Source organism: Ruegeria sp. HKCCD4315, assembly GCF_013112245.1.
Lineage (GTDB): Bacteria > Pseudomonadota > Alphaproteobacteria > Rhodobacterales > Rhodobacteraceae > Ruegeria.
Genome location: NZ_WVRN01000001.1, coordinates 2,609,844 through 2,836,113, shown reverse-complemented (window position 1 = coordinate 2,836,113; position 226,270 = coordinate 2,609,844). Strand labels below are relative to the sequence as shown.

221 protein-coding genes, 3 tRNA genes and 1 pseudogene (2 of these 225 only partly in view) are annotated in these 226,270 nt (G+C 56.7%); 114 read left to right on the top strand and 111 right to left on the bottom strand.

The features are described from left to right. Both GS646_RS14105 and GS646_RS14100 read left to right on the top strand, forming a co-directional pair. Positions 1–25, top strand: the end of a protein-coding gene (locus GS646_RS14105; RefSeq protein ID WP_171186500.1) for an HlyD family secretion protein. 1,202 nt of this gene lie to the left of the window's left edge; the window shows 25 of its 1,227 coding nt (coding positions 1,203–1,227); its start codon lies off the left edge, out of view; the stop codon is at positions 23–25. A 31-nt stretch (positions 26–56) separates the two neighbouring features. Continuing rightward, on the top strand, positions 57–383 hold the full coding sequence (locus GS646_RS14100; RefSeq protein WP_171186498.1) for a potassium channel family protein: 327 nt from the start codon (positions 57–59) through the stop codon (positions 381–383). Between the two features lie 80 nt (positions 384–463). Here the strand turns inward: GS646_RS14100 and GS646_RS14095 are convergent, their stop codons facing one another. The 6 genes from GS646_RS14095 to GS646_RS14070 all read right to left on the bottom strand — a co-directional run bounded on the left by GS646_RS14095 (position 464) and on the right by GS646_RS14070 (position 3,664). Further along, positions 464–898 (bottom strand): cytochrome c, encoded by a 435-nt coding sequence (locus GS646_RS14095; protein WP_171186496.1) that lies wholly within the window; start codon positions 896–898, stop codon positions 464–466. Positions 899–909: 11 nt separating this feature from the next. Then, positions 910–1,776 (bottom strand): copper resistance D family protein, encoded by an 867-nt coding sequence (locus GS646_RS14090; RefSeq protein WP_171186494.1) that lies wholly within the window; start codon positions 1,774–1,776, stop codon positions 910–912. Between the two features lie 2 nt (positions 1,777–1,778). Further along, positions 1,779–2,120, bottom strand: a complete 342-nt coding sequence (locus GS646_RS14085; protein WP_170787091.1) for a copper resistance CopC family protein — start codon at positions 2,118–2,120, stop codon at positions 1,779–1,781. A gap of 10 nt (positions 2,121–2,130) precedes the next feature. Further along, positions 2,131–2,562 carry a cytochrome c gene (locus GS646_RS14080; protein ID WP_170787093.1) on the bottom strand — a complete coding sequence of 144 codons (432 nt, stop codon included), beginning with the start codon at positions 2,560–2,562 and terminating at the stop codon, positions 2,131–2,133. Between the two features lie 556 nt (positions 2,563–3,118). After that, positions 3,119–3,194 (bottom strand) — tRNA-Ala (locus tag GS646_RS14075). A gap of 143 nt (positions 3,195–3,337) precedes the next feature. Then, the gene (locus GS646_RS14070; RefSeq protein WP_171186475.1) at positions 3,338–3,664 is read right to left on the bottom strand and encodes a TIGR02300 family protein; all 327 of its coding nucleotides are present in this window, start codon (positions 3,662–3,664) and stop codon (positions 3,338–3,340) included. 100 nt (positions 3,665–3,764) lie between these two features. Here GS646_RS14070 and GS646_RS14065 point away from each other — a divergent pair, with 100 nt between their 5' ends. From GS646_RS14065 to GS646_RS14055, 3 genes are all read left to right on the top strand, one after another. After that, positions 3,765–4,460, top strand: a complete 696-nt coding sequence (locus tag GS646_RS14065) for a M48 family metallopeptidase (RefSeq protein WP_253746610.1) — start codon at positions 3,765–3,767, stop codon at positions 4,458–4,460. 30 nt (positions 4,461–4,490) lie between these two features. Continuing rightward, positions 4,491–5,138, top strand: a complete 648-nt coding sequence (locus GS646_RS14060; RefSeq protein WP_171091790.1) for a GntR family transcriptional regulator — start codon at positions 4,491–4,493, stop codon at positions 5,136–5,138. A gap of 113 nt (positions 5,139–5,251) precedes the next feature. Then, the gene (locus tag GS646_RS14055; RefSeq protein ID WP_171186471.1) at positions 5,252–6,382 is read left to right on the top strand and encodes a lytic murein transglycosylase; all 1,131 of its coding nucleotides are present in this window, start codon (positions 5,252–5,254) and stop codon (positions 6,380–6,382) included. Between the two features lie 3 nt (positions 6,383–6,385). Here GS646_RS14055 and GS646_RS14050 read toward each other — a convergent pair whose 3' ends face one another. Then, positions 6,386–7,348 carry an acetyl-CoA carboxylase carboxyltransferase subunit alpha gene (locus tag GS646_RS14050; protein WP_171186468.1) on the bottom strand — a complete coding sequence of 321 codons (963 nt, stop codon included), beginning with the start codon at positions 7,346–7,348 and terminating at the stop codon, positions 6,386–6,388. Positions 7,349–7,469: 121 nt separating this feature from the next. Between GS646_RS14050 and GS646_RS14045 the strand changes: the two genes are divergently transcribed. Next, positions 7,470–8,303: a GyrI-like domain-containing protein gene (locus tag GS646_RS14045; protein WP_171186466.1), complete on the top strand. Its 834-nt coding sequence runs from the start codon at positions 7,470–7,472 to the stop codon at positions 8,301–8,303. 216 nt (positions 8,304–8,519) lie between these two features. Here GS646_RS14045 and GS646_RS14040 read toward each other — a convergent pair whose 3' ends face one another. Then, positions 8,520–9,191 carry a DUF3299 domain-containing protein gene (locus tag GS646_RS14040; RefSeq protein ID WP_253746612.1) on the bottom strand — a complete coding sequence of 224 codons (672 nt, stop codon included), beginning with the start codon at positions 9,189–9,191 and terminating at the stop codon, positions 8,520–8,522. Positions 9,192–9,542: 351 nt separating this feature from the next. Here GS646_RS14040 and GS646_RS14035 point away from each other — a divergent pair, with 351 nt between their 5' ends. After that, positions 9,543–10,007, top strand: coding sequence for a hypothetical protein (locus tag GS646_RS14035; protein ID WP_171186462.1), 465 nt, complete (start codon positions 9,543–9,545; stop codon positions 10,005–10,007). 242 nt (positions 10,008–10,249) lie between these two features. After that, positions 10,250–10,870 (top strand): 30S ribosomal protein S4, encoded by a 621-nt coding sequence (rpsD, locus tag GS646_RS14030; protein WP_171091779.1) that lies wholly within the window; start codon positions 10,250–10,252, stop codon positions 10,868–10,870. A gap of 50 nt (positions 10,871–10,920) precedes the next feature. On the opposite strand, the gene GS646_RS14025 is transcribed toward rpsD, so the two are convergent. After that, positions 10,921–11,823, bottom strand: coding sequence for an AraC family transcriptional regulator (locus GS646_RS14025; protein WP_216600453.1), 903 nt, complete (start codon positions 11,821–11,823; stop codon positions 10,921–10,923). 146 nt (positions 11,824–11,969) lie between these two features. On the opposite strand from GS646_RS14025, the gene GS646_RS14020 reads away from it, so the two are divergent. Next, a complete protein-coding gene (locus GS646_RS14020; RefSeq protein WP_171647761.1) occupies positions 11,970–12,794 on the top strand; it encodes an SDR family oxidoreductase in 825 nt (274 codons plus the stop codon). Between the two features lie 3 nt (positions 12,795–12,797). On the opposite strand, the gene GS646_RS14015 is transcribed toward GS646_RS14020, so the two are convergent. Beyond that, positions 12,798–13,259 carry an Lrp/AsnC family transcriptional regulator gene (locus GS646_RS14015; RefSeq protein ID WP_171091768.1) on the bottom strand — a complete coding sequence of 154 codons (462 nt, stop codon included), beginning with the start codon at positions 13,257–13,259 and terminating at the stop codon, positions 12,798–12,800. A 102-nt stretch (positions 13,260–13,361) separates the two neighbouring features. Here GS646_RS14015 and GS646_RS14010 point away from each other — a divergent pair, with 102 nt between their 5' ends. The 4 genes from GS646_RS14010 (at position 13,362) to GS646_RS13995 (ending at position 17,645) form a co-directional block, all read left to right on the top strand. After that, the gene (locus GS646_RS14010; RefSeq protein ID WP_171647763.1) at positions 13,362–14,777 is read left to right on the top strand and encodes an aminotransferase class V-fold PLP-dependent enzyme; all 1,416 of its coding nucleotides are present in this window, start codon (positions 13,362–13,364) and stop codon (positions 14,775–14,777) included. Between the two features lie 65 nt (positions 14,778–14,842). Further along, positions 14,843–15,928 carry a histidinol-phosphate transaminase gene (hisC, locus tag GS646_RS14005; RefSeq protein WP_171186454.1) on the top strand — a complete coding sequence of 362 codons (1,086 nt, stop codon included), beginning with the start codon at positions 14,843–14,845 and terminating at the stop codon, positions 15,926–15,928. Next, the gene (locus tag GS646_RS14000) at positions 15,925–16,845 is read left to right on the top strand and encodes a prephenate/arogenate dehydrogenase family protein (RefSeq protein ID WP_171186452.1); all 921 of its coding nucleotides are present in this window, start codon (positions 15,925–15,927) and stop codon (positions 16,843–16,845) included. The genes hisC and GS646_RS14000 overlap by 4 nt, the downstream gene beginning before the upstream one ends. Beyond that, the gene (locus GS646_RS13995) at positions 16,842–17,645 is read left to right on the top strand and encodes an extensin family protein (protein WP_171186450.1); all 804 of its coding nucleotides are present in this window, start codon (positions 16,842–16,844) and stop codon (positions 17,643–17,645) included. Before GS646_RS14000 ends, GS646_RS13995 begins: the two co-directional genes overlap by 4 nt. Here the strand turns inward: GS646_RS13995 and GS646_RS13990 are convergent. Then, positions 17,642–18,643: a DUF2125 domain-containing protein gene (locus tag GS646_RS13990; RefSeq protein ID WP_171186448.1), complete on the bottom strand. Its 1,002-nt coding sequence runs from the start codon at positions 18,641–18,643 to the stop codon at positions 17,642–17,644. The two genes, GS646_RS13995 and GS646_RS13990, sit on opposite strands and share 4 nt — an antisense overlap. Before the next feature lie 67 nt (positions 18,644–18,710). Between GS646_RS13990 and GS646_RS13985 the strand changes: the two genes are divergently transcribed. From GS646_RS13985 to GS646_RS13970, 4 genes are all read left to right on the top strand, one after another. Further along, positions 18,711–19,241 (top strand): gamma-glutamylcyclotransferase, encoded by a 531-nt coding sequence (locus tag GS646_RS13985; protein WP_171186446.1) that lies wholly within the window; start codon positions 18,711–18,713, stop codon positions 19,239–19,241. Positions 19,242–19,310: 69 nt separating this feature from the next. After that, positions 19,311–20,489, top strand: a complete 1,179-nt coding sequence (locus GS646_RS13980) for a biopolymer transporter ExbB (RefSeq protein ID WP_171186444.1) — start codon at positions 19,311–19,313, stop codon at positions 20,487–20,489. Positions 20,490–20,492: 3 nt separating this feature from the next. After that, on the top strand, positions 20,493–22,235 hold the full coding sequence (locus GS646_RS13975) for a peptidoglycan -binding protein (RefSeq protein WP_171186443.1): 1,743 nt from the start codon (positions 20,493–20,495) through the stop codon (positions 22,233–22,235). Between the two features lie 111 nt (positions 22,236–22,346). After that, entirely contained in the window at positions 22,347–23,003 is a 657-nt protein-coding gene (locus GS646_RS13970; RefSeq protein WP_171186441.1) for a phosphotransferase, read from the top strand. Positions 23,004–23,021: 18 nt separating this feature from the next. Here GS646_RS13970 and GS646_RS13965 read toward each other — a convergent pair whose 3' ends face one another. The 3 genes from GS646_RS13965 to gloB form a co-directional block, all read right to left on the bottom strand. After that, positions 23,022–23,909, bottom strand: coding sequence for a YHYH protein (locus GS646_RS13965; RefSeq protein WP_171647765.1), 888 nt, complete (start codon positions 23,907–23,909; stop codon positions 23,022–23,024). 136 nt (positions 23,910–24,045) lie between these two features. Continuing rightward, positions 24,046–26,370 carry an ATP-dependent Clp protease ATP-binding subunit ClpA gene (gene clpA / locus GS646_RS13960; RefSeq protein WP_171091746.1) on the bottom strand — a complete coding sequence of 775 codons (2,325 nt, stop codon included), beginning with the start codon at positions 26,368–26,370 and terminating at the stop codon, positions 24,046–24,048. Between the two features lie 174 nt (positions 26,371–26,544). Further along, the gene (gene gloB, locus GS646_RS13955) at positions 26,545–27,312 is read right to left on the bottom strand and encodes a hydroxyacylglutathione hydrolase (RefSeq protein WP_171186437.1); all 768 of its coding nucleotides are present in this window, start codon (positions 27,310–27,312) and stop codon (positions 26,545–26,547) included. A 61-nt stretch (positions 27,313–27,373) separates the two neighbouring features. Between gloB and GS646_RS13950 the strand changes: the two genes are divergently transcribed. From GS646_RS13950 to GS646_RS13920, 7 genes are all read left to right on the top strand, one after another. Then, complete coding sequence (locus tag GS646_RS13950) at positions 27,374–28,108, top strand: class I SAM-dependent methyltransferase (RefSeq protein WP_171091742.1); 735 nt, start codon at positions 27,374–27,376, stop codon at positions 28,106–28,108. A gap of 302 nt (positions 28,109–28,410) precedes the next feature. After that, the gene (locus tag GS646_RS13945) at positions 28,411–28,971 is read left to right on the top strand and encodes a F0F1 ATP synthase subunit delta (protein WP_171186436.1); all 561 of its coding nucleotides are present in this window, start codon (positions 28,411–28,413) and stop codon (positions 28,969–28,971) included. Then, positions 28,972–30,510 carry a F0F1 ATP synthase subunit alpha gene (atpA, locus tag GS646_RS13940; protein ID WP_171091738.1) on the top strand — a complete coding sequence of 513 codons (1,539 nt, stop codon included), beginning with the start codon at positions 28,972–28,974 and terminating at the stop codon, positions 30,508–30,510. Positions 30,511–30,522: 12 nt separating this feature from the next. Then, positions 30,523–31,401 carry a F0F1 ATP synthase subunit gamma gene (locus tag GS646_RS13935; protein ID WP_171186434.1) on the top strand — a complete coding sequence of 293 codons (879 nt, stop codon included), beginning with the start codon at positions 30,523–30,525 and terminating at the stop codon, positions 31,399–31,401. Between the two features lie 18 nt (positions 31,402–31,419). Continuing rightward, positions 31,420–32,844: a F0F1 ATP synthase subunit beta gene (gene atpD / locus GS646_RS13930; RefSeq protein WP_171647766.1), complete on the top strand. Its 1,425-nt coding sequence runs from the start codon at positions 31,420–31,422 to the stop codon at positions 32,842–32,844. A gap of 12 nt (positions 32,845–32,856) precedes the next feature. Then, positions 32,857–33,267, top strand: a complete 411-nt coding sequence (locus GS646_RS13925; RefSeq protein ID WP_171647768.1) for a F0F1 ATP synthase subunit epsilon — start codon at positions 32,857–32,859, stop codon at positions 33,265–33,267. Between the two features lie 114 nt (positions 33,268–33,381). After that, positions 33,382–33,732, top strand: a complete 351-nt coding sequence (locus GS646_RS13920) for an H-type lectin domain-containing protein (RefSeq protein WP_171091731.1) — start codon at positions 33,382–33,384, stop codon at positions 33,730–33,732. Positions 33,733–33,771: 39 nt separating this feature from the next. Here the strand turns inward: GS646_RS13920 and rpiB are convergent, their stop codons facing one another. Beyond that, on the bottom strand, positions 33,772–34,221 hold the full coding sequence (gene rpiB / locus GS646_RS13915) for a ribose 5-phosphate isomerase B (protein ID WP_171186432.1): 450 nt from the start codon (positions 34,219–34,221) through the stop codon (positions 33,772–33,774). Between the two features lie 112 nt (positions 34,222–34,333). After that, complete coding sequence (locus tag GS646_RS13910) at positions 34,334–35,353, bottom strand: ribose-phosphate pyrophosphokinase (protein ID WP_171091728.1); 1,020 nt, start codon at positions 35,351–35,353, stop codon at positions 34,334–34,336. Between the two features lie 107 nt (positions 35,354–35,460). Between GS646_RS13910 and GS646_RS13905 the strand changes: the two genes are divergently transcribed. Together GS646_RS13905 and GS646_RS13900 are read left to right on the top strand one after the other, a co-directional pair. Continuing rightward, entirely contained in the window at positions 35,461–36,063 is a 603-nt protein-coding gene (locus GS646_RS13905) for a 2-hydroxychromene-2-carboxylate isomerase (RefSeq protein WP_171091726.1), read from the top strand. Then, a complete protein-coding gene (locus tag GS646_RS13900; protein ID WP_171647770.1) occupies positions 36,060–36,884 on the top strand; it encodes an alpha/beta fold hydrolase in 825 nt (274 codons plus the stop codon). The genes GS646_RS13905 and GS646_RS13900 overlap by 4 nt, the downstream gene beginning before the upstream one ends. On the opposite strand, the gene GS646_RS13895 is transcribed toward GS646_RS13900, so the two are convergent. The 3 genes from GS646_RS13895 to GS646_RS13885 are packed head-to-tail and all read right to left on the bottom strand — an operon-like array spanning position 36,871 to position 39,307. Continuing rightward, the gene (locus tag GS646_RS13895; RefSeq protein WP_171105590.1) at positions 36,871–37,905 is read right to left on the bottom strand and encodes a low specificity L-threonine aldolase; all 1,035 of its coding nucleotides are present in this window, start codon (positions 37,903–37,905) and stop codon (positions 36,871–36,873) included. The two genes, GS646_RS13900 and GS646_RS13895, sit on opposite strands and share 14 nt — an antisense overlap. Next, positions 37,905–38,378: a YcgN family cysteine cluster protein gene (locus tag GS646_RS13890; protein WP_171186428.1), complete on the bottom strand. Its 474-nt coding sequence runs from the start codon at positions 38,376–38,378 to the stop codon at positions 37,905–37,907. The genes GS646_RS13895 and GS646_RS13890 overlap by 1 nt, the downstream gene beginning before the upstream one ends. Next, positions 38,375–39,307 carry a bifunctional riboflavin kinase/FAD synthetase gene (locus GS646_RS13885; RefSeq protein ID WP_171186426.1) on the bottom strand — a complete coding sequence of 311 codons (933 nt, stop codon included), beginning with the start codon at positions 39,305–39,307 and terminating at the stop codon, positions 38,375–38,377. Before GS646_RS13885 ends, GS646_RS13890 begins: the two co-directional genes overlap by 4 nt. A gap of 259 nt (positions 39,308–39,566) precedes the next feature. Here GS646_RS13885 and GS646_RS13880 point away from each other — a divergent pair, with 259 nt between their 5' ends. Next, positions 39,567–40,148: a methylenetetrahydrofolate reductase C-terminal domain-containing protein gene (locus GS646_RS13880; protein WP_171186424.1), complete on the top strand. Its 582-nt coding sequence runs from the start codon at positions 39,567–39,569 to the stop codon at positions 40,146–40,148. Beyond that, positions 40,145–41,155, top strand: a complete 1,011-nt coding sequence (locus tag GS646_RS13875) for a methylenetetrahydrofolate reductase (protein ID WP_171186422.1) — start codon at positions 40,145–40,147, stop codon at positions 41,153–41,155. Before GS646_RS13880 ends, GS646_RS13875 begins: the two co-directional genes overlap by 4 nt. A 71-nt stretch (positions 41,156–41,226) precedes the next feature. On the opposite strand, the gene GS646_RS13870 is transcribed toward GS646_RS13875, so the two are convergent. The 5 genes from GS646_RS13870 to GS646_RS13850 form a co-directional block, all read right to left on the bottom strand. Next, positions 41,227–41,670 carry a MaoC family dehydratase gene (locus tag GS646_RS13870; protein WP_171091711.1) on the bottom strand — a complete coding sequence of 148 codons (444 nt, stop codon included), beginning with the start codon at positions 41,668–41,670 and terminating at the stop codon, positions 41,227–41,229. 101 nt (positions 41,671–41,771) lie between these two features. After that, the gene (locus tag GS646_RS13865) at positions 41,772–42,647 is read right to left on the bottom strand and encodes a TIGR01459 family HAD-type hydrolase (RefSeq protein ID WP_171186421.1); all 876 of its coding nucleotides are present in this window, start codon (positions 42,645–42,647) and stop codon (positions 41,772–41,774) included. A 102-nt stretch (positions 42,648–42,749) separates the two neighbouring features. Continuing rightward, positions 42,750–43,742, bottom strand: coding sequence for a DUF389 domain-containing protein (locus GS646_RS13860; RefSeq protein WP_171186419.1), 993 nt, complete (start codon positions 43,740–43,742; stop codon positions 42,750–42,752). Between the two features lie 215 nt (positions 43,743–43,957). After that, the gene (locus GS646_RS13855; protein WP_171186417.1) at positions 43,958–44,878 is read right to left on the bottom strand and encodes a manganese-dependent inorganic pyrophosphatase; all 921 of its coding nucleotides are present in this window, start codon (positions 44,876–44,878) and stop codon (positions 43,958–43,960) included. 109 nt (positions 44,879–44,987) lie between these two features. Beyond that, positions 44,988–45,968: a TraB/GumN family protein gene (locus tag GS646_RS13850; protein WP_171186415.1), complete on the bottom strand. Its 981-nt coding sequence runs from the start codon at positions 45,966–45,968 to the stop codon at positions 44,988–44,990. Positions 45,969–46,092: 124 nt separating this feature from the next. Here GS646_RS13850 and GS646_RS13845 point away from each other — a divergent pair, with 124 nt between their 5' ends. The 6 genes from GS646_RS13845 to GS646_RS13820 all read left to right on the top strand — a co-directional run bounded on the left by GS646_RS13845 (position 46,093) and on the right by GS646_RS13820 (position 51,964). After that, on the top strand, positions 46,093–46,767 hold the full coding sequence (locus GS646_RS13845; protein ID WP_171186413.1) for a DUF2161 domain-containing phosphodiesterase: 675 nt from the start codon (positions 46,093–46,095) through the stop codon (positions 46,765–46,767). A 152-nt stretch (positions 46,768–46,919) separates the two neighbouring features. Next, positions 46,920–47,207 (top strand): co-chaperone GroES, encoded by a 288-nt coding sequence (gene groES, locus GS646_RS13840; protein ID WP_170352338.1) that lies wholly within the window; start codon positions 46,920–46,922, stop codon positions 47,205–47,207. A gap of 55 nt (positions 47,208–47,262) precedes the next feature. Continuing rightward, a complete protein-coding gene (groL, locus tag GS646_RS13835) occupies positions 47,263–48,903 on the top strand; it encodes a chaperonin GroEL (RefSeq protein ID WP_171186411.1) in 1,641 nt (546 codons plus the stop codon). A 246-nt stretch (positions 48,904–49,149) separates the two neighbouring features. After that, positions 49,150–49,992 carry a DMT family transporter gene (locus tag GS646_RS13830; protein WP_171647867.1) on the top strand — a complete coding sequence of 281 codons (843 nt, stop codon included), beginning with the start codon at positions 49,150–49,152 and terminating at the stop codon, positions 49,990–49,992. Between the two features lie 38 nt (positions 49,993–50,030). Next, positions 50,031–50,804, top strand: coding sequence for a triacylglycerol lipase (locus tag GS646_RS13825; RefSeq protein ID WP_171091697.1), 774 nt, complete (start codon positions 50,031–50,033; stop codon positions 50,802–50,804). Beyond that, positions 50,801–51,964 (top strand): alpha-D-ribose 1-methylphosphonate 5-triphosphate diphosphatase, encoded by a 1,164-nt coding sequence (locus tag GS646_RS13820; protein WP_171647774.1) that lies wholly within the window; start codon positions 50,801–50,803, stop codon positions 51,962–51,964. Before GS646_RS13825 ends, GS646_RS13820 begins: the two co-directional genes overlap by 4 nt. 13 nt (positions 51,965–51,977) lie before the next feature. Here the strand turns inward: GS646_RS13820 and GS646_RS13815 are convergent, their stop codons facing one another. From GS646_RS13815 to GS646_RS13800, 4 genes are all read right to left on the bottom strand, one after another. Further along, entirely contained in the window at positions 51,978–53,045 is a 1,068-nt protein-coding gene (locus tag GS646_RS13815) for a 5-(carboxyamino)imidazole ribonucleotide synthase (RefSeq protein WP_171647775.1), read from the bottom strand. A gap of 2 nt (positions 53,046–53,047) precedes the next feature. Then, complete coding sequence (locus GS646_RS13810; RefSeq protein WP_171186405.1) at positions 53,048–53,803, bottom strand: NAD(P)-binding domain-containing protein; 756 nt, start codon at positions 53,801–53,803, stop codon at positions 53,048–53,050. After that, positions 53,800–54,285, bottom strand: coding sequence for a 5-(carboxyamino)imidazole ribonucleotide mutase (purE, locus tag GS646_RS13805; protein ID WP_171186403.1), 486 nt, complete (start codon positions 54,283–54,285; stop codon positions 53,800–53,802). Before purE ends, GS646_RS13810 begins: the two co-directional genes overlap by 4 nt. Before the next feature lie 76 nt (positions 54,286–54,361). After that, positions 54,362–54,586, bottom strand: coding sequence for a YdcH family protein (locus GS646_RS13800; protein ID WP_050604880.1), 225 nt, complete (start codon positions 54,584–54,586; stop codon positions 54,362–54,364). Positions 54,587–54,749: 163 nt separating this feature from the next. Between GS646_RS13800 and GS646_RS13795 the strand changes: the two genes are divergently transcribed. From GS646_RS13795 to GS646_RS13785, 3 genes are all read left to right on the top strand, one after another. Next, a complete protein-coding gene (locus tag GS646_RS13795) occupies positions 54,750–55,163 on the top strand; it encodes an Hsp20 family protein (protein WP_171091687.1) in 414 nt (137 codons plus the stop codon). 5 nt (positions 55,164–55,168) lie between these two features. Next, positions 55,169–55,393, top strand: a complete 225-nt coding sequence (locus GS646_RS13790) for a DUF1150 family protein (RefSeq protein ID WP_171186401.1) — start codon at positions 55,169–55,171, stop codon at positions 55,391–55,393. 104 nt (positions 55,394–55,497) lie between these two features. Further along, positions 55,498–56,382, top strand: a complete 885-nt coding sequence (locus GS646_RS13785; protein ID WP_171186399.1) for a PhzF family phenazine biosynthesis protein — start codon at positions 55,498–55,500, stop codon at positions 56,380–56,382. Positions 56,383–56,492: 110 nt separating this feature from the next. Here GS646_RS13785 and GS646_RS13780 read toward each other — a convergent pair whose 3' ends face one another. The 4 genes from GS646_RS13780 to trxB form a co-directional block, all read right to left on the bottom strand. Further along, positions 56,493–57,347, bottom strand: coding sequence for a hypothetical protein (locus tag GS646_RS13780; protein WP_171186397.1), 855 nt, complete (start codon positions 57,345–57,347; stop codon positions 56,493–56,495). Positions 57,348–57,464: 117 nt separating this feature from the next. After that, complete coding sequence (locus tag GS646_RS13775; RefSeq protein ID WP_171186395.1) at positions 57,465–59,183, bottom strand: bifunctional sulfate adenylyltransferase/adenylylsulfate kinase; 1,719 nt, start codon at positions 59,181–59,183, stop codon at positions 57,465–57,467. A 196-nt stretch (positions 59,184–59,379) separates the two neighbouring features. Then, positions 59,380–61,071: an adenylate/guanylate cyclase domain-containing protein gene (locus GS646_RS13770; protein ID WP_171186393.1), complete on the bottom strand. Its 1,692-nt coding sequence runs from the start codon at positions 61,069–61,071 to the stop codon at positions 59,380–59,382. A 109-nt stretch (positions 61,072–61,180) separates the two neighbouring features. Next, positions 61,181–62,122: a thioredoxin-disulfide reductase gene (trxB, locus tag GS646_RS13765; RefSeq protein WP_171186391.1), complete on the bottom strand. Its 942-nt coding sequence runs from the start codon at positions 62,120–62,122 to the stop codon at positions 61,181–61,183. Positions 62,123–62,339: 217 nt separating this feature from the next. Between trxB and GS646_RS13760 the strand changes: the two genes are divergently transcribed. Then, complete coding sequence (locus GS646_RS13760) at positions 62,340–62,840, top strand: Lrp/AsnC family transcriptional regulator (protein WP_171091673.1); 501 nt, start codon at positions 62,340–62,342, stop codon at positions 62,838–62,840. Between the two features lie 120 nt (positions 62,841–62,960). On the opposite strand, the gene GS646_RS13755 is transcribed toward GS646_RS13760, so the two are convergent. The 4 genes from GS646_RS13755 to lgt all read right to left on the bottom strand — a co-directional run bounded on the left by GS646_RS13755 (position 62,961) and on the right by lgt (position 67,183). Continuing rightward, positions 62,961–63,743, bottom strand: coding sequence for a Hint domain-containing protein (locus GS646_RS13755; RefSeq protein ID WP_171091671.1), 783 nt, complete (start codon positions 63,741–63,743; stop codon positions 62,961–62,963). 733 nt (positions 63,744–64,476) lie between these two features. Further along, positions 64,477–65,235, bottom strand: a complete 759-nt coding sequence (pgeF, locus tag GS646_RS13750; protein ID WP_171186389.1) for a peptidoglycan editing factor PgeF — start codon at positions 65,233–65,235, stop codon at positions 64,477–64,479. Next, on the bottom strand, positions 65,232–66,299 hold the full coding sequence (locus GS646_RS13745) for a class I SAM-dependent methyltransferase (protein ID WP_171647777.1): 1,068 nt from the start codon (positions 66,297–66,299) through the stop codon (positions 65,232–65,234). Before GS646_RS13745 ends, pgeF begins: the two co-directional genes overlap by 4 nt. Beyond that, positions 66,296–67,183, bottom strand: a complete 888-nt coding sequence (gene lgt, locus GS646_RS13740) for a prolipoprotein diacylglyceryl transferase (RefSeq protein WP_171186386.1) — start codon at positions 67,181–67,183, stop codon at positions 66,296–66,298. The genes GS646_RS13745 and lgt overlap by 4 nt, the downstream gene beginning before the upstream one ends. Before the next feature lie 97 nt (positions 67,184–67,280). On the opposite strand from lgt, the gene GS646_RS13735 reads away from it, so the two are divergent. From GS646_RS13735 to GS646_RS13715, 5 genes are all read left to right on the top strand, one after another. Next, positions 67,281–67,529 (top strand): accessory factor UbiK family protein, encoded by a 249-nt coding sequence (locus GS646_RS13735; protein WP_050604795.1) that lies wholly within the window; start codon positions 67,281–67,283, stop codon positions 67,527–67,529. A 320-nt stretch (positions 67,530–67,849) separates the two neighbouring features. Beyond that, positions 67,850–68,350, top strand: a complete 501-nt coding sequence (locus GS646_RS13730) for a YbjN domain-containing protein (protein ID WP_171091662.1) — start codon at positions 67,850–67,852, stop codon at positions 68,348–68,350. Positions 68,351–68,389: 39 nt separating this feature from the next. Continuing rightward, positions 68,390–69,205 carry a pyrroline-5-carboxylate reductase gene (gene proC / locus GS646_RS13725; RefSeq protein WP_171186384.1) on the top strand — a complete coding sequence of 272 codons (816 nt, stop codon included), beginning with the start codon at positions 68,390–68,392 and terminating at the stop codon, positions 69,203–69,205. Continuing rightward, positions 69,198–69,536, top strand: a complete 339-nt coding sequence (locus GS646_RS13720; protein WP_171186381.1) for a tRNA-binding protein — start codon at positions 69,198–69,200, stop codon at positions 69,534–69,536. Before proC ends, GS646_RS13720 begins: the two co-directional genes overlap by 8 nt. Continuing rightward, positions 69,536–70,486 carry a D-glycerate dehydrogenase gene (locus GS646_RS13715; protein ID WP_171186379.1) on the top strand — a complete coding sequence of 317 codons (951 nt, stop codon included), beginning with the start codon at positions 69,536–69,538 and terminating at the stop codon, positions 70,484–70,486. Before GS646_RS13720 ends, GS646_RS13715 begins: the two co-directional genes overlap by 1 nt. Here the strand turns inward: GS646_RS13715 and GS646_RS13710 are convergent. After that, on the bottom strand, positions 70,483–71,061 hold the full coding sequence (locus tag GS646_RS13710) for a thymidine kinase (RefSeq protein ID WP_171186377.1): 579 nt from the start codon (positions 71,059–71,061) through the stop codon (positions 70,483–70,485). The two genes, GS646_RS13715 and GS646_RS13710, sit on opposite strands and share 4 nt — an antisense overlap. 354 nt (positions 71,062–71,415) lie before the next feature. Between GS646_RS13710 and GS646_RS13705 the strand changes: the two genes are divergently transcribed. Both GS646_RS13705 and GS646_RS13700 read left to right on the top strand, forming a co-directional pair. Continuing rightward, on the top strand, positions 71,416–71,877 hold the full coding sequence (locus GS646_RS13705) for a hypothetical protein (RefSeq protein ID WP_171091651.1): 462 nt from the start codon (positions 71,416–71,418) through the stop codon (positions 71,875–71,877). A gap of 178 nt (positions 71,878–72,055) precedes the next feature. Beyond that, a complete protein-coding gene (locus GS646_RS13700) occupies positions 72,056–73,858 on the top strand; it encodes a hypothetical protein (RefSeq protein ID WP_171647779.1) in 1,803 nt (600 codons plus the stop codon). A gap of 7 nt (positions 73,859–73,865) precedes the next feature. Here the strand turns inward: GS646_RS13700 and GS646_RS13695 are convergent, their stop codons facing one another. Continuing rightward, positions 73,866–74,990, bottom strand: a complete 1,125-nt coding sequence (locus GS646_RS13695) for a beta-ketoacyl-ACP synthase III (protein ID WP_171647869.1) — start codon at positions 74,988–74,990, stop codon at positions 73,866–73,868. A 159-nt stretch (positions 74,991–75,149) separates the two neighbouring features. On the opposite strand from GS646_RS13695, the gene GS646_RS13690 reads away from it, so the two are divergent. The 3 genes from GS646_RS13690 to GS646_RS13680 are packed head-to-tail and all read left to right on the top strand — an operon-like array spanning position 75,150 to position 79,704. Next, positions 75,150–75,617 (top strand): MarR family winged helix-turn-helix transcriptional regulator, encoded by a 468-nt coding sequence (locus GS646_RS13690; RefSeq protein ID WP_171647781.1) that lies wholly within the window; start codon positions 75,150–75,152, stop codon positions 75,615–75,617. Further along, positions 75,614–76,651, top strand: coding sequence for an efflux RND transporter periplasmic adaptor subunit (locus tag GS646_RS13685; protein ID WP_171091644.1), 1,038 nt, complete (start codon positions 75,614–75,616; stop codon positions 76,649–76,651). Before GS646_RS13690 ends, GS646_RS13685 begins: the two co-directional genes overlap by 4 nt. An 11-nt stretch (positions 76,652–76,662) precedes the next feature. Beyond that, positions 76,663–79,704: an efflux RND transporter permease subunit gene (locus GS646_RS13680; protein ID WP_171647783.1), complete on the top strand. Its 3,042-nt coding sequence runs from the start codon at positions 76,663–76,665 to the stop codon at positions 79,702–79,704. 229 nt (positions 79,705–79,933) lie between these two features. Here the strand turns inward: GS646_RS13680 and carB are convergent, their stop codons facing one another. Further along, on the bottom strand, positions 79,934–83,278 hold the full coding sequence (gene carB / locus GS646_RS13675; RefSeq protein WP_171647785.1) for a carbamoyl-phosphate synthase large subunit: 3,345 nt from the start codon (positions 83,276–83,278) through the stop codon (positions 79,934–79,936). Between the two features lie 178 nt (positions 83,279–83,456). Between carB and GS646_RS13670 the strand changes: the two genes are divergently transcribed. The 4 genes from GS646_RS13670 to aspS all read left to right on the top strand — a co-directional run bounded on the left by GS646_RS13670 (position 83,457) and on the right by aspS (position 87,709). Continuing rightward, positions 83,457–84,584: an aminodeoxychorismate synthase component I gene (locus GS646_RS13670; RefSeq protein WP_171647787.1), complete on the top strand. Its 1,128-nt coding sequence runs from the start codon at positions 83,457–83,459 to the stop codon at positions 84,582–84,584. Further along, positions 84,539–85,186 (top strand): aminotransferase class IV family protein, encoded by a 648-nt coding sequence (locus tag GS646_RS13665; protein WP_171186365.1) that lies wholly within the window; start codon positions 84,539–84,541, stop codon positions 85,184–85,186. The genes GS646_RS13670 and GS646_RS13665 overlap by 46 nt, the downstream gene beginning before the upstream one ends. Continuing rightward, on the top strand, positions 85,183–85,854 hold the full coding sequence (locus GS646_RS13660; protein WP_371732086.1) for a CPBP family intramembrane glutamic endopeptidase: 672 nt from the start codon (positions 85,183–85,185) through the stop codon (positions 85,852–85,854). The genes GS646_RS13665 and GS646_RS13660 overlap by 4 nt, the downstream gene beginning before the upstream one ends. Positions 85,855–85,933: 79 nt before the next feature. Further along, complete coding sequence (gene aspS, locus GS646_RS13655) at positions 85,934–87,709, top strand: aspartate--tRNA ligase (protein WP_171186363.1); 1,776 nt, start codon at positions 85,934–85,936, stop codon at positions 87,707–87,709. Positions 87,710–87,889: 180 nt separating this feature from the next. On the opposite strand, the gene GS646_RS13650 is transcribed toward aspS, so the two are convergent. Beyond that, positions 87,890–88,609 (bottom strand): response regulator, encoded by a 720-nt coding sequence (locus tag GS646_RS13650; protein ID WP_171186361.1) that lies wholly within the window; start codon positions 88,607–88,609, stop codon positions 87,890–87,892. Between the two features lie 136 nt (positions 88,610–88,745). Between GS646_RS13650 and mce the strand changes: the two genes are divergently transcribed. Both mce and GS646_RS13640 read left to right on the top strand, forming a co-directional pair. After that, positions 88,746–89,150, top strand: coding sequence for a methylmalonyl-CoA epimerase (mce, locus tag GS646_RS13645; protein ID WP_170384716.1), 405 nt, complete (start codon positions 88,746–88,748; stop codon positions 89,148–89,150). Between the two features lie 24 nt (positions 89,151–89,174). Continuing rightward, a complete protein-coding gene (locus tag GS646_RS13640; protein ID WP_171091626.1) occupies positions 89,175–89,447 on the top strand; it encodes a DUF1467 family protein in 273 nt (90 codons plus the stop codon). 7 nt (positions 89,448–89,454) lie between these two features. Here the strand turns inward: GS646_RS13640 and GS646_RS13635 are convergent, their stop codons facing one another. Together GS646_RS13635 and GS646_RS13630 are read right to left on the bottom strand one after the other, a co-directional pair. Continuing rightward, entirely contained in the window at positions 89,455–90,153 is a 699-nt protein-coding gene (locus GS646_RS13635; RefSeq protein ID WP_171186360.1) for an EI24 domain-containing protein, read from the bottom strand. Then, complete coding sequence (locus GS646_RS13630) at positions 90,150–90,728, bottom strand: nitroreductase family protein (RefSeq protein WP_171186358.1); 579 nt, start codon at positions 90,726–90,728, stop codon at positions 90,150–90,152. The genes GS646_RS13635 and GS646_RS13630 overlap by 4 nt, the downstream gene beginning before the upstream one ends. Before the next feature lie 135 nt (positions 90,729–90,863). Between GS646_RS13630 and GS646_RS13625 the strand changes: the two genes are divergently transcribed. Beyond that, the gene (locus GS646_RS13625; protein ID WP_171647789.1) at positions 90,864–91,139 is read left to right on the top strand and encodes a DUF167 domain-containing protein; all 276 of its coding nucleotides are present in this window, start codon (positions 90,864–90,866) and stop codon (positions 91,137–91,139) included. On the opposite strand, the gene GS646_RS13620 is transcribed toward GS646_RS13625, so the two are convergent. Then, positions 91,127–91,375, bottom strand: coding sequence for a hypothetical protein (locus GS646_RS13620; protein WP_050604775.1), 249 nt, complete (start codon positions 91,373–91,375; stop codon positions 91,127–91,129). The genes GS646_RS13625 and GS646_RS13620 overlap by 13 nt on opposite strands. A gap of 121 nt (positions 91,376–91,496) precedes the next feature. Here GS646_RS13620 and GS646_RS13615 point away from each other — a divergent pair, with 121 nt between their 5' ends. The 5 genes from GS646_RS13615 (at position 91,497) to GS646_RS13595 (ending at position 93,435) form a co-directional block, all read left to right on the top strand. Continuing rightward, positions 91,497–92,204, top strand: coding sequence for a M48 family metallopeptidase (locus tag GS646_RS13615; protein ID WP_171186354.1), 708 nt, complete (start codon positions 91,497–91,499; stop codon positions 92,202–92,204). Next, complete coding sequence (locus GS646_RS13610; protein ID WP_171647791.1) at positions 92,201–92,569, top strand: YigZ family protein; 369 nt, start codon at positions 92,201–92,203, stop codon at positions 92,567–92,569. The genes GS646_RS13615 and GS646_RS13610 overlap by 4 nt, the downstream gene beginning before the upstream one ends. A 70-nt stretch (positions 92,570–92,639) precedes the next feature. Further along, positions 92,640–92,891: a DUF6455 family protein gene (locus GS646_RS13605; protein WP_171092012.1), complete on the top strand. Its 252-nt coding sequence runs from the start codon at positions 92,640–92,642 to the stop codon at positions 92,889–92,891. 14 nt (positions 92,892–92,905) lie between these two features. After that, positions 92,906–93,175, top strand: a complete 270-nt coding sequence (locus GS646_RS13600; RefSeq protein WP_171091614.1) for a DUF6455 family protein — start codon at positions 92,906–92,908, stop codon at positions 93,173–93,175. Continuing rightward, complete coding sequence (locus GS646_RS13595; RefSeq protein ID WP_171091612.1) at positions 93,175–93,435, top strand: DUF6455 family protein; 261 nt, start codon at positions 93,175–93,177, stop codon at positions 93,433–93,435. The genes GS646_RS13600 and GS646_RS13595 overlap by 1 nt, the downstream gene beginning before the upstream one ends. On the opposite strand, the gene GS646_RS13590 is transcribed toward GS646_RS13595, so the two are convergent. Beyond that, complete coding sequence (locus GS646_RS13590; protein ID WP_171091611.1) at positions 93,436–93,678, bottom strand: CDGSH iron-sulfur domain-containing protein; 243 nt, start codon at positions 93,676–93,678, stop codon at positions 93,436–93,438. A 229-nt stretch (positions 93,679–93,907) separates the two neighbouring features. On the opposite strand from GS646_RS13590, the gene GS646_RS13585 reads away from it, so the two are divergent. Next, positions 93,908–94,096 (top strand): hypothetical protein, encoded by a 189-nt coding sequence (locus tag GS646_RS13585; protein WP_170346096.1) that lies wholly within the window; start codon positions 93,908–93,910, stop codon positions 94,094–94,096. A gap of 109 nt (positions 94,097–94,205) precedes the next feature. On the opposite strand, the gene GS646_RS13580 is transcribed toward GS646_RS13585, so the two are convergent. Beyond that, positions 94,206–94,565 carry a hypothetical protein gene (locus tag GS646_RS13580; RefSeq protein ID WP_171186350.1) on the bottom strand — a complete coding sequence of 120 codons (360 nt, stop codon included), beginning with the start codon at positions 94,563–94,565 and terminating at the stop codon, positions 94,206–94,208. A 112-nt stretch (positions 94,566–94,677) separates the two neighbouring features. Then, positions 94,678–96,066, bottom strand: a complete 1,389-nt coding sequence (gene rimO, locus GS646_RS13575; RefSeq protein ID WP_171647793.1) for a 30S ribosomal protein S12 methylthiotransferase RimO — start codon at positions 96,064–96,066, stop codon at positions 94,678–94,680. 95 nt (positions 96,067–96,161) lie between these two features. On the opposite strand from rimO, the gene GS646_RS13570 reads away from it, so the two are divergent. Further along, complete coding sequence (locus tag GS646_RS13570; protein ID WP_171647796.1) at positions 96,162–98,117, top strand: AsmA family protein; 1,956 nt, start codon at positions 96,162–96,164, stop codon at positions 98,115–98,117. Between the two features lie 41 nt (positions 98,118–98,158). On the opposite strand, the gene GS646_RS13565 is transcribed toward GS646_RS13570, so the two are convergent. Genes GS646_RS13565 through GS646_RS13550 form a run of 4 tightly spaced genes read right to left on the bottom strand, consistent with a single transcriptional unit; the run spans position 98,159 to position 102,730 of the window. Further along, positions 98,159–99,655, bottom strand: a complete 1,497-nt coding sequence (locus GS646_RS13565) for a phosphomannomutase/phosphoglucomutase (protein ID WP_171647798.1) — start codon at positions 99,653–99,655, stop codon at positions 98,159–98,161. A gap of 15 nt (positions 99,656–99,670) precedes the next feature. Then, on the bottom strand, positions 99,671–100,504 hold the full coding sequence (gene kdsA / locus GS646_RS13560; protein WP_171647800.1) for a 3-deoxy-8-phosphooctulonate synthase: 834 nt from the start codon (positions 100,502–100,504) through the stop codon (positions 99,671–99,673). A gap of 5 nt (positions 100,505–100,509) precedes the next feature. Beyond that, positions 100,510–102,093: a capsule biosynthesis protein gene (locus tag GS646_RS13555; protein ID WP_171186341.1), complete on the bottom strand. Its 1,584-nt coding sequence runs from the start codon at positions 102,091–102,093 to the stop codon at positions 100,510–100,512. Continuing rightward, a complete protein-coding gene (locus GS646_RS13550) occupies positions 102,071–102,730 on the bottom strand; it encodes an ABC transporter ATP-binding protein (RefSeq protein WP_171186339.1) in 660 nt (219 codons plus the stop codon). The genes GS646_RS13555 and GS646_RS13550 overlap by 23 nt, the downstream gene beginning before the upstream one ends. A gap of 215 nt (positions 102,731–102,945) precedes the next feature. Between GS646_RS13550 and GS646_RS13545 the strand changes: the two genes are divergently transcribed. After that, complete coding sequence (locus GS646_RS13545) at positions 102,946–103,533, top strand: uracil-DNA glycosylase family protein (protein ID WP_171186337.1); 588 nt, start codon at positions 102,946–102,948, stop codon at positions 103,531–103,533. After that, positions 103,526–104,314 carry an SseB family protein gene (locus GS646_RS13540; RefSeq protein WP_171647802.1) on the top strand — a complete coding sequence of 263 codons (789 nt, stop codon included), beginning with the start codon at positions 103,526–103,528 and terminating at the stop codon, positions 104,312–104,314. Before GS646_RS13545 ends, GS646_RS13540 begins: the two co-directional genes overlap by 8 nt. Before the next feature lie 61 nt (positions 104,315–104,375). Here GS646_RS13540 and yghU read toward each other — a convergent pair whose 3' ends face one another. Then, the gene (gene yghU, locus GS646_RS13535) at positions 104,376–105,254 is read right to left on the bottom strand and encodes a glutathione-dependent disulfide-bond oxidoreductase (RefSeq protein ID WP_171186333.1); all 879 of its coding nucleotides are present in this window, start codon (positions 105,252–105,254) and stop codon (positions 104,376–104,378) included. A gap of 236 nt (positions 105,255–105,490) precedes the next feature. Between yghU and GS646_RS13530 the strand changes: the two genes are divergently transcribed. After that, positions 105,491–106,009 (top strand): YHS domain-containing (seleno)protein, encoded by a 519-nt coding sequence (locus GS646_RS13530; RefSeq protein WP_171091582.1) that lies wholly within the window; start codon positions 105,491–105,493, stop codon positions 106,007–106,009. Between the two features lie 58 nt (positions 106,010–106,067). On the opposite strand, the gene GS646_RS13525 is transcribed toward GS646_RS13530, so the two are convergent. Together GS646_RS13525 and metF are read right to left on the bottom strand one after the other, a co-directional pair. Next, positions 106,068–106,733, bottom strand: a complete 666-nt coding sequence (locus GS646_RS13525) for a J domain-containing protein (protein ID WP_171091580.1) — start codon at positions 106,731–106,733, stop codon at positions 106,068–106,070. A gap of 228 nt (positions 106,734–106,961) precedes the next feature. Continuing rightward, on the bottom strand, positions 106,962–107,828 hold the full coding sequence (gene metF / locus GS646_RS13520; RefSeq protein ID WP_171647804.1) for a methylenetetrahydrofolate reductase [NAD(P)H]: 867 nt from the start codon (positions 107,826–107,828) through the stop codon (positions 106,962–106,964). Between the two features lie 94 nt (positions 107,829–107,922). On the opposite strand from metF, the gene GS646_RS13515 reads away from it, so the two are divergent. Together GS646_RS13515 and GS646_RS13510 are read left to right on the top strand one after the other, a co-directional pair. Then, positions 107,923–108,828 (top strand): LysR family transcriptional regulator, encoded by a 906-nt coding sequence (locus GS646_RS13515; RefSeq protein WP_171091577.1) that lies wholly within the window; start codon positions 107,923–107,925, stop codon positions 108,826–108,828. A 98-nt stretch (positions 108,829–108,926) separates the two neighbouring features. Then, entirely contained in the window at positions 108,927–109,712 is a 786-nt protein-coding gene (locus GS646_RS13510; protein WP_171186328.1) for an inositol monophosphatase family protein, read from the top strand. A 12-nt stretch (positions 109,713–109,724) separates the two neighbouring features. Here the strand turns inward: GS646_RS13510 and GS646_RS13505 are convergent, their stop codons facing one another. Both GS646_RS13505 and putA read right to left on the bottom strand, forming a co-directional pair. Further along, positions 109,725–110,468 (bottom strand): rhomboid family intramembrane serine protease, encoded by a 744-nt coding sequence (locus GS646_RS13505; RefSeq protein WP_171186326.1) that lies wholly within the window; start codon positions 110,466–110,468, stop codon positions 109,725–109,727. A gap of 42 nt (positions 110,469–110,510) precedes the next feature. Next, positions 110,511–113,909 carry a bifunctional proline dehydrogenase/L-glutamate gamma-semialdehyde dehydrogenase PutA gene (gene putA, locus GS646_RS13500; protein ID WP_171647806.1) on the bottom strand — a complete coding sequence of 1,133 codons (3,399 nt, stop codon included), beginning with the start codon at positions 113,907–113,909 and terminating at the stop codon, positions 110,511–110,513. A 108-nt stretch (positions 113,910–114,017) separates the two neighbouring features. On the opposite strand from putA, the gene GS646_RS13495 reads away from it, so the two are divergent. Next, positions 114,018–114,500, top strand: coding sequence for an Lrp/AsnC family transcriptional regulator (locus GS646_RS13495; RefSeq protein ID WP_171647808.1), 483 nt, complete (start codon positions 114,018–114,020; stop codon positions 114,498–114,500). A 14-nt stretch (positions 114,501–114,514) separates the two neighbouring features. On the opposite strand, the gene GS646_RS13490 is transcribed toward GS646_RS13495, so the two are convergent. Beyond that, a complete protein-coding gene (locus GS646_RS13490; RefSeq protein ID WP_171186321.1) occupies positions 114,515–115,288 on the bottom strand; it encodes a FadR/GntR family transcriptional regulator in 774 nt (257 codons plus the stop codon). A 334-nt stretch (positions 115,289–115,622) separates the two neighbouring features. Here GS646_RS13490 and GS646_RS13485 point away from each other — a divergent pair, with 334 nt between their 5' ends. The 4 genes from GS646_RS13485 to dld all read left to right on the top strand — a co-directional run bounded on the left by GS646_RS13485 (position 115,623) and on the right by dld (position 121,715). Then, entirely contained in the window at positions 115,623–116,672 is a 1,050-nt protein-coding gene (locus GS646_RS13485; RefSeq protein WP_171176032.1) for a TRAP transporter substrate-binding protein, read from the top strand. 116 nt (positions 116,673–116,788) lie between these two features. Beyond that, positions 116,789–118,852 carry a TRAP transporter large permease subunit gene (locus GS646_RS13480; protein WP_171186319.1) on the top strand — a complete coding sequence of 688 codons (2,064 nt, stop codon included), beginning with the start codon at positions 116,789–116,791 and terminating at the stop codon, positions 118,850–118,852. A gap of 12 nt (positions 118,853–118,864) precedes the next feature. Next, entirely contained in the window at positions 118,865–120,016 is a 1,152-nt protein-coding gene (locus GS646_RS13475) for an alpha-hydroxy acid oxidase (protein WP_171091562.1), read from the top strand. 19 nt (positions 120,017–120,035) lie between these two features. Beyond that, positions 120,036–121,715 carry a D-lactate dehydrogenase gene (dld, locus tag GS646_RS13470; RefSeq protein ID WP_171186315.1) on the top strand — a complete coding sequence of 560 codons (1,680 nt, stop codon included), beginning with the start codon at positions 120,036–120,038 and terminating at the stop codon, positions 121,713–121,715. A gap of 10 nt (positions 121,716–121,725) precedes the next feature. On the opposite strand, the gene GS646_RS13465 is transcribed toward dld, so the two are convergent. After that, complete coding sequence (locus GS646_RS13465; RefSeq protein ID WP_171647810.1) at positions 121,726–123,426, bottom strand: SulP family inorganic anion transporter; 1,701 nt, start codon at positions 123,424–123,426, stop codon at positions 121,726–121,728. A gap of 323 nt (positions 123,427–123,749) precedes the next feature. Continuing rightward, a complete protein-coding gene (gph, locus tag GS646_RS13460) occupies positions 123,750–124,409 on the bottom strand; it encodes a phosphoglycolate phosphatase (protein ID WP_171186311.1) in 660 nt (219 codons plus the stop codon). Positions 124,410–124,616: 207 nt separating this feature from the next. Here gph and hemP point away from each other — a divergent pair, with 207 nt between their 5' ends. Together hemP and GS646_RS13450 are read left to right on the top strand one after the other, a co-directional pair. Then, entirely contained in the window at positions 124,617–124,784 is a 168-nt protein-coding gene (gene hemP / locus GS646_RS13455; RefSeq protein WP_083445319.1) for a hemin uptake protein HemP, read from the top strand. Beyond that, the gene (locus GS646_RS13450; RefSeq protein WP_171186309.1) at positions 124,781–125,257 is read left to right on the top strand and encodes a hypothetical protein; all 477 of its coding nucleotides are present in this window, start codon (positions 124,781–124,783) and stop codon (positions 125,255–125,257) included. The genes hemP and GS646_RS13450 overlap by 4 nt, the downstream gene beginning before the upstream one ends. Positions 125,258–125,307: 50 nt before the next feature. Here the strand turns inward: GS646_RS13450 and GS646_RS13445 are convergent, their stop codons facing one another. The 8 genes and pseudogenes from GS646_RS13445 to GS646_RS13410 all read right to left on the bottom strand — a co-directional run bounded on the left by GS646_RS13445 (position 125,308) and on the right by GS646_RS13410 (position 136,283). After that, positions 125,308–128,373 (bottom strand): aminotransferase class III-fold pyridoxal phosphate-dependent enzyme, encoded by a 3,066-nt coding sequence (locus GS646_RS13445; protein ID WP_171647812.1) that lies wholly within the window; start codon positions 128,371–128,373, stop codon positions 125,308–125,310. Positions 128,374–128,481: 108 nt separating this feature from the next. Next, a pseudogene (locus GS646_RS13440) lies at positions 128,482–129,369 on the bottom strand (NAD(P)-dependent oxidoreductase); the annotation flags it as partial. Between the two features lie 75 nt (positions 129,370–129,444). Beyond that, complete coding sequence (gene cueR / locus GS646_RS13435) at positions 129,445–129,834, bottom strand: Cu(I)-responsive transcriptional regulator (protein WP_171091548.1); 390 nt, start codon at positions 129,832–129,834, stop codon at positions 129,445–129,447. Beyond that, positions 129,831–132,299 carry a heavy metal translocating P-type ATPase gene (locus GS646_RS13430; protein WP_171647814.1) on the bottom strand — a complete coding sequence of 823 codons (2,469 nt, stop codon included), beginning with the start codon at positions 132,297–132,299 and terminating at the stop codon, positions 129,831–129,833. Before GS646_RS13430 ends, cueR begins: the two co-directional genes overlap by 4 nt. A 78-nt stretch (positions 132,300–132,377) precedes the next feature. Further along, complete coding sequence (locus GS646_RS13425; protein WP_171186302.1) at positions 132,378–133,142, bottom strand: SDR family oxidoreductase; 765 nt, start codon at positions 133,140–133,142, stop codon at positions 132,378–132,380. Then, positions 133,139–134,071: an SDR family oxidoreductase gene (locus GS646_RS13420; protein ID WP_171186300.1), complete on the bottom strand. Its 933-nt coding sequence runs from the start codon at positions 134,069–134,071 to the stop codon at positions 133,139–133,141. Before GS646_RS13420 ends, GS646_RS13425 begins: the two co-directional genes overlap by 4 nt. Beyond that, positions 134,068–134,970, bottom strand: coding sequence for a bile acid:sodium symporter family protein (locus GS646_RS13415; RefSeq protein WP_171647816.1), 903 nt, complete (start codon positions 134,968–134,970; stop codon positions 134,068–134,070). Before GS646_RS13415 ends, GS646_RS13420 begins: the two co-directional genes overlap by 4 nt. Beyond that, positions 134,967–136,283, bottom strand: a complete 1,317-nt coding sequence (locus GS646_RS13410) for an NAD(P)/FAD-dependent oxidoreductase (RefSeq protein ID WP_171647818.1) — start codon at positions 136,281–136,283, stop codon at positions 134,967–134,969. Before GS646_RS13410 ends, GS646_RS13415 begins: the two co-directional genes overlap by 4 nt. Positions 136,284–136,348: 65 nt before the next feature. Here GS646_RS13410 and GS646_RS13405 point away from each other — a divergent pair, with 65 nt between their 5' ends. After that, entirely contained in the window at positions 136,349–137,011 is a 663-nt protein-coding gene (locus tag GS646_RS13405; RefSeq protein WP_171647820.1) for a TetR/AcrR family transcriptional regulator, read from the top strand. A 214-nt stretch (positions 137,012–137,225) separates the two neighbouring features. Here GS646_RS13405 and GS646_RS13400 read toward each other — a convergent pair whose 3' ends face one another. Further along, positions 137,226–137,846, bottom strand: coding sequence for a pyridoxamine 5'-phosphate oxidase family protein (locus tag GS646_RS13400; RefSeq protein WP_171647822.1), 621 nt, complete (start codon positions 137,844–137,846; stop codon positions 137,226–137,228). Between the two features lie 11 nt (positions 137,847–137,857). Continuing rightward, positions 137,858–138,322 carry a nuclear transport factor 2 family protein gene (locus GS646_RS13395; RefSeq protein ID WP_171186292.1) on the bottom strand — a complete coding sequence of 155 codons (465 nt, stop codon included), beginning with the start codon at positions 138,320–138,322 and terminating at the stop codon, positions 137,858–137,860. Positions 138,323–138,627: 305 nt separating this feature from the next. Here GS646_RS13395 and GS646_RS13390 point away from each other — a divergent pair, with 305 nt between their 5' ends. From GS646_RS13390 to GS646_RS13380, 3 genes are all read left to right on the top strand, one after another. Further along, entirely contained in the window at positions 138,628–139,191 is a 564-nt protein-coding gene (locus GS646_RS13390) for a TetR/AcrR family transcriptional regulator (RefSeq protein WP_171186290.1), read from the top strand. A gap of 140 nt (positions 139,192–139,331) precedes the next feature. Next, the gene (locus tag GS646_RS13385) at positions 139,332–140,489 is read left to right on the top strand and encodes an acyl-CoA dehydrogenase family protein (RefSeq protein WP_171186288.1); all 1,158 of its coding nucleotides are present in this window, start codon (positions 139,332–139,334) and stop codon (positions 140,487–140,489) included. A 166-nt stretch (positions 140,490–140,655) separates the two neighbouring features. Beyond that, complete coding sequence (locus GS646_RS13380) at positions 140,656–141,927, top strand: FAD-binding oxidoreductase (protein ID WP_171186286.1); 1,272 nt, start codon at positions 140,656–140,658, stop codon at positions 141,925–141,927. Positions 141,928–141,929: 2 nt separating this feature from the next. Here GS646_RS13380 and GS646_RS13375 read toward each other — a convergent pair whose 3' ends face one another. Continuing rightward, on the bottom strand, positions 141,930–142,631 hold the full coding sequence (locus tag GS646_RS13375) for an SDR family oxidoreductase (protein WP_171186283.1): 702 nt from the start codon (positions 142,629–142,631) through the stop codon (positions 141,930–141,932). 103 nt (positions 142,632–142,734) lie between these two features. On the opposite strand from GS646_RS13375, the gene GS646_RS13370 reads away from it, so the two are divergent. Next, positions 142,735–143,586 carry a LysR substrate-binding domain-containing protein gene (locus GS646_RS13370; RefSeq protein ID WP_171186282.1) on the top strand — a complete coding sequence of 284 codons (852 nt, stop codon included), beginning with the start codon at positions 142,735–142,737 and terminating at the stop codon, positions 143,584–143,586. Here the strand turns inward: GS646_RS13370 and GS646_RS13365 are convergent. Next, positions 143,577–144,479 (bottom strand): LysR family transcriptional regulator, encoded by a 903-nt coding sequence (locus GS646_RS13365; protein ID WP_171186280.1) that lies wholly within the window; start codon positions 144,477–144,479, stop codon positions 143,577–143,579. The genes GS646_RS13370 and GS646_RS13365 overlap by 10 nt on opposite strands. A 75-nt stretch (positions 144,480–144,554) precedes the next feature. On the opposite strand from GS646_RS13365, the gene GS646_RS13360 reads away from it, so the two are divergent. The 5 genes from GS646_RS13360 to GS646_RS13340 all read left to right on the top strand — a co-directional run bounded on the left by GS646_RS13360 (position 144,555) and on the right by GS646_RS13340 (position 151,728). Then, the gene (locus GS646_RS13360; RefSeq protein ID WP_171647824.1) at positions 144,555–147,767 is read left to right on the top strand and encodes a reductive dehalogenase; all 3,213 of its coding nucleotides are present in this window, start codon (positions 144,555–144,557) and stop codon (positions 147,765–147,767) included. 125 nt (positions 147,768–147,892) lie between these two features. Beyond that, positions 147,893–148,759 (top strand): xanthine dehydrogenase family protein subunit M, encoded by an 867-nt coding sequence (locus GS646_RS13355; RefSeq protein ID WP_171647826.1) that lies wholly within the window; start codon positions 147,893–147,895, stop codon positions 148,757–148,759. After that, positions 148,756–149,235 (top strand): (2Fe-2S)-binding protein, encoded by a 480-nt coding sequence (locus GS646_RS13350; protein WP_171091513.1) that lies wholly within the window; start codon positions 148,756–148,758, stop codon positions 149,233–149,235. The genes GS646_RS13355 and GS646_RS13350 overlap by 4 nt, the downstream gene beginning before the upstream one ends. Continuing rightward, complete coding sequence (locus GS646_RS13345) at positions 149,235–151,490, top strand: xanthine dehydrogenase family protein molybdopterin-binding subunit (protein ID WP_171647828.1); 2,256 nt, start codon at positions 149,235–149,237, stop codon at positions 151,488–151,490. The genes GS646_RS13350 and GS646_RS13345 overlap by 1 nt, the downstream gene beginning before the upstream one ends. Continuing rightward, positions 151,483–151,728, top strand: a complete 246-nt coding sequence (locus GS646_RS13340; protein ID WP_171105585.1) for a MoaD/ThiS family protein — start codon at positions 151,483–151,485, stop codon at positions 151,726–151,728. Before GS646_RS13345 ends, GS646_RS13340 begins: the two co-directional genes overlap by 8 nt. Here the strand turns inward: GS646_RS13340 and GS646_RS13335 are convergent. Next, complete coding sequence (locus tag GS646_RS13335) at positions 151,725–152,429, bottom strand: DUF374 domain-containing protein (protein ID WP_171186272.1); 705 nt, start codon at positions 152,427–152,429, stop codon at positions 151,725–151,727. The genes GS646_RS13340 and GS646_RS13335 overlap by 4 nt on opposite strands. Before the next feature lie 142 nt (positions 152,430–152,571). On the opposite strand from GS646_RS13335, the gene GS646_RS13330 reads away from it, so the two are divergent. Further along, positions 152,572–152,647 (top strand) — tRNA-Trp (locus GS646_RS13330). Between the two features lie 128 nt (positions 152,648–152,775). Here GS646_RS13330 and GS646_RS13325 read toward each other — a convergent pair. Beyond that, positions 152,776–152,976 (bottom strand): hypothetical protein, encoded by a 201-nt coding sequence (locus GS646_RS13325; protein ID WP_171188491.1) that lies wholly within the window; start codon positions 152,974–152,976, stop codon positions 152,776–152,778. Between the two features lie 181 nt (positions 152,977–153,157). Continuing rightward, positions 153,158–154,084: an alpha/beta fold hydrolase gene (locus tag GS646_RS13320; RefSeq protein WP_171188489.1), complete on the bottom strand. Its 927-nt coding sequence runs from the start codon at positions 154,082–154,084 to the stop codon at positions 153,158–153,160. A gap of 209 nt (positions 154,085–154,293) precedes the next feature. Between GS646_RS13320 and lptF the strand changes: the two genes are divergently transcribed. Beyond that, positions 154,294–155,433 carry an LPS export ABC transporter permease LptF gene (lptF, locus tag GS646_RS13315; protein WP_171188487.1) on the top strand — a complete coding sequence of 380 codons (1,140 nt, stop codon included), beginning with the start codon at positions 154,294–154,296 and terminating at the stop codon, positions 155,431–155,433. Here the strand turns inward: lptF and GS646_RS13310 are convergent. Then, a complete protein-coding gene (locus tag GS646_RS13310; RefSeq protein WP_171188485.1) occupies positions 155,430–156,263 on the bottom strand; it encodes a LysR family transcriptional regulator in 834 nt (277 codons plus the stop codon). The genes lptF and GS646_RS13310 overlap by 4 nt on opposite strands. 101 nt (positions 156,264–156,364) lie before the next feature. Here GS646_RS13310 and GS646_RS13305 point away from each other — a divergent pair, with 101 nt between their 5' ends. Continuing rightward, positions 156,365–156,955, top strand: coding sequence for an HD domain-containing protein (locus GS646_RS13305; protein WP_171188483.1), 591 nt, complete (start codon positions 156,365–156,367; stop codon positions 156,953–156,955). Here GS646_RS13305 and speB read toward each other — a convergent pair. From speB to GS646_RS13255, 10 genes are all read right to left on the bottom strand, one after another. Next, positions 156,952–157,794, bottom strand: a complete 843-nt coding sequence (speB, locus tag GS646_RS13300; RefSeq protein WP_171188480.1) for an agmatinase — start codon at positions 157,792–157,794, stop codon at positions 156,952–156,954. The genes GS646_RS13305 and speB overlap by 4 nt on opposite strands. Next, positions 157,791–158,960, bottom strand: a complete 1,170-nt coding sequence (nspC, locus tag GS646_RS13295; protein WP_171647830.1) for a carboxynorspermidine decarboxylase — start codon at positions 158,958–158,960, stop codon at positions 157,791–157,793. Before nspC ends, speB begins: the two co-directional genes overlap by 4 nt. Positions 158,961–159,035: 75 nt before the next feature. Then, positions 159,036–160,259, bottom strand: a complete 1,224-nt coding sequence (locus GS646_RS13290; RefSeq protein ID WP_171188476.1) for a saccharopine dehydrogenase family protein — start codon at positions 160,257–160,259, stop codon at positions 159,036–159,038. Positions 160,260–160,284: 25 nt separating this feature from the next. Then, on the bottom strand, positions 160,285–162,174 hold the full coding sequence (gene speA / locus GS646_RS13285; RefSeq protein WP_171188474.1) for a biosynthetic arginine decarboxylase: 1,890 nt from the start codon (positions 162,172–162,174) through the stop codon (positions 160,285–160,287). A 101-nt stretch (positions 162,175–162,275) separates the two neighbouring features. Further along, the gene (locus GS646_RS13280; protein ID WP_171188472.1) at positions 162,276–163,361 is read right to left on the bottom strand and encodes a DUF1513 domain-containing protein; all 1,086 of its coding nucleotides are present in this window, start codon (positions 163,359–163,361) and stop codon (positions 162,276–162,278) included. Between the two features lie 3 nt (positions 163,362–163,364). Continuing rightward, complete coding sequence (locus GS646_RS13275; protein ID WP_171188469.1) at positions 163,365–164,375, bottom strand: imelysin family protein; 1,011 nt, start codon at positions 164,373–164,375, stop codon at positions 163,365–163,367. 3 nt (positions 164,376–164,378) lie between these two features. Beyond that, positions 164,379–165,872: a di-heme oxidoredictase family protein gene (locus GS646_RS13270; protein ID WP_171647832.1), complete on the bottom strand. Its 1,494-nt coding sequence runs from the start codon at positions 165,870–165,872 to the stop codon at positions 164,379–164,381. Positions 165,873–165,885: 13 nt separating this feature from the next. Further along, positions 165,886–166,371, bottom strand: coding sequence for a bacterioferritin (gene bfr, locus GS646_RS13265; RefSeq protein ID WP_171647834.1), 486 nt, complete (start codon positions 166,369–166,371; stop codon positions 165,886–165,888). Then, positions 166,319–166,612, bottom strand: coding sequence for a bacterioferritin-associated ferredoxin (locus GS646_RS13260; protein ID WP_171647836.1), 294 nt, complete (start codon positions 166,610–166,612; stop codon positions 166,319–166,321). Before GS646_RS13260 ends, bfr begins: the two co-directional genes overlap by 53 nt. A 78-nt stretch (positions 166,613–166,690) precedes the next feature. Continuing rightward, positions 166,691–167,962: an imelysin family protein gene (locus GS646_RS13255; RefSeq protein ID WP_171647838.1), complete on the bottom strand. Its 1,272-nt coding sequence runs from the start codon at positions 167,960–167,962 to the stop codon at positions 166,691–166,693. A 255-nt stretch (positions 167,963–168,217) separates the two neighbouring features. Between GS646_RS13255 and GS646_RS13250 the strand changes: the two genes are divergently transcribed. Beyond that, positions 168,218–168,736, top strand: coding sequence for a DUF2796 domain-containing protein (locus tag GS646_RS13250; protein WP_171679258.1), 519 nt, complete (start codon positions 168,218–168,220; stop codon positions 168,734–168,736). A gap of 135 nt (positions 168,737–168,871) precedes the next feature. Here GS646_RS13250 and GS646_RS13245 read toward each other — a convergent pair whose 3' ends face one another. The 4 genes from GS646_RS13245 to GS646_RS13230 form a co-directional block, all read right to left on the bottom strand. Continuing rightward, positions 168,872–169,894, bottom strand: a complete 1,023-nt coding sequence (locus tag GS646_RS13245; protein ID WP_171188460.1) for a HupE/UreJ family protein — start codon at positions 169,892–169,894, stop codon at positions 168,872–168,874. After that, on the bottom strand, positions 169,894–170,718 hold the full coding sequence (locus GS646_RS13240; protein ID WP_171647842.1) for a peptidyl-prolyl cis-trans isomerase: 825 nt from the start codon (positions 170,716–170,718) through the stop codon (positions 169,894–169,896). The genes GS646_RS13245 and GS646_RS13240 overlap by 1 nt, the downstream gene beginning before the upstream one ends. A gap of 604 nt (positions 170,719–171,322) precedes the next feature. Beyond that, the gene (locus GS646_RS13235; RefSeq protein ID WP_171188456.1) at positions 171,323–171,787 is read right to left on the bottom strand and encodes an NUDIX domain-containing protein; all 465 of its coding nucleotides are present in this window, start codon (positions 171,785–171,787) and stop codon (positions 171,323–171,325) included. 232 nt (positions 171,788–172,019) lie between these two features. Then, positions 172,020–173,219: an ROK family transcriptional regulator gene (locus GS646_RS13230; protein ID WP_171647871.1), complete on the bottom strand. Its 1,200-nt coding sequence runs from the start codon at positions 173,217–173,219 to the stop codon at positions 172,020–172,022. A gap of 186 nt (positions 173,220–173,405) precedes the next feature. Here GS646_RS13230 and GS646_RS13225 point away from each other — a divergent pair, with 186 nt between their 5' ends. From GS646_RS13225 to GS646_RS13215, 3 genes are all read left to right on the top strand, one after another. Beyond that, positions 173,406–174,425, top strand: coding sequence for a sugar ABC transporter substrate-binding protein (locus tag GS646_RS13225; protein WP_171093906.1), 1,020 nt, complete (start codon positions 173,406–173,408; stop codon positions 174,423–174,425). A 116-nt stretch (positions 174,426–174,541) separates the two neighbouring features. Further along, on the top strand, positions 174,542–175,612 hold the full coding sequence (locus GS646_RS13220; protein WP_171188454.1) for an ABC transporter permease: 1,071 nt from the start codon (positions 174,542–174,544) through the stop codon (positions 175,610–175,612). Beyond that, positions 175,612–176,394: an ATP-binding cassette domain-containing protein gene (locus tag GS646_RS13215; RefSeq protein WP_171093903.1), complete on the top strand. Its 783-nt coding sequence runs from the start codon at positions 175,612–175,614 to the stop codon at positions 176,392–176,394. Before GS646_RS13220 ends, GS646_RS13215 begins: the two co-directional genes overlap by 1 nt. Positions 176,395–176,760: 366 nt before the next feature. Here GS646_RS13215 and GS646_RS13210 read toward each other — a convergent pair. From GS646_RS13210 to GS646_RS13200, 3 genes are all read right to left on the bottom strand, one after another. Continuing rightward, positions 176,761–176,837: transfer RNA gene (locus GS646_RS13210), tRNA-Met, on the bottom strand. Between the two features lie 55 nt (positions 176,838–176,892). Next, on the bottom strand, positions 176,893–177,894 hold the full coding sequence (locus tag GS646_RS13205) for an alpha/beta fold hydrolase (RefSeq protein ID WP_171188452.1): 1,002 nt from the start codon (positions 177,892–177,894) through the stop codon (positions 176,893–176,895). Continuing rightward, on the bottom strand, positions 177,895–179,361 hold the full coding sequence (locus GS646_RS13200; protein ID WP_171647846.1) for an NAD(P)/FAD-dependent oxidoreductase: 1,467 nt from the start codon (positions 179,359–179,361) through the stop codon (positions 177,895–177,897). It abuts the gene before it with no gap. 229 nt (positions 179,362–179,590) lie between these two features. Between GS646_RS13200 and GS646_RS13195 the strand changes: the two genes are divergently transcribed. The 4 genes from GS646_RS13195 to GS646_RS13180 all read left to right on the top strand — a co-directional run bounded on the left by GS646_RS13195 (position 179,591) and on the right by GS646_RS13180 (position 183,790). Further along, entirely contained in the window at positions 179,591–181,138 is a 1,548-nt protein-coding gene (locus tag GS646_RS13195) for a trimethylamine methyltransferase family protein (RefSeq protein WP_171188448.1), read from the top strand. A 71-nt stretch (positions 181,139–181,209) separates the two neighbouring features. Then, positions 181,210–182,313, top strand: a complete 1,104-nt coding sequence (locus GS646_RS13190) for a mandelate racemase/muconate lactonizing enzyme family protein (protein WP_171188446.1) — start codon at positions 181,210–181,212, stop codon at positions 182,311–182,313. Between the two features lie 14 nt (positions 182,314–182,327). Then, positions 182,328–183,059, top strand: a complete 732-nt coding sequence (locus GS646_RS13185; protein WP_171188444.1) for an SDR family NAD(P)-dependent oxidoreductase — start codon at positions 182,328–182,330, stop codon at positions 183,057–183,059. After that, positions 183,056–183,790 carry an SDR family NAD(P)-dependent oxidoreductase gene (locus tag GS646_RS13180; RefSeq protein ID WP_171188441.1) on the top strand — a complete coding sequence of 245 codons (735 nt, stop codon included), beginning with the start codon at positions 183,056–183,058 and terminating at the stop codon, positions 183,788–183,790. The genes GS646_RS13185 and GS646_RS13180 overlap by 4 nt, the downstream gene beginning before the upstream one ends. Before the next feature lie 10 nt (positions 183,791–183,800). On the opposite strand, the gene GS646_RS13175 is transcribed toward GS646_RS13180, so the two are convergent. Genes GS646_RS13175 through GS646_RS13160 form a run of 4 tightly spaced genes read right to left on the bottom strand, consistent with a single transcriptional unit; the run spans position 183,801 to position 188,275 of the window. Continuing rightward, a complete protein-coding gene (locus GS646_RS13175) occupies positions 183,801–185,141 on the bottom strand; it encodes an FAD-binding oxidoreductase (protein WP_171188439.1) in 1,341 nt (446 codons plus the stop codon). Further along, on the bottom strand, positions 185,138–186,634 hold the full coding sequence (locus GS646_RS13170) for an aldehyde dehydrogenase (RefSeq protein WP_171188438.1): 1,497 nt from the start codon (positions 186,632–186,634) through the stop codon (positions 185,138–185,140). The genes GS646_RS13175 and GS646_RS13170 overlap by 4 nt, the downstream gene beginning before the upstream one ends. Before the next feature lie 5 nt (positions 186,635–186,639). After that, entirely contained in the window at positions 186,640–187,557 is a 918-nt protein-coding gene (locus GS646_RS13165) for a dihydrodipicolinate synthase family protein (protein ID WP_171188436.1), read from the bottom strand. 7 nt (positions 187,558–187,564) lie between these two features. Then, positions 187,565–188,275, bottom strand: a complete 711-nt coding sequence (locus GS646_RS13160; RefSeq protein WP_171188433.1) for a GntR family transcriptional regulator — start codon at positions 188,273–188,275, stop codon at positions 187,565–187,567. A gap of 162 nt (positions 188,276–188,437) precedes the next feature. Between GS646_RS13160 and GS646_RS13155 the strand changes: the two genes are divergently transcribed. Further along, positions 188,438–189,388: a GlxA family transcriptional regulator gene (locus GS646_RS13155; protein WP_171647848.1), complete on the top strand. Its 951-nt coding sequence runs from the start codon at positions 188,438–188,440 to the stop codon at positions 189,386–189,388. 732 nt (positions 189,389–190,120) lie between these two features. After that, on the top strand, positions 190,121–190,369 hold the full coding sequence (locus GS646_RS23235) for a DUF6629 family protein (RefSeq protein ID WP_371732085.1): 249 nt from the start codon (positions 190,121–190,123) through the stop codon (positions 190,367–190,369). Between the two features lie 611 nt (positions 190,370–190,980). Here GS646_RS23235 and GS646_RS13150 read toward each other — a convergent pair. Beyond that, entirely contained in the window at positions 190,981–191,583 is a 603-nt protein-coding gene (locus tag GS646_RS13150) for a TetR/AcrR family transcriptional regulator (RefSeq protein WP_171188429.1), read from the bottom strand. A gap of 127 nt (positions 191,584–191,710) precedes the next feature. Here GS646_RS13150 and GS646_RS13145 point away from each other — a divergent pair, with 127 nt between their 5' ends. Beyond that, positions 191,711–192,619: a haloalkane dehalogenase gene (locus GS646_RS13145; protein ID WP_171188427.1), complete on the top strand. Its 909-nt coding sequence runs from the start codon at positions 191,711–191,713 to the stop codon at positions 192,617–192,619. Positions 192,620–192,666: 47 nt separating this feature from the next. Further along, positions 192,667–193,485, top strand: a complete 819-nt coding sequence (locus GS646_RS13140; protein ID WP_216600455.1) for an NAD(P)H-binding protein — start codon at positions 192,667–192,669, stop codon at positions 193,483–193,485. A gap of 277 nt (positions 193,486–193,762) precedes the next feature. Here the strand turns inward: GS646_RS13140 and GS646_RS13135 are convergent, their stop codons facing one another. Continuing rightward, positions 193,763–194,386: a TetR/AcrR family transcriptional regulator gene (locus GS646_RS13135; RefSeq protein ID WP_171188423.1), complete on the bottom strand. Its 624-nt coding sequence runs from the start codon at positions 194,384–194,386 to the stop codon at positions 193,763–193,765. A 55-nt stretch (positions 194,387–194,441) separates the two neighbouring features. Between GS646_RS13135 and GS646_RS13130 the strand changes: the two genes are divergently transcribed. From GS646_RS13130 to GS646_RS13120, 3 genes are all read left to right on the top strand, one after another. Then, the gene (locus tag GS646_RS13130) at positions 194,442–195,005 is read left to right on the top strand and encodes a phosphohydrolase (RefSeq protein WP_171647849.1); all 564 of its coding nucleotides are present in this window, start codon (positions 194,442–194,444) and stop codon (positions 195,003–195,005) included. Between the two features lie 200 nt (positions 195,006–195,205). Then, positions 195,206–195,640 (top strand): DUF1254 domain-containing protein, encoded by a 435-nt coding sequence (locus tag GS646_RS13125; protein ID WP_171678542.1) that lies wholly within the window; start codon positions 195,206–195,208, stop codon positions 195,638–195,640. A 31-nt stretch (positions 195,641–195,671) separates the two neighbouring features. Beyond that, a complete protein-coding gene (locus tag GS646_RS13120; protein WP_171647853.1) occupies positions 195,672–197,234 on the top strand; it encodes a glycosyltransferase in 1,563 nt (520 codons plus the stop codon). Between the two features lie 239 nt (positions 197,235–197,473). Here GS646_RS13120 and GS646_RS13115 read toward each other — a convergent pair whose 3' ends face one another. From GS646_RS13115 to GS646_RS13100, 4 genes are all read right to left on the bottom strand, one after another. Continuing rightward, positions 197,474–198,130: a class I SAM-dependent methyltransferase gene (locus GS646_RS13115; protein WP_171188415.1), complete on the bottom strand. Its 657-nt coding sequence runs from the start codon at positions 198,128–198,130 to the stop codon at positions 197,474–197,476. A 265-nt stretch (positions 198,131–198,395) separates the two neighbouring features. Then, on the bottom strand, positions 198,396–199,733 hold the full coding sequence (locus tag GS646_RS13110; RefSeq protein WP_171647855.1) for an adenylate/guanylate cyclase domain-containing protein: 1,338 nt from the start codon (positions 199,731–199,733) through the stop codon (positions 198,396–198,398). A 392-nt stretch (positions 199,734–200,125) separates the two neighbouring features. Next, positions 200,126–203,269, bottom strand: coding sequence for an efflux RND transporter permease subunit (locus tag GS646_RS13105; protein ID WP_171647857.1), 3,144 nt, complete (start codon positions 203,267–203,269; stop codon positions 200,126–200,128). A gap of 12 nt (positions 203,270–203,281) precedes the next feature. Further along, positions 203,282–204,442: an efflux RND transporter periplasmic adaptor subunit gene (locus GS646_RS13100; RefSeq protein WP_171188409.1), complete on the bottom strand. Its 1,161-nt coding sequence runs from the start codon at positions 204,440–204,442 to the stop codon at positions 203,282–203,284. Between the two features lie 87 nt (positions 204,443–204,529). Between GS646_RS13100 and GS646_RS13095 the strand changes: the two genes are divergently transcribed. Continuing rightward, positions 204,530–205,171: a TetR/AcrR family transcriptional regulator gene (locus GS646_RS13095; protein WP_171188407.1), complete on the top strand. Its 642-nt coding sequence runs from the start codon at positions 204,530–204,532 to the stop codon at positions 205,169–205,171. Between the two features lie 260 nt (positions 205,172–205,431). Here GS646_RS13095 and GS646_RS13090 read toward each other — a convergent pair whose 3' ends face one another. Then, on the bottom strand, positions 205,432–205,905 hold the full coding sequence (locus tag GS646_RS13090) for a cupin domain-containing protein (protein ID WP_171093398.1): 474 nt from the start codon (positions 205,903–205,905) through the stop codon (positions 205,432–205,434). A gap of 80 nt (positions 205,906–205,985) precedes the next feature. On the opposite strand from GS646_RS13090, the gene GS646_RS13085 reads away from it, so the two are divergent. Then, complete coding sequence (locus tag GS646_RS13085; RefSeq protein ID WP_371732084.1) at positions 205,986–206,573, top strand: TetR/AcrR family transcriptional regulator; 588 nt, start codon at positions 205,986–205,988, stop codon at positions 206,571–206,573. A gap of 253 nt (positions 206,574–206,826) precedes the next feature. On the opposite strand, the gene GS646_RS13080 is transcribed toward GS646_RS13085, so the two are convergent. Beyond that, the gene (locus GS646_RS13080) at positions 206,827–207,765 is read right to left on the bottom strand and encodes an alpha/beta hydrolase (RefSeq protein WP_216600457.1); all 939 of its coding nucleotides are present in this window, start codon (positions 207,763–207,765) and stop codon (positions 206,827–206,829) included. Positions 207,766–208,006: 241 nt separating this feature from the next. Here GS646_RS13080 and GS646_RS13075 point away from each other — a divergent pair, with 241 nt between their 5' ends. Beyond that, entirely contained in the window at positions 208,007–208,597 is a 591-nt protein-coding gene (locus tag GS646_RS13075; protein WP_171188405.1) for a TetR/AcrR family transcriptional regulator, read from the top strand. A 297-nt stretch (positions 208,598–208,894) separates the two neighbouring features. Here GS646_RS13075 and GS646_RS13070 read toward each other — a convergent pair whose 3' ends face one another. Further along, positions 208,895–209,569 (bottom strand): TetR family transcriptional regulator C-terminal domain-containing protein, encoded by a 675-nt coding sequence (locus tag GS646_RS13070; protein ID WP_170474750.1) that lies wholly within the window; start codon positions 209,567–209,569, stop codon positions 208,895–208,897. A gap of 103 nt (positions 209,570–209,672) precedes the next feature. On the opposite strand from GS646_RS13070, the gene GS646_RS13065 reads away from it, so the two are divergent. The 8 genes from GS646_RS13065 to GS646_RS13030 are packed head-to-tail and all read left to right on the top strand — an operon-like array spanning position 209,673 to position 219,744. Then, positions 209,673–210,527 carry an ABC transporter permease gene (locus tag GS646_RS13065; RefSeq protein WP_170474779.1) on the top strand — a complete coding sequence of 285 codons (855 nt, stop codon included), beginning with the start codon at positions 209,673–209,675 and terminating at the stop codon, positions 210,525–210,527. Further along, positions 210,524–211,312 carry an ABC transporter permease gene (locus GS646_RS13060; RefSeq protein ID WP_170572151.1) on the top strand — a complete coding sequence of 263 codons (789 nt, stop codon included), beginning with the start codon at positions 210,524–210,526 and terminating at the stop codon, positions 211,310–211,312. Before GS646_RS13065 ends, GS646_RS13060 begins: the two co-directional genes overlap by 4 nt. Then, a complete protein-coding gene (locus GS646_RS13055; protein ID WP_171188403.1) occupies positions 211,309–212,406 on the top strand; it encodes an ABC transporter ATP-binding protein in 1,098 nt (365 codons plus the stop codon). The genes GS646_RS13060 and GS646_RS13055 overlap by 4 nt, the downstream gene beginning before the upstream one ends. A gap of 17 nt (positions 212,407–212,423) precedes the next feature. Beyond that, positions 212,424–213,485 carry an extracellular solute-binding protein gene (locus GS646_RS13050; RefSeq protein WP_171188401.1) on the top strand — a complete coding sequence of 354 codons (1,062 nt, stop codon included), beginning with the start codon at positions 212,424–212,426 and terminating at the stop codon, positions 213,483–213,485. 60 nt (positions 213,486–213,545) lie between these two features. Next, positions 213,546–215,609 carry an FAD-dependent oxidoreductase gene (locus GS646_RS13045; protein ID WP_171188399.1) on the top strand — a complete coding sequence of 688 codons (2,064 nt, stop codon included), beginning with the start codon at positions 213,546–213,548 and terminating at the stop codon, positions 215,607–215,609. Then, a complete protein-coding gene (locus GS646_RS13040) occupies positions 215,606–216,838 on the top strand; it encodes an aromatic ring-hydroxylating dioxygenase subunit alpha (protein ID WP_171188398.1) in 1,233 nt (410 codons plus the stop codon). Before GS646_RS13045 ends, GS646_RS13040 begins: the two co-directional genes overlap by 4 nt. Beyond that, positions 216,831–218,393: a trimethylamine methyltransferase family protein gene (locus GS646_RS13035; protein WP_171188396.1), complete on the top strand. Its 1,563-nt coding sequence runs from the start codon at positions 216,831–216,833 to the stop codon at positions 218,391–218,393. The genes GS646_RS13040 and GS646_RS13035 overlap by 8 nt, the downstream gene beginning before the upstream one ends. A gap of 52 nt (positions 218,394–218,445) precedes the next feature. Next, a complete protein-coding gene (locus GS646_RS13030) occupies positions 218,446–219,744 on the top strand; it encodes an aminotransferase class III-fold pyridoxal phosphate-dependent enzyme (protein WP_253746617.1) in 1,299 nt (432 codons plus the stop codon). Between the two features lie 190 nt (positions 219,745–219,934). On the opposite strand, the gene mgrA is transcribed toward GS646_RS13030, so the two are convergent. The 7 genes from mgrA to GS646_RS12995 all read right to left on the bottom strand — a co-directional run bounded on the left by mgrA (position 219,935) and on the right by GS646_RS12995 (position 225,919). Beyond that, on the bottom strand, positions 219,935–220,966 hold the full coding sequence (gene mgrA, locus GS646_RS13025; RefSeq protein WP_171188392.1) for an L-glyceraldehyde 3-phosphate reductase: 1,032 nt from the start codon (positions 220,964–220,966) through the stop codon (positions 219,935–219,937). Positions 220,967–221,255: 289 nt separating this feature from the next. Then, positions 221,256–221,888, bottom strand: coding sequence for a tyrosine-type recombinase/integrase (locus GS646_RS13020; RefSeq protein ID WP_171188390.1), 633 nt, complete (start codon positions 221,886–221,888; stop codon positions 221,256–221,258). Between the two features lie 327 nt (positions 221,889–222,215). Next, entirely contained in the window at positions 222,216–223,151 is a 936-nt protein-coding gene (locus GS646_RS13015; protein ID WP_171188388.1) for a hypothetical protein, read from the bottom strand. 351 nt (positions 223,152–223,502) lie between these two features. After that, a complete protein-coding gene (locus GS646_RS13010; protein WP_371732083.1) occupies positions 223,503–224,162 on the bottom strand; it encodes an MFS transporter in 660 nt (219 codons plus the stop codon). Beyond that, positions 224,159–224,665: an SDR family oxidoreductase gene (locus GS646_RS13005; RefSeq protein ID WP_171188386.1), complete on the bottom strand. Its 507-nt coding sequence runs from the start codon at positions 224,663–224,665 to the stop codon at positions 224,159–224,161. The genes GS646_RS13010 and GS646_RS13005 overlap by 4 nt, the downstream gene beginning before the upstream one ends. A gap of 11 nt (positions 224,666–224,676) precedes the next feature. Continuing rightward, positions 224,677–225,021 (bottom strand): cupin domain-containing protein, encoded by a 345-nt coding sequence (locus GS646_RS13000; protein WP_171188384.1) that lies wholly within the window; start codon positions 225,019–225,021, stop codon positions 224,677–224,679. A gap of 61 nt (positions 225,022–225,082) precedes the next feature. Further along, a complete protein-coding gene (locus GS646_RS12995) occupies positions 225,083–225,919 on the bottom strand; it encodes a cyclase family protein (RefSeq protein WP_216600514.1) in 837 nt (278 codons plus the stop codon). A gap of 215 nt (positions 225,920–226,134) precedes the next feature. Here GS646_RS12995 and GS646_RS12990 point away from each other — a divergent pair, with 215 nt between their 5' ends. After that, positions 226,135–226,270, top strand: the start of a protein-coding gene (locus tag GS646_RS12990; protein WP_171188382.1) for an IclR family transcriptional regulator. Its footprint extends 611 nt past the window's final position; only the first 136 of its 747 coding nucleotides appear in the window; the start codon lies at positions 226,135–226,137; the stop codon falls past the right edge of the window.

Here is a 226,270-nt window from a genome sequence, read left to right as displayed (position 1 = left end):
GGTTAAGACATTGGTATTCAACTAGGCCCTGAAAGGCGGAGAGGTAGAGTTTCGCTATGGGTTGCGACGCCATCTATATTTGCACGTTTCTGTCGGTTTTCATTTACGACCTGATCTACCTGTCACCGATACTTGTGTTTTTATTGGTGCTGGTTTGCATGCTAGGGGTATCGATTGGTCGGATCGAAGGCTGGTCCACGGGATCGAGCCTCTACCATGCCTTCATTAACGCAACTACGGTTGGCTACGGCGACATTAAGCCGGAAAAGTCCGCGAGCCGGGCTTTGGCTGTTATGAACGCATTTGTTGGGCTGATCTTTGTCGGAATTATTGTCGGCATAGGCGTCCATGCCGTTGAGACCGCGATGACAGCTGAGTTCTAACTTAAAAAGCTGAATCAGTCAGTTGAGATTGCTCAACCGTGCATTGCGGTTAGCCTAAGGTAGCGAGAAGCTACAGTCTTCTACTGGTGCGGCAGGTTGCGGCTGGCTTGCATTTGCTGAACTTCGTCGGGCCAAGTGGAGCGTATGTAGGCCAGCACGTCCCATATGCCTTCGTCAGTCAGGGTGCTTTCAAAGCCGGGCATGCCACTGTTAAAGTCTTTAACACCGCGTGCTGCCAACGCTTCTGCCCCACCTAGTTTGGTGTACTCGAACAGTAGCTGGTTATCATGGTGCCATGTGTGCCCTGTCACGTCATGTGGTGGAGCAGGCAACACTCCGTCATCGTCGGGTGTCTGCCAGTTGGGTTGGCCTTCCAGATTAACTCCATGGCATGAGGCGCAGTGCTCAGCATAGAGTTCATGCCCATTCGCAAGGTCTCTATCTAACAACTCATGGTCTGCAGCGACGCTGGTACCAATGCAGCATATAGCAAGTGCGGAAAGGTGTTTTTTCATCTCTGCCTACCTTAACTCGGAAGCGTTAGTACGCTCGTGAGTGTGGCTGTTGTCGCCAAAACCACTAATACGACTATTGCCTCCACCTCGATAGATCGGGCGAGGTGTCGCGCTGCTTTAGCATCTCCGCTTTGCATGGACGGAACAAATCGGAGCTTGTTCGCTGCGGCGAGTATCAACAAAAGCCCCACCAGCAACACTTTGAACAACAGTGCCTGCCCGTAGCCAGTGAACAAGAGCCCTTGGAGATTGCCAACAAGCAACCAAGCCATCCAGAGACCTGCCACGATCAAAGTCGGAACAATCAATGCAGCAGCTTGTCCAAACCTGTGCCCCAGTCCAGCAGCATCTGTCAGATGTTCAGGCATGAGAGCCAAACTCCGCAGCGGGCTAAATATGCCCACCCAGAAGGCTACACATAGCAGGTGCAATAGCAGCAAGAGCTGGATGCCAACACTCTCTTGTTCGGGTACGTGCCCGATCTGTGCAAAGGACCACAAAGCCACTGTGCCACCCAACAGTGCGATCCATTGACCAAAGCGAGGAATAGACAGCCCCACAAGGATCAACACTGCGCCGATAAGGCGGTAGACAAAGGCGTCTCCCACGGATGTCTGCCAAAGCAGACCAAGCATTTCTGGATCGACCATGCCGTCAACTCCGCCTGTTAAGGCGGCTCCACGAAGCAGGAAACCAACAACCGTTGCGGCGAGAGCAAGCCACGCTAAGGCTCTAGCTTGGCGTTTTATCCCGAGGCTTATCGGTGCGACAAAGCCGGAATAGAGGTAACTAACAATCACAAGCCCGGTGGACCCCGCAAAGCCGATGTAGAGCCCTAGCTTTGCGAGGATCGAGGCAATACCCCAAATGTCTGGCATGCTCATTCCACGGTAAAGGAAAACTCACCTTGCATCGCATGGCCGTCTTCACCTAAACCACGCCATTCGATGACATAGGTGCCCGTTCCATTGCTCGGCAGTGGGATCGTGAACTCCTGACCAAAATTTGTCTGGTCGCCCAAATCCAGGCTTACGGCCAAGTGTTCTTCATGGGCCATCTGTATCCGTGTCAACCGGATATCCTTAGAGAAGTTGAGGCCAATTTCAGCGGGCACAGTGGTTATTGTGGCTCCGTCGGCAGGAGTTGTTTCTTCGATCTTGGAATGCGCGAGTACGCCGCTGGGAAGGGCAGCCATGAGTGCGAGTGTTATGAACTTTTTCATGGTCCTGTCCTCAATTTATCCCGTTGGCACGTTGAATTTCACGAATGTACGCGATCACCATGGCAACGTCACCTCGCGTCAGACCTTCCACGGGCGGCATGTCGCCAAACTGCCAATGGTGGCTTCTCACACCTTGTGAAACTGCCCTCTGAAAGGCTTCATCCGCGTGGTGGCTGGGTTCGTAGATCTTGTGGATCAGAGGCGGTCCTGCGCCTTCCACACCGACCGCATTGACACCATGGCAAGAGGCGCAGGAGACCTCAAAGACACGCTGGCCGATTTCAGCGTTACCCTCGATGGGCGGCATCTGAATTGCGACCATAGCATCGCCTTCAAGTGGTTCCTGTGGTGCGGCCTCTTCGATTGAACCGGGCCGAAGAGTTGTGAAAGCGGCGACAGCAGCGACGGTGCATAGGCCTATTGTTAAGTATCTTTTTTTCATAGATTGGTCCTGACATTCTGTAAGCTGGTAACGCTGCGAGACATTGCGAACAGCCGCACGTGCTTGTCGCTTACGTCCGCAAGGATTTACGCTGCTTCAAACGTCAGGGGGCCTGTACGGGCTATCTGGTTCATTCAGCTTGGCTTGGGCACTATCCTGGAGCTCTAGGTCAATATCACGTTGAACTTGAGCGGGTTCACTGTCTTGAGGGAGCACTACAGTTGCCTGGCAAATAAAGGGATTGCACTCGTCGGTTCCAGAACTCTCCGGGTCATGATGATGACTGTGAGCCGAGACCTCACCGCTGCTCGTTACCAACGCAGAGTGTTCAGAATGTTGCCTATGTTCCTCACAGTGAAGGCCAACGCAACCATTTGATACCGCGTGAGCAACGCCAGCTATGCCGGTCAGGATGACCAGAAAGCTAACCAAAAGCACAAATGGGTATCGCCGGATGACCATGGTGCTGGACGCTACTGCACAGAAGCGTTCATGACAACGCCCAGCACTTCTTGCTAAGGGTTCTAGGTGTAGCGCTTGGTTTTGTGCAGGGTTTTGGTGGAGCCTAGGGGAGTCGAACCCCTGACCTCTTGCATGCCATGCAAGCGCTCTCCCAACTGAGCTAAGGCCCCATCATGGTACCGTCGACACGGTGAGCGGACGTTTATGAGACAGACGCGCCGAGTGCAAGTCCAAAAATGGAAATCACAGCAACTTTCCGTGCCGGCCTAAAGTCAAATGAAAAAGGCGACCCTTGGGGCCGCCTTCTGCTTGATCAGTTGTCGTCTTCCGAGGACATGTCGGTGATGTCGTCCAAAGATACGTCATCGCTATTGTCATCATCGTCGTCCAGCAGATCGTCATCCAGTTCGACATCGACATTATCGTCATCGTCCAGAACCAGATCTTCTTCCGACGCGTTTTCACGCGCTTTGACCGAAGCTGCATCTTCTGCATCCGCCGCGATCATGCGGCTTTTGGATGTTTCAAGCTCCACTATCTCGCCAGTGTAGGGGCTGATGATCGGGTCCTTGTTCAGGTCGTAAAACCGCTTACCGGTTGTCGGGCAAACGCGCTTTACGCCCCATTCTTCCTTGGGCATGTCAATTCCCCTTGATATCAGGTGAGTCGTCTAAATGATTCAGTCCACGTGCCACAGCTGGCGGGTACTGTCAAAGTCTTTGCGCAGGAGGTGTCGCGATATGGGAGAGCACGCATTGCCAGGGACGCCGCCGGTACCATTGAGGCTGCGCAAATCGGCCCGGGCGCGGCGTATCAGTTTGCGTATTTCCCAACTGGATGGGCGGGTTACGTTGACTTACCCGATCGGAGTACCTGAAACAGAGGCCCTTAGTTTTGCACGCACCAAGGAAGAGTGGATCCGGCAGCATTTGCAGGATCGGCCGGATATGGCCCGGGTTCAGTTTGGGCAAACGATCCCAATTGAAGGCATTGATCGGCGAATCGTTCCGGCAACTGGTCGTCGCGTGTTGCTTCAGGCACATGAAGTCGAGGTTCCTGAAGGTGCCGAGGCGCGGCGATTGGCCCGGTTTCTCAAGGAGCTGGCCCGAGACCGTTTGTCCGGTGCGTGTGATGACTATGCTGCGATGCTTGGACGCCCGTATACAACGCTCAGCCTGCGCGACACGCGGTCCCGCTGGGGATCCTGCAGCTCGCACGGTGGCTTGATGTTCTCGTGGCGTCTTATACTGGCACCGCCTGAAGTGTTGCATTACGTGGCGGCCCATGAAGTGGCGCATTTGGCTGAGATGAATCATTCGCGCGCGTTTTGGGAACAGGTCGAGAAGATCTTTGGCCCGTATCAGAAACCTCGCCGCTGGTTGCGCGATAATGGTGCCGAATTGCATCGCTACAGGTTTGACGCTGATCCGAGTTGACCTTGCGCCATTTTGTGATCACATAAGTGGATGATAAGCGCGCGCTCTTCCGAAACCCAAACTGCCACACATGACCGGGTGTACCGGGCTCTGCGATCCAGAATCATGCATGGTGAGATGGCACCGGGTCAGGCTCTGACCTTGCGCGGCATTGGGAAGGAGTTCGGCGTCTCGATGACGCCAGCGCGCGAGGCGGTACGCCGTCTGGCTGCTGAAGGTGCGCTGTTCCTGTCGACCTCGGGCCGCGTTTCGACCCCTGAGCTGACAAATGACCGGATCGAGGAGTTGGCGGCGTTGCGTGCGCTGCTAGAGGTCGAGTTGGCCAGCCGGGCATTGCCTCGCGCGCATATCGCACTGATTGATAGGTTGCAGAGCATCAATATGACCGTTGCTGAAATGGTGACCAAGCGGGATGCGGTTGGCTATATTCGGTCGAATCTGGAGTTTCACCGCACATTGTATCTGCGCGCACAAGCGCCTGCGATGCTGGCCATTGCTGAAACGGTCTGGTTGCAATTGGGACCAACAATGCGGGCGTTGTATGGGCGTCTACGGCGGACCGAGCCCCCGCATTATCACAAGCTGATCATTGCTGCGCTAAAGGCCGGGGACGAGCCCGGTTTGCGGCTGGCGGTACGCTCGGATGTAACGCAGGGGTTGCGTTTGCTGGTAAGCTGAGCGGCTTCCCGCCGACATCACAATGCTGCCCATTCACGGCATCACGCTTCTGGCTTGTGGGGTTCTGCTGAGGTACGCTTGTGCCAAATCACAAACAAGAGCAGACCCCAACCATGATTACACGCCGTGCCTTTTCTATTTGCCTTGGATCATCGCTATTGGCTGCCTGTTCGGGCGGCAGTGCTCCGTCAAGCGCCCCTGCATCGCGCATGCGGGCGGTTCCAAACGCTGGTTGGGACGCCTGGGTTGCCGGGTTCAAGACCCGCGCGTCTTCGCAAGGAATTTCACAGACCACACTTGATCAGGCATTCCGCGGGGCAGGGTATCTGCCCGACGTAATCGAACGCGACCGCAACCAGGTCGAATTCAAGCGCTCGCTCGAGGATTATCTAGCCATTGCTGCATCGGATGAACGGATTGAAACCGGTCAAAAGATGCTTCGACAGTATAACGGTACCCTGTCGCAGATCGAAGCGCAGTATGGTGTGGACAAGGAAGTTGTCGTGGCCGTGTGGGGTCTGGAAAGTCGCTATGGTGCGCGTCGCGGCGATGTGCCCGTGATCTCAGCCACTTCGACGCTGGCCTATGACGGACGGCGCGGCGCGTTTTTTGAAAAGCAACTGGTCGCGGCGCTGCGCATTCTGCAAGAGGGCGACACAACACCCGCTAACATGACTGGCAGCTGGGCCGGGGCAATGGGGCATACGCAGTTCATTCCGACCTCATACCTTGCCTATGCGGTGGATTTCACCGGTGACGGGCGGCGCGATATCTGGTCCGAAGATCCGACGGACTCGCTGGCTTCTACGGCGTCGTATCTGGCGCGCGCCGGTTGGGTGCGGGGTCAACCTTGGGGTGGAGAAGCTGGGACCGTGTCCGGCACACCCGTCGCTGTGTTGCAACCTCAGACACCGGGGCCTCGTATTGCTGTGTTCCGCAATTTTCAAGTGATCAAGCGCTATAACAACTCGGACAGCTACGCGATTGGTGTGGGCCATCTGGCAGACAGGATCGCAGGTGGCGCGCCGTTTCAGGCCTCGTTCGGACCGGACGCAAATGGTCTGACGTTGGAGGACCGTAAAGAGTTGCAACGCCAGCTGACATCCGCCGGGTATGACACCAAAGGCGCAGATGGGGTGATCGGCAAGAATACCACATCCGCCATCAGCGCTTATCAAAGCGCAAATGGCTTGCCTGTCACGGGTGAACCTTCGATTGGTTTGCTGCGCCGCTTGGGCGGCTGACGGTTACGCCGCCAGCCCTTTTGAACCGATATCCAGGAATTTCTGACGGCGGTCCTGAATCAGGGCCGCTGCATCTTTGCCGTCCAGCTCTTGCAGCATGGCGGTGATGGCCGAGCGTACGGCTTCCACGGCTGCCGGGCGGTTGCGATGCGCGCCGCCTTTAGGCTCGGTGATGATCCGGTCGCACACGCCCAGCTTATAAAGGTCCTGCGCGGTCAGACGCAGCGCTTCGGCCGCTTCGCGCATCTTTTCTGCGTCTTTCCACAAGATCGATGCGCAGCCTTCGGGCGAGATCACCGAATAGACCGAGTGTTCCAACATTGCGACGCGGTTTGCTGTCGCAAAGGCCACAGCGCCGCCTGACCCACCTTCACCAATGATGACCGAGACCAAAGGCACGCCGATCTTCAGGCACATCTCAGTCGAACGCGCGATGGCTTCTGACTGGCCACGTTCCTCGGCCCCTTTGCCGGGGTAGGCGCCGGCAGTATCGATCAAGGTGATGACCGGCAGTCCAAAACGTCCGGCCATCTCCATCAGGCGAACGGCCTTGCGATACCCTTCTGGTCGGGCCATGCCAAAATTACGCTCAATCCGCGATTTGGTGTCCGAGCCTTTTTCGTGTCCAATCACCATCACCGGCTGATCGTTGAATCGTGCCAGGCCACCAATCACGGCCAGATCGTCGGCGAAGTTGCGGTCTCCTGCCAGCGGTGTGAATTCAGTGAACAGCGCATCCACATAGTCGTTGCAATGCGGACGTTCCGGATGACGCGCCACCTGGCATTTCCGCCAGGGGGTCAGATCGGCATAAAGCTCGTCCAGCAACTTGGAGGCTTTGGTGTCCAAAGCGGCCGCTTCTTCGGCCACGTCCATTTCTTCGTTTGCGCGGGCCAGCGCGCGCAGCTCTTCAGCTTTGCCTTCGATCTCGGCCAGCGGTTTTTCGAAATCCAGATACTGGGTCATGACGCCTCTCAACGCGGAAGTTCTTTGCTATATGACCTGACGTTCGCCGGGATGCAACTCAGCAAGATTTGTGGGCTCGGGATATGCGACTACGGATTGGCAGCAAGAAGGAACGACACGGATGCCCACCAGCTATGAAGACCGCGTGTTGCGCGTACTGGCGTATATCCATGACAACCCCGCCGGGGACCTGTCTTTGGATGCGCTTGCTGACGTGGCGGCGATGTCACGGTTTCACTGGCACCGGGTGTTTCGCGCCCTGACCGGCGAAACCTGTGCACAGGCGGTGCGCCGTGTGCGCTTGCACCGTGCGGCCACATGGCTGGTACAGTCAGATAAAGCGATTTCTGATATCGCGTTATCTGTCGGGTATCCCAATCCAAGTTCCTTTGCGCGCGCCTTTTCCGAGGCTTATGGCAGCAGTCCCGCTGCCTTTCGCAAGGCGGGTCAATTTCTTCCCGCTCATCCTGATTTCAAAACCGGAGGATATCCGATGCATCCTGTTACCACACGTACTGAACCCGCCCGCCGTGTTGTCGCGCTGCCGCATAAAGGGGCCTATTCCGAGATCGGCAAAAGCTTTGAAGCGTTTGGGGCCATGTGCGAATCCCGTCAGCTATGGCCGCAGATTGGGCCTGTGCTTGCGTTGTATTTTGATAGCCCCGATGACGTGCCAGAAGATCAACTGCGCAGCTATGCAGGGGCTGAGTTCCGGGGTGAAAACACCCCTGAAGGCCTGGACGAACTATCGATTCCGGGCGGCAAGACGGCTGTGCTGACCTACAAAGGGCCATATTCAGGGATCGCGGCGGCCTATCACAGCCTGTTCGGCAATTGGCTGCCGGAGTCTGGTGAAGAACCTGCGGATCAACCTTGCTACGAGATTTACCTCAACGATCCGCGCGATACAGCGCCCGAGGATTTGCTGACCGAGATCTGCTTACCTTTGAAGTGATCTACGACGATTCGGCAGGGTTCGTTCGGGACCCTGTCGGTTTCTCTTTATCGAAGTTGCGGGCATTTAACACCGAAACAGAAAAGCGCGGCAAAGGGGCTTCCTTAAGGCTTGTACCGTTAATCAGTCGACTGACCCCAAGCCTCCGGTCTTACGATGATCCGCCGCGCGGATACGATCCAGCAGGGTTTGGTTCCATTCCGGATTTTCTTCAGGTTAGGCCAGTGGATAGACCTGATCAACTTCCAGCAGAAACGTCGCGCGCATCGGCATCAGGCCATCCACGACCACCATCTGCTCTTCTGTGGGTGCAATCGACAGCACCCCAGTCAAACGTACCGGTTCATGGTAGTAGGTCGGTGCCCAGTCGCCGTTCAGCAGCACGCGGATCATCTGGTTTGGCGGTGGCGGGGGCCTGTGGCTACACATTCCTGGCTCGGGCACCAGATAAGCGACAGGATGACAATCTGCATCTGGTGGCGCGGGAATCGCAAAACCGTCCAGTGTGATGGTTTGACCATCATGCAATGGGTTGCCGGCTGTTCCCGCAACTGTGCGCCTCTGGATGACAGCCTCGCGCTGGTTCAGCATCCAGTCGACGTCTATCTGATCTTGGGCCAGCGCGGTTTCTGTCTCGTTCAGCAACTCTTGCCATTTGGCGCGTTCTTCGGCGCTGCCGGCATTCTGTTGCAACCTGACCCGTAAGCGTACGGCAAACTGTAGGTCGTCCATCTGTTCGGCGCTGAGGTCGCGAAAAGGGTCTTCAAACACCTGCGCGGAGGGGGCGGGAAGGTCAGACCATTCAAGCGCAATTCCGGATGCCGCGACCGAGGGTTGCGTTGCAAAGGCCAGCGCGGCCATTATTGCATACCTGAGCCAGTTCCGCATGCACCTTCTCCAAAACGATCATCGTTAGAATAGATTTAGGCCATTCCAGCGCAGTCTTGTAGGTCGCTTCGGTTTTTGTGATGTCGCTTGCCGCGCGCGCGTGGATCAGCTTTTTCCGGAGTCTCGGGTATCAATTGGATACTTGCTGGAAACATCTATGCAATTCGGCTTGCAAAGGGAATTTGTCATGAAGCCTTTGACGCTGCAGCAAAACTTTGGGTGCACTTCACAGGGTTGTGATTCACATATGCAACATTCTCGTGAATGCTGCAATTCCGTCTCTTTTCCGCCGAAATTTGTGCTGATAAGCGTTGGATTAGTGTTGGGGTGGTAAAAAGTGCGAGTGGGCAGATGAGAGCCGGTGCAAACGGTCAAATAGCCATTTCATGGAAGCAGACAGAGCTTGATGAGCTCGAAGCGCCGCCTTGGGCGTTTCTGGTCGTTGGAGCAGCGTGGTCCTGGCGGGGTCAGGCCGTTTTCCTGAATAATGACGTCGAGCAGGCAATTGAGCGATCCGGCAGTGCAGGTGCGATTACATCTGTGACAAAGGATCGGTTCGCAGTTGTTCGTGATGTTACCGGAGAGGTGTGCGGCTCAGTCGTGTTGACCAACGGTGCACAGCGGTTCAGAGCGGATCTGGTCGTACAAGAGGGCGAAATTGACCCGACATTTGTGTTTGTCGACGGATGTCCGCCACGGGATCAGGCATTTTGGGTCAGCGAAGTAAATGACTTCGCTGCATCAACATTTGCTCAGCCTACTTATGACTCGACAGTTGTAAGCTTTCCACGTCAGGCCGCATCGCGGCAGACCTAAGCCCAATCGCTACCCGGCTTTCCGCTGGCGGGTTACGGGCCGCACTCTTTCGATGCGTTTGCACTTAGCTACATCCCTTTCTGATTTCGCTTATTGACTCTGTGAACTCTGCGGATATAAGCGCGGCTTCATTGGTGTTGGTGGCCCCCGCAAGGGGATGCCTGTCATGGGGGAAACCTCAAGAGGACAACGCCCTTCATAGTGGCCCTTTAGGGCTTCGTTCAAGACGAAGGAGATCAGCCGTGACCAAACGCACGTCTGCCAAGTACAAAATCGACCGCCGGATGGGCGAAAACATCTGGGGTCGTCCGAAATCCCCGATCAACCGTCGTGAATACGGCCCCGGCCAGCACGGCCAGCGCCGCAAGGGCAAACTGTCGGACTTCGGTCTGCAGCTGCGCGCCAAGCAGAAGCTGAAAGGCTACTATGGCGACCTGACCGAGAAGCAGTTCCGCCGCATTTATGCCGAAGCCGAGCGTGTCAAAGGCGACACCGGTGAAAACCTGATCGGTCTGCTGGAGCGCCGCCTGGACGCCGTTGTCTACCGCGCCAAGTTCGTTCCGACCGTTTTTGCTGCACGTCAATTCGTGAACCACGGCCACGTCAAAGTGAACGGTAAGCGGGTTAACATCCCCAGCTACCGCGTCAAAGAAGGCGACGTGATCGAAGTGCGTGACAAGTCCAAGCAACTGGCCATCGTTTTGGAAGCTGCTGCTCTGGCCGAGCGTGACGTGCCCGATTACATCGACGCTGACCACTCGAAAATGACCGCGACTTTCGTCCGCGCACCGGGCCTGAGCGATGTGCCTTATCCGGTGATGATGGAACCGAACCTGGTCGTCGAATTCTACGCGAAGAACTAATCTTCGCCGACACCAAGAATTTCGAGGCCGCGCAAGTTGCGCGGCCTTTTTTATGCCGCGCTTTGCGCTCCAAGGTCTTGCCGTGGAGAAACTCCAAATTTGCGGGAGTACTCGCGGCTGAATTGGGTCGGGCTTTCATACCCCACGTCAAAGGCCGCTTGCGAAACACTGAGCGATCCATGAGACAGTAGGCGGCGCGCCTCCAGCAATCTGAGTTCTTTTTGGTATTGCAGTGGTGATCTGGCGGTCACCTCTTTGAAATGCGTGTGAAAGGCGGAAACGCTCATGCCGGCAATTTGCGCAAGCTCGGACACGGGCAGTGAGGTTTTGAAATCCGTTTGGATAACGTCAATGACCCGCGCGATCCGGCTGGCTGCACTGTCACGCCATAGCATTTGCCGCAGCATTCCGCCGTGATCGGCCTGTAGCAACCTGTAATGGATCTCACGGCTGATCATCGGGGCCAGAACCTTTGCCTCGATCGGGCTCTGGCTGGCACGAAACAGGCGGGTCATAGCATCGATCAGATCTGGTGAGGCTTGGGATGCCGCCAGGCTATGCGCCGCTTCAATTTTTCCGGGAGTGGATCCGACCTCATCATATAGGCTGCGCAAGGTGGACAGATCGAGTGAAAGAACGAGGCCGACATAGGGTGCCTGACGGCTGGCTTCAGTTACGGCTGCCATGACGGGAACTGAATGGCTGACGATCAGGGAGTCCCCGGCTCCGAAATGGATAAGCCGATTGCCAATACGTGTTTCTTTCTGCCCTTGTAGAACCAGGCAGACAATAGGTTCATAAACCTGCGCGTCGATGGACTTGGTTTTAACGTCGTGCAGAAGCGCAAAGCCTTCGAGCGCAGTCGGGTAAAATGGCGCGTCTTCTGCTTCTTTTGCCACAAAATTGCAGATTTCCGTGATCAGTTCGGATTGACTCAGTTTGGTCTTTCTCATGTGCTTAGTATATTTAGCGGAAAACTTGGCGGCCAGTAGAATTCCGAAAAGCTGGAGAATTAGGCAAGTAATGCGGAGAATTTGGCAGGCGCGGAATGGAAGAACAGCATATGTCTCGGGCAGGCTAATCACTTCGGAGAAAGATCATGGCACAGACCATCCTCATCACCGGCGCGTCGTCTGGTATCGGCAAAGTCACGGCTCTACGGTTTCAAAAGCAAGGTTGGAACGTCATTGCCACCATGCGCAGCCCGGAAAAGGAAACCGAGCTATCGCAACTGGAAAACGTTCTGGTTACGCGTCTGGACGTAACCGACGAAGCCTCAATCACAGCGGCCGTTGCAGAAGGGATCGCGCGGTTCGGCCAGATCGATGTTCTGCTGAACAATGCGGGGTATGGGGCCTATGGGCCGTTGGAGGCGTTCCCGTTGGACCGCATTCGTCGGCAATTCGACACCAACGTCATCGGTCTGCTGGCCGTAACCAAAGCGGTATTGCCGCATATGCGGGTAAACGGGTCTGGCTGCATCGTGAACATTTCTTCCATCGGCGGTCAGATCACCTTCCCGCTTGGGGCGCTGTATCACGGCACGAAGTTCGCAGTCGAAGGTCTATCAGAGTCGCTGCACTACGAACTCGCTGCGGCTGGCATCAAGGTCAAGATTGTCGAGCCCGGGCTGATCGCCACAGATTTCGGCGGCCGCTCGTTTGATTTCGTTAATGATGAAAGTATGACGGAATACCAGCCGGTGGTTCAGGCCCTGTTTGGCACCTGGGGCTCTGAAGAGATGGCATCGCGCACCTCACCACCCAGCGTTGTGGCCGACGTGATCTGGGAGGCGGTGACCGATGGGACTGACACCTTACGGTATCGCGCGGGCGAAGATGCGGTCGAATATCTCGACAACCGCAAGGCGCTGGACGATGCAACCTTCATCGGTGGAATGAAAACAATGCTCGGGCTGGCCTGAGGTCTAGATCGGCAGCGGTCGCCCTTCGGCGATCGCTTCCATCGCGAAATACGAGGTCACACTGTCCAGTTCGACCTTTTCGATCAGGCGTTGGTAGACCTTGTCATAAGACGCCATATCTTCAGTGACGACTTTCAACTGGTAATCGTAATCGCCGCCAATGCGGTGAAAATCCACGACTTCTGGAATTGTCAGAACATGGCTGCGAAACGCCTGAAGCCATTCGGCCGAATGATGCCGTGTGCGCAGCATGACAAAGACCACTAAGCTCAGCCCTAGTTTCTCGCGCGCGATACGAGCGGTGGATCCAATCAGGACGCCATCTTCGTTGAGGGCCTTCAATCGCCGCCAGCAGGCATTTTGAGAAAGACCAACGCGATCTGCCAATTCCCGTTGGGATAGGGTGGCGTCCTTTTGCAGTTCTTTCAGAATGCGCGTGTCAATTTGATCTAATTTTGAAGTCATACTTGATCATATGACACAAAATTTTCGAAATCTACGCAAAGATAGGTGAAGTTTCCCCGGTGCGAATAAATCACATTGGTTGGGCAGTTAGGAGCCCATGCCATGACCCTGTCCAAATTTCGTGCGGATCTTTGTTCGACCACTCACAATTCCAACCTGCGCGACGGGTTGATCGGAGAAAATGTTCTGATCCCGGGTCTGCTTGGGGACGTACCGCTTGTCTATGCGGATTACGTCGCTTCGGGCCGTGCCTTGCGGCAGGTCGAAGACTATGTCGCGCAGCATGTGTTGCCGTTCTACGCGAACAGCCATACCGAGGCCTCCTACTGCGGTTCTTACATGACACGTCTGCGTCGCGAGGCGCGCAATGAGATAGCCCGCCTTGTTGGTGCGAGGGGAGAAGACGCGGTGATCTTCACCGGGTCCGGTGCCACGGCGGGGCTCAACCGGTTGGTCAGTTTGATGGGAGTGGAAGAGGCTGACCAGCCGGTTGTTTTAATCGGACCTTACGAACACCATTCAAACATTCTGCCATGGCGCGAGAGCAAGGCGCAGGTCATCGAAATCCCTGAAGACGAAAGTGGGGGTGTGGATTTGCAAGCGCTGGAATCTGCTCTTGAGGCTCATGCAGATGCCGATCTGTTAATCGGGTCATTCTCAGCGGCATCCAACGTGACCGGCATCATAACTGACCCTGATCCCGTAACGCGCGTGCTCAAGGCACATGGGGCTTTGGCCGTGTGGGACTATGCCGGCGGTGGGCCGTATCTGCCGATGGATATGGGGCCAGCAGATGCGCGCAAGGATGCGATCGTGGTGTCGCCGCACAAGTTCCCGGGTGGTCCGGGCGCATCGGGTGTGTTGATCGTGAACCAAACTGCTGTGCAGCGGGATTGCCCAAGCTGGCCCGGTGGCGGCACCGTCAGTTTTGTATCACCCTGGCGCCACGATTACAGCGCCGATCTGTCAACGCGGGAAGAGGCCGGAACGCCGAATGTGATCGGAGACATCCGTGCGGCGCTGGCATTTATCGTGAAGGATGTCGTCGGAACAAAGGAAATTGCCGAGCGCGAGGCGCAGTTCAACCAGATGGCTCTGGAAGGTTGGCAGGACAACCCGCACCTGACTTTGCTTGGGGTCGATAACCCGCATCGCTTGCCGATCTTCTCGTTCCTTGTTCGCGACAATGCTGGACAACCGGTGCATCAGCAGCTGTTCACCCGGATGCTCAGCGACATCTATGGGATTCAGGCGCGCGGTGGCTGTGCCTGCGCAGGGCCATACGCGCATCGCTTGCTGGGTATTGATCGTAAAGCTTCAGAGGCGTTGCACGCGGCCTTGTCTGCGGGGGAAGAGATGAAGAAGCCCGGCTGGGTACGGCTGAATTTCTCGTATCTGATGAGCGAGGAAACGGTTCAGTTCATCATCGACAGCGTTAATGACCTGTCCCGTCGGACCGAAGAATTTGCGCCGTATTACGATGCCGACCCGGCGACCGCGCGCTTCAAAGCCGCATGATGGAATTGCCGCTTTTCTCAACCCGTTGAGACAGGTATGAGAGGCCCATTCAACGGAGCCTCTCAATGACCAAGATCACCCCACAACCCGGCATTATGGACATCGCGCTGTATCAGGGCGGCCAGTCGCATGTGGCCGGGGTGGAGCACGTGATCAAGCTGAGCTCGAACGAAAACCCGTTTGGGCCAAGCCCCAAGGCGATTGAGGCGGTACGCGACAGCGCCGCAACTTTGCACCGCTATCCAAGCACGGATCATGCAAGCCTGCGCGCGGCCATCGGCGCGCGCCACGGGCTGGATCCGGCGCGGATCATCTGCGGGGTCGGCAGCGACGAGGTGCTGCAATTCATCGCTCAGGCCTATGCGGGGCCGGGGGATGAGGTGGTATATACCGAGCACGGGTTTTCGATGTACCCAATCATCGCCCGCATGGCGGGCGCGACGCCGGTCATGGTGGCCGAGCGCGACCGCAAGGTGGATGTGGATGCCATTTTGTCGGCAGTGACAGGGCAGACGCGGATCGTGTTTGTTACCAACCCGGGCAATCCGACCTCGACCATGATCTCGAATGACGAACTGGAACGGCTTGCACAGGGGCTGCCTGACACATGCCTGATGGTTCTGGACGGGGCCTATGCCGAGTTTGTGGATGGGTTCGACGGCGGTGCATCGCTTGTGGACGCCTATGAGAATGTCATCATGACCCGGACTTTTTCCAAAGTTTACGGGCTGGGTGGAATGCGGGTTGGCTGGGGCTATGCGCACCAATCAATTATCGATGTGCTGAACCGGGTGCGCCAGCCATTCAACCTGTCACTCACTGCTTTGGCTGCGGCTGAGGCTGCGGTGAACGATGTCGAGTTTCTGTCCTTTTGCCAATCGGAGAACGCACGTCTGCGTGTGTGGTTGGCAGAGGAACTTGCCAAGATCGACGTGCCCTCTGACCCGTCCTGCACCAATTTCATCCTTGCACGGTTTGCTGATCAGGCCGAGGCAGAAGCCTGCGACGACTACCTCAAAACGCAGGGTTTGATTGTCCGCCGGGTTGCGGGCTACAACCTGCCGAACGCCTTGCGGATCACCGTCGGCGACGAAGAAGCCTGCCGCCGAGTGGTTGCGGCGATCACTGCATTTAAGAAGGGCGCAGCATGAGCCAGATTTACGACCGTGTTGCGCTGATCGGGCTGGGCCTGATTGCTTCGTCCATGTTCTGGGCCATCAAAAGGGCAGGGCTGGCCGGTGAAGTCACAGGCTATGCCCGGTCCGAGGCCACGCGGGACACTGCGCGCAGGATCGGACTTTGCGACCGCGTGTGCGATACCGTGCAAGAGGCAGTTGAGGGCGCCGATCTGGTTGTACTCTGTGTCCCGGTCGGGGCGATGGGGGCTGTCGCAGAAGAAATTGCACCCGTTTTGAAACCCGGCGCGACAGTATCGGATGTCGGATCGGTCAAGCGCCACGTGATCGACGCTGTGCAGCCGCACATCCCCGAAGCCGTGCATTTTATCCCGGCACACCCGTTGGCAGGGACCGAACATTCCGGCCCGGAATCTGGCTTTGCAGAACTATTTGACAACCGCTGGTGTCTGCTGGTCCCGGTCGAGAACTCGAACCCCGAGGCGATTGCCCGCCTACGTGCGTTGTGGGAAGGCATGGGGTCAAATGTCGATGAGATGGACGCCGATCACCATGATCTGGTGTTGGCCGTGACCTCTCATGCGCCGCACCTGATTGCCTATACAATGGTTGGTGTTGCAGACGATCTGCGACGCGTAACCGACAGTGAAGTCATCAAATATTCGGCCGCTGGTTTCCGGGACTTCACCCGCATCGCAGCATCCGACCCGACCATGTGGCGGGATGTTTTCCTGTCCAACAAGGATGCGACGCTGGAAATTCTGGGCCGCTTCACCGAAGAGCTGTTTGCTCTGCAACGGGCCATCCGGACCGGCGACGGAGAGCATTTGTTTGACTACTTCACCCGCACCCGTGCTATTCGTCGCGGCATTATCGATGCGGGGCAGGACACGGATGCTCCGGACTTCGGACGAGGGAAAGCGGGTTCATGAAGCTAGGCTGGAGGCACGTTCTAATCGGGGTTTTGGCCGCTGCGGCTATGACGTCACGGGCTGCGCCTTTGGAACAATCCCTTGTGCCTTTGACGCGCCCGGCGTCGGACCAGACCGCATTGACAGCCGCTTCTCAACCCACAGTGCGGCCGATGCCTCGCCCGATCGCGCCGCAGGTCACAGCCGCCGCAATACGCCCGTCGGATGTGCCGCTCAGACCCTTGATGCGCCCCAAATGGCTGGAACAAGAGGTGCTGTTCAAAAAGCGCAAGCTGCGGAAAAGCTCAGTTTGCGGTGACATCGCAATTCAGGGCAAACCCGTGGGTCGGGTCGGCAAAAAAAGCTCAGCTTGTGGCGTTAAAGATGCAGTTCAGATCACTTCGGTTTCGGGCGTCGTGCTCAGCCGTCCTTCGACAATGGATTGCGGCACCGCGATTGCGCTGAACAAATGGGTCGACAAAACGGTCAAGCCTACCTTCAAGCGTCGTGGCCCTGTGATCGAATTGCAAGTGGCTGCCCATTACGCTTGTCGGACGCGTAACAATCGAAAAGGCGCGCGGATTTCTGAGCATGGCAAGGGGCGCGCGATCGATATATCTGGGTTCAAAATGGCAGATGGAGAGGTAGTGACCGTTCTGAACGGTTGGCGCAAGAACCCCTCGCAGAAACAACTCAAGAAAATCTGGCGCGGCGCGTGTGGGCCATTTGGCACCGTTCTGGGTCCCAATTCAGACCGCTATCACCGGGATCATTTCCATCTGGACACGGCCCGCTATCGCAGCGGACCTTATTGTCGCTAACGCAGGATCAGGCGAGGGGCAGGTCCCAAGGGCAAAGGTCCAAGTGCCACAAACCCGTCGCGGAAGTTTAACCGCAAGTCCAGTGCATTCGGGTTCCCACCTAGCCCAGCCATAAAGTTGAGCGCGCGCGTAACCGGATCGACGGCCTGATCCGGCAGGGCACCCGCTGCATTTGCCATGGCGATCATGTCCCGCCAATTTTCCGCTTTGACCGCTATCTCTCCTGTTGGGATTCCTTGCGCATCCACATCCAGTGCACCGGTCGCAAACAACCTGAGCCCACCCCACTTGGCCTCGGCGAGCTTTAGATCGATCCTGACCGGCTGAGGACGACCCTGTTCCAGCGCAGACCGGTCCCAGGGCTTGTCGAATGCTGCCACCATATCCAATTCCAGCGTATCGAAGGACTGCGGCAGCGAAGTGGCGGTTTCCATAAGGTTGCGCAGGTCATCACCGGGCGTGAAGCCATCCACGCGAACAACCATGCTATAAGCCTCGGGCGTTGCGGTTTGTTCCATCAGCAGTTCCAGCGTTCCGCCTGCGGCCAACGCCTGCGCGTTCTCGGTGATGGACCAGGGGCCTGCTGTCAGTGCCATTTTTTCCAAAACCAGCGCAACGCCGGGCCGCAATTGCAAGTGCGCCTGCAGCGCGTCTGCCTCGATCGTTGCGGTCTGGTCAAAGTAAGACAGGCGCTGCGGTGTATCGGCAAAGCGCAGGATCTGACGTCCGGGCCAGATCGCGGGGCTTTCAAATTCAACCCAATCTGCGCTCCAGGCGGTGCCCGTTACTGGGTCGGCAAGGGCTGGATTGTTCAACCGTGTCGTGTGGTGGGTCGGATAACCCGCCGTGGCAGCGTCCGAGAAGTCCGCTTGCCAGCCCAGCTCTTGCTGCTGATCAAACCAACCGGTGATGGCATTGCGCAACCCATATCCGGCAATGAACCAATATGCGCTCCACAGAACGGCGATAAAGATGAACACTCGTAATAGACGACGCATGAGCTTTGGCCCTTTTTCCTGCCTCGGATTTGATGTTTATAGGCCGAAACAGGCAAGGACCAGTGCAATGACGATGTGGGTATTCGGATATGGATCGCTGCTGTGGAATCCGGGCTTCCCGGTGGCGCGCAGCGAACGCGCAACGTTGCACGGTTTTGCCCGATCCTTTTGCATGAGTTCCATCCACCATCGCGGGACCGAAGAAAAACCGGGTCTGGTGCTGGCGCTGGACGAGCAGGCAAACGCAAATTGTACCGGTCTAGCCCTGGCGGTTGAGGCTGGTCACGAAGACCGCACCCTGCACGAGTTGCGCGAACGAGAGTTGATTTCGTCGGCCTATGTCGAGCGGAAGCTGGATGTGCATCTGGAAACCGGAGACATCGTCAATGCCGTCACCTATGTGATCGATGCCGACCACGTACAGTATTGTGGTGGGATGCCGTTAGAGGAACAGGCCCAGATTATTGCCCACGCGATTGGTGGGCGCGGTCCCAACGACGAATACCTGTACAATACCGCCGAACATCTGGCCGAGATCGGTCTGCGCGACCCCGATCTTGAGTGGTTGGCGCAACGGGTGCGCAGCATCACCGCATAAACTCTTGGCGTCACCCGCGGAATTTCGCTAGATTCGCCGCAGAGCAGGCAAAGACCGGGAACCACGCGCATGGCGCAGGCACATCAGGGCGCGAGACCCCATTTCTCGCATCCAACACGACAAATCTTGTTGATGTTGATGGCAATCGGCCTGTCCGGGCTGGGTGTATTTCTGGCGCTGCCTTACGTGCTGCCGGTATTCTTCGCCAACCCGTATCTGAACGGATTTATCCTGCTGGTCTTCCTGATCGGCGTTTTTGCGTGTTTTTATCAGGTGACACAGCTGATTGGGTCCGTCCGCTGGATCGAGGCTTTTGTCGGTGGCGTGGTACGCGAAGACGCCCGCACACCGCAACTGCTGGCCCCCTTGGCGTCACTTCTGCGCGAACGGGGTGCGCGGTCTCAGATCAGTTCTACTTCGACCAGATCCATTCTGGATTCCGTGGCTGAGAGGGTCGAGGAAGAGCGGGAAATTACCCGCTATATCACCAACGTTCTGATCTACTTGGGTCTTTTGGGCACATTCTTTGGTTTAGCGACAACCGTTCCAGCCATTGTCGACACCATCCGCAGCTTGAACCCGCAGGAGGGTGAAGAAGGTCTGGCCGTCTTCAACCGACTGATGACCGGGCTCGAGGCGCAGTTGCAGGGCATGGGCGTGGCGTTTGGTTCGTCTCTGCTAGGTCTGGCCGGGTCTTTGATCGTTGGTCTGTTGGAAGTCTTTGCGGGTCACGGGCAAAACCGATTCTATCGCGAGCTTGAGGAATGGTTGTCATCGATCACCCGCGTTGGATTTGCCAGCGGCGAAGACGGCGGTGCCGAGATCGCCGTACTGACACCTGTTCTGGATGCCATGTCCGAACAGATGGACGCGTTGCAGGATCTGTTTTCCGCTCAGGAAAGTGAGAGGGCGGAGGTTTCCGCCAAGCTTGGGCAACTGGTTGATGTGATCGGTGAGATGAACAATCGCCAAGCCAATAGCGAAAGTGTCACTTCGGCTTTGGAGCGCGTCGCCCTTGGGCAGGACGCGCTTTTGGATCACATGCGCGATCATGGTGCAGGTGAAGGCATCGATGCCGAAAGCCGTATGCGCTTGCGTTCGATGGATGTGCAATTGCTGCGGATTCTCGAAGAGATTTCAGCGGGTCGACAGGAAAGTATGAACGAGTTCCGCAAGGACATCGAACTTTTGGTCAAGGCCCTGACTCTGCCGCGCGGTGCGGTGCGCACCACGCCGGAAGGAGAATAATCCATGGCGCTGTCCCGCCGCACCGGTCAACGGTTCCAGGGCTCGGTCTGGCCCGGATTCGTGGATGCGATGACGGGGCTGTTGATGGTGCTGACCTTTGTCCTGACCATCTTCATGGTGATCCAGTTTGTTCTGCGCGAAACCATCTCGGGTCAGGAAGACGAACTGACCACGTTGGCCGACGAAGTTGCGGCGCTTGCTGGTGCTCTGGGTTTGGAAGAGCGTGAGAACAGCCGTCTGCAGGCCCGCCTCGGGGCGCTCAACACAACCTTATCGCAAGCCGAGGACGATTTGGCCCAAGCGCAATCGCTGATCGCATCGCTGACCACCGAACGCGACCGGCAGGCCGCGGCGCTAGACCAAGCTCAGACGCGGATCACCGATTTCGAAGCACAGGTTGCTGCTTTGCTGGCTGAACAGGAACAGGCGCTGGGCAATATTGCGGCGCTTGAGACACAGCGCGAGCAATTGCTGTCCGAGCAGGAGGCATTGAACCTCGCTCTGGCCCAAAGCCGTGAAGAAATTGATGCGCAGACCGAAGCCGCCCGACTGGCTGCTGCGCGTCGCGAAGCGCTGGAAGCTTTGGTCGCGGATCTGGAACAAAGCGGTGAGGAACGTGCAGCGCAAATCACGACCCTTGAACAGCAACTGAGCGACGAAGAAGCCGCCCGCCTGGCCGAAGCTGCCGCCGCCGAGGCGTTGCGAAATCGGCTGCAAGACGCGGATGCTGAGCTGACGGCCATGACCCTTGCATTGGAAGCGCAACGCCAAGAGGCCGAAGACACACTGACACTGCTGGCCGCCGCTCAAGCTGCGCAGGCCGAGTTGCAGCGCAGGTTCGGCGATCTGGATCCGGACGCGTTGAAGGCTCAGCTTGAAGCCGCGTTGCAGGCGCAGACGCAAGCGCAAGCTGATGCTGACGAACAACGCACTCTGGCTGAACAACGTCAGGCTCTTCTGGCATTGGCCGAGTCGACATTGTCTGATGAAAAAGAAATCTCGGCCGAGGCACAACGCGAGGCGGCCTTGTTGAACCAACAAATCGCCGCCCTGCGCGGGCAGTTGGGGTCGTTACAGGCCTTGCTCGACGATTTTGAAGAGCGGAATGAGGCCGCAGAGATTCAGATCCAAACTTTGGGGCAGGATCTGAACGCCGCGCTGGCCCGTGCCGCATCTGAAGAACGCCGCCGTCGCCTGTTGGAAGAAGCCGAACGCCTGCGCCTTGAGGCCGAAGCCGAAGCACTGGCCGGTCAGAATGAAGAACTGGCCGCGCAGGCGGAAGACCTTCAACGCTATCGTTCAGAATTCTTTGGTCGCCTGCGGGATGTCCTTGGAGATCAGGAAGGCGTACGGATCGAAGGCGACCGGTTTGTCTTCTCGTCCGAAGTTCTGTTCCCGACGGGTTCGGCCGTGCTGTCCACCGAAGGACGCCTGGAGGTTGCCAAAGTCGCAAACATCCTGCGCAGCGTTGCGGCTGAGATTCCGACCGGATTGAATTGGGTGATCCGCGTTGATGGCCACACCGACAACGTCCCGCTTGCTGGCAGTGGCCGATACCGCGACAACTGGGAGCTCAGCCAGGGTCGTGCGCTTTCGGTGGTACGTTACATGGTCGACGCGCTGGGCATCCCGCCAAACCGTTTGGCCGCCAATGGGTTTGGCGAGTTTCAGCCGGTCAATCCGGCTGATACACCCGAAGCCCGCGCGCAGAACCGCCGGATCGAATTAAAACTGACCGAGCGGTAATCCGGCCAATCTGTGACTTAGACGGGCCTGTCTTAACGGGATTTCATCTTATGGCCGATGAAAATTGGCGCATGAACCCTATATCAAACCATAGGTTGATTGGAGTTGTGCGTGACAAACAAGGCGACAGATGTACACTTAGCGGTCCGTAACGCCCTGCGAGCCCCTTATCAGCGCGTAGCCTTGTGCCAAACCCCACAAGGAAACAGATTTTGGCTGAAACGCATCGAACGCTTCGCGCCCCATCTCTGGCTGGTGAAGGGCAAACCCGAACAAGCCTTCGACAGAGATCGATCTTCTCACCGGTTCCTGTGGAACTACGGTGCACCGGTCCCCAGAATTGTGGCGGAAGGCAAAGGGTACTTCGCTGTCCAAGATGCCGGAGCCAGCCTGACAAAGGTTTGCGCTGACAAATCAGTTACGAGCACTGAAAAACTTAGAGCCTGTCGTGCTGCCGGTCAGGCGCTGGCAAGGCTGCATGCGATGGATCTGACCCATGGGCGTCCGGCGTTTCGGGATATGTGTTGGGACGGGCGTCAAATGCGCTTTATCGATTTTGAGTATTTTACGCCCACCAAAGCCGGTCGGCTTCGCAAAGCCCGCGATCTGGGTATTGCGATCCTGTCATCTCTGGCACAGGGCGGTATGGGCTTATACTACGCCTATAGTGTGCTGTCCGCTTACGTTGCGCCGCGGGGCAGGAAACCAAAAGCGCTGCCGGTGCCCTATCCTGTGCCGGTGCGAAACAGTCACCCGCGTATTCGGTGACGAATGTGACAGTTCGCGTTACTGTCGTCCAAACTTAAAGCTTTGATCCGGTGTGCCCATGAAACACCGAGGCACCACTGGATAATCCTCGGTCAGGAAATAGGCATAGGTTCCGCTGGGATACTCGGCTGATACGGTGAAAGCGCCGTTGCATTGGTCCAAATTGCCGTGACCCTGAACATAGGTATAGTCTTCGTTGAACGTGCCGTCGTATCGCCCGTTCGGCTGGGAACCTCCGGGCCTGTTTCCGGACTTCAGGCGATAGGACGATTTCATTTCAGTTACTTTGCCATCGATTTTTCCAGTCATCGCATAGATCGGAAAACCATCAGCGGCGTATCCTATCAGGGGTGAATGATCTGAAGGGGACCACCCCAACAGTTCGATCAGCCCGGTCGGCACACCGTGGTAATGGTACTTTCCGTTCGGCTGAACATGTGCGTAATTTGCATCTAAACCCAGCGCAATAGCACCGCCCAACGCGTTGTAGGACCACCCCGATCCCGGGTCACCATGCCAGAACTCGGCAGCCAGTGGGTCGAACACGACCCCGTTGAGAGAGACGCCAAAATTCCACCCCATGCGCAGGGGCGTGAAGGTTCCATTGGCAGTAGGGTTCGCCGGAAGCTTGAGCTTGACCTTCTGTGTTTCAATTTGGTGTGGATTGCCCCGATTTGGAAACTGGCCAACCAGATGATCCGGAATTCCGTTGCCTGTCACTTTGATCTTGCTGCCTTTCTCTTTCACCGAGGCAATGTTTTCCCCGGGATCAACAGTTGCAGGTACCAATCGTAGAGGTTCAGTTGCCGTCTCGTCGTGATAGCGGAACCTGTGTTGTGCTGTTGCAATTGCCGCTACGGCAGACAGGGCAAAGGCAGCGCCCCAGATAACTGAAATCTTGCTCATGAACCAAACCCTGTTTTTGCGTTCGTTATTGAGAGTTTCACGCAGCAAGACCGAAGTTCCGTCGAACTTTAAGGGAATAATAGAAAAAAGCCCGACGATTTGGATCGCCGGGCTTTTTAAACACATTATTTTCGGGTCAATCTGCCGTCAGCAGCGGAGGCTTGTCACCGGGGATGCGCGGCTGATCCGGTCCCAGAATCTCCAGATCCAGGTCGCCCTTTTTGACCGAGACACGAACCACGCCACCCTTGGCCAGCTTGCCAAACAGCAGCTCTTCGGCCAGAGGTTTCTTGATGTGTTCCTGAATGACACGGCCCAGCGGACGCGCACCCATCTTGTCGTCGTACCCTTTGTCGGCCAGCCATTCGGCGGCTTTGGGTGTCAGATCAATAGTCACGCCGCGATCCAGCAATTGAGCCTCAAGCTGCAAGACGAACTTCTCGACCACTTGCAAGATGACCTCTTTCGGCAGCGGTGCGAACGAGATCACTGCATCCAGACGGTTGCGGAATTCCGGCGTGAACATGCGTTCGATCGCTGCGGTGTCTTCGCCTTCGCGACGGTCGCGACCAAAACCGATGGCTGCCTTGGCCTGTTCCTGCGCGCCCGCGTTCGAGGTCATGATCAGCACCACGTTGCGGAAGTTCACCGTGCGTCCGTTGTGATCCGTCAGCTCGCCATGGTCCATGACTTGCAACAGGATGTTGAATACATCCGGGTGTGCTTTCTCGATCTCATCCAGCAGCAATACACAATGTGGATGCTGGTCGACACCGTCGGTCAGAAGACCACCCTGATCGAACCCGACATAGCCCGGAGGTGCACCAATCAAGCGGCTGACTGCGTGTTTCTCCATGTATTCCGACATGTCAAAGCGCAGCAGTTCAACACCCAGCGTATCCGCCAGCTGCTTCGCAACCTCGGTCTTACCCACACCGGTCGGACCCGCGAACAGGTAGTTGCCGATGGGTTTCTCAGGTTCGCGCAAACCGGCACGAGCCAGTTTGATCGCGCTGGACAATGCTTCGATGGCTAGATCCTGGCCAAAAACCACGCGCTTCAGCGAGGCTTCGAGGTCCTTCAACACTTCAGCATCGTCCTTGGTGACGTTCTTTGGCGGGATACGGGCGATTTTGGCAACAACGGCCTCGATCTCTTTCACGCCAATGGTCTTGCGACGCTTGCTTTCAGCCAGCAAATGTTGTGCGGCACCGGCTTCATCGATGACGTCGATCGCCTTATCCGGAAGCTTGCGGTCATTGATGTAACGCGCAGACAATTCCACTGCGGTTTTGATCGCGTCAGCGGTGTACTTGATCGCGTGATGCTCTTCAAAATAGGGCTTCAGACCCCGCAGGATTTTCACGCTGTCTTCGACCGAAGGCTCATTCACGTCGATCTTCTGGAACCGTCGGCTCAGCGCGCGGTCTTTTTCGAAGTGCTGACGGAATTCCTTGTACGTGGTCGATCCCATGGTGCGCAGCTTGCCACCCTGAAGCGCAGGCTTCAGCAGGTTCGAGGCATCCATCGCCCCGCCTGATGTTGCACCTGCACCAATCACGGTGTGGATCTCGTCAATGAACAGAACCGCGTCGGGATGATCTTCCAGCTCGGTGACAACGGCTTTAAGCCGTTCTTCGAAATCACCGCGATACCGCGTACCGGCCAGCAACGCGCCCATATCCAGCGAGTAGATCGTGGTGTTGGCAAGAACATCAGGTGCCTCTCCTGCCACGATTTTGTGCGCAAGACCTTCGGCGATGGCGGTTTTACCCACGCCCGGATCGCCAACCAGAAGAGGGTTGTTCTTGCGGCGGCGGCACAGCACCTGGATACAGCGTTCTACCTCTGCCGAGCGTCCGATCAGCGGATCAACGTCCCCTGCTCGGGATTTCGCGTTCAGGTCGACGCAGTATTTCCCAAGCGCGCTTTCTTTCTGCTCGGCCTCGCCAGATGTTGTCTGAGCGTCTTCTTCCACCTGATCTGCGCCCGAAACCGAGCGGCTTTCGCCATAAGCAGGGTCCTTGGCCACGCCATGGGCGATGAAATTGACCGCGTCGTAGCGGGTCATGTCCTGTTCTTGCAGGAAATAGGCGGCATTGCTTTCGCGTTCGGCGAAAATGGCGACCAGTACGTTGGCGCCGGTCACTTCGGTCCGGCCCGAGCTTTGTACATGGATCGCAGCGCGTTGAATCACGCGTTGGAACGCGGCCGTTGGAACGGCTTCTGATCCGTCGATATCCGTGACTAGATTCGAAAGATCCTCGTCAATGAATTCCACCAGAGTGCTGCGCAAATCGTCCAGATCGACGCTGCACGCTTTCATGACGCGCACCGCATCGGGTTCTTCCAGAAGCGCCAGCAGCAGATGCTCTAGCGTTGCAAATTCATGACGCCGTTCATTCGCAGCCGCCAAGGCCGCGTGGATGGCTTGTTCCAGTGTGCTCGAGAATGAAGGCACGCGGGTGCTCCTCTGTCTTGGGTCAGAAGGGGGCGGGCTTGCGGCCGGAACCCCATCCCAACCATGTCCTCATACTATTAGAGTTTGGTTGATCGGCGTCCGGCTTCAAGGGTTTTCTTTCACTTGACAGTCACATTTGTTGTGACCGTGGCCGTGAAGAGGGTCAAATAGGCATCAGAACCGGTCTTTTCTACCCCGGATCTCCGCAAATACGGCCTCGGGCCTCGCGCCTGTCATGCCTAAATGGGCTTGAATCGCCGGGTCAGCCGCCCTCAGGAACGGGTTTGTGGCCTTTTCCAATGCCAGAATCGACGGAACCGTGGCTTCTCCGGCTGCTCGCGCCCGGTCAATGTCAGCGATGCGCGCCTTTAGGTCCGGGTTGTCCGGATCGACGGTAATCGCGAATTTTGCGTTGGATTGTGTATATTCGTGTCCCGAACATACCAGTGTGTCCTCGGGAAGAGCGGCCAGTTTACTCAAAGATGCCCACATTTGTTCCGGCGTGCCCTCGAACAAACGACCACAGCCCAGCGCCATGAGACTGTCGGCGGTGAATACCGCGGCACTTTGAGGCATGTAGTATGCGACATGCCCCACTGTGTGGCCGGATACATCCAGAACCTGAACTGGTTCCCCCCCGATTTCAAAGCTGTCGCCCTCGGTCACCTGTAGATCCAGTGGTGGCAAGCGATGGGCATCCGCCGCGGCTCCGATAACCTGTGCAGGGTGTTTTTCCAAAATGCCTGCCAGCCCGTCGACGTGATCCCAGTGGTGATGAGTCAAAAGCACATGAGATAAGGTCCATCCACGCGCCTCCAGCGCCTTTAAAATCGGTGCGGCCTCGGGGGCGTCGATCAGCGCGGTTTGGCCACTTGCGGCGTCGTGGGCCAGAAAGGCGTAATTGTCGCTCAGGCATGGGATTGTAACGATCTCAAGAGGCATGGCTTTTTGCCCTTTCATTGCTAGACTGCGCCCAGCTAAGCCGATTGACCGGATGTCCGCAATGCATCTTGATGTGCAGGATCTGAGGAACTTTTACTACCGCAGCACGTTGGGGCGTGCAGCGCAGGCGGCCATTCGCGGGCGCCTGATTGAACTTTGGCCCGAGGCCAAAGGTCAGACAGTGGCCGGATTCGGCTTTGCTGTGCCGTTGTTGCGCCCGTACTTGGCAGATGCGCGCCGCGTCATCGGGCTGATGCCTGGACCTCAGGGCGTAATGCCCTGGCCTGCAGGGATGCCGAATGTCTCTGTTCTGACCGAAGAAACGCTTTGGCCAATTGAAACCGGTCATGTGGACAAGCTTGTTGTGATGCATGGGCTGGAAACGTCAGAGAGGCCGAACCAGTTGCTGGATGAATGCTGGCGTGTTTTGGGACCCGGAGGTCGGGCCGTGTTCATCGTTCCCAACCGGGGTGGTCTGTGGTCGCGTACTGACAAGACACCATTTGGCTTCGGGCGTCCTTACACAGCCACGCAGCTGGAAAACCAGCTTAAGGCGCATCACTTTTTGCCCGAGGCGCACTGTTCGGCGTTGTACCGGCCACCGTCGTTCCGCCGCTTTTGGCTGAAATCCGGAAGTTTGATCGAAAAAACCGGACAAAGAATTCCCACTGTGATGGCAGGCGGTGTGCTGATGGTTGAGGTCAGCAAGCACATACGCCCCCCCAGCGGAAGCGTGACCAAAGATGCAGTCAAAAAGCCGATTAAGGCACTGGACGGCTTGTTGAAGCCTGCGTGACAATCACGGGCTTTCCGACGCGGCAATAATGCGGGAAAAAAGTCACAGGAATCGCAAAAACCTGCATATTCGTAACATTTTTCAACTGAGCCAACGGGTTCAAACGGTCGCACTTGAGCTAAGTGCATGAAAAGTAACGTTTTGTGGATAAATATGTTACCGCTATAGCGTATTGCTTGGTTCGAACACCTCTGCTACATCCCCGGTGATTTTGATCCCCGCCCTTTATGGACGGGGTTTCTTCACGCCCCCGGGTAGCTGCCGCACGCGAATTCGGGGCCTCAAATATCGGAAGGGTGGACGTGTCCGAACCAGCTTCGATTTCCACGGGCATTGCCGAGCGCTATGCTACGGCGATCTTCGAGATCGCAAAAGAGAACAAAGACCTCGCAGGTCTGGAATCTGGCATCAATGATCTTGCAGCAGCACTGGGCGACAGCGCAGAGTTGCGCGACCTGATCGCCTCGCCGCTGGTTTCCCGCGCCGAGCAGGAAGGTGCAATCACCGCTATTGCCGACAAAATGGGTCTGAACGCGATTCTGCGGAATACGCTGGGCCTGATGGCGCAGAAGCGCCGCCTATTTGTTGTGCCGCAGCTGGTTCAGGTTCTGCGCGACATGCTGGCTGACGAGCGTGGCGAAGTGACGGCCGATGTTGCCTCGGCCAAGGCGCTGACCAAAACACAACTGGAAAAACTGTCCAAGACGCTGTCCGAGCGTGTGGGCAAGACCGTGACTATCAATGCGACCGTGGATGAAAGCCTCATCGGCGGTCTTGTCGTTAAAGTGGGCTCGAAGATGATCGATAGCTCGATCCGTTCGAAGCTGAACTCCCTACAGAATGCAATGAAAGAGGTCGGATAAATGGGAATCCAAGCTGCAGAGATTTCTGCAATCCTGAAGGACCAGATCAAGAATTTTGGTCAGGAAGCCGAAGTGGCCGAAATCGGCCGCGTGCTGAGCGTCGGTGACGGGATTGCCCGTGTATACGGCCTGGACAACGTGCAAGCGGGTGAGATGGTCGAATTCCCCGGTGGCATCATGGGCATGGCCCTGAACCTGGAAAGCGACAACGTTGGTGTCGTTATCTTCGGTTCTGACCGTGACATCAAAGAAGGTGACACTGTTAAGCGCACCAACTCGATCGTGGACGTTCCGATTGGTGACGAGCTGCTGGGTCGCGTTGTTGACGGTCTGGGCAACCCGCTGGACGGAAAAGGTCCGATCAACGCGTCCAAGCGTGGCGTTGCAGACGTCAAAGCCCCCGGCATCATCCCGCGTAAATCGGTGCACGAGCCGATGGCAACCGGTCTGAAATCAGTTGACGCGATGATCCCGATTGGCCGTGGCCAGCGGGAACTGATCATTGGTGACCGTCAGACTGGTAAAACCGCCGTTGCTCTGGACACCATCCTGAACCAGAAAGTTTACAACGACGCAGCAGGCGACGACGAGTCGAAGAAACTGTACTGCGTTTATGTCGCGATTGGTCAGAAGCGTTCGACCGTTGCGCAGCTGGTGAAGAAACTGGAAGAGTCCGGCGCGATTGAATATTCGATCGTTGTGGCCGCGACCGCGTCCGACCCGGCACCGATGCAGTTCTTGGCACCTTACGCCGCGACCGCGATGGCTGAATACTTCCGTGACAACGGCCGCCACGCGCTGATCATCTATGATGACCTGTCGAAGCAGGCTGTGTCCTATCGTCAGATGTCCCTGCTGCTGCGTCGTCCGCCCGGACGTGAAGCGTATCCGGGTGACGTTTTCTACCTCCATTCGCGCCTGCTGGAACGTTCGGCGAAGCTGAACGAAGATTTCGGCGCAGGCTCGCTGACTGCTCTGCCGGTTATCGAAACTCAGGGTGGTGACGTTTCGGCGTTTATTCCGACCAACGTGATCTCGATCACCGACGGTCAGATCTTCCTTGAAACCGAACTGTTCTATCAGGGCATCCGTCCTGCTGTGAACACCGGTCTGTCGGTTTCTCGTGTGGGTTCGTCGGCCCAGACCAACGCGATGAAATCGGTTGCTGGCCCGGTTAAGCTGGAACTGGCTCAGTACCGCGAAATGGCGGCCTTTGCCCAGTTTGGTTCGGACCTCGACGCCGCAACTCAGCAGCTGCTGAACCGTGGTGCGCGTCTGACCGAGCTGATGAAACAGCCCCAGTACTCGCCGCTGACCAACGCGGAAATCGTCTGCGTCATCTTCGCAGGTACCAACGGTTACCTCGACAAGATCGAAGTCTCGGATGTTGGCCGCTATGAAGCCGGTCTTCTGGCACACCTGCGTGGCAAACATGCGGACCTGCTGAAGTGGCTCACCGACGAAGATCCGAAGATCAAAGGTGATGCGTCCGACAAGATCAAGGCAGCGATCGACGAATACGCCGCAACCTTCGCTTGATAGGAGGTTCCGATGCCTAGTCTGAAGGACCTTAAAAACAGGATCGAGTCGGTCAAATCGACCCGCAAGATCACCAAGGCCATGCAGATGGTCGCGGCTGCAAAACTGCGCCGCGCCCAGGAATCTGCCGAAGCCTCGCGCCCCTATGCCGAACGGTTCAATGCCGTGATGGCGGGGCTGGCGGCTTCGGTCGGGGGCAGCGACAGCGCCCCCAAGCTGCTCCGTGGTACGGGCAGTGATGATGTCCATCTGCTGGTTGTGATGACAGCTGAACGCGGCCTGTGTGGCGGCTTCAACGCGAACATCGCCAAGCTTGCCCGCGCCAAAGCGGAAGAGCTGCGCGGCAAAGGCAAGACGGTCAAAGTTCTGACCGTCGGCAAAAAAGGCCGCGACGCGCTCAAGCGTGACTTGGGCGATCTGTTCGTCGGACATGTGGATCTGAGCGAGGTCAAGCGTCTGGGTTATTCCAACGCGCAAGACATCGCGAAGGAGATCCTGTCTCGTTTCGACGGGGGTGAGTTCGACGTTGCCACGATCTTCTACTCGAAGTTCGTCAACGTTGTGACCCAGATCCCGACGGCACAGCAAGTCATTCCCGCGTCGTTCGAAGACGAAGCGGCGGGTGACGACAGCGGTGCAATTTTCGACTACGAGCCCAGCGAAGAGGCCATCCTGGCCGACTTGCTGCCCAAGGGGGTTGCGACCGCGATCTTCTCGGCTCTGCTCGAAAACGGAGCGTCTGAACAGGGTGCACGGATGTCCGCGATGGACAACGCGACACGCAACGCGGGTGAGATGATCGACAAGCTGACGATCCAGTTCAACCGCTCGCGTCAGGCCGTGATCACCAACGAGCTGATTGAAATTATTTCCGGCGCCGAAGCGCTGTAAGAAAACCGGAGACGAAACATGGCGAATGCAAAAGGCAAAGTCACACAGATCATCGGGGCCGTCGTCGACGTGCAGTTCGATGACGCGCTGCCTGAAATTCTGAACGCGCTGGAAACCACCAACAACGGCAAGCGCCTGGTGTTGGAAGTTGCTCAGCACCTGGGTGAAAACACCGTACGTACCATCGCGATGGACGCGACCGAAGGTCTGGTCCGCGGCGAGGAAGTAACCGACACCGGCGCGCCGATCTCGGTTCCGGTTGGTAACGCCACCCTGGGCCGTATCCTGAACGTTGTCGGCGAGCCGATCGACGAGAAGGGCCCGGTTGAAGCATCTGAGGCCCGCGCGATCCACCAGCCTGCACCGACCTTCGACGAACAGTCGACTGAATCGGAAGTTCTGGTGACCGGCATCAAGGTTGTTGACCTGCTGGCCCCTTACGCCAAAGGCGGTAAGATCGGCCTGTTCGGCGGCGCCGGCGTTGGTAAAACCGTTCTGATCATGGAACTGATCAACAACATCGCAAAAGTGCACTCGGGCTTCTCGGTGTTCGCGGGTGTTGGTGAACGGACCCGTGAAGGGAACGACCTGTACCACGAGATGATCGAATCGAACGTTATCAAGCCGGACAACCTGTCGGAAAGCCAAGTGGCCCTGGTTTACGGTCAGATGAACGAACCTCCGGGTGCGCGTGCACGTGTTGCTCTGACCGGTCTGACCCTGGCCGAGCAGTTCCGTGACCAGTCCGGTACCGACGTTCTGTTCTTCGTCGACAACATCTTCCGCTTCACACAGGCGGGTTCCGAGGTTTCGGCTCTGCTGGGTCGTATTCCTTCGGCGGTGGGCTACCAGCCGACATTGGCGACCGACATGGGCGCGCTGCAGGAACGCATCACCTCGACCAAGTCGGGTTCGATCACCTCGGTGCAAGCGATCTACGTGCCTGCGGACGACCTTACCGACCCTGCGCCGGCAACCTCGTTCGCTCACTTGGACGCGACCACCGTTCTGAACCGTGCGATCTCGGAAAAGGGTATCTACCCTGCGGTTGACCCGCTCGACTCGACCTCGCGCCTGCTCGACCCGGCCATCGTTGGTGACGAGCACTACGCGGTTGCGACTGACGTTCAGCAGATCCTCCAGCGCTACAAGTCGCTGCAGGACATCATCGCCATCCTCGGCATGGACGAACTGTCGGAAGAAGACAAACTGACCGTGGCCCGTGCCCGTAAGATCGAACGCTTCCTGTCGCAGCCGTTCGACGTGGCCGAAGTCTTCACCGGTTCGCCCGGCGTTCAGGTTCCTCTGGATGTCACCATCGCGTCGTTCAAAGCGGTTGTCGCTGGCGAATACGATCACCTGCCCGAAGCGGCCTTCCTGATGGTTGGCGGCATCGAAGAAGTGATCGCCAAAGCCGAGAAGATGGCCGCAGAAGCCGCCTAAGGAGTATCCCTGATGGCAAACACGATGCAATTCGACCTCGTCAGCCCCGAGCGGAGCCTTGCTTCGCTCAGCGCGACGGCGGTCCAGATTCCCGGCGCGGACGGGGACATGACGGCGATGCCCGATCATGCCCCTACCATCACCACGCTGCGCCCCGGTCTGCTGAAGGTTGAGGCACCCGAAGGGTCCAGCGAATACCTGGTCACCGGCGGGTTTGCCCAGATCAACGGCGACAGCCTTTCGGTTCTGGCCGAAAAGGCCATTCCGGTGTCAGAAGTGACCCGCGCGCATCTGGACGAGCTGATCGAAGACGCCCGCGCTTCGCATGAGGCGGCCAAGGGTGGCGATGATCAGACCATCGTCGACGATACCGCCAAGCTTCTGGCGGATATGGAAGCGCTTGGGACGCATATGAGCCTGTAATCGGCTCTATAGTCAAAGATTTGAACGGCCTCGCATTTGCGGGGCCGTTTTTTTGTCGTGCTTTTGCCGAATTGCCGGGATAACTTGCGGGAATTCAAGAATAATGATGACAAAATGAAAAAGTTCCTAACCCATCCTATTGGCATTGATCAGGGCGAAGATGTGCTGTTTTCGGAATTTGCCGAAGGCGGTGAGATGTGGACGGGGCAGGGCCCTCGCGAGCGTCGCACGCCCATTCAATTCAAAGAACCGTTTCGGACCCCGCCAATTGTTCAGATCGGAATTTCGCTTTGGGATGTCGACACATCGTCAGCGCTGCGTGCCGAAGTGCAGGCTGAAAACATTACCACCGAAGGGTTCGAAGCAGTGTTTCGCACATGGTCCGACACGCGTATTGCCCGCATCCGGGCAAGTTGGACCGCGATAGGAGAGGTCGCGCACCCGGATGACTGGAATATCTCCTGATCCGGGTTCAGACCATCGCGCTTTAAGGAAGCGCGGTCGTCAGTCGCCCTGTGCTTCGATCATATCCACACGTGTGGCGTGGCGGCCGCCTTCGAACTCGGCCCCCAAAAACGCATCCACGATGTCCAGTGCCTGACCTTCGCCCACAACGCGCGCCCCGATGGACAGCATGTTGGCGTTGTTGTGCTGGCGGATCATCCGGGCCGAAAAGGCGTCTGAACAAACGCCGCAGCGAATGCCCGGCACTTTGTTTGCCGCCATCATGATACCCTGACCGGTACCGCACAGGATGATGCCCAAACCGCAATCACCGGATGCAACAGCCTGGGCTGCGGCTTTGCCGTGCTTGGGGTAATGGGTGCTTTCAGGAGTTGCCGGGCCGATATCGACCACCTCCCAGCCTTGTTGGGCGATGTGTTTCGCCACGGCCTGACGCAGATCGATCGCGGCGTGATCACTGGACAGAACAATGCGTTTGTTTGCGGACATCGGAGGTCACTTTCCTCTTTCGCGGATCCAAGCTCATGCCAGCGAAAGCAAGGCAGAGCAGATCAGTTTTTAAAAAGCAAAAGGGCGGCTTGTTTTGGCCGCCCCCTAGAGCTCAATCCATCTGGTACATGGACTCGTAGATCGGGGTCAGCGTTTTATCTTCAAACAGCGAAGACACGCTGGTGCCGTTCCAGATGTTCAGGATCGCCTGGGTGAAGATCGGCGCGGTTGGTACGATGCGAATGTTCTTGGCTTTGGCAACTTCTTTGGTCGGTTGAATCGTGTCCGTCAGAACCAGCGATTTCATCACTGAATTGGTGACGCGTTCAACCGCAGGGCCGCTCATGACGCCATGCGTGATGTAGGAGTGAACCTCTTTCGCGCCGTTATCCAACAGCACCTGCGCCGCTTTGCACAGCGTTCCGGCGGTGTCGCACATGTCGTCCACGATCAGGCAGATCTTGTCCTTCACGTCGCCGATCACGGTCATCTCGGCCACTTCGCCTGCTTTTTCGCGGCGCTTGTCGACAATAGACAGCGGTGCACTGATCCGCTTGGCCAGCTCACGTGCGCGGGCGACGCCGCCCACGTCGGGCGAAACAACCATGATCTCGTCCAAGTTGTCCTTGAACTGATGTTTCACATCCAGCGCGAAGATTGGCGAGGCATAGAGGTTGTCCACCGGGATATCAAAGAACCCCTGAATCTGCGCGGCGTGCAGGTCCATGGTCAGAACACGTTCAATACCGGCACCGGTCAGCATGTTCGCCACCAGTTTGGCGCTGATTGGTGTGCGGGCCTTGGTGCGGCGGTCCTGGCGGGCATAGCCGAAATAGGGGATTACAGCGGTGATCCGCTGCGCTGACGAACGGCGCAACGCATCGGCGATGATCAGCAGTTCCATCAGGTTGTCATTCGCCGGGTTCGACGTTGGCTGGACGATGAACATATCCTCGCCCCGGACGTTTTCGAACACTTCGACAAAGATCTCGCCGTCATTGAACCGCTCGACCCGCGCATCGACCAGACCCTGGTCGACGCCGCGATACAGGCTCATGCGGCGGGCAATGGATTCGGCAAGCGGAAGATTGGCGTTCCCAGCGATAAGCTTGGGTTCGTGGAGTGTCGGCATCGGCTGAGGTCCCCGGGCAGCTTTGGCAATGTGACAGATTCGTGATGTTGACACCGCTTAGCACGGGTCTAACGTCCCGCAAAGGCAACGCAGCGGAGAAAGTGAACATGACCCAGATTGACTACTATTTTGCGACAATTTCGCCCTACACCTATCTGGCCGGAAACCGGCTGGAAGAGATCGCGGCGAAACATGGTGCGACTATCAACTACAAACCACTGGACATCATGGCCTTATTTTCGCGCACAGGGGGCACCCCGCCGAAAGACCGCCACACCTCGCGCATTGAATACCGTGCACAGGACTTGCTGCGTCAAGCCAAACGTCTCGGGGTGGAATTTAATCTGAAACCGGCGCATTGGCCAACCAATATGGCGCCGTCTTCATATGCGGTTATCGCTGCGACCAAGGACGGTTCAGGGGATGTGGGCAAGTTGTGCCAATTGATCCTGCGCGCTTGCTGGGCCGAAGAGAAAGACGTGGCCCAGGATGACGTGATCCGCGATTGCCTGGCAAATGCAGGATTTGATCCGGAATTGGCAAATAGCGGGTTGCTTGTTGGGGCGGAAACCTACGCTGCCAATCTGGAAGAGGCCGTGGAACAAGGAGCCTTTGGTGCACCATTCTACATCACGCCGGACGGGCAACGGTTCTGGGGACAGGATAGTCTGGATGATCTGGACCAGCATCTGGCTGAGACGAAGGGATGACAGCTTCGGCTGTCTCACCACAATCCGTCTTCGTCAGGCGGTTGGGAGAGGGCGCGCGCAAATTGCTCGCCCTCCATTGTACCATTGCGCATTCCGGGGCGTGGTCGGGATTGGCCAAGGCGTTGGACGGTAAAGTCTCTTTGGTCGCGCCAGATATGTTGTCTCATGGGCGCAGTCCAGATTGGGACGGGCAGGGGAACTTCTTTGATCACGTCACCAATAACGCTGCGGCTGAACTGACGGGGCAGATGGACGTCGTTGGCCATTCTTTTGGGGCGATTATTGCACTGAGACTGGCCTTGGAGCATCCCGAACGCGTCCGAAGCCTGACATTGATCGAACCCGTCTTTTTTGCCATAGCACACCGGGACGCGCCGGATTTGTTCGATCAGCATGAGAAAGATATTGAGCCGATAAACAGCGCCTTTAATGAGGGCGAAAACGCTCTGGCCGCACGTTTGTTCAACCGGATGTGGAGCACTGGCATCAGCCCGAAATGGCCCGATTTACCCGAACGGACGCGCGCTAACATGGTGCGTGGGATACATGCCGTTCCAGCCGTGCACTCGGTGCTTTATGATGATCAGGCCGGTTTGCTCAAAGCCGAGACGCTGGAACGTGCCGCCATGCCGACCCTGATCCTGAGCGGATCAGAAACCCATCCCGTAATCCCCGCCATCTGCGCGGGTTTGGAGCATCGCCTGCCGCAAGCGCACCATGCGGTGGTTCCGGGCGCAGGGCACATGCTGCCCATTTCGCACCCTCATGAAACAGCGGCGCTGCTTCAAGCGTTCTGGCAATCCAGTCCTACAGAAGATTGAGAAACTGATCGATCTGGGATGTTCCAATAGACCAGTCGCAGACCAACCGGCACGCCAGGCTTTCACCGTCATCCTCACCCTCCAGCTCATCCCCCCAAAGGTGATAGATCGCACCGGCGTTATGCAGTTGCTTGTGCTTGGCGCGCGAGAAAGAGGCAAAGACCATGTTGGCTTGCGGTTCATGCAGGAATTCAGCGCCCTTGGCGCGCAACCCGTCGGCAAGACGGGCGCAGTTGGCGTTGGCCTGACGCGCCAGTTTCAACCACAGATCATCTTCAAGGTAGGCGGCCATCTGCGCTGACAGATAACGGTGTTTCGAGAACAGATGCGCCCCGCGCTTGCGTCGCAGTTCAAATTCCCAAGCCTTGCTTTCATCGAAAAACACAACCGCTTCGACCCCCATCAGGCCATTTTTTGTGCCGCCAAAGCTGACAGCATCCACGCCCGATTTCCAGGTCATCTCAGCCGGGGAGCAATTCAACGCGACCAGCGCATTGGTAAAACGCGCACCGTCCAGATGCACCGGAAGGCCGTATTCCTTTGCCACCCCGCACAGTGCCTGCAGTTCCTCCAACGAATAGACTGATCCGCGCTCAGTGACCTGAGTGATCGACACAGGCCCGCGTTGCGGTCCATGCACACCGCGTGTTTCTTCACCCAGGATCGATCCGCGTAATGCTTCGGGTGTCATCTTGTCACCGCCAGGCACAAGGGTCAGCTTGGCACCGCTGTAAAATTCAGGCGCGTTGCACTCATCCTCGTGGATATGGGCAACCGGAGAGCAGAAGACCGACTCCCACGGGTTCGACAGCGTCGCAAGAGCCAGAGAGTTCGCCGCGGTCCCGGTGGCCACAAGATACACAGCAGCGCCCGGTGCTTCGAAAATGCTGCGAATGCGGTCGCGCACCTCGTTCATCAGCGCGTCAGCACCATAGGCCATCTGATAGCCCTGATTGGCCTCGGCCAGTTTTGCCATGACCTGAGGGTGTACCGGGCCGGAATTGTCAGAGGCGAAATACATCAGGATGGCTCCTCAATAATATAGTCTTCCCACTCTTCCATGGGGGTTTCGAACTCGGACACTGTACGTCCCTGAACCGACATGCCTGCCGCGTGCACGCTGTCGGGCGTACCAGATATCAAAGGATGCCAGTCGTAAAGGGGCTTGCCTTCCCACAACAGGCGATAGGCGCAGGTTTGCGGCAGCCAATAGGCATGTTCGTCTATGTTGTCGGGGGTCATCACAATACATTCGGGCACGAACTGGTGCCGGATATCGTATTGCGTACAGCGGCAGCTTTCATCGTCCAGCAGCCGGCAGGCGACACAGGTCAGTGCAACCTCGCCGGTGTCTTCGTCTTCCAGCTTGTTCAGGCAGCACTTGCCGCAGCCATCACACAACGCTTCCCATTCGCGCTGGTTCATCTTCCGCAGAGGTTTGCGTTCCCAAAAACGGGCGGGCAGGCCGGTGCGCTCGATCGGATCCGTGCTCATAAGGCGGCCAGAATGCCGCGGGCTTTTTCGCAATCTGCATCCATCTGGGCAATCAGCCCGTCCAGCCCATCAAAGGTAAGTTCTGGGCGCAGGAAATCGATCAGGCCGACAGACAGGGTTGCGCCATAAAGATCGCCGGAAAAGTCGAAAAGGAAGGTTTCGATATTGGGCACTTCACCCTGAAACATTGGTCGAACTCCAATCGAGGCCGCACCGTGGTAACTGCCCTGATGCGGGCCATCCAGTACGTCGACCAGAACGGCGTAGACACCAAATTTCGGCAGGTGAAGACCTTCAATGGACATGTTTGCAGTGGGAAACCCCAGCTCGCGCCCACGCTGTTCACCGCCGACAACTTCGCCTTCGATCCTGTGCCAATGGCCCAGCATCGCCGCTGCATCACGCGGGCGGCCTTCGCTTAACGCGGTCCGAATTGCAGTTGACGAGACCACGTTCTCGGACCGCTCCATCAGTGGGGCGATCGTCACGCCAAACCCCATCTCTTTCCCAAATCGGACCAGGTCATCGGCTGAACCGCTGCGGCCTTTGCCAAAGCAGAAATCAGCCCCCACCACCACATGCGAAAGGCCCAGCCCGTCACAAATCACGGTGCGCGCGAACTCTTCCGGTGAAAGCCCGGCCAGCGCTGCATTGAAGGGCAGCTCGTAGAGCTTTTCTACACCCAGTTTTTCCAGCCGGTGCGCTCGTGCATTACCGCGCATCAGGCGGAACGGAGGCGAATCCGGCGCAAAGTATTCGCGCGGATGCGGTTCAAAGGTCATGACACCCAGCGGCGCGTCAGGAGCTGCTTGGCGGGCCATTTCGATGACCGACCGATGCCCCACATGTACGCCGTCAAAGTTGCCGATCGCTACGCTGGCGCCGCGATCTTCTGGCTCGACAAACTGGAAATCCCGGATGATGTGCATAAGCGATTGCGTAGCGTCGCGTCGCGATGAGTTCAAGCGGCAGTTTGAATTCTGCAAATGCCTCGGTCTGAATTCCCCCGAACCCAACAAAACGCCCAACAACAACGCCAAAGCATCCACCACATGGCATTATGCGCAAAGCCAACTGCTTGATTCAAAAAAATACCTGCGTGTAGACTGAACATCCGGATCTCAGGATGCGCTGCGACCCGGTTCAAGCCCGGCCAGGTTCAATAGAACCCAGCACAGGAGGCAGACCATGTATCGATTGCGACTGTTCGCGATTCGCCATGCCCGCACATTCGAGTGGATTTACAAGTGCGTCGAACGCGGCATGGTCGCGATGGATCCGCTTTTTGCAAAGATCGGCTACAACCGCGTCGAACGCCCCATAGCGTTGGTCGAAAAGGGCGTCAAAACCCTGTTGTTCGACTGCAAGATGTGCGGTCAATGCGTGTTGTCATCGACCGGCATGTCCTGCCCGATGAACTGCCCAAAGCAGTTGCGAAATGGTCCGTGTGGTGGCGTGCGTCCAGGCGAGTTCTGCGAAGTGAAGCCTGACATGAAATGCGTGTGGGCCTTGGCTTGGGACGGAGCCAGCCGCATGCGGCACGGGGGTGAAAAGATAAAGGAAGTTCTGCCGCCAGTGGAGCACACGTTGAAAGGCTCGTCGTCTTGGTTGCGGGTCAGCCGCGAGATTGCCGCGCAAGAACGCGAGGCCCGCGATGCCGCGCGTGTAACCCTTGCCGAAGCCTTCCCGGAGGCACGTGAAAACGAACCTTCCTCAGCGCCGCTGGCCACCGAGCCGCCCAATGCAATGAACCGGGAACTGAAGAAATGAACGACCCACATCGCAACGCGGTAGAGCCAATCGGCTATGTTCCTGTTCCTGACGGGTATGTATCGCACAGTCGATTGGAAAGGGTCTTGCGCTCGGGTCGGTTTGCGGTGACGGCCGAGTTGAACCCACCCGACAGCGCTGACCCCGAGGATGTTTTTCAGGCCGCGCAGCCGCTTGGAGAGGTTGCTGACGCAATAAACGCAACCGATGCTTCGGGCGCGAATTGCCATATGTCTTCGATTGGAATTTGCGCATTGCTGACGCGCGCTGGTTATTCTCCGGTGTATCAGATTTCCTGCCGGGACCGGAATCGCATTGCCATTCAGGGCGATGTGCTTGGGGCCGCAGCGCTGGGCGTGAGCAATGTTCTGTGTCTGACCGGTGATGGCGTTGGCGTGGGGGATCAACCGGGGGCAAAGCCGGTATTCGACTTTGATTCCTTAACCTTGCTGCGAACAATCCGAACCATGCGCGATCAGGGAAAATTCCTCTCGGGCCGCAAGATCACACGTCCCCCTCAGCTGTTCTTAGGTGCGGCAGAGAACCCTTGCATCCCGCCTTATGACTGGCGTCCTGATCGTCTGGCGAAGAAGGTTGAAGCAGGGGCCGAATATATCCAGACCAACTATATCTACGACATTCCACTTTTTGAGAAATTCATGGATCGGGTGCGGGATGTCGGTCTGGACAAGAAAGTCTTCATAATCGCTGGCGTGGGGCCGATAGCTTCGGCGCGCGCGGCGCGTTGGATGCGCAGCAATGTGCCCGGAATTCACATCCCGGACCAGGTTATTGAGCGGATGGAGAAGGCCGAAAAACCTGCTGAAGAAGGCAAAAAAATCTGTATCGAGCTGATCCAGCAGATCCGCGAGATCGCTGGCGTCTCGGGCGTTCATGTGATGGCCTACAGACGCGAACACGTGGTGTCAGAAATCATTCTGGAATCCGGTGCTTTGAAAGGGCGCAGGCGCGCGCGCCCTTCTTCAGGACTTCGTGCAGAAAGCTAGATTTGGTAAGTTCCAAAACGAAAAGGCACCCGTCAGTGGGTGCCTTTCATTGATTTGAGTTGGCGCGCAGATCAGTCGAACTTGCGCGACGGTGCCAGGACCATGGCCTCTCCGATCAGAACCTTCTTGCCTTCGACCGAGCAATGGCAATCCAGCTTGACCCGGCGCTTGGAAAAATCAATGTCGACAACCTTCACTTCGGCGTAAACCATGTCGCCGGGGCGCACAGGTGCCAGAAACTTAAGCGACTGACCCATGTAGACAGTACCATGGCCGGGCAGTTGTTCGCCAATCACCGCCGAGATCAGACCCGCTGTCAGCATCCCGTGGGCGATACGGCCTTCAAAGATCGTGTCGCGGGCATAATCGTCATCCAGATGCACCGGATTACGGTCGGTTGAAACCTGCGCGAACATCTCGATGTCTTCGTCCGTCACCACTTTGCGCAGGTAGCGGGACATGCCCATTTCGATGTCTTCAATACAGATCGTTCCGCGTGGAAGATTGTCCAACATGTTGCCCTCACTCGAAATCGGCCGTGAAAGAAAAAACCATCTTTAGGCCAAGGTTGGCAACTTTATTACTTCGCAACTGCAGAAAATCAAGTCTTTTCTGATTACCGCAAGCGACCGATTGTAAAGGTCGGGTTGATCTTTTCCCTTTTGATATAATCGGTTAGCGATTCATGATGCGGGTGGTGCGACGTTTTTGTCTCGGCTGCGGCCAGACCACCTGAAATAAACAGGGAATCAATGCCCTCTCCCATGCCGCCCAGAATGTCTGTATGGGGTCCGTCGCCGATTACCAGAATGTCACCATCTGGAATATCATGCCCCAGCTCCTGCAACCTGCGGCGGGCCAGATCATAAATCGGCGGATGCGGTTTGCCGAAATACAGGCTTTCACCACCCATTTCGGTATAGAGCTTTGCCAACGCCCCCGCGCACCATTCCCGCACCTCTCCTCGGTCAACAACAATGTCGGGATTAGCGCAAAGCAGTTTCATTCCCATCTGCTTGGCATAGAGGAAGTCGGGTCGGTTCACGTCCGGGTCGGCCATTGGATCGAACGGGCCACAGCAAACAATGCCTTCGGCCTCTTTAAGCGGCACACGTTCGATATGAACGGGGTGATGCAAAAGCTTCAAAGGCTCGAAAAAGCCTGCATCTCGCTGCCATTCACCCATGAAGTAAACCTTGTGTCCGACAGCGCCCCGGAACATCGCTGAGCGCGCGGAATCTCCGCTGGTCGCAATGGTGTCATAGGCATCGGCGGGCACATTGAACTGACCCAACTGTTCAGCCACGCCTGCCCGAGGCTTCGGTGAGTTCGTCACAAGTACAACAACCCCGCCTTTTGCACGATAGGTCTGCAATGCCGCAACGGCTTCGGGGAATGCAGTGATGCCGTTGTGCACACAGCCCCAAAGGTCGACAAACAGCGCCTTATAGCGGTCAGAGATCTCGGCAAGCGAGGAAACGATCTGGGTCATTGGGGCCTCTGTAAGTAAATTCGCGGTTGCGACAGCTATGGCAAAGCTGAGACCCAAACACCATCCCGCATTCCCTTTTGCGCCGAGGATTTGGTGAATCTACTAGTCGTCTTCAGTAACGTCCGTAACATCCGGGGCCTGCTGGACGTTTTCAGTTCCCAAAATGATCTGTGCTCCAATTCGGGTCTGGTACCGAATAACGGCCAGATATCCGGGCCCGAGTTCCTTCTGCAATACATAAACAAGGGGGGGATCACGCAGGTTTTCAGGCAGCAACCCCGCAACGGAAGAAACTTTGAACTGAGCTTCAACGGGCAGGTCGACGATCAGCCAGACCTCGACCCGTTTGCGCTGGGCGTTGACATCTACCCGAATGATTTCAACTGAAACTGGATCGGCCCATTCTCTGATGGCTTCGGCCAGTTGGGCCTCGGTGCGCGTTTCAAGATATCGATTGTATGTGGACTTCCCGAGTTGCAGCACCACGACGACCAGGAATGCCAGCGCAACAAACACGCTTGCTGTAAAATTCAGTTTGCGCTTGCCCTTGCTGAAAACCACGGAACGTGCCGCATAGACCAAATAAACGGCACAGGCCGAAAGAATAATTGCGCCAAGATTTGTTGCGAACAACAAGCCCGCCTCGTAGGCCTCGGCAGGCTCGCCAAAATACAACAAAATACCTGCTGCTGAGAGAGGCGGCACCAGAGAAACGCCAATGGCTGCGCCGGGCAAAAGGCTCAGCTCGGATTTGTTGATTTGAACATAGGCCCCGGCAACGCCAGCGGCGAGCGCGACGATCAGGTCTTCGGTTCCGGGGTCTGTACGTGCAAGAACCTGATCGGGGATCAAAATACCGCGTGGGACGTCTGCGACATAGACCATAAACCATGCCATCAGCACACAGGCACATGCCGCCAAGCATACCGTTAGGGCCAGAGCGACTGCGCGTTTCAGCCACCCCATGACCATCGCGGCAGCCACCCCCAGAATTGGCGTCATAAGGGGCGCGACAAGCATGGCTGCAATCACGACGGCCCCGGAATTGCGCAGCAATCCCATGGTGGCAATCACAACAGACAGGGTCAGCAGCATCGCAAAGCGTCGCCAATATGCGGCTTTGTCTGTCCCCTCAAATCGAAGGATGCCCTTGGTCGTACTGAGGCTGCGAATAACGATGGTGTGTGCCTGACCTATTTTGAGTTCTGTACCCAAAGACAGATTAACAATCGTTACCGTTTCCGCAAATGGCCGAACAGAAAGAAAAAAGGCGCCCGATTGGGCGCCTTCTTTTTGGCTTCAGGTGCCGATCAAACCTTCAGGTTTGGAATGATCTGTTTTTTACGGCTCATGATGCCCGGCAGAACAACGGCATCGCCATCAACGACGGCACCAAAGCTTTTCTCGGCAACAGATTTGACCAGATCGTTCGGAACCAGCAGCGTGGCCTCTTCGTTCAGAATGTCGACGACGAACAGAAGAACCTGGTCGACACCGTCTTCAGCGGCCACGTCAACCATCGATGCAGCCAGGCTGGCTTTGCGATCCAGCACAACGCCGGGGGCTGTTGTTTCCAGAACCGAGACGCGGAACTTGGTGCCGTCGACCTCGTATTCCTTGCTGTCCATGCGGATCAGCTCGGCGTCAGAAAAGGACGAGACGTCTGATTTCGCGGCAAACATGTCGGCTGCATAGGCCGAGATATCCAGCTCCAGCTCAGCGGCCAGCTTTTCCGCCACCGCACGGTCATGCGCTGTGGTTGTAGGCGAGCGGAATTCCAGCGTGTCCGACAGAATGCAGGTCAGGGCTGCGCCCTTGATGGCGTCGGGCATCTTGGCAGCTTCGTCGCCCATGAGGTCGACCATGATGGTCGCGGTGCAGGCCAGTGGACGCACGGTGATGTCGATCGGACCTTTAGTTTCCAGACCACCAACCAGCTTGTGGTGGTCGATGATGGCGCGGATATCAGCGTCGTTGATGCTGGCGGGCAGTTCTGCCGGGTTGTTGGTGTCGACGATGACAACGGGAGTGTCCGCAGCCAGATCTTCGATGATGCGTGGCTTGGGCAGGTCCCAGTTTTCAAGCATAAAGGCCGCTTCGGTGTTGGGCTCACCCAGCAGAACCGGCTCGGTCTGTTCACCTTTGATCTCGTTCAAATACCACGACCACAGGATCGGCGAGCCGGTGGAGTCGGTATCAGGGGATTTGTGGCCAAATACTAGCGTTGTCATGTCAGCGTCCTGCGGATTGGAAATTTGCGCGCCTTATAGGGCGAGCAAACGCGGTTGTCACGACACAGTCGATAATGTGCGACCGTTGGTCTGAAAATGGCCCAGCGGTTCAGAATTCCGCCCGCGTCAGGCTGTATCCTGCCTGCTCTAACTGGTTCAGCAGACCATGTTCATCGCTAAAGTGGCCGACGCCTACCGCAATGACGGCAGTTTGATCTTTGATCTCAAGAATATGCGTCATCCAATTGGCATTGCGTTCAATCAACAACTGCTGTTCGAACTCTGCCCATTCGGCATCAAATTCTGCTTCGGTCAGACCTGAAAGCTCTTGCCCCAGCATTCTGCCCAATACAAAGACTTCCGCGTGTTTTTCTTCGAAATACAAACTCGCCATGGTGGCGATCTGGTCTTCGATGTTTTGGAAGGTTCCAGCCATCCGAGCGAGTGATTGAGCCTGTTCTTCGATCGAGTAAGCGTCGAACATGGTCATCAGGTCTTCGATGCTTTCCAGCGAGTATTGCGGGATACCGTGCTCTTTTGCCAACTGCGTCAGACGCGCGTCCAATCCGTTGGTTCCGTTGGGATCCTGTATGATGCAAGCCGGCAAAGCCAAAGTCATACTCAGGAACCATGGGCGCATCTTGGCGCCCATCCAGCTGGGAATGCCGCGATCAGCCATCTCTGATGAAAGAGTGGCCCAATCCTCTTCGGAAATCAGATCCACAAGTGTGGGCCCCGATGTGATCAGGACAGGGCTTGGGTCAGCTGCAAGTTTCCGCTCCCAATCTTTCATTTCCTCCTGAAGGATTTCGAAATAGAACGCATCAGCCTGCGTGAGCGTTGGAGTCAGACGCTCGACGATTGCGTCCATCTGCGGGTAGTTCAGGTGCATGGTGCCCACAAGATGCAGCACAGTGTCGTCTTTGGTTGCAATCCAATGATTGCCTTCGGGATACAGAATTTCTGCTAAAGCGTCCTGCAGGTCGGCTTGGACCGCAGGGGACAAATCGCCTCTCAGGTCGCGTCCCTCGCAGCCAGCCTGCACTATGGCGGGCCACAAAAGGCCGAGGAAGAAAAGAAGCACGCGCATCGTTGAATTTCCTTTGAAAGCAGAGTTGCTGCAACACTGTACTGGCGGATGGGATGTTGCAAGTTCGATTGCGTTTTTCGATCAGCGGGCTGGTAATCCACCGCAGTTTGCGTAGCATAAACACATGACCCGCGAGCAGGACCTCTATCCCCCGATCAAAGCACTGTTGGAGCGCCAGGGGTACACCGTAAAGGGCGAGGTTGGGGCGGCTGATGTTGTTGCGGTGCGCGAGGGTGAGGAACCCGTGATCGTCGAACTGAAACTAAGGTTCACGCTGTCGCTGTTCCACCAGGCGATCACGCGGCTGAAATTGACAGATCAGGTTTATGTGGCTGTTCGCAAGCCCACGGGTCGAAGCGCGCGACGGGCGCTTAAAGATAATCTGGCGCTGTGTCGACGTTTGGGCCTGGGCCTGATCACAGTGCGCGCTGACAATGCGGTCGAAGTACAGTGCGATCCCGGCCCCTATGCACCGCGCAAGAACAAAGGCAGGACCACGCGGCTGCTGCGTGAATTCGACCGGTTGGAAGGGGACCCGAACGCGGGCGGCGCCACGCGGCATGGGATTGTGACCGCCTATCGACAAGACGCGCTGAAATGCGCGGCCTTTCTGGCCGAACATGGCGCAACCAAAGGTGCAGAGGTTGCCAAATCGGCGGGCGTTCCGGCTGCGACCCGGCTTATGCGAGAAAACCACTACGGGTGGTTTGAGAAGGTTGAAAAAGGCGTCTACGGCCTTACTTCTCAGGGAAGCGAAGGGCTGAAGCACTGGGCTTACAGCTGGGAACAGCAGGACTGATCCGATCCGCGAAAAAAATCCCTCACAACTTGTTGACTCGGGGTTTTAGACTCCCTAGCTATGCGTCGTTATCACTCACATACCCTGAGTGCTAACGCCCCGTCGGAAGACGAGGGGAGGATTAACAACTTTGAGCCCAAGGAGCTGCAAAGATGGCATTGAAACCGCTTCATGACCGTGTGCTGGTTCGCCGTACCGAAAGCGAAGAGAAAACCGCAGGCGGCCTGATCATTCCTGACAGCGCAAAAGAAAAGCCCAGCGAAGGCGAAGTCGTCGCAACCGGCGAAGGCGCGCGCAAGGACAGCGGCGAACTGATCGCGATGGCGGTCAAAGCTGGCGACAAGATCCTGTTCGGCAAATGGTCGGGCACTGAGGTTCAGGTCGACGGCGAAGAGCTGCTGATGATGAAAGAAAGCGACATCATGGGGATCATCGAGTAAGCCAAAGCGCTTTCTCTGATCTTCATTACAAACTTATTTCTCAAGGAGAAACGACATGGCTGCAAAGGACGTCAAATTCGACACCGATGCCCGTAACCGCATGCTGGCAGGTGTGAACATCCTGGCCGATGCTGTTAAAGTGACCCTGGGCCCCAAAGGCCGCAACGTGGTTCTGGACAAATCCTTCGGCGCACCGCGCATCACCAAAGACGGTGTTTCGGTTGCCAAGGAAATCGAACTGGAAGACAAGTTCGAAAACATGGGCGCGCAGATGGTGAAAGAAGTCGCCAGCCGCACCAATGACGAAGCCGGTGACGGCACCACCACCGCGACCGTTCTGGCCCAAGCCATCGTTCGCGAAGGTCTGAAGCAGGTTGCAGCGGGCCTGAACCCGATGGACCTGAAGCGCGGCATCGACCTGGCAACCTCGAAGGTTGTTGAAGGCATCAAGTCGGCCTCGCGCGAAGTCAAAGACTCGGCAGAAGTTGCTCAGGTTGGCACCATCTCGGCCAACGGCGAAGCAGAAATCGGCCAGCAGATCGCAGATGCGATGCAGAAGGTTGGTAACGAAGGCGTTATCACCGTCGAAGAAAACAAAGGTCTGGAAACCGAGACCGATGTTGTCGAAGGTATGCAGTTCGACCGTGGCTACCTGTCGCCTTACTTCGTGACAAACGCAGACAAGATGATCGCAGAACTCGATGACTGCATGATCCTGCTGCACGAAAAGAAACTGTCCTCGCTGCAGCCGATGGTTCCGCTGCTGGAGCAGGTGATCCAGTCGCAGAAACCGCTGCTGATCATCGCGGAAGACGTTGAAGGCGAAGCGCTGGCAACTCTGGTTGTCAACAAACTGCGCGGCGGCCTGAAAATTGCTGCTGTCAAAGCACCGGGCTTCGGCGATCGCCGTAAAGCCATGCTGCAGGACATCGCGATCCTGACCGGCGGTCAGGTCATCAGCGAAGACCTGGGCATGAAGCTCGAGTCCGTCACCATGGACATGCTGGGCACCGCCAAGAAGATCGAAATCACCAAAGACGAAACCACCATCGTCGACGGTGCTGGCGAGAAAGCAGAGATCGAAGCCCGCGTTGGCCAGATCCGCACTCAGATCGAAGAAACCACCAGCGACTACGACCGTGAGAAGCTGCAAGAGCGCGTTGCCAAACTGGCAGGCGGTGTTGCCGTTATCCGCGTCGGCGGCATGACCGAAGTTGAAGTGAAAGAGCGTAAGGACCGTGTGGACGATGCTCTGAACGCAACACGCGCTGCCGTTCAGGAAGGCGTTGTTGTGGGTGGCGGTGTTGCTCTGGTTCAGGCCGGTAAAGCACTGGACGCTCTGGAAGGTGCAAACGCTGATCAGAACGCAGGCATCAACATCGTTCGCAAAGCCATCGAAGCGCCGCTGCGCCAGATCGCCGAGAACGCAGGTGTTGACGGTGCGGTTGTTGCGGGCAAAGTCCGTGAGTCTTCGGATGCTGCATTCGGCTTCAACGCGCAAACCGAAGAATATGGCGACATGTTCTCGTTCGGTGTCATCGACCCGGCCAAAGTTGTCCGCACCGCTCTGGAAGATGCGGCATCGGTTGCTGGCCTGCTGGTCACCACCGAAGCTATGGTTGCTGACAAGCCTCAGAAAGACGCGCCTGCTGCAGGCGGCATGCCCGACATGGGCGGCATGGGCGGCATGATGTAACCACGTCGAATTCGCCTAGGCGAATTCTGACGGCCCCGACAGGTGATTGGCTGAATGGCCAAGCTACCGAGAGGGGGTGCCACAGTGCTTGTTTTCGGGGTCGCCTTCGGGCGGCCCCGTTTTTGTTGCCGATAGCCGCTTTGCGGCTATGCCTCCGGCGGGAGTATTTTGGAAAAGATGAAGAACGTGCCGCGTGTCCAAGGATTGTGAGTGTCCATATCGCTTGCAACCGGATATGCGGGGTCCATGCAACTGTTTGTTCTGACCGCCCTGACCATGTGCGCCTTTGCGGCGAATTCCATCCTAAACCGGTTGGCTATCGACAGCGGCGCCAGTGATCCGGCCGGTTTCGCGGTTATGCGGGTGCTGGCGGGCGCGCTGGTTTTGACTGCGCTGGTTTTGGCACGTGGCGGGCACTTGCCTTTGCACAACCGTCGGCGGGTCATTGGGGCGGGATCATTGTCTCTGTACATGATCGGGTTTTCCCTGGCGTACCTGACACTGGATGCAGGTCTTGGTGCGTTGGTTTTGTTTGCCGTGGTGCAAATCACGATGTTTGCCTTCACTGCCGTCAAGGGTATGCTTCCAACCCGGCGACAGTTGGCGGGCGCGGCCATGGCCTTGGTGGGGTTGGCCTATGTCCTGTGGCCATCGGGCACGGTGCGGGTTGACCCGGCAGGCACCGCCCTGATGATTGCCGCAGGTGTCGGATGGGCCGCTTATTCTTTGGCAGGGCGATCCGAACCAGATGCTTTGCAGGGCACGGCTGCAAATTTCCTTATCGCTTTGCCTGTCACCGGATTAACGCTGCTGATCACAGGGGCAGATTGGAACATGACTGGTATGGGCTATGTGCTGGCAGTTGTGTCCGGGGGTATTACGTCAGGGTTGGGTTACGCTTTGTGGTATCGCGTGCTGCCGAACCTTGCGCCAACAGTGGCGGCCGTGGTTCAACTCAGCGTACCTGTCATTGCGATCCTGGGGGGTGTTGTGCTGCTTGGTGAAACGGCCAGCGCCCGGTTGGTCTTGGGCACGGCGGTGGTTCTGGGCGGTATTGCGCTGGCCGTGCTGCAACGTCAGCGGAGCTAGGGCTTTCATCGGCGTCTCATAGGCTTTATCTGGCGCGTATGAGACTATTGATTGCCCTGCTGTTTTTCATTTTCCCTGCCGCCGCCAGCGCGAAATGCGTGATCCTTTTGCATGGGCTGGCGCGGACTGAGGCTTCGTTTGCCGTGATGGAGGAGTTGTTCGAGGCACATGGCTATAAGGTTGTGCGCCCCGGGTACCCATCGACCGAAATTGGCATTCCGGAACTTGCTGAACAGACCCTGCCTGATGCTTTCGCCGCTTGCGGAGAGGATAAAGTCAATGTCGTTGCGCATTCCATGGGCGGCATCCTGCTGCGGTATTGGCTAAAGGATCACCACCCCGCCAATATGGGCCGCGCTGTCATGCTTGGCCCTCCGAACCAAGGCAGCCAGCTGGTTGACGAGCTCAGCGCGTGGGAGGTGTTCGGGTATCTGAACGGCCCAGCAGGGCTGCAACTGAGCACAGGGCCCGAAGGCATCCCTCGTCGTCTGCCCCCGGTGGATTTCGAACTGGGTGTTATCGCAGGAAGTGAATCTCTGAACCTTGTGTTTTCCTCGATTATCGATGGTCCCGACGATGGCAAGGTTTCGATTGAAAGCACCAAGGTCGAAGGTATGACCGATCATCTTATCTTACCGGTGACGCATACTTTCATGATGAACAACCCGCAGGTCATGGCACAGGCACTGCATTTCATCGAATTCGGTCGGTTTGATCCGCAGATCACTTGGCTCGATGGTGTGATGGACATAATAGACGAGATCTGTATCGGGCAGGACTGCCCAGACCCGGACTCGGAGCGTTCACGATGACTGCTTTGAACCTGACATTGACCGGGGCAGAGGTTCTGTTGCCGGGTGAGGGTTTGGCTCGTGCTGATCTGACCATAGCAGAAGGTGCGATACTGGCAGAACCAACCGGGCGCAGGGTTGATCTGAGCGGCTATCTTGTCTTGCCCGGCATTATCGATCTGCACGGGGACGGTTTCGAACGCCATATCGCCCCACGTCGCGGTGCAATGAAGCAGATGAACGAAGGCATTCTTTCGGTCGAGGCCGAGTTAGCTGCGAACGGCATTACCACCGCAGTGCTGGCTCAGTTTTACAGCTGGGAAGGCGGCGTGCGAGGACCGGACTTTGCGGCGCAGGTGTTTCAGGCCATTGCCGCCGAAAAAGACAGCACCGTCACGGATCTGATCCCTCAACTGCGGTTTGAGACCAATATGTTGGAGGACTATGCCGGATTGGCCCGTCGCATCGCTGACTGGCAGGTGCCTTACGTAGTGTTTAATGATCATCTGCCGCATGATCGCTTGGCGCAGGGTAAAAAGCCTCCACGCCTGACCGGGCAGGCGCTGAAGGCCGGGCGCAATCCAGATGCGCATTTTGAGATGTTGCTCAACATGCATGCGCGTCGTCACGAGGTGCCAGCGGCAGTCGAGGCGCTGTGTGCTGACCTGGGGGAAATTGGCGTACGTCTGGGCAGCCATGATGACGCCACCGCTGAAGCAAGGGCATGGTGGCGTGATCGAGGTGTCCGTATTGCCGAATTCCCGGAAACGCTGGAGGCTGCCGAGGCGGCACGTTCAGCCGGGGATCACATCATCCTTGGTTCACCCAACGTAGTGCGGGGTGGATCGCATAAAGGAAACGCGAGTGCGGTCGAACTGATCGCTATGGGCCTTTGCGATGCCTTGGCGTCAGACTACCACTATCCCAGTCCGCGCCGGGCTGCATTGATGCTGTTCAAAACCGGTTTGCTTGATTTCGAATCTGCTTGGAACCTGATTTCTTCGGGTCCTGCAAAAGTGCTTGATCTGCCGGACCGGGGCACACTTACCCCCGGCAAACGGGGTGATTTGGTCATTCTCGATGCGGCTACCCACCGGGTCGCATCGACCATGGCCGGTGGGCGTATCAGCCACATGTCAGGGGACATTGCGGCACGCTTTCTGAACGCAACGATGCCGTAGATAAAGTATTACTTTATCGCTTAATCCTGTTGAAATGCCCCATCTTGCGTCCGGCTTTGACCTCGGCTTTGCCGTATAGATGAAGTGCTACGTCCCGCTCGCGGGCCAGCTCGGGCACGCGATCCATGTCGTTGCCGATCAAGTTCTCCATCACCACATCCGAATGACGCTGCCCGTCGCCCAGAGGCCAGCCCGCCACGGCGCGAATATGCTGTTCGAACTGATCAACAGCACAGCCATTCTGCGTCCAATGGCCCGAGTTGTGCACGCGCGGTGCAATCTCGTTCACTATCAAACCAGCGGGCGTGACGAACAGTTCTACCCCCATGACACCCACATACTCCAACGCATTCAGGATGTTGGCCGCCAGCAGGATTGCATCTGTGCGCTGGGCAGGGGACAGGCGGGCAGGGATCGTGGTGGTGTGCAGGATGCCGTCGCGATGTACATTCTCGCCCGGATCGAAACAGGCCACCTGGCCGTCCAGCCCCCGTGCTGCGATGATCGACACCTCGTGTGAGAAGTCCACGAACCCTTCCAGAATAGCAGGCGCGCCCGCCATGTCGGCCAAAGCAGCCTCGGCGTCCTCGGGGCTGCGCAACCGCGCCTGCCCCTTTCCGTCATAGCCAAAGCGGCGTGTTTTCAGGATCGCAGGTGTCCCGATTTGTTCGATTGCCGTGTTCAGGCTGTCCAGATTGGAAACATCCGCAAACGGGGCCGTTTTCAGGCCCAAGTCTTGCAGGAAATTCTTCTCGGTCAAACGATCCTGACTGACCCGCAGCGCTTCGCGCCCCGGGCGGATCGGGCGGTGGGATTCCAAAATGTCCAGCGCCTCGGTCGGGATGTTTTCGAACTCATAGGTGATGACATCCACCGCGTCGGCAAATGCTTTCAAGGCATCGATGTCGTCGTAAGCTGCCGTCGTGACACGATCCGCGACTTGCCCGGCGGGCGGGTTTGCGCCCGGTTCATAGATATGTGTGACAAAGCCTAGCCTTGACGCCGCCACTGACAGCATCCGGCCCAGTTGACCGCCCCCAAGAATTCCGATCACCGCGCCTTGGGCAAGCATTTCTGCCATCTTCAACTCTCCAAACGTTTGCCAATTGCACTCAACGCCGAACGCAGCGCGTCATGCGCGCCCTGATCCCTCAGGGCGTCTGTCATCTGCAAGCTCAATGTGCCCTCTGTCGCAAGCGCGTCACGCTCCTGCGCCAGCCGACCTGCGTTGCCTTTTTCCATCGTGGCCAGGAAGCCTGACATCAACTGGGTCGTATAGAACTCGGCCTTATCGGCATCACCAGTTACATCGCCCAGCCATTTGGTGCCTGTGGCCATCAGATCCAAAATGCCGGGAACCATGGCGCAAATGGCGAAATGTGCGTTCAGCGCGAATTCATCCGCAACCTTGACCACAGGGTTCTCGGGCTCAAAAAGATCGGCCAACAACCGATCGTTGCCAAAAGCAGCCATCGGGCAGCCGCCGGTATCCAGAAAGCCCAGTGGAATGGTCTGAACGAAATCTGCCGCCGGCGCGCAAAGCCGAGCAAGTTGCTCGGCGGAAACCGCAGCCATAACAGAAACGATCTGCTGGCCCGCGCGAAAGGTTAGTGGGGTCAGAACCTCAGCGGCGATATGCGGGCGCAGGCACAGGAACACAATGTCCGAGGCATCAATCACCTCCTGGGGAGCAGCGACCGTAACGCCCAGCTCGGCTTTCAAGGCAGATGAAACATCGGTATTACGCTCGGTCACGCAGATTTCATGTCCTTTGGCAGCCATCAACCGCGCGATAGGGGCGGCGATATGACCTGTGCCGATGATGCCGATGCGGCTCATCCCTGCGGTTCCTCAGGGATTGAGGCCGACAACGCCTCGCGCCAGTTGTCCAGCCGTTCGGCCAAAGCCACGTCTTGCAGAGCCAGAATACCCGCTGCCATCAGGCCGGCGTTGGCTCCTCCAGCGGACCCGATTGCCATGGTCGCAACGGGAAAACCCTTGGGCATTTGCACGATGGAATACAGCGAATCCACGCCTGACAGGGCGCGGGTCTGTACGGGAACTCCGATCACCGGCACCCGCGTTTTCGATGCCATCATGCCAGGCAGATGCGCAGCGCCGCCAGCGCCCGCGATGATCACGTGCAATCCACGCGATACGGCGGTCTTGCCATAGTCCCACAGCCGGTCTGGTGTGCGGTGGGCCGATACGATGCGCGCTTCGTAAGCGACGCCCAGTTCGTCCAGAATATCTGCGGCTTCTTTCATCGTGGGCCAGTCAGATTGGCTGCCCATGATGATCCCGACTTTCACTTCGCTCATCCGCTTTCATCCCTGCGCTCAGAAAGAGCGCGCACTATAGCCAAATCCGGTTCTCTGGCAATGCGCTACAGGGTGTTCAGGCAATGATATCGGGGGTCAGGCGGTCTTCGATGATGCGGATGATGTCTTTCAGACGCAGTTTCTCTTTTTTCAGTCGTCGTAGCGTCAACTGATCCGCAGTTCCCCGGTCATGCAGCGCTTCAATCGCTTCGTCCAGATCGCGGTGCTGACGGCGGAAAACTTCCAGTTCAACCCGCAGAACTTCATCAGTTTTCATAGAAAGATCAGTGGGCGCGTTCATTGGCGACTCGGGGTTGTTGTGGTGCTTGCCCAACAAGATAGTGTGTCAGACGTTATCGCGCCAGACCTTGTGGACATCCTGGTTTCTTCCCATATTCTATTACATGCGGTTGCCAGAAAGGGGCTGCACACCACGTCGCTTTGACAAAGAAGGACGAAAATACGTGTCGAAACTTACTCTTGGCTCATACCCGCATCTTTTGGGGTTCGAGCAACTGGAACGCCTTCTGGAACGGTCTGCAAAGGCTGGCAACGAAGGATACCCGCCCTATAACATCGAACAGACTTCGGACTTTTCCTATCGCATCACTCTTGCGGTTGCAGGGTTCGCCGAAGAGGATTTGTCGATCACGATCGAGGATCGCCAACTGGTGATCCGGGGCCGTCAACGCGACGACAGCGAGGGGCGTATATTCCTGCATCGCGGCATTGCGGCGCGCCAGTTTCAGCGCATGTTCGTGCTGGCTGACGGTGTCGAAGTGGGCGAGGCGATCATGGAAAACGGTCTGCTGCATGTGGATCTGACCCGCGCCGTGCCGGAAGCTGTGGTGCAGACCATCAACATACGCAAGGGGTAAGAGCAATGAATACACCGATAGAACTCAACACCGAAGGCGACCGTATCGTTTATGTCAAAACCGTCGAGGTTGCCGATCTGCCGCGTGATCTGCGCGATCAGGCAGGGGATTTGGACCAGCTTTACGCTGTACATGATTCCGATGGGCAGCAACTGGCGCTGGTGGCCGACCGCAAGCTGGCTTTTGTGCTGGCCCGTCAGCATGACTTGTCCCCGGTGGCCGTTCACTGAACGGCCTCTCTGCGCCTATTGGGGCGTGACAATTCCCGCAACACAAGCGACACATACGAACTGGCGGGCTATGCCGCTTTCACCTGTCACCGGGATATAATCGCATGAGCTGGTTCGAATTCGATTGGGTAGACGCCTTCAGTGACCGCGCCTTTGGTGGCAATGGATGTGCCGTGGTTCATGACGGTGCACATCTGCCCGAGCAGGTGTGCATGGCCTATGTGCGCGAAACCTCTCTGGTCGAATGCACCTTTTCCGGCCCATCCGACGTGGCCGATATCCGCGTACGGTACTTTCTGGCCAGCCGGGAAATTCCCTTTGCCGGGCATCCAACAATTGCCACTGTCGCTGCCATGCGGTCGCGTGGGATGATCGAAGGCGAAAGCCTGACGCTGGAAACCGGGGCAGGGGTCGTCTCGATTCGGTTGACAGGTGATGAGATCGAAATGACCCAGGTCGCACCTCAATTTGGTGCACATGTTCCGGTGGATCTGGTGGCTTCGACTATCGGCCTTCCTGAAAGCGCTATAATCTCTCCGCCTCAGTTTGTTTCAACCGGTCTGCCGTTCTGCATCACCGTTCTGCGCGACCATGAGGCCTTGCGCGCGGCTCAACTGGTCGAGGGTCCTTTGAGAAAAGTAGCCGAGGCCGCCGGATTTTCGGGTTCGGATATGGCTGAACCCTTTCTGGTCACGCTGGAAGGAGCCACCGATGCAGGTGATACGTTCTCGCGTCTGTTGCTCGCCCCTCCCAGCCCGCCCGAAGACCCGTTCACTGGGTCTGCTACGGGCGCCATGGCGGCGTATCTTTGGAAATATGGATTGATGTCCAAAGACAGTTTCGTCGCGGAACAGGGCCACGACATGGGACGTCCCGGACAGGCCACTGTCACGCGTGTTGGCCCGACAGATGGAATGACCGGGATCAAGGTCGCTGGACGAGGACACGTATTGATGCGCGGGCAGGTCGATCTGCCGACGAACGAATAGACAAGGACCGGGATTTCGCAATTTTGAGCGGAACGTCTGACAAACAGAACTTCCGCTGAACTGGCCGCGCATGGCCACGCCGCGATGTGAAATCGCACAATATACTGTCTTTACCGCCTTGGCGCAGGTCGCATCCAGTCCAATGGCTTGATTGGCGCGGACCGAGAGTCGATCCCGTGTCGGGCGCAAAGCGCATCGAGATATGATCCCGGAACCGGTAGTCCGGCCAGTTGGGTTGCCAACAGCTTTTTCTGATGACCGTAGACATGGACCGAATGCGTAACTTCGCCCTCGATCTCGACCAGCGCCACGTTCGGGTCATGCAGTTTCCAAAGCTCGGCAGGTGCCAGCGGATAGAGGGTCTCGGCCGCCATCGCGTACTTGTCTTCACCGGTTTGGCGCAAGAAATGCCCAAAGGCTTTTGGGCCAGAGCTGCCCCAGGGCAGGCTTTCTATACCCCAGCTTTCACCGTTTGCGATACGCTCACGATTATGCCGTCTTGCACGCCGACCACGCCATGGTTGGGTTGGGTTTGCCGACATCACGAAATCCTGCATCAGCCCAAGCGTTTGGGAGTTATTGGGCAAGCGTAGAACCCCGGTTGGAAAGTCGTCGGCTTTGGAACGCGCGAACACCCAATCAGACGAAAAGTCGAAGGCTTTCACGCAATATGCGTCGAGATCGACCCAGATGACCTCGCTTTGCTGAATCAGATGCAATCTGAAGATGTCTGAAAATACGGCTACGCCCTGTCGGTCGCCGGGTTGCAGGGGAAAGGGCGGGGGCCAGAAGACGTCGCTGGCGGGGCGCGTCTGGACACCTGCGGGGATGCCTTGTGTCTCGTGCGGGAGATACAGAACAAACGCATGCCCTTGGTCCAGAAAGGATCGAATGCAGATCTGCTCCAGCCAGGTCAGATCGGACCCGAACCAGAAACTGGCAATGGTTGGCAAAGTGCGAGTCATAGTTCGTGTCTACCCGGCATCCCGCCACACAGCACCAACCCGGGCAGCGCTTGTCAATCAGGACAAACAAAAAAGGCCCCCGTAAACCGGAGGCCGAATTGTCTTGGTGCGCTGGCGTCAGTTTGCAGCGATCAACCCCATGCTTTCCAGCTTCAGCAGAACCTGATGGGCACAGTTATCGACGTCGACATTCTCTGTCTCGACGGACAACTCTGGGTTCTGGGGCACGTCATAGGGGTCAGAGATGCCGGTGAACTCTTTGATCTTGCCCTCGCGCGCCAGTTTGTAGAGGCCCTTGCGGTCACGGCGTTCGCATTCCTCAATCGAGGTCGCAACATGTACTTCACAGAAGGCACCGAACTGTTCGATCTCTTCCCGAACCGCCCGGCGTGTGGTGGCGTATGGGGCGATCGGTGCACAGATGGCGATACCACCGTTTTTGGTGATCTCGGATGCCACATAGCCAATGCGGCGGATGTTCAGGTCGCGGTGCTCTTTCGAGAAACCCAGTTCTGACGACAGGTTCTTACGCACGATGTCTCCATCCAGCAGCGTCACGGGACGGCCACCCATTTCCATCAGCTTGACCATGAGCGCGTTGGCGATGGTCGACTTGCCCGAGCCTGAGAAGCCGGTGAAGAACACGGTAAAGCCCTGTTGGCTGCGTGGTGGCTTGGTTTTGCGCAGTTCGGCCACAACCTCTGGGAACGAGAACCATTCCGGGATTTCCAAACCCTCGGCCAGACGGCGGCGCAGTTCTGTGCCGCTGATGTTCAGGATGGTGACATCATCCTTATCGAGAATCTCGTCATTCGGCTCGTATTGAGCGCGTTCCTGCACATAAACCATGTGTTTGAAATCAACCATCTCGACGCCAATTTCATCTTGGTATTGGCGGAACAAGTCCTGCGCGTCATAGGGGCCATAGAAATCTTCCCCGGCTGAATTCTTGCCCGGACCGGCATGGTCGCGCCCGACAATGAAGTGCGTGCAACCGTGGTTGGCGCGGATCAGACCGTGCCAGACCGCCTCGCGCGGGCCCGCCATGCGCATCGCCAGGTTCAACAACGACATCGAGGTGGTCGAGGCTGGGTACTTGTCCAGAACCGCCTCATAGCAACGGACACGGGTGAAGTGATCCACGTCTCCGGGCTTGGTCATGCCGACCACAGGGTGGATCAGCAGGTTGGCCTGTGCTTCCTTCGCGGCGCGGAAGGTCAGTTCCTGATGCGCACGGTGCAGCGGGTTGCGGGTTTGGAAAGCCACGATGCGGCGCCAGCCCAGTTTGCGGAAATAGGCGCGCAGTTCGTTCGGTGTATCGCGGCGGGCGCGGAAGTCATAGTGAACGGGCTGTTGAATACCCGTCACCGGACCGCCCAGATAGACCTTGCCAGCCACGTTGTGCAGATAGTTGACTGCGGGGTGCGCGTCGTCGTCTGCGCCGAATACCTTCTCGGCCTCGCGCGCCTTGTCCGGCGTCCAGCGGTCGGTCACGGTCATGGTGGCAAGGATCACGCCTTCCTGATCGCGCAGGGCGATGTCCTGACCCAGCTCGATGCTGCCTGCAAACTCTTCGCTGACATCCAGCGTGATCGGCATCGGCCAGAGCGCACCATCGGCCAGGCGCATATTCTCGACCACACCGTCATAGTCAGCCTCGGTCAGGAACCCTTTCAGAGGGTTGAACCCGCCATTCATCAGCAGTTCCAGATCGCAGATCTGGCGCGGGCTCAGGTCATGGCTGGTCAGATCCGCCGCCTCAACCTTAAGTTTCTGAGCGGACTCATAGGACACATAAAGCTCGGGGATCGGGGCCAGATTGCTTAACATCGTCATTGGAATACTCTTATCGCAGTGTTGATTAGCCAGTGGGTATCAGGCGTTTTCTGGGCATTTGCACTGACTGTTGGGCAAAGTCCACCGGCGTCAATGAAACAAAGGAGGATATGCGCTGATTTTTTCCGAATTGGAAGGAATTTCTAACTTGGAAGCACGCCGTGTGACATGGTTCTTCGGAATGGAATGAATTCCCTCAGGCAGAGTATGACTGTTCCTGTTTTTGTCCATTTGGCTCTAGTTGCGAGGCGCGCATCACTGGCAGGGCGGGAATCGGCTCTGAGACACCGCGCAGTTCGAAAGCTCTGATCTCTGCTTGTGCCACATCCACACCTGCGGCGCGCAGCAATTCGTCAGAAACCAGCAGTTCGACACCCAGCGCTTTGGTTTCGCTTTCCAGGCGGCTGGCCACATTGACTGCATCACCGATGATTGTTTTTGCGGCGTGGCCTTGCGCACCGATTTCACCCACGACCAGATCGCCAAGATGCAATCCCATACCGATGCGTATTCCGGGGCTTCCTTCAGCCTCAAGCTGTTGGTTGAACAGATCCAGCGCCCGGCTGATCGCGATCGCCGCATTTAACCCGGCGCGGGCCGAGGTTGCCGCATCGCGTTTTTCAAAAACCGCCAGCAGCCCGTCGCCCATATATTTGTCCACGATGCCGCCTTCGTCTGTAATGGCGGGCACCACCGCATCAAAAAACCGGTTCAGTAAAAACACGATGTCATAGGGCAGCTGCCCCGTTGTGCGGGCGGTAAAGCCTCGCATATCCAGAAACAGAACCGCCAATTGACGTTCCTCTCCCTGGCTGGCGTGTCCACGAATGCGTCCTCCATCTGGTCGGAAGACACGGAAAACGGTGGTCGGCTCTGTGGGGCGGATCTGGCAGGCCAGACGAGTCTGGGGCGATGCGCCAACCGCAGCCAGACTGCGCGCCTCGACCTCGCTGGGAGGCGGTAACGCGTTGCCGCCGTCTTCGACTATGACGCGGCATGTTGTGCAGCGTCCTTTGCCACCGCAGAGGGCCGCATGGGGGACGCCGTTGGCCTGGGAAATCTCAAGCAATGTCATGCCCTTTTCCGCGACCACTTCGGGCCCTCGGGCATAGGAAACACGTACGGAATGCCTGCGCCGCCAGAGTTTGCGTCCAATGAAAACCAGACCTGTTGCGCCAAGTGCCAGCCAAAAGGCCATCAGGGCATTGTCCTTGACGCTGAACAGCATTTGAAAAGCTTCGGGAGATGGCCAGTTGTAGTGCTCGATATACTGTTCGCGCAGAAACTCGTCTGCAAAGTCGGCCCAGATGCGGCGCCCTTCGGTCAGCAGGCCAGCCAGTGCGAACAGTGGAACAAAGACCGCGACGCCGATCAGATAGGGTACGGCACGCGACCACCATTTGGTCAGTCGCAGCCACATATGCAGGCCGATGCATCCATGCACCCATACGATCAGAAGCAGCGCGCTTTGCATCCAGACCGCAATGCTGGGCCACATCAGGATGATAATGTATCCCATCTCGTCATTAACGTCATAAACCTCATGCGCGACCCGTGTGTGAATAATGTGCGAGATCAGTTGCAAAGGGATCAGCAGGCCCAGCACTACTTGAAGTGCTGTGCTGAATGGCATGCGCAATGTCCTGCGCTGCGCGATAGACACGAGGGCCAGACCGGCATGCACGAACAGCGCAGCATAGAGAAGCACGCTCATGGCGTCGTGGCGCGTCACCTCTTTCCGGCCGTCCTGCATACCGTGCAGATAATCGGTATGAAACAGGCCCAGGCCGATGTTGATGAAGTGAAAAAACGCAAAGACAAACAGGATCAGGCCGCTGCCGATCCGAAGTCGGGTTGCCCACCCGCCGCGCCAAAGAGCGTTGTTCAAAAGCTCACCCGTTTTTCGCCTGTCTTTCGACAATCCTGATACGGCACTGTGACAGGGTCAAGGCGGCAGGGTGCGGTCCCCAACCCGTGTCGGGGACCAAAGATCGCAATTATTCGTTTTCGGCCAGGAAACGTTCGGCATCCAGCGCGGCCATGCAACCCATGCCGGCGCTTGTGACGGCCTGACGGTAAACGTGGTCTGTCAGATCACCTGCCGCGAATACACCCGGAACCGACGTTTCAGTTGTGCCCGGCTTGGTAACGACATAGCCGCCCATATGGGTTTCCAGCGTGCCCTTGATCAGCTCGTTCGCCGGGGCGTGACCGATGGCAACAAAAACACCTTTGCACGGAATCTCTGTGATCTCGCCGGTTTTGACATGTTTGACGCGCACGCCTTCCACACCCAAAGGCGCGTCAGTGCCGATCACTTCGTCCAACTCGTGGAACCACAACGGTTCGATCTTTTCGTTTTTCATCAGCCGGTCTTGCAGGATCTTTTCCGCCCGCAACTCATCGCGGCGGTGGATCAAAGTGACCTTGCTGGCGAAGTTGGTTAGGAACAGGGCCTCTTCCACAGCAGTGTTGCCGCCGCCGATCACCACGATTTCCTGCCCGCGATAGAAGAACCCGTCACAAGTGGCGCAGGCCGAGACGCCAAAGCCTTTGAATTTCTCTTCGGACGGTAGGCCAAGCCATTTGGCGCGCGCACCAGTGGCCAGGATAACTGCATCTGCGGTGTATGTTGTGCCGCTGTCGCCTTTGGCGGTGAAGGGGCGTTGGCTGAGGTCCAGATCGCTGATGATGTCGCCGATCACTTCACAACCCATCGCCTTTGCATGGTCCTGCATGCGCACCATCAGGTCAGGGCCTTGAACCTCGGTATCGCCGGGCCAGTTTTCGACTTCGGTCGTCGTGGTCAATTGGCCGCCGGGCTCGATCCCCTGAACCAGAATAGGCTCCAGCATGGCACGGCTTGCATAAACCCCTGCGGTGTATCCTGCGGGCCCTGACCCGATGATCAGAACCTTGGTGTGTCGTGTGTCGGCCATGCTAACCCCGCTCGAATTGCTTGAATTGGGCCGTTAGCCCGTTGCCCCGATATAGCGCCCGACCGACCCGGCTTAAACCCCCATCCTGATCATGGCCCTGTGCACTGCACTGGAAGGAATTGAGTGATTTGAAAACAAAGAAAATTGCGCATGTGCGAAACATTATTGCGCGTGCCTAGGGGGCTGATATAAGAACCGCAAAAATCAGGAGCATTTTATGGTCACGACTCGGCTGGATGAAATTGATCGCAAGATTCTGGCGGAATTGCAGGCAGACGGTCGCATGACCAATGTCGAACTGGCCAAAAGGGTTGGCATCTCGGCTCCACCATGCTTGCGCCGGGTGCGCACACTGGAAGAATCCGGCTATATCACCGGCTATCATGCCGAGGTCAATTCACGTGAGCTTGGATTCGAAGTGCAGGTGTTTGCCATGGTCGGGCTGGACAGCCAGGCCGAAACCGAACTGCGCGCGTTCGAGGAACGCTGCCGCGAATGGCCGCTGGTTCGGGAATGCCACATGCTAAATGGCGAAGTGGACTTCATCCTGAAATGCGTCGCACCCGATCTTAGCAGTTTCCAACAGTTTTTGACCGGCGAACTGCTGACCACGCCGAACGTGGCCAGCGTCAAGACTTCGCTGGTTATCCGCGGCGCAAAAGACGAGCCAGGCGTGCCGTTCGACGTCCTGGAAGACCGTATGAACCGGATGGCGTAACGCCGACACGTTTCGGATGTGCGGTGTTTGGTGGCAGCATCGCAGCCACCGCAAGGGATAGAACCCAACTTAGTACCAGCTGCATGATGCCCCCCCATAATGCAGTACCTATTATCACACTCAGGCTGACATCGCGTCGATCTCACCATCTCCGGCGCGCGGCATCAGCAGCGGACCAAAATCGTTGAGCGACTCGATGTGAGCGAACAGGTTCAGATAAATCGACCGCAACGAATGGCTGATCATGCGAACCGCGTTCACACCTGGGTGATATGTCTCGAACTGTAAACCATCTACACGAATAACGGAATGCCGTTTGAGGCAAATGTGAAACAGTTCGACTGGTGTTGGTGGCATTGTTTCAATCACACCCATCCCATCCTGAAATTCAGAGACCGGTGTCAGAATCGGTTCACCCCCATGCAGGTGCCGCAAATGCCCCGGAGACCCGACGATTCGCGCCGCAGGTCCGGCAATTACGCCCGACATCGGCTTTTGCATCCCAAACGTGTCAGCCATGATCCGAGTCAGCGGGCGGGTCCGCCCACGTGAATCCTCACGCCCCGGGATCAGAGTGACAGACCCCTTCCACAATACAGTTTGCGAACTGCCATCCTGCGTCAGAACCGTGTCGCCTGGCATCAGGTCCTCGATCGCAATCGGTCCGTGTTCCGTTTCAACCAGCGATCCGCGCGAAAAGGCGCAAAAGGCGTCTTCAAACATCGGCAGAGCGGGTGCGATGTGACGGGTTTGAGCCACGTCTCCGTTTGGCAGCAGGCTGCTGACTTCGTAGCGGCGCAGTTGCGCCTTGGGTTTTGCGACCGGTCGCGGTGCTTCCCGCAACATGGCCGACGTTTCGATGGCATTTCTGGCCGCACGGGCCAATGAATTAGGAATAGTCATAAATATTCCGTCCCCTCAAATGTCCGAACAGGCCTGGCGTACCCCCGTACAGGCCCACCTGACGAACAGGTTCTTTGTCTTGAAACGAATGGAAGACCCTTGGACGGTGACCGTTCTGGCCCCGCATGACGACAAAATCTCGCTTTCCAATGGTCAACACATAGACCCCCCAGACAAACTCGTACTTCACGGGCGGCAATTGCCCGCACACACACAAACTCCTGAAAAAAGCCGTAAATTTTTACTTACGACTTACGCGACATCGGGCCGGAGCCTGCCCGTTGCACGTTTACCCCGTATTTAGACCGGCAGCTTGGTCTTGGGGTTCTCCTGCTTCATCGCCGGGCCGCAATATGGCTGGCAACCCTGGCAGAATGGCTTGATACCCGTTTCCACGGCATTTCCAGCTTATGGTCCCGAGTGGCGGCTACCATGGCCTTGAGAAAGCGGGATTTGGGTTTCATGTTTCTGGTCCTGCATTGCGCGGGAAGGTATTTCCCGCATCCTTCATGAACCTTTTGTGACGGCGATTTGCGGCACGGATAAGGCTTAACAGGGATGTTTTGCAGACAAGAAATAAATATGCACAGTCCTTTCACTCAACGAGCCAGCGTTCAAAACACGAACGTCAGATACCCATCTGATAGCTGGCAAAACTCGTCACGAATCTTGAGTCCGGTAAACACAAAAAATGTGGCGGAAAAGTGGCGAGGTGCCTAAATCTGGACCTGAATCACAATCTTATGACCGAGATCAGCCTGCCGTAATCGGCCTCGTTCCTGTGCGTTGCACGGCGATAGGAATAGAACCGATCCGGGTCGGAATAGGTACAATGTCGGGTCCACTCTGACTGCCCAACGCCAGCCTGCCGCAGCCTGTGCAGGCCAAAAGAAGGCAGGTCGAATTGCAGCCGGTCATCCTGTCCGTTTGCAAAGAACCGCGTGTTTTCTGGAGAATCGGCGATGAATGCGTCCAGAAATTCGGGGCCCACTTCATAGGCGCGTTGCGAAATGCTGGGGCCGATCACGGCACGGATGTCGTTTCGATTGGCACCAAGCGCTTCCATGGCATCCAGCGTGGCTTCTAACACACCGTCCAACGCACCGCGCCAGCCCGCATGGGCAGCACCGATTACCTGAGCATTTGGGTCCGCAAACAGAACTGGCTGACAATCCGCAGTGAGAATCGTCAACGCGAGGCCAGGGGTCGCGGTGACGATGGCATCCGCCTTGGGCCGTTCGCCCTGAACCGGGCCTTCAACTGTCAGAACTGTCGGAGAATGGACCTGATGCACACCGATCATCGCCTCGGGTGTAACCTCCATTGCGTCCGCCACCCGCTTGCGGTTCAACGCTACGACCTCAGTTTGGTCGGACGAGCCATAGCCGCAATTCAAACCGCCAAAGATGCCGGACGAAGCCCCGCCGCGACGGGTAAAGAACCCATGACGCAATGGCGACAGCAAGTCTGAGGTCAGAATTTCCAGTGTCATGGCTCTAATCCTGGCGGTGGGGCGGCATAGGCCGGGAAAAGGCCCATCACTTTGAACAGATTTCCCATTTCATCCGGGTGCGTCAACCGGCGATGCGCGGCAATCAATACATCCAGCTCAGAACCGCTCAGCGCCTTGGACAATGCCTGCGCGCGCGCCGTGATGCCAAGCCGCTCCAGAAACACGCCCTGAGGTGTCACGCGAGTATGGCGACACCCACAGGCGCGGGTTGAAGCGGCCAAAGGCTCAAAATCCACATGTGCCGTCAGATCGGCCTGACCCGGTGCCGCCAGAGGATCAGTGCGTTCGTGGTTTTGAAGGGCCTGCAACGTGTCGCCCAGCGAATGCCAGTCGCCATAATCGACGATCAGAGCCGCACCACCATGGCTGGCGATCCGGCCAGCAATCACGGTCAGAATAGGAATCGCTGCCGCACATAGCTCGATCAGATCACCGTCTTTAGTGTCCGCAAGCCTGTCCTTCAGCGCTGCTTGTGGTCCGATTGGGCCCCGCCCAAACAGCAGCGCGCCGTCCCGCTCACCCACCAAGCGTTCACTCCACCCGTCGCCATCACGCAGAAACTGACGAATAGGCAGGGCATCAAAGAATTCGTTTGCCACCAAGAGCAGAGGCTGGTCCGGCAGGTCTGCGACGCTGTTTATCCAGGTCGGCGCGTAATCCTTCAGGGTCTCGGCCTGCAACTGTTTCAACACCGGTGAGACCTCGACCAGTGTCACTCTTGCGGCATCGTGGAGCCCGGGTACACCCCGCGTCGCGCGTAGAATGTCGGCCATAAGTGTGCCGCGCCCCGGACCCAGCTCGCACAAGGTAAACGGCGTAGGCTTTCCCTGATCCATCCAGCATTGCGCCAAGGACAGCCCGATCAGTTCTCCAAACATCTGGCTGATCTCGGGCGCGGTGGTGAAATCCCCCTTGGTCCCGAGTGGATCGCGGGTTGTGTAGTAGCCCAGCGTGGGGTGCAACAGGCATTCGGCCATGTAGTCTGCAACGCTCATCGGCCCATCCTGCCGGATGCGGGCGACCAGATGATCGGTCAGGGTCATGTCGCTCGCCGCGCGCGCAGGGCGAACCAAAGGCCAATCGCGATCATCGGCAATGACAGGATTTGACCCATGGTCAGGCCATAACCGCCCACATGCCAGGCCAGCCCCAGCGGGTTGCCGGGTGACACGAACTGAGCATCCGGTTGACGGAAGAACTCGACAATAAAACGCGACGCGCCATATCCCGCCAGAAACAGGCCCATGATCATGCCCGGTTTTTTAAAGGCCCCTCTGCGATAGACCAGCCACAGCAGCAATGTGCCCAACAACACGCCCTCAAGCGCGGCTTCATACAGTTGTGACGGGTGCCTTGCGCACATTCCCGCAACCACGCCGGGACAATCCTGTGCGGCGAAGCCGGGGAAAATCACGGCCCAAGGTAGCTCACTTGGTCGGCCCCACAGTTCTGCATTGACGAAGTTGGCCAGCCGCCCCAACAGCAGGCCGGGCGGAACGGTGTAGGCGACCAGATCGCCCAGCGACAGAGCGGGGATCTGATGTCGGCGGGCAAACAGGTAGGACGCAAGGATAACGCCCAGCAGGCCGCCATGAAACGCCATGCCGCCTTGCCAGACTTTCAGAATCTCTAACGGGTTCGATAAGTAATAGGCTGGCTGATAAAACAGGACAAAGCCAAGCCTGCCACCCAGAATCACGCCCAGAATGATCCAGGTGACCAGATCCTCCAGCTGATCCGGTTTCATCGGAGGGGAATCCGCGGGCCATAGGGCAGGACGCCGCAGCGCCACAACGGCAAGTCGCCAGGCGATCAGAATTCCGGCAATATAGGCCAGCGCATACCACCTTAACGCGAACTCCATCCCGAACAATGAGATCGAGAACAATTCGGGCGACAGATCGGGGAAGTTCAGAACAGCCTGCATGTGCGTCTCATTGCCCGGGGTTTGCAGGGCAAGTCAACCTTGAGCCTGCGCCATTCTTTGCCCATATACAGATAAACCGTGAGACCGGAGTGTACACATGCAGACCCGCAACAAGATCCTGGACGACGTGTCCCAACTGATGACCAACGCCATGGGCGTGGCGCAAGGCGCGCGGGAAGAGGCCGAGAACGCGATGAAGTCGATGATCGACCGCTGGCTGGCCGACCGCGATTTCGTTACCCGCGAAGAATTCGACGCTGTCCGCGCCATGGCCCAGAAAGCGCGCGAAGAAAATGCAGCGCTCGAAGCCCGCATTGCTGCGCTCGAGGCGAAACTGGACAAATAACGCCCGGGCTTTCCCGTTTTCAAGTTGTTTGGACAAAGCTTAAAGCCGCGCAATCCAGCCCGGATTGTGCGGTGATGTGTATTTTGACGCGTCGCAGAATTTAATCAAGACAAAGCTGGTGCGACTGCCAATATTTTGATCGCCGTTGCCGACTGTCCACAACTTATTGCTGTTATCCCCAAGAAATAGGGTTGCCAGAACTCACGCCACATCGCACCATATTTAGTACAGGCCCACGGGGGAAGCCCGGCTTGTAGAGCAGGCAACTAGCGCTGGGGCGCTGCCAGCCCCAAAATGCTAGAGATTAGTGAGGTGGCATTATGGCCCTTTCCGAGCAGTATCTCGAAGAAGACATTCATCCGATCGACATTGTTGAACATCTGGCCGAACATCACGACTGGGATTTTGATCGCATTGGGGACGATCAGATTGCCATGGCCGTCGAAGGCCAGTGGCGGACCTATTCGATCACTCTGGCCTGGTCCAACTATGACGAAACGCTGCGCATGGTGTGCTCGTTCGAAATGGAGCCGCCGGCCGAGCGTGAAATGCAGCTCTATGAGTTGCTCAACAAGATGAATGACCAGTGCTGGGCAGGCGCCTTTACCTATTGGGCAAACCAAAAGCTGATGGTCTACCGCTATGGGCTGGTCCTTGCAGGGGGACAGACAGCCAGCGCGGATCAGATCAACACGATGATCACCGCCGCTGTCATGAGCGCCGAGCGGTATTATCCGGCGATCCAACTGGTGACTTGGGGTAATCGAGAGCCAGAAGAAGCCATGCAAGTGGCCATTGCAGAGGCCTACGGCCGGGCGTAAAGCTTTGCCCCAAACCGATATGTAACGCGGGAGGGGCAAATGGACATGACGCGTGTGGCCGAACAGGGGCTTGTGCTTCTGGGGTGCGGAAAGATGGGGTCCGCAATGCTGGCGGGATGGCTGGAACACGGCCTTCCGCCAGCGTCCGTTTGGGTGATCGATCCGTACCCGTCAGACTGGTTGAAAGCGCAGGGTGTCAACATCAACACCCCACTGCCCGAAGCGCCCGCCGTGGTACTTGTCGCCGTCAAACCGCAAATGATGGGCGAGGCATTGCCAGCCATTCAGGCGCTGGGCGGTGGTAAAAGCCTGTTTGTCTCGGTAGCCGCAGGCACATCGATTGCCACATTTGAAACCGTTCTGGGCAACGACACTCCGATCATTCGCGCGATGCCCAACACGCCTGCAGCGATCCGCCAGGGTATCACGGCACTGATCGGCAACAACCAAGCCTCAGGAGATGATCTGACACTGGCTGAAAGCCTGCTGTCGGCGGTGGGCGAGACCGTTCGTCTGGACAATGAAGCGCAGATGGACGCCGTGACCGGCCTCAGCGGCTCTGGCCCGGCTTATGTTTTCCACCTGATCGAAACTCTGGCCGCAGCGGGTGAGGCGCAGGGTTTGCCTGCAGAACTGGCGATGAAACTGGCCAAGTCCACGGTCGCGGGGGCCGGTGCGTTGGCCATGGCGGCTGAGGATGATCCAACGCAACTGCGCATCAATGTGACCTCTCCAAACGGTACCACGCAGGCCGCGCTTGAAGTTTTAATGCATGATGAGCAGGGGTTCCCCGACTTGCTTCACCGTGCCGTCAAAGCCGCAACTGACCGATCCAAGGAGCTGTCACGTGAGTGAGATTTCATTCGACGACTTTCTCAAGGTCGACATCCGTGTGGGCGAGGTGATCCGCGCCGAACCCTATCCCGAGGCCCGCAAGCCCGCGATCAAGATGTGGATCGACTTTGGTGACGAAATTGGCGAGCGCAAAACCTCGGCTCAGATCACGGCACATTACGATCCGTCGGCTCTGGTGGGCAAGCAGGTCATGGCCGTTGTCAATTTTCCACCGCGCCAGATCGGCAAGTTCATGTCCGAAGTTCTGGTGCTGGGCCTGCCCGATGAAAACGGCGAGATCGTTCTGATCGGACCGGATGGCAAAGTTCCAACTGGTGGACGGATGCACTGATGAAACTGCTGATCACGCGCCCAATGACACCGGCGGTCGAGGCCCGCGCCCGTACCGAGTTCGACGTAGAGATACGTGAAAACACTCTGCCCTTGTCGCGGCTGGAGATGCTGTCTGCTTTGACGAAATTCGACGTTGTTGTGCCAACACTGGGCGATTTGTTCTCGGCGCAGGTTTTTGCAGATGCGGGTACAGTGCGCTGCAAGCTGTTGGCCAATTTCGGCGTTGGCTACAATCATATCGACGTCGAAGCCGCGCGCGCAAAAGGGGTCGAGGTGACGAACACGCCTGGCGCTGTAACCGACGCGACGGCAGATATCGCTATGACCCTGCTGCTGACCACGGCGCGTCGCGCAGGCGAAGGCGAGCGGCTGGTCCGATCGGGCCAGTGGCAGGGGTGGCACCCGACGCAGATGCTGGGACATCACGTTACCGGCAAGCGCGTCGGCATTGTTGGGATGGGCCGCATCGGGCAGGCCATTGCCCGGCGTTGTCATTTCGGGTTCGGAATGCGGGTGGCATACCAGTCCCGCAGCGCAAAGGACTTGGACTTTCCGGCAGAGTTCATCCCCGATTTGCAGGCTCTGGCCGCCTCGGTCGACTTCCTTGTGCTGGCGGTTCCTGGCGGGGCCGACACTCGCCATCTGGTCAACTCTCAGGTCCTTGAAGCGATGCGCGCTTCGGCCATCCTGGTCAACATTGCGCGGGGCGAGGTCGTGGACGAAATGGCCCTGATCTCGGCGCTTCGATCCGGTCAGATTGCAGGGGCGGGGCTGGACGTCTACGAGTTTGAACCCAAAGTACCCCAGGCCCTCTGCGATATGGAAAACGTCACCTTGCTGCCCCATCTGGGTACGGCCACCGAAGAAGTCCGCAGCAGCATGGGGCACATGGCGCTGGACAACGTCGCGGCCTTTGTCGCAGGCAGGGCGCTGCCCAATCCGGTTTAGTCGCCCATCGCCTCACGCCAGTGCTTGCGGCAGAGCGAGACATAGGTCTCGTTGCCGCCGATCTGTACCTGAGCACCCTCGGTGATGGCATTCCCGTTTTCGTCCTGACGAATCACCATTGTGGCCTTGCGGCCGCATTTGCAGATTGTGCGCACCTCGCGCATCTCGTCTGCAAGGGCCAGCAAGGCGGCTGATCCGGGGAACAGTTTTCCCTGAAAATCCACCCTTAACCCATAGGCCAAAACTGGCACTTTCAGATCATCGACTGCGCGTGCCAACTGCCAGACCTGTTCTTCGGACAGGAACTGGGCCTCGTCGATGAACACGCACGCCACCACGCCTTCGTTCAGGCGATTCTGAATCATAGTGAATACATCGTCGTCAGGAGTGAAGGTGTCGGCTTGCTCCGAGATGCCGATACGCGAGGCTATCCGACCGGCACCCGCACGCCCGTCAATAGCAGCAGTCATCAGATAGGTCTGCATCCCGCGCTCGCGATAGTTGTGCGAGGCTTGCAGCAACACGGTCGATTTGCCCGCGTTCATGGTCGAATAGTTGAAATACAGCTTTGCCATGGCGCGGGTCTAAATCGCTTGGTGGAAAGGAACAAGACAGCAATCAATTTGATGGAGCGACGTCGCCGTTGTTTCTGCAGAGGCCGAGCTACGCTCTAGGGGATGGAACCCCCGCATCTGCAACAGCGACGCCGTCGGCCAACATGTGGCCAAAACGCAGCGAGGCCAAACAATACCACCTCGCAATCACTCATTACCGGCTTGAACTGCCGCCACTCACTCACAAAATCCCCCGCTTATCTGAGGGATAGTCAATGTATGACATTTCAATTATGACTCAGTTATGGGAAATTTCCCGACGCTTTCCCCCGTTTGGACATCGGGCGGGCGTTTGCAGGTAACAAAGGTAAAAAAATGGCAGATATCGGGGCCTATCTGAAGAAGCACACTGAAGCATTGGTCAAGGACGTCGGAATCGAGGCGGCATGTGAAATTACGGGGAAATCGAAGGCCACATTAGGGCGATATTACTCCGACAATGCTGAACATGCGGACAGATTCATGCCTGTGGATGCAGTGGCTCGCCTTGAAAATGCAGCGTCTTATCCGCATGTGACATCTGCTTTGGCTGACCTGAAGAACATCACTCTTTCATATGGTGATCGCAACTCGGATGAACCGCGCACAGGTGGTGTAAATTCGGATGTGATCGCGCTCAGCCAGCGGTTTGCGATGCTGATGACAGAATATCAGGCTGCTATCGAAGACGGAATAATTACCGTGAACGAGGCCAAACGGCTGCTGAAAGAAACCAGTCTGTTGCAACAGGTCCTGATCGAGATGAAGCTGCATCTCGAAGAAGAAAGCGTCAGCTGAGCCTATCGTCTTAGGTGAGTTCTCGCGCACTGGCTGAAAACCGCCGGTTGCTTTGGCATCATGGCGTGACACTGATTTTCGGTCAAAACATGGTCCCACATGGTGCAGCGTGCCTCAATTCAGTCACGCCCATGCGATAGAAGTCTGGCGCAGACAGTGCTGTCGAGGATCAAAAAGCATGCAGACATTGCAAAAGCGTTATAGCAGTTGCGCCGACCCGGTGGTTCGGTGGGCTTTCCTGTGCGCCTTTGCGATGCTGGTGGTCCTAATGACGCTCAGCGGCCACTACGAAGGGTCTGACGATGTGATGCGTTGGGTTGGTGTGCGCGACCTTTTGGCGGGGCAGGGCTGGTTTGACCCCTATCAGCATCGGTTGGGACCCGACGACGGCACCTTGATGCATTGGTCGCGTTTGGTCGATGCCCCGATTGCCGGGCTCTATAGTGTGCTGAGCGCGGTCATTGCTCCGGAAATCGCCTTTCAGATCACGGCCTTTGCTTGGCCTGCGCTGTTGGCCTCGCTAACCCTTTGGGCTTTTGCAGTAACAGGCGGTGTGTTGGGTGGACGTGAGGGCGCTATCTCGGCTTTGGTTATCGGAGTTCTGACACTCGAACACTCTCGCAAGTTCGATTATTTCTCGTTCGATCATCACAACCTTCAGATCCTTCTCTTTGCAGCGGCGCTTGCGTTTTTTGTTCTGCGAAAAGACAGGTCTTATGCTGCAGGGCTGCTAGGCGTTTGCCTGGGGCTTTCAGTGTCCGTCGGTACCGAGTCGATCCTTCAGGTCGCCCTTGTCGCTGTTTTCTGCGCCATCGACTGGATTGCCAATGGTGCCTCTTCCCGTAAGCGCACAATGACCTTCGCGACTGCGTTGACAGCGACACTTGCGCTGACCAGCTTTGTCACAACCGGTCGAGAAGGGTTTTTCTACCCGAGCTGTGACGCACTGACCCTGAGCGTGGCCCTGCCCGCAAGTGTTGCCGCGCTTGGGCTATTGGCTGCAGCTTGGATCGGCTCTGGCTGGTCGGTTCCGGGTCGGTTCGGGGCCTGCATGGCGCTTGCTGTGGTGACACTTGCCGTTGCGTTTGCGTTTGCCCCCCATTGTCTCAGCAATCCAATTGACGCTCTGCCCCAGGATATGCGGGATTACTGGTTGAGCCAGGTGGCTGAGGCTCAGAATATCTCGGTCGTGCTCGAGCGACACAGAGGTGAAGCCGTGGCTTTGATCGCCATGTCCATTCTTTCGATGGGCGCGGCACTTGCCTTCGCCGCAAGATCGCAGGCCAGATTGGACTACACCTTGTTTTTGGTCCTGATTGCTGCCGGATTCGTCGTGTTCCTCTACCAGACCCGGATGATGACCTTCCTGAGCGTTTCGCTTGTTGCGGTTCAGGCACAGATTCTCCGCGTGCTTTATGTGTCTTACGCGCGGGATCGCCGAATGGCTGCCGGTCTGGCGATGGTGGCGTTTGTAATCAGCGCCTCGCCCAAAGTGGGCATTAGTTTGGAAAAACAGATCGGCGCGCTTTCTCAACCCTCGTTCACCGCTTCGGCTGCCGCTGTTGGACAGGATGCGTCAGAATCAGGGGCATCTTGCCGTACACAGCACGCTTACGCGGCTTTGCAAAGTCTGCCCAGCGGCATGATTCTGGTTGATTTCGACTTCGCCGCGCATGTGTTGCGATTTACGGACCATTCGGTTCTGGGCGGAAACTACCATCGGAATCAGGCCGGAATTCTGGCGCAAATTGACCTGTTCCGGGTCGAAGCCTCGCAAGCCGCGCCGCGCTTGGCTGAGCTGGGTGTCGACTACGTTATGCTCTGCACGTCAGCGCCAAGGGCTGAATTCTGGGCATGGGCGTCGGAAGGGCATGGCCTACAAACTCGGCTGGTCGAAGGCGAGGTGCCTGATTACCTCAGCAGTATTCAGGGCGCACCCGGCGCTGCGTTCCAGATTTTCAAGGTGACGGCCGAAAATTAGGCGTTGTTCAGGCGTGGCGCTTTACGATCACTGAGCCCACCGAATACCCGGCCCCGAAAGAACAGATCAAACCCAGATCGCCCTCTTGCAGGTCATCCGAATACTTCGAAAATGCGATAATCGACCCAGCGGATGAGGTGTTGGCATAATCCTGAAGGATGTTGGGTTGTTCATCCGCCTCTGGCGTGCGGCCCAGAACCTTTTTACCGATGAAATCGTTCATGGTTTTGTTAGCCTGATGCAACCAAAGGCGTTTCAGGTCGGTGTTCCCGACCCCTTCGGCTTCCATGTGATCACTGATGTGTTTGCTGACCATCGGCAGCACTTCCTTGAACACTTTTCGACCGTTTTGCATGAATTGCATGTCGCGTCGATCAATCATCCCATCCGGACGCGAGCGGCGCAGGAATCCGTTGTTGTTGCGGATATTGTTCGAAAACGTAGTCGCGCAGCGCGTTGACAGGATTTCGAAATGCGGGCCTTTGGCTTCTTCGATCCGTTCGATCAGGGTCGCCGTCGCCACGTCGCCAAAGATGAAGTGACAGTCTCTGTCCCGCCACTCCAGATGGCCCGAACAGATTTCGGGATTGACCACCAGCGCTGCGCGTACCGATCCGGACCGCACCATGTCCGCCGCTGCCTGTATGCCGAACGTTGCCGAAGAACAGGCGACATTCATGTCAAAGCCGAAACCATCGATGCCGAGTTCCTGCTGTATTTCGATTGCTATCGCTGGATAGGCACGCTCGTGGTTTGAGGCGGCGCAAATCACCAGGTCGACATCCGCGGCCGTACGCCCGGCTTGTGCCAGCGCTTTCTTGCAGGCATCAACCGCCATCTCGGTCATAATCCCGGGTTCTTCATCGCTACGTTGGCGCAGGGCTGGATGCATGACGTCGGGGTCCAGCACACCAGCCTTGTCCATCACAAAACGATTCTCGATCCCCGATGCCTTGACGATGAACTCTTCCGAGGAATGCTGCATCGGCTCGATCTGACCGGACGCGATGGCCTCGGCGTTCTTTTCGTTTTGTTTGTCGGCATAGGCGTTGAACGCTTGGACCAGTTCGGCATTGGTGATGACGTTCTGAGGCGTAAAGACACCGGTACCGGTGATGGCGGGGGTATACATGGCGAGCCCTGAATGTTTCGGATCTGCCCAAAATGCAGTCATGGTGTGATTTGATCAAGGTATGTTGACTTAAGGGAATGTGTTCACAAGTCTAACTTCATATCTTGAATAGTTCAGAATTCGAAGTATATGGCCCCCAGACTCGCGCGGAGACTACTTATGCAAGATGACACCAGCGTCCGGCTAAATCGCCTCAGCCCCGAGATTCAGGCGATCATGGGGGTGTATGCCCTATACTGGAAGCTTGAAGAAACCTTTGACTGTATCGAAACAGATCTGACCCATCCAGAATGCCACATGTTGATCAAACTGGATCAGCCGAAACGCATGGGGGTGCTGGCCGCCGATATGCTGAGCGTCCCGTCCACAATCACTGCCACAGCCGACGCTTTGGAAAAGGCTGGCTATCTGACCCGCGAACGCGACCCCGAAGACCGCCGGGCCTGGCTTTTGGTGCTGACCGAAAAAGGTGAAGAGGCACGCAACATGCTGGTCAATGAGGCCGGAGGACTTTTCCACAGAGCCTCTGGTCTGAACAAAGAAGAAACTGCCGAATTCGCGCGCCTGGCGCGCAAAATCCGTGACAACGTTTTGAAAACGGGAATACCCGAGGGATTGAAGAAATGAAACTCCTGACCTCTATCGGCCTTGCTCTGGCCGTTCTGGCAAGCCCCATTGCCGCGCAAGACACTCCGAAACCAGTAAAGCTTATGCAGGTGCACGAAACGGCGCCGGGCTTTACCCGCCAGTTCTTTGGTCGCGTCGCCGCACGTCAAACCGTCGATCTGGCTTTTCAGGTTGCAGGCCAGATCGTCGAGATGCCTGTCAACGAAGGGTTTGTGATCCCGAAAGACGGCCTGATCGCACGTTTGGATCAGGAACCGTTTGAACTGCGTCTGAATCGGGCGCGGTTACAAAAGGAACAGGCAGATCGCACCGTTGCGCGCCTCTCACGTCTGCGGGGTACAGCGGCTAGCCAGGTGGCCGTCGATGATGCTGAGACCGAGGCGCAATTGGCTGCGATTGCCCTGCGCGATGCGGAATATGATCTGGAACATGCGACACTGACCGCACCTTTTGATGCGCTGGTCTCCAGCCGTGCGGTCGAGGCCTTCACCACCGTCTCGTCGGGTTCCCCCATCGTTCGCATTCACGACATGTCCGAATTGCGTATCGAGGTAGACGTTCCAGAAATCTTGTTCCAACGCTCGAACCAGAACGAAGACATCGCGATCACCGCAAAGTTCCCGGTTAGTGAAGAGGTCTTCCCGCTGGAGATTCGCGAATTCGACGCGGAAACCTCGAGCGTCGGACAGACTTTCCGCATCCAGTTCGGCCTGACACCACCCGAGGGCCTGCAGATCCTCCCTGGCTCGTCGGTCACCGTAAACGTTCATGTAAAGGACGAACGTAAAGGTATTGTCGTCCCGGCAACGGCTATTGTCGTTGATGCCACCGGTGAGCTGAGCGTCATGGTGTTCTCGCCGACCGGCGCTGATGAAGGCTCCGTTCGCCGTGTACCTGTGACCATCGAACCCACGCAAACCGGCGATATACGGGTTCTAACTGGACTTTCTGATGGTGACGAAGTTGTCGTCGCCGGAGGTGCTGTGTTGACCGACGGCCAAGCGGTGCGCCGGTTTACAGGTTTTGCGAATTAAGGGGCTGACGGATGAACATCGCTCGTGGCTCAATTGATCGGCCTCTGTATACTTGGCTGATCATCCTCATTGCCCTGTTTGGCGGCATCTGGGGTTTCCTGTCCTTGGGCCGGTTGGAAGACCCGGCCTTCACAATCAAAAACGCGGTTATCGTAACACAATACCCTGGCGCTACGGCGGAGCAGGTGGCGCTTGAGGTATCCGAGCCGCTTGAATCTGCCATTCAGCAGATGGGTGAAGTTGACGTTATCACCTCGGTCAACCAGCCCGGACAGTCTCTGATCGAGGTTGAGATCAAATCAACTTACGATGGAAGCGAATTGCCCGACATCTGGACCCGGCTCAGGGCCAAGGTGCGCGATGCCGCGCGTGGGCTGCCTTCCGGTGTTGGCCAACCTTACGTAAATGATGGTTTCGGCGACGTGTTTGGCCTGTTCTACGCCGTCACTGCCGAAGGGTTTTCCGACGCTGAAAAACATGAGCTGGCAACATTCCTTCGGCGCGAGCTGTTGGCCGTAAACGGTGTGGCGGACGTTGAGGTGCAGGGTCTGCCGAACGAGGCCATCTTTGTCGAACCGGATTTGGCGATCTCGGTCAACCAGAACGTTCCGCTTCAGGCGATCAACGAAGCCATCGCCAATGCGGATTCGGTGAATTCCTCGGGTTCATTGCGTTCGGACAGCGACAGGACAACCATACTGACCGCAGAAGGCTCGGACAGCGTATCAGCCATCGCAGGTCTTTCGGTTGGCTCGCAGGGGCAGGTGATCAACCTGTTCGACATGTCCAACGTCTATCGTGCCCGCCAGAACGACCCCGACATCATGATAAGATACAATGGGACCGAAGCCTTCACACTCGGCATAGCCGGGCTGTCCACGGAAAATATCGTTGAAGTGGGCAAACGGGTTGATGCCAAATTCGAAGACCTGAACACGGCCATTCCCTTTGGCGTCGATATCTTGCCGATCTATCAGCAGCACGTGGTGGTCGAGAAGGCTTCGAACGACTTTCTTGTAAATCTTGCCATGTCCGTGGCCATTGTGGTTGCTGTTTTGGGTATTTTCATGGGGTGGCGAGCCGCCATCGTAGTTGGTTCGACCCTGCTGCTTACCGTGGTTGGTACGCTCCTGTTCATGTCGTTATTCTCGATCGAGATGGAGCGAATTTCGCTTGGGGCCCTGATTATTGCCATGGGGATGTTGGTGGACAACGCTATCGTGGTAGCCGAGGGGATGCAGATCGCGATGTTGCGCGGCAAGTCCTCGCGCGATGCCGCCGAAGATGTGGCTTCGAAAACTCAAATCCCGCTGCTGGGGGCCACCGTAATCGGTATCATGGCTTTTGCAGGCATCGGTCTCAGCCCTGATGCAACAGGTGAGTTCCTGTTCTCGCTGTTCGCGGTGATCGGTATTTCTTTGCTGCTGAGCTGGGTGTTGGCCATCACCGTCACGCCGTTGCTTGGCCACTACTTCTTCAAGCAAGGCAAAGAAGGTGAGATCGACGCTTACGGAGGCATACTGTTCCGCATCTATGGCGCGATCTTGCATTTTGCACTGCGGTTCCGGTGGCTGGTCGTTGCGGGCCTGATTGCCGTGACTGTTGCGTGCTACGCCGGGTTTGGACTTATGAAGCAGCAGTTCTTCCCCAATTCGAACACGCCTTTGTTCTTTGTGCATTACAAACTGCCGCAAGGCACGCCGATTGCACGTACGGCGCAGGACATGGCGGTGTTCGAGGACTGGCTGGCCGAACGCGATGATGTGGTGTCCGTAACAACTTTCGTGGGGCAGGGTGCAACGCGATTCATGCTGACCTATTCGGCAGAAAAGCCGAACCCAAGCTACGGACACATGATTATCCGCACCGAAAGCCTTGAAGACATACCGGCTTTGCAGGCGGATCTTGAGGCGTTCGGATCTGTTCAGTTTCCCGAAGGTGAGTTTGGAACCAAACGTCTGATCTTTGGTCCTGGCGGCGGTGATCCGATCCAGGCTCGGTTCTCGGGGAGTGATCCGGTTGTGTTGCGTCAGCTTGCGGACGAGGCGGTGCAGCGTATGGCTGCAGCATCGCCGAACGCGCTGCTTGTCCATCACGACTGGCGTGAACAGGAGCTGGCCGTACAACCGATCTATGCCACCGAACGTGCGCAAACTGCCGGCGTCACGCGTGAAGACATCGCCGCGACACTGCAATTCTCGACCGACGGCATCACCGGTGGCGTGCTGCGTGAACGTGATCGTCAGATCCCGATCATTCTGCGCCGCCCGGCCGATGGCGATTATTCGATTGTCGATCAGGTGGTTTATTCGGATCAGACCGAGCGGTTTGTCCCAATCGAACAGATGGTTGATGGGTTCGAGTACAAGTCGCTCAACACACTTGTTCACCGCCGCGACCGTGTTCTGACGATCACCGTCGGAGCAGACATTCCGCCCGATCTGACGGCGGCTCAGGTCCATGCCGAAGTCCGCGACGCCATCGAAGCCATCGAACTGCCCCCGGGCTACAAGATGGAATGGGGTGGAGAGTTCGAAGACTCGCGCGATGCGCAGGAAAGCTTGGGCAAGCAATTGCCGCTGAGCCTGCTGATCATGGTGCTGATCTCGGTCCTGCTGTTCAATGCGATCCGTCAGCCGATCATCATCTGGCTGCTGGTGCCGATGTCAGTGAACGGCGTGGTCATCGGCCTGCTGGGAACAGGGCTGCCGTTCACGTTTACTGCGCTGCTGGGTCTACTCAGCCTGTCAGGTATGTTGATCAAAAACGGCATCGTTCTGGTCGAAGAGATCGACCTTGTCCGCGCCGCAGGCAAACCTCTGCGTGAGTCTATTGTCGAAGCTTCGGTCTCTCGTTTGCGTCCTGTGATGCTGGCGGCAATCACGACCATTCTGGGTATGGCACCATTGCTGACAGACGCATTCTTTGTCTCGATGGCCGTGACGATCATGGGCGGGCTGGCCTTTGCCACCATTCTGACAATGGTCGCAGCACCCGTCTTCTACCTGCTGTTTTTCAAGCGGGATGAAAGACGCGAGGCGCAAGCAGCTTGAAGTCAAGGTGCAACCGGGTCCGGCTGAACTCCCAGACCCGGTTGCATCAAATTAATGGAACAAACGGCACATCACAGGCGGCCAGAATTGTGAGTGCAGCGAGAACCAGAATTGTGCGCATTATTCGTACTCCTGAGTTCTGCAAAAAATGCGCGCCCGCTGATTTTTGGTCAACGGGCGCGTATCTTTAGGATCTTGAATGAGCCGATTGTAGCTCAGGCGACGTGGATCACCCCTGCAGCGACTTCACCTCTACATCCCCTTCGGCCTGCGCCTTGATCGCTAGCGCGGCGGCGTTGGCTCCGGCGGCGGTGGTGAAGTAGGGGATTTTGTCATACAGCGCGATTGAGCGGATGGCCTTGCTGTCTTCGACCGCCTGCGCGCCTTCGGTAGTGTTCATCACCAACTGCACCTGACCGTCTTTCAGCATGTCCACCACATCCGGGCGGCCTTCGTAGACCTTGTTCACAACCTCACAGGCAACGCCTTGTTCGTCCAGCCAGCTTTGTGTGCCGCGGGTCGCCACAAGCGTAAAGCCCTGGTCCACAAGAACCTGCGCCGCTTCCAGCATTGCGTTCCCTTTGTCGGCATCCTTGATGGAAATGAACGCCCGCCCCGAGGACGGCAGCACCATCCCCGCGCCCATCTGCGCCTTCAGGAAGGCGCGCGGGAAGTCGCGGTCCCAGCCCATGACTTCACCGGTCGAACGCATTTCCGGGCCCAAAATGGTGTCAACGCCAGGGAAACGAGCGAAGGGCATCACAGCCTCTTTCACCGAGAACCACGGCATATCCGGGTCGGCCAATGTCATCTGGTCCGCGATCTTGGTGTCCTGTCCTTCCTTGTAGGCAGGGCGCATCGGGAAGTTCGACAGTTTCTCGCCCGCCATCACCCGCGCGGCGATCGAGGCAATCGCGCTGTCGGTCGCCTTGGCCACGAATGGCACGGTGCGTGAGGCGCGCGGGTTCACTTCGATCAGATAGATCTCATCTTCCTTGATCGCGAACTGCACGTTCATCAGGCCAACAACGTTCAACGCTTTGGCCAGCTTGAACGCCTGATCCTTGATCTGGTCGATAATCTCTGCGGACAGCGAATAGGGCGGCAGCGAGCAGGCCGAGTCGCCCGAGTGAACGCCAGCCTCTTCGATATGCTGCATGATGCCCGCGACGTGGACGTCAGTTCCATCGCACAGCGCGTCGACGTCCAGTTCCACGGCACCGGCCAGATAGCTGTCGAGCAGGACGGGGCTGTCGCCCGAAACCACAACGGCCTCGTTGATATAGCGCCGCAGCTGATCCATATCGCGCACGATTTCCATTGCGCGGCCGCCCAGCACGTAAGAGGGGCGAATGACCAGCGGGAAGCCGATTTCTTCAGCGATCTCAAGCGCCTGTTCGTCGGTAGACGCGATGCCGTTCTTGGGCTGCTTCAGGCCCAGTTCGTTGACCAGCGCCTGGAACCGTTCGCGGTCTTCGGCCAGGTCTATGGCGTCCGGGGTGGTTCCGAGGATCGGAATGCCTTCGGCCTCAAGCGCGTTGGCAAGTTTCAGTGGTGTTTGGCCGCCGAACTGAACGATGACGCCGTGAAGCGTGCCGTTTTCCTGCTCTTTCGTCAGGATTTCCATGACGTGCTCAAACGTCAGAGGCTCGAAATACAGACGATCCGAGGTGTCATAGTCTGTCGAGACCGTCTCGGGGTTGCAGTTGACCATGATGGTTTCATACCCAGCTTCAGTCAACGCGAAACAGGCGTGGCAGCAGCAGTAATCGAACTCGATGCCCTGACCGATCCGGTTCGGGCCGCCGCCAAGAATGACGACCTTTTTTCGGTCTGACGGGCGGGCTTCGCACTCAACTTCACCCATCATCGGGGCCTCATAGGTCGAGTACATATAGGGTGTCTGCGCCTCGAATTCGGCGGCACAAGTGTCGATGCGTTTGAACACGGCTGAAACGCCCAGATTGCGGCGGGCGCGGCGGACGTTGTCTTCTTCACGGCCGGTCAGGTTGCCCAAACGAGCATCGGTGAAGCCCAGCATTTTCAGCTTGCGGATACCGTCTTCGGTCATCGGCAGGCCGTCCTTGCGAACCTGACGCTCGGCCTCGATGATCTCGCGGATGCGGGCCAGAAACCACGGGTCGAACTTGGTGACGCCAAAGATCTCGTCATCGGTCAGACCATGACGCATCGCTTGCGCGATGGTGCGCAGGCGGTCAGGTGTCTGTTGGCTGATCGCCTTGATCACGGCAGCCTTGTCGTCGGCTTCGTCCCACACGCCCACGTTCAGGCCGGGGACTTCGATCTCATCAAAGCCTGTCAGACCCGACTCCATCGAAGCCAGCGCTTTCTGCATCGATTCGTGGATGGTGCGGCCAATAGACATGGCTTCGCCCACCGATTTCATCGCGGTGGTCAGGTAGGGCTCAGAGCCGGGGAATTTCTCGAACGCGAATTTCGGGATCTTGGTGACGACATAGTCGATGGTCGGTTCAAACGACGCGGGAGTGACCTTGGTGATGTCGTTGTCCAACTCGTCCAGCGTATAGCCTACCGCCAACTTTGCGGCGATCTTCGCAATCGGGAAACCGGTTGCTTTGGAAGCCAATGCCGAAGACCGCGACACGCGCGGGTTCATCTCGATCACGACCATACGGCCGTCATCTGGGTTGATCGCCCACTGCACGTTCGAGCCACCGGTCTCGACCCCAATCTCGCGCAGAACGGCGATCGAGCCGTTGCGCATGATCTGGTATTCTTTGTCGGTCAGCGTCAGGGCAGGGGCCACGGTGATCGAGTCACCCGTATGCACGCCCATCGGATCAACGTTTTCGATGGAACAAACGATGATGGCGTTGTCAGCAGTGTCGCGGACCACCTCCATCTCATACTCTTTCCAGCCCAGAAGGCTTTCATCGACAAGGATCTGGTTGACGGGCGAGGCATCCATGCCCGAACGACAGAAGTGGATGTAATCTTCGCGGTTATACGCCACGCCACCGCCGGTGCCACCCAAGGTAAAGGCGGGGCGGATGATGGCGGGCAGGCCAATCTCTTCCAGTTCGTCCAGCGCCATCTGCACGCCAGCATCCAGATCAGTGGAACCGTCTTCACGTTTGGGCGCGGTCACGATGGTCGCCTTGGGGTTTTCCAGTCCCAGCCGGTCCATCGCCTCACGGAACAGGGCGCGGTCTTCGGCCATTTCGATGGCGTCGCGCTTAGCGCCGATCATCTCGACACCAAACTTGTCCAGCACACCCATCTCTTCCAGTGCGAGCGACGTGTTCAGGCCGGTTTGGCCGCCCATTGTGGGGAGCAGGGCGTCGGGGCGTTCTTTCTCGATGATCTTGGCGACAACTTCGGGTGTGATCGGCTCGATATAAGTGGCATCCGCGAGACCGGGATCCGTCATGATCGTGGCGGGGTTCGAGTTCACCAGAATGACCCGGTAGCCTTCCTCGCGCAGCGCCTTACAGGCTTGAGCACCGGAATAGTCGAATTCGCAAGCCTGTCCGATAACAATGGGACCCGCCCCGATGATCATGATCGACTGAATGTCGGTTCTCTTCGGCATGGTCTGGCCCCTTCGATTTTGCATGAGTCGCGGGCACCGCCCAAGCGCCCAAATTGTCGTGCGTTATAGGGACCGCGCGAAAAGGTTCAAGGGGTATCGGAAACAGAAGCGAAATTGCCGCTTTCCCCCCTTTCCCTTGGCAGAGTATTCTCTATATCGCCCGACACGGCAAATGAGGATGCAATTGCGTATTCGTTTCGATCAAGGACCGGCCGGGCGTGGAACCCGGTTCGAGCGTCCGTCTCAAATCATCCGCGCGGATGTTGCGGAAGAGGTGCCCCAGGCTTTGGCGGCGCTTGATGACGTGCGCGCAGGTGGTTCCTGGGTGGCGGGGTATGCGAGTTACGAGCTTGGTTATGCGCTGGAACCCCGGTTGCTGAACCTGTTGCCCAAGGATCGCCGTCTGCCCTTGTTGTGTTTTGGGGTATACGACGCGCCGGATCGTGTTGCCCTGCCAGCAGCAGCAGGAGAGGTCAACACTTTTGAACCCCGTTGGGACGAGGCACGTTATACGCAGGCGTTTCAGGCCGTACACGATGCTATCGGTGCTGGCGACATTTACCAAGCCAACTTGACCTTTCCGATCGATCTGACGGTCTCGGGCGACAGTGAAACGCTGTATGCAGCGCTTGCTGCAGGGCAACCGGTTGGCCACGGAGCGTTAGTGCAACAGGACGGATTGCCCGATTTGCTTAGCCGGTCGCCCGAACTGTTCTTTCGCACAGATGAGGCGGGCAAGATCGAAACCCGCCCAATGAAGGGCACCCAACCGCGCAGCGACGACCCGGAAGAAGACGCGCAGCGCCGGGCCTTTCTGACCACGGACGAAAAGAATCGCGCCGAGAACCTGATGATCGTTGATCTGTTGCGCAACGATATCAGCCGTGTGGCTTTGCCCGGATCTGTTCACGTGCCCGAGCTGTTCAAGGTCGAGACCTACGCCACTGTGCACCAGATGGTTTCGCTGGTGCGTGCTCGGTTGCACAAATATGTAGGGCTGGGTGAGATTCTGACAGCGCTGTTTCCATGCGGTTCGATCACAGGCGCACCCAAGATTCGCGCGATGGAAATTCTGGCCGACCTGGAACCCTGGCCGCGTGACATCTATTGTGGGACTATCGGGTGGGCCGCGCCGGATGGCCGGTCCGAGTTCAATGTGGCCATTCGTACCCTGATGCGAGAGGATGATCACGCCACGCTGAATGTGGGTGGTGGTCTCGTTTGGGACAGCACCGCCCCTTCAGAATACGAGGAGGCGCTATGGAAAGCCCGCTTTGCCCGTCAAATGAGCCTGATTTCCGCGTAATCGAAACACTGGCTTTCCGGCCGGATCAGGGGTTTGTGCGGCAGGACCGCCATCTGGCGCGTATGGCCCGCACGGCACGGGTTTTCGATCTTCCGTTCAACTTGGATGCCGCAAGTGAGACCTTGGCTGCTGCCGAAGGGGATGCGCCACTACGCTGCCGACTGACGCTGGGTTCGAGCGGCGCATTCGAACTGACGACTGGCGACTTGGCTGAAAACCCGCCGATTTGGCGCGTGGCCGTGTCCAAAGAATGTCTGGCATCGAATGACCTGTGGTTGCGGCACAAGACCACCCACCGTGCGCTGTATGACAAGGCACGTGCCTCGCTTCCGGAAAACACAGACGAGCTGTTGTTCCAAAACGAACTTGGCGAGCTGTGCGAAGGCACCATCACCAACCTGTTTGCTGAAATGACCGATGGTCGGTTTCTGACACCTGCGCTGTCCTGCGGGTTGTTGCCGGGTATTTTGCGTGAAGAGCTGCTGGATAAAGAAACAGTGACCGAGGCCGTGCTGACCTTGACCGATCTACAGAACGCGCGGACTGTGTATATGGGCAATTCATTGCGCGGGTTGATCCGGGTGGAGCTGATAGATACGTGACCAAAGAAAGCACTTTGATCGGCCCGCCTGTGGCGCTGTTGCGGCTGCGGCTGGAGTTTGGGCTGTTCTATATCGGACTGCCACTGCTGATTGCTGTACTCTTTCCGCCTAACTGGATGTTTCCGGCGCTGTTCGCGTTGACCGGGCTTGGCATTGTTTTGCTGCATCAGACACCGGGCTTTCAATGGTCCGAACTGCGGTATGAGTGGGCCAACTGGTCCTTTCGAGAAGTACTGCTGTTCACGGTTGTTATGGCCGTCTTCTGTACCGGCCTGATCCAGATCACGCGCCCGGATGCGGCGTTTTTCCTGGCTGTTCACCGACCCGAGATGCTGGTCTTTATCTGGATTGGCTATCCGCTTTTGTCAGCCCTGCCGCAAGAGCTGCTGTTCCGTCCTTTGTTTTTCCGCCGCTATCACGCGATCCTGCCAGACGGACGCGCGGCCTATTTGCTGAATGCGGCCATATTCTCGTTCGCGCATCTGATGTACTGGAGCTGGATCGTCGCCGTGATGACCTTTGCGGGCGGGCTGCTGTTCACGTGGGCGTACCGGCGGCGCGGGTCGTTCTTTTTTGCAGTGCTGTTGCACGCAATCGCGGGCAATATCATCTTTGCAGTGGGGCTGGGTGTCTATTTCTACTCGGGCAACGTGCAAAGGCCGTTTTGACGGGGCGACGCGCCTTGACTTTCCGGGCCTGACAGGGTGTATCGGCGCGACGAATTCTGCGCCCGAAGGGATATGATCCATGCACGCCTATCGCAGCCACACCTGCGCCGCTCTGACCGCCGCCAATGTCGGTGAAACTGTCCGCCTGTCCGGCTGGGTGCATCGGGTCCGAGATCACGGTGGCGTGTTGTTTATCGACCTGCGGGACCATTTCGGCGTGACGCAGGTACTGTGCGACGGCGACAGTGCTGCTTTTGCCGAGTTGGAGAAAGTCCGGTCCGAGTGGTGTATTCGCATCGATGGCACTGTAAAAGCTCGCGATGCCGACTTGGTGAACCCGAAGCTGCCGACCGGCGAGGTTGAGGTCTATGTGCGTGAGCTGGAAGTGTTGGGTGCCGCCGACGAACTGCCGCTGATGGTGTTCGGCGATCAGGAATACCCAGAGGAAACGCGCCTGCGCTATCGCTATCTGGACCTGCGCCGCGAAGCGATGCAGCAGAACATGACTCTGCGGTCGGACGTTGTTGCATCCATGCGTAAACGCATGTGGGATCAAGGCTTCCGCGAGTATCAAACGCCGATCATCACAGCGTCGTCACCCGAAGGCGCACGCGACTTTCTGGTGCCCTCGCGCCTGCATCCCGGTAAATTCTACGCTTTGCCGCAAGCGCCTCAGCAGTTCAAGCAGCTGATCATGGTGTCTGGCTTCGACAAGTATTTCCAGATCGCGCCCTGTTTCCGTGACGAAGACCCGCGTGCTGACCGATCGCCCACTGATTTCTACCAGCTTGACCTTGAGATGTCCTTTGTCGAGCAGCAGGATGTGTTCGACACGATCCAGCCTGTTCTGACCGGCGTGTTTGAAGAATTCGGCGGTGGCCGCAAGGTCGATCAGGAGTGGCCGCAGATTTCCTACAAGGACGCGGCCCTGTGGTACGGTACCGACAAGCCCGACCTGCGGAACCCTATCAAAATGCAAGTGGTCTCGGACCACTTCCGCGGGTCTGGTTTTGCAATCTTCGCAAAACTGTTGGAGCAGGACGGCACCGAAATCCGCGCCATCCCCGCACCAACCGGCGGCAGCCGCAAATTCTGTGACCGCATGAATGCGTTCGCCCAGAAAGAGGGTCTGCCGGGGATGGGGTATATCTTCTGGCGCGATCAGGGCGAGGGCATGGAAGCTGCTGGTCCTCTGGCCAAGAACATCGGCCCCGAGCGCACAGAAGCGATCCGTCAGCAACTGGGTCTAGGCGTGGGCGATGCCGCGTTCTTCCTGGGCGGCAAGCCGAAAGCTTTCGAAAAGGTCGCTGGCAAGGCCCGCGACGTGATCGGCGCGGAACTGAACCTCACCGAGAAAGACCGCTTTGCCTTTGCCTGGATCGTGGATTTCCCGATTTATGAGCAGGACGAAGAAACTGGCGCGATCGATTTCGAGCACAACCCGTTCTCGATGCCGCAGGGTGGCATGGAGGCACTTCAGGGTAACCCACTGGACGTGCGCGGATACCAGTATGACTTGGCCTGTAACGGGTATGAGCTGGTCTCGGGCGCGATCCGGAACCACAAGCCTGAGATCATGCTGAAAGCCTTTGAACTGGCGGGGTATGGCGAGGATGAGGTCAAGTCCCGCTTCGGCGCTCTGTTTAGCGCCTTCCACTATGGCGCACCGCCGCACGGGGGCTGCGCGGCAGGCATCGACCGGATTGTTATGCTGTTGGCCGATGAGGCCAATATCCGCGAAGTCATGATGTTCCCGATGAACCAGCGTGCCGAAGATCTGATGATGGATGCGCCCTCTGATCCAACTTCGGATCAGTTGATGGAGCTTGGTCTGCGCATCATCCCTCAGGACTAAGAACAATCGCCCGCATTAAGCGGGCGATTTTCATTTGGCGGCAGGAAACGTTCGGCGTATCAGTCCAGCGGGTTTTCCAGATGATCCCGATTGACCCGAATACTGCGTGCTGTCTGGCGCGTCTGACGATAAGCCCAGACACACAGAAGTGTTGCGGTAATGAAATAAGCCGTAATCATTTCAAATCGCTTCCCGCCGTTCCAATCGGTTCTGCACCATCCCAGCGACTTGCGCTGCCTGTGCTGTGAGCGGTGCCCCGCTTGCGCGTGACAGAGCCAGTTTGCGCGCGGCTTCGGTCAGCGGTTTATCTCCTGCCTCTCGTGCGACGCCTTGAAGGAACTGGGCGGCATAATCAAGGGTGTGTTGATCGTTGGGTCCGGTCAGGAAATCAGCGATATGGGCCATGTCATCCTGATAGGCCAACGGGTCCGGTTGGATGACCTCGTCCCGGATTGCATGTAACCCGCTTGGACGCCGATCCTCGGGCAACCGCTCCAGAATGGATTTCTGAAAGTAGGACATTGATTTTAGCGGCTTGGCCAAAAATCCATCCGCCCCGGCAGCCAGTGCTTGACTTTCGTTGGTATCATCGCCTGACAGGCCCATGATGACGCTGATACGGGGCGTTGCCTCGGACAGTTTGGCGATCAGGTCGGCCCCGGATCCATCTGGCAGACCCATATCGATCAATATGACCGAGGGGCGATAGATCTGCAGGTGCCGTCGGGCCGACTTTAGACAATCCGCGCGGCGAATACGTGCGCCGCTGTGTAGACACATAAGTCGGATTGCGTCGCACGCGTATCGGCTGTCTTCAACAACCAAAATGGTCTGACCCAGCAAGGGCCGCGTTGCAGTGGGCGTGACGGTGGTGGTGGCAAGTAGGCCCGAATCGTCCATGGCAGCTCTCCTATCCAGCAGATGCCTCACGCTAGGAACTTCTGGCTAACACGACGTTAACGCGCGATTTGGCGCACTTGTCCTTTGGCCTTACAGCCCCCATAACCCATGAAACGCAGGACATCAGGAGTGAGATATGATTGGACGTCTGAACCACGTCGCCATTGCCGTGCCGGATCTTGAAGCAGCTTCGGCGCAATATCGCAATGCGCTGGGCGCCAAGGTCGGTGCACCGCAGGACGAACCGGATCACGGCGTCACGGTTGTGTTCATTGAACTGCCCAACACTAAAATCGAGCTTCTGTATCCGTTAGGTGATGACAGCCCGATCAACGGCTTCCTGGAAAAGAACCCGTCGGGCGGCATTCATCACGTATGCTATGAAGTTGAGGACATTATCGCCGCCCGGGATCATCTGAAGGAAACCGGTGCTCGCGTTCTTGGCTCGGGCGAGCCCAAGATCGGGGCTCATGGCAAGCCGGTTTTGTTCCTGCATCCAAAGGACTTCAACGGCTGCCTTGTCGAGCTTGAGCAGGTATAACCCCCCAGCGCCGGAGGGCTTGAAATGACCATCACTGCCGCACTTGTACTGTTCGCCGTCATCTGGTTTCTGACACTGCTGATCGTGCTGCCCGTTCGCATTAAAACACAAGGCGATCTGGGCGATATCGTTCCGGGCACTCATGCTGGTGCCCCGGAAGTGCATCACATGAAGAAAAAGATGTGGATCACGACCGGTATTTCCGTGGTTTTGTGGGCCATCATTGCCGGTATTATTTTATCGGGACTGATCTCGGTCCGGGATTTCGACTGGTTGAACCAGCTGGAACCCCGCTGACCTAATGTCAGGCCCGTGGGCCTGACACTGCGTGATAAATGTGGGTGAACGTGGCTGCACCTATAATTGGAATCGCCAGATTGACCAGCGGCACCGACAGCGGAACTGCCATCAAGGTACCCGCCACCCAGATCATTGTTGAATGCTTGGCGCGCAACTTTCGCGCGCCGTCACGCCCGACCCGGCGCATGGCTGCCAACGTAAAATATTCCCGCCCCAGCAAGAAACCGTTCATCGCCCAGAAGATAAAGGGCGCCAGCGGGGTGAAAATCGCATAGAGAATGAACGCCAGCAGGTTGGCGACAATCAGCACGCCAAGAAAGCTGAGACCGTCCATAAGTGCTTCGGACACTGGGATGCGCCGCGCGGGTGGCAAGGTTGGAAAATGCTTGTCCTCAACTGCCTGGGCCACTTCATCCAGAAAGATCGACGTGATGGCCGAGGCCACAGGCACCATCAGGAAAACCGGCAATATCAGGACCAGCACGATTCCGGAATAGTTCAGAACGTCATTCAGCCAGGGGACAGCACCGATGAAGGGCAGGGAAATCTCACTGCCTGACAACCAGTTGATCAACCAGATTGCCCCGGCACTGGCAGCGATCAGGAGCAGGATCGTCAATCCGACACCCCGTAATAAGACCCCCCGGAATTTTGGGTCTCCGATCTGGCCAAGTGCGTTGAAAAAGGCGTTCAGGATTGTCATTCGCTGAGCCATTCCGTCAAGGTCGCCACATCAGGTCGGGGGCGCTCGGGCGGGGCCGATCCTTCGGTCGCGATATGGATCAACCCGGCCACGCTTTCGTTGTCTGCCAGTCCAAGCGCCTGGGTGCAGAAGTCGCGGTCATGGGTTTGCCAGCCCGATAGCCAGTTTGCGCCCCATCCTGCCGCCAGCGCAGCATTCAGCAGGGCCAGACAGACAGCTCCGGCAGAATAGGTTTGCTCAATTGCGGGGATCTTTTCGGACGGTTTTTGCACTTCGATCACCGCAACCGCCAAGTGCCCCATGTCGAACTGGCTGCGCGCTTTGGCGATGTCCTCGGGGCTTTTCCCCAGCTTTTGACCACATGCTTCGGTCAAATCTGCCAAACGCGGCATGGCACCCTTTTCCAAAACGATGAAGCGCCAAGGCTCTAACTTGCCATGATCGGGGCTGCGTGCAGCAGCGGTGAGCAAGGGCAGCAATTCGTCCCGTGTTGGGGCCGGAGCAATCAATGTCTTGGCGGGGCGGGACCGGCGCGACAGTAAAAACTCCAGAGCGGCGGGGCTTTTCAGGGACATATGTTAACTTCCTTTACATCACGACTCTGTATCTTGGTTGGCAACCCGCCCGATTCAAGGGTGTGCCGATGCATTGCGTGGATCATTTTCATTCCGACGCCTGTCATGCAAGGTTTTGAAGAAAAAGGGGTGACAATGGCGAAATCCAAACTGCGTGATCTGCCCGATCTCAACGCGCTGGCAACGCCCGGGAGGGTATTCAGCGTCAAGGTGACGCCCAAGGCAGCGCGGGATCGAGTGATCTGTGAAAAAGATCAGATCAAAATGTTTGTCACGGCCCCGCCCCAGAACGGTAAGGCCAATCATGCAGTTCTGAGTTTGCTCGCCAAGTGTCTTGGAGTTGCCCCTTCGACGCTGACGCTGAAACAGGGGCAGACCGCGCGAAACAAGGTGTTTCTCTATGACCCCTGAGGTCCGGTTTCCCGTATCTGATAAACGCCTTCGGGCAGGTCCAGCGCGGCAGCCAGATCGCGTACCTGTTCCGGCGACAGCGTGATCTTCTGAACCTGTTCTGTGCGTGGATCCAGCTGCTCTAGCGTAACGCATTCGGCGAAATTGTTGATCACGACATCTTCCTGCAAAGGTTTTTCACCTTCGTCCACAAGCGTAATGACCGTCGAGTCGAATTCATGCTCAATCGAAAACATGTGTCCACAGTGCAAGTCGCCGAGACGCAATGCAAGCCGTTCCTTGCCAGCGGCGCGGTGGCATCAGCTGACGGGGCGTACTATGTTGAAATGGCGGCCCGATTGGCCCAAAGGATGTAACATGCGCAGATGCTTTGTTTTACCGCTGTTCCTGCTGTTGTCGGCCTGTGCACAAGGTGTCTTCAGTGTACAATCGCCCGAGGACTGGCTGGGTGATGCGTCGGGTGCCGAACCGACGGCGCAGACCTTTCAGCAGGTTAGCCAGGCTGTTGGTGCGGAAGCACGAAAACAATGTCTTAAACAACCCAGACGCCAGAATTGTGAGTTCAGGATCCTGGTTGATCTAAACCCGCGAGCACCGGCAAACGCGTATCAGACTTTGGACGAAAACGGGCAGCCGGTGATTGTTTTCACGCGGTCTATGATCCGGTCCGCGCAAAACGCGGATGAGCTTGCCTTTGTCATGGGTCATGAAGCGGCCCATCATGTGTTGAGGCACATTGCCCGGCAAAGTGAAAACGCCAGCGCCAGCGCCGCAGAATTCGGCAGGCGAGAACAGTTGCGCGGCGGTGATGCAGCCGCCATAGAAGAGGCGCAAAAGCTGGGGGCCAAGGTTGGTGTTCAGGCTTACCTGAAGGATTTCGAGCTGGAGGCAGACCAGTTGGGTACGATCATCACCTACAATGCTGGATACAACCCGTTGGTTGGGGCGAAGTTTTTTGAGCGGATTCCGGATCCTGGCGACAAGTTTCTGGGAACCCACCCGCCCAATGAGCAGCGCGTTCAGATCGTGCTTGAAACCGCAGCACAGTTGGGTTTGACACAGTGAGCGGCCTTGTGCGTCTTGGGGTGATCCTGACAGACCGCGGTTCGAAATATGCGGTATCCGGGGCGGCAGTTGCTTCGCGGGCCGAGATCGACAGTGTTCTGAATGATCTGAAATCGGACAAAACCTATGCCAAGGCGACCCACAACACGTGGGCCGCGACTCTGCCGACCGGCGCGCTTAAGGCGGATGATGGGGAAAGCGGGGCGGGTATGGTGATCCTGCGCATGATCGAACGGGCGGAATTGAAGAACCATGTGATCATTGTCACCCGTTGGTATGGCGGCAAGAAACTGGGCGGCGACCGGTTTCGCAGGGTTCAGGATGCGACCCGCGCCTATCTGGATCACATCGGCGTCCAATCTTGACCTGTGTCAATGTTTGAAGGTGCAAATTCGCTACCTTTTTGCCAAAGCGCGAAAGGGAAAGGAAAACACTATGCCCACCCGAGAGACCCTGCGACTGCACGCCGGTTTGGTGGACGATATGGCCAGCATGCTGGACATTGATCTTGAAGAAGCGGCCATTGGCGGTTCGGTTTCAGTGGATCAGATTTCCGAGGCAGTTCTACGGTGCACCGACTGCCCGAACCCACAGCATTGTCAGGCTATGTTGAGCCAGGCGGCAACCGCACAGCGGGCGCCTGAGTATTGCCGGAACCAGGAATTACTCCATAAATTAATGCCTTAACCTAAAGGTTTGCCATGCCACGTCTAGGCAACATCATGACCCATTTGCGGCTTGTGCTGCGAATGGGGCAAGCCACCGGCACTGATCTGGCCGGGGCATACCGCAAAGGTCATTTGAATCACGAAGAATGGGCCGAGATCGTACAACAATGCCGGGGTTGCGCCTGGGCTCATGACTGCCCGGAATGGCTGGAGCAGAGGGGCCAGATCGATGAAGCGCCAAGCAGCTGCCCCAACCGAGAGCGATTCGCGGCACTTAAGGCGCAACAGCTGGAGAACGTGTGATGGCACAGGTCCCGCTGGGCGAAATTGAAAAGCATTTCTGGCTAACGCGGTCTGTCTCGCGATGTATGGGCATTTCATTGACCGAGGTGATGGCGGACGGTCGTTTGACACCAGAGGGCTATGCAGAATTGGTCACACGGTGTCGGGCTTCAAGTTGTGACGGCCAATGCGCTTTGTGGCTGGCTGATCAACAGGCATTGGTCGAAAAGGCCCCGGATTTTTGCGCAAATGCCGAGACCCTGAATGGTCTGAAGACCTGATCACAATTTACTATGGCTGCCATCGCATAGCGGTTGCTTTGCGCTATGTTTGCAAGCGCAGAAAAATACTTTTTTACTGGCATCTGCCGTATATTTTATTGGTTCAAATGCGCTGTCTTTGTGGGACCCGTCGCAAAACGGCTGTCGCGCAGATTTTCCACATGAGCACCAAAAATAGGTCTTCCCTTCGACAACCTCGACCGGAATCGGCGATTTTTGGGCAATGTTTGGCGCGTCTGACATGTGGCTTCTCCGTCTTTGGCTGATGTCGTGACAACAGTGTAGAGCAGTACTGCCAAAAAGGTAGCTTCGAAGCGGTAAATGCCCTTTCCCAAAGCTAAAACCGGCATGGAATCGCTTTGACTCACAAAGACGTGATCGATTCAGTTGCCAGATCGAAGCTCAGCCCGTATTCTGGATGTGGCCCCGAAAAGTTGGGCAATATCAGAAAAGTAATAGAGGATTGACGGACATGAAACTGAAACTCGCTGCCGTTGGCGCATTTGCCCTGATTCTGACTGCTTGCGCGCAGCAGGAAGAACCGACACCTGTTTATGTACAGCCCAGCTATGACAAAGCCGGCACACCCAGCTGTCCGGGCGGCTATGAGCTGGCGACAACCGAAGCAGGCCAGACTGTCTGTAACCCGGTTACTCAGTAAGCTTTTTGCAGGCGGTCCTGGATGGGGCCGCCTGTACCATTGCTCGATAGATGGCCGCCTTTGAGGCGGTTTTTTTATTGCAGGTAGTCAGTGTGTGCCGTTCAGCGGTTCAATATTTCCTGAAGCCGTATTTGTGCTTGAACCTCAATGAGTTGAACTTATGCCGTTTGATTTGCCCGTAGGGCACACGACCGATCACGCGCCGTTTCGGTGGGTAAAAGCGATAAGTTTTGTGGTGCTTTTTGTGGTGCACCTTCGGCTGTTTGACATGTGCTTTGGATTTTGGCGCAAGATAATAGCGCTTGATCTTGAGGTGGCCGGTCTTGAGAAAGCTAAGCTGCTTATCGCTGACCGCGATCAACCCGTTTGGGCCGCCCGTCGCCGTTTGCGCGGAAGAGGGCACTGCTAGACATAACGTGGCAATCAGGAACACCACGCTGTTCAGGCCGATTTTGACCTTTCCAGACATGAAACCCTCCGTGTATGGATTTCAGTCTAAGATCGCGTCTTTAGGTGCGTTGGACCAATAAACTCGCTTCACGCTTTGCCCATCTGTGGTGAAACAGGCAGGCGGAACAGTTCTAAGCGAGCTTACCCCAAAGATCGTATTCTCCGGCCTCGTCCACCTCAACCGTTACGATGTCGCCAGGATTAAGTGCTTCGAACCCTTCATCAATGAACAGGTTGCCGTCAATCTCGGGCGCGTCCGCTTTGGTGCGGCAGGTGGCGGCTTCGTCATCGACCTCATCCACGATGACCTGCAAGGTCTGGCCGACTTTTGCCGCCAGTTTGGCTTCGGAAATCGCTTGGGCCTTTTCCATGAAGCGATCCCAGCGCTCTTGCTTGACCTCGGCCGGGACGTGATCGGGCAGGTCGTTCGACCGCGCGCCATCCACGTTTTCGTACTGAAAGCAGCCGACGCGATCCAGCTGCGCTTCGTCCATCCAGTCCAGCAAAGTTTGGAACTCGGCCTCGGTCTCTCCCGGATAACCGACAATAAAGGTCGATCGCAGGGTGATGTCCGGGCAGATGTCACGCCAGGCCCGGATTTCGTCCAGTGTTTTGGCTGCGGCGGCCGGGCGGGCCATACGTTTCAAAACGTCGGGGTGCGCGTGCTGGAAAGGAATATCCAGATAGGGCAGCACATTGCAGCCCGCATCCGCCATCAGTGGGATCAACTCGCGTACATGCGGGTAGGGGTAAACATAATGCAGGCGCACCCACGCCTCCAACTGTCCCAGCTCCCGCGCCAGATCGGTGATATGGCTGCGCACGTCGCGGTCTTTCCACGGGTTCACATCATATTTCCGGTCCAGCCCATAGGCCGACGTGTCCTGCGAGATCACCAGCAGCTCGCGCACGCCGTTATCGACCAGCTTTTCAGCCTCACGCAGAACCGCATGGGCCGGGCGGCTGGCCAGTTTCCCGCGCATATCTGGGATGATGCAGAACTTGCACTTGTGATTACAGCCTTCCGAGATCTTCAGATAGCTGTAATGGCGCGGGGTCAATTGCACGCTGCTGGCAGGCAGCAGATCGACAAACGGATCGGGTGAGGGCGGCACGGCGACGTGCACCGCATCCAAAACCTGTTCATACTGATGCGGTCCGGTGACGGCCATGATGCGGGGGTGATGTTCCCGGATGTAATCCGGTTCCGCCCCCAGACAGCCGGTTACAATGACCTTGCCGTTTTCAACCAGTGCCTCTCCGATTGCGTCCAGCGATTCCGCCTTGGCGCTGTCCAGAAATCCGCAGGTGTTCACAATGACGGCATCGGCCCCGGCATAATCGGGCGAAATGCCGTATCCTTCAGCGCGAAGCCGGGTGAGAATGCGTTCACTGTCGACCAACGCCTTGGGGCAACCCAGCGACACCATGCCGATGGTCGGCTGGTCGGAACGGGGCGACTCGGTGATCCGGGCGGCGGGCGCTAGGTCGGGGCGGAGGTTTGGCGGGTTCGTTGTCATGGCGCGGCATATAGTGGGGAACGCTTCCCCTTGCAAATGTGACGTGTGATTTGAATGATCACGGCAAAGATAAGCCAAAAGGCGGAGAGCAGATCATGAAGTGGCTGATGCGCATTCTATTTGTTGTTGTGGCTGTTGCCGGGCTCGTCATTGGCGCGCTTTTGCTGATGCCCGGGGACAAGCTGGGCGCGATTCTGGCCGAGCAGGTGAAGGCGCAAACCGGGCGTGATTTGACATTGAGCGGGGACGTACGCTTGTCCTTCTGGCCCGTGCTGGGAATGGAAACCGGCCCGGTACGTTTTGGCAATGCTAGCTGGGCAGCGTCCCAGCCAATGCTGAGTGCAGACAGTCTTGCCGTCGGTGTGGACGCTGCTGCGCTGTGGAATGGAGATCTGCGTATCAAACGCGTGTTTGCTGAAAACCCGATATTGCGTCTGGAGCAATCACAGGGGCGGGCGAACTGGCAATTTGGCGCCCCGAGTTCTACCCAACCTGCCGAAACCTCTGGGGCCGCTGTGCCTGCGGAAACAACGGGTGAGGTCACCCTGGACCAACTAGAGCTGACAAACGCGCAGCTGATTTTCGTCGAGAATGGTATCACACAGATGGATTTTTCTGGTGTGACACTGGCCGCAAGCTGGCCCGAGGTCACATCTCCCATGATCATGCAAGCCACAATGGCTGTGCCTGGCGGAGCCGTTGAAGTTGACTTGAAAATCCCGGACCTGCCGGCCTTTTCCAATGGCGACGTCACGGCGCTGGAACTGTCTTTGGCTGCGCCAGGGGGTGAGATCGGTTTCGATGGACGTGTCAATCTGGCCGGTGAAATGGACGGTACAACAAGGGTCGAGGCTCGGGACAGCGAAAAGATGTTTGCAGCTTTTGGTCAGGCCGGTGTGCATATCCCGCCGGGTTTGGGTAAAAAGGCCAACATCGCCGCCCATATGACCTATACGCAGGACGGGCGCATATCGTTACGGGATATGACCGCGCAACTGGATGACAACCGATTTCTGGGTGAGGCAGATATTACCATTTCGGACCCACCACAGATCGTAGCCAGGTTGGATGCGGGTGATCTGGATCTTTCGCGAATCTCAGAATCAGGTGCAGCGCCGAGCGGTGTATCTCAGCCGAGTACCTCAGCAGTAGACGGGTGGTCGCAAGACCCAAGTGACGCCTCCGCTCTGGCACTGGCGAACGGTAAAATCCGCCTGACGGCAAACTCGATCGCTGTGCCGGGAATGGAATTTGGCAAAAGCGATCTGACCTTGTCTCTGGATCGCTCTCGGGCGGTTCTGGAAATGCATCCGGCCACGCTGTTTGCAGGTCAGTTGAACGGGCAGGTGGTCGCCAACAATCGCAATGGCCTGTCTGTCGGCGGCAAAATCTCGGCCAGCGGTATCGATCTGAAACAGGCGTTGACCACGATGGCCGGTGTTGAACGCTTGTCGGGCATGGCTGCGGGCAGTCTGGAGTTTCTGGGCGTTGGCCAGTCTGAGGATCAAATCATGCGTTCGCTCAGCGGCAAGGGAAACCTGGATGTCGGGTCAGGAGTGATTTCCGGTTTCGATCTGGATCGCCTGATGGGGCGAGGGACCGGATCGGGTGGAACGACCGTATTCAACAGCCTGACCGGCAGCTTCACCATGGATCAGGGCGTGCTGACCAACAATGATCTGCTCATGTCGCTGGAAAACTTCCGTGCGGATGGCACGGGAACCGTGGGACTAGGCGCGCGCGATATTGACTATCTCTTCACACCCGTGGCGCTGCGGGCCAACTCCGGTAAGGGCATATCTGTTCCGGTGCGCATCGTCGGCCCGTGGAGCAATCCGTCGATCAAGCCGGATCTGACCAAAGTCATCGAGGCGGCAGCTGACGTGAAGGTCAAGGAGCTGGAAGACGACGCCAAGCAGAAGGTTTTTGAGAAGGTCGGGAACGAGCTGGATACGACCATCACCGACAGCGACCAGATCGAAGATGCGCTGAAGAAAAAGCTGGAAGACGAGGCAAAAAAAGGTCTGCTCAAGCTGTTCGGCGGCAACTGAGTGCGGCGCTTGGGGCGAGGACACGCCCCAAGCCTTTACGGTCAGATGGTCTGGTCGTAGTCGCCAACACCAGGTTCAGTGCGGATCACAGCATCGATGTCGGCAAAGATCGCGCGCATTTCAGCTTCGCTTTCGCTGCTCTCGCACACAACCACCAGATTAGGGGTGTTGGACGAGGCCCGAACCAGCCCCCAACTGCCGTTGTCCAGAATGACTCGCGCGCCGTTGACGGTGACAACCTCTTTGATTGCGCGCCCAGCAAAGGTTTCGCCCGCATCGCCTTTGGCGACCAGCTTGTCGACCAAGCGCTGAAGGATATCGTACTTCTCGGTATCTGCGGCGTAAGGTGACATGGTTGGGGTCGACCAGGTCTTGGGCAGCGCCTTGCGCAGGTCCGACATGCTTTGATCCGGGTTGCGGTCCATAAGTTTGCAGATCTCGACCGCCACGCGCATTCCGCAGTCATATCCACGACCCACAGGCTCGGCCAGGAAGTAGTGGCCAGACTTTTCGAACCCGGCCAAAGCGCCAATTTCCTTAACGCGCCGTTTCATGTGGCTATGGCCAGTCTTCCAGTAATCCGCCTTGACGTCCAATGCCTGCAATTCGGGATCACTGGCAAACAAGCCGGTGGATTTCACATCCGCGACAAAAGTTGATCCGGGATACAGCTTGGCCAGATCACGGGCCATGATCACGCCCACCTTGTCGGCGAAAATCTCTTCGCCTTCGTCATCAACCACGCCGCAGCGGTCGCCGTCCCCGTCAAATCCAAGCGCCAGATCAGCGCCGCTGGATTTCACCGTGGCGGACATGTCATGCAACATCTCCATCGCTTCGGGGTTCGGGTTGTAGTTTGGGAAGCTATAATCCAGCCGGTTGTGGCTGGGCACGACCTCGACCCCGATCCGCTCGAAAATCTCGGGCGCAAAGGCTGAGGCAGTGCCATTGCCAGTGGCACAGACCACCTTCAGCGGGCGGGACATTTTGAAATCACCGACGAGGTCATCGATGTAAGCTTCCTTCACGCCTTCGACGAATTCGCATGATCCGCCTTCGTGCTGTTGACCTTCACCGTTCAGCACGATGTCACGCAACTCCGACATCTCGTCCGGGCCGTGGGTCAGTGGGCGATCAAAGCCCATTTTCACGCCGGTCCAGCCATTGGGGTTGTGGCTGGCCGTGACCATCGCAACAGCAGGCACATCCAGATGAAACTGCGCGAAATAAGCCATAGGGCTGAGCGCGGGGCCAATATCTTTCACGCGGATACCGGCCTGCATCAGACCAAGGATCAACGCGTTTTTGATGGCCAGCGAATAATCGCGGTAGTCGTTGCCAACGGCGATCACGGGTTCAATCCCACGTCTGCGCATCTGGGTGCCCAGACCCAGTCCAAGCGCGGTCATGCCGGGCAGGTTGATCTCTTCGGGGTATTTCCAGCGCGCGTCATACTCGCGAAACCCGGTGGGCTTGATCATCGCGTCGCGCAGAAAACTCCAGGTGTTGGGTGTCACCTCGGGGAGGGGTTTGGTCATAACAAGTCTCAATCGTTAAATTTGAATAGGATTCGCTTTGGCAAGCGCATCAAAACGCATCAATGTGTCAACAAGTTGGGGCATTTGGTCCAATGGGATCATGTTCGGGCCGTCAGAAGGCGCTTTGTCAGGTTCTTGATGCGTTTCAATAAAAACTGCGCCAATTCCCAATGAAACAGCCGCCCGGGCCATCACGGGCGCGAACTCGCGCTGTCCGCCGGACGAACCACCTTTGCCACCGGGTTGCTGGACTGAATGGGTCGCATCCATAACGACCGGATAGCCGGTTTTTGCCATTTGGGGCAGGCCGCGCATGTCAGCGACCAAAGTGTTGTATCCAAAAGATGTGCCACGTTCGGTCAGCAGGATGTTCTGGTTTCCAGTGCTTTCAACCTTGTCGACGATATTTGTCATTTCCCATGGGGCCAGGAATTGACCTTTCTTGACGTTGACGGCCTTGCCGGTATTGCCAGCGGCCAGCAGCATGTCTGTCTGTCGGCACAGAAAGGCAGGGATTTGCAGAACATCCACAGCTTCGGCTGCGAGGGCGCAGTGTGCCTCGGTATGGACATCGGTCAGGACCGGGATGCCCATCGTTTTGCGAATGTCATCCAGAACCTGCAGGCCCGCATCGATTCCCATGCCACGCTTGCCCGACAGCGATGTCCGGTTCGCTTTGTCGTAAGACGCCTTGAACACATATTGCGCACCGGCTGCGTCGCAGGCTTCTTTCATCTTGCCCGCAATCATTTGCGCATGGTCTGCTGTTTCCAGCTGGCAGGGGCCAGCGATGACAGTCAGCGGAAGGTCGTTGCCGACCGTCAGGTCGGAGATTTTTACATGTTTCATGGGTCTTATGAGGATACCTGTTCACGAAGGACCGACGCAGTAAGCGAGATCATGAGGTAGATACCAGCAAATAACAGGAATGCCAAAATCGTATTTTCAAACTTGCGCGGATAGCTGGGTTCCTGACTGGGAATAGGGTTCACCGAAACAGTCAGATACCGAACCTGCCGGTTGGCCTCGGACCGGGTTGTTTCCATTTGCTGCATTGCCGTTTGCAGCATCATATCCCGAGCCGCCAGATCGGCCTGGGCAATTTGTATGCGCACGCTTAGCCGGGCCAGCGAATTTTCGCCGGCAGATGCGTCCTGCATTTGGGCATTCAAATCTTCCAGCACCTTTTCCAGCCGGGCGATGTCAGCCTGAACACCATCTACTTTGGCTTTGTTCGGACGCAGATTGTCCTGCAAAGCCGCTAGCTCCAGCTCTTTGTCCTGAACCAGTATCTCGATCTCGTTGATGCGACTTCGCAGGCTGGCGATTACGTTTTCCGGATCCAGCACAGCGCCCTGCAACTGAAGTTCAATCAGCTCTTCCTGCGCCTGTTTGCGCGCCTCTTGAGCCGCCTCAAAGCTTTCAACCGCATCACGCATCTGGTCTTCACGTTTTTTACCGGAAAGCGCGTTCACCCTGTTTTCGGCGTACGAGATCAGACGCTCCGAGAACTCGGTCGAGGTCTGTGGATCCGGGGCCGCGACCTCCATCCGAATAACCCCTTCGGTTGGATCGTAGCCGATGGTGATCATCCGGTTGAACAGTTTGTACGCGTCCTCAAGTGACGCATCGGCGGCCAGCCTTTGAACCGGGTCGATCCAGTCCTGTTTGAAGACGTCCGAAAATCCTGCATCCTGATCCAGCAACAGCAGCGCCTCTTTCGATTCTAGAAAGGACTGCACGGAGATCGAGTCCTGCGTTGTGGCAAACTGAGTTCCCGCCAGCAAACCGCCAACACTGCCCGGTCCACCGTCTGCCTGCAGGATCAAAAACTCTGAATCGCTGGCATACATCGGGGTGGCGATGCGGTAGAAATAGAAACCCACGATAAAGGTCGGCAGAAACACAAAAACGGCCAGCCGCGCAAACAAGGCAAACAGTTTGCGCCTGCGTCTGCGTGCAATGTCTTTCTGGATTTCCCCGATCTCAAGGTTGCGTCGTTCAGCAGGGCTCAGCTCGGGTCCTGGTAAATTGGACTTTTTCGCACCCACAGCCTGCGGAAGTTTGATACTGACCTTGTCCTTGGTGTTGTTCTCTTCGTCGTTGGCCGAGGGCCTGGCGGCAGCAAGATCCAGAAGATTGGTGCGCTGGAACGGGTCAATGCCCTTTTGACGCAACAAACGCACCGCATCATAATCCGAGGTCGCAGCCAGCCCATGTTTCTGCGCCAACCGTCGCGCAATACGCAATTGGCGTCCCGTCAAACCTTCACGTTTGATGTCGTCCAACTGTGTTCCTGGCTGCGCCTGATCCGCAGCGGGTTGGCCTTGCGTTGCGTTGCGAATGCGCGAAATTGCGTCGGCCCGCGCTTCGGCGGAACCGTCGGCCTGCTGGTTGCGGCGCCAGTTGTACTTTCTAACCTTGGGATTCGAAGTCATATAACTGCTTAGCCTCTTCCAAGGATTCAAACATGTACAATTGCCCGTCCAAAAGGACGGCGGCTTGTTGGGCAAACTTTTCTAACACGGACGGGCTGTGTGATACGATGACCAGAGTTGTGGTGCGCAGTCTCTCTTTCAGGATCGAGCCGGCTTTTTCGTTGAACTCGACATCCGTTGATGCGGGCATCCCTTCGTCGATCAGATACATGTCGAAATCCAGCGCCAACATCAAAGCGAAGGTGAACCGGGAACGCATCCCCGAGGAATAGGTCGCCAGCGGTTGATCGAAATATTCGCCCAGACCACAAAGCCATTTGCAATAGGCTTCGATATAATCCGGGTCCATCCCATAGATCTTGGCGATGTAGCGCGCATTCTCAAGAGCGGACAGCTTTCCCGACACACCACCTGTGAACCCCATGGGGAAAGAGACGCGACATTCGCGTCGGATCACGCCCTCGTCTGGTTTTTCCAAACCAGCCATCATATTGATTAGCGTGGTTTTTCCAGTGCCGTTCGGGGCCAGAACCCCCAGTGACGTGCCCAGCTCGACCCGGAACGAGACCTGATCCAGAATCACCTTGCGGCGGGTTCCGGTCCAAAAGGACTTGCTGACATTGTCGAACTCTAACATTCGGGGCCTGCTGCTCGTGTTCCGTTGTGTTGCCGTTCTTTGGGACGGCCGGAGAAGGTTATTTTTACCGTTCCATGTTGGCTACATTATGTCGAATTATGAAACAAATGATCAATGCGTTGAGGTAAAACCTGTGACAACCTGATTGGCGGTGTGTCCGGCGGGCCTTATGTTCCCCGTCGTGACGCGTGGGCCAGAAGAGGTTTTGACATTAGATGGACAGTTTAGCCGACGAAATTCGGGCCTGTCGCCTGTGCGCAGACAGGTTTTCACAGACAGCAACGGCGCATGAACCACGCCCGGTAGTTTGGTTTCGTTCAGGCACACCAGTTCTGATCGCAGGGCAGGCGCCGGGTGCACGCGTGCATGAGTCGGGGCGGCCGTTCACCGACCCTTCGGGTGACAGATTGAGGCATTGGTTGGGGATTGATGAGACGATCTTTTATGACCGCGACCGCGTGTCGATTGTACCCATGGCGTTCTGCTTTCCCGGTTATGATGCCCGCAGCGCCGACCTTCCGCCGCCCGCCCTGTGCCGAAACACCTGGCATGATCGGGTGATGAGCGTTCTGGGCCAGGTGCCGTTGACCGTCCTGGTCGGGGGGCATGCGCATAAGTACCACCTTGGCGTACGCGGTTCGGTCACAAGCACCGTCCAAAGCTGGCAGGACCATGCGCCGCGGGTCTTTGCCTTGCCTCATCCGTCCTGGCGCAATACGGCATGGTTAAAGAAAAACCCGTGGTTCGAGGCCGAGCTTTTACCGGTTCTGCGCGCGCGGGTCCAAGAGGTGTTGAATGACTGAACCCACGGCGTTGGACGCAGCACATGCCGCGATGCAGGCAGATCCGCAAAACGATTCCGCCCGATTGCGATTTTTTGAGCGGCTGGCCGACAGCGAGCTGTTCCTGATGCTGACCGAGGAAGCGCAGGACGAGAATGTCTCGCCCGAATTATTCGACGTTGCGGACGGGCGCTTTGTGCTGGCTTTTGACCGAGAGGAACGGTTGGCGCAGTTCGCAGGTCGGCCCGTACCTTACGTGGCGCTTTCGGGGCGGGTGCTTTCCGGGATGCTGGCAGGGCAGGGGATCGGGCTGGGCCTGAATCTGGAAACTGCGCCATCCTCGATGCTGGTTCCAGCAGAAGCATTGGGTTGGTTGGCCGAAACGCTGCAAAACAGTCCAAAAGAGGTCGAGGAAAAACTGGCAGAGTTCATGCCGCCGTCTGGTTTGCCTGATAATTTGCTGACCGCTTTGGATACCAAACTGGCAACCGCAGGCGGGTTGGCCACTGCGGCCTATTTGGTAGCCACCAAGTCAGAAGCTGGCGCGCAGGGACATTTGTTGGGTTTTGTCGATGTTCTCGATGGGGCAGAGCCCGCGCTTGCCAAGGCCGCGTCCGAAGCGTTGACCTTTTCCGGGATCGAGGCGGGCGCGATGGATGTCGGTTTTTTCGCCGCCAGCGAGCCTGCTGCTGCGTTGTTGGCCAAGGTTGGACTTCGCTTTGATCTGCCCGAGCCCAAAAGCGTCAAGCAGGTAAGAGAGGCCCCCGGCAGTAACCCGGACAATCCGCCAATTCTGAAATAAATGTCTAAACGCATACACGCGGCGCAGACCGCACCGCGTGTTGTTGTGCTAGCGGGATTAGTTATTCCGCCGCTGGTTCCAGTTTGTCCTGCGTGCGGGTCTCGAAATCGCTGGCATCGTGGCGCTCGTGCAGCTGCGTGTGCGGCTCGCCAAAAGCACGGTTGACCATACGCCCGCGCTGAACCGCCGGACGGGCGTCAATTTCTTTGGCCCAACGCATGACGTTCTTGTACGATTCAACGTCCAGAAACTCGGCGGCGCTGTAAAGACGGCCCAATACCAGTTGGCCATACCAAGGCCAGATCGCCATGTCGGCAATCGTGTACTCGTCACCAGCAATATAGGTCTTGTCCGCCAATTCCCGATCCAGAACGTCCAGCTGCCGCTTGGTCTCCATCGCAAAGCGGTTGATCGGGTATTCCCATTTCTCGGGCGCGTAGGCGTAGAAATGGCCGAACCCGCCGCCCAGATATGGCGCGCTGCCCATTTGCCAGAACACCCAGTTCATCACCTCAGTGCGCTCAGGGCCCGACGCAGGAAGGAACGCGCCGAACTTTTCAGCCAGGTGAAACAGGATCGAAGCGCTTTCGAACACGCGCGTGGGTGTATCCCCGGACCGGTCCCAAAGGGCCGGGATTTTCGAATTTGGGTTGGCTCCGACAAAGCCTGAGCTGAACTGATCGCCCTCGCCGATATTGACCAGCCAGGCATTGTATTCAGCACCTTCGTGACCCAGCGCCAACAGTTCTTCCAGCATGACCGTAACCTTCACGCCATTGGGTGTGGCCAGTGAGTACAGTTGCAGTGGGTGGCGTCCGACCGGCAGGTCTTTGTCGTGGGTCGCTCCGGCAATCGGCCGGTTGATATTGGCGAACTGGCCGCCGCTTTTGCTGTCCCAGGTCCAGACCGCTGGGGGGGTGTACGGGGATTGGTCGCTCATCTCTTGCCTTTCTTGCCGTTATCAGGGCTGTCTTAAAGCTAATATTGCAAACCGCCGAGTCCAACCCGCTGCTGTTGGCTTATTCTGTAACAATCTCCGTCCAAACTCTCACGTTTTCTCGTGCCGGGTCACAGCGGCGTTAGGGGGACTACGAACTGCACGGGAATCGCATATTGTCTTGTCAGACCTGCCACAACGGCATCACGGACACAGTTGACCCGAAAAGGATAGACCACATGAAACGCTTTGCATTGACCTTCGCTGCGGCCATGGCTCTGGCGGTTCCGGCATTTGCCGGGCCTCAATATGTTGATGGCACCGGCTTTGCTGTCTCGGGCTACGACGTGGTTGCATATCGCAGCCTTGATCAGGTTCCGGTCGGCCAATCGCAGCCCGAAGCCGTGCGCGGAAAAGCCGACATTACTGCGGAATACAACGGTGCAACCTGGGCTTTTGCGACCGAAGAAAACCGCGACACGTTCCTGGAAAATCCGGCCTTCTATGCGCCGCAATATGATGGCCACTGTGCTTATGGCGTGTCAAAAGGCGGTAAGGTTCCGGCCAACCCCAACTTGTGGCGCATTGTCGATGACAAGCTGTACTTGAACATCACCGATGTGGTTGTTGGCTTTTGGGAAGAAGATGTGCCCGGCAACATCAACATCGCTGAAGGCAACTGGCCGGGCATCGAGTCCTCGGACGCATCGACAAGTGTGATCCCGAAATTCACTTCGGAAGGCCCGGTCACAAACTGATCGACGCCTTGGATTGAAAAATTCAAAGCCCGGCTGATCTGGCCGGGCTTTTTTGCATTCAGCCCGCCAGCCAGAATTGATCGCGGATGTCCTGATCGGCATCAAACCGGATCTTCACGCTCTTGGCGCCAGGAAATTTGCGTTCGCAAATCGTGTCCGGGATCACCACCTCTCCGGCACCGGTGTCCTTGGACTGAAAGCTCAGAATCTCTGCCTCGGTATGCCGCGCACCGCTCAGGACTGTTGTTGGCAAGGCCACACGATTTGCACCGTGATGCACGGGTGTGGTGACGAAATAGGTCAAATGCCGCCCGTAACAGCCTACCGCATCTGGAACATGGTCCGAAATGCACGCTTCGGGTACGTCAAACGCATCTGCTGGGCTGTGCTCATGAGACAAGACTTCCTCAGGGCTCAGCATTGCTTTGCAGGCGGCGATGTCTTCCTGCGGCAACTCAATGATCCGCTTTTTCAAACGCGGACGACGCGGTTGAGCCTGGCCAGCTTTGCCACCGCCCTTTTTCGTCAATCCTTCGTTGCGTAAGAAATCATAGGCGGCCTTGGCGCGCGAAAACCCGGAACTGTCCCCATCCCGGTGATCGGGATGCGAATGAAAGGCGATCTGCCGCCACGCCTCTCTGATTTCATTGGAACTGGCAGATGGGGGTAATCCCAAATCTGCAAGGGCATCAGTGCGCGCCCGCACTTTATCTACAGGTTCCATACTCAAAACACTCGCTACAAACTATACGCCCCCAGTGTCGCCCAGGTCATAGTTTTGTCAAATTCCGGGGTGGATTTGCGAGGGTGCAGACAACAATCGCGATCTTGCGATTCAATTGTCCTGTAAAACTGCAATTTTGCGAATATGAGTGTGAAACAGTTCACACAAAATAGAACGAAAGTCGCCCGAGGTGAGCCTAACCCGAGCGAATCGTTGAGTTTTTCCGACTTAGGCGACGTTTTCCAGTTCAACGCGCGGTGTGATGCCAAGCGCAAAGCACACATCACGGGTCAATTCCGGGCGGTTCAGTGTGTAGAAATGCAGCTTGTCCACGCCGCCTTCGATCAGATCTGAACACAGCTCGGTGCAGATCGCGGTTGCCAGCAGATCCTCGCGTCCGTCGCGTACTGCCTTTTCGAAAGCCTGTTCCACCCAGACTGGAATATGTGTGCCGCAGCGCTTGGCGAAATTGCGGGCACCTGCCCAGTTCTCGATCGGCAGAATGCCGGGCACAATCGGCTTGTCGATGCCCGCTTTGGCGCAGGCGTCACGGAACCGGAAAAAGGTTTCTGCCTCGAAGAAGAACTGCGTCAGGGCTTCGTCCGCGCCCGCGTCAAGCTTGGCCTTTAGCCAATCCACATCCGCAGCCAAATCGGCAGCTTCGGGGTGTTTGTCAGGATAGGCACCGACGCGAATACTGAACATCTCGGTTTCGGCCAGCGCTTCAATCAGCTCGACCGAGCTGGCGAACCCGTCGGGGTGCGGTACGAACTTGTCCTGACCCTTTGGCGGGTCGCCGCGCAGGGCAACGATGTCTTGCACACCGGTGCGTGCGAATGTGTCGGCGATCTCCAACGTTTCCTGCCGTGAGGCATCGACGCAGGTCAAATGTGCAGCGACGTTCAGGCCCGACGACTTATGAAGGGTCGAAACTGCGTCACGTGTCAGCTCGCGCGTTGTGCCACCAGCGCCATAGGTAACGGACACGAAGCGAGGGCCCAGGGGGGCCAAAGTCTGAACCGTGTCCCAAAGACGGAATGAGGCTTCCAGAGTTTTGGGCGGAAAGAACTCAAAGGAAATTTCAGGTTTGGACATAACGGCCTCGCTGGATCATCTGAGCCTCTTGTGCCATGGCAGGCAATGTGAGACAAACTCATATTATTCAACAACAACATGAATGCTGTTCGAAATGCACATTGAATTCCGGCACCTGCGTACCATCAAAGCGATCCACGAATGCGGCGGGCTGGCGCGTGCAGCAGACCAGTTGAACATCACTCAGTCTGCGTTAAGCCACCAGATCAAAGGATTAGAGGATCAGGCGGGGGTCGAGCTTTTTCTGCGTCGCTCCAAGCCCATGAAACTGTCGGCCGCCGGATTGCGTTTGCTGCGACTTGCGGAACAGATCCTACCGCAGGTCGAGGCTGCTCAGCATGAATTTTCTTCGCTGCGGGATGGGCGTACCGGGCGGATGCATATCGCAATCGAATGCCATGCCTGTTTCGAATGGCTTTTCCCGGTACTTGAGGCTTTCAGGAAGTCCTGGGGCGATGTCGATGTGGATATCCGCCCCGGCCTGGCCTTTGATGCCCTTCCGGCCTTGCAGAAAGAAGAGGTTGATCTAGTAGTGTCGTCCGACCCCGAAGACCTGCCGGGTGTCGAGTTTGTGGAGCTGTTCGACTACAACGCCGTCTTTGTGGCCGCCTCGACCCATCCACTGGCCGAGAAAGAATATATCGAGGCAGAGGATTTTCGCGGTCAAACCCTGATCACGTATCCGGTGGAGCGTACGCGTCTGGATGTGTTCAGCCAGTTGCTGATCCCTGCTCGGGTTGAACCCGCCGCGATCCGGCAGGTCGAGTTGACCGCTGTTATTCTGCTTTTGGTCGCGTCTAACCGGGGGATTTCAGTCTTGCCGGATTGGGTCGTGCGCGAGGTCAAGTACAATTCGGACTACGTGACCCGGCCCCTGACGAAAGAAGGGATCACGCGACGCCTGTACGCTGCGATCCGGTCGGAGGATCTTGAGAAACCTTATGTGCAGGAACTGGTGAAACTGGCCCGGGAAGAAGCCCGCAAGCTGCAATCCCAGTAACGGCGTTTCCTGCGGGTCCGTTATGCGTATCATTCCTCTTGGCAATGGCGCATTGCGGCAGTATACGCGCGGTTTGACCGGACAGGAGCCTTTTGACAATGGTTGGCAGTGCAAATCTCAACATCATGATCAAAGCCGCGCGCAAAGCGGGGCGTTCTTTGGTCAAAGATTTCCGTGAAGTCGAGAATTTGCAGGTGTCGATGAAAGGCGCGGGGGACTTCGTTTCCAAAGCTGATATCGCCGCCGAGGCCATCCTGAAAGAAGAGTTGCTGGGCGCACGCCCTACCTATGGGTGGTTGGCCGAAGAGGGTGGCGCCATTGACGGCGAAGACCCGACCCGTCGTTGGATCGTCGATCCGCTGGATGGCACCACCAACTTTCTGCACGGCCTGCCGCATTGGGCGATCTCGATCGCGCTGGAACACAAGGGTAAGATTGTTGCCGGTGTGATCTATGACGCCGCCAAGGACGAGATGTTCTTTGCGGAAAAAGGCGAGGGCGCATGGATGAATGATATGCGTATTCGCGTGTCAGGCCGTCACCGCATGATTGAATCGGTCTTTGCGACTGGCCTGCCTTTTGGCGGTCGTTCGGACCTGCCAGCGACTCTGCAGGATCTGGCACGTCTCATGCCCGCTTGCGCTGGTGTACGCCGCTGGGGTGCCGCTGCGCTTGATATGGCGTATGTCGCCGCTGGCCGGTACGAAGGTTTCTGGGAACGCCGCCTGAACGCCTGGGATCTTGCGGCCGGTATCATCATCGTGAAAGAGGCAGGCGGCTTCGTGCAGGCACTGAACCCCGAAGGCAATGTGCTGGAGGACGGTGAAGTGATCTGTTCTAACGAACCGATCTTTGATCAGTTCTCTAAGGTTATCCGGGGCTAAACAGTTCTCAGGTTACTTGCGCGGAACACGTGGAATACGTGACTGCGAAAGCTTGTATTTCGCTTCCGGGTGGGGCGGGTGGCCATGGGTGCGGTCCCAAAACTGCACCCCTCCGCGCCGCAGCCAAAGCGGTATGCACAGGATCAGGCCCACAGCAAACCCTCCGGTATGGGCCCAATAGGCAATGCCGCCTTCGTCGGGGTTGCTGGTGACGCTGCCAAAGAACTGAATCGCCAGCCAGACCCCCAGCATGATGAAGGCCGGAATTGTGAAGACCCTGAAATAGACAATCAGGATCAGCAGGATATCCACCCGCGCTTTCGGGAACAGCAACAGATACCCACCCATCACACCTGCAATTGCGCCCGAGGCGCCGACGGTCGGCACCTGAGAGTCCGGCCCGATGATGATGTGAATGAGGCCAGCGCCAATCCCGGCTGCCAGATAGAACAGCAAGAAGGGCAGGTGTCCCATCTCGTCTTCCAGGTTGTCACCGAAAATCCAAAGGAAAAGCATGTTTCCGGCCAGATGCATCCAGCCGCCGTGCAGGAACATGGACGTCACCAGTGTTTCCAGCCCGAACCCATCGCTGACCCGCGCCGGGATGATGGCGTAGTCGAAGAACAGCCTGCCGATCCGCGGCCCGTCATCCATGATCCCCACATAGCTGAGGAAGATCAGGATGTTGGCCGCCATCAGAGCATAGACAACATAAGGCGTGCGCCCCGAAGGGTTATGGTCACGGATCGGAAACATGGTGAGACGCTGGGCTTTTACGCGCCCAGCGTCAAGGCAAGCTTATGCCGCACCTCCCAACAACGCAGCGTTTCCGCCCGCTGCTGTCGTGTCGACGCAGACATGACGCTCACCCAGAACCCGCGCACGGTCAGGCTTGCCGGGGATCAGGGGCAGAATCGGGCCGTCGCGGCGCGCCAGATGCTGCTCGATCTGCCGGGCGGTCTCGTCATCCCCCCACCACAGTACACCTGAGATGCCGGTCAGGTTTTCCAACCTGTGCAGGTCCAGCATCCCGGTCGCCTGAATGGCCGTGCCACCCAGCGCCTGAACAGTCTCAGCCTGCAAAGCTGCGGCAGTCTCTCCGGGCCCCATACACAGCAATGGCGGGCGAGGGTATTCACTCAGGCGGTTCGATTCTCCGGTTGGACCGGGCAAGGATTGGGTTTTGACTGGCGCTGGTTGCCCTTGAGGGGCTGGCAGGTCTGCCACGGTGCTCCAAGTATCCGCCGTATTTTGACGATCCGGCGCGCAGAAGCGGGCCATGTAGTTCGGCCCGCCCGCCTTGGGGCCGGTGCCCGACAGACCTTCGCCACCAAAGGGTTGCGAACCGACGATGGCCCCAATCTGGTTGCGGTTCACATAAATGTTGCCGGCATGGATCGCCTCGGTCACATGCTGGACCCGGTCGTCGATGCGCGTATGTAGGCCAAAGGTCAGGCCATATCCAGTGGCGTTTATATCGGCGATGACCTTGTCAATGTCCTGCGCCTTGAACCGGGCCACGTGCAGTACGGGGCCAAAAATCTCGCGTTCCAGCGCGGCAATGCCAGAAACCTCGATCAGTGTTGGGGCAACAAAAGTGCCTTCGGGCGGCAGCGGAAGCTCTTTCAGAACCCGCCCTTCGCCGCGCGCCTTGGCCACGTGATCTGCGATGCCTTGACGGGCCTGTTCGTCGATGACCGGGCCGCAATCGGTTGAGATGAGCCAGGGATCTCCAATGCTCAGCGCGTCCATTGCGCCTTTGAGCATGATCAGAACGTCGTCGGCGATGTCTTCCTGCAGATACAGACACCGCAGGGCCGAACAACGTTGGCCCGCCGACTGGAAGGCACTTTCAATGATCGACTGCACGGCCTGTTCGGGCAGGGCGGTGCTATCGACGATCATAGCGTTCAGGCCGCCGGTTTCCGCGATCAGCGGCGTGCCGGGGCGCATGTTCCCGGCCATTGCGGCCCTGATTTTGAGCGCGGTGGCCGTAGACCCCGTGAAAGCCACGCCCGAGACGCGTTCGTCTGACGTCAGCGACGCGCCCACGGCAGGCCCGCCTGGCAGCAATTGCAACGCATCGCGCGGCACGCCTGCCTCATGCATCAGCTGAATGGCGCGATGTGCAACCAATGGCGTCTGAGGCGCAGGTTTGGCCAAAACCGCGTTTCCGGTGGCCAGCGCCGCTGCGATCTGCCCTGAGAAAATGGCCAGAGGGAAGTTCCAGGGGCTGATGCAGGTAAAGATTCCGGCAGACTTGGCCGCAGGAATATTGGCTGCGTAATACCGCAGGAAGTCCACCGCCTCGCGAAGTTCCGCCACCGCGTCAGGCAGGGATTTCCCGGCTTCGCGAGCAAGAAGCGCGAAAAGCTCGCCATAGTTCGCTTCATAAAGATCGGCAGCAGCGTTCAGAACGCGCGAACGCTCAGCAGCCGGTGCGTCCCAGGGGTTGGCCGAGGCCAGGGCCAGCTCTGCATCCGCCGCGCTGGCTGGCGCAACGGACCCGGGCCGGTCCTGCGGATTGGCCGGGTTGGTAACAGGTTCTTCGGCCTCTGGCTTGGCCTTGTCGGCCAACAAAGGTTGAGCAAACCAATGATGCGCACGGAACCCATCCCGCGCTGCTTCGATCCGATCCAGAGTGGGCGTGTGGTGCAGATCAAACCCTTTGGAATTGGGGCGCTCTGGTTGAAACAGCTCGGGCCCTGTCGGTAGGGCGGGCGGCGGCGTCTGTACGGTGATAAACGGGTCTGCGGCGACCTCTTCCGGCGGCACGTTTTCATCGACGATCTGGTTCACGAAAGAAGAGTTTGCCCCGTTTTCCAGCAGGCGTCGTACCAGATAGGCCAGCAAGTCGCGATGCGCCCCGACCGGCGCATAGATGCGGCACCGGGTGTTCTGCTTGCCCATCACGATCTGATGCAGAGTCTCGCCCATACCATGCAGGCGCTGGAACTCGTAAGGTTGATCGTCGGCCATATGCAGGATGGCGCTGACCGTATGGGCGTTGTGGGTCGCAAATTGCGGATAGATCCGGTCGGTCATGTTCAGCAGTTTGCGGGCATTGGCGATGTAGGAAACATCGGTTGCCGCCTTGTGGGTGAAGACCGGAAACCCATCCACCCCTTCGACCTGCGCACGTTTGATTTCTGTGTCCCAATAGGCGCCTTTGACCAGACGCACCATCAGCTTGCGGTCGTGGCGCTGCGCCATATCGTAAAGCGTATCGAGAACCAGACCGGCGCGCGGCCCGTAGGCCTGCACCACGATACCGAACCCGTGCCACCCGGCGAGGGCTGGATCAGACATGACTGCCTCTATGACTTGCAGCGATAGCGAAAGGCGGTCTGCCTCTTCGGCATCGACGTTCAGACCCATGCCAGCGGCTTTGGCCAGCAATGCCAGAGCCCGCAGGCGCGGGACCAACTCGTCCATGACACGCTGCTCCTGCGCCAGCTCATAGCGAGGATGCAGGGCGGACAGCTTGACCGAGATGCCGGGATTGGCGCGGATGTCGTCATGGATGCAGGCCTCGGCAATGGCCGAAATGGCGCGCGAATAGGACAGGTGATAGCGCGCGGCGTCCGCCTCGGTGCGTGCGGCTTCGCCCAGCATGTCATAGGAATAGGTATAGCCGTTATCCTCCATCCCCCGCGCACGTTTCATGGCGGACTGAATGGTTTCACCCAAAACGAATTGCCGCCCCATTTCTTTCATCGCACGCGCCACGGCGGTACGGATCACGGGCTCGCCCAAGCGCTTGATTGCACCGCGCAGCGCACCGACCGGAGAGGCCTGGCCTTCGTCCAGCACCTTGCCGGTCAGCATCAGCGCCCAGGTCGATGCGTTCACCAGCGATGATGAGGATTGCCCCAGATGTTTGCCCCAATCGGATGGCGCGATCTTATCTTCGATCAACGCATCGATCGTATCGGCATCGGGTACGCGCAGCAGTGCTTCGGCCAGACACATTAGGGCGATGCCTTCGTCGGTGGACAGGCCATATTCGGCCAAAAATACCTCCATCAAGCCGGGTGAGGTGCTGGACCGGATGTCGCGAACCAGCTGCGCGGCAGCAGCACAGATGGCGTTGCGATCTGTGTTTGTCAGGTTGGCCTGAGTGATCAGGGTATCAAGAACAGCCGACTGATCGGCATAGGTTGGGGTGTCAATGAGTGTACGCAGGCTGTGTGACATGGGTCCTCCGGTCTTTGTGATAATATAAGTCGGATGAAACGGGACAACGGACTGAGTTTGACCTATCAACAGGCGAGTGTTCCGAATTTACGGTGAAAGGCAGTGTAAATGAACTTCCCTGATCTGGACCGCTTCGACCGGTCGATTCTGAAAATTTTGGCTGAGGATGGCCGTGTTTCGGTTGCTGATCTTGCGCGCGAGATCGGTTTGTCGAAATCACCGACGCAAGCGCGGCTAAAGCGGCTCGAGGCGAGTGGCGTGATAAAAGGGTATCGGGCAATGCTTGACCCGATCAGATTGGGTCTGGATCACGTGGCCTTTGTCGAGGTGCGTATGACAGACACGCGAGAAAAGGCACTGGCCGAGTTCAATGCCGCCGTTCGCCGGATCGCAGAAGTCGAGCAGGCCCATATGATTGCGTCAAACTTCGACTATCTTTTGAAGGTTCGAACCGGATCCATGTCAGAATACCGCGCGGTGCTGGCAGAAAAGATTTCGTCTCTGCCACATGTGGCGAGCACATCCACCTTTGTGGCGATGGAGGCGGTTAAGGAAACCGGCATGTTGGGCGCATTGGACGTGACGGGCTGACCGCCCACAAATCATCAGCGCGACAATATCCGACGCTTTTCAGCCATGGCTTCGCGGCGTTGCTGTTCGATTCCCAGTTTGAAGGAATCTTCAACGAAATCGATGTGTGCAAACGCAGCCTGTTCCGCACGCTCTTCATCGCTGTCGATCACGGCCTGACCCAATTCAAGATGCTGTTCCAGCAATTTCTTGCCAGACCCGTCAATCGACTTCAAAAAGCTGCGGTTGTAGAAGACGCCTTGCTTGGTCAATTCATAGATGGACGCCATCATATGGATAAGAGTTGCATTCTGGCTGGCATCAACAATGGCTGAATGCAGCGCGAAATCTGCCTCGCGCGAGGCCACGGCATCATTTTCTTCCCAGGCGCGTTGGTTTTCGGCCAGAATCTCGGCAATTCGTTCCTTGTCCGCCTTGGTCGCGCGTCGGGCGGCCAGGCGGGCGGCAAACCCTTCTTGCTCGCGACGGTATTCAAGATAGTCAAAAAACGCGGGCTCGTGCCGTTCATAAAGTGAGAGCAAAGCCGGTAGCATCGCCTGCCCTGTCAGGGCAGCCACAAATGTACCTTCTCCGTGCTGAGTGGTCACCAAGCCGCGCTCTTCCAGCGCGGCCAGCGCTTCGCGCAGTTTCGGGCGCGACACGCGCAGCATCTCTGCCAGATCACGCTCGGAAGGCAGCTTGCGCCCCTGTTTAAGAATGCCCGATGCGATCAGATCTTCGATTTGTGAGACAACAGCGTCAGCCAGCGATTCGTGTCCGACCGGTTCAAAAATCGCCTTGGTGCTCATGGGTTTTGCCTCATATGAAATGCGAAGATCATATTACTGGTAAATAAATATAACCATATCGCGGTAAATTTCAAGAAAACACGGTTCGCTGGATTCTTAGGCATAATTGCCAGAATTGATTGGGGAAATTGCAGGATTTTCAAATCTGAACCAAAACCGCAACGCGCTGAGGAACCGCGCGGACACGCTGTAAGTGAAAGCAGCTTGATATCCAGTGGTAAACAAAATTGTTGACTGGATCGTCATGGTAAAGTTAGTTTACCACCGGAGCGGCGCTGGAAGAGCCTGCGCCAATGATCGGGCCGAAACCCCGACCAACCCTGGAGGAGATCTCATGAAGAAGACCCTGACGAGCTTGGCCGTGGCGGCCAGCATTATGGCCGCGCCTGCGGTTGCCGCAGACAAACTGCTGTTGAAAACGCCGATTGCGTTCTCGACCGAATTGCCGGGCTTGGGCTCGCCGATCCCGCGTGTTGCAGAACAGCTTGACGTGATGTCGGGCGGCACGCTGAAGATGAAAGTGTACGAGCCGGGCAAGCTGGTTCCGCCGTTCGAGATTTTGGACGCGGTATCCACTGGCAAGATCAACTCGGGCTACACCACAGCTGGATATTGGGCCGGTAAAATCCCGGCTGCGCCGCTGTTTTCGGCTGTGCCTTTCGGCCCCGAAGCGGGTGAATACATGGCGTGGCTCTATTACGGCAACGGCATGACCCTGTATCAGGAAATGTATGATCAGGCCGGTTACAACGTAAAAGTTCTGCCTTGCGCGATCATCGCACCCGAAACCTCGGGTTGGTTCGCGACCGAGATCAATTCGCCCGAAGACCTGAACGGTCTGAAGATGCGTTTCTTTGGTCTGGGCGGCAAAGTCATGCAGAAGCTGGGTGTTGCAACGTCGCTGCTGCCGGGTGGTGAGATATTCCCCGCGCTGGAAAAAGGCGCGATTGACGCGACTGAATTTTCGATGCCCGCCATTGATGCGCGCCTGGGCTTCCATAAACTGGTCAAGTTCAACTATTTCCCCGGCTGGCACCAGCAGGCGACTGTTTTCGAACTGCTGATCAACAAAGACGTCTGGAATGAAACCAGCGACCAGCACAAGGCGATCATCGAAAGCGCCTGCAAGGCGTCGATGGCAGACAGCTTTGCCGAAGGTGAAGCGATCCAGCATGCTGCGCTAATCGACAACGTTGAAAACAACGGTGTCACCATCAAACAGTGGTCGCCCGAGATGCTGGACACCTTCCGTGCCACCTGGGATGAGGTTGCCGCTGAAGAAGCCGCAAACGATGCTTTCTTTGCCCAAGTCCTGGCGGACATGAACGAATTCCGCGACGGCTATAACCTCTGGAAGACCAACGCGTTCCTCCCACGTCAGTAAACTCTCCCTAACTGACGTAACCGGGGCGGCGGAGTCCGCCGCTCCGAACTCTCCCAAAAACGGAATTTCTAACCCTTCACCGTCCCGCGCGCCGGGGTGCTGAGCGAGGAATGACCATGGCCAACGAAAAATATACAAATGATCCGGTCGAAGCCTATGAAGGCATCCTGGAACATCCAGATACCGACCGTCAGAAGATCGCCGTCGCCATCGACACGGGCGTCAAGGCGGTGGGACATGTGGTCATGTGGGCGAATATCCTGCTGATGGCCGCGATCTTCAGCCAGGTTTCGCTGCGCTACCTGTTCAGCCAGAACTATCCCAAGCTGGACGAGATCCAGTGGCATTTCTACGGCGTCGTCACGATGATCGGCATCTCATATGCCTTGATCACCGACAGCCATGTCCGCGTTGACGTCCTGCATATGCAGCTGTCCCGCCGGGCGCAGCGGATCATCGAAGTGATCGGCATCCTGACTCTGTTGACCCCTTTCATCTATTTGATGGTCGACCAGGGGTATGACTATTTCTACGAAAGCTTCCGCGTCAATGAACGCTCGGACAGCCCAACTGGTCTGCCTGCGCGCTGGGCGTTCAAGGCTGTCATTCCGATCAGTTTCATCCTGCTCGCACTGGCTGCACTCGCACGGTTGATCCACGATGGGCACGCGCTGCTTTACGGGCCGGCCTCGGAACGGGAAGGCGCGCCGCTGCGTCGTATCCTACTGGTTCTGGCCGTGTTTGCTGCCGTCTGCGTCGGCCTGACCTTCCTTGTCGAAACGACCGAGGAAAAGCTGGTCATCGCGATGTTCCTGACCTTCATTGCGCTGCTGTTCACTGGCTATCCGGTGGCATGGGTGCTGGCGGGTGTCGGTGTGGCCTATTGCGGTCTGGCTTACCTGTTCGACAACGATCTTATGCTGTGGACGGGTCTTGAGAGCACCTTTACAGGGCTCGATTACCTGACCCTGGGTGCTGTGGTGAACCGGGTCTATGCCACCATGTCCAACGCGGTTCTGGTCGCCCTGCCGATGTTCATCTTCATGGGCCTGATGCTGGACGAATCCGGTGTGGCCGAGCGTCTGATGTCCTCGATGCAGCGCCTGTTCGGCACCGTGCGCGGAGGTCTGGCGATCACCGTGACTCTGATTGGGATCATTCTGGCGGCCTCTACAGGCATTATCGGAGCCTCGGTGGTTCTGTTGGGCGTGCTGTCGTTGCCGTCGATGATGCAGCAGAAGTATCAACCGACGTTGGCTGCTGGCGTGGTTTCAGCGTCCGGTACGCTGGGTATCCTGATCCCACCCTCGATCATGCTGGTGATCATGGCCGATCAGATGGCCCTGTCTGTCGGGGATCTGTTCATGGCGGCTGTTTTCCCCGGCGTGATCATCGGTGGACTGTACCTGACCTATATCTTCCTACTAGCCTTGATCAAACGTGACGCAGCCCCTGTGCCTGAAGGTGCGAAAGCCCCCGACTGGGCCGCTGTCAAGGACGTTCTGATCGCCGTCATCCCGACGCTGATGCTGATCCTCGCCGTGCTAGGTTCGATCTTTGCGGGTCTGACCACGCCGACCGAAGCCTCGGGCATCGGTGCGCTGGGCGCGACACTGCTGGCGCTGGGCTATCGTAAGCTGACTTTCGCCAAGCTGTGGAACGTGCTGGTGTCGACTTTCAACACCACTGCGTACATCTTCGCGATCTTCCTTGGCGCGACCGTATTCTCCTACGTCCTGCGTGAATTGGGCGGGGACGAGTTGATCGAACATGTGGTGCAATCCACCGGTTTCGGAGCCAACGGGACGATCCTGTTCATCCTGTTCATCGTGTTCTTGCTGGGCTTCGTTCTGGACTGGATCGAGATCACGCTGATCGTGTTGCCTCTGATGCGCCCCATCGTGAACGGGTTGGGCATCGACATCCCCGGCTTTGGCGTACTGGATGAACCGGCGTTGGTGTGGTTCGTGATCCTGGTCGCGGTAACGCTGCAAACCAGCTTCCTGACCCCGCCGGTTGGCTTCGCCCTGTTCTACCTGAAAGGCGTCTGCCCGCCCGAGATCAAGCTGACCCACATCTACAAAGGCATCATCCCCTTTGTGCTTTTGCAGCTGACCGGTCTGGCGTTAGTCTTCCTCTGGCCGACGCTCGCCACCTGGTTGCCCTCGGTCGCTTACTAAGGAGCCTGCCCGATGCGTCTTAGCCAATGTCATAACTTCCACGATTTCCGGCGGCTGGCCAAGCAGCGGCTGCCGGGCCCCATCTTCAACTACATCGATGGTGGCGCGGATGATGAGGTGACGTATCGGGAAAACACCAATGCGTTTGACCGGTGTGATCTGTTGCCGTCGGTCCTGCGCGGAGTGTCAGACGTGGATATGTCGGTCACGGTGATGGGGCAAAAGCTGGACATGCCCGTCTATTGCTCGCCCACTGCCTTGCAGCGCCTGTTCCACCATCAGGGCGAACGCGCTGTCGCGGCGGCGGCTGAGAAATACGGGACGATGTTTGGTGTTTCTTCGCTGGGGACCGTGTCGCTGGAGGAGCTTCGGAAAAAGCATAAGAACCCGCAGGTCTATCAGTTCTATTTCCACAAGGATCGGGGCCTGAACGCCGCCATGATGCAGCGCGCGAAAGAGGCGGGTGTCGAGGTCATGATGCTGACCGTCGACAGCATCACCGGAGGCAATCGTGAGCGTGACTTGCGCACAGGGTTCTCGATCCCGTTCCGGCTGACGCTAGGCGGAATGATCCAGTTCGCGATCAAGCCGATGTGGGGGATCAACTACGTCACACACGAGAAATTCCGCCTGCCGCAACTGGAAGAACACGTGGATATGGGTGGCGGCGCCAGCTCGATCGGCGGCTACTTTACCGACATGCTCGACCCGTCGATGAACTGGGATGACGTGGCACAGATGGTGCGCGACTGGGACGGTCAGTTCTGCCTTAAGGGCATCATGACCGTCGAAGATGCTAAACGCGCGGCTGAGATCGGATGCACCGGCATCATCCTGTCGAACCACGGTGGTCGCCAGTTGGACGGCTCACGCACGCCCTTTGACCAACTGGCTGAGATCGTCGATGCCGTCGGCGACAAGCTGGATGTGATGATGGACAGCGGCATCCAACGCGGTACCCATGTGCTGAAGGCGCTGTCGATTGGGGCCAAGGCCGTGGGTGTCGGGCGGCACTATCTCTACCCGTTGGCCGCCGCCGGGCAGGCGGGTGTCGAGCGCGCGCTTGGCCTGATGCGGGCCGAGATTGAGCGCGACATGAAACTGATGGGCGTCACCAGCGTCGACCAGTTGAGCCGCGAGAATATCCGTTTCCGCAACGCCTGAACCCAAATTGGGGGCCGAGATGACCAATGACGAGTTGATCAAGCACTTCCGTTCTATCGTCGGATCACGCCACGTCTTGACTGGCGAACGCGCGACCGAGCGGTTTCGGCGTGGCTTCCGCTCGGGCGAAGGTGAGGCGCTATGTATCATTCAGCCCGGTACCCTGCTGGAACAGTGGAAAATCCTGCAAGCCTGCGTTGCCTCGGACAAGATTGTCATCATGCAGGCGGCCAATACCGGCTTGACCGAAGGCTCGACACCGTCGGGCAGCTATGACCGCGATGTCGTTCTGATCAACACCCGCCGGATGGATACACTGGTCCCGTTGAACAATGGCGAGCAAATCGTCAGCTTTCCCGGTGCCACCCTTTTCGCGTTGGAAAAACTGCTGGCTCCGTTGGGGCGCGAGCCGCATTCAGTGATCGGATCCTCGTGCATCGGTGCATCGATTGTGGGTGGGGTCTGCAATAACTCGGGCGGGTCTTTGGTCGAGCGTGGGCCGGTTTACACCGAACTGTCCGTGTACGCCCGGATATCCGAGCAGGGCGAGCTGGAACTGGTCAACCATCTGGGCATTGATTTGGGCGATACGCCCGAGGAAATCCTGGCAAGCCTCGACGCTGGCATGTTCGACCGCAACCCCGGTGCCACAAACAAGCGCGCCTCAGCCAGCGATTATGCGCAGATCGTGCGGGATGTGGACGCAGAAACGCCTGCGCGCTTCAACGCAGACAAGGCCAAATTGTTCGAATCCGCTGGCTCTGCCGGTAAACTGGCGGTCTTTGCCGTACGTCTTGATACCTTCAAGAAAAATGACGCGGAAAAAGTGTTCTATATCGGAACAAACAACCCCGATGATCTGGCCGCTTTGCGCCGTCATATCCTGTCCAGGTTCAAGTCCCTTCCTGTTTCGGCCGAATATATGCAGCGTGAGGTGTTCGACATCACTGCCAAATACGGCAAGGACACGGTTGTGATGATCGACAAACTGGGTACGGATCGCTTGCCGTTCTTCTTTGCGATGAAAGGCGCGGTCGATGCACGTCTTCGGCGGATCCCGTTACTAGATAATTTCACCGACCGTTTCATGCAAATGGCCGTGGCGCTATGGCCACGTGTTCTGCCCAAGCGGGTGGTTGAGTTCCGTGACAAGTACGAACATCACCTGATCCTGAAGATGAAAGATGACGGTATAGCAGAGGCTGCTGCGTGGTTGCCGAATTTCTTGGAAGACCGCGACGCCGGATTTTTTGAATGCGACGCCCGCGAGGCCAAGATTGCCGGTTTGCACCGCTTCGCAGCAGCCGGAGCCGCCGTGCGTTACATGGCTCTGCATAACTCGGAAGTAGAAGACATTATCGCGTTGGACGTGGCGCTGCGCCGCAACGATCAGGACTGGCTTGAAAAACTCCCGCCCGAAATCGAGAGCCAGCTGGTGCACAAACTCTACTATGGCCACTTCATGTGCCACGTCATGCATCAGGACTACATCGTCAAAAAGGGCGCGGACCCCAAGGCGTTGAAGGCGGCGATGCTTAAGCTGTTCGACGAACGCGGTGCGGAATATCCGGCCGAGCACAATGTGGGCCATTTGTACCCGGCCAAACCTGATCTGGCGGCGCATTACAAATGTTGCGACCCAACCAACTCGTTCAATCCCGGCATTGGAAAGATGTCGAAGGCGAAACACTATCACTAAGTGAACATCGTTACGTCTTTTGACGCTTGTGAAAGGCTTCGAGAAGGCTGGTGCCGCTGTCGAAAAACGCGGTTTCTCCCACAATGTCGGTCACGCCATATCGATCCAACTCGGCCTTTACGTCGTGCTCAACCAGCGTGAATACCAGCTGGATGTCGTTTTCCTTCAGGACCCCGGCCATGTTGCGCAAGGCGTATCCGGCGGTGAAATCGACCTCATCTATGGCTGACGCGTCAAGGCAGAACCATTCAGGTTTGGCGTCCGGGCCTTGCGCAATGGCGGTGACTTCATCGGTAAATCGCTGCGTGTTTGCGTAATACATGCCGTGCGAAAACCGATAGATCACGAGGCCGGGCTCGAACTGGTTAGGCGGGGCCAGATCTTTTGAATGCCAGCCACCGGACTGGGTTTTGACAATCACAGCGTTCTTTGGGTGATACCCTCTGCGGGTGTGATCGACCAGCGACAGGACCATTGCAAAGATGATGCCTTGTTCCACGCCGACCACGACAACCACAGCTGCCGTCGCAGTGGCCACCCAGAACTCGGATCGGGCTTGTTTGTAAATCGTTGTCAGACCACGCAGATCGATCAGTTTCAACCCGATCAGGAAGACGATAGCGGATAAGGCGGCATTCGGCAGATAGGCAAGCGGTTTGGTCAGAAACAGGATCACAAGCAGGACTATGGCAACCGTGGTCAGTTGCGCCACCTGACTACGGCCACCCGCGCTGGCGACCATTTCGGTTTTGGTGGGGCTGCCGTTGACCACAAATGTGCCGGTGAATGCCGCTCCGAAATTGGCAAGCCCAAGCCCGATCAGGTCTGTGTTCTCGCTGAACCTCTCGTCATATCGGGCCGCGTACGCGCGCGAGGTCGCAGCGCTTTGGGCCAGAATGACAACGAAGATGGACAGTGCAGTGGGCAGGAGTTGTTTGAACAGGGTCCAACTCCAATCCACCTCGGGGATCGAGATCGATGGCAAGCCGCCGGGCACTGTTCCCAGCAGGGCAATTCCCACCGTTTCGAAGGAAAAGGCCCAACTGCATAAGATCACCCCCACGATCGCGATCAAAGGTCCTGGTACTTTTCGCGACAACATTGTGCAGGCAAGCACAATACCAAGAACGGCCGCCGATACACAAACGGTTGGCCAACTGACCTGAGCCAAATTGTTGAAAACATCGGTCAGTCGCGCAAGCGTGCCGTGCCCCGTGGCCTCGATCCCCAATAGACCGGGTATTTCACCCGTGGCGACCTGAATGCCTACGCCGGTCAGGAAACCAACAAGAACGGTACGAGACAGGAAATCGGCCAGGAATCCCAGTCCGATGATCCGCGCGCCAATCAAAAACACGGCTGCCATCAATGCCAGAAGCGATGCCAAAGCCAGATACTCGGACGAGCCTGTAACCGCCATGCCCGCAAGGGCCGAGGCGGTAATGGCTGCCGTTGCCGAATCGGCCCCGACCACCAGGTGCCGTGATGAGCCGAATAGGGCGAACAGGGCCATGGGAATCAGGATCGTATACAGCCCGGTGACGACCGGCGTACCCGCAATTTTGGTGTAACCCATAACTTCGGGTATCGCGAGGCAGGCGAATGTAAGCCCTGCAAGCATCTCGGCAGGAAGGCGTGATCGGTCCAAAGGCAAGACACCTTGCAGAACCGGCAAAGCCGACAGTTTGCGATTTCTGCCCGGTTTTTCCATGGGTTACCTTTCGCCCGATTTGTCCTTCATTTCTACCTTTCATACCACCAGAGCGCCGGGTCGGAATGAATGCAAGGGAAGAGGGATAAATCGAGATGGCTTTGCAGCCGTTCTCGACAGGTTTTCAGGGAATTTTACACAACTACGGGAAACCCCCAATTTCGCGCGGGGCCTATCAAGGGTAAACATGACCTACCGTACTTACCACACAAACACACGGTAATTACTTTCCCCGATGAGGGGCTGGTCACACCCCCTCGGCCGGCCCCTCTTAACTTTTTGGAGACGTGAAGACGCCGGCCGTTTTCGAAAAACGAATGCGCTCAGTTGGTGGCCAGTGTTGTCACATGAGCGGGCAAGTCGGTAGCAGCCTCATAAGCAATATCATGCGGAATGTCCTGTACGGGGGATTTTCGATATCCTTCCGTGAACAGAAGAAACGGGACTTTTGCCCTGACAGCGGTTTCAGCGTCAACCTCGCTGTCTCCTACAAAAATACGTGGACCTGAGCCGTTAAGGGCGTCGAAGCTTGCAAACAGATGTTGGGGGTCTGGTTTCCGTGTCTGCAGACTGTCGCCACCAAGCACGACGTCGAAGAATTGCGACAGGTTCAACGCCTCCAGCACATGCCGCGCCGGGGCTTCGGGCTTGTTGGTGCACACGCCCAGAACGCAGCCCATCTGTTGCAAACGTTCCAACGCGGCGGGAACTCCGGGATAGGGAACGGTCGTTTCACTGGCGGCGGCGTTATAGTGCTTGAGAGTCAATTGCGCCAATTCCGCGTGACGATCCATCGACAGACCGCAGTGGCGGATCACGCGTTCGACCAGTTTGGGCAGACCATTTCCAACGAATCCCTTGATGATCTCGAAGGACAGGGGATCCTGCCCGGTGTCATCCAGCATTCGGTTTGTCGCCGCAGCCAAATCACCCAGGCTGTCCACCAGCGTTCCATCCAGATCAAATACAACAGTTGCGGTCATGTTTTTCCTGCCTTTTCCCCTCTGCCCACAGAGGTAACCCGCCCTTTTTCCGGGCGCAATCACTTGTGGTGAAACGACACTTGACAATCCTTACTAAAATAATCAGATTAAGCCGCAGGAACAGAAAGCCAGCCCATTCGGGGTCAGCCAGATCACATGAAACGCAACTGAATTGGCACTAAGCCGACACGCTCTGGAGATGTCCCGATGAACGTTCAGAACCCGACCCCAACCCAAGGTTACGCTGTCTCGATGCTTCCCGCGCACAAGGCCGAAGACCTGACAAAAGGCGGCAACCTGGCACATATCGAATTAGGCGACCAACTCTACACCCTGCGCATTACCCGCGCGGGCAAACTGATCCTGACGAAATGAGCGCTGGCAAAACGCGCGGCGGCGCTGCGGTAGGTCGCCTTGCTGACTTGGACCTCGTTGAGGCGGGGGCGGTCATGTATCTGCGCATGTGGAGCGCGGGTGAAGGTGCAAGGGCCGATGCTGCCAGTGACTTTCAGATCGCTTTGGGGGCAGAGAGCGGGCAGGCCGCGATGCTAACACTGGATCGCCTGTGTTCACTTTGCGCAAATTACGGTCGTCGTCCCTTGATCCGGCATGGGTTGGGATGTGCGTGTCTTGGCGCGGACGAAAACTGTTTCGCTCAGATGATTTCAGCCGCCTCTGAAGGGGCGCGTGAAGACGCAATGATGATGGCGTCATTAATTGTGCGGCCGGATTTTGCGCCCGCACTGGCCGCGTTATCCGAAGAGTTGGGTCTGGCTCTCAGGCGTATGACGGCTGGGTTCCGGATCCCGACAACGGGACACCATACCCCCTCGGCCGTTCTCCACTGATCCCCGGTTCAGGACGGCTTAACCCCGGCATTGCGCCGGGGTTATTTTGTTCAGCAGCACCCACATCCGGCATGATGATGATCGTGATCGCAAACCGAAGCAGGGGTGTAATCGCCCACCTCTGACAGCACGTCTCGCAACGCCCAAAGGATCATGTCCACATCTTCGGCCTCAATGGTCAGCGGCGGGCGGATCTTCAGGATGTTGTCCTTTGGTCCTTCGCTACCGATCAGAATACGATGGTCGCGCATCCGGTTTTTGACATAGCTGCAAATCTCGGTTGCTTCTGACCCGTCAGGGTTAATCAGTTCCACACCAAGGAACAGCCCCAAGCCCCGCACGTCGCCAACACAGCCAAAGTCGTTTTCGATCTGACGCAACCCGGTCATCAGACGGTCTCCCATCAGGTGGGCATTGTCTTGCAGAGCTTCGTCGTCGACGATGTCCAGCACCTCTTTGCCGATCCTGCAGGACAGGGTCGAGCCGCCGAAGGTGGAAAAGAACTCGATCCCGTTGTTGAAGCTTTCTGCGATTTCTTTGGTCGTTACCAGCACGCCCAGAGGGTGCCCGTTGCCGATCGGCTTGCCCATGACAACAATGTCAGGTAGCGCGCCCTGGTGTTCAAAACCAAAGTAGTACTCGCCCAGACGACCAAGACCTGTCTGCACCTCATCGGCGATGCAGACACCACCTGCGGCGCGGATTTTTTCATAAACCGCAGGCAGATAGCCCTTGGGTGGAATGATCTGTCCTCCGACCGAGGGGAAGGTCTCGGCGATGAACCCGGCGACGCCTTGCCCGCGCTCGTTCAAGGCCGTGATTGCCGGATCTACAAGATCGGCAAATTTCTGGGCCCGATCCGCATCGTCGCGCTTGAACGAACCACGGTAGTCATCCGCAACCTCAACCAGTTCAACCCAGTCGGCTTTGCCGACGCCACCCGGTTTGTTGAACTTGTAAGCCGAGATCGCCACGGCCGCGTTTGTATTCCCGTGATAGCCATGATCCGGTGTCACTATCCCTTTCGCTCCGGTATGGGCACGGGCCAGCCGCAGAGCGAGCTCATTGGCCTCGGTTCCGGAATTGACGAAAAAGCAGACCTCGAAATGATCCGGCAGCTTTGACAGGATTTTGTCGGCAAAAGCGGTCTGGGCTGGATGCAGATAGCGGGTGTTCGAATTCATCCGCCTCAGCTGGTCCGCTGCCACGGCCTGAATACGCGGATGCGCATGACCAACATGCGGGACGTTGTTATAGGCGTCCAGATAAGGGCGGCCCCATTCGTCGAACAGGTGGTGTTTCCACCCACGTACCAGCATGACCGGATCGTCATAGGTCAGAGACAGGTTACCACCAAAATGATCGCGTCGCCCTTGCTGGATCACCTGCTTGTCTGTGGGTTGGTAAAACACTTTGTCATCCGGCAGGTTCAGCAAGGCGGCGGGGTTCGGACAGACCGCATGCCACAGCTCCATCTCGTCAGGATCGCCAACACCGGGCCAGTCCGCCTCCATGCCAACTGTTGTCAGGGCCAACTGGAAATGCACATGAGGGGCCCATCCGCCATTCTGGCTGGCATCGCCCAGTCGGGCAAACGCTGCCCCCTGCGCCACCGGATCGCCGGGTTTCAGCCGGTCACAGCATTCTGGATCCAGATGACCATAGAGCGTGTAGAACGGATCACCTTCGGGCGTTTCGTGATGCAGGATGATCACCCCGCCATAGTCGAGGTGGCTGTTGCGGTTCTCAACCACTTCCACTCGTCCGCTCATCGGCGCATGCAGCACCGTGCCCGCAGGCGCAAACACATCCACGGCCAAATGCACCGTCCGCCGGTCCGAGGCTTTCCACGGGCCCTTGCGGAACCCCGGTTCGGCATAGATCAGGCGGGGCTCGTTGTAATAGCCCAGCCACAGATCTTGCCCATATTCTTCGCCAACCCGCGCGGCCTCGGACAAAGGCATTTGGAACGGGTTCTGCGGCCAGACACAGTTTTCAACCGACAGTGAGCCCATGGGCACATCGCTCAGATCCTGATCGAACATCTGTGCGAACTGACCGCGATGCTCCTGTAGATAGGCATGGACCCGTTCGGCCCCATCGACCACCGGCAATCCACAAGCCGCCCGCAAACGCGCCGACATGAGGCCACCATTGACCGAGGTGTTCTCAAGAAACCGCCATGCAGGCGCTTGAGAGACTGTCACATAAGGATCATCCGGGGTCTCGGCGGCCATCAGGGTCGAGTTGACAACAGACACGGCAAGCCGCATCCGCAACAACGGCCAGATCAAATCCACCTCATCCTCGCGCAGCCGGTTGGCCGCGTGATACCCTTTCACCAACGCAGCCAACGCCCGTTCCGGCTTGGGATGGTCCAACACGATATAGGCCCCGGCAATCGCCAGATCGCAGACTCGCGGCGCCGCGCACATGTCACCCAGATCAATCAGCCCCGAGATCCGCCGCCGTTCGCTCAACTCCCCTTCGACCAGAATGTTATAGTCATTGGCATCATTGTGAATGGCCTGCTTGGGCAGATCCGCAAGGGTGCCGGAAATCGCGGCAAACCCGTCGCAGATTTCCTTTAGCAAGGCTCGCCGCGAAGGATCTGAAATCGCGCCCAGCTTTTCCGCAATCCAATCCGCCTGCATCAGGTCCCATTTGAATCCGGCCCGATGCAACCCCTCATGCTGGAACCTTTCCAGGGCCCGGTCAGTTGCCCCCAACACGCGCCCCAGTTTCAGGATCAGTTCTTCGGATTTTGGTGCCGCCTTCGCATAGCATTGTCCCGGCAGGCATTCCAGCAACCAGGCCAGCCTCGGCTGGGCCTCAGAATCGGCAATCTCGGGCAAAAGAGCGCCATTCAAATCGGGAAACACCTTGGGAAAAGGCAAACCCGGTGCTTCCGACGCAATATGAGCCAGCGCCTGTATCTGCAGATCCACCAGATCCGCCTCACAGCCCGCACGCATAACCTTCAGCACATAATCCTGCCCATTGGTGGCCTGCACCAGAAAGTTCAGGTCACATTCACCGTCCAGCCGAGTCAACCGTGCGTCCAACCCCCAATGCTGACGCAGCGCATCCGCCCAGAACTTCACTAATTCGCTCATGTCGTTCTCCGTCCCGTCACGCGCGGGATCCTTTTCATCTGGCTAAAAATACCTTCGGGGGTGAATTGGCCCACCGGGCCAAGAGGGGGCAGACAGCCCCCTGATCCCTCAATCCAAAGCGCGCAGGCGTTTGAACAGCGACGACGTATCCCAGCGCCCGCCGCCAAGTTTCTGCACATCCTTATAAAACTGGTCGACCAAAGCCGTCAGAGGCAAAGAAGCCCCGTTGGAATTGGCCTCATCCAGACAAATCCCCAAATCCTTGCGCATCCAGTCCACAGCAAAGCCGTAATCGAAGTGATCGTCCAGCATCGCCTCGTGCCGGTTCACCATCTGCCAGCTTCCAGCCGCGCCCTGACTGATCACCTCGACCACAGAGCGCCCGTCCAAGCCGGCCTTTTCCGCAAAATGCAGCGCTTCGCTGAGGCCCTGTACGACACCGGCGATGGCAATTTGATTGCACATCTTGGTCATCTGGCCCGTGCCGCTCTCTCCGATACGGCGGCAGATCTTTGAGTAAACCTGCATCAGGGGTTCCGCTGCATCATAGGCATCCTGATCGCCGCCACACATGATCGACAGGACCCCGTTTTCCGCCCCGGCCTGACCACCCGAGATCGGGGCGTCGACAAAGGCACACCCTTGCGCTGCTGCTGCCGCATAAAGCTCTAATGTGACAACTTTGGAAACCGTTGTGTGATCAACAAAGATGGCCCCATCCGACATGCCATGAAACGCGCCGTTCTCGCCTGTGCAGACCATGCGCAGATCGTCATCGTTGCCGACACAGGCCATGACAAACTCTGCATCTTTGACGGCATCTCTCGGAGTAATTGCCATGGCACCGCCATGCTGAGCCACCCAGGCTTCAGCCTTGGCGGTGGTGCGGTTGTAGACGGTGACGTCATGACCTGCGGCCTTCAGAAATCCGGCCATGGGATAGCCCATGACACCAAGGCCAAGGAACGCGACTTTTGCCATTTTGTGATCCTCTCGGCTGTTCGACCGTTGTCTGGGGCCGAAATCTTCGACGAAGACAAAGCAAAGCTGCGCCCAAAGGGCAACCCCAAGTCAGCCTTTCCCACCCAGATCCTGTAATATGGGACAATCAGGCCGGTCATCCCCGGCGCAGGCGTCAACCAAATGACTCAGCGTGTCGCGCATGGCGTTCAGGTCCGCGATCTTGGCCTCGATCTGCGCCAGATGATCCCGCGCAACCTGTTTTACATCAGCGCTGGCGCGGGTTTCATCCTCGTACAGCGCCAACAGAGTCCTGCAATCCTCGATGGTAAACCCAAGCGCGCGGGCGCGGCCCAGAAAGTTCAGTTTATGCACGTCCTGATCGCGAAACCGGCGATACCCGTTGTCGTCGCGCAGAGGCTTTATCAGGTCGATGTCCTCATAATACCGGATCGTCTTGGCGGGCAGGCCAGTGCGGGCAGAGACATCTCCAATATTCATGCGTGCACCTCGTTGGTTTCCAAGGTCGAGGTTTCCGGCACGCTGGCGCGGACGCGACGCAGACGCAGAGCATTCGAGACCACAAAAACGCTGGACAGCGCCATCGCACCAGCTGCCAAAGCAGGCGACAACAGATGACCGCCAAACGGATACAGCGCGCCAGCCGCCACCGGGATCAGCAGGACATTGTAACCAAACGCCCATCCGAGGTTCTGGCGAATGTTTCGCATTGTGCGACGGCTGATCTCGGTCGCGTTTGCAACGCCGCGCAGATCGCCCGACATCAGAACCACGTCGGCCGTTTCAATGGCCACATCCGTACCTGTCCCAATGGCGATGCCGATATCCGCAGATGCAAGCGCCGGGGCATCGTTGATCCCGTCGCCAACAAAAGCCAGCGTTCCGAAATTATCCCGCAAAGCCTTGATCGCATCTACCTTGCCGTCCGGCAACACCTCGGCAGTGACGTGATCGATCCCCAACCGATCAGCCAGCGCCTGTGCCGTCCGCGCGTTGTCTCCGGTGATCATGGCCACAGTTAGCCCCATCTGGTGCAACCTCTGCAGCGCTTCTTCGGTGCCGGTCTTGATCGGGTCGGACACAGAAATCGTCGCAGCGGCCTGCCCATCAAGAGCAACGAATAGCGGCGTTGCCCCTTCAGAGGCGCGCTCTTCGGCCTCGTCCGCCAAACGGCCAAGATCAATCCCCCGGTTTTCCATCAGGCTGTAAGACCCGACCAACACTTCTCGACCTTCAACGAGGCCCTGTACACCCAGTCCGGTGATTGATTGGACATTCGACGCCTCGGGCAGAGCAGAAGGGCCGGCCCGAGTGATAGCTGATGCAATTGGATGCTCCGACTGTGCTTCTAGGGACGCAGCGAGCCGCACAACCTCATCCCGGTCAAACCCGTTCGTCGTCATCACGCTTTCCAACTCGGGACGTCCGAGTGTCAGAGTTCCGGTTTTATCCAGCGCGACAATGCGTGCTTGTTGAAGCTGCTGCAATGCATCGCCTTTGCGGAACAATACCCCCAGTTCTGCTGCACGCCCCGTGCCCACCATGATAGAAGTGGGCGTCGCCAGTCCCATCGCACAAGGGCAAGCAATGATCAGGACCGAAACACCTGCCACAAGCGCCAGCGGTAGAGCGGGGCTGGGACCGAAAACCAACCAGAGTATGACGGTGACCACAGCGACGAGAATGACAGCAGGGACAAAACGATAGGTGATCTGGTCGACCAGCCCTTGAATGGGCAATTTGGCCCCCTGTGCTTGCTGCACCATGCGGATAACCTGAGCCAGGACCGTGTCGTCCCCAACGCGCGCGGCGCGTACCCGCAAGGCGCCGGTCCCGTTCACCGTGCCGCCAACAACAGAGGCCCCTTGCGATTTTCCGACCGGCACAGGCTCGCCAGTGATCATGCTTTCGTCGACGTAAGATGTGCCCTCAAGCACTTCGGCGTCCACTGGCATCCGTTCGCCTGGACGAACGCGCAAAATGTCTCCCACAACTATTTCAGCAATAGGACGGTCCTCTGTTCGGCCATCCACTTCGACCCTTGCGGTCTTGGGCTGCAAGCCTACCAGCTTCCGGATTGCGGCGCCGGTTCTGCCTTTGGCGCGCGCCTCCATGAGTCGGCCCAGAAGGATCAATACAACGATGACTGCTGCGGCTTCGAAATAGACATTCGCGGTGCCTTGCGGCAGCACACCCGGGGCGAATGTGGCCACCACGGAATAGAGATAGGCCGCCCCGGTCCCAAGCGCGACCAGCGCATTCATGTCTGGCGTGCCGCGTAACAGGGATGGGATGCCCTTGCGGTAAAACACCCGTCCCGGACCGATCAACAGGGCCGAGGTCAGAGCAAACTGGATAAGCTGACTGGTCTGCGCACCGATGGTGGCGTGTACCCAGTGATGGAATGCGGGGATCATGTGCCCACCCATCTCAAGAATAAACACGGGCAGCGCGAGGACGGCGGCAAGCATCGTGGTGCGGACCAAACTGCGAATTTCGTCATCTTCGCGGCTTTCAGGTTCATGGGCGTTTTGAAGGCGCGCGGGGTATCCGATTCCGGTGATGACCTGTGCCAACTGCTCTGGCGTGGTTGTCCCCGCCGCGTATGTCACTGTGGCGGTTTGAGTTGCGAGATTGACCTGCGCGTCGATCACACCCGGGTTGGCTGCCAGCGCGCGTTCGATCTTGGCCACGCACGAGGCGCAATTCATCCCGTCGACATTCAGATCAACGCATTTGGTTTCAGCAGGATACCCTGCTGCGTCCAGCGCCGCAGTCAGAGCCGTAACCGGCCCGTCAAACGCCACTTGCGCTGATTTGGTTGCAAAGTTGACTGAGGCCGCATCGACACCTGGCACATCGCGCAGGGCGGCTTCGACACGGCCCACACAGGACGCGCAGCCCATGCCGGTGATTTTTAGCTCTGTGAGTGTTTTATGTGCCATGCGACTCGTTCCGCAGCTTGCCTTGCCCTCCAAATGAGGGTTCCAGTCACGGGAAGGTCAAGGGGTCATGGCAAAAATCTATTCTGCTGGCCCGCGTATGTTGAGCTCCATCATGCGTTGATACAGGCGCGGTGAGAGGCTGTTCAGCCACCAAGACAAACGCGCCACACGTCCAACCGGAATCATCGGCTGCGATTTGTCCAATCCTCGCAGGATTGCTTTGGCGGCGGCCTCAGGGCTCATCTCGTCCATACCGTCCTTTGCCGATCCGGGTCTTGCCGTTCCATCGGCCTGCTCTTGTGCGTTGCCCGGGTTGGTGGCCACGAAGGACGGCGCGGCGATCTGAACCTGAACGCCATGAGGTGCTTCTTCGGAACGGAGCGATTTGAAAAAACCCTCAAGCGCGTGTTTCGAGGCCGCATAGGCCGTTCGGTGATAGAGCGGCGCAAACCCTGCCACGGACGAAATCGCAAGATGCGTTCCCTGTGATACCCGAACCGCTTGCAGAAACGCGCGGGCCATTTCAACGGCCGCAAAGTAGTTAATGTCGAACACCATTCGGTGGCTGGCGGCGTCGGACTGATCAAACCCCCGAATTTGCGTGACCCCGGCGTTGTAGATGACCAGATCGATACTCTCGCTGGATTCGATCACCCTTTGGGTTGCGTCAGCAAGCTGTTCGGGGTCTGTCAGATCGCAACCAATTGGCAACTGGTTTGGCCGGGTGTCCAAGCCTGAGACGTCAAGGTCCAGCAACACGACCCGCCAACAGCGGGCTTGGAGGGCTTGGCTCAAGGCCCGCCCCAAACCGCCCGCCCCACCTGATATGACAGCTGTCTTCATAGCCCGGCCTGCTTTCGCCAGAACGCGAACACCTCGGCGCTGGTTTTTTCGGGCGTATAGCCGAATTCTGATTTTAGCGCGGAATTGTCCAAAACCGGTCGATATTGCAGAAACCGCACCTGTTCCGGCCCATAGCGAGACAAGCCAAGCGGGCGTGCCACGGCTAAAGCCGCCCTCAGCGCCCAAGCGGGAAGACGCAGAACCGATTTCCCCATGGCATCGGCCAGATCGGTGACACCCATCGCTCCGTCCCCGGCGACATTGAAGATACCGGGTGGCCCGTCTGTCGCTGCGCGCCGCAGGATGCGGGCCAGATCGTGTGTCCAGATAAAGACAAAAGGACTTTCACTGCCGGTTACGGCCAGCAGGCGGGGCTTGTGAAACAGGGCGGTGATCTGGTTTTCAGTGCCAGCCCCCAACACCGTCCCCACGCGCAGGACCACTTGTTCAAGATCAGGGGCAGTATTGCGGGCTTCCGCCAACAATTCCTCGACCTGTCTCTTGTGGTCGGAATAAGGGAATTCCGGATTGCCCCGCAGCGGGTCACGCTCGCGCAGCGGAATGCGGTTGTCCGCATGATACCCATACGCAGCCCCGGATGATGTGACCACCAGTCTGCGTACGCCGTTGGCAATCGCTGCATTCACCACCTTGCGCGTTCCTTCGACGTCAACAGCGTATGCTGCGCGGCGTCCAGTCTTGGGCGGTGGCGTCACGATTGAGGCCATATGCACGATGACATCCGGCTTCACCTTGGTGATCACGCGGGCAGGGGCATCGCTTGTCACGTCCATGGGCAGGAAGGCGATACATTCAGGCAAAGACTCCGGGCGCTTGAGGTCGGTGGCAAAGACCTCATGCCCTTCAAGTTCCGGCAATAGTGCTTGCCCGACCATGCCGGCGGCGCCTGTGATCAGAATACGGGTCATCGCGCGGCCTCGGTTCGGGCCATGATCGACGCAAGCGCAATGCCCGATATCGCGTGCCAGATGCCCCAGAACGCGGCCACAACGGCCATGCCGCCCAGCCCGTGGAAAAAGGCGAAGATCAAGACCAGTCCAAGCCCTGAATTCTGAATGCCGGTCTCTATGGTGATTGCGCGACGATCAAAGGGGGACAGCCGGGTCAGAGTGGCCACGACCCAACCGCCCCCCAGTGCCAGGGCGTTGTGAAGGATCACAAGCCCGGCGACAGCCCCGGCAAAGCTGAGGAAGAATCCCCAGTTGGCGGCCAAGGCAAGCAAGATGAAAGCCGCGAAGATACCCATCGACAAGTATTGCAGCGGTGCGCGTAAACGTGCGGTCAGGGCGGGACGACGCTGATTCAGTGTGATGCCCAGAACAAGGGGCAGGATCAGCATAAAGCCGACGAGAATGGCGATTTGCACCGGATCGATCTGGGTTTGCTGCAGGATCGCACGGGTCGGTGGATACAGCCCGCCCCAAAGCGCGATGTTGAAAGGCGTCATGAAGATTGCGCCAATAGTGGCAAACGCTGTCATCGACACAGACAGCGCTGCATTGCCGCCCGCGCGATGTGTTATGAAGTTCGAGATGTTGCCGCCCGGACAAGCTGCCACAAGGATCAGCCCTAACGCTATGGACGCACGCGGCTCTGTGACCCAGACCAGCGCAAAGGTCAGTGCGGGCAGGACCACAAACTGAGATACCAGCCCGACAATCACAGGTTTTGGCGCGCGTCTCAGGCGATCAAAATCCCGAGGCGTCAGGTCGATCGCGATCGAGAACATCACAATGGCCAGAATAGAGTTCAGCAACGTCAGCGACGCCGGGCTGAAATTCAGCGTGACTTCGTCGATACCACTCATGCGGCGGCTTTCCGCAGCCGGTCGATCCAGCCAGTGACGGCTTTTCTATAGGTGGCCTTGTCAACGTAGTAAGCCATGCGGGGCAGGTCGATATAGTTCATGCCTCCGGTGGCGCGCCTGTAGTCTTTTTGTTTTTCGGTTTTCAGATCGGCCGCCGCCGGGCAACCGCTTTGAAGACCCTTGATATAGCGCGCCACCATCTCGGCCTGTTCGTGTCTCCCCTGCCAGCCAAGACCCGTGGCCTCGACCATGCCCAGCACAAACAGATCGTCGCGTTCGGGGTGTATGGTGTTCAGGTACAGATGCGGTGCATCGCCCTGCCAGTTCAGCAGGTCCTTGTTGACAAACGGATAGTGCAGCTTGTATCCGGTGGCAGCGAGGATCATGTCATAGTCTTCGCTGGAACCGTCTTTGAAGTGAACGGTGTGACCCTCCAGCCGGTCGATATCGGGGCGAATGCGCAAATCGCCATGACCCGCGTGATACAGGACCAGTGAATTCACCACAGGATGGCTTTCGTAAAGCTGATAATCGGGTTTGGGAAAGCCGTATTTTTGGGGATTTCCGACGAACCAGCTGAGGATCAGGCTGTCGACCTTTCGCTTTAGCCACATGGGCAGGCGGATCTTGCCACCCATCGTGTCAGCAGGTTTGCCAAAGACATATTTCGGGACGAAATAGTATCCGCGCCGCATCGACAGGTCGCAGCGTTTTGCATGGTGGATCGCATCCACCGCAATGTCGCAACCGGAGTTGCCTGCACCCACAACCAATACTCGCTTGCCTTCGAACTGGCTGGGATACCTGTAGTGCGAGGCATGGATCAATTCGCCGTCGAAGGTTCCGGGAAATTCAGGCATGTTCGGTTCCGACAAGGTGCCGTTTGCTATCATAACACCTGCGAAGTCGGCCTGATGGTCACCTTCGGCATCCCTCCAACTGACACGCCAACCATCCCCCGAGTTGCCCAGCGGCGTGATCTGGGTGACTTCTGTGTTAAACCTATAGTCCTTACGCAACCCGAAATGATCTGCAAAAGCACGGAAATAGTCGCGCATCGCCCGGTGAGAAGGGTACTCGGCCACGGCCTCATCCATCGGGAAGTCTTCGAACTCGGTCATGCGCTTGGACGAGATCAGATGCGCTGTCTCATACATGGTTGATCTGGGGGCATCGATGTCCCAAAGACCGCCCACATCCGAATGCAGCTCGAACCCTTGAAATGCGATGCCCTGTTCTTTCAGCACCTTGGCCGCGGCCAATCCCATCGGTCCCGCCCCGATCAGGGCGAATGCGTCGCGCGTTTCTGTCATGAACCCTCCCGAAGTTCGTGAGGCTTAACTTGAACGAACGACCAAAATAAGGCAAGGTGAAAATCATGAGTCTAAAAAACATAGTAAAACCAAGGCAAAGAGCGCCATCCAAGCGGTCCTTGGAGACGCGCGCGCGGATCATGGATGCTGCGGAATTGATCTTTGCCGAACGGGGATTCGAAGGTGCCTCGATCCGCGATATTGCCGCTTTGGCGGGTGTGCAGATTGGCCTTGTACACCATCACGGCGGCGGGAAAGAGGAGCTTTTCTATCGTACCGTCGCCCGCCGCGCGGATAAACTGGCGCAGTTACGAGTCGACAAACTGAACAAAGCCAGGGCCGAGGGGCCGCTGACATTGCGCAGCATTCTGGACAGTTTTATCCGTCCCTATGTAGAGCTGGCTGAAACGGGTGGTCCGGGCTGGATGGCCTATGGCCGACTGGTTGCGCATGTGTCCGTCGATCCACGGTGGAGCGACATTGCCGCCGAGTGTTTCGATCCGACGGCCCAGCAATTTATAGCAGAGATTGCTGCGCTTTATCCTGATGTTGATCCGGCGGTGCTGGCCAGTGGTCAGGTGTATTCGGTTTCGGCCATGTTGGCGCATCTCAACAGCGGTTGGCGCGTCAGGGCGCTGTCGCAGGGCGGTGAACAGCCTGACATAGAGCCGCTGGTCGAGTTTTGCGCCGCAGGCATTGCAGCAATGGTCCAAGCCGGTCGAGACTGATCGCCTTTCAATCCTGCTGCAGGTGATCAACTAGCATTGTGCTGAATACGGAAGGCGATGTGCGCACGGCGCTGGGTGACGCGAAAAACCCAAACATCAGGATCAGCAATATCAAGGCCGCCGCTGCAAGACACACGACCGAGAGTTGAACGACTGAACGAACCATTGCGCAAAATCCTTTCCTGTAATTCGTAAACCCGGGTCGCCCAACGCGTTAGCTGGACTTTGCCAATTCCTGCTTCAGCCGCTCATTCTCGGCCTGCAGCTGGGCCAGCTGTTGTCCAAGAGTGTTCAGATGGGGGCGCAGCTCGGCTTCGGTGAAGCGAGGGGTGATGTGACGCGGGCAGTTCCAGTCCAGTGCCTCGATACGGATGATTGCTGCCCGTTCCGCCGGGGCCTCGGCCCCTTTGGGATATAAACTGGCTGCAGCGGCTTCACCTTCAGTAAATTCGACACGTCCCAGGATCTTCAGGCGGCGCTGGTTGGCGTAATCCATCAGGATCATCGCGATCCGATCATTCCCATCCAGATTGCCGCGCGAGATATACTGCTTGTTGCCAGAAAAATCCGCATAGCCGATGGTCTGCGGCCCCAGTACTTTCAAAAACCCAACAGGACCACCGCGATACTGCACATAGGGCCAGCCGGTTTCAGACACCGTCGATTGGTAGAACCCGTCACGTGCCTGAATGAACTCTTTCTCGGGCTCGCCGATCAAGTGGCCCTGCTGTGGCCCACTTTCGATGAACTTGGCATAGGTTTTTGCCGACCCCATACGCTCTTGATGGGCGCGGACGGCAGGGGTGAAGGCGCGTTCGGAAAAGGCACGGGGCATGATAATTCCTTTCAAAGACCCAAGTCTGACAGTCCGGGATGATCTTCGGGGCGTTCGCCTTGCGGCCAGTGAAACAGACGGTCATCTTCGTTGATCGGAAGATCGTTCAGCGAGGCGTGGCGGTGGGACATGCGCCCGTCTTCGGCATATTCCCAGTTCTCGTTACCATAAGAGCGGAACCACTGGCCGCTGTCGTCTCGCCATTCATAGGCATAGCGTACGGCAATGCGATGTCCGGCAAAGGCCCAGAGTTCCTTGATCAGGCGATAGTCCAGTTCCTTGCGCCATTTGCGCGTCAGGAAGGCGTGGATGTCGGCATGGCCAGTCAAAAACTCGGCCCGGTTTCGCCATTGACTGTCCTCGGTGTAGGCGGGCGTCACCCGGTCGGGGTCGCGACTGTTCCAGGCGTTTTCTGCCATCCGCACTTTCTGAGTCGCGGTTTCAAGCGTGAAAGGAGGCAGAGGAGGGCGAGACATGGGGCAAGGACTTTCAGGTGAGTGATGCGGCCAGAAGGGCCATGGTCAGAAGGAACGGAACGTACTGAGGTGGGAAAATGCTGGCGCGACGTTTCATCGGTCAAATCCTCTGGTGTACAGATCGGTTAATTTTCGACTTCAAAGTGTACCGATCTGTTAACTTATGCAAGGGCAAACTTTAAAAAATTTCAGATTGAGACTGTCTGGTCAAATAAAGCAATTTAAAATCAATCACTTGATTTGGTGTTATTGTACTTCGCGTTTCGGGTTAATATGTACAGAACGGTACACTATGGAGCCGAATCATGCGCCCAAACAAACGGGACGAACTGGTGAGCAAGGCCCTGAAGGTCTTTTATCGCGATGGGTTCCACGCGACCGGCATGGACAAGCTGGTGGTGGAAACGGGTGTGTCCAAAACGTCGATGTACAAGCACTTCCGCACCAAGGAAGAGCTGATCCTTGCGGCTCTGCGTTTGCGGGACGAAAGCTTTCGTGATTGGTTTCTAAAGCGAATTGACGAGATGGCGGAAACGCCAGCCGAGCAAATCCTCGCCAGTTTCGATGCGCTGAAAGAATGGTTCGAAGAAGATGAGTTCCGGGGGTGCATGTTCATCAAGGCAGGCGCTGAATTCCAGGACCCGGATCACCCGATCCATGTACAGGCTGCCGAACACAAGCAATTCCTGCTGGACCATTTCACTTCGGTTGCCGAGCAAGCCGGTGCTTCAGACCCGCATAAACTGGCCTGTCAGATCGTACTGTTGCAAGAAGGGGCTATTGTCTCGGCCGTTCTGCTTCAACAATGCGATCCGGCGCAAGACGCCAAGGATGCAGCGGCAAATCTGCTGGATGCGGCATTATCCTGAACCTGCTCAAGAAAAAATGGTTCTTTCAGTTTTGGGCATGAGACGTTGCGTTGTTCGACGGCAGGACGCGGCGTCACATGCATTGGCGTGAATCAGGCGGAACGCTAGGCTTACTGGAAAGATTGTCTGGAGAGCGTTCGATGCCACTTTTCACTTCCACCGCAGCGTGGGTCACCGACGAACACCGCATGTTTGCGGATATGGCAGGCCGGTTCATGGATGATGAACTGACGCCCAATATCGAAACCTGGGTCGAAAACGGCGTGGTGGATCGCGGCTTTTGGCGCAAGGCGGGTGAAACCGGGCTGATGGCGGGTGCAATCCCCGAAGAGTATGGTGGTGTCGGCGGCGGCATGGGGTTCGATGCAATCACCGCCTACGAACAGGGCGCGCGTGGCGATGCCGGGTGGGGCTATGGCATTCAGTCGATTGTGACGCATTACCTCACCGCCTACGGCAGCGAAGATCAAAAGCACAAATGGCTGCCGAAACTTGCTTCGGGCGAAATGGTCGGTGCTTTGGCGATGACGGAACCCAGCACCGGGTCAGACGTACAGGCGGTTCAGACGACGGCCGAGAAAGACGGAAACTCGTATCGGCTGAACGGCTCGAAAATCTTCATCACAAATGGGCAGTCCGCCGATCTGATCATTGTGGCAGCCAAGACAGACAAATCCGAAGGCGCGCGTGGTGTGTCTTTGATCGTGGTCGAAACCGAAGGGGCCGATGGTTTTCGCCGGGGGCGGAACCTTAAAAAACTGGGCATGAAGGGCAACGATACGGCCGAGTTGTTCTTTGAAGACGTCAAGGTGCCAATGACGAACCTGCTTGGGGCCGAAGAAGGGCAGGGCTTTTACCAGCTTATGAAGCAACTGCCGTGGGAACGGCTGAACATCGCGATCATGGCGCTGGGCGCGATTGATTTCGCTATCGCTGAAACGGTCAAATACGTGCAGGAGCGTAAAGCCTTTGGACAGCGGGTGATGGACTTCCAAAACACCCGGTTCAAGCTGGCGGAATGCAAGACCAAAGCCGAGGTTCTGCGCAGCTTCATCAACGATTGTGTTGCCAAGCTGGAAGCCGGCGAGCTGGACGCCGCCACCGCTTCGATGGCCAAATATTGGGGTTCAGAGGTGCAGAACGAGATCATGCATGAATGTCTGCAGCTGTTCGGCGGCTATGGCTTCATGATGGAATACCCGATTGCGCGTCTATATGCGGATGCGCGGGTACAGATGATCTACGGCGGCACCAATGAAGTGATGAAAGAGTTGATCGCACGCTCGATCGACGTTTGAAGGTTTCCGGGCGGCGTCCCGCCCGTTTGCGTCATTTCTCAAAAAAAGACCTCTTCGGTGCGTATGCATCAAGAGGTCTTTTTCGTTCCGATTGCGCCTGAACGAGTCCGCTTGCAAAGCGTTGTTTTCGGTAAGATGATCCGCGCAAAAGACTCAGAGGCCAGATGTGAACGATCCCGAAAATGCTCTTTGGCGCAGCACCTGCTCCGAGACGGTCTCAGCCCTACCCCTGAACGCAGACACCGAAGTTGATCTGGCGGTCATTGGGGGCGGATATACCGGATGCTCAGCGGCATTGACGGCAGCCCGCAGTGGCGCGTCGGTATGTCTGCTTGAGGCACAAGAGATCGGCTTTGGCGGATCGGGTCGCAATGTCGGTTTGGCCAATGCTGGCCTCTGGCTTCCGCCTGAAGAAATCCGTGCTCATATCGGAAATGCGGCGGGTGACCGCCTTATTGATCTGCTGGCCCAAGCGCCCTCAGACGTGTTCGCGTTGATCGAGAAGCACGGCATCGCCTGTGAACCTGTGCGCAACGGAACCTTGCATTGCGCGCATTCCGCCGCCGGACTGAAAGACCTGCAAACGCGTCACGCACAGCTGAGCGCGTCAGGTGCACCGGTTGAACTGCTGTCGGTGGATCAGGCGCGGGAAAGAACCGGTAGCGATGCCTTCCATGGGGCGTTGTTCGACCCTCGTGCAGGAACCATACAGCCGCTGGCTTATGTGGTCGGATTGGCGCGAGCGGCGGCGCAGACCGGGGCGCAGATACATGGGCAAAGCCCGGTGCAGACCATGCGCCATGAAAACGGCCAATGGGTGCTTAATACACCGAAAGGGGTGGTGCGGGCCAAGTCCCTCATTCAGGCGACCAACGCCTATCATCTTGGTTTGCCAAATACCGCGCCCGCCTATGTGCCGGTTTATTATTTCCAATACGCGACCGCTCCGCTGTCGCATAACTTGCGCGCTAGTATTCTGCCGCAAGAAGAAGGGTGCTGGGACACTGGTTTGATCATGACCTCTTTCCGCCTGGATCAGGCGGGCCGCATGATTATTGGCGGCATGGGCGACCTTGGCAATGCAGGTCGGAGCGCACACACCGCCTGGGTCCGACGCAAACTGGCAGAGCTTTACCCTCAACTCGCCGACCAGCCGTTTGAGCAGGGATGGCACGGCCGGATCGCCATGACTTCGGACCATATCCCGAAGATCACGCAGATCGGCCCGAACGCTTTGGCCGCCCACGGGTATTCCGGTCGCGGCATCGGACCCGGCACGGTGTTTGGTCGCATGATGGCCGAAAGCCTTCTTGCCGAAGACCCGTCGCGTTTACCGATGCCCGCCGTGCCCGAGCATCGCGAAAGCTGGACACGCGTGCGCCGCGCTTTTTTCGAATCCGGCGCAGCATTGACACATCTGGTAAAGGCACGGTTCTGAGGTCAGACAGACCGGGTGATGCCGCCATCCACCCGGATATTCTGTCCAGTGATGTAGCCGCCCCCTTCAGATGCCAACAGGGCCACGACCGAAGCGATCTCGTCATAGCTGTGCCCATAGCGCCCCATTGGAATGCGACTGCGGAACTCCTCTTTCTCGGGCAGACTGTCAATGAAACCCGGAAGAACGTTGTTCATGCGGATGTTCTCGGCGGCATATTTGTCCGAGAACAGCTTGGTGAATGCGGCCAAACCAGCCCGTAACACGCCCGAGGTTGGAAATACCGGGTCAGGTTCGAATGCGGCAAAGGTTGAGATATTGATGATCGACCCACCACCCTGCGCCTGCATGATCGGCGTGACCAGTCGGGTCGGACGGACCGCGTTCAGGAAATAGACATCCATGCCGGTGTGCCAATCCTCATCCGTCAGCTCAAGGATCGGGGCGCGGGGGCCGTGACCAGCGGAATTGACCAGTACGTCAATACGCCCCCAATGGGCCATCGCGGCATCGACAAGCTTTTGCAAATCCTCGGTGGACTGGTTCGAGCCGGTCACACCGACGCCACCCAGCTCTTGGGCCAAGGCTTCGCCTTTGCCAGAGGCCGACAAAATACCAACCTTGAACCCATCTGCTGCCAGTCTGCGTGCGGAATCTGCACCCATGCCGCTGCCGCCGGCTGTGATAAGAGCTACTTTTTCCATCTGACATCTCCGTTTTCATTTGATCCCAAGATGGCGATCAAGGCCCGGTTTGACTAATCAGTTATGTTGGCTCTATGCTGTAGAAAATCTACAGGACTATGTCATGGCAGCCCTTCCTCCTCTGAATGCCTTGCGAGCCTTTGAAGCCTCTGCGCGACATTTGAATTTTCGACTGGCCGCCGAAGAACTGGGCGTGACGCAAGGCGCGGTTGCACAACAAGTGAGGGGTCTAGAGGCCAGGCTGGGTAATGTTCTGTTCGACCGCTTGCCGCGTGGTTTGCGGCTGACTGAAGCCGGACGCAAGTTTCATGCGCCTTTACGAAGGGCCTTCAGGTTAATTGAAGAGGCTGTAGAGGAGTTATCGCCGGACCGTCAGGTCATATTGTCGGTCACGCCTAGCTTTGCCTCAAAATGGCTGGTGCCACGACTATCGGATTTCATCGACTCGTATCCGGACATCTCGGTTCAGGTGGACGCGCGCGAACGTCTGGCGGATTTCAAATCGGATGGCGTGGATCTGGCGGTCAGGCAGGGCAGGGCGCCCTTTGGGTCCGACCTGGATGCCGTGCCGTTGTTCTCAACAGAATTCGTCCCGGTGTGCAGCCCATCCATTGCCGGGCAAGTGACCCATCCCTCTGATTTGCTTGGGCAAGTATTGCTCAATGACACTCACGGGTTGTGGCCTTTGTTTCTTGATAGGGTGGGCGTAAGCGGCAAGCCACGGACGATGAGCTTCAGCCAGACCAGTCTTGCGATTGATGCCGCACTGTCCGGGCAAGGGATCGCACTTGCCAATGCGCCGCTGGTCGCGTCCGAACTTGCAACGGGCCGTCTTGTCCAGCCACTTGAGGATGTCTTGATCGAAGATCTGGGGTTTTACATTGTCGCGCCGCGCAAGCCTCGGCAGCCGCAAATGGTTGAGATCATGCGCAACTGGTTGTTGTCTCAGGTCTGAAGGGTGGCTGCGATGGCTTCGATCCGGGCGCGCAGCCAACGGTGTGCGGGGTCATTTGCGGATCGCTGATGCCAGACCATGTAGATGGACACAGGCGGGCATTTGAAAGGCAGCGGCGCGCAATCCAGCGCGGCAAGCGGCCCCTGTTTCATCAGTGCTGTATCGGTCGAGATCAGATCGCTGCCCCGCACAAAAGCGGGGATTGCATTGAAATGCGGCAAGGTCACAACGGCGGGTCTGATCTGGCTTTGATCGACGCCGCGCATGACAGCGCGGGCGTTGCGGCCATCGGCAAAGCGCACTTCGACGTGATCGCTGTCGCAATATGCCTGCCAACTGTCCGGCGGATTGCGTTGTGCGGCGTCGTAGAACATCATCAGCGGGCTGGTAATCAGGCGTTTCTGAAAGATATCCGGCCCATCGGGTGGCAGTGGGGTCAGCATCAACTGGCATCGGTCACTGCGCAGCAGGTCAGGATCTGGAACGCCCGAGGGGATGAATTCCAACTTCAGACGCACTTTTTCGGCGCGGGTTTCGCGAAGGAGTTGCGGAAAGATCAACTCACGCGGCATGTCGTTGGTGGCGATGCGTATGTCGATCTGTTCGAACAAGGGGTTGAACGGTCTGCCCTCGGTCAGTGCGCGCATTCCGTCCAACACCCTTTGGGCCGGGTCTTTCAGGGACAGGGCGCGCTCGGTCGGAATCAGGCCCTGACCGGAACGGACAAACAGCGGATCACCCAACACCTGCCGCAACTTGGCCAAAGTATGGCTGATCGCGGATTGCGTGACGCCCAGTCGGTCCGCAGCTTTCGAGACCGAGCTTTCCTCGAGTATGGTCAAAAATGTGCGCAGGACTTTGCCGTCGAGGTCTGTGAAATCGATTTTGCTCATACCGTTTATGATTATGCATGAATGGTTTTGCTGTCCATGTCGGGATAGGAGATGGTAAGCAACAGGAGGCGCATAATGGGAATCCGCTTTTTCTCGGATAAAAACCGGCCCGTTCACATGGGGCGTTACCCGCTGGAGCGTTTGGCCCGGACGGACGAAGGGCCGGACCTGTCGCTTGTTCCTTCGATGGCTGAACTGAGTTTTCACCGACCGGAACATCCAGGCAGCATCGTCAACGCGATGGGCGAATTTCAGGCGATGATGGACGCCATTCGCGACGGGCTGGTGAACCCGGTTGCGTCAGAGATACCTTCCGACCCGCAGGAACGTGCCAACCATCTGAAAGCGTTTGGGTATTTCAACGATGCGTCAATGATGGGCTGCGGGCCTTTGCCGTCGGCTGCTTTGCTGGCGCAGCCGCGCCGCAACCCGGATATTGACCGGCTTGCCCATACGTTGCGTACACGCCAGACCAAGACTCTGGCCTCGGGGATCGACGTCATCATGGCGGATCTGAAAGACAGTATGGAGGCTGCGCCCAAGCCGATCGACAGCCACCGGAACAGCATCGTGTTTCTGTACGAATACAATCGCGACCCAGACCCATCAGAACCCGGCGCAGACTGGATCACAGATGCGCAGGATCATCGCGCCTGTTTGCTGGCCACCGAAAATGCCGTGGTCATCGCCAACTATATCCGTCTGCTGGGTTTTGACGCGCGGGCGCACAGCGTGATGTCGTCAGAAGTTGATTTGGGCAAGTTGGCCGTGGCCGCCGGGCTGGCCTCGGTCGAAGACGGGGAATTGATTGCTCCGTGGCTGGGGACACGATTTGGTCTGGCTGCCGTCACGACCGAGATGCCCATTGCCCATGACCGACCGCTCAAGCCCATGGCGCAACAGCCCTGGTTTCACACACATGGGCCGGCATGGTGGCTGGGAACTGGCTTTGCCAAAAATGCCCTGAACCGTGATCCGTATTCCAAACGGCGCTATGTGGACGGAGCCCATCCGTTCGAGAAACTCAAACGGGTCGAGACGCCGACCACGTATATCGACGAAGAAAACGTCGCCCGTGTACCCAAACGCGCTGACATGTTTGCTCGCGCGCAATTCGGGGATATGGGCAAGTCGCTGCAGGACGCTGCGAAAGGCGGGTACTACGTTCGCAAGGCCGCGCCCAGCTTCGCGCAACGCCGCGCGTTGGGGGCCTTTGTGTTGTTACAGGATGGTGAAAGCGCTGAGGCTGCAAAGCCAACGGATGCCGCTCGGAATGCGGCGAATATAAAAGCGGCGACCTATTTCCTCGGGGTCGATGCGGTGGGCCTTAGCCGCTGCCCGAAATGGGCGTGGTATTCCCACGACGCGACGGGCGAAGAAATCGTACCACCCCATGATCAGGCGATCAGCATGATCATCGATCAGGGCTATGAAACGATGGAAGGGGCCAGCGGTGACGACTGGATCAGCGTTGCTCAGTCCATGCGTGCCTATCTGCGCTTTTCCCTGCTTGGGGGCGTGATTGCACAGCAAATCCGCAACCTTGGCTACAAGGCCAAAGCGCATACGGTGATGGATGGTGAGGTGCTGCAGCCGCCGCTTCTGTTGCTGTCCGGTCTGGGTGAGGTCAGTCGGATCGGAGAAGTGATCCTGAACCCTTATCTCGGCCCGCGACTGAAGTCCGGGGCTGTGACCACCAATATGCCGATGGAACACGACAAACCGATTGATTTCGGCCTGCAGAGCTTTTGCGAGTCTTGCAACAAGTGCGCGCGGGAATGTCCGTCGGGCGCGATCACGGCCGGGCCGAAGCTGATGTTCAACGGCTATGAAATCTGGAAATCCGACAGTCAGAAATGCGCCACCTATCGTGTGACAACACCAGGAGGGGCGATGTGCGGGCGGTGCATGAAGACCTGCCCTTGGAACCTTGAAGGCATCTTCAAGGAACGGCCGTTCCGCTGGGCCGCGATGAACATCCCCTCTGCCGCGCCCGCACTGGCCAAGCTGGACGATGCGGTCGGCAATGGCGGTCTGAATGACATCAAGAAATGGTGGTGGGATATTGAGCTGCAGCCGGACGGTTCCTATCGCCCCACAACGCACCCGTTGAACCGGCGTGATCTGCAAACGGATCTGGACCTGAAATACGAAGATCAGACGCTGGCCGTCTATCCCGCCTATCTGGCCCCACACCCGTGGCCCTATCCCTTTGCCATGGATCGCGAGGCCGGGATTGCGGCCTACGAGGCCATGGTGACAGCCGATGAATACAAGTCCCGCAAGGCCAGCGGGGATATGTCGGTCATCCACCGCTATCAGATCGCCGGTGACGCACCGGTGATGCGGGTTGCCGTGACCAAGGTCGATAAGATGAACGCCGATGTAACGAAGTATGAATTCTCAACGCTGGACGGTGCGCCCCTGCCGGGATGGGCGGCGGGCGCACATCTGGACGTATTGGTCGCGCCGGAATTCTTGCGGCAATACTCCATGTCCGGCAACCCGTCAGACAGGTCGACCTATCAGATCGGTGTATTGCGCGAAGACAAAGGGCGCGGTGGTTCGGTGCTTTTGCATCGTATCTTCAACGAGGGGCGCAAGGTTTTCATTTCAAAACCGATCAACCATTTCGAACTGGATGAAACGGCAACCAAGACCTTCCTGATGGGCGGTGGTATCGGCATTACTCCGATGATCGCCTTTGCCCATCGCCTGCACGCCTTGGGTCGAGAGTTCGAGTTGCATTACTCGGCTGGCACGCGGGGCGGGGCTGGGTATCTGGATGATCTGGCCGCGATGCCCTGGGCAGATCGCGTGCATTATCATTTCTCAGATGAAGATACCCGCGCCGATTTGGATGCGATCCTGTCTGGCTATCAGGACGGATGGCATGTCTACACCTGCGGACCGGATCGCTACATGGACGGGGTGATACAAGCGGCTGAGCGCCAAGGTTTCCCGGAAGAGACGCGACATTTGGAATATTTCTCGGTTCCCGAAACGCCCGAATACGAAAACCATCCTTTTGAAATCAAGCTTACCCGTTCGGGGAAAACGCTGTCCGTGCCGGCAGAAAAGGACGCCGCTCAGGTCTTGAATGAAGCTGGGTTTCACGTGGATGTGAAATGTGCTGACGGCATCTGCGGCGTGTGCAAATGCGGTGTCGTTTCAGGTGAGGTCGAGCATCGGGATTTCGTTTTGTCCAAGAAACAGCGCGAAGGCGCGATGATCCTGTGCCAAAGCCGAGCGGCGGAACCCGACGGCGTGATTGAAATCGATCTCTGAACCCTTCCTAAAAGCGACATCTGGAATTTGAATTTTGGTCGCTCGGCCCATGGACGCCGGACGAGGGGTGAATTAACGTCGCCCCGAACCCAGATATCCCTGATCAACAGGTACGAGGTAGCTTCATGGATTATCACAGCCCCGCCAGCTTTGCCGAAGCTTCGGCTCTGGCTTCAAATGCGACGGGTATTACACGGTTTCTGGCGGGTGGCACCGATGTTTTGGTGCAGTTACGCTCGGAACTGGTGACACCCGATACGCTGATCGACATCAAGAAAATCAACGGTGTACACGACATCACCCGCAATGCCGATGGCAGCTGGACGCTTGGTGTGGCCGCAACCGGTGCCGAGATGAGCGAGCATCCTGATCTGGGCAAAGATTGGCCCGGCGTGGTTGAGGCGATGGACCTGATCGGATCCACCCAGGTGCAGGGGCGCGCAACTTTGACCGGCAATTTGTGCAACGGGTCTCCGGCGGCTGATTCCGTGCCAGCGATGGTTGCAGCGGGTGTGACGGTCACGGTCACCGGCCCGGATGGCACCCGTGAGGTTGCAGTCGAGGATATCCCCACTGGCCCTGGCAAAACCGCACTGACGAAGGGCGAGGTCATCTCGGCCGTCCATATTCCTGCTCGGGGCGACAGCGCAGGTGATGCCTATCTTCGATTCATCCCGCGTACGGAAATGGACATCGCCGTTGTTGGCGTCGGCGTAAGCTTGCGTCTGGACGGAGACACCATCGTCGAAGCTCGGGTGTCTTTGGGGGCGGTTGCCCCCACGGTTCTGCTGGTGGAAGATTGCGCGAAAGCCCTGATCGGCAGCACGCTGGACGATGCCGCGCTGGATGCGCTGGCTGCTGCTGCCTCTGCCGCCTGCAATCCGATCGACGACAAACGCGGCACGATCGCATTCCGAACCGAGGTGGCTGGCGTTCTGGCCAAGCGCGCCGCGAAAATCGCCTATACCCGCGCAAAGGGAGAAAACGCATGAGCAAGCTCCACGTATCCACTACCGTGAACGGGGACACGGTTGAATACCTTTGTGACCCGCGCGAAACTTTGCTGGATTGTCTGCGCGACAAGCTGAACCTGACCGGCGCGAAAGAGGGCTGCGGCACCGGGGATTGCGGTGCGTGTTCCGTCACCGTTGATGGCCGTCTGGTCTGTTCTTGCCTGATGCTGGGCGTCGAGGCCGAGGGTAGGCAAATCGAAACCGTCGAAGGCATTGCAGACGGCGACGTTCTGCATCCGCTGCAAAAGAAGATGATCGAATACGCTGCTTTGCAGTGTGGTATCTGTACTCCGGGTATTCTGGTGGCGGCCAAGTCGCTGCTGGAGAAAAACCCGAACCCGACCGAAGAGGAAACCCGGTATTGGCTGGCAGGCAACCTGTGCCGCTGCACCGGGTATGACAAGATCATTCGCGCCGTGATGGATACGGCGGCTGAGATGCGGGAGGCGTCGTAATGGCTCTGGACGATCGTAAATCAGGTTTCACATTTGTGGGCACTCGCCCAAACCGCCCTGACGGTCTGGACAAGGTTACAGGCCGTGCCAAGTTCGGCGCGGATATTTCGGCACCTGGAATGTTGCACGGCGCTGTTCTGCGCTCTCCTCACGCCCATGCACGGATTGTGAAGATCGATACGTCAAAGGCCGAGGCTCATAAGGATGTCAAAGCCGTTGTGACCCGTGCGGATTTTGCGGACGTGCCCTTCAAGCCGGGGCTGGAAGGCGAGTTCTGGAATGTTCTGGAAAACGTCATGGCTGGTGAGAAGGCGCTTTATGACGGTCACGCGGTAGCTGCCGTGGCGGCGACATCTGCGCTGGCGGCCCGTGATGCGCTCAAGCTGATCGAGGTCGAATACGAAGTACTGCCCCATGTCACCGACGTGGACAAGGCAATGGCTTCGGACGCACCTATCATCCGCGAAGGCGCGGCAGACTATTCCGTACCCGAAGGGATGCACCCCAACGTGGTCCGCTACCATGAAAGCGGTCACGGCGATGTCGAGGCCGGATTTGCCGAGGCCGATCTGGTGATCGAAGACAGCTTTGTGACCGAGGCGACCCACCAGGGTTATATCGAACCGCACGCCTGTCTGGGCATGTTGGGTAATGACGGCAAGGGCGAACTGTGGTGCACAACGCAAGGCCACTGGATTGCGCAGAAAACCTGTGCCGCGTTGCTGGGCATCGAAACCTCGCAACTGCGTGTCACCGCGTCTGAAATTGGCGGGGGGTTTGGTGGCAAAACCACAGTTTTCATTGAACCTGTTGCACTGGCGCTGAGCCGCAAGGCCAATCGTCCGGTTAAGATCGTCATGACGCGATCCGAGGTATTCCGAGCAACCGGTCCGACGTCTTCCGCATCGATGGACGTAAAGATCGGGATGAAGAAGGACGGTACGATTTCGGCAGCACAAGGCGTGTTCCGCCTGCAGGGTGGGGCGTTCCCCGGCGCACCGGGCGACATGACCGCCATGTGCGCCTTTGCGCCTTATAACCTGACCAACGTCAAGCAAATTGGCTATGACGTGATGTCGAACCGGCCCAAGCAGGCGGCCTACCGGGCACCGGGTGCGCCGATGGGGGCGTTTGCGGTTGAATCGGTCATCGATGAGCTGTGCAACAAGCTGGGTCTCGACCCCGTCGACGTGCGCCTGAAAAACGCCGCCCATGAAGGGACTAAGGCCAGCTATGGCCCGACCTATGAACGCATCGGTCTGGTGGAAACGCTTGAGGCTGCCAAGGCGCATCCGCATTACGCAGCACCGCTGAAACCGGGGCAGGGGCGGGGGATTTCCTGCGGGTTCTGGTTCAACCATGGTGGTGAGACCAGCGTATCTTTGGCCCTGTCTGAGGATGGCTCGGCCCAGCTGATGGTCGGAACGCCTGACATTGGCGGGTCGCGCGCGTCGATGGCGCTGATGGCGGCCGAGGTTCTGGGCATTGCCTATGAGAACATCCGTGTCACCGTCGCCGACACCGCGACACTGGGTTACAACGACGTGAGCCACGGCTCGCGCGTGACCTATGCCTCGGGTCTGGCCACGATCAAAGCCGCAAAACATGCGGTCGAGAAACTATGCGAACGCGCGGCGGCCAAGTGGGGCATCCCGGTTGATGCGGTGAAATGGGAAGACGGTTGCGCGGTGCCTTCAGGCCCCAATGCAGGCGATTTCGATCCGATGCCGCTGGCCGACATCACTGCGGGTATGGGGTCAACCGGCGGCCCGATCTCGGGTCACTTTGAAGCCACCCCGGAAGGTGCGGGCGTGTCTTTTGGCACTCATATTGTCGATGCCGAAGTCGATCCTGAAACCGGCAAGACCTCTATCACCCGTTACACGGTCATTCAGGACGCCGGTAAAGCGATCCACCCGACCTATGTTGAGGGTCAATTCCAGGGTGGAGCCGCACAAGGCATCGGTTGGGCGCTGAACGAGGAATACATTTATGGCGAGGACGGGCGCTTGCAGAACTCGATCTTCCTCGACTATCGCATTCCCGTTGCCAGCGACCTGCCGATGATTGACACGGTGATTGTCGAAGTGCCCAACCCCGGCCACCCGTTTGGTGTGCGCGGCGTGGGTGAGACAGGCATCGTGCCGCCATTGGCTGCTATTGCGAACGCTGTGTCCAACGCGGCTGGCGTGCGGTTGAAGCAACTGCCCATGTCACCACCGCGCATTCTGGCTGCGCTCAAGGACAATGGTTGAGGTCCACCTTTGGTCCGGCCTCCGGTCATTGACCGGGGGCCAACAGGTGGTGGAGGTCGAGGCCAAAACCACCGGCGAACTTTTGCGGGCGTTGGTTCAGGCCCACCCGCAATTGCAAGCCCCCATCGATGCGGGGGTCTCTATCGCGATTGACGGGCGCGTCATTGCCACCGGGCTTACGGAACCAATCCCCGAGGGCAGCGAAGTCTATCTGATGCAACGCCTTAGGGGCGGTTAGACATCAGGCGACCAAGGCTCACGCCCCACCATTCGGTCGGCTTCTGCCGTGATGTCATTCATGTGCTGCTCAAGGCTCAGGCGCAGGGCCTCAAACTCTTCTTCACTGGCTTTGCGTGGCACCGTTTCGGTCCATTCGCGGCACAAAAATACCCCTTCGTTGCGCCAGGGGCGTGGCATCAGCAGGCGGTCCCATGTACCGGCCTCGCGCCCGTGTTTCGCAGAAAAGGTGATGCCAAATACCCGTTTGCCCGATGTACGCGCCCAGACCAGAGGTACAGTCGACAGCACTCGTTCAGGCCCGCGCGGCCCATCCGCAGCAATGCCGATGGAAATACCCTGCTTCATCTTACCAAGCACTTCACGCGACAGGGCCACGTGCCGCTTGTGGCTGGACATGGCGATTGTGTCCATACCGAACTGTTCCTGCACCCGGCCCACCATGCTGCCGGCGCGGGCTGCGGACGTGATCGAACAGATCCTGCCTTTGTCCAGTGGAAAGAAATACGGGGACTGCGCCAACCGCTGGTGCCACAGGACAACAATGACCGGCTCGCCCTGTTCAGCCAGTTGGTCCAGTTCTTCATACCCGATGCGTTGCCAGCGCGTGTTGCGGTTAACCCATCTAATATAGCTGGCGATCCGTCGTGCCACCCAGTTCAGCACAACTTCGCTGTCTGCGATCTTCTTGCGGAGGTTCACACGGGCTTCCTTTTGCTGACCGGACCTTGTCTTAGCGCACTGCACATTTTGCGCAACTTGTTTGTCGGATCAGATAGTGGTGTGGAATCTGAAAAAGCCTCTTGAGTCCGCCGCGCGGCTGGCATATCTGGGTGCTCACCACAGGGGTATAGCTCAGTTGGTAGAGCGACGGTCTCCAAAACCGTAGGTCGCGGGTTCGAACCCTGCTGCCCCTGCCATTTTTATTCCAAGCGAGAACCTGACCGGGGTGTGTATGCAGCCCACGCGAGTTCTGTGCACGTGACCTAAGTATAGACACCGTCGGCGGTCTGGGGCGAGTTTCAGAACTTTTCCGCAGAGTTTGAAGTCAATCCGATTTCTCGGGCTGGGACACGGCCCCCAGTTTCTGAGCCCAAAGTTGCCGATAATCCTGAAACAAATCAGTTCTTTTCATATGAAGTGCCGCCAAGGCACACGCGGCCCACATTGCGATATCGTATTCCGCGTCGCTCTTCTTCAATATATGGGCGTGTAGTGCCGCAGCTTCTGGTGTTGAAGGTTTATGCATGGGCGTCAATGCTCCGCTAGCAGTCAAAACCGTTTCGCAAAAGGACGTGGCAAGCGAATTGGCCACCTCCGCATAGAACATTATGCAGTGGCCATGTGAACGCGCAGCAAATATGTCGTTCATCTCCAGTTAACTTTGCGACAGCGCTTCAGCCCCAAAGAGAGGTTGGGCAACCGAGTGATCAGACCACCAATGCCTGATCTCCGATATTGGTCTTTTGCCGGGTTGGCATCGTTTTTGCCGGATGACCGTCGATCGTCAGGGCGAGGTCCTTATAAAACCCGTTGCTGTCGAACCACCAGCGATGAGATTTCATCAACTTGCGTTGACCTTTGGGAACCTCTCGCAAATATTGATGGTCGCAAAAAACATCCCAATGACCTTTCGAGGTCAGTTTGGGCATCCCGATGCGCCCCGCCCGCTGACGCCCGCCATGTACAATCCCCCCGGCCAGGGCCAGAACCTGGTCTTTGCCGCTGTAATAGTTGGTGAACCGCTTGCTGCGCTTCTTCAGAACCAGATCACCCCAGGCGCCTTTTTCTAACCACTTTTCATCGACATCACCAGACGCGAACACGACCTGATCCGCCGACCAGACCTTGTTTCCCGGTCCGGCGGCATCCCCGAAGTCCGAGAATGCGCGCAGGACAACCAAAGCCCCCATGGAATGCGCGATGAGGTGTACTTTAGGGCGAGGAGACATTCCCAGTAGCGGCAAAATCCCGTCCCCGACCAGATGTGGGGCTACAGCCTTGGCATCGTTACGATCCGAGTCGTAGGCGTGAACCGATCCGTCGCTGGGCCAGTCAAAGGCGACGACCGCCCCCTTATACCCGTCGGCCCTGAGATTGCTTTCAATTTTTGCCAGCCGGTCCAGCATACTCTTCTGGCTTGTATTGAACCCGTGGACATAGATCAGGACGTCAGTGTCTCCGCCTTCCTGGCGGACCAGATCCAGCCATTTGGCTTTTTTGATGATGCTGCCTTTGCGAATTTTACCCCCCGGGCTTTGTTGGGTGATGTGTACGTATCTGGTCTTTGCGGCAGGCTTTAAGGTGAATTTCTTCTTTTGTGCATTGTATGTACGGCGGGAAAAAAACAGGGCCATGCTTCAAACTCCATTCCAAGTAATCTGTGAAATCTGCCACGAAGTGTCATTTTTTCAAAATTCCTCGCCTTTCCAAAAGAAGGACAGTTGTCGCTGACAGTAAATTGCAACACGCGTATCCCGCGATGCAGGCTGCCGATCCCTGTTCCCTCTGCCGACGGAATGCCCTAGTGTCCGCTGCAATTACACAAACACATGCACGAGGGCCCATGTCGCGTTTTGACGGATATTTCCTGCGGCAATTGCTGATACTGTTCGGCTTTTTCACCCTTGTGCTGGTGGGCGTATTCTGGATCACCCGCTCTGTCAGCCTGTTCGACCGTGTGATCAGCGGTGGGCAATCGGCAATGGTCTTTCTCGAATTTACCGCACTGACGTTGCCAACTCTGATCCGCACGGTCATGCCCATGGCAGTGTTCGCCGCTGCCGTTTACGCCACCAACCGTCTTAGCCGCGAAAGTGAATTGGCGGTAATGCTTGCCACAGGCTCCAGCCCACGCAGGTTGGCGCGTGCCGTTGTGCTGTTTGGGGCGATTACCGGGCTTATGATGGCGGCCATCAGTGTTTTCCTGCGTCCTGCCTCGGTCGAGCAGTTGGAAATCCGACAGGCCGAAGTCGCGGGGGATGTGACGGCCCAGCTGTTGAACGAAGGCGAATTTCTGCACCCCGCTGAAGGTGTCACCGTATATATCGGTCAGATTGATCTGGACGGTACACTGCATGAGGTATTCGTTTCGGACCGACGTGACCCGGAAAACGCCGTCAGCTATTCCAGTGCCACAGCTTATCTGGTCAACAATGACACGGGCATTCATCTTGTTATGGTCGACGGCATAGCACTGCGCCTGACCAAAGAGGGGAGGCGGTTGTCTTCGACCCTGTTTCAGGATGCGTCTTATGACATATCAGAGTTAACCAACTCCAGCCCGATGGCCCAACGCAGCCTGGAAGCCATTCCAACGCATGAGCTTATCCAAAACCGGGCTGAGATTTCCGCCGCCGAAGGGTATAGCGAAGGCAAGTTGGTCGAAGAACTGCACCAGCGGTTTTCCTGGATTGCTATCTGTGTCGCCGTTGCCTTGGCTGGGTATTCAACACTGATGCTGGGCAGTTTTTCCCGGTTCGGGCTTTGGCCGCAAATCCTGGGTGCGTTCACCATTCTGGTGCTGCTTGAAGGTGTTCGCGGTTTTGTTTCACCGGTCGTCATAGATGATCCCAAGCTTTGGATTCTGCTCTATCTGCCCGCCATAATGGGGGTGTTGATTTCGGGCGTCTTCCTGCTGATTGCGGGGCGTCCTATTCTGCGCAAGCAAGCGCGTTCAGACAAAGTGATGTCGACACCCGCTTAGGCGCGCAGATCCGCCAGACAACTGCGAAGTTCGTCAAACTCGGGCTGTTCACTGCGCGTAACCAGATACATCGGCAATGGCAAGGCGACGCTGTTTTTGACTAGTTCCAGTTCGCCTGAGATGAGGTGGTCCGAAATGACGTAGTCAGGGAAATAGCCACATCCCCCACGCTTCAGGACATATCGCAGCGCCATCATGCAATTGCCCAGAAACAGCGTTTGCCCGGACGCTCGTCGTGCGGCGGATCTCACGTGATCCTGATAAACCTCGCCCAGCTCAAGGTTGACGAAAACCAGGTCATCGTCGGCGTTGTCTTTCTTCGGCGTTTGTACCAATGACAAAACCTCAGGCTCCAATTCGCGCCATGTGACACGCCGGTCCGTAGGTTTTTCATGGGTGACGGTTGCATCTAACACATGAGTTGCCACCGCTTCGACCATGTCGAGATCGTGATCGTAGTTCAGCGTCAACAACAGTTTGTCAAAACGCTGTTCAAAGCGCACTGCGAGGTCCACCAGCAATGGGTCCCAAATGCTGAGTTGCCCCCCCAAGCGCAGCGCCGGGCGGCTCTGGGCCTGCATCGGTAAATCGTGCGAAGCAAAGGCCCACAAAGAGAGCATCTGTTCCGCATAAGGTTTGAATTGCCGGCCGAATTCAGTCAGAGCCGTACCCCCGGCACCCCGTGTGAACAACGGCCTGCCGGTTTCTTCTTCGATCAGGCGAATGCGCGCGCTGACAGCTGTCTGAGTGACGTTCAACTTACGGGCCGCCGCGTGGAAACCACCGGTTTCGGCAACACAGAGAAATGTCTCAAGAGCTTTGGTTTGCATATTGAAAGTATTTTTTCATCAAAGCGATAAAATCAATTCATTTTTTTGAACAGCAAAGCTGCGGTATTTGTTAGGTCAGGAAACACGTCGGAGGATCAGCCATGCTGGACAAAAGCCACAAACCCACCTGGACCAGTTTTGAAGAGGCGACCAAGGCCGACTGGGACGCCGTTATGGAGTATGAAGAGGCCTATAATGCCGCTTTGCCTGACCGCATCCTAGACGCTATTCGGTCGTTGGATGAGGAATGGACACCCTATCCCGTGAACCGCTATCAACACAGCCTGCAGGCCGCGACGCGCGCGTATGAAGACGGAGCAGATGAAGAAGTGGTGGTCGCGGCCCTGATCCATGACACCGGCGATATTCTGTCGCCCTACAACCATGGTGAGCTGTCAGCAGCGATGATGAAGCCCTATGTCAGCGAGCGGACCTACTGGATTCTCAAACATCACTGCGTGTTTCAGGGGTATTACTACAACCACCACCTTGGCGGTGATCGCAACGCGCGCGATAAATACCGCGACAGCCCCTATTGGGAGGACTGCCGCTATTTCTGTCACGAATACGATCAGAAAGCGTTCGACCCGGATTATCCGACCAAACCGCTGGAGTTTTTCGAGCCCATGCTGCGCCGTGTCCTGAACAAAGGCGAAGGGCATATGGAGTTGAACGAAACGTCCGAGGGTTAACAGGCAGCCATCAGGCGATAGACGATCTGCGCGGCGGTAAAGTCCCAGGCGGCATTGCCGTCCGGGGCCAGTTCGACCACGTCGAAGCCCACGCATCTGCGGCCTTTCAAAGCGTGTTCGACCAGGCGCAAGGCTTGGTAGTACCCCAAACCTCCAGGCACGGGCGTTCCTGTCGCGGGCATCTGGGACGGGTCAAGGCCGTCGACGTCAAAGCTGACATAAACCAGTTCGGGGAAATCCTCGGGCAGGTCGACGGCGTGGATGTTTCCGGTGACCAGTTCCTCGGCATCCACGTGAAAGACGTGGTTCTTCAGACGGCTCTTGGCCTCTTCGGTGGAAAAGGCACGGACGCCGAACTGAGCCAGCCGGACGCCTTCTTCGGCCAGCAGGTGCATGACTGAGGCGTGGGAGTGCCTTTCACCCTGATAGGCGTTGCGCAGGTCGGCGTGGGCGTCGATCTGGACGATTCCGATTGGCTGACCCAAAGCGCGCGCTACACCCATGACTGCGCCGTAGCTGAGCGAATGCTCTCCACCCAAGGTCACAGGCACTTTGCCCGCACGAACAGCAGCTTCGGTGCACTGGGCGAGGCGTTCCATGACATCGGGCAGGGGGCCGTCGCAGTTCAGTGGTTCTTCGGTGAAGATGCCCTCGACACAAGGTTCGGCATGGCCAGTGATGCGTTCCAACTCGTTGCTGGCCTCGATGATCGCTTCGGGGCCTTTGGCAGTACCCGAGCCGTAGGACACAGTGCGTTCCAGCGGCACCGGTATAACGCGAAATCGGGCATCTTCGGTGCGCTCGGCTTCGGTCAGTTCACTGTCGAGGAAAATGCTCATGAGAGGCGGTCCTTAAAGTCGTCATAGCCGAACTGCTTGATGATTTTCAGTTCGTCCTTTTCGCTGTTCCACAGGGCGATGGTGGGCAGGGGAACACCGTTGAAAGTATTGGTCTTGACCATGGAATAATGGGCCTGATCGAGAAAAGCGAACCGCTGGCCGATTTCCAGCGGTTTGTCCCATGTGTAGTCCCCGATCACGTCACCGGCCAGACAAGACGGACCACCCAGCCGGTAGGTATGACCTGCCTCGGCCTCGTCCATCAGGGCGGGGCGATAGGGCGCTTCGATCACATCGGGCATGTGGCAGGTGGCCGAGATATCGGTGATCGCAAGGTTCATGCCGTTTGTCGGAAGGTCGAGGATTTCTCCGACCAGAATACCGGCATCCAGCGCGACGGCCTCGCCAGGTTCAAGATAGACATCCACATCGTAGGTCTTGCGAATGTCCTTGATGAATTTCACCAGACCCTCTCGGTCATAGTCGTCACGCGTGATGTGATGACCGCCACCGAAGTTGAGCCATTTGAGCTGACCCAGAAAGGGTTTGAGTTTGGGTTCAACGGCCTCCCACGTTCGTTGCAGTGGCCCAAATCCCTGTTCGCAGAGGGTGTGCATGTGCAGCCCACCCACACCGGTCATGGTTTCGGCGGTTAGTTGGCTGACCGGTGTGCCAAGACGTGAACATGGGGCGCAGGGATCGTATTTTGGAATCTCGCCTTCGGAGTGTTCCGGGTTGATCCGCAGACCGACTTGAACGCCCGCAGCCTGCGCCTTGGAGAGGAACCGATCTTTCTGAGCCGGAGAGTTGAAGATGATGTGGTCGGACAGTGACAGGATTTCGTCGATATCGCTGTCCTTGTACCCGGCGCAGAAGGTTGCGACCTCGCCACCGTATTCTTCGCGGCCCAGACGGGCCTCATAGATGCCGGACGCGCAGGTGCCGCCGAGGTGCTGGCGCACCAGTGGGGCCAGCGAGAACATCGAAAACGCCTTGAGCGCGCTAAGGACATGCGCGCCAGATTGCTTGCCAATGTCGGAGAGGATGGTCAGGTTGCGCTCGACGGCTTTTTCGTCGACCACAAAGCAGGGCGTGGGGACGCGGGTGAGGTCGAATTTGCGGAACGCGCCGGCGTCTCCGGCTTGTGTGGTCATCATGTCGGACATAACCGGCGTCTCCGTGTTGTGGAGAGGCCGGGGGCGCTGCCCCCGGACCCCCGGAGTATTTAGGAAAAGATGAAGTTAAAACTCGACCGGGCCGTCGAGTTCGTGGACCTGCCATGGCAGACCGTGGGTGTTCAGCATGTCCATGAAATCATCCGGGTCCAGCTGTTCCATGTTCCAAACACCCGGCTCGGACCAATTGCCTTTCAGCACCTGCGCCGCGCCGATCATCGCAGGGACGCCGGTGGTGTAGCTGACAGCTTGGGAGCCGACTTCGGCATAGCATTCCTCGTGGTCGCAGATGTTGTAGATGTAGTAGGTCTTTTCGCCCGAGCCATCCTTGGCTTGTCCCGTGGCGATGTCGCCAATGCAGGCTTTGCCTTTGGTCTCGGCGCCCAGATCGCCGGGATCGGGCAGCAGGGTTTTCAGGAACTGGATCGGAATGATTTCCTTGCCGTCATGCATCACCGGGTCGATGCGGGTCATGCCGACGTTTTCCAGCACTTTTGCGTGGGTAATGTAGGCGTCGCCAAAGGTCATCCAGAAGCGGGCGCGCTCGATCTCGGGGAAGTGGGTCGACAACGATTCCAGTTCCTCGTGATACATCAGGTACATGTTTTTGGGGCCGATGGCGGGGAAGTCAAACTCGACCTTGTGAGTCATGGCGGGGGAGTGTTTCCACTCGCCACCTTCCCAGTGGCGGACCTCGGCCAATACTTCACGCAGGTTAATCTCTGGGTTGAAGTTGGTGGCGAATTCCTGATCGTTCGATCCGCCATTGGCATCCAGCACGTCAATCTGGCGGATTGTGTCCAGTTTGTGTTTCTTGAGCCATTTGGCAAACACGCTGGTCACGCCCGGATCAAAGCCTGAACCGAGGATGGCGGTCAGGCCAGCCTCTTTGAAGCGTTCCTGATAGGCCCATTGCCAGTGGTATTCGAACTTGGCCTCATCCTCGGGCTCGTAGTTCGCGGTGTCGAGGTAGTGGATGCCAGCCTCAAGACACGCGTCCATCAGCACCAGATCCTGATAGGGCAGGGCGAGGTTCACGAGGATTTCCGCGCCGGTGTCCTTGATCAGTTTGACCGTGTCTTCGACTTTGTAGGCGTCCAGTTCAGCGGTTGCGATATCAACGCCCACACGCTCTTTCACTGCTTTTGCGATGGCGTCGCATTTCGATTTCGTGCGGCTGGCCAGAGTGATTTCGGTGAAGATGTCCGAGTTCATCGCCATCTTGTGCACTGCTGCGTGGGATACGCCGCCTGCGCCAACAACCAGTGTTTTGCCACTAAGTGAACCCATGGGGGTGATCTCCTCTCATAGGGGGTTATTCGTAATACGTGTAGCCGTTGATCGAGTCGCGATAGGCGCTCATCAGGGTTTTGCGGTCTTTGGCTTTCAGAGTACCGGTCGAGATTGCCTCGTCCACCATTTTGCGGAACGCGGCGACGCAATCGGTCGGGTCGAATTCGACATAAGACAGGACCTGGCTGATGGTGTCGCCCTCTTGTTCGTGCAGCAGGTCAAAGCCGCCATCGGCGCGCAGGTCGATGGTGACGACGTTGGTGTCGCCGAACAAGTTGTGCAGATCGCCCAGTGTTTCCTGGTAGGCGCCGACGAAGAAAACTCCCATGAAATATTCGTCGTCTTCAGGCAGCGAATGCACCGGCAGGCTGGGTGAGACGCCGTCGGCCAGGATGAAGCGGTCGATCTTGCCGTCGCTGTCACAAGTAATGTCGGACAGGACTGCGCGGCGGTCGGGTGTCTGGTTCAGGCCCTGAAGCGGTACGATGGGATGGAGTTGGTCGATGGCCCAGACGTCTGGAAGGGATTGGAAGAGCGAGAAGTTGCAGTGGTAGATATCGGCGACTTTCTCAAGCTGCTCGTCCACATCCGTGTCCAGTTCGTCAGAAGCGGCCAGCGCCTTGAGGCGGGCCATCAGCGACAGGTAGATACGTTCGGCACGCGCCATCTGCCGCAGGTCGACATAGCCGCGGCGAAACAGGGCGCGCAATTCGTTGCGGTAGAAGGTGGCGTCGTTCCAACACTCCTGCAGGCGATCGCTGGACAAATAGCCATGCACGGCGGCGAGGTCTGAGACCAGATGGTGATCGTCCGCTTCGACCTCGGGGCCGTTGGGCGCGTCGTAGAGGGTGCTTTCGAGCACGTTGAACACAAGCATCGAGGACGTCGCAACAACCGCACGCCCGCTTTCGGTGACCAGCGTGGGGTGGGCAATCTCGGCCTCATCCATCGCGTAGGCCACGGTTTCGACGACGTTTGCGCAGTATTCTTCGACCGTGTAGTTGATCGAGTTTTCGGCGGCCTTTTTCTCACCGGTGTAGTCCACGCCCATACCTCCGCCCAGGTCGAGATGGGTCAGGGGCACGCCCTCACGGGTCAACTCGGTGTAGTATCGGCAGGCTTCGCCCACAGCACGGCGGACATCGTTGACGTCCTGCACCTGGCTGCCCAGATGCGAGTGTTGCAGCTTCAAACAGTGCAACAACCCGGCTTCTTTTAGCTTGTCCACCGTAGCGACCAGTTGATCCGTATTCATGCCAAAGGCAGACCGGTCACCCGAGCTTTCTTCCCATTTGCCGCTGATCTGGTTAGTCAGTTTGACCCGGACACCGATCAGGGGTTCGATACCCAGTTCGTTGTAGACCTTGATCACCGTGTCTGCCTCTTTCGGGCTTTCCAAAACGATGACTGTGTTGAAACCAATCTTACGAGACAGGATCGCCAGCTGGATGAACTCGGCATCCTTGACACCGTTGCAGACGATCAGCGCCTCAGACGCCAGTCGATGCGCAAGGGCTACCACCAGTTCAGGCTTGGACCCGGCCTCGAGGCCATAGTTGTACTTCTTACCGAACTCGACGATCCGGTCGACCACCTGCGCCTGCTGGTTTACCTTGATCGGGAAGACACCGCGATAGGAACCCGTGTACCCCACGCGTGCGATGGCATCGTGGAAACTTTCGTTCAGATGCGCGATTTCATTTTCCAGATAAGAAGTTACCCGCAGAACCATCGGTGCTTTGATGCCCCGGTCATCCAGATCGCTCAGGATGCCCGGCAGGCTGATTGCTTCAGCCTCGGGCGCCATTGGATTGCGCAGACCGATCTCGCCCTGTTTCGTCACCTCAATGAGGCCTTTGCCCCATTTCTCAACCCCGTAGATAGAATGCGGTGCGTCGGGCGTCTGTTTCAATCAAGTCGGTCCTTAACGTAGGGGTGCCAGTTTCGCGCCCGCCAATACGGCAGCAGTTTGATTCTTCCAAGTGTAAACTATGTGACAGTGAAAACCGAGTTTTACGCGATGCGGCGGATCGGGATCAAATGATTGTCCCACTGGCACTTCTTATGGGCGCGGATCGCAGGCGAAGTATCGTTCAATACGCCAAACAGGCCAGTTCCGGTGGTAAAGACCAACCCGTCTGTGCTTGCGCCCAAGCCGCACACATCCTCTAACGCAAAGGCGTTCGTCAAGGCCCCTCTGGCTGTGTCGAACTGATGCAATGTGTTGCCGCGCGGGCAAGTGATGGCAATGGTCGCACCATCGGATGCAAAGGCGATGCTGCCCGCATAGCCTTGCAGCGCGCTTTGATCCTTGTCGGGGGCCGTCAGCAGACGAGGATTTTCACCCCGACGGTGCAGGCCCAGCAGGGGCGGATGCTCGGCGCTGCTGCCTTGCCACTGCATCGCAAAACCTACCAGCCCGTCTTGCCGAACGGCCAGATGCCGGATCGAGTTCTTGTGTAAATTTTGAGGCAGCGAAACCTGATCCAAAACAGTGCCGGACAGGCTGAGATAGGTCAGGTTAGGGGCCATTACCGGCAGGTTCAGCTTTGTACGCCCGGTTTCGGGATGTGTTTCGATCCCACCATTGGCGATCACAAGAGTTTGCCCATCGGGCATCAAACGTATGTCGTGCGGACCGATGCCGCCAGAGGAGAATTCACCTATACGTTCATAGCTTTCCGCATCCCAGATGCTGATGCGGCCTGCCCCGGCCTCATAGTCATTCTCGGTCGCGAAAAAAACCGTGCCGTCCGCCGAGAAGGTGCCGTGGCCATAGAAATGGCGACCTTCTGGGGCGGTAAGCTGTGCCATCTGCGCGCCGGTGGCGCAGTCAACGACTATGGCAAATGTTCCGGGGCGGCGGGCAAAGGCGACAGCCTGCGCCTTGAACGGGTGCGCTGCGGCTGCGTGTCCGCGAGCGGGCAGGGGCACAGTAAACAGGGTTTCGCCTTGTTCATCCAAACCCGCCAACCGGTACGAGCCATCGGGAAAAAGCCCTGCGGCCAGAAAGTCAGGAGCACCGACACTCGCCCATCCCTGGATCGGAGACAGGGTTGTCGCGGCCAGGCCGGCCAGAAAATGGCGTCGTGAGGGCACAGATCAATCCCCGTCCAGCGAATTGAAACCTGCGCTGATCCCAAGAGTTGGACCCAGTTCGGTGGAGGCAATACCGCGGATATCCCGAATGGATTGTTGCAGGGCCTCGATGCGAAACCGGGCCTGTGGGTCAGCGACACCGGCCAGCGCGGGATCGTCAATGGATTGGGCGTTCTCGATTGCGCGCGCAAAGGCGGCGTCCAGATCGGCTGCGATTTCGGGATAATCGAAGGACAAACGCGCCGCCAGATCGCGCAGGGCATTCAGCGAAAGTTCCACGTGACGCAAGGAGCGCTCGGATCGGCGGGCTTCGGCCCGGTTGGGACGCGGCCGGTCGAATGTGCCCAAGGGGCGGCCCAGTCGTGTATCGGCAGTAAACTCAAGCCCTGCAGACAGGGCTTTGAACAGCTCTTGCAAGGCTTCGTCCTGTGTCCGATACGGGCTGTTGTCTCCGGGCTGGGTCAGGCTGGGCGCGTAGCTTTGCCAGCCTTCTGTTATGGCTTGGGCGTTGGCGTCTATGTCCGCCGTGATCGCCTGAATAAGATCGCAGCGGTATTCTGCACTGCCCTGAACGGCAAACTTGGGATCGTACAACATCCGCTCCAACGCAAAGAACCCGCGCCCCGCGATGGACGTCTCGGAATAAGCTTCGGGGCTTTGCACTGCTTCATCCTCGGTCGCGATATGCTGTGACAACGCCTTCGCGGTGAACCCTTTCGTATCAGGCCAGAAAGCCAGCGCAAATGCGCGGTCATCGACCTCGGTTGGGCCAAATCTCAGATGGCTGGCGGAAATCCAGCTGTCAAAGGCGTCATCATATGCGGCACGCAAGGCGGGCGAGGTCGGGGTGCAATCTACCAAGGCGGCACTGACGAGTGCGCCGGTTGTCTCGGGTAACTTGTCGAAGCGGGGCAGGATATGCGTTTCGGTCACATCCATCAGGATTGGCGCGCGATCCTGCGCCTGTGCAGCGACGGGTATGATCAAAGCAGCGATGAGGGGCAGATAACGCATGGGTCAAAGGCTTTCCAGAAAACGGATCAAGGCATCGCGGTCTGACTTGGGCATCGAAACAACGGTGTCGCGCGCAGCCTGTGCCTCACCGCCATGCCACAAGATCGCCTCTAGCAGATTACGCGCCCGTCCGTCATGCAGGAATTGTGTGTGGCCCGATACGCGCTGGGTCAGACCAATGCCCCACAAAGGCGGCGTGCGCCATTCGCGACCCGTTGCACGGGCCTCGGGTCGGTTGTCTGCCAGACCGTCGCCCATGTCATGCAGCAGCAGGTCGGTATAGGGCCAGATCAGCTGAAAACTGTGCTCGGGCCGGTCTTCCATGCGATGGGTGACATGCGACGGTGTATGGCAGGACGCGCAGCCCGTGGCGTGGAACACTTCTTTCCCACGCAGCACTTCGGGGCTGTTTACATCCCGGCGACCGGGCACGCCCAGATTGCGGCTGTAGAAGGCGACCAGATCCATGCCTTGCTGATCAATCTCGAATCCGCGTACGTCACTGTCGCCATGTGGAGCTTCAACGCAGTTCAGTTGCAACTTGGTGCAATCGCCTTGCGGGGCAGGATAAAGCGGGCTGGAAATTCCAATATCTCCGGCAAATGCCGCAGCCGATTGTTCCATGATTGTCGGCATTCCCGCCTTGTGCCCGAACCGACCCATCATTGGTGCCCCATATTCGACGGACCAGACGATATTTGGGCGCCCTGAAATACCATCGCCATCTATGTCGTCAGGATCAGCCTGTGCCAACAGATCTTGAACCGGGATCGCCTCTAACAGACCTAGCCCGATCATCTGAGGTGCGACCCGAGGGCTCAGCATCGCATCGGGGTGCAACGGCCCATAGCCCAGATTTGCAGCTCCATAGGTCGGGTGGCGCAGTGATGCGGTTTCACCCTCTGATAACTCTACAGGGATTTCCTTGTACGCGATATCCAGTCGGTATTCTGCCGGATGCCCTGCCAACGCAAAGTCCTGCATCTGTCCGCCATAGTTGGGATCCGGCAGGGTTGCGATGTAGTCTTCGATCTCGGCAGGACCATCTTCTGGCGCTCCGGGGATCGAGATCCGAAGGAACATGGAAATCGCCTTGTCTTCAGGTCCGTTCGGCGTATGCCCGCGTCCATCCTTGATATGGCAGCGTTGGCAGGATCGCGCGTTGAACAGGGGCCCCAACCCGTCAGAGGCCAGCGTGGAGGAAGGCGAGGAGACCCAGATTTTTTTGAACAAACCATTGCCGACTTTAAAGTCTAGCTCCTGATCGAAACTCAGATTGTCAGAGGGCTGCGAAAACGCATCTGCGTTATTGCGCACGCGTACAGTCGCGGCTCCGGCAGCGAGCTCTTCAAACGGCTGCGGCGCGCCGAAGTCCTGCGGTGGGGCTGTGACGACGGCGATTCGGGCGCGTTCATCCGTGGTTCGGGGGGTGATGTTCAGATGCAGATCCTTCAGATCCGCAGACTGGGCAGGGGCGGCCGCAAAAGCGACCACCATCAGGGTAAAAAGGCTACTCGCCTTCGTCCATTTTTGACGCGTTGAGGTGCGCATAATTTGCTTCGCCGATCCTTTCGTACAGGTCGAGCTGCGTTTCGAGGAAGTCGATATGACCTTCTTCATCCGCTATCAATCCTTCGAACAGCGACATTGAGACATAGTCGCCCACTTCGCGGCAGTGATCGCGTGCCTCGGCATAAAGCGCGCGCGCGTCCAGTTCGGCAGCAAGGTCACATTCCAGTGTTTCCTTGGGCGTTTGCCCAATGCGCAGCGGGTCCAGTTTCTGAAGATTGGGATGACCTTCCAAAAAGATGATCCGCTCAATCAGCTTGTCCGCATGCTGCATCTCTTCGATGCTTTCCTCGCGGCTTTTCTTGGCCATATGGCCAAGGCCCCAATCATCTTGTAGCCGGTAATGCAACCAGTACTGACTGACTGCGGTCAGCTCATGCCGCAGAGATTTGTTGAGATATTCGATGACTTTTGGATCGCCCTTCATCTGCTTTCTCCTGAGTTACTGCTGCGCGTAAGGCACGCAGTTGCATTGGGACTTCCAGATTATCGCTTGCCCGCATTGTGTCTAGGAAAAGAGGCATGCACCCGCCACAATCCGTCGACTTTCCAAGGGCATGGTAGATTTTGCCGGGAGTGATAATGGCCTGTGGATCCGCCGTACGCATCCAGTCAATGGCGGCGCGGATATCATGATCAGAGATGTTGGTGCAGTGGCAGACAATCATTGTCGTTGGCTCGGGTTTTTTCAGGCGATCAGGTGGGGATATGGACCGGGAAACAGATTTTCCCGGCCCGCTCGGGGGTTATTGGAAAACTGCGTTGGGGTCATCCAGACTGTCGGATCCTTCAAACGCGATCCCGTCCAGTTCAAGTACTGTCACGATGCGTTCGATGGTTTTGGTTTGATCGACCAGACCGTTGACGCCACCCATGATCAGGGCCTCGCCACCTTCATTGCCGCGCTCCAACATCTGGTCATAAGCAAACCCTGCTTCCGCAGTCGACTTGATCTTGCCCAAGGCTTGCATGGTTGCGGCCAGTTTCGCCTTCATCTCGGTGTCCAGCGCCGGGTCGGTTGCGATAACCAAATCCGACAGGGACGCGCCCGAAATCGGGGTGCCGTCAATGCGAGTGTAGCTGCCCAGATAGACGTTCTGAATGCCCAGACCATCATAGTAATGGCTGTTGTGTGTATTGTCCGAGAAGCAGTCATGCTCTTCTTCGGGATCGTTCAGCATAAGCCCCAGACGCATCCGTTCACCGGCCTGCTCGCCATAAGACAGTGACCCCATGCCGGTCAGGATTGCACTGACGCCTGCGGCCTCGTTCTCCATCAGGGCGGCACGGGCTGCTCCGCCTTCCTTCCACTGATCTGCCATCCAGGCCAGGTCACTGACCAACAGGTTGGTCGCAGCACTCAGATATTGGGCGCGACGGTCACAATTGCCGCCAGTGCAGTCATCGCCCTGCACATAGTCGGTGGCAGGGCGGGTGCCCGCACCTGCGCCGTGGCCATTCATATCCTGCCCCCATAGCAGGAATTCGATCGCGTGATAGCCTGTGGCCACGTTGGCTTCGATTCCATCGGCCTCGTGCAGCGTTTCGCTCAGCAGTTCGGGGGTGATTTCGCCGGCGTCAATGGACGCGCCTGACAACTCGAAACTCGGGTTGGCGATGACGTTCAATACGGCAAATTCGTTCTCGTCAGTGGCACCGCCATAGGCTGCGTCGACATAATCGATCAGACCTTCGTCCAGCGGCCAAGCATTCACTTTGCCTTCCCAGTCATCAACGATGGCGTTGCCAAAGCGGTAAACCTCGGTCTGTTGATAGGGCACGCGTGCAGCGATCCAGGCGGCGCGGGCTGCGTTCAGTGTGGCATCCGAAGGATCTGCGATCAGCGCATCAACGGCTGTTTGGAGGCGTTTGGCTGCGATCAGGCTGTCATCAAATTTTGCTTCAGCAATATTGGCGTAGTTTTCCAATACATCTGCCTTGGCGGGTGCGTCACCGGCGAACGCGGCGGTCGCTGCGCAAAGTGTCAGAGCGCTGGCGGCTAAAAACAACTTGTTCATGGAATTGGTACTTTCTTGTCTGATTGTGCGGGAATGGCCCGCTCGCATTGCACCTGAATAACTGAGTGAATTACTCAGTAAAGTCAACCTGACTTTTATTGTCGGAAATAAATTCTAAGCGCAGCGCAGCTAAACTCCCCATATCTGGTGGGGTCGGAACAGGCCGTTGCAATTGCACCGCGGTTGATTCGCGCTAGAATCGGCGTTGTGATTCTGTTTGTGGCGGTTTGGTTAATGAAGTGTGCAGTCCTGGCCATGTTCCTGTTTCCTGCAGCTCTTGCAGCGCAAGCAACGCAGGTGACAACGCCGCATCAACATGGCACAGGTCAGTTGGACGTCGTCCTGACTGAGACAGGTTTTTCATTAAAACTCAGTGTGCCCAGCATGGACATCGTGGGATTTGAAGCTCCGGTGTCCAATGATGACGAACGTACGCAAGTCGCTATCGCGATTTCTGAATTGTCCGAGCCATTGGACCTGTTTGTTGTCCCGGAAGAAGCAGGATGTTTCACCGCATCCGCTAATGTGATCCTGACACACGAGATCGCGGATCAGGTCGATGCGGCCTCTGGAAAATCTTCCAGTGAAAGTCACGCAGAGTTTCAGGCAGACTATGTTGTCCAATGTCAGGACATGGGCTTGCTGGACCGAATTGAATTTGCCTATTTCGAAAAATTCAGTGGGACGGAAAAACTCTCAGTCCGTGTCGAAGCGGGCGGGGAGACGCAAACCCATGAAGCGACCCGCGTAAAGCGCAGCATAAACTTGCCGTAAGTCGGACGACTGCTGCATTTAGTGCGTGTTCGGGGGCTTCGGGATAGTGGTTAAGACTAGTCTTTAGCACAAACGCCGTACATTTTCCCTTGGTAAAATTGGGCCTGAAACTGACGGGCGGCTTTGGTCTATAGCCTATGCCCAAAATCCTACAACACGCTCCACTAGCCAATAAGATGCGATTGCACCAATCGCGTAGCTGACAATCGTATCAGCCAAGCCCTTTTGTTCGGTTTGGATGCTGCCTGCCGCAGGAATAAGCCGTATGAACACAACGCCAAGCGTCAAGACAACACCGACAAACAGCAATTGGCCAATCTCGACGCCGATATTGAAGCCAAGGAGTGCCACAAAAATATCGCCTTGAGGCAGACCAATCTCGCTAAGAGCACCTGCAAAGCCCAGACCGTGCAACAGCCCGAACGAGAATGACACGATCCAGGGCCATCGTTCAGACAGGCGCAGTGTGTCGTGGTTTCGCTTGGCGATTTCGACCGCCAGAAACACGATCGACAATGCAATGACGGCTTCAACTGGCGGAGCAGGCACGTGAAGCAACCCAAGCGACGCCAAGGCCAGTGTGATGCTATGGGCAACTGTAAATGCGGTGATAGCTCCGATCAGACGCCAGACGTCCCGGATCAGAAAAAGCAGGGCGAAAACGAATAACAGGTGATCGAACCCTTCAAGGATATGTTCAGTCCCCAATTCCACATAGGTCACCAGCACCGACAGGCGAGTGGTTTCGGCAGGGATGAGGAAGGTGGTCTCGGTCGGCGTCAGGCGTGCGCTGGTCGCGAGCGACTCCAATAGGTGCACCCGTACCAAAACATCCGTTTGCGTGTGTTCAAGGCCGGGAATTGCAAGGTTCGCCCCAGCGATCCCGCCGCCGCAAGTGGTCTCCCAACTCGACACCCAGGCCGCGCCATCGAAATACGGGGCGGGGGGATGGGCAACTTCGCATTGCTCGGGCAAGCTGACGTCAATCGCCATCGGTTGTCCCTGCACATCCGGTTTTCGCCAGAATATGCGATAGCTTTCTGGGCCGGTTTCGGTGATCTCAAGATAGCCCGGTTCAAGAGCGTGGGCATGTAAAGCTGTCGCCTGAAAGATGGTCAGCACGCCAAGACCCAGAATGAACGCAATGTGGCGCAGCATCAGTTGACCGCCCGCTGGTCATTATTGACAGTGATTTGGTACTTGCCCTGCAATCCCTGCACGAACGCGTCTCTGACCTCTGACTGGTTAATTTCCCGCCACTTGGCCAGCACTTTGTCTTCAACATCTGCCAGATCGGGAAGTTCGGCTGGCGTTCTGTCAGTCACCCGCACCAGGTGCAGCCCATAGCCGGATTGTACCGGACCTGCCCAAAGGCCATCCGGAAGCGGTTCCAGCGCTGTCGCAAATCCAGTTCCGAACACGCCGTCTATACGAACAGTCGGAGCGAGCGGTACTTCTGAGGGCAGGAGGGTCAGATTCCTCAACCCCTCAGGCTTGCGTCCATCATTCAGCGCGATCAAAGTGGTTTCGGCCTGCGCAGCAAATGCGGGATCAAGAACCACCTGTTCAAACGCAATCTGAGACGGAGTGCGAAACTCCTCCGAATGGGCGCGATATACCTCCTGCAGATCCTCTTGTGTTGGCGATGCCGCACCTGCGGCCGAAGTTGCAATAAACTCCATCTTCTGACGCAGGCGATTGCGGACGATCGGGTCTTGTTCGTCCATACGCAAGGCGCGCGCCTCGCGCACCAGGACTTCTTCAAGGACCAGATTGGTAATCAGCGCATCCAACTCTTCGCCGTCGGGCTTGCGCCTCCAAATGGCTTCAAACTGCCGTTCCAAAGCTTCGATATCGGTTTGGGTGATATTAATCGCTTCGGAGTCAGGTTCGTTGCTTCCGACCAGTGCGAACAGCACGAAGATTCCCGCACCCATCAGAAGGAAATGAAGAAACGGTTCTCGAAGAACGCGGTATGCCATTGAGTTGTACCTCTTGGCCAATATCGTTGATGAACTCTGAGTATCTTTCCGTCATCTAAACATAAAAATAAATCGATATGTGCTGTGAATTGGGATTCGGACTTCGCGCGCACAGAGAAAGTAGCGCTTTTTCGCTGGCGACACCGGCGTTTGGAAGGCGTATCAGACCAAAGCGTATGTCGAATGCCGGGCCAGCCTGCTTTCCCTAAATGGCGCTTGAAACACAAAGCGGCCGGAATGATGGTGGGAAGAACGCAAGAACAGCTGTGATTTTTCTTCAAAATCAGCTTTTTGTGTTGAGGGATTTGGTGGCGGAGGTCCGTTTGGGCACAAACCCCACACAACAACTCTCTGTAAAAAACGGGTTCCGCGATCCGCAAGGCGAAAGGGACATGGTTGAATCTCGCGGTGACCTTCAGGTCAAAGGCGGGATCTTGGACGTCGTCGAACGTCATTTTTCCCGGCGGTACCGATGTAACTGAGGCCGCTTTGTAGAATTCCAAACGTGATGAACGGCAGGAATGAGCCAAAGGGGGCAGAGCGGCACCAACGTGGATCTTGGCGAAAGTCAGCTCCGAGCACATTGGGCCGCGTCGAACTTGCTTTAGATGCCTGTAATCAGAAGGTGTTTACTCGGGGTTTGTTTGACGAACTCGTTTTCTATCCAGCGAAGAACGCGCCGTTGCCCACCAAATGCCACCATCTCAATCGCTTCTTGGAAACTAACCCACCGGTAATCACTGTGCTCATGATTCAGTACCACCGTCGCTGAAGCAGCCACGAATGCGACAAATACGGGCGCCACGGTAATTGCATCGCGATCTGGTTCATAAAATTGCTCGCATATATCGGCTGAATACAGAGCGTTAGGCTTCAATCCTGTCTCTTCGAAAAGCTCTCGCACAGCCGTTTGCCAGGCCGATTCACCATCTTCGATACCTCCTGCCACTTGGCACCACTCGCCTATCAGTGACTGTGTTCTTTTTAAGAGTAGAACTTCATATCGCGTATCTATTTCTCGAACAGCTACAAGCGATACAAGGAACGACCTGATCGGAATTTCTGCCACGAGCCAGTCTCCGTACCCAGTGATTTGCAGTCCTGTGTAGGCGATTTACGTTACATGGCATAGTTTCGCTTTGTCTCGCGTTTTGGTAATTTGTATCGGCCGGCGGTTGTTGTTTAGCTTCCCGTATAGCCGTCTGACGTCCGCACCAATAGGACAGTTTGGGTCGATTTGATAAGAGAGGGTTTCTGGCTCGTCGTGACTGCCAAAGGGGTTTGACCCGGACGAGTTGCGGCTACATTCCAGAGAGCCCGGCATTAGTATTCAGCAAAAACTGGCGGAAAATTGGGCTGCTAGCCGCCCCAATGCCGCGAGCGTTTTCCCCAACCGCAGCGGCCTCAACGACCGGAGGAATCAAGCCGCGTTTGTCTTGGTTGACTAAGTAACGGCGAACCCTAGACACCAGTTCTTCCCGAACCTCAGGCGGGAACGCGCCATCAATGAAAATCGCTTCAAAGTCGATGACAGCGCAAATTGAAAGAGCGGCCTTGGCCAATTCTTGCGCCGTGGTGCCAATCCACGGCTCGACATAGCGAGAGATGCTGCTCCAATCTTGCGGCTTCTCCCATAGAATCCCCGGGTCGACACCCGCTTCGATCAATCGGTCCTCGAGCAAAAACAGCGACGCCGTGTCGATCAGTTGCTGGCTCTCACCCAATGGGCCCGTCGTGCGCATGGCGCCCAATGCACCGGCATTGCCTTGGTTGCCTTCGAACACGGTGCCGTTCAACGCAACACCGCCGCCGATCATTGAGCCAATAAAGAAGTAGAAGTAGTCACGATATTCTGCCCCACGCCCATAGAGATGTTCTGCGTGACATGCGGCTGTTGCGTCGTTGACCACAAAAACCGGCAGATCGCTGAACTTGGCAACCTCGGAAATGAAGTTCACGTTTCTCCAGGACCGGAATTTTTTTGCGGCAAGCCCAGACAGATCGTGCCATTTCCAAAGTTCGAATGGGGTCCCGATCCCGATCCCACAAACACGATCACGAAGCCTCTGAGGCTCGTGGGACAAAAGCGTGTCCAAACCAGTTTCCAAAAACCCGAAAATGACCTCTGGTAACGGATAGTCATAAGTCGTGGAAAGCTGGCGGCGTGGTGTACCTGTAAAGTCGATCAAGAGCAGGTCGGCGCTACGCCGCCCGATCTTCATCCCAACCGACAAGATACCTTCTGGGTTCAATTCCATTGGGATCGAGGGCTTTCCAACTTTCCCGCGCAGTGGGGTTCCACGCTTAAGAATCGCATCCTTTTCAAGCTTGCGCAGAATAATTGATACAGTTTGAGGAGACAGGCCCGTCAATCGCGCGACGTCGGCGCCAGCGGTGGGGCCATGTCGTTGTAAAACTGTCAAAATCAGACGTTCGTTGTGATCGCGAACCCCGCTTTGACTTACCCCGCCGGTCAGTGTTTTGAGCGCCTCTTTCTCCATATTTCTGAACATAACCACCTTGTTTTCTTATGAAAAGACGTCTGGGTAAATTAATAAATAAACTTTATTTATTTATTGACAGGAAGGCTAGAATCACTTTTTCTTGAAAAAGACCTTCATTAGAGGATGAGGGCGAGCCTCGTTGGCGGGCCATGCGGGGCAACAACAATTTTCTGGGAGGACAACATGAAAAATCTATTCAAGATTGCCGCGTCTGCTACCGCGCTTACAGTGGCTGCGGCATCTGCTCACGCGGCCGGAGAAACCGTTTGCCTGATCACTAAGACAGATACCAATCCATTCTTTGTAAAGATGAAAGAAGGCGCAACGGCCAAAGCTGAAGAGCTTGGAATGACCCTTAAGGCGTTTGCAGGTAAGGTGGACGGCGACCATGAAACGCAGGTGCAAGCCATTGAAACCTGCATTCTCGACGGCGCAAAAGGCATCCTGCTTACTGCGTCGGACACAAGCTCGATTGTCCCCGCGGTTCAGCAGGCGCGAGATGCCGGTCTTTTGGTGATCGCGTTGGACACACCGCTAAGCCCGATTGACTCTGCCGATGCTACATTTGCCACGGACAATTACAAGGCAGGCCTGCTTATTGGACAGTGGGCGAAGGCCAAGATGGGCGATGCAGCCGCGGATGCAAAGATTGCAACGCTTGATCTGAACGTTAGCCAGCCCACCGTAGACGTCTTGCGCAATCAGGGTTTCCTCGACGGCTTCGGGGTGGAATTGGCAGATCCCAACGTCATCGGAGACGAAACCGACGCACGACTGGTTGGCAGTGACGTGACGGACGGCAACGAAGAAGGCGGGCGTCGCGCGATGGAGAACCTGCTGGCCAAGGACTCGTCCATCAACGTTGTGCACACGATCAACGAACCGGCAGCAGCCGGTGCCTACGAGGCGCTCAAATCCATTGGACGCGAAAATGATGTATTGATCGTCTCGGTCGATGGCGGCTGCCCCGGGGTCCAGAATGTGGAAGCTGGCGTTATCGGGGCCACCAGCCAACAATATCCGCTGTTGATGGCGTCACTTGGCGTTGAAGCTATCAAGAAATGGGCCGACGAAGGCGTGAAGCCGGAAAACACTCCTGGCAAGGACTTCTACGATACGGGCGTTGCTCTGATCACCGATCAACCGGTTGATGGGGTGGAATCCATTTCAGTCGCAGAAGGTCTGGAGCTCTGCTGGGGCTAAGCAAAAACCTTATGGATGAGGCGCACCTGAGCGCCTCATCATTCCATTCACCATAAAACTGAAACTTCCTGTAAGCTGACCTCGTGGGACAACGCGATCCACGAAAAGGGGGAGAGATGTCCGAAGCAAACCAAGGCACCCAGGAATTCGAAACTGCGGCCAGTCGAACAGAAACTGTTGCAGAGTTCGAAGACCATCGGCGCGGCGTTCTGGGGAAGTTGCAGCATCTTCTCCACGTCAACCCATCTTTCGTGCCCTTGATCGTTCTGGTCGGTGCAATCCTGATCTTCGGGCTGCTTTTGGGCTCCAAGTTTTTCTCGCCATTTGCGATGACCCTGATCCTGCAGCAGGTCCAGATTGTCGGCATTGTGGCGGCAGCACAGAGCCTTGTCATTCTGACCGCAGGCATCGACCTGAGCGTCGGTGCGATCATGGTGTTCTCGTCCGTGATCATGGGGCAGTTCACCTTTCGATATGGTATCCCCGTGCCCGTTGCAGTGTTTTGCGGCCTCGCCGTTGGCACCGCAATCGGAGCGATCAACGGCTGGCTTGTCAGTCGCGTTAAACTGCCCCCGTTCATCGTGACGCTGGGCATGTGGCAAATCGTTCTGGCCACCAATTTCTTGTATTCCGCAAACGAAACCATCCGCAGTCAGGATATTGAGGCCAACGCCCCCTTCCTGCAATTCTTTGGCACCAAGTTCAGCATCGGCGGCGCCACATTCACTGTTGGCGTGATGTTCATGCTAATCCTGATTTTCGTGCTTGCCTACGCGCTGAAACACACCGCCTGGGGCAGGCATGTCTACGCGGTCGGAGATGACCCCGAGGCCGCCGAGCTGTCCGGTGTCAACGTCCACAGAACCCTTATGTCCGTCTACATGCTGTCTGGTCTAATCTGCGCATTCGCGGGTTGGGCTCTGATCGGGCGCATCGGATCTGTTTCGCCAACGTCCGGCCAATTGGCCAACATTGAAAGTATCACAGCGGTTGTGATCGGCGGCATCTCTCTGTTCGGTGGGCGGGGCTCGATTCTGGGGTCGCTGTTCGGAGCGCTGATCGTCGGTGTGTTCACTCTTGGATTGAGGCTGTTGGGTGCAGATGCGCAGTGGACCTTCCTGCTCATCGGTCTTCTCATCATCGCAGCGGTCGCCGTTGACCAGTGGATCAGAAAGGTATCGGGCTAATGTCAGACGCAACTCCAGTCGTCCAAGGACGTGGGATCGTGAAGCGCTATGGCCACGTGACCGCCATCGATCACTCCGATTTTGAACTGCGGCAAGGAGAAATTCTGGCGGTGATCGGGGACAACGGCGCGGGCAAGTCGTCCATTGTAAAGGCAATCTGCGGCGCCACGATCCCGGATGAAGGCGAGATTCTGATTGAAGGAAAGAAGGTAAACTTTACCTCTCCAATCGACGCCCGGAATATGGGTATCGAAATCGTCTATCAGCAACTTGCCATGTCTCCTGCCCTGTCGATTGCGGACAACATGTTCATGGGGCGAGAGATCCGCAAACCGGGTTTCATGGGCAAGTACATGCGTCAGCTCGACCGCCCCGCCATGGAGAAGTTCGCACGGGACAAACTGACTGAGCTTGGCCTGATGACCGTCCAGTCGATCAATCAGGCGGTTGAGACGCTGTCCGGTGGCCAGCGACAGGGCGTGGCCGTTGCGCGCGCAGCGGCCTTTGCGACCAAGTTCATCATAATGGACGAACCGACGGCTGCGTTGGGCGTGAAAGAAAGCCGCAAAGTACTTGAACTGATCCAAGATGTGCGGGCTCGCGGCATTCCGATCATCCTGATCAGTCACAACATGCCGCATGTCTTCGAGGTCGCTGACCGAATTCACGTGCACCGGCTGGGCAAAAGACTCTGCACGATTGACCCCAAGGATTACACGATGTCTGACGCTGTGGCCTTTATGACCGGAGCCAAGGAACCACCAAAAGAAGACGCCGCGTGATCGAGCAGGATGCAAGAAGGCGCGTGTGCGACTTGATCACCTCCCGGAGGCAGGTTGGGGTTCGGACGATTGTCGCAATCGCCAGCCCCCCTGCATCAGGAAAATCGACCCTGGCGGAAACCGTTGTGCTATTACTGAACGCATAACAGAGCTCGACGGTTCCGTTGGCTATCCGCGCTGTTCAGGGTCTTGCGGCCTCAACGGTTAATCGTGCTGAAAAACCAGACGCCAAGGCGCAGGGTAACATCAGATACCTGGTTTCTGAAATCGTTGTGTCTCCGATGGAAAACGACGTTATTCCGATTGAGGTTAAGGGACGCATAAGCGCCTTCGTCTCGAACCAAGAATCTAGAGTGGGGGGGGTGATGGTAGCGGAGGAGGGACTTGAACCCCCGACACGCGGATTATGATTCCGCTGCTCTAACCAACTGAGCTACTCCGCCTTGAGTGAGAGGCGATTTAAGCGAGGGGCAGGGGAGGGTCAAGAGGGAAATCACCCTAACCGGGGATTTCTTTCACGGCTTCGGGCACCGTATTCTGCATGGACGTTCGAGGGACTGTCGTCGCCTCTACCATCCTGCGGACGAACGCAGCGCATGTTTCCGGTTCTGTAATCAGAATCATATGACCCAGCCCGTCCAGTTCTTCGTAACTCAGGCCATATTTGATCATCGGAGGGCCGTGAAACGCCGGAGACAGGAGCGCGTCCTGACGACCGTAGAGGATACCCCCCGGCACAGACAGCTCGGGATACCTGGCCACCTGTGCATCGCAGCTGGCATCCAATCCTATGACATCCTGCGAGGCGGTGACAAATGCTGAAGGGCGCAGCCCAAGCGCGCCACCTGCACGGTCCAGAAAATCATCCGGTGGGGTTTCCGGCCCAAAGGCCACGCCCAAACTGTGTGGTGCTGTTTTTGAGGCCATGGGCACCGCGATCGTGTTTGCGATCAGGCTGCGCAGCCATTCTGTCCGGATTTCGAGCGGTTTGAAGATCACCGGCGTTTCGGGCAGCCTGTGCGTCAGCGGGGCCAACAAAGCCAGGCCGGACACCCGCTGGGGATGATCCAAAGCCAGTGCCAGTGACACCGCGCCTCCCAGCGAGTGTCCCACCAGTACGGCTTGATCCACGCCTTTGGTCTCCAGAAATTCGGCAATCATTGCGGCTTGTTGCGGTAAATGTGCCAGTTCTGCCTTGTCTCGTGTCGAGTACCCGCATCCAGGCCGATCCAGCGCTATGACGTGATATTCCTCTGACAGTTGATCCACCAGCGCATACGTGAAGTGCTGTAACTGCCCGGCGAGGCCGTGAATCATGACAATGGTTTGTGCGTTGGGATCGCCTTTTTCCACAAAGTGAATGCTGCCGCCCTGAACGGGCACAATCTGACCCAGCTGTGGCACGGTTTTCAGACCCTGACGCATTATCCGTCGGGTCCACAAAGCCATAGCCAGAAGAAAGGCGAGAAAGGCTGCGATCAGGCTTAAAACAATTGTCATTTAGCTGTCTCCGGTCCCGACGGGATTGTATTGCTCCAACCCCGACTGTGCCATGCGTTTTTGATATTCGCCAACGGTGCCCGGCCAAAGAGTTGTGTTTTTACCGTCAGCATCAATGTACCACGAGGTGCACCCGCCGGACTGCCAGACGCTGTCGGTGTGACGATCAGCCATTTCCTGCGTAAAGCCCGCCTGTTTCGTTTCGTTAGGTGTGATTGCGGAAAACCCTTTGCGCTTCATCTCGCTTAGGAGCCGGCCGATGTGCTCGACCTGCGCCTCGATCATCAGCACGACCGAGTTGTGGCCCAAACCTGTATGCGGACCCAGCAAAACAAAGAAATTGGGAAATCCTGCGACCGATGTGCCCAGATGAGCGTTCATGCCGTTTGCCCATGCCTTGCGCAGTGTCAGTCCGTCAGAGCCCGTGATGTCCAGCCGCTCAACCACATTGGTCACGTGAAAGCCGGTGCCCCAGATCAGCACATCAGCCCGGACCTCAGTACCGTTCACTGCAATGATTTTATCCCCGTCGATACGGGCTACGCCCTGCGGGACAACGCTGACATTGTCGCGGGCGAGCGTCGGGTACCAGTCATTCGAGCTGAGAATGCGTTTGCAGCCGATCTGGTAGTCGGGTGTCAGAACGCGCCGTTCCTCTGGGTCGGTGATCGCGGTTTCCAGCGATTTTCGCCACATCTTCAGAGCAAAATTCATCGCCCGCTCTTCGCCCCGGAACACGCGGTGACGGAACTCAAAAAACATGAAAATCAGCTTGCGTCTGATACGTGGTAACAATGGAATGCGGGCGTATAGCTTGCGTACCCACGGCGCGATCGGGCCATCCGGGCGCGGCATCACGTATGGCGCGCTGCGCTGAAAGATGGTGACATGGCGTGCGAGTTTGGCGACCTCAGGCACGAATTGCACAGCCGACGCCCCGGTGCCGACAACTGCAACCTCTTTGTCTGTCAGATCCACTTGGTGGTCCCATTGGGCCGAGTGAAAACTGGGGCCGGGAAAACTTTCTGCGCCCGGAAGATTCGGAATACTCGGATGATGCAAGGCCCCAATTGCAGAGACCAGAAACCGGGCCGACCATAGATCCCCATCAACGGTTTCAACGTGCCAGCGGCCGCCATCCCATCTGGCCGACTTCAGTTCACGCCCGAAATGGCACAGATCATAAAGCCCCTCTTGTCGCGCGACGTCTTTTAGGTAGGCCTGAATTTCGGCACCCCCGGCATAAGCACGGCTCCAGTGCGGGTTCGGATGGGTGGCCATGGAATAAAGGTGCGAGGGCACATCACAGGCCACGCCGGGATAGGTATTTTCGCGCCACGTGCCGCCGATATCATCGGCCTTTTCCAGAATCGCAATATCGGAGAGGCCACGTTTGCGGGCCTCAAGCGCCATGGTCAGCCCTGAAAAACCGGCGCCGATGATCAGCATTTCCGTCATGTGGTGCATTTCTGCGCCCCTCCTGAAACAACCATACGGGTACGTGTTGCAGATGTATGCACCTGTTTGACAGTGAAGCAGGTTACTTAACGAAAGGTAACCAAAGGTTCACTTGCGCTGCGTGCGCACGATAATCCCGGGATATGGCCCGTGTCGCTTCCTGCAAGCACATATCGCAATCAGAGAGGTGACGGCTCCGCGAATCCGCCAGTTTGTGTGAAAATTGGAGGATTGCCCTTTGACTACTCGCACAGCTGCGCGGTCCGGTGGACGCTCTGCCCGCCGCGCCCAACGTACCGCTCCGAACTTTGCCATGCTGCCGGGCCTGACCCGAGGCATTCCCGTTTGCGAAGTCATGGACGGAAGCCAGGTCGAACGGATCGACAACGCCGCAATGGACATTCTGGAAAATGTCGGCGTTCAATTCCGCGACCCCATCGCGCTGGAAGATTGGAAGAAAGCCGGTGCCAAGGTTGTCGGAGAGTTGGTCTATCTGGACCGCAACATGGTGCGCGAGCTGATCTCGACCATTCCAACGCAGTTCACCTATCATGCGCGCGACCCGCAAAAGAACCTTGCGCTGGGTGGCAAGCATTCGATCTTTGTTCCGATGACCGGCGCGCCTTTCCTGCGCGATCTGGATGACGTGCGGCGGAACCCGACGCTGGATGATCTGGCGATGTTCCATAAGCTTTCGCACATGATGCCTGCGCTGCACAGCTCGGCTCACCATATTGTCGAGCCTTATGATCACCCTATCAGCCAGCGGCATCTGCGCATCACCTATTCGTCGATGAAGTACTCGGACAAGACATTCATGGGCATGACCACCTCGCCCAAGAATGCCGAGGATGTGATGGATATGTGCGATATCCTGTTCGGTGAAGGCTTTATCGACGACCATCCTGTCACCACCGGCAACTGCAACGGCAACAGCCCTCTGGTGTGGGATGAAACCATGCTGGGCGCGATGCGTGCCTTTAGCCGACGCAACCAGCCGGTTTTGTGCTCGCCCTTCGTTTTGGGTGGTGCGAACACACCCGCGTCGGTGCCCGCGACCGTAGCGCAGCTGACAGCCGAGGCGTTGTCGGCGCTGGCCTACACACAGGTGATCCGCAAGGGTGCACCTGCGATCTGGGGGCACTACTTGTCGACCGTGTCGATGAAATCCGGTGCGCCCATGGCGGGCACACCTGAAATCAGCTTGATGAATTTCATGATCGGTCAGATGGCGCGGTATTATGACGTGCCGTGGCGCACTTCGAACACGCTGGGCGGGGCTAAGACGTTTGACGCGCAAGCGGGATACGAATCCGCCACAACGCTCAGCGCTGTTATCCACGCCGGAGCCAACTATATCTGGCATTCGGCAGGCTGGAATGAGGCGGGCATGCACTGTTCGGTCGCCAAGTTCGTGGTGGATGCGGAACAATGCGCAATGGCTTACCGCATGGCGGAAGGTCCGAAATGGCACGATTTCGAACAGGCGCTTGCGGCGGTTCCGGATGTAGGCCCTGGTGGTCACTACCTTGGCCATCCGCACACGCAGGACAATTTCCAGACGGCGTTCTTTATGCCTGAACTCTTTGACAACAACTCGATCGAACAATGGGTGGCTGAGGGCGAAGTGGAAATCACAGAACGCGCCTTGAAGCACGCGCGAAAACTGCTGGCCGAGTACCAAGAGCCAAAACTGGACGAAGCCAAAAACGAGGCGCTTCTCGACTATATCGCGCGCCGCGAAAGGGAAATCCCGGCGGCGGATGAGTTGAACCAGAACTACTGATACAATCTCCCCGTACTGGCCCGCCCGCAATCCGGGTGGGCCCTTTTTTCGTTCAGGACAAGCCGAGAAACATGAAGATCGCCGAACTCCATATCTACAGCCACGACCTGCCGGTTAAAAACGGACCCTACACTATGGCCAACGCACAGGTTTGGTCGCTGGATACCACACTGGTCAAAGTTGTTGCAGATAATGGTCTGGTGGGTTGGGGCGAGACCTGCCCGGTTGGCCCGACATATGCTGAGGCGCACGCAAAAGGCGCCCGCGCTGCATTGCTCGAAATGGCCCCCGGCCTGATCGGAACCGAAGCACTTCCGCTAACCTTGCATCGCCAGATGGATGGGCTGCTGAACGGGCACGCTTATGCCAAAGCAGCAATCGATATCGCAGTTCATGATGTGTTGGGCAAACATCTGGGCGTTCCTGTCTGCGATCTGCTGGGCGGAGCAACCACAGACACGGTGCCGTCCTATTATGCCACTGGCGTTGGTTCGCCGGACGATATTGCCCGTCTGGCCGCCGAAAAGATGGCCGAAGGCTACCCGCGTTTACAGATCAAGGTCGGGGGCCGCCCGGTTGAGATCGACATCGAAACCATCCGCAAGGTCTGGGAGGTTTTCAAAGGGTCGGGTACGCGTCTGGCGGTAGACGGCAATCGGGGCTGGACCACGCGCGACGCTTTGCGCGTCAGCCGCGAATGCCCTGAAATTCCGTTCATCATGGAACAGCCCTGCAACACCATTGAGGATTTGCAGAAGATCCGGCCTCAGGTCACGCACGGCATTTACATGGACGAAAACAGCACCAGTCTGAACACTGTGATCTCGGCAGCAGGGATCGGTCTGGTCGATGGGTTCGGGATGAAAGTCACTCGGATCGGCGGGTTGAACCCCATGCGCGCTTTCCGCGATATTTGCGAAGCCCGAAACCTTCCGCACACCTGCGATGACAGCTGGGGTGGGGATATCATCGCCGCGGCCTGCACTCATGTCGGTGCAACGGTTCGGCCCGATCTGCTGGAAGGCGTCTGGCTTGCCGCGCCTTATATCGAAGGCAACTATGATCCTGAAAATGGCATCCAGATCAAAGGCGGACATATTGCGTTACCAAACGGGCCGGGGCTGGGTGTGGTGCCTGATGAAGGTCAATTCGGCACCCCTGTTGCGTCGTTCTAACTGTGGATGATCTCATGAACCTGAATGGAAAATCGGCTTTGGTCACTGGTGCGGCAGGAGGCATCGGGGCGTCAATCGTTGAGCGTTTGCGCGAAGCTGGTGCGCGGGTCGCGGTTGCGGACCGGTCGGTCGATGGCATTGAGGCCGAAGCGCATCTGCCCGGCGATCTGCTTGATCCAGACTATGCCGACCAATTGCCTAGGGCGGCGGCGGCTGCGCTGGGCGGGCTCGATATCGTGATCAACAACGCAGGTGTCATCACACGCGGGTCTGTCACTGACACGTCGGATGCGGATTGGTCGTTGTCACTGGGCGTCAATGTCGAAGCCCCGTTTCGTATCTGTCGCGCGGCGATCCCGATCATGGCTGAAACAGGAGGGGGCGCTATCGTTAACACCGCGTCTTGTTGGGGGCTGCGCCCCGGTCCCAATCACGCCGTTTATTGCATGACCAAAGCGGCCATTGCGTCCCTGACCCAATGTATGGGTATGGACCATGCCCATCAGGGTATCCGCATCAACGCTGTATGCCCGAATGAGGTGAATACGCCTATGCTGCGCTCGGGTTTTGAAAGGCGCGGCTTTGATCCCGATACAGCCGTGGCCGAGCTGGGCCAAACCGTGCCGCTGGGCCGCATCGCCGAGCCCGAGGATATTGCAGACGTCATCATGTTCCTCGTCTCGGACGCGTCGCGTTATGTTTGCGGTACGCTGGTTGAGATCAACGGAGGGAAGCCCGTTTCATGAAGCGGTTCGAGGGAAAAGTGGCGCTGGTCACAGGCGGGCGCAGCGGTATCGGTCAGGCCATTGCCCGTCGGTTGCGGGATGAAGGCGCGCAGGTCTTTACCGCGCAACGAGGAGAAGACAGCGAGTTTCAAGGCATCGCAGCGGATTTCACCGACCCCGCCAGCCCTGCACAGGTAGTCAGTGAAGTGATTTCCGATGCTGGGCGCCTGGATGTGTTGGTCAACAACGCGGGTATGATGCAGGAAGCCTTGGTCGAAGACATGAGCCTTGAGGATTGGCATCGCAATCTGACGGTCAACCTGACCGCACCTTTCCTGATGATCAAAGCCGCGCTGCCGCATCTGCGTCAAACCCGTGGCAGCATCGTCAACACCGGGTCTATTGAAGGTTTGGGCAGCAATCCCGGTCACGCGGCTTATTGCGCGTCCAAAGCGGGTCTGCATGGTCTGACCCGCGCCGTCGCCGTGGATCACGGGGCTGAAGGTATTCGCTGCAATGCCGTGGCACCCGGATGGATCGATACCGATCTGAACGAGGATTTCATTGAATCCATGCCCGATCCCGCTGCATTTCGTCGTGACGTTGCCAAAATCCACCCTGTGGCCCGGACCGGGCAACCCGAAGAGGTTGCAGCGCTCGTCGCCTTTCTGGCGTCAGCAGATGCGGGTTTTATCACCGGGCAGGTTTACACGGTGGATGGCGGGCGTATGGCCAAGCTCAGCTTGCCCTGACGCCGACACATCATTCCTTGCCGGATCGCCATTCTTTCCAGAACAGGTAGCTGTTCGCCCCAAGCGAGGCGAATGGCTCGGGCGGTAATCTGGGAAGGTCCGGCTGCGCTAGAAAGTGATCTGCGATTTCCGACCCGCCCTGCATCACCAGTTCCGCGATACCCATGCCCTGCAGGGTTCCTCGGGCGATGCCCAGGCCATTCTGACAGCAGGCCGAAAATACGCCGTTTTCAAGCTCCCCAAACGCTGCGGACCCATTTCGGCTAAGGCAGAGCATTCCGGCCCAGCGGTGCTCCATCTTGACGTCTGGCAGGTGCGGGAAACGTTCCTTGAACTTGCGGTCATGTACCCGGCCAGCATTGCGCATCCGCGTCGTAGTGGTCTCAAGTGTCGGGTGAAAGCTGGAACCGGTGCGGATTAGGATGCGATCACCGTAGCTGCCGGAAATGCGTCGCACCGATGTGCCCATCGGATCGGCCGGTGTTACCGACCAGCGCGATTGACCGCCCAGCGTCTTGATCTGTGCCTCAGTCAACGGGGCCGAGATTGAGGCGTAAAGGCAGATATGCATCAATTGTCGTTGGTAGAAGCCAAAGCTTTCAAGATGGCCGTTATTGGCCAAAATGATCCGCCCGGTGCTGACCCTGGCCTTGGCGGTGTTGACCACCCAGCCTACGCCCTGCTTTTCGAAACTGGTGACGGGCGAGTTCTCGAACACGTCAATCCGTTCAGCCAATTGGGCTGAAAGCGCCCGCACATAGGCTGCGGGCTGGATCATCACTGTACCCGGCGCGTAAAGCCCCGAGGTGTAATGCGGGCTGCCCGTGATCTCTTGCATCTGTTGCTGGTCATAGAGCGTATGCGGCTCGCCCAGTTTCGTCAGGTGCTGAGCGAATTCGCGGTTATGCGCGTCGCCCGCCCTGGTGGCAGCGGCATTGTACTTACCGCAAGGGTCGAACATCTCTTGCGGCAGAGCACGTTCCGAGGCCGCGTCGGTCGCAAAAGCTATGGCCTTGCGGTTCAACGCAATGGCAGCACGATCCGCCTCTAACGCATCGCCCGCATAGTTGTCCGAGGCCAGATCATGGGGCAGGTCGATCATGAAGCCCGAATTCCGCCCCGCAGAGCCATCCGCAAATCGGCCCGCTTCCAGCAGAACGATCTTGAGTGACGGATCCAGTTGATGCAGACGCCGCGCGGTGCTGAGCCCGGCAAACCCACCGCCGACAATGGTGATTTCGGCGGTCAGGTCCTTGTCCAGCTCCGGCAGAGGTGTCTGAGGCGGCAGGATGGCATTCCATCCCGCCGGACCTGTCTGCCGGGGTAGTCTTTTGGCCTCGAACCGCGTCAATCCACGGCCTCGTCTGCGTCATCGGCCAGATCGATCCAGATGGTTTTCAACTGGGTGTACTGATCATGGGCGTGGACCGAATTGTCGCGACCGCCAAAGCCAGACTGCTTGTAGCCGCCAAATGGCGTGGTGATGTCGCCTTCGCCAAAGCTGTTGACCGTCACAGTGCCAGCCCGAATGGCCCGCGCACCGCGTATGGCACGCTTGGCGTTGGCCGTGAAGATCGAGGCACACAGGCCATAGTCCGTGTCATTGGCGATCTTGATGGCTTCGTCAAAGCCCGATACTTCGATCACTGACAAGACCGGGCCAAATATCTCCTCTCGCGCCAGCGTGGCGTCATTGCCAGGTACTTCGACCACCGTAGCCTCGACAAAGCCTTTGTTTGCTTTACCGCCGATCACCACGTTCTCGGCCTGATCCAGATAACCGCAGACCTTGTTGTAATGCCCTTCGCTGACCAGCGCGCCCATGCGGGTTTCCGGGTCCAGAGGGTCGCCGATATTCCACTGTTTGGCATGATGCGCGATGCGCTCCAGCAACTCTGCCTTTACATCCTTGTGCACGATCAGACGCGACGAGGCCGAGCAGTTCTCGCCCATATTCCAGAACGCGCCGTTCACCACGTGCGCGGCCACACGGTCGAGGTTCTCAGCATCATCCATAACGATGGCTGGGTTCTTGCCGCCCATCTCCAGCACCACCTCTTTGGCGTTACTATCTGCGGAATAGGTCAGGAACCGTTTGCCGGTCACGGTCGAGCCGGTGAAGGAGACCATGTCAATTTCCATGTGCCGCCCTATGGGTTCACCGACCTCTGCGCCGCCACCCGGAACGATGTTCAGAACGCCGCACGGCAACCCAGCCTCCATCGCCAGCTCGGCCATACGCAGGGCGGTCAGCGTTGTCTCAGCCGCTGGTTTCACTACGACCGAGCAACCTGCCGCTAGAGCAGGCCCGATTTTCCACGCCAGCATCAGCAGCGGGAAGTTCCAGGGCAGCACCAGGCCGACAACGCCAATTGGTTCGCGCACCACCATGGCGATGTGATCGTCGCTGGCGGGCGAGACTTGATCGTAAATCTTGTCAATCGCCTCGGCGTGCCATTTCAGGCAGTGGATCGTCTCGGGCACGTCCACGGTTTCGCAATCAAAGATGGTCTTGCCGCTGTCGATGCTTTCCATCACCGCCAACTCGCGCGCATTGCGGGTCATCAGCTTGCACAACCGGATCAGCACATCCTTGCGTTCGCTCGGATGCAGCTTGGACCAACGGCCATCGTCAAACGCCTCACGCGCCTTTTCGACAGCAAAGTCCACATCCGCCGCGCCGCAAGACGCGATATCCGCCAGTTTGCCACCAGTGGCTGGGTTCACTGTCTCAAAGGTCTCACCCGAAATCGCGGGACGGAATGCACCGTCGATGAAAGCGCCTGTGGGCAGCGTCAAGCCTGCGGCGATGGATTTGTATTCGTCCTGTGTCAGCAGATCCATGTCTCTTACCCTTCAGCCACAATGTCAGCGATTGTCTTCTTGAGCACACGCGTCACCTGTTCCAACGCGCGTTTGTCGTCTTTGTTCAGACCCTTCAGCGGAGGCCGCATGGCGCCCGCATCGATCCCGTTCATAGTCACGCCATGCTTGATGGTCTGGATGAACTTTCCACCCTGTTCCAGTACCCGCATCAGCGGCATCATCGCGGACATGATGCGGCGGCCCTTGGCAAAGTCGCCCTCAATCACGCAGGCATTGTAAAGCGCCACATGCTCGGCAGGCAGGAAGTTCGACCCGCCACAGACCCAGAACGGCGCGCCCCAGGCGAAGAACTCTAGCGCCTGGTCGTCCATTCCGCAGCCCAGCTGGATGTGAGGATAGTCCCGCGCCAACAGGTGCACCCTGTTAATATCGCCCGAGCTTTCCTTGATGCCGCAGAAGTTTCGGCTGCGGCCTACACGGTCAAGGAACTCCTCTCCCATCATCGTGCCGGTGCGGTGGGGATAGTTGTAAAGCATTACGGGCAGATCGGCGGCCTTGTCGATGGCTAACGCGTTCAGCGCATTTTCCCGGTCGGTCGGCACCGAGTAGGGCGGGCTGGCCAGCAGGATCGCATCTGCGCCAATCTCACGTGCGCCCGATGCCAAAGCAATCGAGTCCGACGTTAGCATCGCGCCTGTGCCAACCACCAACGGCAGTCTGCCGTTCAGCTTCTCATGAGTGAATTTGGCCAGCTCCAGCCGTTCTTCCACGGTCTGGGCATAGTTTTCACCGGTCGATCCGCCGGAGATCAGACCATGCACGCCGTTCTCGATCAGGTATTCGATCACGTCGGACAGGGCGTCCCAGTTTACGCTGCTATCGTCGTGATAGGGCGTGACCACAGGGGTATAGATACCCTCAAACTTGAAAATCGGGTTCATTCCGTCCTCATGCAGGTTTCGAAAGGGGCGGGACGCCCATTGGGACATCCAGCGCGTCAGGCATCACGAACATTTCAATTTGATCGCGTGACAGGTTCCAGTGATCTTCGGCTAGCTTCGCGGCAGCGGCTTCATCTCGCGCCTCGATAGCCGCTATGATCGCGTCATGCTGTTGGCTGGCAAGAGACAGGTTTTCCGACATTTCACCGCTTTGCGGGCGATAAAACGTCATACCGATCCTTGCGTGATCGATCAGCAGCCGGTTGAACGACGGCAGAAGGTAGACATTACCGGACATTTCGCCGGTCACATCGTGAAAACGGTTGTTGGCAAGTGCTCGGTCTTCGCCAGAGCCCTTGCGCAGCGCCGTTTTGAACGCTTGCTGTGCGTCTTTAAGGGCTTCGATTTGCGCAGGGCTAGCGTTCACCGCCGCCAGACGCAGGATTGCGCCGTACACCATTGGGGCAGCAAGAAAGAAATCACGCAGCGTGGTGTACGACATCTCGGATACCCGCGCGCTGCGGTTTGTTCGCAGGTCAAGATAGCCTTCTCCGGCCAATTGCCTGAAGACCTCGCGCAGCGGTGTGCGTGACAGACCAAATTCGTCGGACAAATGCGCTTCGTCCAGATCTGTGCCTGGCTGCAGGCGCAGCGTTAGGATGGATGATTTCAGATGCTCTTGTAATGCGGCTTTACGCGATTTGGCTTCGTCTTTCATTCCCTGAATCCGTTCTTTCTGCGCTGCGCTCGAATCGTGTGCGGTGGTTGTTGTGTATTCCAGAAAAATACAACTTGTACACAAAAAAAATTCGTGCAGCATGGGCGCCTGCAAAATAGACTCACATTTGGGTGCTGACCCAAATTCAAAACGGTACAGCTTATGCCACAAACGCGGCACATCACATTTGTCTTGGTTGAAGAGTTCTCGCACCTCGCGTTCTCATGCGCGGTCGAACCGCTGCGCATTGCAAACCTTGTAAGCGGCGAAGACCTTTATAGCTGGAACTTCGTGTCCGAGCAGGGCGAACAAGCTGTGTGTTCCAACGGGTCAGTCACATTGGTGCATTCCGGACTGGAAAGCCTGACCAAATGTGACCAGCTTTTTGTTCTGTCGGGTATCCATATGCGCAAGCATGTCACGCGCCCTTTGCTGGCTACCCTGCGGCGCGAACGCGCCCGCGGCACGCCGATCGGGGCTCTTTGCTCGGGTGCCTGGGTGTTGGCCGAGGCCGGCTTTCTTGACGGTATGCAGGCTGCGATCCACTGGGAATACCACGACGCTTTCATGGAAGCTTTTCCCGAAGTTAATCTGGTCCGCAGCGTGTTTGTGGCTGACGAAAAGCACATTACCGCGTCCGGCGGTACTGCAACGGCAGACTTGATGCTTCACCTGATCGAGCGTGACCATGGCGAAGAGCTGGCAATCGATGTGGCCGATCAGATGGTTTACAATGCGGTGCGCAATGCAACGGCGAAACAGCGGGTATCGCTGCAATCGCGCAATGGCATGCGTAACGCGCATCTCGCCAAGGCGATCAACATCATGCAGGACAGTATAGAAACCCCCGTCTCACCGTCCTTCATTGCCGAAGAGCTTGGAATTTCCACTCGGCAGCTTGAACGCTTGTTCGGCAAGTATCTGAATACGTCACCCAAGAAGTATTTTATGGAGATGCGGTTGGAGCGGGCTCAGAAGCTGCTGCTGCAAACCGAGGCCTCGGTTACCGAGATCGCCATCGCGTGCGGGTTCGAAAATCCCGGTCACTTTTCGCGTGTGTACCGGTCCAGCTTTGGCGTCACACCGCACGCGCAGCGCAACAAGATCGACTGAGTACCGTTTGCGTAAGAATTCTGCTGTCTGATACGGCAGGGGATGCCGCACTTACCCGGTCCAAAAAGGGACCAGAGCGGGCATCCCCCTAACCCTGCCGAGATACCCCCTCATTAAAACCGGACTAGTCAACAGATCGACAGGATGATGCAGTAATAGATAGCGATATTGGCATAACTATCACCAGAACTTGTCATCGATGAGTTTCTTGTGCCCACATTCCTTAATCTTTGCCTTATTTTCGATCTTCGGGTCTCTCACGAGAGGTCGAGAGCCCGCAGGAAAACACAGGTTTCACCGCGCTCAATCACTCGTAAAAACCCTTTTGAACAATGGTGTGAATACGGTCTTTGCAAAAACTCAAGGCCGGAGCGATTTCGTTGGTCAAGACAAACAGCATGGGGAAGAAGGTCAAAAGACGAGCCCGAAAATCCGCGTGGTGCAGGCTATCGGCATTCCTTGGTATATCGGAAGAAAACATAGAGACACTTAACTTTTTAACCAACTTCTTCGCAGACCCGGTCGCTGAGATCGTCGGTGCAGAACGACAAACATTCCGCTGGTTGGTCCGATTTGACTGGTCCGGATTTACCTGACAGCACCGTTTCCTAAATAGTTGGCCAGACAACAGACAATGCCGCTTTTAGCCAGCACAAGCTAGTACTTCGGAATGAAAAGTTTTCTTTGCTTCAACGTACTTCAGCTATTTAAAACGGTAAAGGTGGTCTAAGCTTGTGTTTCTCATCACAAGCCAGTTTTGTAGCCGGTGCAGCAATCATAGCCTGCAGTGGTCTTACGATACGTTTGGCGTTGCAAATGAGCGAACGATTTCTTCCGCTAGCCAGCTTTCCACTTTTCTTTGGAATTCAGCAATTGTCCGAAGGCTTATTGTGGGTTTCCATTGATAACCCGTCGGCGAACCCTTCTTCGGCAGCTGCGTTGACGTTTCTCTTCTTTGCCTATTTCTTTTGGCCGTTTTGAGTTCCACTGTCCGCGGCTTCGATTGAAAGTGACCGGCGTCGCAGGCTCATATTCCAAGGGATTTGCGGAATTGGTTTTTGCCTTGGCTTGTTGCTTTACTTGCCAGTGTTGTTGTCACCAGCAAACCTAGATATTGGCCTAGCGCAACACTCCATTCAGGATGAAAACATAGAAACGTTCCCTTCCGAAACTACGAGGAACTTTGCACGTGTTTTCTACGCTTTGGTGATCTGCGTTCCGCTTGTGGGATCGAGCGATAAAGGCTTACGAGGTTTTGGGTATTTAATTGTCGTTTCCGTTGCTTTGGGGTTCTTCTTTGCTTCTCATGCCTTCACGTCAATCTCGTGCTTCGTTGCGGCAGGTTTGTCTGCCTACATCTACTTCGTTCTAAAGTTTCACTATTGGGAGGTAGACCGCTTAGGTGGGGCTGCCAAAGGTTGAGGGACATTTTGAAAAATGCGTTTAAGTGCGGGCAGGGGGTTTCGCTGGAAAGCCGTCATCCGACAGTTTTTGTCAGATGACCGGGTTGAGCCCAAAGCAGTCGCTACTTTCGTTCTCAGAGTTTGAACGGATGGCAAATGTCGGGATTCTATTCTTCCAGAAGCTATGTGCTATTTGCGAATGTCATCCTTCACCAGACTTAAAACAATATCCGTTATCATGTCCTCGACAACATTGTTTTCCACAGCCAAAGATCGCGCTGTCACGGAATATCCCTCGAAATAAGGAACTAAGAGGGCCTTCACTTTTTCACGATCAGCCGTGTCTAATTCGTCGCTAAGTGCATATTCCGCCATGAGATCTGCAAAGCGGCGATAGTAATCCATTAGGGAGTTATCAACGATTTCATTTCTGCTTGATATCGCCCAAATCTCGCGGAATGCGCGGCACATGTCGCTAATCTGCTGACCGTGCGATAGACCTGCGGTCACGAGAAACCGGACGCGTTCGCGTTCGCTCTCCGCTATGCTTTCTTCAGTCATTTTTTGCAGGCTTTTCGCACATTCGTCGAAGTATTGCGCGACCATTGCGATGAGAACATCGTCGCGAGACTTGAAGTAGTACTGCACGTTGCTCAATCGCATACCGGCGCAATCGGCGATCCGGCGCATCGTAAGACCTGCGTCCCCTATCTCGATCAAGAGTTTGAGCGCGCATTCCAGAATCTGCGCTTCTTTTGCTGATCTGTTTCTGGCTGTAATTATTTGATCCACCTTAGATTTTTAAGTCCCTCTTACGTATTTCTACAGTTCTTTTTCTCGCTCCACAAATTAAGGGATTGATCTAATTGGTCAAGTGACCTAGTACGTTTGGTCACTTGACCAAATTGAGAGAATCCCCATGATCGAAGCTTTGCGCACACCGGAAATCCATTTTGAAGGACTGTCGGAGTTTCCTTTCCGACCGCACTACGTTGATGACCTGCCCGGCTACGAAGGATTTCGCGGTCATTACGTAGACGAAGGGAGTACTGAAGCGCAGGAGGTGTTCCTCTGTCTGCACGGTGAACCCAGCTGGAGCTACATCTATCGAAAGATGATCCCGGTCTTCGTCAGTGCTGGGGCACGTGTCATCGCGCCGGATTGGCTGGGATTTGGCAAGTCCGACAAGCCCGTTGATGATGAGATCTACTCCTTCCACTTCCATCGCGACTACATGCTGGCACTGATCGAGCGTCTCGATCTGCGCAACATTACACTCGTAGTGCAGGACTGGGGTGGTGTGCTTGGCCTTACGCTGCCTATGGAAATGCCAGAGCGGTTCAAGCGGCTTTTGATCATGAACACGGGGCTCATGGCAGGCCCTGTCGATATGCCGGCCTTCGACGCGTGGCAGGCGGACATCGACTCTGATCCGGACGTTCCTATAGAGTTCATCATGCAAAAGAATGAACCCAGCATCTCGGTGGCCGGAGCGGCTGCCTATGCCGCACCCTTCCCGGATGCAACCTACAAAGCCGGTGTTCGTCAGTTCCCCCATTTGATCGCACGCACCATGGATGCGCCCGGCGTGGATACTTCGCAGAAAGCGGCTCAGTTCTGGTCGTCTGAGTGGGACGGCGAGAGCTTCATGGCCATCGGCATGAAGGATGAAATGCTCGGCCCATACGTGATGAACCACCTGCGCACGTTCATCAAGGGCTGTCCGGACCCACTGGAAATTCCTGAAGGCGGACACTTCGTGCAGGAAGCGGCAGGGCTTTTGATCGCTGAACGCGCCTTGACCCATTTTGGTCTAAACAAGACCTGACTTCGCACGTTGAACGAAAAACCGAAATCGAAATGCTGGAGAGATTTATGAGCAATGAAATCCTCGTCATCGGTGCCACCGGCAAAACAGGGAAACGGGTCGCGAAGCGACTGGAGGCGCGCGGTTTGGCCGTAAGATACGGAACACGGCGAAGCGCTATTCCGTTTGATTGGGAAAACCCTGAAACATGGCAGGCATCTTTAGCGGGAATAAAGTCGGCTTACGTCGCCTATTCTCCAGACCTCGCTGTGCCCTCCGCCCACGGCGTAATTGCTGCCTTTGTCAAAGCCGCGGAAGAGGCCGGGCTTCACCGTGTCGTCATGCTGTCAGAGCGCAACGAGGCGCGCGCTCAGGCGTGCGAGCAATTGATCAAGGACTCTTCTCTTGAATGGACAATCCTTCAACCCAGTTGGTTCATGCAAAACTTCAGCGAAGGCGGGTTCCTTGAAAGCGTTCTTACTGGCGAGGTCTCGGCTCCCGACTCCGGCGAAAAGGAGCCGTGGGTTGATCTGGAAGATGTAGCGGACGTAGCTGTTGCAGCCCTATTGGAGGAGGGCCACGGCGGACAAGTGTATGAAATCACCGGCGCTGACTTGCTCACTTGGGACGAAGCGGTGGCGGAAATTGCGGCCGTGACCGGGCGAGACATTACTTACAAAACAATCACACCCAAGGAGTTTGAAACCACGCTGATCGCCGCTGGGTTTCCGAATGCGGATGCTGAATTTGTTGCCAAGCTTGTTGCGCAAATACTTGATGGGAAAAACGCTAGCACTTCAGATGGCCTTCAGCGCTCTATGGGCCGTGAACCCAGAAGCTTCCGACAATTTGCGGAAGCAGCAAATGCGGTCGGGTGTTGGCCTTAATCACTATGACAATAGTCAGACCTCTTGCGGCACAAGACGAATGTCCGCTCCGTCCGCAGAGCGGTCATAGACGGTTTTTTCACCAGCATCTGCAATCGCTGGAAGCGGTCATTGGAAGCAAAAAAAATCGGATTTGCGTTACCGAACGACTTTTAAGCGGAGCTTAGCAGTCATTAGATAAAAACACTCAGGTGATTGCCCGGAGCCCATTTTTCCAAATGCTGCGCCATGCGCGAATGGCCCCTTTGAAGCAGAATATCAAATCACCAGACGTATTCTACGTCTCTGACAACAACACGGCCGTCATCGCCTGACCTAGTAACGTTCTCAAGGCATCGTCGTGTTCTGCAGAAAGAGCATCAGCATCCACCGAAACACGACCAACGAACATTCCTGAGACGATGCTGAGTAACATTCCAGCCTTTTGATCAGCGTCCTTACCGCCGATCAAAGCAGCAAGTTGCTCGACCATCGGGTTACCGAGCTTGTTGCGAATAACGTCCTGCGCTTCCTCGGAACCGGAAGACTTGATAGCGACGACCATAGGGTTAAAGCCACCCGTTGGATCAGCTTTGCCCAAGGCGATGTCAGCCAATGCCTCAACCATCTCATTTGGTGACAGGCCGTGAAGGGGGTCAAGATCAATACATTCCTCCATGACAGCTTCGAATAAGCCGATCTTCGAGCCAAAGTAACGATTGATGAGCGCGGCATTGCACCCGGCATCCGACGCGATATTGCGTGTGCTCGCCGCCTCATACCCCGCCCGCTGAAATTCTGTTCGCGCTGCATCAAGCAGAGCGTTTTTGGTTGCGGATGGGTTGCGCTGCTTCGCGCTAGACATCTTTGGCTGGTTTAATGCAACACTCAAGTAATCACCTGTTGACTTATCTTCGCCCATTATTGTAATCACCTGATTACAACTTATGCCAACCAATTCCAAGCGAGGCTGTAAGATGCCCGATGAGCTTCATATTATCGATCATAGTGATAGTGTAGAAAGTCTGTTTGCCCCTTACCGCGACATCATTGGCGACGATTATCCGGCATATCGGGGTCACGTGTATCGTGTGATCACCTATGCAATGCACTTTCTTGATGGCGACGAAGAAGCAAGACCTTTGGTCGAAACCGCATTTGTTTACCACGACATTGGCCTCTGGACAGAGAACGAGCTTGCATATCTGGAACCATCTGAAGAACATGCCTTGGCCGATAACGAGAAATATGGCTGGGGGTTTGATCCTCAATTGCTGCGGGATGCGATCCACTGGCATCACAAGGTTTTCCCTTACCGCGGCCCAAACCAGCGTATCGTAGAAGCCGTTCGCAAGGGCGATTGGGTCGATGCGACCGATGGCAGAATTCGTAAAGGTTTGACGCGGGCGCAAGTGAAGGCCGTGCAAGATGCAATCCCGAACTATGGTTTTGGCGACGTCTTGCAAAGGCTTGCCAGGGATTTGGGAGGCAACAAGCTAAGCGGCAACCTCCGCGTCCTACGTCACGTGTTCAAGTGGTAGTTGAAAGCACTCATTGGCGCAGCCGCGGCGAAAGTTCGCTTTGTCCGCAGAGCAGACATTCATGCAAGCTGTAGCGAATGGCTGTTTCGAGCCCGAAGCGGCCCTTCCAATTCGGCTTGATGCACGTTTTTTTTCTCACCAGAGAAATTAGTGCACATTTCGATATTCCCAGCGAAAAAAAGCATCATGGGAGATATGCAGTGTTCAACAAATCCCTTCTACTAGCGGCCTTTGGAGCGCTCCTTGTAGCGATGACTCCGTCCACTTTTGCCCCGATCGTCGATCCAGATAATGCGGCGCTGCGCAACATGGTGGAGCAATCCTTCCAGTACGTCGCGATGTGCAAAGTGAACAATAAGATTGCGGCGGATCATGGCGGCTTCAACACGGTACAGGCGGACACGACCCTAAAGGACGAAAACACAGCGCGGCCGAACAACGACACGCTCTACATCGACGCCTTGCTCGATCTGCGGCATGAACCGATGGTCCTCGAGATGCCCGCCTTCGGCTCCAACGAAGTCTCGCTCGTGATGACAGGCTATGATCACTACGTGAACATTCCGCTTTTAACTACACGGGGAGAGTTTCCCTCGAAACGCATAGGTTGTAGCCTTCTTCGACAAGTTATTTAGATGTCGCAGAGACACGTTTCATGGAGTGGGAATGCGCAAAGCAAAAGGACATCCCTATACAGAGGTACTGGCCGGTTTGCATCGACGGATGAAGCCGAACTGGTATTTGGAAATAGGAACGCAGACTGGACGTAGTCTTACACTGTCTCAAACAAACTCAGTGGCGGTTGATCCAGAATTTCGACTGAAACGCAATGTATTGAAGGGAAAAGAACAACTGTTCCTCATGCAACAAACCAGTGACGATTTTTTTTCGTCAAGTTTCATTGCAAATACAGGTGCCAGATTCGACCTCGCATTTTTGGACGGCATGCATCTATTTGAAGTTCTGTTGCGCGACTTCATGAATTCCGAGCGACTAATGGCACCTGAGGGCAGAATCGTCATGAAGAACTTTCTGCCTTGGACGACAAACATGGCGAATCGCGACCGGAGCACAGTTGAAACACGTGACTGGACAGGTGATGTCTGGAAGATTGTTCCCATCCTTCGGGAATATCGCCCAGATCTAAAATTGGAACTTTATGACGCGGCACCAACCGGCATAATTGTAGTGGAAAAACTAGATCCTACGAATAGAGTTTTGCAGGAAAAATACAATGAAATCTGCAGTGTATACGGCGATAGATCTGACTGTGAAGCAACAGTTAACAGCTTTGAGCTTACTCCAACTTCCAAATGTCCGTGGATCAACAATAACGAGAGTTTTAACTTGGCAATAAAACTGCCAGTCCCACGGCCTCGGGTTCAGAACCGCTGGGGCGATTACCATTTTGGAGTTGCTCTGATGGAGGCTCTACAACGCGCAGGACATCGCGCCCGTGTTCAGACGAGAAAACACTGGGATGTAGTTGAAACGCCCGACGAGATTGATTTGGTGTTGAGGGGAGGCGCGAAATATGCGCCCGTACCGGGTCGGCGAACGCTTTTTTGGCTGATGTCCAAACCAGGACTAAGCAAAAGAGAGATAGCCGGGGGAGATCATTTCTTCGTAGCTGGGAAACCTGCGCTGGACGATGTCGCATCTCACGTCGAGTTGGAGAGAACTTCGCTGCTCCCTCAAGCCTTCGACCCTAAAAGGATGGTGCCACCAAAGACAGTGACGGATCGCGGATCCGCCGTTTTCGTCGGTATCGCCCGAAGCGGCCGCCCAATGGTTCGATACGCACTAGAAACTCAATGTGATATCCGATTGTGGGGAAACGGTTGGGAACATACTGACGCCTCCAAACTGCTTGTGAGCGCAAGGGTACCGAACGAAGACCTACCAAGTGTTTATCGCTCTGCATCCGCGGTTCTAAACGATCACACACCAACTATGTGTTCCGCTGGTATACCATCAAATAGAATATTTGATGCGCTTGCGTGCGCAACTCCGGTTATAACGGACGACGTAGGCTGGTTTCCTGAGGACATCAAACCTTATCTATACATCGTCCGGGACAAGACCGATTTCGCGGAAGCTATTGTAGCCGCACGGGATGAAAGAATTGACCGTCGCATCGAAAGGATCGCCTTTGCTCATCAAATGCGCCATAGACACTCTTTTGATGCAAGAGCGGCTACAATTATTGAACGAATAAACGCACTTTGAGCACGTTGGATTGGCTGCATGTTCAAACAATTGTTAATGCAACAGGCTACCTTTCGGTTCAAAGCCAATTTCTCTCCGTAATTCCATGGGTTAGTAATCTAGTTCGCAAGGCAGCCTATAAGACTTTTTAAGCAGTGTGAAATAATGCGAACAACCCAGAGCCCCTTAACTTGCGTTTCGAAATCCTTGTAGAAATTATTCCCTAGCGAGTATGATAAGGGAAGCAAAACAGCTCTGGCTTATTTCATTGAACGAGTAACCAAGTCTTGCCGTCGACCTTGGGGCCGTCGTTCGAACACGACCATACTATCGTAAAAAGTTATGCTATCGGTTTGGCGTGTAAAGGCTGTCGTTTCGAAATCGCCTCGAACATGTTGAGCGTTCAACTCATCAATCTTTGATTTCGCATACTCAATGAAAGTACCTTCCTTTCCCAACCCGCCTCCAAATCTTGGCCAATACGACGTGTGCATGTCTTCCACCATGTATGTCCCATGAGCCGAAACACGCTCGTAAAGGGTTCCAAACGTCGTAATAACGTGGGAGTTTACGTGGCTGCCATCGTCAAGAACAACATCGAAACCTCCATACTTATCAGATACTTCCTCGAGAAATTTCTTGTCGTCTTGGCTCCCTATATGAATATCTATGTTATTGGCGGCATGCTTCTCGCATTCGGGGTTGATGTCGATACCAACTATTTGTGATTCGTTGTGAAAATAGTCGCGCCACATCTCTAGCGAACCGCCACCGTGAACGCCAATTTCGAGCATCCGTATGGGGCGACTACGGAATTTCTCAAAGTGTTTTTCATATATGTCGAAGTAGTGCACCCACTTGTGCAGGCGTTTGTCGCCATTATTCAGAAAGTATCGATGCAGGTAGCCGTCGCCCATTTTTACCTCGAGTTATTGTCATTTTCGAGAATGGACGATGCCACCGTTGGTACTGAAATACCAATGGAAAAGCACTTCGGGTCTCTAAAGGTCGCCAGTTTCGTTTGGAGTGCCGCAACCTTACGAACCGACCAATAGCTGATCGGTAGCTTCGCCCGTGTAGCGGTCGCTCGCGACATTTCGGCGAATGGCCGCACCGAGCTCCAAAGCCGACAATCGGATTCCGTGTTTAAGACCAGTAGGCAAGGCCAGGGTTCCAAGTTGTTTAGTTCGTAGGGCTGACCGCGTGCAGTCTCCAAGAATTTGGAACGCCCTTCAACTCGTGCTCACCGCAGTCTTGAAACTCGAACGGCGCACCAAGCATCAGTTGCCGCGTGAGATCGGATGCCAGAACCTGTCCTTCCTGGGCTTGGCCCATCACTCGAGCGGCTATGACCACGCCAAGGCCGCTGATATCCTCGCCGCGAATTTCAATCTCACCTGTGTGAGCGCCGAAGCGTGCGTTAAGGTCGATTGCAGACAACGCTTCACGTAACGAACCAGCGCAGGCCAGCGCACTTGTAGGAGAACTGAACGTCGCCAGCACGCCGTCGCCGGTGAATTTCACCAGTTGACCACCGTGTCGAGAGATCTGGTTTGCGCAGACGTCATCGTGGCGGTTCATAAGGTCGCGCCAATTCTCATCACCGATACGTGCTTGTTGTGAGGTGGACGCGACGAGATCTGAGAACAGAACGGTAGCAAGGGTGCGCTTGGGTTGGATCGTCGCCGATGCTTCGCCGGTGACAAACTCGACGAGTGCGGCCGCATAGCTGTCCACGTCGCCTTCCCATGGCACATGCTCGTGGCCGGGTATGGTTTTGTATTCAGTGGATGGCATCAAACGCAGAAAATCCTTGGCGCAATCAGCCCCGTTGGGTTCTTCAAATTCGCGATGTATAACCAAAGTGGGTTGTGAAATAGAAGGCAGCAATTCCCGGATATCTATCCGGGCAGCCAATTCGAACAGGTTGGCGACTGTAATAGGGGTCGCGCTCATCCTTTGGAAATGCGCCCATGCTTCCTGAGCTTCAACATCGTCCTCACTTGGGCCAAAAGCCGAGAATGGGTGAGGTTTATAGAGCTTCCCCCAATTCTCGCGAAACTGCTTCAACGCGATTTTAAGGCTTTCGGGGGTCAGGTAACCGCGAGTAAGACGGCCTTGAGCGTACCCGCCGCACAAAGCCAGACGTTCGACGCGCTCGGGGCGCATCGCGGCATAGACACAGGCAAGTGAAGCCCCCTCGGAGAAAGCAATGACCGTGGCTGAGGTCATTTCAGTGACATCCATCACAGCCTCTATATCCATGACGCGCTCTTCAAGGGTTGGTGTCCCCTGAATGCGGTCTGACATGCCGTTGCCGCGTTTGTCGAAGGTCACCAATCTTCCCACCGAGCTGAGCGCTGTCATCCACTGCAGGTAGCCCGGATTTTCCATGGACGCTTCCAGATGCGAAATCATTCCGGGGACCAACACAAGATTGCGCGGCCCATCGCCCCAAACTTGATAGGCGATGGATAGCCCGTCGCTTTCGGTGAAAAGGGTCTCCACATTGGCAGTCATGCGCCCCTCCCAGTCGTTCTCTGGCCAATCCTCCGCCCATAATTTCAATGTGGTTCGCGACGGAGCCAGCGCATGATCATATTGAAGTTCGTTTGGCCTATCGGTCAATGATCTCTTTGGTTGAGCGCAACTTGCGTCATGTAAGGATTATAATTATCATGTAAAAACTGGAGGTCTGCATTTCCGGCGAAGCAGCCGCTCATGCCGAGTGCAGTCGATGACCGCATCGAGCCCCAAAGTTACCGGGTGCTGCAGCCCGCGCTAACGACAGCAAAGCGCAGAAACCAGACTTTGCAGAGTTCAGCGTGCTGCCCATAGCAGAAATTGAACCTTGCTTCGAACAACGAGGGATTTGAAACATACCACCTCGCAAAGCGAAGTAGTCTCAATCCTCATTCTGCTACAAGCGTGACAATTGCTTCTTGAGGCTGGGAATGTTGATTGTTTGCCTCAAGCGGTTTGTTGAGCTTGCCACGATACATCAACGCAAACACGGGTGGGGTGAAATAGAAGGATACAACAGTCGACAACAGTACGCCCCCGGCGATTGCAACGGCGAATGGCGGCCAAAATGCTCCTCCAGCTATGATCAGGGGTAGGAAGCCGCCAAAGGTTGTGATTGTTGTCGAGATGATGTGCCGACTTGAACCAGTCACAACGCGCGCCATGGCCGCTCGGTCACCTTGGCTTGCGTCAGCGTCTTGTTGCAACCCGGTCAGAATGATTATCGCCGCGTTGATCGAAACCCCGATCGATCCGATGACCCCGATGATCGCCGTAATTCCGAACGGGAATTGCATAACGGCCAGCGACAGCATTGAAAGGCCTGCAGACAACACGCACACGACCAAGGTCACAAGGGTCAGCCGGAACGAGTTAAAGGTCAGAACGATGGTCGCGATGGAGAGTGTCACAATCAAACCAACAGAGGCAAGCAGATTGCCAACGGTGTTAGATCGGGCATCACTGTCGCCGCCTAAGGACATCGAATAGCCTTGCGGCAACACAAACCCGGACGCATCAAGTGCTTCTAGTACGTCCTGCAACGCCTCTTCGGGCAAAATACCGGGTACAACAAACGCCTGAATAGTGTTTTCGCGCGTACCGTCCGTTCGAGTTATTACGCTTTCTGCCGGTTCAATCACGGGCTTGGCCAATTCCGACAGCGGTACCGCTGGGAAGGCTCCAGTCGCAGATATCGCAGCTGCATTTGGCAGTAGGATAGGCATACTGAAAATCGCGCTTAGATCTGACCGCACCTCGTCACCTAAGCGAACGCGCACCGGCAACTGTTCAGTCCCTTCGATCAGTGATCCACCGGTGATGCCAACAAGCGCCGTGTCCAGCTGACCAGCTATATCCGCAACGTCCAGTCCCAGCAGACGCGCTTTGACCTCATCAATCTCGAACCGGATTTGAGGGTTGCCTCCGTTCACGCTGGCGCGCGCCTGGGTTACCAGATCGAGATTGGCCATGACTGAACGCACCTCGTCGCCCAGATCACGCAATACCGTGATGTCCTGCCCCTGAATTTTGACTTCAACCGGTGCGTCGACCGGAGGGCCCTGAACAAGACTGCGAACGATGATCTGCGCGTCAGGAAAGCCAGTATCCAGACGACTCTGCAACGTTCCAACAAGGCGGGCGGCGTCGTCGGCCGTGTCGGTCGTAATCATAGCTTGTGCGAACCCAGGCTCGCGTGAGCGGTTTCCAACGATGTTGTAGTAGAATGCCGGGCCGGACTCTCCGACGGTCCAGTAGACACTTTTGACGCCGTCGTCAGCCAGCAGCATTTCATCGATCTGGCGGGCGGTTGCTTCGGTGGTGGCAATTGACGTTCCACCCGGCATATCGACTTCGATATAGAATTGGTTGCGGTCGACGCCTGGGAAGAATTGCGCGGTCAGCGTTGGAAAGGCCGCAAAGCCAAGCACCGGCAAGATCAATGCCAACGCGATGGATCGCACAGGATTAGCAACAGACAATCGAATTGAGGCCTCGAACATACGGGCAAGTGGCGGGATGCTGATACCGCGGCTCAGCATTCCTGCGTCTGGGCGATCGGACAGTAGCCAGCCCGCAATCGCCGGAGTCACAGTCAAGGCCACAACCAGGGACCAGACAAGCATAAGAACCACGGCGATAGCGATGGCGCCGACAAAATCGCCTGCGGGTCCCGGCAGCAATATCATCGGCGTGAAGGCAAGCGCCGTTGTCACGGTCGATGCCAGCAGTGGCGCGGCCAACCTGCGAACAGCATCTCGTACGGCTGCAAGTCGCTCCATCCCATCCTGCAGACGACGTCGGATTTCATCGGTCATCACGATGGCTGCGTCAACGAGCAGTCCGAGGGCAACAATCAGTCCGGTCACAGACATCTGATGAATTGGCAATCCAATCATGTTCATCGTCGCCAGGGTCGCCAATGAGACAACCGGCAAAACCAAAGCCACAATCGCGGCTGCCCGAACCCCTAAAGTAACAAACAAAACTGCCACGACCAGAGCCACGCCAATGGCCATGTTGACCCCAACCTCTGACAAACGATCCGCCGTGTACTGGCTTTGATCAAATAGCAGTATTTCCTGCATGCCCAAAGGTACCGACGCGGCGCCGGCATCAAGCTCATCCCGAAGGAAGCCTGTCCAACGGTCGATCTGTACGCCGTCCTGCGCCAGAATCCCGACCAAAACGGAGGGCTTTCCGTTGGCAAACGCGATTGAGGACTGCGGTTCGCGTGCGCCACGGTCTACGCTTGCAATATCTCCGAGCTTCACCACGGCATCGCCTGCGTTTTCACGCAGGACGATGCTCCGAATGCGATCCAAACTCTCAATTTCTCCGCTGACGCCGATGGTCAGGTCGACATCAGATTGCAACCGCCCAGACTGAACCTTTCCGTCTGCTTCGGCGATCCGCTGGGAAATCTCGGCAGCGCCAAGCCCAAGCGCAGCGGCCTTGTCCATATCCACACTTACGAGCACCTCTTCTTTCGGCTGACCGAAATAGTCCACTGCTCGCGTGGCAGGTATCGCACGCAATCTGTCGCCCAGTGCTTCAGCATGACGTGACAGCAAAGTTAACGGAAAGTCTGGATCCTCGGCCGCAACTGCAATGACCGCAGAATAGGCAGAAATGCCCTCGGCATCGAATTCCGGCGGCAAAACTCCTGCCGGAAAGTTCTGGCGCGCATCTTCGACGGCATCCCGAGCCTCGGCCCAAACCTGCTCAATGGTGGCTTCGTCTAGCGTTTCCAGCAATTCTACCGAAACGACCGACACACCCGAGCGGGAGACTGAACTGATCTCATCCACCTCGGCGATTTTACGCATTTCTTCTTCGATTTCTGCAGTGACCAGCGCTTCAACCCGTTCTGGATCTGCACCCGGGAACTGTGTCTTTACAGTTGCGAAGAGGTTGGTGATCGTAGGGTCTTCTTGTCGCCCAAGAGACAGGAACGAAGACAGACCTGCGGATACAAGCACTAAAACGATTAGGGCAACCAGCCTGGGGTGGCGAAAGGTAAGGGTTTCCATCAGATCGCTCCGTTACTCGCCAGTGTTGAAGGCAACGCGTTGACCAACGCTGACTCGCTGCGGCCCCTGATCGATCAGGACGGTGCCGTCCGGAAACGCGCCACGCACAAAGACGCGGTCGTCTTCGGCATGCAGCACTTCGACCGCCGCTAGCCGCACAGTTTTTTGCGCGTCGGCAACGAGCAATGTCCATTGCCCGCGCGTTCCTTCCTTCAGAGATGTTGTAGGCACCCAGGTCCCCGCACTTTGGACGGGATCGAGTACATGCACACGTGCGGTTTGTCCGAAAGCAACGTCCGGCGCGTTCTTCAAACCGAACAGCGCGGTGCGGGTTCGGGTCACCGGGTCAATATCGGGCCGTAAAGTTGCAAGCTCAGCCTGATAGCTTTGACCTGCAATTTCGATTTCAACGTCAGTCAGCAGCGCCGGATCAATATCGAGAGGGATACCTATCCGAACCTGCGGCGACACGACCTCGACCATACCCAGAACCAACTCGCCCGAGCGCAAAGTTTCACCGCCATCCACGTGTCGCGCGGTTATTTGACCGGCAAACGGAGCCTCGATACTGGATTTCTCGATCCGAACGGTCACATCACGCAAGGCCGCATCTAACTCGCCAATCCTGGATAGCAATTCATCCTGCTGAGAAACGGCCTCGTCCAAACGGGCTTGGCTGGTAAAGCCTTGTTCAATTAGTTTCGCGTTTCGCTCGACCGTTTTCTTTGCAAATGAAAGTTGGGCTGCAATGGCGTCACGTGATGCTGTCAGACGGTCGCGTTCGACCTCCAGCAGTGCGATGTCCAGTGTCGCAAGAAGTTGACCCTTGGCAACCTCATCACCTTCATCGACCAGAATTTGATCCAGCGTCCCGTTCAGTTCGAAAGAGATATCTGCCGAACGCTGAGGTTCGACCTGCCCGATGAATACACGGTCGACTGTGTAAGCGCTCTCGGACGTGATCGGTGTCACGGACACGGGTGTCACAGCGGCGGCATCCGGTGCGGGTACAGCGTCCGCTCTACGGGTGAGCTCGGATGCGCCAAAATAAACGGCGGCCGCTGCAACAGCTATAAAACTGACGGTCACTCCCAGGCGCACAGTGCCGCGCAACACACGTGCAAGTGGGCTCGGTTTGGTCGCTTCAGTAGATGAATTTGCAGGATTCGGCATTTGGGGACCTCATCAAGTTAGCGTCTCTAACATATGTTAGAAGTTCTCACTTTGACAAGAGATACGTGATCTGGCACATGTTGGATCATGAGCAGCACCGAAAAAAATCGTCCGACAAACAAACAAGCGGCTGGTCTTTCCGTCAGCAAGAAAGCCTATCATCACGGCGATCTCCGCGCTGCACTGATCGAAGCAACCCGACAGTTGGTTGAAGAAAAAGGTCCGGACAGTTTTTCTGTATCCGAGGCGTGCAGACGCGCGGGCGTATCAACCGCGGCACCTTACAAGCACTTCAAAGACAAGACAGAAATGCTGGTTGCCACTGTCCTTGAAGGAATGGATCGGCACCGAGACAAAATGCTTGCCGCGCTGGAAGGTGTTCCTGAAGGATCTCCCGAGCGCCTTACTGCCATAGGAATGGAGTATATTGCCTTCGCGTTAAATGAGCCCGGAATCTTCAGACTGAAATTTGGCGGCTTCACAGACCGTATTGCGGACCCCCGACTGGAGGAAGGCGGCCAGCAAAGCTTCGGGATTCTTTTGACTGAAGTAGCAAAGTGTCTCGGTGAACCGGGAATCACAGACGAAGTTCGCCGCCGTGGTTTTTTGTTGTGGAGTTTCGTGCACGGGCTGTCGTTCATTCTGCATGACAAAGGGCTTGCGGAAAAAGGCGAAGAGTTCGATCTTCATGCCCTTCTTGAGGACGTTTCGGAAAGAATGCTGAGTTGAGCGTTCTCACGCCAAAACGAACTCAACCAAGCACTGATAGCAGACGATCTATGCCGCTATCGCGCCTGCGCCTAAACGATTGCTTTGGTTCACGTAGAAGACATTTTTGGAAAGCGCCGCGAATGTCCGCTATCCAGAAGCGCAAGGTCTCGTCGTGAATGTCGGCTTCGGGTTGAGCCAGTATTACAAGGTAAGGTGTACGGCAGAGGCTTTGTACCAAAGCCTCCGTTTCGTAACCCGGAGCTATGCACGCGCGTTCGTTAGCTGGGAACGTCCGCTGGCGCCAGGATTGTCATTCCCACTCGGTCCGCTACGGCCATGATCGCCGGAATGTCTGGTGGTCCATCTGGCGCTGGGATATCGGTCGTGCCATCAGGCATTGTTTCACCGGCTTCAGTAAAGAAAGTGTCATGCATCGCGCCGGGGGCGTTGATGCAAAGTAGCCGGCCAGGCCGCTCTCCGGTGCATGTAAAGGCGTGCACTGCGCCGTCTGGAACCTTAACGAAGTCACCACATTTGACGTTGACTGTCTCACCATTCAAAAAGAACTCGAATTCACCATCGAGCACATAGAAGCTCTCATCTTCGCCAGCATGATGATTGGGTGGTGCACCGGCACCAGGTGCCGTCTTTATCTCAACAATTGTGCAACGATCTCCTGTCTCATTGGGAAAGGCATGAAAGGTCAAAAGGTTCCCAAGAAGATGATAAATTCGCGGGCGAGATTCAGTCATTACTGCGACTCCCTTTACTTGAAACATACCTCTCTTATGATACATATATCTACTTATGAGACAAGTGTATCACAAAAGGCTTGAAATTGGCGCCTCGTACAAATCAAATCAACCGAACGCGAGAAGTACTTCTTTCGGCTGCACGTGACCTGATGTCGGAAGGCAAGGAAGTCACGCTGGCAAAAGTCGCTAAACGCGCCAAAATCAGCCGTGCGACGGTCTATCGCTACTTTTCTGACCCGAGTGTCTTAGCCTTAGATGCGACGCTGGATCTTGACGTCACGCCTACGTCGGAACTTCTTGAGGGACTGGATGACGTTAGGAGCCGTGTACATGTGGTCGCGCGTTACTATCTGGAATTTTCTCGGATTCATGAGGCGCACTTCCGGCAGTTTCTGGCGGAATCACTCAAGGCATCTCTTGAAGATGGAACGGTCAAAATGCGTGGTGCTAGAAGAGTGGCGGCTTTTTCGGAAGCACTTGCGCCAGTTCACCCATTGATGGAGCCGAAGGAAATCGATGACCTGTCGAAGCGATTGTCCATGACGACGGGCATGGAACAACTTGTCATTCTTGAAGATATTTTGCGTGTGGACGAAGCAACTGGTTACCAGCTTCAGGAAGGGTTGGTCGACGCTCTGTTGGATCGGTACTTGCCAAAAAACTGAGGCAGGATTCAGACGCCTACTTTAACTTAAAACTACTGGCAAATAGACACCCGTTTAACGTCCGTTTCAGGGCTAACTGCGGTCCTTTGGAGAAAAAATGCGGATGTCCGCAAAGTCCGCATAGCGGTCGCTCGCGATAATCACGCGAACGTCAGCACCAAGCCCAGAGTGACGGATGCTGCGCGTCGTACCAATGTCTGCATTCTTGTCGGCGAAGGTGGAGGTCATATTACTACGATCTCCACCAAATAGTTTACGCGTTGAAGAACTCAGCCGCGGCGTCAGTCGATGCTTTCACTGCCTCAGGCTTATAGTAAAAGTCCACATGGTTGAATTCGTCAAAAGCCATCTCTTTGTGATCATTTGTCAATTTCTCGATGAATGCGGTCGAACAAATAGCTGTGAAGGCCGTGCTGCTGTAGATAGTCAGCGTGGGTTGCACAATTTTATCAGCATAATGCTCAGCGAGTGCAAACGAGGATTGCATCGCCTGATCAGCGATATGCATGTTCGAGAAGTTCGGAACTGCAACCGGCCCTTTGGCCCCGGTGCGGCCATAATAGTCGTAGCTTTGCTCAGCCATCGTTGGAATCGGAGACGCTTTGATGAAATCTTCGCGGGAAATATCGTCATCCAGGCCGAACGTATCAACATAGATCGGTTCGCCGGTTTCATACATCTTCTGCTTCGAAGCGTTTGCGCCCTCGATCATCTGGTGCGCTCCGTTCAGATCCGTCCAAAGGAACGCATCCGACGCCATCATGCCTGACACCAGAGCGATTTTCTTAATCCGGTGGTCGGTCACAGCGGCCGCTGCGATGATCGAACCACCTTGGCAAACGCCCAGGCCATGGATTTCTTCGACGAAGGGTAAGGTGCCCAGATAGGAAACCGCATCCCAGGTGTTTTCGATTAGCCGGAACATGTAACGCGACTTCATGAACTCACCGGGAAGCGCCGGGGAGTCACCCATGCCTAAATAGTCGAAGCCCAGATAGATGAAACCGCGATTGGCCATTTCCGGGCCGTAAGTCGCCGGAATTTGGTCTTTCACTTGCGGAAACGGGCTGGCGCCAACGATAGCCTTGTATTTCTTGGACGCATCAAAACCTTCGGGAAGGTAAAGATCGCCAGCCAAATCCACGCCAAAGGATTTGAAAGTTACTTGGTTTTTGCCAGCGGTGAGGGCCATATCTGAAAGTCCTTCGATAGAGGGTTGTTTGGTTTGTTTAGCGTTTGCTCCCCAGCCCGTGAGGGACAGCAAGGAAGCGACGGAGGCAGTCTGGAGAACGTTGCGTCGTGACAGGTTGATCATGGTCATGCTCCGCTTTCTCGGGTGGCTGGCATCATGCCTTGCCAAAGTACAGGATGGTGTTTACTTAGTTTATAGGGCGCCGCTTGTAAATAGCATCCTTTACTTTTGAGGCTAAACCATGAAACGCACTGAAAAGAAACGAAAAGATATCATAGATGCAGCCATCGATGAGTTCCGTGAACAGGGGTTTCTTGGGGCAACGACAACCTCAATTGCCAAAAAAGCGCAGGTTTCGAGTCGCACGCTCTACAATCACTTCGAAAGCAAAGAGGCGCTGTTCGAAGCAATCTCCGAGATCATGTTGGAGCAGAACCGGAGTATGCAGCCGGTGGCCTATGACCCAGCTCGCGACTTCGCCGAGCAACTGAAGGATGCATTGTGGCGTTATGTTCAGGTGATCACGGAAGAGACAGCCATCGGACTAAATCGAATGGTCCTATCAGAGCTGATCCGCGATCTTGACCGGTCCCGAAAATTCTTCACGGAGAGCGCAACCCACGATTATCCGATGACGCGGTTAATCGGCGAAGCCATGGACGCAGGCGTGATCCGAAAAGCCGACCCCGCCTTCGCAACCAACCAACTCCTGGCGCTTGTGAAGAATTTTTTCTTCTGGCCGGAGTTTTTCCTCGGCGAGAACCCGACACCGAAAGACGTACTGGACGATTGCATAGCTATGTTTTTGGCGCACTACAAAGCAGACATTTGATCGGTCACTACGAAAGACAGGAAGGTCCGCAAAGCGGATGCTCATGCCGAGTGGAGCGAATGACCGCTACGAGCCCGTCTCAGACTTTGGTGTCCGGCGCAGCATTCGACGGGATGGGCGGAAAGCGGTCTTTCGCTGCACGTGCAATGGAAACCTTTCTTCGGGGGAAAGCGGATGTTGGATTTCGTCCAATGCACGGGGTGTTGCATTTAGACGCCAGGGAATTCGCCAATACCAGCAGTCGGCTTTCCAAGAACATGCTGTTTTTTCTGTCTCAAATCTGAGCGTCCCGAAATCTCACAATTTGAATTTTCCGGGGAAAAGTCCGCACAAGAAACGTCTGATAAGATCAACAGAGCGTCGTCGTGAAAAACCCTGCATATCTGTTAGGTAATTGACCCACATACCTTCCAGCAAAGCCAGCGTTCCGGCGGTGGCATCGTCCACCAAGTTTGGGTCACGCTCGTTTTTTTGAGCTATCTCCTTAAACGCAAGCCGCAAGGTCTCGACGAGTTTTTGATCTTGGGTGCTGCTGTAGCGGGCAATACCTGGGTGTGAGCTCGCGATGCCGCGGAATGCATGCCAGATTTTCGTACTTCTTGGATTGAGCAGAGCTTCGGATAGGTCCGCCTCGATCACGGCCATCACACGGTCTTCGGGCGATGCATCCGAACCCAGGTCGGTCAATTTGTCCATTTCGGCATAATATTGAGCACTGAAATGCTGGGCTGCTGCCGTCAGCAAATTGTCCTTCCCGCCGAAATGCAAATGGATCATTCCGCGCGATAAACCAGAACGCTCGCAGATGCGGCTGACCGTCGTATCGGTGACTCCAATATCCGCGATAGAGTCCAGAGTCGCCTTGATCAGAAGTTGCTTATTGGCATCCGGAGCACGTTTCGAGCCACGTTTTCTTCCTCTGACGTTTTCCACTTTATTCAATAATTCCATCCTCTTGATGGCATCCCTCAAGTCTATCTCACAGGAAGATTGACACGAAAGACCGTTCTGGCGCAACATTTAATGGACGATCGTCCATTAGTGACTCGTGAAAATCCGGAAAGGAGGTTGGGTAATCTTTCGTAGCGAAGCATCCCGGGGCTATACCCTCAGCGCACCAGCCACGGCTTATGTGGGTTTTCTGGTGACGGCTCCATTGTTGATCCTGATCGCCTATTCGTTCTGGACGCAATCTTACGTAACGCTCGATAAGACGCCGACACTAAAAAATTATAGCGACGCGTTTGCAGATCCTCTGGTCCGACACTTGATGCTAAGGTCGATCTGGATTGCCGGAGCAGTAACAGCAGTTACCGTCGCACTGGCATATCCCATCGCTTATTTCATCGCGATGAAGGCCCGGAAAAAGACCATCTGGCTTCTGCTCATCACCATTCCATTCTGGTCTAGCTACCTCCTGCGCGTTTTTGCCTGGAAACTCATTCTAGGGTTCAATGGAGTGATGAACTCCGCACTGTTGATGCTTGGCTTGATTGACGAACCGCTGGACTTCCTTCTCTACAATGAATTTGCAGTCGTGCTGACGCTTGCTCATGCCTGGGCGCCATTTGCGATCCTGCCGATCTATGTCTCATTGCAGAAGATCGATCCAAGTTTACTAGAAGCCGCCACCGACCTCGGTAACAGCCCTTTTCAACGCTTCATGCGGGTGACGCTGCCACTAACCATCCCAGGGATTATTGCTGCTTGTCTGATCATATTTATCCCCACGGTAGGTGACTATGTGACCCCGGCACTTGTTGGAGGGTCGGACGGGAAGATGATCGCCAACCTAATTCAGGTGCAGTTCGGGGCCGCCAACAACTGGCCACTCGGCGCCACCCTTTCACTGATCGCGATGCTATCGGTTGGCTTTGTCGCTATAGTGTTTGTAATTACCGCCACCCGGCTAGGGAGGCGTATAAGATGAGACGCCCTTCGACCCTGACAGCCTACGCTTTTCTGTATTTGGTTTTTCTTTACCTGCCCGTCCTTTTTCTGCCCTTGTTTTCATTCAATAGCGGCACAATAGTTGCCTTTCCGATCAAGGGCTGGACGCTGGACTGGTATCGGAAGCTGGGCGAACAGGATACCTTGATCCAGGCCCTTTGGAATTCGCTTGGCGTCGGCACCGTCGTGGCACTTCTGTCTACCGCAATGGGGTTGTTCGCCGCTCGCGCCTTTGTTCGGTACCGTTTTCGGGGTCAGCGTGCTGCCGAAGGTCTGGTGATGCTGCCTTTGGTTATTCCCGGCATTATAGTTGCTTCTTCAATGCTGGTTCTGTTTCTGTTTGTCGGACTCAAGCCGTCTTTGCTGACCGTCGTTCTGGGCCATACATTTCTTGCACTGCCGTTTTCCGTCTCGATCCTGAAGTCTGCGTTCGATGACTTCGATGCGTCGCTGGAGGAAGCATCTTACGATCTGGGCGTCGGCGTGTTCGACACCTTCCGCCGCGTGACGCTTCCGGTCGTTTCCCCGGGTATCGTAGCCAGTTTGTTGGTCACTTTCACAGTCAGCTTCGACGAATTCGTCCTCGCCTTTTTCCTGTCCGGCAACCAACCAACCTTGCCAGTATACATCTGGAGCCAGATTCGCTTCCCCGCCAAGCTTCCAAACGTTTTGGCCCTAGGCTCTATCCTGCTGCTTACATCGGTCCTGCTTTTGGTGCTGGCTGAGTATTTCCGGCGCCGCTCATCCGCATCAGAGGTCAGATGACAGACAAAAACATCATAGAACTCAGGGGCGTCGAAAAGCGCTATGGTACATTCCTGGCGGCTAGCGGGATCAATCTCGATCTTAAAGAAGGCGAGTTTTTCTCACTCCTCGGCCCATCGGGATGTGGCAAAACCACGGTATTGAGGATGATCGCGGGATTCCAAGAGCCGACCAAAGGCACTGTGCTGATCGACGGTCAGGATATGGATGGTGTGCCTGCCAATAACCGGCCGACCAACATGGTATTTCAGAGCTATGCTATCTTCCCGCACCTGAATGTCGGGAACAACGTGGCCTATGGATTACGCGGTAAGGCCCCCAAAGCCGAAATCGACCAGCGCGTAGCCGAAGCCTTGGAAATGGTCGAGTTGGGGGGGCTTGAGGATCGCGGCGCAAGTGAGTTGTCAGGCGGGCAACGGCAAAGGGTGGCGCTCGCCCGCGCGCTGATCATGCGACCCAAAGTATTGTTGCTGGATGAGCCCTTGTCGGCCTTGGACAAGAAGCTGCGCGAGCAGATGCAATTTGAAATGCGCCATCTGCAGCAATCGCTGGGTATTACCTTTGTGATGGTCACACACGACCAATACGAGGCGATGACAATGTCTGACCGCATAGGCGTGATGTTCAATGGGCGCCTCAAGCAGGTGGATACGCCAACAACGCTTTACGCCCGGCCTTGCGATCAGCAGGTCGCCAGTTTCATCGGTGAGATGAACATTCTGCCTGCCCAGTTGCTAAAGGAAAATGGCGATACGCTTTCAATCCACGCGAAGGCCTTTGGCCAAATGGAAATTGGAAGAAACCCCAACGTTGCAACCAGCGCCCGAGATATGAACATCGGTATTCGACCCGAACAATTAGAAATCACCGCTGATAAACCCGAAGACTATCCATCAACCGTTCAGGGCAAAGTCAGCAATGTGGCCTTTTATGGCGAGAACATTCACTACCACATTCAGGTTGAGGAAGCCGACGCGCCGATCGCGGTCTCGGTTCCGAACTACTTTCACACGGTTGATTTCAATCGCGGCGACGCAGTTTGGCTGGGAGTCCAAAGCGCCAGCGTGATCGATCTTGGCACAGACACAGAATAAGACAATGGGAGGAAAAAATGAAACTTCAGGGAATTGCGGCTTTCGCATGTGCGACGGCGATAAGTGCAGGAAGCGCCAGCGCCGGTGGAGCTGATCTGACGGTTTTTGACTGGTCGGGATATGAAGACCCGGGCTTCTTTGCCAGCTACATGGAAAAATACGGGAATGAGGCACCGAGCTATTCCTATTTCGGAAGCCAGGAAGAAGCCTTTACCAAGCTGAGTTCCGGTTTTACTGCTGATCTGGCACATCCTTGTTCCGACGCGGTCAGAAAATGGGTCGCAGCAGATCTGATTCAGCCGCTGGATGAAAGCAAACTGACCAATTGGGCCGATGTACTGCCCGAGATCAAGGAGGTCGACGCCATCGTTCTGGACGGCCAGCTTTACATGTTGCCGTTCGAATGGGGGAACACGGGCATTATCTATCGCACCGACAAGATCTCGGGCGACGATATCTCACTACAATTGCTGGCCGACCCGGCCTATGCCGGTAAGATCGCTATCCCGGATGCCGCATCATCTGCGTATGCGTTAGCGGCGCTGGCTACTGGAAATGCTGACGACTACACCAACTTGAGCGACGAGCAGTTCAAGGAAGCGTCTGACTTCCTGCGCTCGATCCACCCGAACATGCGCTTTTACTGGTCCGACGCAGGTCAGTTTGACCAGGCTATGACCAGCGGCGAGATCGAATTGGGTTGGGCCTGGAACCAGTCAGAACTAAACCTGATCTGGAATGAGGTGCCGGCCGCGATGATGCGAGACGTCGACAAGGGTATCGCGACCTGGGCGTGCGGCTATGTGCATCTGAAATCATCCACGACACCGGTCGATCAGGTCTATGATCTGTTGAACGCGCTTACCGACCCGGCCAGCGGTCAGTACATCATCGACAACTGGGGCTACCCGCATTCCAACGCAAAAGCGTTCGAAGTTGCCGATCAGGCCAACATCGAAGCCTATGGTTTCTCCGATCCAAAAAGCTTCTTCGAGGGCAGTTTGTTCTTTGATGCGGTGAACCCCGAGCTTGAGGCAAAAATGCTGGCGGAGTTTGAACGGATCAAAGCCGGCTTCTGATTCAACAATATCTCCGGGGCCAACCAGCCCCGGAACACAAACACAGGAAAACGCGTGAACATGTCAGACGCGAACCCATATGCTATGCTCTTGGAACCGGTTCAGATCGGGCCAGTCACTGCCAGGAACCGCTTCTATCAGGTGCCTCATTGCACCGGGTTGGGGCACCTCCGACCAAGGGCGGATGCTGCCGTTCGTGGAATGAAGGCCGAAGGCGGGTGGGCGGTGGTTTCCAATCAGGAGACCGAGATTCACCCGACTTCTGACCTTTCTCCTTACGCCGAAGGGCGGCTATGGGACGCGCGCGATGTGCCCGCGTTGCGGCTGATGACAGACGCAGTACATGCACATGGTGCACTGGCGGCTATCCAGCTGGTTCATAACGGCAATCATGCGCAAAACCTGCTAACCCGCGCCCCGGTTCTTGCGCCTTCCGAAATGTCCGTCGACACGACACACCCCAAGCAGGCGCAGGCTATGGATAAGGCCGACATTCGGGAATTCCGCCGTTGGCACCGCGAGGCCGCCTTGCGCGCGAAAGATGCCGGGTTTGACATCATTTATGTGTATGCCGGGCACAACATGACATTGGCGCAGCATTTCATGCTGCCACATATGAACCAGCGTAGCGATGAATATGGTGGGTCGCTCGAAAATCGCGTGCGTCTGACACGTGAACTGCTGGAAGACACTCACGAAGCCGTGGGCGACAGCTGCGCTGTGGCGTTACGTTTTGCTATTGATGAGATGATGGGTGCCGGGGGCATGCAGGCAGCAGAAGAAGGCCGCGCCATTGTCGAGCTCTTGGCTGATCTTCCTGACCTATGGGATGTGAATGTGGCTGACTGGTCCAATGACAGTGCCACGACTCGTTTTCAGCCAGAGGACGGATATCAGAACGCGTTTCTGTCCCACGTTAAGCAGATCACCCGCAAACCTGTGGTTGGTGTCGGTCGCCTGACGTCGCCTGACATGATGTTGTCGATGGTCCATAAGGGAATTGTCGACCTTATCGGAGCCGCGCGACCTTCCATAGCGGACCCGTTCATTCCGAAAAAGATTGAGAAGGGTCGCATTGACGAAATCCGCGAATGTATCGGCTGCAATATCTGCGTCTCATCCGACAATCTGGGCATCCCGATCCGCTGCACTCAAAACCCCACCATGGGTGAGGAATGGCGGCGCGGTTGGCACCCCGAGATCATCGCGCCGAAAAAGAGCAACGCGGACACTTTGGTTGTTGGCGGTGGCCCTGCCGGTCTTGAATGCGCCATGCAGTTGGCAAGGCGAGGATATCAGGTGACGTTGGCCGAGGCGTCAGCCGAATTGGGCGGGCGGGTTACGAAGGAAAGCAAACTTCCCGGCCTCGCAGCTTGGTCCCGCGTCGTCGACTATCGTCTGCATGATTTAAAGCAACGCGGCAACGTTCAGCTGTTCACTGACAGCAGGCTTAATGGCGATCAAGTGGCAGAGCTGGGCGTCGAACACGTCTTTGTGGCCACCGGCAGCCTTTGGCGAACCGACGGCATGGGCCGTAACACCCAGCGCCATGTGCCACAGATCGAGCAAAGCGCCAATGTGCTGACGCCTGATGACATCATGAATGGTGTTCTACCGCCGGATGGCCCGGTCATGATCTATGATGACGATCATATCTATCTGGCAGGAGTGATCGCCGAAAAACTTGCGACTGCAGGATACCAGGTGGTCTTTGTCACGCCGGAGAGTTTGGTTTCAGCTTACTCCATCAATACTTTGGAGCAGCCTCGCATTCAGGCCCGTCTGATGGAGCTTGGTATCGACATTCGTTGTAATCAGGTGCTGACGGCGGTTCAAGGTGACATGGCCCGCATCGGTTGTGCCTTTACTGGTCGCGAAATGGATATTCCATGTGCCTCGACAATTCTGGTCACTGAACGTCAGCGTGAGACGACGCTATATGACAGCTTGCGCGGGCTCAGGTTGAAAACCGTCGAACTTATTGGCGATGCCGCTTCTCCAGGGCTGATCGTCGACGCAGTCTTCGCGGGCCACCGCGCGGCCCGTGATTTTGAACGCCCCAAGGCAGAAGCAGATCAGGATTGGTTTCGCCGCGAGATAATCGATTTGGAGGAAACGAGATGAACAGCCGACCTTTTGAGTTGGATGCGCTAATAGCCTCGCACCAGTACGGCCACGCCCTGCCGCGCGAATTCTATACCTCCCAAGACATCTATAACTATGACATCGCCCGGGTCTGGAACCGCAACTGGCTTTGGGCAGGGCATGTCAGTCAAATCCCAAGCCTCGGTGACTACTTCCTGTTCGACTATGGCCCGGAGAGCATTATCATTGTTCGCGACCGCGATGGCGATATTCGTGCTCATTTGAATGTCTGCCGCCATCGCGGATCTCGCGTCTGCACTGAACAGTCCGGCAACGCCCGCGTTCTTGTTTGCCCCTACCACGCATGGACATATGAGCTATCAGGAAAACTTCGTGCAAGTCACAATATGGGGGAACAATTCGACCCGTCAAAGTTTGGGCTTCTTCCCGTTCAGGTGAGTGTCTTCAAGGGCCTGATCTTTGTCTGTGCCGATGCAAACACCCCATTACTTGATCCTGTCCTCAGCAAACTTGAGCCACTCGTCGAACCCTATGGCCTGAACGATTTGAAAGTAGCGCATACCGCGTCATTTCCTGTTCCCGCGAATTGGAAACTAGCGGTTGAGAACTACCTTGAATGCTACCACTGCGGGCCAGCGCACAAAGAGTATTCTCGCTCCCATAGCTTGAAATCACCGCAAGACATGGCTGGTTTGGTCGAGCCGCTAAAGGCTAGGGCTGTAGTAGCCGGGCTGTCACCCAATGAATTGACTCTTGTCGGCGACGCTGCGCTGACCCCATTTACCAGCGGGTACTATCGTCGCTATCCGCTTTACCAAGGCTACAAAACCGGCAGCCAATCGGGCGAGGCACTTGCACCATTGCTTGGAACGCTCAAAGGCTTCGACGGTGGCGCAACTGACTTTGATATTGGTCCATTGAATTGGTTCCTGATTTATTCGGATCACATGGTCGGCTACCGCTTCATTCCACGAGGCTTACAGGAAACCGACATTCAGGTGGTCTGGCTGGTTCGCGCTGACGCCGAAGAAGGCGAAGACTACGACAAAGAAGACCTGACCTGGCTTTGGCATGTCACATCTTTGGATGACGAACGCATCATTCGCCACAACCAGTCCGGCGTAAATTCTCAATACTTCCAACCGGGCCCCTTGGGCGAGATGGAAACCTCGATCCAGGACTTCTACGATTTCTATTTCAACATGATCAGCCCGGAACCAGAACAAAGGATGTCCGGTCATGGCTGAGGCAAAATCACGCCGTCGCGGCGGCGGCGGACGCGCCGCGCGCATAAAGGTTCAACAGGCTACCACGGGCAATGAGGCCGTACGTGGAGGCCTAAGTGGCGGCCGCTATAAACCGCTGACCCAAGCAGATATGGAGAACATCCATCAAGCGGCCTTAACCGTTCTGGAAAACACGGGCGTTACCGACCATTTCCCGGAATTGCTTGATCTGGTGCTTCCCAAAGGCGCAGTTTTGAATGACCTCAATAGGTTGTGCTTCCCCCGCGCCCTTATGGAAGACATCCTGGCGGCTGCCGCCAGAGAGTTTTATGTCTATGCCCGCGGTGAGCGTGAAGGCAAAGACGACATGCATTGCTCGGCCGAGAGTGTCTATTTCGCCAACTCTGGCACCGCCGTCACAACCTTCGATTCCGAGACCAAGTCCTATCGTCCATCGGTTCTGCGCGACGTTTATGATTTCACCCGACTAGTGGACCGCTTGGACAACATCCATATGCTGGGCGACACAGTTTTGGCTACCGATGTGACCGATGATTTCGCTCACGATATGAACACCATATATGCAATGCTCGCAGGCAGCCAAAAGCCTGCCTGTCTGACCTTTCGCGACCGCAGCCATATCCCGCATGCCATCCGCATGTTTGATTTGGCTCAGGGTGGCGAAGGGGCTTTCATGAAGAAGCCAAGCGTCATTTTTGGCGGCTGTCCAATGGTTTCGCCGCTGCGGATCGGCAAGGAAAACATGGAGATCCTGATTGATACCGCCAAACTTGGCCTCACCGTCGATCTGGCTGTGCCTCCGCAAGCCGGGGCCACAGCCCCCGCGACGCTTGCGGGAACGTTGGTACAAACCGTGGCCGAAACGCTGGCCTGCGTTGCCATCGTAAACCTCATCACTCCAGGCTGTCCGGTTTGCTTTGCCGCCTGGCCCTTCATCACTGATTTGCGCAGCGGCTCGTTCACCGGTGGCAGCGGCGAACAAGCCCTGATCGGCGCGGCTGCCATTCAAATGGGCAACTTCTATGGTCTGCCCACATCCGTTGGCGCAGGCATGACCGATGCCAAATTGCCCGACGCGCAATACGGGTTAGAAAAGGCGCTGACCTTCACGCTTGCTGCTCATGCCGGTGCCAATCGCCTTTGCGAGTTTGGCGGTATGATCGGTAGCCTCATGGGATGTAGTTTTGAAAGTATGGTCATCGATGACGAAGCGGGTGGAATGATCCTGCGGTCGTTGCGCGGGATAGAGGTCACGGATGAAACCATGGCTGTGGATGTGATCCACGATTGCGCCATCGACCCCGGCCATTTCCTCGGCAACCCGCACACGCTGAACTATATGAACAGCGAATTCGTCTATCCGCGACTTATGGATCGTGAGCGTACAGACACATGGGAAAACGAAGGCAAAACAGATTTGCTGGACCGCGCCCGTGACAAAGCCAACTCTATTCTAAACAGTCATTTCCCCAACTATTTCGGCGCTTTGGACACCCAGGTGCGTGAAGAATTTCCCATTGTAATGAGCGCGAAAAGCATGACCCATCATGGATAACTCTTATGCCAAACAATGGGACAACGATCACTTCCTGCACCCGTGGGAAGGGATGGAAGCTTTAGGCAAAAATAGCCGCACTTTTGTCGAAAGTGCCAGCGGCATCCATGTAGTGAACGAAAAGGGTGAACCCTTGATCGACGGACCGGGAGGTATGTGGTGCACCCAGATCGGTTATGGGCGCGAAGAGATGGCCGAGGCCATGGCTGAGCAAGCTAGGAGTCTTGCCTATTTCTCGCCTTTCAACAACACCAACTCGACTGCTGCGCGGTTCGCGCGCGAAATAGCCAAACGAGCGCCTGGAGATTTGAACAATGTCTTCTTTACCACGGGCGGCTCCACTGCGGTGGATACGGCTATCCGATTTGTCCATTTTAGAAACAACCTTTTGGGTCGACCCGAGAAAAAGAAAATCATTTCAAGGCAAAAAGCCTATCATGGAAGCACCTACTTGGCGGCCAGCGTCAGTGGAAAAGAGCGTGACCGGCTTTGGCTCGACAAAGCCGATGACCTCGCACATTTCCTGCCAGACGTGAATCCGCTCTACCGTTCACCTGGTCAAAGCGAAGAGAGCTTTCTGAAGGAGAAAGTTTCCGATCTTGAAAACGCCATTTTGGCGCTTGGCCCGGAAAATGTTGCCGCTTTTATCGCCGAACCGGTTCTGGCATCTGGTGGCGTGATCGTGCCGCCAAAAGGATATCACCAAGGCTGCCTAAACATCTGCAAGAAGTATGATGTTCTATACATCTCCGACGAAGTGGTGACAGCTTTTGGGCGATTGGGCCATTGGTTTTCGTCAGAGGCTGTTTTCGGCATTCAGCCGGACATACTAACTTGTGCTAAAGGAATGACATCTGGGTACGCGCCGATGGGTGCCGCGATTATCTCTGACCGATTGATCGCCGACGTTTCGGGAAAAGATGCTAACTTCTCAAATGGTTACACCTATTCTGGTCATCCAGTTAGCGCGGCTGCGGGTTTGAAGGGCATTGAGATCATTGAGCGGGAAAAACTTCTCGAACACGTTCAAAAGGTCGCTCCGGTTTTTCAGGATCAGCTGCACCATTTGCGACAGATTGACATCGTTGCCGATGTGCGTGGGATGGGGTTGATGGGATGCGTACAATGCTCAGTCGATGGTGATCCCAAGAGCGATCTGGGATGCGACTACGAGATTGGCGGCCAGATCGAAATAGAATGCCAAAAACGTGGGTTATTAGTTCGACCTATTATCAACATGTGTGTTCTTCCACCGCCCCTTATCATCAGCGAAAGTGAAATTGAGCAGATGTTTTCTATCTTGCGCAAAGGGCTTGAAGCGACACGAACGTGGCTTGGCGGAATTCAGTGAACAATGAAGAGCTTGCGCCACTGTTGCGGATGTCCGCAGACCGGTATGCCACTGCAGCATTTGAATTCCGTCCTAAATGTCCGCAATGGGCCGGTTAGTCTTGGTAGTTATTTAGCCGAGTAGCAGAAGCTGCAGCCGCCAATGACCTCAAGTTCCAAATGTTCTCGGGTTTTAGCAATTATAAGATTGGTCACTCTGTTTCTGACGACCTTGCCCATAAATTGATATCTTCTTCCGAACTGATTTCATCGATCTTTTTCAACTCGTCAGAACTGAAGTCGAGATTATTTACAACGCCTGCGCAGTCGACGATCTGTTCCGGCCGGGACGCGCCGATAAGTGCGGTCGTCACGCGCCCACCTCTGAGCACCCAGGCCAGAGCCATTTGCGCCAGAGTCTGACCACGAGCTTCGGCCATATCGTTCAGAGCACGGACACTTGCCAGAGATCGCTCGTTAATCATGCCATCGAGTAGCGACTTTCCTTGTGTGGCACGGCTGCCATCCGGAATATCGCGCAGGTATTTCGACGTAAGAATGCCTTGTGCTAGCGGCGTGAATGCAATCGATCCTACCCCAAGATCGTCGAGGGTATCGAGCAAACCGTCCCGCTCCACCCAACGGTTGAGCAAGTTGTAAGAAGGCTGGTGAATCAAACAGGGCGTCCCAAGGTCGTTTAGAATTTTCACCGCCTCGCGCGTGCGTTGGGAGTTGTAGCTTGAGATACCTGCATAGAGCGCGCGACCCGACCGTACGATATGATCCAAAGCGCCCATCGTCTCTTCAAGCGGGGTGTCGGGGTCAAAGCGGTGGGAATAAAAGATGTCGATATAATCAAGCCCCATGCGCGCGAGTGATTGGTCACAGGACGCAATCATGTACTTGCGCGACCCCCATTCTCCGTAAGGTCCTGGCCACATGTCGTAGCCTGCTTTGGAGGAAATGATCAGCTCATCCCTGTAACCCGCGAAATCCGTTTTGAGGATCTCGCCAAATGCCTCTTCGGCTGAACCGGGTGGTGGACCGTAGTTGTTTGCCAGATCAAAGTGAGTGATACCATGGTCGAACGCTGCACGACACATGGCGCGCTTGTTTTCGTGCGGTGAGTCTGCGCCGAAATTGTGCCACAGCCCCAAGCTGACAACAGGGAGTTTTATACCGGACCGCCCACATCGCCGATACACCATCCGCTCGTAGCGGTCCAGCTCCGGGGTGTACGGCATGGGTTTTGGCTTTGGCGGTCGTTGAGCTTTGGTCATGCGCACATAATCAATGGATTGTCGGGCCTGTCAAACGGATCAACTCGGGTAAGTTCGACACGAGTTTCAGCGCGCCCAGGATGGGGGCTTATGGTTAGTCTAACTCCAGCACCAATGTCTTACGATTTGATCGATTGCATTCGGTACCGTCACATAGACGCAGCGAAAGTCCGCAAAGCGGGCCGCAACCGCAGCATCAATATGGCGGGTTGGATGTCGGCTCTGGGCCGCCCGCGAGAGCGACCCGTGAGCGTTAAATCTCAATGGCTTCGGCGATGGCCAAGGCATCCTCGAGTTCGACGCCGAGATATTGGACTGTACTATCCATCTTAGTATGGCCAAGAGGAAGCTGAACAGCGCGAAGGTTTCCGGTTTTCTTGTAGATCTGAGTGACCTTGGTTCTCCTCATTGAATGGGTGCCGTAGGCGCTTGCCTCGAGACCGATCGACGTGACCCAGTCGCGTACAATCCGCGCATATTGACGCGTCGAGATGTGCAATCGCTCGTGAAATCGGCCGGGCCAAAGGTACTCCGAGCCGACCATCAGCTCGTCTTCCATCCACTTCTCAACAGAGGCACGAGTGCCCTCTGATATCTCAAAGCGCACGGGTTTCTGCGTCTTGCTTTGAAGTACTGAAGCCCGTTCCTTGATCTGACCCGATGACATGACATCGGCCACCTTCATCTTCACCAGATCGCAGCCGCGGAGCTTACTGTCGATTGCCATGTTGAAGAGCGCAAGATCGCGATGGTTTTCAGAAAGCTCGAGGCGCACTCGGATTGCCCAGACATGTTTAGGTTTCAGAGGGCGTTTTTGACCGACGATGCGACCTTTGTTCCAAGCGGGGCGAAGTGCACGAATGGCAGGTAAGTTTGGGGTTTCCATGGCTGATCCTCCGATCCGCCATGCCCGCCCACAACGACAACCCGACGTTGACACGATACAATATCACAGGATGCTTCATGCTGCTCGAATGACAGTGAAGCGCAGGACGCTGACTTTGCAAAGTCTTGTGTACAGGTTGCAACGGAAGTCTATTTTCTCAGTATTCCGGGCCTATGTACGGGTCCAGATCAAAAAATTTTCTTTGTGTACGAAGCGCTGGTGAGCTCTGAAACGCTTCAAGATCTCTTGGTCATTTGGCGCATTTTCCAGGAGGTCATTCGAAGAATAAGACGTTGAGGGTATCCAAAAGGGGGAAGAATTGCGGTTTTAGTTTCCGGAACGGGTTTCTATCTGTTCCCAGCACCAACTGATCACGAATGATAGCCCTCCGACTACAAAGACTATCATCGCCGCCGCTTCTATTCGGAAGACCGCAAACTCAATCGTTGGGGCTGTCACCAAAAGTGTGGCAATCGTAAAGAACATCGCTGTCCATAGCGTGTTACCACCTATTCTGTGCACGCCTATGACAGCGGAGGCAAACCCGAAGATCAATAAGACTTGATGAGACAATCCGCTGAACTCGAAACATAGGGCGGCCAAAGACCCAAGCGCCACGCCAACACCAAACCGCAATGCAGCATCAGGCACTTTTTGAAGTGGAGCCAAGACGCGGAATACGAACAGCAACGAAAGCCAATAGGATTTTTGGTTTCCGATTACGTGAGCGAGAAACGACGTCAAACTCATGCCGACAATTAAGAATAGCCAAACAGAAATTGCTTCCTTGAAAGACATGGGAGGTCGTATTGCTGATCCCGCCAAGTTAAGCCGAACGCTGAGCAAACTACCGACTGTTGCCGCGGCTAGAAAAACCAAAACATGAACGGCAATACGCTCGTCGGGTGGGATCAGTAAGTACAAGAGCAATCCGTTCAATGCAGGAACTGTCGCAAATCCACCGTTCTTGTACCCTTCAAAAGCAGCCCAACTGATCAAGACAAAACCACACAGAAAGGCGATCCACTGAAGCGGGAAGAGTGTGCATACCAGTATGCTCACCAGCACCATAAAAAACGTTCTGGCGTTAGAAACAAGACTAGAAAAGACAGACCCCAAAAAACCAGCTGAAAAACCCGCGACTGCCGCGATACCACCAAACGCAACGACCTGACCGCCAAGCAGTACGACGAGTACGGCTGTTGTACAAATTGCCAACGCCGTACTCCAAGAGAGTAATCCTCCATCGAACTTGGTTGGCACCCTTGTTCCTCCACTAAACGGCTTTTCGTCGTGAGCTAACTGTAGCCCGTACGAAGGATAATTTTTTAAACTTTCTCGGTGTTTTCGCCGACCTGAACAGGCGCTGCCTGGTTGAAAGACATGCCCCTGCCGGGCACTTTAGTGGGTCACAAAACGGGGGCAGGACACGCTTCAGTCAATGATGCAACTTGGATTCGATTTTGCACATGCTGCTCTTCCCACCAAAGGCTACATCTGTGCAGTAAGTCTAAGGTTTTGCCGATGTGGCTGCGCAAATTATCTTTTTTTTATGCCGGGTCTAATTAGCTTTGGCTCGGTGCGAGGGTCGGTTTTTAAATCCACGGCTTCAAATCAAAGAGTTGGCGACCAACGGGGATGTTCGTCGTCAACGACGAAAGCGTGCGTGTGCGTCCGTTCCCCTCGCAAGTGCGGGTGGTCCAGTGGAAGATTTTCGTGAGTGTGCGTAAGCGTTTCAGGGTCGTCATGAGGCCAAAGGCGCAGGGCGCAAAAAATGCCAATGGCACCAGTCAATGCAAGAACGAGCAACGCTTCAACGGTACCGTGCGAGGTCATCAGCCATCCCGACAAAGGGTAGGCGACCAGCCAGCAACCGTGGCTAAGTGCGAATTGCGCGGCGAACAAGGCGGGGCGGTCGGCTTCGTGAGACGATCGTCGCAACAAGCGGCCAGAGGGTGTTAGTACCGCAGAATAGCCGATGCCAACAAGGAGCCACGCCCCGAGTAGGATGGGCCATGATATGCCGAAACTCATCACCAGTATCGCCAGTACCATAAGTGTAGCAATCGCCATGGTAGCTCCCGCAATCATCACAGGGCGATCAGCTATGCGATCAAGCAGGAGCGGTAAGACAAGGGCGGACAACATGGAACCTGCCCCAAATGCAAACATGGTCCAGGCCAACGCGCTTTCTGACAGGCCTAACGTGCCGCGTACCAGCACAACCGAATTCACAAGCACCATAGCCCCAGCAGCGGCAGCAGTGAGGTTCAAAGCGAGCAATCCGCGCAATACGCCGTGTAGCCAGCTGGGTGTCCCAGAATGCTGCGCGCGGAACTGACGAAAATGATCTTGCCGTATTCGCTTTGCTTCATGTGCGCCGCCGCCGCGCGTGCCAAAAGCCAGCTTTGGTTCACGTTGGCGTCCATCACTGCATTGAAGGTCTCTGGCGCCATTTCGTTGATCGGCGCGACTTTGTTCATGCCGGACGCGACAACGAGAATATCGAGCTTACCAAAATTATTTACTGCTTCTTCTACCAGCGCACCGCAGGATGCCTCGTTGGACGGGCGCGTATTCACCGCAACGACGGTTGCACCAAGCGCCTTGCACTCTTTGGCAATCTCGTCGAGCGCTTCTTGATTGCCCGCAGCCAGAACCAGATTGCACCCAGCGCCAGCCAGAACGCGCGCAGCGACCATGCCAAACGCGCCGGATGCTCCGGTGATCAGTGCGACGTTGTCTTTTACGTCAAACATCTTGAGTGGATCAGACATTCTTTTCGTCCTTAGTTTTCTGGTGGATACGGAATGACCACCAGCATTTTGCAGGTGTGGTTGGCGCGGTTTTCAATTTTACGCACTTCGCCCGGTGCGATCGTGCAGCTATCCATCGGCCCAAGAAGGATTTCGGTGCCGTCAACGATGACGGTCATCTCGCCCTCCAGTACGACGTAGACTTTCTCAAAAGGTGTGGAGTCCGGCCCAGCACCACCGCCCGGTAGGAACTGGCTGAAGCCAATCCACTGATTTGTCGGCCCGCCTTCCTCAAAGCCTTGCAAGCGAAGACCATGACACCCAAAATGGTTCGGTGCTTCGTAGGGTTGGGCGTCTTGAAAGCGCTTCAGATGCATGTCCGTCTCCGCTCAAGGTTATTGGCGGCCACCGGCGAACCGGCGACCGGTCCGTGAGTGTTCAGAAATCTTCGCCAGCTTCGATGCGGTAAGACTGGTTCTTGTCGATCATCGCAACCAATCGGATAATGCAGCCGTCGCCACGGTCCCAATTCCAAGGGAAGAACGCGAAGGTACACCGCTTGCCGGTCACCGCATCCAAATCACCACCGACGTTTTCGATGCCGAGAATGCCCTTTGAAAAAAGCATGTTGTGAACCGGCTCCCACTCTGGGAAGTCAACCTCCCAAGGGGTTCCGCCTGACCACTCGAGGTACTCTTTCTCAAGATGAGGCAAGATCGGACCGTTTCTTTGCGGACCGATGGCAGTCGCCAACGGGTGATCGTTCGCTTGGGTGTCGTGCCCAACGACTTTCACACCTTTTTCGATCATCCACTCAGCAGCGGAAGGCACGAGACCCGGGCAATAAGCAAAGTAGTCACCGTCTTCATACTGCTTGTGCCAACCGGTGTTGATGATCAGCACGTCGCCTTTGCGAATTGCATGACCACAGGCCTTTTCCAGATCATCTCCTGTGATTTGCTCCCATTTCTTTTTGGGCACGGAAACCACCAGGCCAGAGCCGAAAAAATGGGGGAGCGGAACCTCGTCGATGAACGGCGTTCCCTGAACGACGTGCGCTGGTGCATCAATATGAGTGGTTACGTGCATCGTCGTGGTAATCGTCTGAGACAACACGCCGGACTTGACCATGTAGTGCTTTCGGTCGATCTGGACGTCTTTGAAATAGGGCCAGTTGGGGCACTGAAACCCGTATCTGTGGCTAAGGTTGAAAAACTCAATCCCCATGTCATTGTCGGTGTTTGCCTGAAACTCAATGCCGCGAATTTCGACCATTGGGCATATCTCCTCTGTTCGCCGGCAATGCGGCGGCGTTCGCATTTCAATTGTCTGGGTGGCCTCCCCACCTGTCCCGTATGATGATGCATACGCACCGCATTATGGTCAACCAAAAACTCACTATACGGTTGACTTGCACCGCATTGTGATACAACACTAGAAACCGCCAGGCATTCGGAGCTACGATGCCAAGACAGAACGAGGTAGGATAAATGTCTGAAAAAGAAAATAAAGGTGGCATTCAGGTCATTTCCAGAGCGGCCTCTATTTTGCGCGTTCTAAAAGAAAGCCAATCCGGCATGAGTTTGGGAAAAATAGCCGAGCGGGTTGACCTGCCCCGCTCTACGG

Excerpts from the sequence above, each read along its gene's own strand:
- GS646_RS14100 (WP_171186498.1), top strand. The coding sequence starts at position 57 with ATGGGTTGCGACGCCATCTATATTTGCACGTTTCTGTCGGTTTTCATT.
- GS646_RS13965 (WP_171647765.1), bottom strand. The coding sequence starts at position 23,909 with ATGAGCAAGATTTCAGTTATCTGGGGCGCTGCCTTTGCCCTGTCTGCC.
- GS646_RS13995 (WP_171186450.1), top strand. The coding sequence starts at position 16,842 with ATGAAGCTAGGCTGGAGGCACGTTCTAATCGGGGTTTTGGCCGCTGCG.
- speB (WP_171188480.1), bottom strand. The coding sequence starts at position 157,794 with ATGAGCATTTTCCTCGACAGTGAACTGACCGAAGCCGAGCGCACCGAA.
- hisC (WP_171186454.1), top strand. The coding sequence starts at position 14,843 with ATGACCAAGATCACCCCACAACCCGGCATTATGGACATCGCGCTGTAT.
- GS646_RS13020 (WP_171188390.1), bottom strand. The coding sequence starts at position 221,888 with ATGGAAACCCCAAACTTACCTGCCATTCGTGCACTTCGCCCCGCTTGG.
- mce (WP_170384716.1), top strand. The coding sequence starts at position 88,746 with ATGATTGGACGTCTGAACCACGTCGCCATTGCCGTGCCGGATCTTGAA.
- GS646_RS14070 (WP_171186475.1), bottom strand. The coding sequence starts at position 3,664 with ATGCCCAAGGAAGAATGGGGCGTAAAGCGCGTTTGCCCGACAACCGGT.
- GS646_RS13780 (WP_171186397.1), bottom strand. The coding sequence starts at position 57,347 with ATGACTCGCACTTTGCCAACCATTGCCAGTTTCTGGTTCGGGTCCGAT.
- GS646_RS13145 (WP_171188427.1), top strand. The coding sequence starts at position 191,711 with ATGATCGAAGCTTTGCGCACACCGGAAATCCATTTTGAAGGACTGTCG.
- GS646_RS13590 (WP_171091611.1), bottom strand. The coding sequence starts at position 93,678 with ATGTCAGACGCGCCAAACATTGCCCAAAAATCGCCGATTCCGGTCGAG.
- GS646_RS13565 (WP_171647798.1), bottom strand. The coding sequence starts at position 99,655 with ATGACCAAACCCCTCCCCGAGGTGACACCCAACACCTGGAGTTTTCTG.
- hemP (WP_083445319.1), top strand. The coding sequence starts at position 124,617 with ATGAACGTTCAGAACCCGACCCCAACCCAAGGTTACGCTGTCTCGATG.
- GS646_RS13155 (WP_171647848.1), top strand. The coding sequence starts at position 188,438 with ATGCCACAAACGCGGCACATCACATTTGTCTTGGTTGAAGAGTTCTCG.
- GS646_RS13920 (WP_171091731.1), top strand. The coding sequence starts at position 33,382 with ATGAAAAAGTTCCTAACCCATCCTATTGGCATTGATCAGGGCGAAGAT.
- proC (WP_171186384.1), top strand. The coding sequence starts at position 68,390 with ATGGACATGACGCGTGTGGCCGAACAGGGGCTTGTGCTTCTGGGGTGC.
- GS646_RS13865 (WP_171186421.1), bottom strand. The coding sequence starts at position 42,647 with ATGACCCAGATCGTTTCCTCGCTTGCCGAGATCTCTGACCGCTATAAG.
- GS646_RS13055 (WP_171188403.1), top strand. The coding sequence starts at position 211,309 with ATGACAGACAAAAACATCATAGAACTCAGGGGCGTCGAAAAGCGCTAT.
- GS646_RS13090 (WP_171093398.1), bottom strand. The coding sequence starts at position 205,905 with ATGACTGAATCTCGCCCGCGAATTTATCATCTTCTTGGGAACCTTTTG.
- groES (WP_170352338.1), top strand. The coding sequence starts at position 46,920 with ATGGCATTGAAACCGCTTCATGACCGTGTGCTGGTTCGCCGTACCGAA.
- GS646_RS13365 (WP_171186280.1), bottom strand. The coding sequence starts at position 144,479 with ATGAGCAAAATCGATTTCACAGACCTCGACGGCAAAGTCCTGCGCACA.
- GS646_RS14020 (WP_171647761.1), top strand. The coding sequence starts at position 11,970 with ATGGCACAGACCATCCTCATCACCGGCGCGTCGTCTGGTATCGGCAAA.
- GS646_RS13580 (WP_171186350.1), bottom strand. The coding sequence starts at position 94,565 with ATGTCTGGAAAGGTCAAAATCGGCCTGAACAGCGTGGTGTTCCTGATT.
- GS646_RS13050 (WP_171188401.1), top strand. The coding sequence starts at position 212,424 with ATGAAACTTCAGGGAATTGCGGCTTTCGCATGTGCGACGGCGATAAGT.
- GS646_RS14035 (WP_171186462.1), top strand. The coding sequence starts at position 9,543 with ATGAGAGCCGGTGCAAACGGTCAAATAGCCATTTCATGGAAGCAGACA.
- GS646_RS13110 (WP_171647855.1), bottom strand. The coding sequence starts at position 199,733 with ATGACTGCCAATGTGGAGACCCTTTTCACCGAAAGCGACGGGCTATCC.
- GS646_RS13630 (WP_171186358.1), bottom strand. The coding sequence starts at position 90,728 with ATGTCCCTGAAAAGCCCCGCCGCTCTGGAGTTTTTACTGTCGCGCCGG.
- GS646_RS13100 (WP_171188409.1), bottom strand. The coding sequence starts at position 204,442 with ATGCCGAATCCTGCAAATTCATCTACTGAAGCGACCAAACCGAGCCCA.
- lgt (WP_171186386.1), bottom strand. The coding sequence starts at position 67,183 with ATGCAGGCTGTTCTGAACTTCCCCGATCTGTCGCCCGAATTGTTCTCG.
- atpA (WP_171091738.1), top strand. The coding sequence starts at position 28,972 with ATGGGAATCCAAGCTGCAGAGATTTCTGCAATCCTGAAGGACCAGATC.
- GS646_RS13095 (WP_171188407.1), top strand. The coding sequence starts at position 204,530 with ATGAGCAGCACCGAAAAAAATCGTCCGACAAACAAACAAGCGGCTGGT.
- GS646_RS13360 (WP_171647824.1), top strand. The coding sequence starts at position 144,555 with ATGGGAATCCGCTTTTTCTCGGATAAAAACCGGCCCGTTCACATGGGG.
- GS646_RS13510 (WP_171186328.1), top strand. The coding sequence starts at position 108,927 with ATGGTTGGCAGTGCAAATCTCAACATCATGATCAAAGCCGCGCGCAAA.
- GS646_RS13375 (WP_171186283.1), bottom strand. The coding sequence starts at position 142,631 with ATGGAAAAAGTAGCTCTTATCACAGCCGGCGGCAGCGGCATGGGTGCA.
- GS646_RS13170 (WP_171188438.1), bottom strand. The coding sequence starts at position 186,634 with ATGGATCTGCTGACACAGGACGAATACAAATCCATCGCCGCAGGCTTG.
- GS646_RS13980 (WP_171186444.1), top strand. The coding sequence starts at position 19,311 with ATGGCGCAGGCACATCAGGGCGCGAGACCCCATTTCTCGCATCCAACA.
- GS646_RS13160 (WP_171188433.1), bottom strand. The coding sequence starts at position 188,275 with ATGAAAGACGAAGCCAAATCGCGTAAAGCCGCATTACAAGAGCATCTG.
- GS646_RS13895 (WP_171105590.1), bottom strand. The coding sequence starts at position 37,905 with ATGTATTTCGCCTCTGACAATTCCGGCCCGGTACACCCTCAGGTCATG.
- GS646_RS13165 (WP_171188436.1), bottom strand. The coding sequence starts at position 187,557 with ATGAACCCGATTTTCAAGTTTGAGGGTATCTATACCCCTGTGGTCACG.
- GS646_RS13450 (WP_171186309.1), top strand. The coding sequence starts at position 124,781 with ATGAGCGCTGGCAAAACGCGCGGCGGCGCTGCGGTAGGTCGCCTTGCT.
- GS646_RS13290 (WP_171188476.1), bottom strand. The coding sequence starts at position 160,259 with ATGGGTTCACTTAGTGGCAAAACACTGGTTGTTGGCGCAGGCGGCGTA.
- GS646_RS13690 (WP_171647781.1), top strand. The coding sequence starts at position 75,150 with ATGCAAGATGACACCAGCGTCCGGCTAAATCGCCTCAGCCCCGAGATT.
- GS646_RS13430 (WP_171647814.1), bottom strand. The coding sequence starts at position 132,299 with ATGGCACATAAAACACTCACAGAGCTAAAAATCACCGGCATGGGCTGC.
- GS646_RS13735 (WP_050604795.1), top strand. The coding sequence starts at position 67,281 with ATGCAGACCCGCAACAAGATCCTGGACGACGTGTCCCAACTGATGACC.
- GS646_RS14015 (WP_171091768.1), bottom strand. The coding sequence starts at position 13,259 with ATGACTTCAAAATTAGATCAAATTGACACGCGCATTCTGAAAGAACTG.
- GS646_RS13420 (WP_171186300.1), bottom strand. The coding sequence starts at position 134,071 with ATGACCCGTATTCTGATCACAGGCGCCGCCGGCATGGTCGGGCAAGCA.
- GS646_RS13890 (WP_171186428.1), bottom strand. The coding sequence starts at position 38,378 with ATGAGCACGGATCCGATCGAGCGCACCGGCCTGCCCGCCCGTTTTTGG.
- GS646_RS13260 (WP_171647836.1), bottom strand. The coding sequence starts at position 166,612 with ATGATTGTCTGCCACTGCACCAACATCTCTGATCATGATATCCGCGCC.
- GS646_RS13875 (WP_171186422.1), top strand. The coding sequence starts at position 40,145 with ATGAACGACCCACATCGCAACGCGGTAGAGCCAATCGGCTATGTTCCT.
- GS646_RS13695 (WP_171647869.1), bottom strand. The coding sequence starts at position 74,990 with ATGTATACCCCCGCCATCACCGGTACCGGTGTCTTTACGCCTCAGAAC.
- GS646_RS13490 (WP_171186321.1), bottom strand. The coding sequence starts at position 115,288 with ATGAGCACCAAGGCGATTTTTGAACCGGTCGGACACGAATCGCTGGCT.
- GS646_RS13845 (WP_171186413.1), top strand. The coding sequence starts at position 46,093 with ATGACCCGCGAGCAGGACCTCTATCCCCCGATCAAAGCACTGTTGGAG.
- GS646_RS14080 (WP_170787093.1), bottom strand. The coding sequence starts at position 2,562 with ATGAAAAAAAGATACTTAACAATAGGCCTATGCACCGTCGCTGCTGTC.
- GS646_RS13475 (WP_171091562.1), top strand. The coding sequence starts at position 118,865 with ATGCGTCTTAGCCAATGTCATAACTTCCACGATTTCCGGCGGCTGGCC.
- GS646_RS13880 (WP_171186424.1), top strand. The coding sequence starts at position 39,567 with ATGTATCGATTGCGACTGTTCGCGATTCGCCATGCCCGCACATTCGAG.
- GS646_RS13615 (WP_171186354.1), top strand. The coding sequence starts at position 91,497 with ATGCGCAGATGCTTTGTTTTACCGCTGTTCCTGCTGTTGTCGGCCTGT.
- GS646_RS13975 (WP_171186443.1), top strand. The coding sequence starts at position 20,493 with ATGGCGCTGTCCCGCCGCACCGGTCAACGGTTCCAGGGCTCGGTCTGG.
- GS646_RS13385 (WP_171186288.1), top strand. The coding sequence starts at position 139,332 with ATGCCACTTTTCACTTCCACCGCAGCGTGGGTCACCGACGAACACCGC.
- GS646_RS13855 (WP_171186417.1), bottom strand. The coding sequence starts at position 44,878 with ATGACAACGCTAGTATTTGGCCACAAATCCCCTGATACCGACTCCACC.
- GS646_RS13230 (WP_171647871.1), bottom strand. The coding sequence starts at position 173,219 with ATGGAGAAAGAGGCGCTCAAAACACTGACCGGCGGGGTAAGTCAAAGC.
- metF (WP_171647804.1), bottom strand. The coding sequence starts at position 107,828 with ATGTCCAAACCTGAAATTTCCTTTGAGTTCTTTCCGCCCAAAACTCTG.
- GS646_RS13445 (WP_171647812.1), bottom strand. The coding sequence starts at position 128,373 with ATGAGCGAATTAGTGAAGTTCTGGGCGGATGCGCTGCGTCAGCATTGG.
- GS646_RS13860 (WP_171186419.1), bottom strand. The coding sequence starts at position 43,742 with ATGCTGCTGACCCTGTCTGTTGTGATTGCCACCATGGGATTGCTGCGC.
- GS646_RS13115 (WP_171188415.1), bottom strand. The coding sequence starts at position 198,130 with ATGGGCGACGGCTACCTGCATCGATACTTTCTGAATAATGGCGACAAA.
- GS646_RS13635 (WP_171186360.1), bottom strand. The coding sequence starts at position 90,153 with ATGACAATCCTGAACGCCTTTTTCAACGCACTTGGCCAGATCGGAGAC.
- GS646_RS13870 (WP_171091711.1), bottom strand. The coding sequence starts at position 41,670 with ATGTTGGACAATCTTCCACGCGGAACGATCTGTATTGAAGACATCGAA.
- GS646_RS14010 (WP_171647763.1), top strand. The coding sequence starts at position 13,362 with ATGACCCTGTCCAAATTTCGTGCGGATCTTTGTTCGACCACTCACAAT.
- GS646_RS13350 (WP_171091513.1), top strand. The coding sequence starts at position 148,756 with ATGAGCAAGCTCCACGTATCCACTACCGTGAACGGGGACACGGTTGAA.
- GS646_RS13625 (WP_171647789.1), top strand. The coding sequence starts at position 90,864 with ATGGCGAAATCCAAACTGCGTGATCTGCCCGATCTCAACGCGCTGGCA.
- GS646_RS14025 (WP_216600453.1), bottom strand. The coding sequence starts at position 11,823 with ATGAGAAAGACCAAACTGAGTCAATCCGAACTGATCACGGAAATCTGC.
- GS646_RS13240 (WP_171647842.1), bottom strand. The coding sequence starts at position 170,718 with ATGGCATACCGCGTTCTTCGAGAACCGTTTCTTCATTTCCTTCTGATG.
- GS646_RS13595 (WP_171091612.1), top strand. The coding sequence starts at position 93,175 with ATGGCACAGGTCCCGCTGGGCGAAATTGAAAAGCATTTCTGGCTAACG.
- mgrA (WP_171188392.1), bottom strand. The coding sequence starts at position 220,966 with ATGCCGTACACCCCGGAGCTGGACCGCTACGAGCGGATGGTGTATCGG.
- GS646_RS13585 (WP_170346096.1), top strand. The coding sequence starts at position 93,908 with ATGAAACTGAAACTCGCTGCCGTTGGCGCATTTGCCCTGATTCTGACT.
- GS646_RS14085 (WP_170787091.1), bottom strand. The coding sequence starts at position 2,120 with ATGAAAAAGTTCATAACACTCGCACTCATGGCTGCCCTTCCCAGCGGC.
- GS646_RS13305 (WP_171188483.1), top strand. The coding sequence starts at position 156,365 with ATGCTGGACAAAAGCCACAAACCCACCTGGACCAGTTTTGAAGAGGCG.
- GS646_RS13040 (WP_171188398.1), top strand. The coding sequence starts at position 215,606 with ATGAACAGCCGACCTTTTGAGTTGGATGCGCTAATAGCCTCGCACCAG.
- GS646_RS13680 (WP_171647783.1), top strand. The coding sequence starts at position 76,663 with ATGAACATCGCTCGTGGCTCAATTGATCGGCCTCTGTATACTTGGCTG.
- GS646_RS13400 (WP_171647822.1), bottom strand. The coding sequence starts at position 137,846 with ATGCCCCGTGCCTTTTCCGAACGCGCCTTCACCCCTGCCGTCCGCGCC.
- GS646_RS13600 (WP_171091614.1), top strand. The coding sequence starts at position 92,906 with ATGCCACGTCTAGGCAACATCATGACCCATTTGCGGCTTGTGCTGCGA.
- GS646_RS13815 (WP_171647775.1), bottom strand. The coding sequence starts at position 53,045 with ATGGCAGAAATGCTTGCCCAAGGCGCGGTGATCGGAATTCTTGGGGGC.
- GS646_RS13830 (WP_171647867.1), top strand. The coding sequence starts at position 49,150 with ATGCAACTGTTTGTTCTGACCGCCCTGACCATGTGCGCCTTTGCGGCG.
- GS646_RS13030 (WP_253746617.1), top strand. The coding sequence starts at position 218,446 with ATGGAAGCTTTAGGCAAAAATAGCCGCACTTTTGTCGAAAGTGCCAGC.
- GS646_RS14065 (WP_253746610.1), top strand. The coding sequence starts at position 3,765 with ATGGGAGAGCACGCATTGCCAGGGACGCCGCCGGTACCATTGAGGCTG.
- GS646_RS14095 (WP_171186496.1), bottom strand. The coding sequence starts at position 898 with ATGAAAAAACACCTTTCCGCACTTGCTATATGCTGCATTGGTACCAGC.
- GS646_RS13515 (WP_171091577.1), top strand. The coding sequence starts at position 107,923 with ATGCACATTGAATTCCGGCACCTGCGTACCATCAAAGCGATCCACGAA.
- GS646_RS13775 (WP_171186395.1), bottom strand. The coding sequence starts at position 59,183 with ATGACGATGTTAAGCAATCTGGCCCCGATCCCCGAGCTTTATGTGTCC.
- GS646_RS13200 (WP_171647846.1), bottom strand. The coding sequence starts at position 179,361 with ATGCACCACATGACGGAAATGCTGATCATCGGCGCCGGTTTTTCAGGG.
- putA (WP_171647806.1), bottom strand. The coding sequence starts at position 113,909 with ATGTCACACAGCCTGCGTACACTCATTGACACCCCAACCTATGCCGAT.
- GS646_RS13465 (WP_171647810.1), bottom strand. The coding sequence starts at position 123,426 with ATGGAAAAACCGGGCAGAAATCGCAAACTGTCGGCTTTGCCGGTTCTG.
- carB (WP_171647785.1), bottom strand. The coding sequence starts at position 83,278 with ATGCCGAAGAGAACCGACATTCAGTCGATCATGATCATCGGGGCGGGT.
- GS646_RS13620 (WP_050604775.1), bottom strand. The coding sequence starts at position 91,375 with ATGTTTTCGATTGAGCATGAATTCGACTCGACGGTCATTACGCTTGTG.
- dld (WP_171186315.1), top strand. The coding sequence starts at position 120,036 with ATGACCAATGACGAGTTGATCAAGCACTTCCGTTCTATCGTCGGATCA.
- GS646_RS13390 (WP_171186290.1), top strand. The coding sequence starts at position 138,628 with ATGCGCCCAAACAAACGGGACGAACTGGTGAGCAAGGCCCTGAAGGTC.
- rpiB (WP_171186432.1), bottom strand. The coding sequence starts at position 34,221 with ATGTCCGCAAACAAACGCATTGTTCTGTCCAGTGATCACGCCGCGATC.
- GS646_RS13650 (WP_171186361.1), bottom strand. The coding sequence starts at position 88,609 with ATGGACGATTCGGGCCTACTTGCCACCACCACCGTCACGCCCACTGCA.
- GS646_RS13935 (WP_171186434.1), top strand. The coding sequence starts at position 30,523 with ATGCCTAGTCTGAAGGACCTTAAAAACAGGATCGAGTCGGTCAAATCG.
- GS646_RS13715 (WP_171186379.1), top strand. The coding sequence starts at position 69,536 with ATGAAACTGCTGATCACGCGCCCAATGACACCGGCGGTCGAGGCCCGC.
- GS646_RS13270 (WP_171647832.1), bottom strand. The coding sequence starts at position 165,872 with ATGGTGGTCGCTTTTGCGGCCGCCCCTGCCCAGTCTGCGGATCTGAAG.
- rimO (WP_171647793.1), bottom strand. The coding sequence starts at position 96,066 with ATGACAACGAACCCGCCAAACCTCCGCCCCGACCTAGCGCCCGCCGCC.
- GS646_RS13185 (WP_171188444.1), top strand. The coding sequence starts at position 182,328 with ATGAACCTGAATGGAAAATCGGCTTTGGTCACTGGTGCGGCAGGAGGC.
- GS646_RS13905 (WP_171091726.1), top strand. The coding sequence starts at position 35,461 with ATGACCCAGATTGACTACTATTTTGCGACAATTTCGCCCTACACCTAT.
- GS646_RS13825 (WP_171091697.1), top strand. The coding sequence starts at position 50,031 with ATGAGACTATTGATTGCCCTGCTGTTTTTCATTTTCCCTGCCGCCGCC.
- groL (WP_171186411.1), top strand. The coding sequence starts at position 47,263 with ATGGCTGCAAAGGACGTCAAATTCGACACCGATGCCCGTAACCGCATG.
- nspC (WP_171647830.1), bottom strand. The coding sequence starts at position 158,960 with ATGTCCGACATGATGACCACACAAGCCGGAGACGCCGGCGCGTTCCGC.
- GS646_RS13485 (WP_171176032.1), top strand. The coding sequence starts at position 115,623 with ATGAAGAAGACCCTGACGAGCTTGGCCGTGGCGGCCAGCATTATGGCC.
- GS646_RS13340 (WP_171105585.1), top strand. The coding sequence starts at position 151,483 with ATGGTTGAGGTCCACCTTTGGTCCGGCCTCCGGTCATTGACCGGGGGC.
- aspS (WP_171186363.1), top strand. The coding sequence starts at position 85,934 with ATGCACGCCTATCGCAGCCACACCTGCGCCGCTCTGACCGCCGCCAAT.
- GS646_RS14090 (WP_171186494.1), bottom strand. The coding sequence starts at position 1,776 with ATGCCAGACATTTGGGGTATTGCCTCGATCCTCGCAAAGCTAGGGCTC.
- GS646_RS13355 (WP_171647826.1), top strand. The coding sequence starts at position 147,893 with ATGGATTATCACAGCCCCGCCAGCTTTGCCGAAGCTTCGGCTCTGGCT.
- GS646_RS13760 (WP_171091673.1), top strand. The coding sequence starts at position 62,340 with ATGGTCACGACTCGGCTGGATGAAATTGATCGCAAGATTCTGGCGGAA.
- pgeF (WP_171186389.1), bottom strand. The coding sequence starts at position 65,235 with ATGACACTGGAAATTCTGACCTCAGACTTGCTGTCGCCATTGCGTCAT.
- GS646_RS13140 (WP_216600455.1), top strand. The coding sequence starts at position 192,667 with ATGAGCAATGAAATCCTCGTCATCGGTGCCACCGGCAAAACAGGGAAA.
- GS646_RS13670 (WP_171647787.1), top strand. The coding sequence starts at position 83,457 with ATGCAATTGCGTATTCGTTTCGATCAAGGACCGGCCGGGCGTGGAACC.
- GS646_RS13075 (WP_171188405.1), top strand. The coding sequence starts at position 208,007 with ATGAAACGCACTGAAAAGAAACGAAAAGATATCATAGATGCAGCCATC.
- GS646_RS13850 (WP_171186415.1), bottom strand. The coding sequence starts at position 45,968 with ATGCGCGTGCTTCTTTTCTTCCTCGGCCTTTTGTGGCCCGCCATAGTG.
- GS646_RS13415 (WP_171647816.1), bottom strand. The coding sequence starts at position 134,970 with ATGAGTGGTATCGACGAAGTCACGCTGAATTTCAGCCCGGCGTCGCTG.
- GS646_RS13540 (WP_171647802.1), top strand. The coding sequence starts at position 103,526 with ATGACTGAACCCACGGCGTTGGACGCAGCACATGCCGCGATGCAGGCA.
- GS646_RS13900 (WP_171647770.1), top strand. The coding sequence starts at position 36,060 with ATGACAGCTTCGGCTGTCTCACCACAATCCGTCTTCGTCAGGCGGTTG.
- GS646_RS13755 (WP_171091671.1), bottom strand. The coding sequence starts at position 63,743 with ATGACTATTCCTAATTCATTGGCCCGTGCGGCCAGAAATGCCATCGAA.
- GS646_RS13345 (WP_171647828.1), top strand. The coding sequence starts at position 149,235 with ATGGCTCTGGACGATCGTAAATCAGGTTTCACATTTGTGGGCACTCGC.
- GS646_RS13320 (WP_171188489.1), bottom strand. The coding sequence starts at position 154,084 with ATGGCCCTGTTTTTTTCCCGCCGTACATACAATGCACAAAAGAAGAAA.
- GS646_RS13205 (WP_171188452.1), bottom strand. The coding sequence starts at position 177,894 with ATGACAATTGTTTTAAGCCTGATCGCAGCCTTTCTCGCCTTTCTTCTG.
- GS646_RS13570 (WP_171647796.1), top strand. The coding sequence starts at position 96,162 with ATGAAGTGGCTGATGCGCATTCTATTTGTTGTTGTGGCTGTTGCCGGG.
- GS646_RS13820 (WP_171647774.1), top strand. The coding sequence starts at position 50,801 with ATGACTGCTTTGAACCTGACATTGACCGGGGCAGAGGTTCTGTTGCCG.
- GS646_RS13245 (WP_171188460.1), bottom strand. The coding sequence starts at position 169,894 with ATGCTGCGCCACATTGCGTTCATTCTGGGTCTTGGCGTGCTGACCATC.
- GS646_RS13505 (WP_171186326.1), bottom strand. The coding sequence starts at position 110,468 with ATGTTTCCGATCCGTGACCATAACCCTTCGGGGCGCACGCCTTATGTT.
- GS646_RS13910 (WP_171091728.1), bottom strand. The coding sequence starts at position 35,353 with ATGCCGACACTCCACGAACCCAAGCTTATCGCTGGGAACGCCAATCTT.
- GS646_RS13005 (WP_171188386.1), bottom strand. The coding sequence starts at position 224,665 with ATGTCTGATCCACTCAAGATGTTTGACGTAAAAGACAACGTCGCACTG.
- GS646_RS13425 (WP_171186302.1), bottom strand. The coding sequence starts at position 133,142 with ATGAAGACAGCTGTCATATCAGGTGGGGCGGGCGGTTTGGGGCGGGCC.
- GS646_RS13550 (WP_171186339.1), bottom strand. The coding sequence starts at position 102,730 with ATGTTAGAGTTCGACAATGTCAGCAAGTCCTTTTGGACCGGAACCCGC.
- GS646_RS13060 (WP_170572151.1), top strand. The coding sequence starts at position 210,524 with ATGAGACGCCCTTCGACCCTGACAGCCTACGCTTTTCTGTATTTGGTT.
- GS646_RS13790 (WP_171186401.1), top strand. The coding sequence starts at position 55,169 with ATGAATACACCGATAGAACTCAACACCGAAGGCGACCGTATCGTTTAT.
- GS646_RS13985 (WP_171186446.1), top strand. The coding sequence starts at position 18,711 with ATGACGATGTGGGTATTCGGATATGGATCGCTGCTGTGGAATCCGGGC.
- purE (WP_171186403.1), bottom strand. The coding sequence starts at position 54,285 with ATGAGCGAAGTGAAAGTCGGGATCATCATGGGCAGCCAATCTGACTGG.
- GS646_RS13035 (WP_171188396.1), top strand. The coding sequence starts at position 216,831 with ATGGCTGAGGCAAAATCACGCCGTCGCGGCGGCGGCGGACGCGCCGCG.
- GS646_RS13705 (WP_171091651.1), top strand. The coding sequence starts at position 71,416 with ATGGCAGATATCGGGGCCTATCTGAAGAAGCACACTGAAGCATTGGTC.
- GS646_RS13885 (WP_171186426.1), bottom strand. The coding sequence starts at position 39,307 with ATGCACATCATCCGGGATTTCCAGTTTGTCGAGCCAGAAGATCGCGGC.
- GS646_RS13495 (WP_171647808.1), top strand. The coding sequence starts at position 114,018 with ATGAACTTCCCTGATCTGGACCGCTTCGACCGGTCGATTCTGAAAATT.
- GS646_RS13250 (WP_171679258.1), top strand. The coding sequence starts at position 168,218 with ATGTTCCTGTTTCCTGCAGCTCTTGCAGCGCAAGCAACGCAGGTGACA.
- GS646_RS13480 (WP_171186319.1), top strand. The coding sequence starts at position 116,789 with ATGGCCAACGAAAAATATACAAATGATCCGGTCGAAGCCTATGAAGGC.
- GS646_RS13180 (WP_171188441.1), top strand. The coding sequence starts at position 183,056 with ATGAAGCGGTTCGAGGGAAAAGTGGCGCTGGTCACAGGCGGGCGCAGC.
- trxB (WP_171186391.1), bottom strand. The coding sequence starts at position 62,122 with ATGGCCGACACACGACACACCAAGGTTCTGATCATCGGGTCAGGGCCC.
- yghU (WP_171186333.1), bottom strand. The coding sequence starts at position 105,254 with ATGAGCGACCAATCCCCGTACACCCCCCCAGCGGTCTGGACCTGGGAC.
- GS646_RS13810 (WP_171186405.1), bottom strand. The coding sequence starts at position 53,803 with ATGAGCCGCATCGGCATCATCGGCACAGGTCATATCGCCGCCCCTATC.
- GS646_RS13950 (WP_171091742.1), top strand. The coding sequence starts at position 27,374 with ATGCATCTTGATGTGCAGGATCTGAGGAACTTTTACTACCGCAGCACG.
- GS646_RS13710 (WP_171186377.1), bottom strand. The coding sequence starts at position 71,061 with ATGGCAAAGCTGTATTTCAACTATTCGACCATGAACGCGGGCAAATCG.
- atpD (WP_171647766.1), top strand. The coding sequence starts at position 31,420 with ATGGCGAATGCAAAAGGCAAAGTCACACAGATCATCGGGGCCGTCGTC.
- GS646_RS13605 (WP_171092012.1), top strand. The coding sequence starts at position 92,640 with ATGCCCACCCGAGAGACCCTGCGACTGCACGCCGGTTTGGTGGACGAT.
- GS646_RS13800 (WP_050604880.1), bottom strand. The coding sequence starts at position 54,586 with ATGAACGCGCCCACTGATCTTTCTATGAAAACTGATGAAGTTCTGCGG.
- GS646_RS13745 (WP_171647777.1), bottom strand. The coding sequence starts at position 66,299 with ATGACCCTGACCGATCATCTGGTCGCCCGCATCCGGCAGGATGGGCCG.
- GS646_RS14055 (WP_171186471.1), top strand. The coding sequence starts at position 5,252 with ATGATTACACGCCGTGCCTTTTCTATTTGCCTTGGATCATCGCTATTG.
- GS646_RS13045 (WP_171188399.1), top strand. The coding sequence starts at position 213,546 with ATGTCAGACGCGAACCCATATGCTATGCTCTTGGAACCGGTTCAGATC.
- GS646_RS13785 (WP_171186399.1), top strand. The coding sequence starts at position 55,498 with ATGAGCTGGTTCGAATTCGATTGGGTAGACGCCTTCAGTGACCGCGCC.
- GS646_RS13685 (WP_171091644.1), top strand. The coding sequence starts at position 75,614 with ATGAAACTCCTGACCTCTATCGGCCTTGCTCTGGCCGTTCTGGCAAGC.
- GS646_RS13730 (WP_171091662.1), top strand. The coding sequence starts at position 67,850 with ATGGCCCTTTCCGAGCAGTATCTCGAAGAAGACATTCATCCGATCGAC.
- GS646_RS13410 (WP_171647818.1), bottom strand. The coding sequence starts at position 136,283 with ATGACAGAAACGCGCGACGCATTCGCCCTGATCGGGGCGGGACCGATG.
- GS646_RS13525 (WP_171091580.1), bottom strand. The coding sequence starts at position 106,733 with ATGGAACCTGTAGATAAAGTGCGGGCGCGCACTGATGCCCTTGCAGAT.
- GS646_RS13640 (WP_171091626.1), top strand. The coding sequence starts at position 89,175 with ATGACCATCACTGCCGCACTTGTACTGTTCGCCGTCATCTGGTTTCTG.
- GS646_RS13105 (WP_171647857.1), bottom strand. The coding sequence starts at position 203,269 with ATGGAAACCCTTACCTTTCGCCACCCCAGGCTGGTTGCCCTAATCGTT.
- GS646_RS13225 (WP_171093906.1), top strand. The coding sequence starts at position 173,406 with ATGAAAAATCTATTCAAGATTGCCGCGTCTGCTACCGCGCTTACAGTG.
- GS646_RS13395 (WP_171186292.1), bottom strand. The coding sequence starts at position 138,322 with ATGTCTCGCCCTCCTCTGCCTCCTTTCACGCTTGAAACCGCGACTCAG.
- GS646_RS13925 (WP_171647768.1), top strand. The coding sequence starts at position 32,857 with ATGGCAAACACGATGCAATTCGACCTCGTCAGCCCCGAGCGGAGCCTT.
- GS646_RS13255 (WP_171647838.1), bottom strand. The coding sequence starts at position 167,962 with ATGAACAAGTTGTTTTTAGCCGCCAGCGCTCTGACACTTTGCGCAGCG.
- GS646_RS13135 (WP_171188423.1), bottom strand. The coding sequence starts at position 194,386 with ATGGGCGAAGATAAGTCAACAGGTGATTACTTGAGTGTTGCATTAAAC.
- GS646_RS13405 (WP_171647820.1), top strand. The coding sequence starts at position 136,349 with ATGAGTCTAAAAAACATAGTAAAACCAAGGCAAAGAGCGCCATCCAAG.
- GS646_RS12995 (WP_216600514.1), bottom strand. The coding sequence starts at position 225,919 with ATGGTCGAAATTCGCGGCATTGAGTTTCAGGCAAACACCGACAATGAC.
- GS646_RS13220 (WP_171188454.1), top strand. The coding sequence starts at position 174,542 with ATGTCCGAAGCAAACCAAGGCACCCAGGAATTCGAAACTGCGGCCAGT.
- GS646_RS13000 (WP_171188384.1), bottom strand. The coding sequence starts at position 225,021 with ATGCATCTGAAGCGCTTTCAAGACGCCCAACCCTACGAAGCACCGAAC.
- GS646_RS13275 (WP_171188469.1), bottom strand. The coding sequence starts at position 164,375 with ATGCGTTATCTGCCCCTCATCGCTGCTTTGATCATACCCGTCGCTGCA.
- GS646_RS14050 (WP_171186468.1), bottom strand. The coding sequence starts at position 7,348 with ATGACCCAGTATCTGGATTTCGAAAAACCGCTGGCCGAGATCGAAGGC.
- GS646_RS14000 (WP_171186452.1), top strand. The coding sequence starts at position 15,925 with ATGAGCCAGATTTACGACCGTGTTGCGCTGATCGGGCTGGGCCTGATT.
- GS646_RS13545 (WP_171186337.1), top strand. The coding sequence starts at position 102,946 with ATGGACAGTTTAGCCGACGAAATTCGGGCCTGTCGCCTGTGCGCAGAC.
- GS646_RS13190 (WP_171188446.1), top strand. The coding sequence starts at position 181,210 with ATGAAGATCGCCGAACTCCATATCTACAGCCACGACCTGCCGGTTAAA.
- gloB (WP_171186437.1), bottom strand. The coding sequence starts at position 27,312 with ATGCCTCTTGAGATCGTTACAATCCCATGCCTGAGCGACAATTACGCC.
- cueR (WP_171091548.1), bottom strand. The coding sequence starts at position 129,834 with ATGAATATTGGAGATGTCTCTGCCCGCACTGGCCTGCCCGCCAAGACG.
- lptF (WP_171188487.1), top strand. The coding sequence starts at position 154,294 with ATGTCGCGTTTTGACGGATATTTCCTGCGGCAATTGCTGATACTGTTC.
- GS646_RS13080 (WP_216600457.1), bottom strand. The coding sequence starts at position 207,765 with ATGGCCCTCACCGCTGGCAAAAACCAAGTAACTTTCAAATCCTTTGGC.
- gph (WP_171186311.1), bottom strand. The coding sequence starts at position 124,409 with ATGACCGCAACTGTTGTATTTGATCTGGATGGAACGCTGGTGGACAGC.
- GS646_RS13370 (WP_171186282.1), top strand. The coding sequence starts at position 142,735 with ATGGCAGCCCTTCCTCCTCTGAATGCCTTGCGAGCCTTTGAAGCCTCT.
- GS646_RS13325 (WP_171188491.1), bottom strand. The coding sequence starts at position 152,976 with ATGCATAAACCTTCAACACCAGAAGCTGCGGCACTACACGCCCATATA.
- kdsA (WP_171647800.1), bottom strand. The coding sequence starts at position 100,504 with ATGAAACATGTAAAAATCTCCGACCTGACGGTCGGCAACGACCTTCCG.
- GS646_RS13215 (WP_171093903.1), top strand. The coding sequence starts at position 175,612 with ATGTCAGACGCAACTCCAGTCGTCCAAGGACGTGGGATCGTGAAGCGC.
- bfr (WP_171647834.1), bottom strand. The coding sequence starts at position 166,371 with ATGAAGGGCGATCCAAAAGTCATCGAATATCTCAACAAATCTCTGCGG.
- GS646_RS13700 (WP_171647779.1), top strand. The coding sequence starts at position 72,056 with ATGCAGACATTGCAAAAGCGTTATAGCAGTTGCGCCGACCCGGTGGTT.
- GS646_RS14040 (WP_253746612.1), bottom strand. The coding sequence starts at position 9,191 with ATGCGGAACTGGCTCAGGTATGCAATAATGGCCGCGCTGGCCTTTGCA.
- GS646_RS13665 (WP_171186365.1), top strand. The coding sequence starts at position 84,539 with ATGGAAAGCCCGCTTTGCCCGTCAAATGAGCCTGATTTCCGCGTAATC.
- GS646_RS14060 (WP_171091790.1), top strand. The coding sequence starts at position 4,491 with ATGATAAGCGCGCGCTCTTCCGAAACCCAAACTGCCACACATGACCGG.
- GS646_RS13130 (WP_171647849.1), top strand. The coding sequence starts at position 194,442 with ATGCCCGATGAGCTTCATATTATCGATCATAGTGATAGTGTAGAAAGT.
- GS646_RS13555 (WP_171186341.1), bottom strand. The coding sequence starts at position 102,093 with ATGACTTCGAATCCCAAGGTTAGAAAGTACAACTGGCGCCGCAACCAG.
- GS646_RS13310 (WP_171188485.1), bottom strand. The coding sequence starts at position 156,263 with ATGCAAACCAAAGCTCTTGAGACATTTCTCTGTGTTGCCGAAACCGGT.
- GS646_RS14045 (WP_171186466.1), top strand. The coding sequence starts at position 7,470 with ATGCCCACCAGCTATGAAGACCGCGTGTTGCGCGTACTGGCGTATATC.
- GS646_RS13530 (WP_171091582.1), top strand. The coding sequence starts at position 105,491 with ATGAAACGCTTTGCATTGACCTTCGCTGCGGCCATGGCTCTGGCGGTT.
- GS646_RS13120 (WP_171647853.1), top strand. The coding sequence starts at position 195,672 with ATGCGCAAAGCAAAAGGACATCCCTATACAGAGGTACTGGCCGGTTTG.
- GS646_RS13990 (WP_171186448.1), bottom strand. The coding sequence starts at position 18,643 with ATGCGTCGTCTATTACGAGTGTTCATCTTTATCGCCGTTCTGTGGAGC.